The 230,686-nt window shown below is 41.4% G+C and carries 211 protein-coding genes, 4 tRNA genes and 1 other RNA gene (1 of these 216 cut by a window edge); 74 read left to right on the top strand and 142 right to left on the bottom strand.

Translation table 11 applies throughout. From position 1 onward, the window contains the following. The 5 genes from BLU58_RS02760 to BLU58_RS02740 form a co-directional block, all read right to left on the bottom strand. On the bottom strand, positions 1–7,108 hold the 5' portion of the coding sequence (locus BLU58_RS02760) for a hybrid non-ribosomal peptide synthetase/type I polyketide synthase (RefSeq protein ID WP_176786458.1). 137 nt of this gene lie to the left of the window's left edge; 7,108 of the gene's 7,245 nt are visible here — the first part of the coding sequence; its start codon is at positions 7,106–7,108; its stop codon lies off the left edge, out of view. Positions 7,109–7,136: 28 nt separating this feature from the next. Next, positions 7,137–8,561, bottom strand: coding sequence for an aminotransferase class I/II-fold pyridoxal phosphate-dependent enzyme (locus BLU58_RS02755; protein WP_093290705.1), 1,425 nt, complete (start codon positions 8,559–8,561; stop codon positions 7,137–7,139). Positions 8,562–8,591: 30 nt separating this feature from the next. After that, positions 8,592–13,055: a non-ribosomal peptide synthetase gene (locus tag BLU58_RS02750; protein WP_093290704.1), complete on the bottom strand. Its 4,464-nt coding sequence runs from the start codon at positions 13,053–13,055 to the stop codon at positions 8,592–8,594. Continuing rightward, positions 13,055–13,579, bottom strand: coding sequence for a sterol desaturase family protein (locus BLU58_RS02745; RefSeq protein WP_093290703.1), 525 nt, complete (start codon positions 13,577–13,579; stop codon positions 13,055–13,057). Before BLU58_RS02745 ends, BLU58_RS02750 begins: the two co-directional genes overlap by 1 nt. Before the next feature lie 536 nt (positions 13,580–14,115). Continuing rightward, a complete protein-coding gene (locus tag BLU58_RS02740) occupies positions 14,116–15,006 on the bottom strand; it encodes a helix-turn-helix domain-containing protein (protein ID WP_255404562.1) in 891 nt (296 codons plus the stop codon). Positions 15,007–15,254: 248 nt separating this feature from the next. Here BLU58_RS02740 and BLU58_RS02735 point away from each other — a divergent pair, with 248 nt between their 5' ends. After that, complete coding sequence (locus tag BLU58_RS02735) at positions 15,255–16,037, top strand: hypothetical protein (RefSeq protein WP_093290702.1); 783 nt, start codon at positions 15,255–15,257, stop codon at positions 16,035–16,037. 72 nt (positions 16,038–16,109) lie between these two features. On the opposite strand, the gene BLU58_RS02730 is transcribed toward BLU58_RS02735, so the two are convergent. The 3 genes from BLU58_RS02730 to BLU58_RS02720 all read right to left on the bottom strand — a co-directional run bounded on the left by BLU58_RS02730 (position 16,110) and on the right by BLU58_RS02720 (position 18,274). Continuing rightward, a complete protein-coding gene (locus BLU58_RS02730) occupies positions 16,110–16,790 on the bottom strand; it encodes a hypothetical protein (RefSeq protein ID WP_143123672.1) in 681 nt (226 codons plus the stop codon). Between the two features lie 155 nt (positions 16,791–16,945). After that, positions 16,946–17,386: a BrxA/BrxB family bacilliredoxin gene (locus BLU58_RS02725; RefSeq protein WP_093290700.1), complete on the bottom strand. Its 441-nt coding sequence runs from the start codon at positions 17,384–17,386 to the stop codon at positions 16,946–16,948. 147 nt (positions 17,387–17,533) lie between these two features. Further along, positions 17,534–18,274, bottom strand: coding sequence for an IclR family transcriptional regulator (locus tag BLU58_RS02720; protein ID WP_093290699.1), 741 nt, complete (start codon positions 18,272–18,274; stop codon positions 17,534–17,536). Between the two features lie 227 nt (positions 18,275–18,501). On the opposite strand from BLU58_RS02720, the gene acnA reads away from it, so the two are divergent. Together acnA and BLU58_RS02710 are read left to right on the top strand one after the other, a co-directional pair. Next, positions 18,502–21,216 carry an aconitate hydratase AcnA gene (gene acnA / locus BLU58_RS02715; RefSeq protein ID WP_093290698.1) on the top strand — a complete coding sequence of 905 codons (2,715 nt, stop codon included), beginning with the start codon at positions 18,502–18,504 and terminating at the stop codon, positions 21,214–21,216. 97 nt (positions 21,217–21,313) lie between these two features. Next, complete coding sequence (locus BLU58_RS02710; protein WP_093290697.1) at positions 21,314–21,670, top strand: nuclear transport factor 2 family protein; 357 nt, start codon at positions 21,314–21,316, stop codon at positions 21,668–21,670. 96 nt (positions 21,671–21,766) lie between these two features. Here BLU58_RS02710 and BLU58_RS02705 read toward each other — a convergent pair whose 3' ends face one another. Continuing rightward, positions 21,767–22,264: a hypothetical protein gene (locus tag BLU58_RS02705; RefSeq protein ID WP_093290696.1), complete on the bottom strand. Its 498-nt coding sequence runs from the start codon at positions 22,262–22,264 to the stop codon at positions 21,767–21,769. A 145-nt stretch (positions 22,265–22,409) separates the two neighbouring features. After that, positions 22,410–22,925, bottom strand: coding sequence for a thiol peroxidase (tpx, locus tag BLU58_RS02700; protein WP_093290695.1), 516 nt, complete (start codon positions 22,923–22,925; stop codon positions 22,410–22,412). A 133-nt stretch (positions 22,926–23,058) separates the two neighbouring features. Here tpx and BLU58_RS02695 point away from each other — a divergent pair, with 133 nt between their 5' ends. After that, on the top strand, positions 23,059–23,370 hold the full coding sequence (locus BLU58_RS02695; RefSeq protein ID WP_093290694.1) for an iron-sulfur cluster assembly accessory protein: 312 nt from the start codon (positions 23,059–23,061) through the stop codon (positions 23,368–23,370). A 37-nt stretch (positions 23,371–23,407) separates the two neighbouring features. Then, on the top strand, positions 23,408–23,989 hold the full coding sequence (locus BLU58_RS02690; RefSeq protein ID WP_093290693.1) for a YdcF family protein: 582 nt from the start codon (positions 23,408–23,410) through the stop codon (positions 23,987–23,989). Here BLU58_RS02690 and BLU58_RS02685 read toward each other — a convergent pair. After that, positions 23,975–24,376 carry a DUF309 domain-containing protein gene (locus BLU58_RS02685; protein WP_093290692.1) on the bottom strand — a complete coding sequence of 134 codons (402 nt, stop codon included), beginning with the start codon at positions 24,374–24,376 and terminating at the stop codon, positions 23,975–23,977. The two genes, BLU58_RS02690 and BLU58_RS02685, sit on opposite strands and share 15 nt — an antisense overlap. 69 nt (positions 24,377–24,445) lie before the next feature. On the opposite strand from BLU58_RS02685, the gene BLU58_RS02680 reads away from it, so the two are divergent. Beyond that, positions 24,446–24,676: a DUF1128 family protein gene (locus tag BLU58_RS02680; protein ID WP_093290691.1), complete on the top strand. Its 231-nt coding sequence runs from the start codon at positions 24,446–24,448 to the stop codon at positions 24,674–24,676. Positions 24,677–24,721: 45 nt separating this feature from the next. Here the strand turns inward: BLU58_RS02680 and BLU58_RS02675 are convergent, their stop codons facing one another. Further along, positions 24,722–25,132 carry an acyl-CoA thioesterase gene (locus BLU58_RS02675; protein WP_093290690.1) on the bottom strand — a complete coding sequence of 137 codons (411 nt, stop codon included), beginning with the start codon at positions 25,130–25,132 and terminating at the stop codon, positions 24,722–24,724. A gap of 202 nt (positions 25,133–25,334) precedes the next feature. Here BLU58_RS02675 and BLU58_RS02670 point away from each other — a divergent pair. The 3 genes from BLU58_RS02670 to BLU58_RS02660 all read left to right on the top strand — a co-directional run bounded on the left by BLU58_RS02670 (position 25,335) and on the right by BLU58_RS02660 (position 26,283). Beyond that, positions 25,335–25,411 (top strand) — tRNA-Pro (locus tag BLU58_RS02670). A 123-nt stretch (positions 25,412–25,534) separates the two neighbouring features. Further along, entirely contained in the window at positions 25,535–25,819 is a 285-nt protein-coding gene (locus BLU58_RS02665) for a YolD-like family protein (RefSeq protein ID WP_093290689.1), read from the top strand. Between the two features lie 191 nt (positions 25,820–26,010). Beyond that, positions 26,011–26,283: a hypothetical protein gene (locus BLU58_RS02660; protein ID WP_093290688.1), complete on the top strand. Its 273-nt coding sequence runs from the start codon at positions 26,011–26,013 to the stop codon at positions 26,281–26,283. Between the two features lie 59 nt (positions 26,284–26,342). On the opposite strand, the gene BLU58_RS02655 is transcribed toward BLU58_RS02660, so the two are convergent. From BLU58_RS02655 to pdhA, 5 genes are all read right to left on the bottom strand, one after another. Continuing rightward, positions 26,343–27,239: a GNAT family N-acetyltransferase gene (locus tag BLU58_RS02655; protein WP_176786457.1), complete on the bottom strand. Its 897-nt coding sequence runs from the start codon at positions 27,237–27,239 to the stop codon at positions 26,343–26,345. 131 nt (positions 27,240–27,370) lie between these two features. Next, positions 27,371–28,792 carry a dihydrolipoyl dehydrogenase gene (gene lpdA, locus BLU58_RS02650; protein ID WP_093290686.1) on the bottom strand — a complete coding sequence of 474 codons (1,422 nt, stop codon included), beginning with the start codon at positions 28,790–28,792 and terminating at the stop codon, positions 27,371–27,373. 4 nt (positions 28,793–28,796) lie between these two features. Next, positions 28,797–30,131 carry a dihydrolipoamide acetyltransferase family protein gene (locus BLU58_RS02645; protein WP_093290685.1) on the bottom strand — a complete coding sequence of 445 codons (1,335 nt, stop codon included), beginning with the start codon at positions 30,129–30,131 and terminating at the stop codon, positions 28,797–28,799. 84 nt (positions 30,132–30,215) lie between these two features. Further along, entirely contained in the window at positions 30,216–31,196 is a 981-nt protein-coding gene (locus BLU58_RS02640) for an alpha-ketoacid dehydrogenase subunit beta (RefSeq protein WP_093290684.1), read from the bottom strand. A 3-nt stretch (positions 31,197–31,199) separates the two neighbouring features. Next, a complete protein-coding gene (gene pdhA, locus BLU58_RS02635) occupies positions 31,200–32,303 on the bottom strand; it encodes a pyruvate dehydrogenase (acetyl-transferring) E1 component subunit alpha (RefSeq protein ID WP_093290683.1) in 1,104 nt (367 codons plus the stop codon). Positions 32,304–32,676: 373 nt separating this feature from the next. Here pdhA and BLU58_RS02630 point away from each other — a divergent pair, with 373 nt between their 5' ends. The 3 genes from BLU58_RS02630 (at position 32,677) to BLU58_RS02620 (ending at position 34,806) form a co-directional block, all read left to right on the top strand. After that, complete coding sequence (locus BLU58_RS02630; protein ID WP_093290682.1) at positions 32,677–33,651, top strand: tRNA modification radical SAM protein MnmL/YtqA; 975 nt, start codon at positions 32,677–32,679, stop codon at positions 33,649–33,651. Next, entirely contained in the window at positions 33,648–34,229 is a 582-nt protein-coding gene (locus BLU58_RS02625; RefSeq protein WP_093290681.1) for a tRNA 5-(aminomethyl)-2-thiouridylate-methyltransferase MnmM, read from the top strand. The genes BLU58_RS02630 and BLU58_RS02625 overlap by 4 nt, the downstream gene beginning before the upstream one ends. Before the next feature lie 145 nt (positions 34,230–34,374). After that, a complete protein-coding gene (locus BLU58_RS02620) occupies positions 34,375–34,806 on the top strand; it encodes a VOC family protein (protein ID WP_093290680.1) in 432 nt (143 codons plus the stop codon). Between the two features lie 211 nt (positions 34,807–35,017). Here BLU58_RS02620 and BLU58_RS02615 read toward each other — a convergent pair whose 3' ends face one another. Both BLU58_RS02615 and BLU58_RS02610 read right to left on the bottom strand, forming a co-directional pair. After that, positions 35,018–35,869 (bottom strand): SDR family NAD(P)-dependent oxidoreductase, encoded by an 852-nt coding sequence (locus BLU58_RS02615; RefSeq protein ID WP_143123671.1) that lies wholly within the window; start codon positions 35,867–35,869, stop codon positions 35,018–35,020. A 66-nt stretch (positions 35,870–35,935) separates the two neighbouring features. Further along, the gene (locus BLU58_RS02610; protein ID WP_093290678.1) at positions 35,936–36,328 is read right to left on the bottom strand and encodes a S1 RNA-binding domain-containing protein; all 393 of its coding nucleotides are present in this window, start codon (positions 36,326–36,328) and stop codon (positions 35,936–35,938) included. Positions 36,329–36,583: 255 nt separating this feature from the next. Here BLU58_RS02610 and pckA point away from each other — a divergent pair, with 255 nt between their 5' ends. From pckA to BLU58_RS02595, 3 genes are all read left to right on the top strand, one after another. Continuing rightward, positions 36,584–38,158 (top strand): phosphoenolpyruvate carboxykinase (ATP), encoded by a 1,575-nt coding sequence (gene pckA, locus BLU58_RS02605; protein ID WP_255404566.1) that lies wholly within the window; start codon positions 36,584–36,586, stop codon positions 38,156–38,158. A gap of 130 nt (positions 38,159–38,288) precedes the next feature. After that, complete coding sequence (gene udk / locus BLU58_RS02600; RefSeq protein WP_093290676.1) at positions 38,289–38,933, top strand: uridine kinase; 645 nt, start codon at positions 38,289–38,291, stop codon at positions 38,931–38,933. 20 nt (positions 38,934–38,953) lie between these two features. Further along, complete coding sequence (locus BLU58_RS02595; protein ID WP_093290675.1) at positions 38,954–39,724, top strand: DUF3050 domain-containing protein; 771 nt, start codon at positions 38,954–38,956, stop codon at positions 39,722–39,724. Positions 39,725–39,784: 60 nt separating this feature from the next. On the opposite strand, the gene BLU58_RS02590 is transcribed toward BLU58_RS02595, so the two are convergent. The 10 genes from BLU58_RS02590 to BLU58_RS02545 all read right to left on the bottom strand — a co-directional run bounded on the left by BLU58_RS02590 (position 39,785) and on the right by BLU58_RS02545 (position 47,368). Continuing rightward, entirely contained in the window at positions 39,785–40,204 is a 420-nt protein-coding gene (locus BLU58_RS02590) for a hypothetical protein (RefSeq protein ID WP_093290674.1), read from the bottom strand. Positions 40,205–40,403: 199 nt separating this feature from the next. Further along, positions 40,404–40,784: a glycine cleavage system protein GcvH gene (gene gcvH, locus BLU58_RS02585; protein WP_093290673.1), complete on the bottom strand. Its 381-nt coding sequence runs from the start codon at positions 40,782–40,784 to the stop codon at positions 40,404–40,406. Positions 40,785–40,803: 19 nt separating this feature from the next. Continuing rightward, complete coding sequence (locus BLU58_RS02580; protein ID WP_093290721.1) at positions 40,804–41,256, bottom strand: redoxin domain-containing protein; 453 nt, start codon at positions 41,254–41,256, stop codon at positions 40,804–40,806. A 121-nt stretch (positions 41,257–41,377) separates the two neighbouring features. Next, positions 41,378–41,917, bottom strand: a complete 540-nt coding sequence (locus BLU58_RS02575; RefSeq protein ID WP_093290672.1) for a peroxiredoxin — start codon at positions 41,915–41,917, stop codon at positions 41,378–41,380. Between the two features lie 201 nt (positions 41,918–42,118). Further along, the gene (locus BLU58_RS02570) at positions 42,119–42,487 is read right to left on the bottom strand and encodes an arsenate reductase family protein (protein ID WP_093290671.1); all 369 of its coding nucleotides are present in this window, start codon (positions 42,485–42,487) and stop codon (positions 42,119–42,121) included. 42 nt (positions 42,488–42,529) lie between these two features. Next, positions 42,530–43,111, bottom strand: a complete 582-nt coding sequence (locus tag BLU58_RS02565; RefSeq protein WP_093290670.1) for a cob(I)yrinic acid a,c-diamide adenosyltransferase — start codon at positions 43,109–43,111, stop codon at positions 42,530–42,532. Further along, positions 43,108–43,911 carry an ABC transporter ATP-binding protein gene (locus BLU58_RS02560; RefSeq protein ID WP_176786455.1) on the bottom strand — a complete coding sequence of 268 codons (804 nt, stop codon included), beginning with the start codon at positions 43,909–43,911 and terminating at the stop codon, positions 43,108–43,110. The genes BLU58_RS02565 and BLU58_RS02560 overlap by 4 nt, the downstream gene beginning before the upstream one ends. 25 nt (positions 43,912–43,936) lie before the next feature. Further along, positions 43,937–44,962: a FecCD family ABC transporter permease gene (locus BLU58_RS02555; RefSeq protein WP_176786454.1), complete on the bottom strand. Its 1,026-nt coding sequence runs from the start codon at positions 44,960–44,962 to the stop codon at positions 43,937–43,939. 203 nt (positions 44,963–45,165) lie between these two features. Beyond that, entirely contained in the window at positions 45,166–46,098 is a 933-nt protein-coding gene (locus BLU58_RS02550) for an ABC transporter substrate-binding protein (RefSeq protein ID WP_093290667.1), read from the bottom strand. A 139-nt stretch (positions 46,099–46,237) separates the two neighbouring features. Beyond that, positions 46,238–47,368 (bottom strand): oxalate decarboxylase family bicupin, encoded by a 1,131-nt coding sequence (locus BLU58_RS02545; protein ID WP_255404565.1) that lies wholly within the window; start codon positions 47,366–47,368, stop codon positions 46,238–46,240. A gap of 194 nt (positions 47,369–47,562) precedes the next feature. Between BLU58_RS02545 and BLU58_RS02540 the strand changes: the two genes are divergently transcribed. After that, positions 47,563–48,819 carry an endonuclease/exonuclease/phosphatase family protein gene (locus BLU58_RS02540; protein ID WP_176786453.1) on the top strand — a complete coding sequence of 419 codons (1,257 nt, stop codon included), beginning with the start codon at positions 47,563–47,565 and terminating at the stop codon, positions 48,817–48,819. A 96-nt stretch (positions 48,820–48,915) separates the two neighbouring features. Here BLU58_RS02540 and BLU58_RS16605 read toward each other — a convergent pair whose 3' ends face one another. Next, positions 48,916–49,656, bottom strand: coding sequence for a hypothetical protein (locus BLU58_RS16605; RefSeq protein WP_218122170.1), 741 nt, complete (start codon positions 49,654–49,656; stop codon positions 48,916–48,918). A 339-nt stretch (positions 49,657–49,995) separates the two neighbouring features. Here BLU58_RS16605 and BLU58_RS02530 point away from each other — a divergent pair, with 339 nt between their 5' ends. After that, on the top strand, positions 49,996–50,802 hold the full coding sequence (locus BLU58_RS02530) for a DUF2797 domain-containing protein (RefSeq protein ID WP_093290664.1): 807 nt from the start codon (positions 49,996–49,998) through the stop codon (positions 50,800–50,802). Here the strand turns inward: BLU58_RS02530 and BLU58_RS02525 are convergent. From BLU58_RS02525 to BLU58_RS02460, 13 genes are all read right to left on the bottom strand, one after another. Further along, complete coding sequence (locus BLU58_RS02525) at positions 50,799–51,332, bottom strand: glycerol-3-phosphate acyltransferase (protein WP_093290663.1); 534 nt, start codon at positions 51,330–51,332, stop codon at positions 50,799–50,801. The two genes, BLU58_RS02530 and BLU58_RS02525, sit on opposite strands and share 4 nt — an antisense overlap. Positions 51,333–51,350: 18 nt before the next feature. Beyond that, positions 51,351–52,400, bottom strand: coding sequence for a YkvI family membrane protein (locus BLU58_RS02520; protein WP_093290662.1), 1,050 nt, complete (start codon positions 52,398–52,400; stop codon positions 51,351–51,353). Positions 52,401–52,523: 123 nt separating this feature from the next. Then, positions 52,524–55,250, bottom strand: a complete 2,727-nt coding sequence (locus BLU58_RS02515; protein ID WP_093290661.1) for a transglycosylase domain-containing protein — start codon at positions 55,248–55,250, stop codon at positions 52,524–52,526. A 254-nt stretch (positions 55,251–55,504) separates the two neighbouring features. Continuing rightward, positions 55,505–57,949 (bottom strand): penicillin-binding protein 1A, encoded by a 2,445-nt coding sequence (locus BLU58_RS02510; protein WP_176786452.1) that lies wholly within the window; start codon positions 57,947–57,949, stop codon positions 55,505–55,507. Positions 57,950–58,323: 374 nt separating this feature from the next. Beyond that, entirely contained in the window at positions 58,324–59,247 is a 924-nt protein-coding gene (locus tag BLU58_RS02500; protein WP_093290659.1) for an RluA family pseudouridine synthase, read from the bottom strand. Positions 59,248–59,486: 239 nt separating this feature from the next. Beyond that, on the bottom strand, positions 59,487–60,734 hold the full coding sequence (locus BLU58_RS02495) for a transglutaminase domain-containing protein (RefSeq protein WP_143123670.1): 1,248 nt from the start codon (positions 60,732–60,734) through the stop codon (positions 59,487–59,489). A gap of 38 nt (positions 60,735–60,772) precedes the next feature. Next, positions 60,773–62,026, bottom strand: coding sequence for a transglutaminase domain-containing protein (locus BLU58_RS02490; RefSeq protein WP_093290657.1), 1,254 nt, complete (start codon positions 62,024–62,026; stop codon positions 60,773–60,775). A 203-nt stretch (positions 62,027–62,229) separates the two neighbouring features. Further along, positions 62,230–64,239 (bottom strand): NAD-dependent DNA ligase LigA, encoded by a 2,010-nt coding sequence (ligA, locus tag BLU58_RS02485; protein WP_093290656.1) that lies wholly within the window; start codon positions 64,237–64,239, stop codon positions 62,230–62,232. Between the two features lie 18 nt (positions 64,240–64,257). Continuing rightward, positions 64,258–66,453 (bottom strand): DNA helicase PcrA, encoded by a 2,196-nt coding sequence (gene pcrA, locus BLU58_RS02480; RefSeq protein ID WP_093290655.1) that lies wholly within the window; start codon positions 66,451–66,453, stop codon positions 64,258–64,260. A gap of 47 nt (positions 66,454–66,500) precedes the next feature. After that, on the bottom strand, positions 66,501–67,208 hold the full coding sequence (locus tag BLU58_RS02475) for a heptaprenylglyceryl phosphate synthase (protein ID WP_093290654.1): 708 nt from the start codon (positions 67,206–67,208) through the stop codon (positions 66,501–66,503). 87 nt (positions 67,209–67,295) lie between these two features. Then, complete coding sequence (locus BLU58_RS02470) at positions 67,296–67,610, bottom strand: YerC/YecD family TrpR-related protein (RefSeq protein WP_093290653.1); 315 nt, start codon at positions 67,608–67,610, stop codon at positions 67,296–67,298. Positions 67,611–67,954: 344 nt separating this feature from the next. Continuing rightward, positions 67,955–68,386, bottom strand: a complete 432-nt coding sequence (locus tag BLU58_RS02465) for a peptidylprolyl isomerase (protein WP_093290652.1) — start codon at positions 68,384–68,386, stop codon at positions 67,955–67,957. Between the two features lie 144 nt (positions 68,387–68,530). Next, on the bottom strand, positions 68,531–69,124 hold the full coding sequence (locus BLU58_RS02460; RefSeq protein ID WP_093290651.1) for an N-acetylmuramoyl-L-alanine amidase family protein: 594 nt from the start codon (positions 69,122–69,124) through the stop codon (positions 68,531–68,533). 458 nt (positions 69,125–69,582) lie between these two features. Here BLU58_RS02460 and BLU58_RS02455 point away from each other — a divergent pair, with 458 nt between their 5' ends. Together BLU58_RS02455 and BLU58_RS16005 are read left to right on the top strand one after the other, a co-directional pair. Beyond that, a complete protein-coding gene (locus BLU58_RS02455) occupies positions 69,583–72,285 on the top strand; it encodes a phosphoenolpyruvate synthase (protein WP_093290650.1) in 2,703 nt (900 codons plus the stop codon). Next, the gene (locus tag BLU58_RS16005) at positions 72,282–72,506 is read left to right on the top strand and encodes a hypothetical protein (RefSeq protein ID WP_143123669.1); all 225 of its coding nucleotides are present in this window, start codon (positions 72,282–72,284) and stop codon (positions 72,504–72,506) included. The genes BLU58_RS02455 and BLU58_RS16005 overlap by 4 nt, the downstream gene beginning before the upstream one ends. Before the next feature lie 52 nt (positions 72,507–72,558). Here the strand turns inward: BLU58_RS16005 and rlmD are convergent, their stop codons facing one another. The 5 genes from rlmD to gatC form a co-directional block, all read right to left on the bottom strand. Further along, on the bottom strand, positions 72,559–73,947 hold the full coding sequence (rlmD, locus tag BLU58_RS02450; protein ID WP_093290649.1) for a 23S rRNA (uracil(1939)-C(5))-methyltransferase RlmD: 1,389 nt from the start codon (positions 73,945–73,947) through the stop codon (positions 72,559–72,561). 33 nt (positions 73,948–73,980) lie between these two features. Further along, complete coding sequence (locus tag BLU58_RS02445; RefSeq protein WP_093290648.1) at positions 73,981–74,277, bottom strand: hypothetical protein; 297 nt, start codon at positions 74,275–74,277, stop codon at positions 73,981–73,983. Between the two features lie 81 nt (positions 74,278–74,358). Beyond that, on the bottom strand, positions 74,359–75,789 hold the full coding sequence (gene gatB / locus BLU58_RS02440; RefSeq protein ID WP_093290647.1) for an Asp-tRNA(Asn)/Glu-tRNA(Gln) amidotransferase subunit GatB: 1,431 nt from the start codon (positions 75,787–75,789) through the stop codon (positions 74,359–74,361). After that, entirely contained in the window at positions 75,786–77,252 is a 1,467-nt protein-coding gene (gene gatA / locus BLU58_RS02435) for an Asp-tRNA(Asn)/Glu-tRNA(Gln) amidotransferase subunit GatA (protein WP_093290646.1), read from the bottom strand. The genes gatB and gatA overlap by 4 nt, the downstream gene beginning before the upstream one ends. Positions 77,253–77,264: 12 nt before the next feature. After that, the gene (gatC, locus tag BLU58_RS02430) at positions 77,265–77,555 is read right to left on the bottom strand and encodes an Asp-tRNA(Asn)/Glu-tRNA(Gln) amidotransferase subunit GatC (protein ID WP_093290645.1); all 291 of its coding nucleotides are present in this window, start codon (positions 77,553–77,555) and stop codon (positions 77,265–77,267) included. A gap of 245 nt (positions 77,556–77,800) precedes the next feature. On the opposite strand from gatC, the gene BLU58_RS02425 reads away from it, so the two are divergent. The 3 genes from BLU58_RS02425 to BLU58_RS02415 all read left to right on the top strand — a co-directional run bounded on the left by BLU58_RS02425 (position 77,801) and on the right by BLU58_RS02415 (position 82,042). Next, positions 77,801–79,870 (top strand): carbon starvation CstA family protein, encoded by a 2,070-nt coding sequence (locus BLU58_RS02425; protein WP_093290644.1) that lies wholly within the window; start codon positions 77,801–77,803, stop codon positions 79,868–79,870. Positions 79,871–79,875: 5 nt separating this feature from the next. After that, the gene (locus BLU58_RS02420) at positions 79,876–80,052 is read left to right on the top strand and encodes a YbdD/YjiX family protein (RefSeq protein WP_093290643.1); all 177 of its coding nucleotides are present in this window, start codon (positions 79,876–79,878) and stop codon (positions 80,050–80,052) included. A gap of 337 nt (positions 80,053–80,389) precedes the next feature. Further along, positions 80,390–82,042: a SulP family inorganic anion transporter gene (locus tag BLU58_RS02415; RefSeq protein WP_093290642.1), complete on the top strand. Its 1,653-nt coding sequence runs from the start codon at positions 80,390–80,392 to the stop codon at positions 82,040–82,042. Between the two features lie 69 nt (positions 82,043–82,111). On the opposite strand, the gene BLU58_RS16740 is transcribed toward BLU58_RS02415, so the two are convergent. The 8 genes from BLU58_RS16740 to pruA form a co-directional block, all read right to left on the bottom strand. Continuing rightward, entirely contained in the window at positions 82,112–82,585 is a 474-nt protein-coding gene (locus tag BLU58_RS16740; protein WP_093290641.1) for a prealbumin-like fold domain-containing protein, read from the bottom strand. Positions 82,586–82,746: 161 nt separating this feature from the next. Beyond that, a complete protein-coding gene (locus tag BLU58_RS02405; protein WP_093290640.1) occupies positions 82,747–82,995 on the bottom strand; it encodes a twin-arginine translocase TatA/TatE family subunit in 249 nt (82 codons plus the stop codon). Between the two features lie 54 nt (positions 82,996–83,049). After that, positions 83,050–83,652 (bottom strand): undecaprenyl phosphate transporter UptA, encoded by a 603-nt coding sequence (locus BLU58_RS02400; RefSeq protein WP_093290639.1) that lies wholly within the window; start codon positions 83,650–83,652, stop codon positions 83,050–83,052. Between the two features lie 198 nt (positions 83,653–83,850). After that, entirely contained in the window at positions 83,851–84,504 is a 654-nt protein-coding gene (locus BLU58_RS02395; protein WP_093290638.1) for an amino acid ABC transporter permease, read from the bottom strand. Between the two features lie 12 nt (positions 84,505–84,516). After that, positions 84,517–85,176 (bottom strand): amino acid ABC transporter permease, encoded by a 660-nt coding sequence (locus BLU58_RS02390; RefSeq protein ID WP_093290637.1) that lies wholly within the window; start codon positions 85,174–85,176, stop codon positions 84,517–84,519. Positions 85,177–85,261: 85 nt separating this feature from the next. Beyond that, positions 85,262–86,125, bottom strand: a complete 864-nt coding sequence (locus BLU58_RS02385; protein ID WP_093290636.1) for a glutamate ABC transporter substrate-binding protein — start codon at positions 86,123–86,125, stop codon at positions 85,262–85,264. Positions 86,126–86,142: 17 nt separating this feature from the next. Then, the gene (locus BLU58_RS02380; RefSeq protein WP_093290719.1) at positions 86,143–86,871 is read right to left on the bottom strand and encodes an amino acid ABC transporter ATP-binding protein; all 729 of its coding nucleotides are present in this window, start codon (positions 86,869–86,871) and stop codon (positions 86,143–86,145) included. Between the two features lie 321 nt (positions 86,872–87,192). After that, the gene (pruA, locus tag BLU58_RS02375; RefSeq protein ID WP_093290635.1) at positions 87,193–88,740 is read right to left on the bottom strand and encodes an L-glutamate gamma-semialdehyde dehydrogenase; all 1,548 of its coding nucleotides are present in this window, start codon (positions 88,738–88,740) and stop codon (positions 87,193–87,195) included. A gap of 255 nt (positions 88,741–88,995) precedes the next feature. On the opposite strand from pruA, the gene BLU58_RS02370 reads away from it, so the two are divergent. From BLU58_RS02370 to BLU58_RS02345, 6 genes are all read left to right on the top strand, one after another. Further along, on the top strand, positions 88,996–89,916 hold the full coding sequence (locus tag BLU58_RS02370) for a proline dehydrogenase family protein (RefSeq protein ID WP_176786451.1): 921 nt from the start codon (positions 88,996–88,998) through the stop codon (positions 89,914–89,916). A gap of 43 nt (positions 89,917–89,959) precedes the next feature. Beyond that, positions 89,960–90,481 carry a hypothetical protein gene (locus BLU58_RS02365; RefSeq protein WP_093290634.1) on the top strand — a complete coding sequence of 174 codons (522 nt, stop codon included), beginning with the start codon at positions 89,960–89,962 and terminating at the stop codon, positions 90,479–90,481. After that, positions 90,478–90,807, top strand: a complete 330-nt coding sequence (locus BLU58_RS02360; protein WP_093290633.1) for a hypothetical protein — start codon at positions 90,478–90,480, stop codon at positions 90,805–90,807. Before BLU58_RS02365 ends, BLU58_RS02360 begins: the two co-directional genes overlap by 4 nt. Positions 90,808–90,923: 116 nt before the next feature. Next, positions 90,924–91,415, top strand: a complete 492-nt coding sequence (locus BLU58_RS02355; RefSeq protein ID WP_093290632.1) for an Lrp/AsnC family transcriptional regulator — start codon at positions 90,924–90,926, stop codon at positions 91,413–91,415. Positions 91,416–91,438: 23 nt separating this feature from the next. After that, on the top strand, positions 91,439–92,674 hold the full coding sequence (locus tag BLU58_RS02350; protein ID WP_093290631.1) for an aminotransferase class I/II-fold pyridoxal phosphate-dependent enzyme: 1,236 nt from the start codon (positions 91,439–91,441) through the stop codon (positions 92,672–92,674). 36 nt (positions 92,675–92,710) lie between these two features. Continuing rightward, positions 92,711–93,358: a PAQR family membrane homeostasis protein TrhA gene (locus BLU58_RS02345; protein ID WP_255404561.1), complete on the top strand. Its 648-nt coding sequence runs from the start codon at positions 92,711–92,713 to the stop codon at positions 93,356–93,358. Between the two features lie 72 nt (positions 93,359–93,430). On the opposite strand, the gene BLU58_RS02340 is transcribed toward BLU58_RS02345, so the two are convergent. From BLU58_RS02340 to BLU58_RS02325, 4 genes are all read right to left on the bottom strand, one after another. Next, positions 93,431–93,970: a hypothetical protein gene (locus BLU58_RS02340; RefSeq protein WP_093290630.1), complete on the bottom strand. Its 540-nt coding sequence runs from the start codon at positions 93,968–93,970 to the stop codon at positions 93,431–93,433. 137 nt (positions 93,971–94,107) lie between these two features. Then, complete coding sequence (locus BLU58_RS02335) at positions 94,108–95,889, bottom strand: acyl-CoA dehydrogenase family protein (protein ID WP_093290629.1); 1,782 nt, start codon at positions 95,887–95,889, stop codon at positions 94,108–94,110. 33 nt (positions 95,890–95,922) lie between these two features. Beyond that, entirely contained in the window at positions 95,923–97,101 is a 1,179-nt protein-coding gene (locus tag BLU58_RS02330) for an acetyl-CoA C-acetyltransferase (RefSeq protein ID WP_093290628.1), read from the bottom strand. Positions 97,102–97,125: 24 nt separating this feature from the next. Beyond that, a complete protein-coding gene (locus BLU58_RS02325) occupies positions 97,126–99,513 on the bottom strand; it encodes a 3-hydroxyacyl-CoA dehydrogenase/enoyl-CoA hydratase family protein (RefSeq protein WP_143123667.1) in 2,388 nt (795 codons plus the stop codon). Between the two features lie 442 nt (positions 99,514–99,955). On the opposite strand from BLU58_RS02325, the gene BLU58_RS02320 reads away from it, so the two are divergent. Then, positions 99,956–100,855: a PIG-L deacetylase family protein gene (locus BLU58_RS02320; RefSeq protein WP_093290626.1), complete on the top strand. Its 900-nt coding sequence runs from the start codon at positions 99,956–99,958 to the stop codon at positions 100,853–100,855. Between the two features lie 70 nt (positions 100,856–100,925). On the opposite strand, the gene bioC is transcribed toward BLU58_RS02320, so the two are convergent. Both bioC and BLU58_RS02310 read right to left on the bottom strand, forming a co-directional pair. Next, the gene (bioC, locus tag BLU58_RS02315) at positions 100,926–101,738 is read right to left on the bottom strand and encodes a malonyl-ACP O-methyltransferase BioC (protein ID WP_176786450.1); all 813 of its coding nucleotides are present in this window, start codon (positions 101,736–101,738) and stop codon (positions 100,926–100,928) included. A gap of 271 nt (positions 101,739–102,009) precedes the next feature. Next, positions 102,010–103,521 carry a carboxypeptidase M32 gene (locus BLU58_RS02310; protein WP_093290624.1) on the bottom strand — a complete coding sequence of 504 codons (1,512 nt, stop codon included), beginning with the start codon at positions 103,519–103,521 and terminating at the stop codon, positions 102,010–102,012. A gap of 196 nt (positions 103,522–103,717) precedes the next feature. On the opposite strand from BLU58_RS02310, the gene BLU58_RS02305 reads away from it, so the two are divergent. Both BLU58_RS02305 and ptsP read left to right on the top strand, forming a co-directional pair. Then, positions 103,718–103,978 (top strand): HPr family phosphocarrier protein, encoded by a 261-nt coding sequence (locus BLU58_RS02305; protein WP_093290623.1) that lies wholly within the window; start codon positions 103,718–103,720, stop codon positions 103,976–103,978. Between the two features lie 24 nt (positions 103,979–104,002). Then, complete coding sequence (gene ptsP, locus BLU58_RS02300) at positions 104,003–105,673, top strand: phosphoenolpyruvate--protein phosphotransferase (protein ID WP_255404560.1); 1,671 nt, start codon at positions 104,003–104,005, stop codon at positions 105,671–105,673. Between the two features lie 104 nt (positions 105,674–105,777). Here the strand turns inward: ptsP and speD are convergent, their stop codons facing one another. The 3 genes from speD to BLU58_RS02285 form a co-directional block, all read right to left on the bottom strand. After that, positions 105,778–106,185 (bottom strand): adenosylmethionine decarboxylase, encoded by a 408-nt coding sequence (speD, locus tag BLU58_RS02295; RefSeq protein ID WP_093290622.1) that lies wholly within the window; start codon positions 106,183–106,185, stop codon positions 105,778–105,780. A 226-nt stretch (positions 106,186–106,411) separates the two neighbouring features. Next, positions 106,412–107,179: an enoyl-ACP reductase FabI gene (gene fabI, locus BLU58_RS02290; protein ID WP_093290621.1), complete on the bottom strand. Its 768-nt coding sequence runs from the start codon at positions 107,177–107,179 to the stop codon at positions 106,412–106,414. A 112-nt stretch (positions 107,180–107,291) separates the two neighbouring features. Continuing rightward, the gene (locus BLU58_RS02285) at positions 107,292–107,681 is read right to left on the bottom strand and encodes a hypothetical protein (protein WP_093290620.1); all 390 of its coding nucleotides are present in this window, start codon (positions 107,679–107,681) and stop codon (positions 107,292–107,294) included. A 115-nt stretch (positions 107,682–107,796) separates the two neighbouring features. Here BLU58_RS02285 and BLU58_RS02280 point away from each other — a divergent pair, with 115 nt between their 5' ends. Next, entirely contained in the window at positions 107,797–107,976 is a 180-nt protein-coding gene (locus BLU58_RS02280; RefSeq protein WP_093290619.1) for a hypothetical protein, read from the top strand. 38 nt (positions 107,977–108,014) lie between these two features. On the opposite strand, the gene BLU58_RS02275 is transcribed toward BLU58_RS02280, so the two are convergent. Next, the gene (locus tag BLU58_RS02275) at positions 108,015–108,971 is read right to left on the bottom strand and encodes a 4-hydroxy-3-methylbut-2-enyl diphosphate reductase (RefSeq protein WP_093290618.1); all 957 of its coding nucleotides are present in this window, start codon (positions 108,969–108,971) and stop codon (positions 108,015–108,017) included. A gap of 424 nt (positions 108,972–109,395) precedes the next feature. On the opposite strand from BLU58_RS02275, the gene BLU58_RS16255 reads away from it, so the two are divergent. Both BLU58_RS16255 and BLU58_RS02265 read left to right on the top strand, forming a co-directional pair. Continuing rightward, positions 109,396–109,665 carry a hypothetical protein gene (locus BLU58_RS16255; protein ID WP_176786449.1) on the top strand — a complete coding sequence of 90 codons (270 nt, stop codon included), beginning with the start codon at positions 109,396–109,398 and terminating at the stop codon, positions 109,663–109,665. A 389-nt stretch (positions 109,666–110,054) separates the two neighbouring features. Then, entirely contained in the window at positions 110,055–110,606 is a 552-nt protein-coding gene (locus BLU58_RS02265; protein ID WP_093290616.1) for a class I SAM-dependent methyltransferase, read from the top strand. Positions 110,607–110,656: 50 nt separating this feature from the next. On the opposite strand, the gene BLU58_RS02260 is transcribed toward BLU58_RS02265, so the two are convergent. The 11 genes from BLU58_RS02260 to BLU58_RS02210 all read right to left on the bottom strand — a co-directional run bounded on the left by BLU58_RS02260 (position 110,657) and on the right by BLU58_RS02210 (position 124,568). Then, the gene (locus BLU58_RS02260; RefSeq protein WP_093290615.1) at positions 110,657–111,988 is read right to left on the bottom strand and encodes a helix-turn-helix domain-containing protein; all 1,332 of its coding nucleotides are present in this window, start codon (positions 111,986–111,988) and stop codon (positions 110,657–110,659) included. 305 nt (positions 111,989–112,293) lie between these two features. Then, positions 112,294–113,085: a DUF4397 domain-containing protein gene (locus tag BLU58_RS02255; protein ID WP_176786448.1), complete on the bottom strand. Its 792-nt coding sequence runs from the start codon at positions 113,083–113,085 to the stop codon at positions 112,294–112,296. A gap of 77 nt (positions 113,086–113,162) precedes the next feature. Continuing rightward, entirely contained in the window at positions 113,163–113,840 is a 678-nt protein-coding gene (locus tag BLU58_RS02250; RefSeq protein WP_093290613.1) for a DUF4397 domain-containing protein, read from the bottom strand. Between the two features lie 113 nt (positions 113,841–113,953). Next, the gene (locus tag BLU58_RS02245; RefSeq protein ID WP_093290612.1) at positions 113,954–114,667 is read right to left on the bottom strand and encodes a hypothetical protein; all 714 of its coding nucleotides are present in this window, start codon (positions 114,665–114,667) and stop codon (positions 113,954–113,956) included. Positions 114,668–114,671: 4 nt separating this feature from the next. Further along, positions 114,672–115,127 (bottom strand): hypothetical protein, encoded by a 456-nt coding sequence (locus BLU58_RS02240; RefSeq protein ID WP_093290611.1) that lies wholly within the window; start codon positions 115,125–115,127, stop codon positions 114,672–114,674. Next, positions 115,105–115,728: a hypothetical protein gene (locus tag BLU58_RS02235; protein ID WP_093290610.1), complete on the bottom strand. Its 624-nt coding sequence runs from the start codon at positions 115,726–115,728 to the stop codon at positions 115,105–115,107. The genes BLU58_RS02240 and BLU58_RS02235 overlap by 23 nt, the downstream gene beginning before the upstream one ends. A gap of 147 nt (positions 115,729–115,875) precedes the next feature. Further along, positions 115,876–117,462, bottom strand: a complete 1,587-nt coding sequence (locus BLU58_RS02230) for an esterase/lipase family protein (RefSeq protein WP_093290609.1) — start codon at positions 117,460–117,462, stop codon at positions 115,876–115,878. A 204-nt stretch (positions 117,463–117,666) separates the two neighbouring features. Beyond that, the gene (locus BLU58_RS02225) at positions 117,667–120,399 is read right to left on the bottom strand and encodes a YfhO family protein (RefSeq protein WP_093290608.1); all 2,733 of its coding nucleotides are present in this window, start codon (positions 120,397–120,399) and stop codon (positions 117,667–117,669) included. Between the two features lie 66 nt (positions 120,400–120,465). Continuing rightward, positions 120,466–123,174 carry a YfhO family protein gene (locus tag BLU58_RS02220; protein ID WP_093290607.1) on the bottom strand — a complete coding sequence of 903 codons (2,709 nt, stop codon included), beginning with the start codon at positions 123,172–123,174 and terminating at the stop codon, positions 120,466–120,468. A gap of 45 nt (positions 123,175–123,219) precedes the next feature. Then, positions 123,220–124,182 carry a glycosyltransferase family 2 protein gene (locus BLU58_RS02215; RefSeq protein ID WP_176786461.1) on the bottom strand — a complete coding sequence of 321 codons (963 nt, stop codon included), beginning with the start codon at positions 124,180–124,182 and terminating at the stop codon, positions 123,220–123,222. Next, a complete protein-coding gene (locus tag BLU58_RS02210) occupies positions 124,176–124,568 on the bottom strand; it encodes a GtrA family protein (protein ID WP_255404559.1) in 393 nt (130 codons plus the stop codon). The genes BLU58_RS02215 and BLU58_RS02210 overlap by 7 nt, the downstream gene beginning before the upstream one ends. A gap of 174 nt (positions 124,569–124,742) precedes the next feature. Between BLU58_RS02210 and BLU58_RS02205 the strand changes: the two genes are divergently transcribed. Continuing rightward, positions 124,743–125,357, top strand: coding sequence for a site-2 protease family protein (locus tag BLU58_RS02205; RefSeq protein ID WP_369813681.1), 615 nt, complete (start codon positions 124,743–124,745; stop codon positions 125,355–125,357). A 72-nt stretch (positions 125,358–125,429) separates the two neighbouring features. Here BLU58_RS02205 and BLU58_RS02200 read toward each other — a convergent pair whose 3' ends face one another. The 8 genes from BLU58_RS02200 to BLU58_RS02165 all read right to left on the bottom strand — a co-directional run bounded on the left by BLU58_RS02200 (position 125,430) and on the right by BLU58_RS02165 (position 132,537). Beyond that, entirely contained in the window at positions 125,430–125,975 is a 546-nt protein-coding gene (locus tag BLU58_RS02200) for a DUF420 domain-containing protein (RefSeq protein WP_093290603.1), read from the bottom strand. 82 nt (positions 125,976–126,057) lie between these two features. Further along, entirely contained in the window at positions 126,058–127,479 is a 1,422-nt protein-coding gene (locus BLU58_RS02195; RefSeq protein ID WP_093290602.1) for an FMN-binding glutamate synthase family protein, read from the bottom strand. Beyond that, positions 127,463–127,762 (bottom strand): hypothetical protein, encoded by a 300-nt coding sequence (locus BLU58_RS02190; RefSeq protein WP_093290601.1) that lies wholly within the window; start codon positions 127,760–127,762, stop codon positions 127,463–127,465. Before BLU58_RS02190 ends, BLU58_RS02195 begins: the two co-directional genes overlap by 17 nt. Before the next feature lie 96 nt (positions 127,763–127,858). Then, entirely contained in the window at positions 127,859–128,851 is a 993-nt protein-coding gene (gene sph / locus BLU58_RS02185) for a sphingomyelin phosphodiesterase (RefSeq protein ID WP_176786447.1), read from the bottom strand. A 120-nt stretch (positions 128,852–128,971) separates the two neighbouring features. Next, a complete protein-coding gene (locus BLU58_RS02180) occupies positions 128,972–129,829 on the bottom strand; it encodes an ABC transporter permease subunit (RefSeq protein WP_093290599.1) in 858 nt (285 codons plus the stop codon). Then, a complete protein-coding gene (locus BLU58_RS02175; RefSeq protein ID WP_093290598.1) occupies positions 129,813–130,763 on the bottom strand; it encodes an ABC transporter ATP-binding protein in 951 nt (316 codons plus the stop codon). Before BLU58_RS02175 ends, BLU58_RS02180 begins: the two co-directional genes overlap by 17 nt. A gap of 77 nt (positions 130,764–130,840) precedes the next feature. After that, the gene (locus BLU58_RS02170; RefSeq protein WP_093290597.1) at positions 130,841–132,007 is read right to left on the bottom strand and encodes an anti-sigma factor family protein; all 1,167 of its coding nucleotides are present in this window, start codon (positions 132,005–132,007) and stop codon (positions 130,841–130,843) included. Beyond that, the gene (locus tag BLU58_RS02165) at positions 132,007–132,537 is read right to left on the bottom strand and encodes an RNA polymerase sigma factor SigX (RefSeq protein WP_093290596.1); all 531 of its coding nucleotides are present in this window, start codon (positions 132,535–132,537) and stop codon (positions 132,007–132,009) included. Before BLU58_RS02165 ends, BLU58_RS02170 begins: the two co-directional genes overlap by 1 nt. 183 nt (positions 132,538–132,720) lie before the next feature. Here BLU58_RS02165 and BLU58_RS02160 point away from each other — a divergent pair, with 183 nt between their 5' ends. Further along, positions 132,721–133,899 carry a hypothetical protein gene (locus tag BLU58_RS02160; protein ID WP_093290595.1) on the top strand — a complete coding sequence of 393 codons (1,179 nt, stop codon included), beginning with the start codon at positions 132,721–132,723 and terminating at the stop codon, positions 133,897–133,899. Between the two features lie 52 nt (positions 133,900–133,951). Here the strand turns inward: BLU58_RS02160 and BLU58_RS02155 are convergent, their stop codons facing one another. After that, the gene (locus BLU58_RS02155) at positions 133,952–135,118 is read right to left on the bottom strand and encodes a C1 family peptidase (RefSeq protein WP_093290594.1); all 1,167 of its coding nucleotides are present in this window, start codon (positions 135,116–135,118) and stop codon (positions 133,952–133,954) included. 126 nt (positions 135,119–135,244) lie between these two features. After that, on the bottom strand, positions 135,245–136,441 hold the full coding sequence (locus BLU58_RS02150) for a C1 family peptidase (RefSeq protein WP_093290593.1): 1,197 nt from the start codon (positions 136,439–136,441) through the stop codon (positions 135,245–135,247). A 665-nt stretch (positions 136,442–137,106) separates the two neighbouring features. On the opposite strand from BLU58_RS02150, the gene BLU58_RS02145 reads away from it, so the two are divergent. Continuing rightward, a complete protein-coding gene (locus BLU58_RS02145) occupies positions 137,107–137,712 on the top strand; it encodes a thermonuclease family protein (RefSeq protein WP_093290592.1) in 606 nt (201 codons plus the stop codon). Here BLU58_RS02145 and BLU58_RS02140 read toward each other — a convergent pair. Both BLU58_RS02140 and BLU58_RS02135 read right to left on the bottom strand, forming a co-directional pair. Next, the gene (locus BLU58_RS02140; protein WP_093290591.1) at positions 137,709–138,401 is read right to left on the bottom strand and encodes a zinc metallopeptidase; all 693 of its coding nucleotides are present in this window, start codon (positions 138,399–138,401) and stop codon (positions 137,709–137,711) included. The genes BLU58_RS02145 and BLU58_RS02140 overlap by 4 nt on opposite strands. Positions 138,402–138,590: 189 nt before the next feature. Beyond that, a complete protein-coding gene (locus tag BLU58_RS02135; RefSeq protein WP_255404558.1) occupies positions 138,591–139,814 on the bottom strand; it encodes an MDR family MFS transporter in 1,224 nt (407 codons plus the stop codon). A gap of 273 nt (positions 139,815–140,087) precedes the next feature. On the opposite strand from BLU58_RS02135, the gene BLU58_RS02130 reads away from it, so the two are divergent. Both BLU58_RS02130 and BLU58_RS02125 read left to right on the top strand, forming a co-directional pair. Next, the gene (locus BLU58_RS02130) at positions 140,088–141,344 is read left to right on the top strand and encodes a dicarboxylate/amino acid:cation symporter (RefSeq protein ID WP_093290590.1); all 1,257 of its coding nucleotides are present in this window, start codon (positions 140,088–140,090) and stop codon (positions 141,342–141,344) included. 304 nt (positions 141,345–141,648) lie between these two features. Then, positions 141,649–141,720: transfer RNA gene (locus tag BLU58_RS02125), tRNA-Ala, on the top strand. A gap of 63 nt (positions 141,721–141,783) precedes the next feature. On the opposite strand, the gene BLU58_RS16250 is transcribed toward BLU58_RS02125, so the two are convergent. The 6 genes from BLU58_RS16250 to BLU58_RS02095 form a co-directional block, all read right to left on the bottom strand. Next, entirely contained in the window at positions 141,784–141,936 is a 153-nt protein-coding gene (locus BLU58_RS16250) for a peptidoglycan-binding domain-containing protein (protein ID WP_176786446.1), read from the bottom strand. 199 nt (positions 141,937–142,135) lie between these two features. After that, positions 142,136–142,651: a hypothetical protein gene (locus BLU58_RS02115; RefSeq protein ID WP_093290588.1), complete on the bottom strand. Its 516-nt coding sequence runs from the start codon at positions 142,649–142,651 to the stop codon at positions 142,136–142,138. A 10-nt stretch (positions 142,652–142,661) separates the two neighbouring features. Next, positions 142,662–142,910: a hypothetical protein gene (locus tag BLU58_RS02110; RefSeq protein ID WP_093290587.1), complete on the bottom strand. Its 249-nt coding sequence runs from the start codon at positions 142,908–142,910 to the stop codon at positions 142,662–142,664. 101 nt (positions 142,911–143,011) lie between these two features. Beyond that, on the bottom strand, positions 143,012–143,311 hold the full coding sequence (locus BLU58_RS02105; RefSeq protein WP_093290586.1) for a helix-turn-helix domain-containing protein: 300 nt from the start codon (positions 143,309–143,311) through the stop codon (positions 143,012–143,014). Further along, on the bottom strand, positions 143,304–143,711 hold the full coding sequence (locus BLU58_RS02100; protein ID WP_093290585.1) for a type II toxin-antitoxin system RelE/ParE family toxin: 408 nt from the start codon (positions 143,709–143,711) through the stop codon (positions 143,304–143,306). Before BLU58_RS02100 ends, BLU58_RS02105 begins: the two co-directional genes overlap by 8 nt. A gap of 81 nt (positions 143,712–143,792) precedes the next feature. After that, the gene (locus BLU58_RS02095; protein WP_093290584.1) at positions 143,793–144,194 is read right to left on the bottom strand and encodes a hypothetical protein; all 402 of its coding nucleotides are present in this window, start codon (positions 144,192–144,194) and stop codon (positions 143,793–143,795) included. 93 nt (positions 144,195–144,287) lie between these two features. Between BLU58_RS02095 and BLU58_RS02090 the strand changes: the two genes are divergently transcribed. Next, positions 144,288–144,548 carry a transposase gene (locus tag BLU58_RS02090; protein WP_093290583.1) on the top strand — a complete coding sequence of 87 codons (261 nt, stop codon included), beginning with the start codon at positions 144,288–144,290 and terminating at the stop codon, positions 144,546–144,548. Positions 144,549–144,906: 358 nt separating this feature from the next. On the opposite strand, the gene BLU58_RS02085 is transcribed toward BLU58_RS02090, so the two are convergent. Next, positions 144,907–145,581 (bottom strand): hypothetical protein, encoded by a 675-nt coding sequence (locus BLU58_RS02085; RefSeq protein ID WP_093290582.1) that lies wholly within the window; start codon positions 145,579–145,581, stop codon positions 144,907–144,909. Between the two features lie 729 nt (positions 145,582–146,310). Here BLU58_RS02085 and BLU58_RS16735 point away from each other — a divergent pair. The 3 genes from BLU58_RS16735 to BLU58_RS02070 all read left to right on the top strand — a co-directional run bounded on the left by BLU58_RS16735 (position 146,311) and on the right by BLU58_RS02070 (position 148,331). Beyond that, positions 146,311–146,481 (top strand): hypothetical protein, encoded by a 171-nt coding sequence (locus BLU58_RS16735; protein ID WP_255404568.1) that lies wholly within the window; start codon positions 146,311–146,313, stop codon positions 146,479–146,481. A gap of 23 nt (positions 146,482–146,504) precedes the next feature. Next, positions 146,505–147,149 (top strand): IS3 family transposase, encoded by a 645-nt coding sequence (locus BLU58_RS02075; RefSeq protein WP_255404564.1) that lies wholly within the window; start codon positions 146,505–146,507, stop codon positions 147,147–147,149. Between the two features lie 726 nt (positions 147,150–147,875). Continuing rightward, positions 147,876–148,331, top strand: coding sequence for a hypothetical protein (locus tag BLU58_RS02070; RefSeq protein ID WP_093290579.1), 456 nt, complete (start codon positions 147,876–147,878; stop codon positions 148,329–148,331). An 86-nt stretch (positions 148,332–148,417) separates the two neighbouring features. On the opposite strand, the gene BLU58_RS02065 is transcribed toward BLU58_RS02070, so the two are convergent. The 7 genes from BLU58_RS02065 to BLU58_RS02035 form a co-directional block, all read right to left on the bottom strand. Continuing rightward, on the bottom strand, positions 148,418–150,508 hold the full coding sequence (locus tag BLU58_RS02065; protein ID WP_093290578.1) for an LTA synthase family protein: 2,091 nt from the start codon (positions 150,506–150,508) through the stop codon (positions 148,418–148,420). Positions 150,509–150,680: 172 nt separating this feature from the next. Continuing rightward, the gene (locus BLU58_RS02060; protein WP_093290577.1) at positions 150,681–151,568 is read right to left on the bottom strand and encodes a YegS/Rv2252/BmrU family lipid kinase; all 888 of its coding nucleotides are present in this window, start codon (positions 151,566–151,568) and stop codon (positions 150,681–150,683) included. A 36-nt stretch (positions 151,569–151,604) separates the two neighbouring features. Beyond that, on the bottom strand, positions 151,605–153,746 hold the full coding sequence (locus tag BLU58_RS02055) for an LTA synthase family protein (RefSeq protein WP_093290576.1): 2,142 nt from the start codon (positions 153,744–153,746) through the stop codon (positions 151,605–151,607). A gap of 130 nt (positions 153,747–153,876) precedes the next feature. After that, positions 153,877–154,212, bottom strand: coding sequence for a M23 family metallopeptidase (locus tag BLU58_RS02050; protein WP_255404563.1), 336 nt, complete (start codon positions 154,210–154,212; stop codon positions 153,877–153,879). A gap of 318 nt (positions 154,213–154,530) precedes the next feature. Next, positions 154,531–154,932, bottom strand: coding sequence for a hypothetical protein (locus BLU58_RS02045; RefSeq protein WP_093290574.1), 402 nt, complete (start codon positions 154,930–154,932; stop codon positions 154,531–154,533). Between the two features lie 53 nt (positions 154,933–154,985). Further along, on the bottom strand, positions 154,986–156,317 hold the full coding sequence (locus BLU58_RS02040) for a vWA domain-containing protein (protein WP_093290573.1): 1,332 nt from the start codon (positions 156,315–156,317) through the stop codon (positions 154,986–154,988). Positions 156,318–156,462: 145 nt separating this feature from the next. Further along, complete coding sequence (locus BLU58_RS02035; RefSeq protein WP_093290572.1) at positions 156,463–156,657, bottom strand: hypothetical protein; 195 nt, start codon at positions 156,655–156,657, stop codon at positions 156,463–156,465. Positions 156,658–156,872: 215 nt separating this feature from the next. On the opposite strand from BLU58_RS02035, the gene BLU58_RS02030 reads away from it, so the two are divergent. From BLU58_RS02030 to BLU58_RS02010, 5 genes are read left to right on the top strand one after another with little or no spacing between them, the layout of a single operon-like run. Continuing rightward, positions 156,873–157,826 (top strand): ABC transporter substrate-binding protein, encoded by a 954-nt coding sequence (locus BLU58_RS02030; RefSeq protein WP_093290571.1) that lies wholly within the window; start codon positions 156,873–156,875, stop codon positions 157,824–157,826. A gap of 26 nt (positions 157,827–157,852) precedes the next feature. After that, entirely contained in the window at positions 157,853–158,866 is a 1,014-nt protein-coding gene (locus BLU58_RS02025; protein ID WP_143123674.1) for a FecCD family ABC transporter permease, read from the top strand. Beyond that, complete coding sequence (locus BLU58_RS02020) at positions 158,853–159,638, top strand: ABC transporter ATP-binding protein (protein ID WP_093290569.1); 786 nt, start codon at positions 158,853–158,855, stop codon at positions 159,636–159,638. Before BLU58_RS02025 ends, BLU58_RS02020 begins: the two co-directional genes overlap by 14 nt. A 3-nt stretch (positions 159,639–159,641) precedes the next feature. Continuing rightward, positions 159,642–160,070: an ankyrin repeat domain-containing protein gene (locus BLU58_RS02015; protein ID WP_093290568.1), complete on the top strand. Its 429-nt coding sequence runs from the start codon at positions 159,642–159,644 to the stop codon at positions 160,068–160,070. A gap of 12 nt (positions 160,071–160,082) precedes the next feature. Next, positions 160,083–160,400, top strand: coding sequence for an antibiotic biosynthesis monooxygenase (locus tag BLU58_RS02010; protein WP_093290567.1), 318 nt, complete (start codon positions 160,083–160,085; stop codon positions 160,398–160,400). A gap of 33 nt (positions 160,401–160,433) precedes the next feature. On the opposite strand, the gene BLU58_RS02005 is transcribed toward BLU58_RS02010, so the two are convergent. The 4 genes from BLU58_RS02005 to BLU58_RS01990 are packed head-to-tail and all read right to left on the bottom strand — an operon-like array spanning position 160,434 to position 163,771. Beyond that, entirely contained in the window at positions 160,434–161,048 is a 615-nt protein-coding gene (locus BLU58_RS02005; RefSeq protein WP_093290566.1) for a response regulator transcription factor, read from the bottom strand. Beyond that, entirely contained in the window at positions 161,045–162,142 is a 1,098-nt protein-coding gene (locus BLU58_RS02000; protein WP_093290565.1) for a sensor histidine kinase, read from the bottom strand. The genes BLU58_RS02005 and BLU58_RS02000 overlap by 4 nt, the downstream gene beginning before the upstream one ends. Continuing rightward, positions 162,142–162,879 carry an ABC transporter permease gene (locus tag BLU58_RS01995; protein ID WP_093290564.1) on the bottom strand — a complete coding sequence of 246 codons (738 nt, stop codon included), beginning with the start codon at positions 162,877–162,879 and terminating at the stop codon, positions 162,142–162,144. Before BLU58_RS01995 ends, BLU58_RS02000 begins: the two co-directional genes overlap by 1 nt. Beyond that, entirely contained in the window at positions 162,851–163,771 is a 921-nt protein-coding gene (locus BLU58_RS01990; RefSeq protein WP_093290563.1) for an ABC transporter ATP-binding protein, read from the bottom strand. The genes BLU58_RS01995 and BLU58_RS01990 overlap by 29 nt, the downstream gene beginning before the upstream one ends. 201 nt (positions 163,772–163,972) lie before the next feature. Here BLU58_RS01990 and BLU58_RS01985 point away from each other — a divergent pair, with 201 nt between their 5' ends. After that, entirely contained in the window at positions 163,973–164,542 is a 570-nt protein-coding gene (locus tag BLU58_RS01985; RefSeq protein WP_093290562.1) for a hypothetical protein, read from the top strand. Positions 164,543–164,593: 51 nt separating this feature from the next. Here BLU58_RS01985 and BLU58_RS01980 read toward each other — a convergent pair whose 3' ends face one another. The 9 genes from BLU58_RS01980 to BLU58_RS01940 form a co-directional block, all read right to left on the bottom strand. Then, entirely contained in the window at positions 164,594–165,922 is a 1,329-nt protein-coding gene (locus BLU58_RS01980) for an amino acid permease (protein ID WP_093290561.1), read from the bottom strand. A gap of 207 nt (positions 165,923–166,129) precedes the next feature. Next, positions 166,130–167,650 (bottom strand): aldehyde dehydrogenase family protein, encoded by a 1,521-nt coding sequence (locus BLU58_RS01975; protein ID WP_093290560.1) that lies wholly within the window; start codon positions 167,648–167,650, stop codon positions 166,130–166,132. A 184-nt stretch (positions 167,651–167,834) separates the two neighbouring features. Then, positions 167,835–168,803, bottom strand: a complete 969-nt coding sequence (locus BLU58_RS01970; RefSeq protein ID WP_093290559.1) for an ABC transporter ATP-binding protein — start codon at positions 168,801–168,803, stop codon at positions 167,835–167,837. Beyond that, complete coding sequence (locus tag BLU58_RS01965; protein ID WP_093290558.1) at positions 168,800–169,819, bottom strand: ABC transporter ATP-binding protein; 1,020 nt, start codon at positions 169,817–169,819, stop codon at positions 168,800–168,802. Before BLU58_RS01965 ends, BLU58_RS01970 begins: the two co-directional genes overlap by 4 nt. A gap of 15 nt (positions 169,820–169,834) precedes the next feature. Next, positions 169,835–170,764 (bottom strand): ABC transporter permease, encoded by a 930-nt coding sequence (locus tag BLU58_RS01960; protein WP_093290557.1) that lies wholly within the window; start codon positions 170,762–170,764, stop codon positions 169,835–169,837. A gap of 4 nt (positions 170,765–170,768) precedes the next feature. Continuing rightward, positions 170,769–171,698: an ABC transporter permease gene (locus BLU58_RS01955; RefSeq protein WP_093290556.1), complete on the bottom strand. Its 930-nt coding sequence runs from the start codon at positions 171,696–171,698 to the stop codon at positions 170,769–170,771. An 80-nt stretch (positions 171,699–171,778) separates the two neighbouring features. Then, complete coding sequence (locus BLU58_RS01950) at positions 171,779–173,422, bottom strand: peptide ABC transporter substrate-binding protein (RefSeq protein ID WP_093290555.1); 1,644 nt, start codon at positions 173,420–173,422, stop codon at positions 171,779–171,781. Between the two features lie 509 nt (positions 173,423–173,931). Further along, positions 173,932–174,339, bottom strand: a complete 408-nt coding sequence (locus BLU58_RS01945) for a DUF5615 family PIN-like protein (protein ID WP_093290554.1) — start codon at positions 174,337–174,339, stop codon at positions 173,932–173,934. A 4-nt stretch (positions 174,340–174,343) separates the two neighbouring features. Further along, the gene (locus tag BLU58_RS01940; protein ID WP_083426358.1) at positions 174,344–174,721 is read right to left on the bottom strand and encodes a DUF433 domain-containing protein; all 378 of its coding nucleotides are present in this window, start codon (positions 174,719–174,721) and stop codon (positions 174,344–174,346) included. A 190-nt stretch (positions 174,722–174,911) separates the two neighbouring features. Between BLU58_RS01940 and BLU58_RS01935 the strand changes: the two genes are divergently transcribed. Together BLU58_RS01935 and BLU58_RS01930 are read left to right on the top strand one after the other, a co-directional pair. Then, a complete protein-coding gene (locus BLU58_RS01935) occupies positions 174,912–176,255 on the top strand; it encodes a TrkH family potassium uptake protein (protein WP_093290553.1) in 1,344 nt (447 codons plus the stop codon). Positions 176,256–176,279: 24 nt separating this feature from the next. Beyond that, entirely contained in the window at positions 176,280–176,936 is a 657-nt protein-coding gene (locus BLU58_RS01930) for a potassium channel family protein (protein ID WP_093290552.1), read from the top strand. A 16-nt stretch (positions 176,937–176,952) separates the two neighbouring features. On the opposite strand, the gene BLU58_RS01925 is transcribed toward BLU58_RS01930, so the two are convergent. Then, positions 176,953–177,363 (bottom strand): RrF2 family transcriptional regulator, encoded by a 411-nt coding sequence (locus BLU58_RS01925; protein ID WP_093290551.1) that lies wholly within the window; start codon positions 177,361–177,363, stop codon positions 176,953–176,955. A gap of 173 nt (positions 177,364–177,536) precedes the next feature. Here BLU58_RS01925 and BLU58_RS01920 point away from each other — a divergent pair, with 173 nt between their 5' ends. Both BLU58_RS01920 and BLU58_RS01915 read left to right on the top strand, forming a co-directional pair. Continuing rightward, positions 177,537–178,061 carry a cysteine dioxygenase gene (locus BLU58_RS01920; protein ID WP_093290550.1) on the top strand — a complete coding sequence of 175 codons (525 nt, stop codon included), beginning with the start codon at positions 177,537–177,539 and terminating at the stop codon, positions 178,059–178,061. 2 nt (positions 178,062–178,063) lie between these two features. After that, entirely contained in the window at positions 178,064–179,497 is a 1,434-nt protein-coding gene (locus BLU58_RS01915) for a 4-hydroxyphenylacetate 3-hydroxylase family protein (protein ID WP_093290549.1), read from the top strand. Positions 179,498–179,560: 63 nt separating this feature from the next. Here BLU58_RS01915 and BLU58_RS01910 read toward each other — a convergent pair whose 3' ends face one another. The 3 genes from BLU58_RS01910 to BLU58_RS01900 all read right to left on the bottom strand — a co-directional run bounded on the left by BLU58_RS01910 (position 179,561) and on the right by BLU58_RS01900 (position 186,104). Next, positions 179,561–182,566 carry an MMPL family transporter gene (locus BLU58_RS01910; protein ID WP_369813680.1) on the bottom strand — a complete coding sequence of 1,002 codons (3,006 nt, stop codon included), beginning with the start codon at positions 182,564–182,566 and terminating at the stop codon, positions 179,561–179,563. 172 nt (positions 182,567–182,738) lie between these two features. Continuing rightward, complete coding sequence (locus tag BLU58_RS01905) at positions 182,739–185,636, bottom strand: MMPL family transporter (protein ID WP_093290547.1); 2,898 nt, start codon at positions 185,634–185,636, stop codon at positions 182,739–182,741. Between the two features lie 15 nt (positions 185,637–185,651). Then, the gene (locus BLU58_RS01900; protein WP_093290546.1) at positions 185,652–186,104 is read right to left on the bottom strand and encodes a MarR family winged helix-turn-helix transcriptional regulator; all 453 of its coding nucleotides are present in this window, start codon (positions 186,102–186,104) and stop codon (positions 185,652–185,654) included. 215 nt (positions 186,105–186,319) lie between these two features. Between BLU58_RS01900 and BLU58_RS01895 the strand changes: the two genes are divergently transcribed. Further along, on the top strand, positions 186,320–187,183 hold the full coding sequence (locus BLU58_RS01895) for a DUF421 domain-containing protein (protein WP_093290545.1): 864 nt from the start codon (positions 186,320–186,322) through the stop codon (positions 187,181–187,183). A gap of 40 nt (positions 187,184–187,223) precedes the next feature. Here BLU58_RS01895 and BLU58_RS01890 read toward each other — a convergent pair whose 3' ends face one another. Beyond that, positions 187,224–188,849 (bottom strand): long-chain fatty acid--CoA ligase, encoded by a 1,626-nt coding sequence (locus BLU58_RS01890; protein ID WP_176786460.1) that lies wholly within the window; start codon positions 188,847–188,849, stop codon positions 187,224–187,226. Between the two features lie 344 nt (positions 188,850–189,193). Here BLU58_RS01890 and BLU58_RS01885 point away from each other — a divergent pair, with 344 nt between their 5' ends. Together BLU58_RS01885 and BLU58_RS01880 are read left to right on the top strand one after the other, a co-directional pair. After that, a complete protein-coding gene (locus BLU58_RS01885) occupies positions 189,194–189,949 on the top strand; it encodes an ABC transporter ATP-binding protein (protein WP_093290543.1) in 756 nt (251 codons plus the stop codon). Beyond that, on the top strand, positions 189,939–191,879 hold the full coding sequence (locus tag BLU58_RS01880; protein WP_093290542.1) for an ABC transporter permease: 1,941 nt from the start codon (positions 189,939–189,941) through the stop codon (positions 191,877–191,879). The genes BLU58_RS01885 and BLU58_RS01880 overlap by 11 nt, the downstream gene beginning before the upstream one ends. A gap of 6 nt (positions 191,880–191,885) precedes the next feature. On the opposite strand, the gene BLU58_RS01875 is transcribed toward BLU58_RS01880, so the two are convergent. The 12 genes from BLU58_RS01875 to BLU58_RS16730 form a co-directional block, all read right to left on the bottom strand. Continuing rightward, positions 191,886–192,869 carry a sensor histidine kinase gene (locus tag BLU58_RS01875; RefSeq protein WP_093290541.1) on the bottom strand — a complete coding sequence of 328 codons (984 nt, stop codon included), beginning with the start codon at positions 192,867–192,869 and terminating at the stop codon, positions 191,886–191,888. Next, positions 192,866–193,579 carry a response regulator transcription factor gene (locus BLU58_RS01870; protein WP_093290540.1) on the bottom strand — a complete coding sequence of 238 codons (714 nt, stop codon included), beginning with the start codon at positions 193,577–193,579 and terminating at the stop codon, positions 192,866–192,868. The genes BLU58_RS01875 and BLU58_RS01870 overlap by 4 nt, the downstream gene beginning before the upstream one ends. Positions 193,580–193,633: 54 nt before the next feature. Further along, positions 193,634–194,389, bottom strand: coding sequence for an alpha/beta hydrolase (locus BLU58_RS01865; RefSeq protein ID WP_176786445.1), 756 nt, complete (start codon positions 194,387–194,389; stop codon positions 193,634–193,636). Positions 194,390–194,517: 128 nt separating this feature from the next. Further along, positions 194,518–195,333 carry a YwqG family protein gene (locus tag BLU58_RS01860; RefSeq protein WP_093290538.1) on the bottom strand — a complete coding sequence of 272 codons (816 nt, stop codon included), beginning with the start codon at positions 195,331–195,333 and terminating at the stop codon, positions 194,518–194,520. Positions 195,334–195,598: 265 nt separating this feature from the next. After that, a tRNA-Thr gene (locus BLU58_RS01855) sits at positions 195,599–195,674 on the bottom strand. Positions 195,675–195,783: 109 nt separating this feature from the next. Beyond that, positions 195,784–196,147: a transfer-messenger RNA gene (ssrA, locus tag BLU58_RS01850) on the bottom strand. Positions 196,148–196,230: 83 nt separating this feature from the next. Further along, positions 196,231–196,695: an SsrA-binding protein SmpB gene (gene smpB, locus BLU58_RS01845; protein ID WP_093290537.1), complete on the bottom strand. Its 465-nt coding sequence runs from the start codon at positions 196,693–196,695 to the stop codon at positions 196,231–196,233. A gap of 181 nt (positions 196,696–196,876) precedes the next feature. Then, entirely contained in the window at positions 196,877–199,291 is a 2,415-nt protein-coding gene (rnr, locus tag BLU58_RS01840; RefSeq protein ID WP_093290536.1) for a ribonuclease R, read from the bottom strand. Between the two features lie 208 nt (positions 199,292–199,499). Continuing rightward, on the bottom strand, positions 199,500–200,531 hold the full coding sequence (locus tag BLU58_RS01835) for a serine hydrolase domain-containing protein (RefSeq protein ID WP_093290535.1): 1,032 nt from the start codon (positions 200,529–200,531) through the stop codon (positions 199,500–199,502). Positions 200,532–200,946: 415 nt separating this feature from the next. Next, positions 200,947–202,194 (bottom strand): MFS transporter, encoded by a 1,248-nt coding sequence (locus BLU58_RS01830; protein ID WP_093290534.1) that lies wholly within the window; start codon positions 202,192–202,194, stop codon positions 200,947–200,949. Positions 202,195–202,295: 101 nt separating this feature from the next. Beyond that, positions 202,296–202,721, bottom strand: a complete 426-nt coding sequence (locus BLU58_RS01825) for a transposase (protein ID WP_176786444.1) — start codon at positions 202,719–202,721, stop codon at positions 202,296–202,298. A gap of 220 nt (positions 202,722–202,941) precedes the next feature. Then, positions 202,942–203,067: a hypothetical protein gene (locus tag BLU58_RS16730; protein WP_255404556.1), complete on the bottom strand. Its 126-nt coding sequence runs from the start codon at positions 203,065–203,067 to the stop codon at positions 202,942–202,944. A 433-nt stretch (positions 203,068–203,500) separates the two neighbouring features. Between BLU58_RS16730 and BLU58_RS01820 the strand changes: the two genes are divergently transcribed. The 14 genes from BLU58_RS01820 (at position 203,501) to BLU58_RS01755 (ending at position 219,885) form a co-directional block, all read left to right on the top strand. Then, positions 203,501–204,514, top strand: a complete 1,014-nt coding sequence (locus BLU58_RS01820) for an LLM class flavin-dependent oxidoreductase (protein ID WP_176786443.1) — start codon at positions 203,501–203,503, stop codon at positions 204,512–204,514. A gap of 10 nt (positions 204,515–204,524) precedes the next feature. Then, positions 204,525–205,427, top strand: a complete 903-nt coding sequence (locus tag BLU58_RS01815; RefSeq protein ID WP_093290531.1) for a threonine ammonia-lyase — start codon at positions 204,525–204,527, stop codon at positions 205,425–205,427. A gap of 30 nt (positions 205,428–205,457) precedes the next feature. Next, positions 205,458–206,210, top strand: a complete 753-nt coding sequence (locus BLU58_RS01810) for an aspartate/glutamate racemase family protein (protein WP_093290530.1) — start codon at positions 205,458–205,460, stop codon at positions 206,208–206,210. Beyond that, on the top strand, positions 206,203–206,814 hold the full coding sequence (locus BLU58_RS01805) for a DUF6875 domain-containing protein (protein WP_093290529.1): 612 nt from the start codon (positions 206,203–206,205) through the stop codon (positions 206,812–206,814). Before BLU58_RS01810 ends, BLU58_RS01805 begins: the two co-directional genes overlap by 8 nt. Further along, positions 206,804–207,778: a class I SAM-dependent methyltransferase gene (locus tag BLU58_RS01800; RefSeq protein ID WP_176786442.1), complete on the top strand. Its 975-nt coding sequence runs from the start codon at positions 206,804–206,806 to the stop codon at positions 207,776–207,778. The genes BLU58_RS01805 and BLU58_RS01800 overlap by 11 nt, the downstream gene beginning before the upstream one ends. After that, positions 207,775–208,854: a D-alanine--D-alanine ligase family protein gene (locus BLU58_RS01795; RefSeq protein WP_093290527.1), complete on the top strand. Its 1,080-nt coding sequence runs from the start codon at positions 207,775–207,777 to the stop codon at positions 208,852–208,854. The genes BLU58_RS01800 and BLU58_RS01795 overlap by 4 nt, the downstream gene beginning before the upstream one ends. Before the next feature lie 19 nt (positions 208,855–208,873). Then, positions 208,874–209,965, top strand: coding sequence for an ATP-grasp domain-containing protein (locus tag BLU58_RS01790; RefSeq protein ID WP_176786441.1), 1,092 nt, complete (start codon positions 208,874–208,876; stop codon positions 209,963–209,965). A gap of 12 nt (positions 209,966–209,977) precedes the next feature. Continuing rightward, the gene (locus BLU58_RS01785) at positions 209,978–211,654 is read left to right on the top strand and encodes an asparagine synthetase B family protein (RefSeq protein WP_093290525.1); all 1,677 of its coding nucleotides are present in this window, start codon (positions 209,978–209,980) and stop codon (positions 211,652–211,654) included. A gap of 19 nt (positions 211,655–211,673) precedes the next feature. Continuing rightward, on the top strand, positions 211,674–212,303 hold the full coding sequence (locus BLU58_RS01780) for a 2OG-Fe(II) oxygenase (RefSeq protein ID WP_093290524.1): 630 nt from the start codon (positions 211,674–211,676) through the stop codon (positions 212,301–212,303). A gap of 13 nt (positions 212,304–212,316) precedes the next feature. After that, entirely contained in the window at positions 212,317–214,107 is a 1,791-nt protein-coding gene (gene asnB / locus BLU58_RS01775; RefSeq protein ID WP_093290523.1) for an asparagine synthase (glutamine-hydrolyzing), read from the top strand. Positions 214,108–214,441: 334 nt separating this feature from the next. Then, entirely contained in the window at positions 214,442–216,373 is a 1,932-nt protein-coding gene (thrS, locus tag BLU58_RS01770; protein WP_093290522.1) for a threonine--tRNA ligase, read from the top strand. 497 nt (positions 216,374–216,870) lie between these two features. Then, complete coding sequence (locus tag BLU58_RS01765) at positions 216,871–217,692, top strand: DUF6612 family protein (RefSeq protein WP_093290521.1); 822 nt, start codon at positions 216,871–216,873, stop codon at positions 217,690–217,692. A 150-nt stretch (positions 217,693–217,842) separates the two neighbouring features. After that, complete coding sequence (locus BLU58_RS01760) at positions 217,843–218,814, top strand: DUF6612 family protein (RefSeq protein WP_093290520.1); 972 nt, start codon at positions 217,843–217,845, stop codon at positions 218,812–218,814. Between the two features lie 111 nt (positions 218,815–218,925). After that, positions 218,926–219,885, top strand: a complete 960-nt coding sequence (locus BLU58_RS01755; RefSeq protein ID WP_093290519.1) for a DUF6612 family protein — start codon at positions 218,926–218,928, stop codon at positions 219,883–219,885. 103 nt (positions 219,886–219,988) lie between these two features. Here the strand turns inward: BLU58_RS01755 and secG are convergent, their stop codons facing one another. Beyond that, a complete protein-coding gene (gene secG, locus BLU58_RS01750; RefSeq protein ID WP_093290518.1) occupies positions 219,989–220,222 on the bottom strand; it encodes a preprotein translocase subunit SecG in 234 nt (77 codons plus the stop codon). A 123-nt stretch (positions 220,223–220,345) separates the two neighbouring features. Here secG and BLU58_RS01745 point away from each other — a divergent pair, with 123 nt between their 5' ends. Further along, positions 220,346–220,678, top strand: coding sequence for a zinc ribbon domain-containing protein YjdM (locus BLU58_RS01745; RefSeq protein WP_093290517.1), 333 nt, complete (start codon positions 220,346–220,348; stop codon positions 220,676–220,678). 77 nt (positions 220,679–220,755) lie between these two features. Here BLU58_RS01745 and eno read toward each other — a convergent pair whose 3' ends face one another. From eno to rpoN, 7 genes are all read right to left on the bottom strand, one after another. Then, positions 220,756–222,045, bottom strand: coding sequence for a phosphopyruvate hydratase (gene eno / locus BLU58_RS01740; protein WP_093290516.1), 1,290 nt, complete (start codon positions 222,043–222,045; stop codon positions 220,756–220,758). 24 nt (positions 222,046–222,069) lie between these two features. Beyond that, positions 222,070–223,608 carry a 2,3-bisphosphoglycerate-independent phosphoglycerate mutase gene (gpmI, locus tag BLU58_RS01735; protein WP_093290515.1) on the bottom strand — a complete coding sequence of 513 codons (1,539 nt, stop codon included), beginning with the start codon at positions 223,606–223,608 and terminating at the stop codon, positions 222,070–222,072. Continuing rightward, positions 223,605–224,375, bottom strand: coding sequence for a triose-phosphate isomerase (tpiA, locus tag BLU58_RS01730; protein ID WP_093290514.1), 771 nt, complete (start codon positions 224,373–224,375; stop codon positions 223,605–223,607). The genes gpmI and tpiA overlap by 4 nt, the downstream gene beginning before the upstream one ends. A gap of 8 nt (positions 224,376–224,383) precedes the next feature. Next, positions 224,384–225,577 (bottom strand): phosphoglycerate kinase, encoded by a 1,194-nt coding sequence (gene pgk / locus BLU58_RS01725; RefSeq protein ID WP_093290513.1) that lies wholly within the window; start codon positions 225,575–225,577, stop codon positions 224,384–224,386. Positions 225,578–225,654: 77 nt separating this feature from the next. Further along, a complete protein-coding gene (gene gap / locus BLU58_RS01720) occupies positions 225,655–226,665 on the bottom strand; it encodes a type I glyceraldehyde-3-phosphate dehydrogenase (RefSeq protein WP_093290512.1) in 1,011 nt (336 codons plus the stop codon). A gap of 62 nt (positions 226,666–226,727) precedes the next feature. Then, the gene (locus BLU58_RS01715; protein WP_093290511.1) at positions 226,728–227,759 is read right to left on the bottom strand and encodes a sugar-binding transcriptional regulator; all 1,032 of its coding nucleotides are present in this window, start codon (positions 227,757–227,759) and stop codon (positions 226,728–226,730) included. 390 nt (positions 227,760–228,149) lie between these two features. After that, entirely contained in the window at positions 228,150–229,475 is a 1,326-nt protein-coding gene (gene rpoN / locus BLU58_RS01710) for an RNA polymerase factor sigma-54 (RefSeq protein WP_093290510.1), read from the bottom strand. Between the two features lie 236 nt (positions 229,476–229,711). Here rpoN and BLU58_RS01705 point away from each other — a divergent pair. The 3 genes from BLU58_RS01705 to BLU58_RS17240 all read left to right on the top strand — a co-directional run bounded on the left by BLU58_RS01705 (position 229,712) and on the right by BLU58_RS17240 (position 230,300). Further along, positions 229,712–229,783: transfer RNA gene (locus BLU58_RS01705), tRNA-Arg, on the top strand. A gap of 180 nt (positions 229,784–229,963) precedes the next feature. After that, the gene (locus BLU58_RS01700; RefSeq protein WP_093290509.1) at positions 229,964–230,149 is read left to right on the top strand and encodes a hypothetical protein; all 186 of its coding nucleotides are present in this window, start codon (positions 229,964–229,966) and stop codon (positions 230,147–230,149) included. Further along, a complete protein-coding gene (locus BLU58_RS17240; RefSeq protein ID WP_369813679.1) occupies positions 230,124–230,300 on the top strand; it encodes a hypothetical protein in 177 nt (58 codons plus the stop codon). Before BLU58_RS01700 ends, BLU58_RS17240 begins: the two co-directional genes overlap by 26 nt. Positions 230,301–230,359: 59 nt before the next feature. On the opposite strand, the gene BLU58_RS01690 is transcribed toward BLU58_RS17240, so the two are convergent. Then, on the bottom strand, positions 230,360–230,608 hold the full coding sequence (locus BLU58_RS01690; RefSeq protein WP_093290507.1) for a hypothetical protein: 249 nt from the start codon (positions 230,606–230,608) through the stop codon (positions 230,360–230,362). Between the last annotated feature and the right edge of the window lie 78 nt (positions 230,609–230,686).

Here is a 230,686-nt window from a genome sequence, read left to right as displayed (position 1 = left end):
TAAACAAATTCGATAACTCTACCATGATGTCAATCCCTTGAATCGAATCCCCACCAAGTGAGAAGTAGCTCTCTCCTGGATCCAGTTCTTCGTCCTCTTCAAACTCTAAGATCTCTCTCCACGTTTTAGTAACAGCCTCCACAATCTGCTCAAATGTCCAAGAAGCTTGAGATTGTGACGTTTCTAGTTTCGTTTCTAGCAATTGTGAATCGATTTCAAAGAAGGAGAGTCCACGGATTTCCTCCATATCTTCTTGATTTAAACCACTTACAAATGCAGGGCTTACATTCGCACCTAAGATCGCATGAAACGCAGCTACTCCATCATTCCGATTAAATCCGAGAATGAGGGGAGATAATCGTTTTATTTTATCCACAGATGCATGATCCTCTTTCGCTCTCTGCACATCGCCCATCCCGGTGTTTTGCCATCCACCCCACTGGATCGAGATAAATCGTTTCCCCATTTGGCGTTGCAGGGATGCATAACTATCAAGGAAGGCATTGGCACAAGCATATGGAGCAATCCTTTTTTCCGAAAGAACCGCATCCACAGAAGAAAATACGAGGAAAAAATCGACGAACTGTTCTTTTAGCAACTGATCCAGAACCAAGGTTCCTTTCACCTTTGCTTCCATTACAGCTTTGTAATCCTCCAGCTTCGAATCTTTCAAAGAAACAGGCTTCCCTAAAACACCTGCTGTATGGATCACTCCATCCACTTTGCCAAATTGAGCTGTTACATCATCCAACACGCTGTTCATCTCGGTCAAATTAGCAACATCCGCTTGGTAGTAATGCACCTCTGAACCTAGCCCACGAATGGTATCCATCGATTCTGCTTGTTGGCTACTCACATCCTGCTCGCTAGTTCGCCCCACGAGAATCAGGATCACGTTATCCTTCTTCGCGATAGACTGACAGATCTCTTGCGCAATACCACCCGTTCCACCCGTTACGAGGTAGACACCGCTTTCCCGGATCATTTCTCGCTTTGTCATAGACCCGATCGGCATTCTCTTTAGCGTTTTCGTATATCGTTTTCCGCTTCGATACGCCACTTCTCGAATCACGTTATTCCTCGATACTTCCTCATAAATCATCTGAGCCATCTGATCAGAAGGGACCTCATTCATATCGATACAAAACGATTGAACTTGATTCAATTCCCGGTTCATCGTTCTACTTAAAGCAAGGGTAGGACTATGTAGCGGATTTACATAATGATCGTTTACTCCCACCGAATATGCTTGTTGGGTGATAAAGAAAGTGTAAACAGGATGTTTCGTACTCAAAGCCGCGATACTCTTTACTAGGTTTAACGTTGGGTGAAGAGACGTAACAAGATTCGTATCTAACTGCTCATCGTTCCACCTAGATACATTTGCTAGTGAAGTAGATTGGAAACGGGATAGATCTATGACAGCTCCGATTGAAACTCCTGATTCTCTTAACTCCTTCATCATCCTAGTAAAGTGCTCTTCTTCGCGCGGATTGATCTCCACTTGATCGTCAGCCACACTTCGATATTTCCTACCATAATGAAGCTGAATCACTTGGTGCCCATGATCGGTAAACTTTTCTATCAATGAAGAATAAGTGGTTCCATTATCCAGATCCGTGATGATCAAGATAGCACCTTGTACACCTCGTGCTGAAAGGTTAGCCGGTAATTCCGACACCGCCCATTCAAAGGTATGCATCAGTTCTTCCTTTACCTTGATAGACTCTGTGTGATCTTGATTGAATAGGGATGATCCGCTTTTTTGTTTCTTCGATTGCTCAAACCAGTACGACTTACGTTGGAACGGATAAGTTGGTAGAGAGACCGTTCTTCCCTGTTGGATTGCTTCAAAATGAAGGTTATAACCCATTTGATATAAATGCGATAGCACAGATAAGAAATCATGTTCTTTCTTTTCAAGAGTAAACAAGTCTCGTACTTCCACATCATAACCAACAGCAGAGACATCCTTTATAGTACAACTACCTACGGATAAAACGAGAGTCTCCTCTCCAAATTTAGATACAACGTCCGCCATAGTCTGGTTTTTCTCGCTCGTTCCTTGCAACACATCTGTGAATGAAATCGTTCCAAGAATGAAATCCCGAGCCACTATACCGATTCCTGATCCTTCGATCCCTACTTCCAATCCTAGCTTGCGTAGTAGATGATAGACACTTGAAGCAAACGCTACAACCTTCGCCTTCGGATCTTGCGCGTGATCTAAGAGTTGCTGATGTTTCATCGTAATGGATTCATCAATCCAGCCTGTTTGACTCAGAGCCTCCCATAAGCTTTCCATACCCACTTCATAATCTGGAATCCAGAGTACGACTTTCTTCAGACGTTTGACAGGCTTCTCAGCTATTCCCTGCATATCTTCCAATGCCTTCGATAACTCTTCTATATCTCTCACAACCGTTGAAAAACGATAAGAATCATGATTTCGACGACAGTTTAAGGTGTAACTTATGTCAGCTAGCTCATACTCACGATTTTTCGCTAAATCACGCTTTAGATCCCTTATTTTTCCATGTAACACTTTCTCCGTCGGAGCAGATAGCGTAACGAGATGCACTTGATCGGAGGCTGTTTTTGGTTGCCCATATTCCTCTACCACAACGTGCACATTGGTTCCGCTTAATCCAAATGAACTAATCCCTGCTCTTCGTGGATATCCTTCTGGCTTCTCCCATGGTTGAAGACTTGTATTGAGATAAACAGGAGAGCTTTCAAAATCGATAAAGGCATTTGGCTTCGTATAATGAAGAGACGGAGGAATCATGCCATTTTGCAAGCTTAATACTGCTTTCACTAAACCTGCCAATCCCGCAGCACTATCTAAATGACCCATGTTAGTCTTCACAGAGCCCATGGCAATAAATTGCTTTTGGTCGGTATAGGATTCATACGCTTTCCGAATCCCCTTCACTTCAATCGGATCCCCTAACTTCGTTCCTGTACCATGTGCTTCAATATAAGAAATCGTCATTGGATCAATCTTCGCATCTTGCCATGCTCGAACGATCGTCTCGGCTTGCGCATCAGGGCTTGGAGCTGTCATCCCGTTTGATCTCGCTCCATCTTGGACAATCGCACTTCCCTTGATCACTCCATAGATGTGATCCTGATCTGCCACAGCCTTTTCAAGCGGCTTGATCAATAGACAGATGCTTCCCTCTCCACCGATGGTTCCATCGGCATCATCCGAAAACGCCCGGCATGTCTCAGTCGGCGAAACAATTCCCGACCCCATCGCGATCTCTTTGCGAATATGGTCAATCTCGATATGAACACCACCTACTAAAGCCATCTCGCATTCCCCGTAGCGTAAAGCATTTATCGCTGAATGCAGGGCAACTAAAGAGGAAGAGCATGCGGTATCGATCACCATCGAAGGCCCGTTTAACCCAAAATGATAGGAGATGCGACCTGCTAGATTGGCCGGTAGATTACTTGCCAATAGCTCGTCCACTTTGACATCCACATGATTCATGTAGCTTGGCATAACCGATCCCATAAATACACCGACGTTTTGATTCGCTATCTTCTCACGTGGATAGCCTGCATCCTCAATCGCCTGGTTAACCGTCTCCAGCATCATTCGTTGGTTCGGATCCATCTCTTTTGCTAACTTAGGTGAGATATTAAAATACTGCGGATCAAACTGATCGATTCCTTCGATGTAACCATAGCGTAGGTACTGTTTCGCTGGACTTTGCCCTGGATCAAGCTTGATTCTGGATTCTGGAATTTCCTGAATGCTACATTTGCCTTCCCGTAGCAACTCCCACCACTCGTCCACATCATCTGCACCGGGTACCTTTGCGCTAATCCCGATAATCGCGATATCCCGCGTAGTTTCTGCTTCAACTGATTCGGCTAATTCCTCACGCTCTTCGACGATGGAAGAAGGCTCTTCTTTCGATGCCTCAGCCGATTGAGTCACGAAATCCGCTAAAGAAGCGATCGTATTGTACGTAAATAAGTCACTAATCTCTAAGGATAAATCCGGAAGCACCTTTTTCAACTTATTAAAAGCCCGCATGATTTGAATCGAGTTTCCACCTGCTTCAAAGAAATTAGTATAAATCCCTACGTTTCCGAGATCTAATACTTCTTTCCATACCGCCATGATCTGTTCATCTAACTCATGGCGCGAACTTGAACCATCTTGCTCCTCAACCGCTACAAGCACCTCCATCTGAGCTAATGCTTTTCGATCCACTTTTCCATTTGGTGTAAGTGGATACGATTCCACATACTCGTAGTACGTCGGGATCATATAATGGGGTAGCTTATCCGCCAAAAATGTATTCACATCGTGCTTTGCCAGCTTCGATTCTGCTTTTAAAAAGGCATATACATCTGTGTCACCACTACCGTTTTTACGAGCGATCACGATTGCATCACTCACTTCTGGATGTTTAAGCAACACATTTTCAATCTCGCCCAATTCCACACGGAACCCACGAATTTTTACTTGATTATCGATTCTACCCACATACTCCACATTACCGTCCGCTAACCACCGGCCTGCATCACCTGTTTTATAGAGTCGATCCCCTAGAATCCCACTAAACGAATTGGCGATAAACTTCTCATTCGTCAGTTCTGGCTGATATAGATATCCTCTTGCAAGACCTACTCCACTTACACAAATTTCTCCCGAAATCCCAATCGGACATAAACGACCGTGCTGATCTAGAATATAAACGCGTGTATTATCCCGTGGCCTACCCACAAGTGAAATCTCATGCTCCGAATTTCCATCAAAGTGATAGGTACACGTCTCCACCGATGCCTCAGCCGGACCGTATCCATTAATAATTCGTCCATCTCGGTTTAAATATGTTCTACAATTCTTCACTAGCTCAATCGGCACATACTCGCTTCCTAGAGAAAGACAAGTCAAATCCGGCAACAAAGGTAGCTCTTCTGATTCATCAATCTGCTCTATCAGCACATTCATAATCACTGGGATCTCATCGATATTGTTAATCCGATGCTGTTTCAAGTAATCCAGATATTGACGAGCATCCTTTCTCACATCCGGATGAAGCAAATGGAGCGTCCCTCCAGAAACAAGTGGGGGAAAGATTTGCTGAATCGAACTATCAAAGGCAAATGAATTCGATAACAACACTTGATAACCTAAGCGATGCTCATACTCTTTTACCGCCCATGTCACAAACTCAACAAAAGATTCCTGTTCAATCATGACCCCTTTCGGTCGACCCGTGGACCCTGATGTGTAGATCACATAAGCCAGATCACTCGGCGAAGAATCTACCGGCATCAACTCCAATTCTGCATGTGGATCATCGCTTTCCTCACTATCGAGCACTAGCACATGGGACATCATTTCACTTGAAGCACCCTTACATTCGGTTGATGTAATGAGCAGCTGCGAACGACTATCTTGTAAGATATACTCAATCCGTTCACTTGGATAATGAGGATCAATCGGCACATACGCCGCACCTGTCCCCAGTACGCCCATGATCGCTACCACCATATCAATCGACCAATCTAGCTGAATGGAGACGACATCTCCCGGAACAATCCCGTAACGCTGAAGTCTTCCACCCAATCGCTGAACCCGTTCAAATAATTGCTCATACGTGATGCTCTCGTCTTGGAAAACAACCGCATTCATCGAAGGCGATGCTTTAACTTGCTCGACAAAGAGTTGGTATACCGTTTTATCCTGAGGAAACGCTTGCTCCGTTTGATTAAATTGGAAAAGAGTTAGCTGCTCCTCCCACTTTGGAAGAATATCCAGGTTTCGAACCAACTCATCCGGGCGGCTGATTATTTGTCTCAGCACCACTTGGAAATGTTCCGCCATCCGCTCCATCGTCTGGCGATCAAATAAGCCATCCATATAATCAAATTTCATCTGCGGCTCTCCCGCTAAGAGGAACGCCACCGTCAAATCGTAGTTATTTAATTCCCACTCCGAATACCGAGTAATTTGGAAATCATGATACGCACCTTCAAGCAATTTCTGATCAAGTGGGTAGTTTTCAAATACGAGAATATGATCAAATAGGGATTCATTCCCACGAAGCTTGGCCGCTGAGTGGATATCCGTTAGTGGTAGGTACTCATACTCTTTCATCTCAACCGCTTGCTTATGAACCTCGCTCATTAACTCCGTAACCGTTTGCTTCGATTCAGTCATAACCCGTACCGGAACCGTATTAATAAACAATCCTATCGTCTGATCCACGCCTTGCATCTCATCTGGTCGACCCGATACCGTTAGCCCAAACGTAACATCATCACTGCCACTATATCGTTGCAACATCACTCCCCATGCGACGTTGAGAATCGTATTTGGCGTTACACCGTATGTTTTCGAAAAGTGGCTTACCTCTGGCATGATATCGGATAAGGATGTCACCACTGAATTCATATGGAGATGGGTTTCATTCTTATCATGTCTATACGGAAGCTTCGTGGTCGGCTCCCAGCTTTGTAGCACTCGGTTCCAAAACCCCTTGGCTTTGCCTGTCTCTTGCTGTCCAAGCCATTTCACATACTCTTTGTATTTGGTCTTGGGCTGTGATTTCTTCACCTGATTCGATTGAAGCTGTCCGTATCTCGTAAACCATTCGCTTAAAAATACTCCCAGCGACCAGCCGTCCATCATAATATGGTGGAAATTGATTAGCACCCGATATTGATCAGCACGTACCTTACTTGCTGAAATCCGAAGGAGTGGCCCCTTTGTCAGATCAAACCCCTTGCTCCGTTCTTCCTCATCCATTTGAACAATTTGCTCTTTCTGCTCCTGCTCGCTTAAGCTTGTTAAATCGTGCTCCATGATGTGATGGCTCATTTGACGGAGAATCACTTGTACCGGATGACTTAGCTTCTCCCATCTAAAAACAGACCGTAAGCACTCGTTCTCCTGCACAACACGTTGAAGCGCTTTTTCCAAATGAGACACATGAAGCTGACCTGTTACTTCAAGCGCCACTTGTCCAACGTACATTTGTTGTACAGAATCCTTTAAACAGTGATATAAAATCCCTTCTTGCGTGGGTGTTAATGTAAGAATGTCTTCTATTTGATTCGGTTGCACAGATTGTGCCATGAACGTACTCCCTTCGCGTTTCTTGTCTCTATACGAATTGGTGTAAATGAATGACTGCCTCTTCGATCTTCCGCAAATGGCGAATAATTTCATCTACTGGATCGTGAATCAAGGTGATGCGAAACCAAATCTCACCTGGAGTTGGTTGCATGCCAAACACGTTTCCAGGAAGCACACCGATTTTCGCTTCGTGAAATAAAAACCTGAAAAACTCATTATCATTCGAAAATAGATACTCCGGATTGACCTTAAGAAAGAATACATTGCCAATATTTTGATTTGAATAATCGGAGAACACATCTGATTGCTCCACAAACTGTATCACTTGTTTTAAAGCATCTTCCTGTATATCATCCGATTGTTTCAATCTGGACAAGTACTTCGGATACAAATCAAGCTCTTTCATTTTGTCAAAAAGCTGCTGTTCATCCACAGCTTGTCCCCAGCCGAAAATCCCTTGAGAGAAATATTTCATATCCTCTACAGAAGGCTCCGCTTGACTCAGTGCCAGATATTTAAAATACAGATTCAGCGTGAAATACACGAGAGATTGCGTATTTAAACTATTCTCTGTTGCTGAAATCACATATTTATACTTATCCATCAACGCAGGATCACCGAACCAGTAACCAGTCCGATAACCAGAGTAAAATGGTGTATCCTTCGAGCAACCGTATACCTTCACCACATAATCAAGTCGATCCGTCAGATTAAAAATCTCCGTAAAAGGTCGGCTCCTAGGAAAGACTAAATCCTGATAAATGTTATCCACTACCAGGTAGATCTGATTTTCTTGACACATATCTACGATCTTCTTTAATTCTGGTACGTTTTCACCCTCATATGTGGATTGCGCTGGGTTATTCGGATACGTAATCACCACTGCAACGGTATTCGGCGTAATCGCACCTTGTATTTCTTCAAATGTGGGTAGGAAATCATTCTCCTGTTTCGTATATACATAGACAGGATTTACTTTTCCATGTAAATTCGATAGTTGCGCTGTATACACCGTATAGTTTGGCAAAATCAAAATCACTTCTGGCGTCTTTACTTGATCCGTTTCACTCTTCACTTTCAAAATCGAGTTAATAACCCCATTCATCACATTGGTACAGCCGTTCCCACACCCTATACCCGCCTCACTTGCCAGCCGTTTCACAATCCCTTCACGCTCTGGTTCTTGCTTGATGAGTCGTGTATACTCTAATGCGCGAATTAACTCATGCATTTCCGTATAGCCATCTGGGGAAGTATATCCTGGCTCGATCGGATGGAGATCAGCTATTTCCTTCATCGTAAAAATCTCAGGAAACAACTGACTATGAAAGTTCATATTATCCAGCACAGCGATTTTTTCTTCGCGATCAAACATCATACTCCAATACTGAATTAACCGTTGATACATCTCCAGCTTTTCAGTGTCTTGATTGTAGTAAGCATTAAGCGACAATGTAAAATTCCTTCCATATCTTTATAGGTTTTATATACCAGTCAGCAAATCTAATTCCTCCTGACTTAGACTTACCGTTTCAAAGTCAGAAGGCGTAAACTGCGTTTGCTCCTGATTACAACACTGCTCAATCATTCTTCTCAGATGATGTAGCCATTGCTTCATAAACGAGGGTATCTCCTCATTTTGAAAATGGCTTTCGTTATATGTAATGGACAGCTGTAGCTCCTGATTGACAATCATAGCGGTTAGATCCATCACAGCAGTTAGATGATTTTTACCAGTCTCAGACCCAGAAGACTCACTTGCAAAGGTAAAAAATTTCGGATAAGCGGTTGCATCAAAATCACCTAGGTAATTAAAGCGAACTAATGGCTCATCTCCATCTTGCAAACGATCAGACATATGTTTGAGAATCAGATAATCAAGCCCCTTGTTCGGAACCTTGCGTATCTGTTCCTTCATCGATTTCATCTGTGTAGAAAACGGCTCATCCTCAACCTCTAGAAGTACGGGATACATACTGGTAAACCAGCCTATCGTCCTCGATAGATCAAGCCCATGTGTAAATTCCTCTCGTCCATGCCCTTCCATTTCGATGCAAACACGGCTTTGATTCGTATGTTCCTTTATCGCTAGCGCAAGCGATGAAAGCAACAACTCAACTGGTTCTGTACTGAAAGCCTCATTAGCACTGGTTAATAATGCCCTTGTCTCTTCTTCATTTAATCGATCACGAAGCGTAGACACTTTCTGCACTTCCTGTCTTTGCACATCAGACGACGAAAAACCAGATTTCCTCTTGCCAATCGACTTCCAATATTGAATATCATCCTCTGTCAGCCTGGTCGCATAAGAATTTAATTCATGTACCCAGTATTGATACGAATGTGTCTTTGGCAATAAACGATCGGATTGATTTGGATTTTCCAGTAACTCAGCCATATCGCCAAGCAAAATCCTCCATGATACCGCGTCCATAATGAGGTGGTGTGCGGTAAGTAATAACCTCTTCCCTTGCTCACCTAAATCAAAAATACAAGCATTAATTAATAGATCCTCTTCCAGATTCATCGTAGATTTCAACTGAAGTCCTAGTCGCTCCATCTCCGCCTGCTGACTTTCATACGAGAGATGAGATAAATCGACTCTCGTCAGTTGAAAGGGACTCTTTAAATGTGCTGGATTGTAAAACATCGTTCCAGACTCTCTGTTTATATTGATTCGTAGCGTATCATGTTGCCGAATCAATACATCCATAACGGTCTCAATCTGATCTGCTTCCACTCGCTTATTTAGATTTAATAAAACCGATTGATTCCAATGATGATCCTCTTGAAACGATTGGGAGAAAAACCAGGATGCGATCGGAGACAGAGAAATCATTCCTTCCGCAATCCCTTGCTCCATGCTTTGTTCATTCTGGTCTACCTCTACACATGCCACCATCTCATGAATCGTAGAATGAGCCAGTATATCCTTCGCACGGATTTTCAAGCCTATCTGTTTTAGCTTCGAAGCAATCTGAATCGCTTTAATCGAGTCGCCACCTAATTGATAGAAATCATCCTGCAAATGAACAGAATCCATCTGCAAAATCTCTTGAAGCACCGTAAGTACTTGTAGTTCCCGATCACCTACTACTTGATCAGGATCGATTTCGATCACACTTGGCTCCTCTATCGGCAACTGGTTTCGATCCACCTTGCCATTCTTCGTAAGCGGAATCTGTTCGATAAATAGGAAGTATGCAGGAACCATGTAAGTAGGTAGTACCTTGGCTAAATCCTGCTTGATAGCAAGAGGTGAAATATCCTCATCCGTCATCTTTACGAGATAGGCATATAACTGCTTTTGACCCGTACTTGATACCCGATCGATCACCACTGCCTCCTTTATATAAGGAAGTTCCATCAGACGGTACTCAATCTCAGATAATTCAATGCGGTATCCTCTTAGTTTCACCTGCTGGTCTTTACGACCTATATACTCAATCAAGCCACAGTCTAGAAACTTCGCTAGATCCCCTGTCTTGTACATTTTCTTCCCTGTCCTAAAAGGATTATCAATAAAACATTGATCCGTTAAATCTACACGATTCCAGTATCCTCTTGCTACACCATCGCCAGATATATACATCTCCCCTATACATCCCTTTGGAACAGGCTTTAGCTTTTCATCTAAAAGGTAAATTTGTACATTATCCGCTGGAGTCCCGATCGGAACCGTAGCATCTGTATCAGTAGCAGGATGAAATCGATGAATCATACAGCCTACAACCGTCTCAGTTGGGCCATATTCATTCAAAATCTCAATCTTGCCGTAAAAAGAATCTTGAATCCTTTGCGCAAGCGACCCTTTTAACTCCTCACCGCCAACAATGAGCCTCTTCACGGTTGAATGCGGAAACGTCTTCTCTTGCAATAAGGACAAATGTGCAGGAGTCAACTTAATGATCGATACTTGATTGTCCTCCAAAATATCGTAAAGCACGAAATTATCATCATTTTCGGGATAAACGCGAATTTGATTGCCACCTATTAAGGGAGTAAAAATAGAAGTGATGGTTAAGTCAAACGCTAACGAGGAATACAGTGCAAAAGAATCATGAACATCTTTGACATACGTCTTTCGCGCCCACCAAAGATAGTTCATCAAGCCCCTATGCTCGATCATCACACCCTTCGGTTTGCCTGTAGATCCAGAGGTATAGATCATATAGACCAAATCATTCGGGGAATATTTCACATCTAGATTAGATGAATCTCCCGTATACCAGTGTGGATCTTGAAAATTCATCACAGTACCCGTAAATCTCACATCTTTAGGCACTTCTCGATTGGTTAAGAGAGAAGAAGCTTCACTATCTAGTAGAATCTCTTCCATTCTACTAGGCGCTGTTTGCACATCGATCGGTACATAAGCAGCACCTGTTTTTAATATCCCTAAGATCGCCACAGGAAGATCGAGGGCATGATCTGCCAAAATTCCAACTATATCGCCTCGTCCAATCCCACGATTCACTAAAGAACGTGCCAATTGATTGGCCTTCCCATTTAATTCTGCATAGGACAGAGACTCATCTCGACAAGAAACCGCTATATGATTCGGCGTATGGCGCACTTGTTCTTCAAACTGTTCCGTAACCGTTTTATCTTTCGGATAGTCGGCATCTGTATCATTGAAGTCGTATACAAGCTCCTTCCTTTCTGCATCCGATAACAAGGTTAGATTACCGATCGAAACATCGGGATTTTGAAAGATCTGCTCGGCCAGATATATCATGCGAGCATTCATCTGCTCGATATATTCATCTGTAAACATACTTGTCCTATAGTCGAAATCTAGTTGCAGATTCCCTTCTTCGGACCAATCCTTGACTACGATTTGCATGGGGAATAACTGATGGCCGTTATGAATCTCCTCCGGATCAAACAGTTCGTTATGCGCTTGGAAATGATAGTAATTCACACAAAGTTGGAATAAAGAATCATAACCATGCTTCTTTAACTGAAGATCGTTTGCCAGTAAGTCATACGGATACTTTTGATGCATATAACATTGCCTAATCTCTCGTTTCACTGCCTTCAGGTATTCCGTTACAGAAGAATCTACCTCTATCTCGCACCGAAGCGGCATCGTACTCGTAAACATGCCAATCGTCTCTTTCTCTCTTTTGCCAGAGCGATTATACACAGGAGTCCCAATCACAATATCCCGTCTTCCTACTATCTTGTGTAAGTAGATCTGCACCAGCATAATGTAGCACTCGTTTAGAGAGCACTGGTACTCCTGCGCTAACCCCTTCATTTTCGCCGAAAAAGAGGGAGCCATGACAAACGATTTACGTTTTCCTTCATATCCATCTTGATTCTCAGCAAAAAGAAGCTCTGGCAATGTTTCAAACTTCGTCATCCAAAACTCTTTATTCTTGATCAGTCTGTCAGACTGTAAATATCGTTGTTCCTTACCAATATAATCAAGATAGGAGCCTGCATCGTGTTCCTCCTCAACTCCTTCGTACATTTCACAAATCTGCTTGGCCAAAAGATGAACAGACCAGCCATCAAAAATCAAATGATGGACCTTCACAAATAATCCATAGCATGATTCGCTCTTTCGATAGATTGCTAAGTAAAACAAATCATTTCCTATCATTGAAAACGGTTTTTCTATTTCCTTTCGAATCCACTGATCAAGGCACTCTGACGGATTCTCATCGTGACTAAAATCGAAAAAATCAATTTTATCGAGCGTACATTCACTTACAGTCTGATAAACCTCTTCATTCTCCTCAAAAAAATGTAAGTGAAATGAATCATGCTTCTTCAAAAAGCGGAGGACCGTCTCTTCTAAATGAGATAGATTGATTTCCCCTTTTAATTCAGCGGTACCACAAATATGGTGCATAGGAGAATCCGAAATAAGTTTTTCAATATACCAAATCCGTTTTTGAGGATGTGTCAGTGGAAAACGATTGCCTTCTTGGGACATCACGCGCTTTCACCCCTATGCCTTGTCTTCCTACTATATTGCTGTGATTTCTTCTTATAAACGGTTCCAAAGACAAAATCCCAGAATGTAATATAAAAACCATAATTTCCTTTAATATAGTAATGATGGTTCATATGATATTCACCAACAGCAAGAACTTTCGTAATAGGCCCCTTAATACGAGGGTTATGATCTAATACCGTTGCAGCTAGGAAAACTTCATAAAAATAGTGGATTACAAACAATACCAACCCTGGAATCGGGTCTATCCATATCACAATAATGTGAGGTAGCGTGAGTGTAATCCAAACATCTAACGTTGCATATAAATTGCCAAACCATAAGAAATAATTAGGCCAGTCAGGTAAGCTTGGTTTTGCATCATCATACTTATTTTTATGATGTTCCCTATGAATGATAAAAAGCGGATTTTTCTTACTCGGTATATGAGCTAACCGATGCATCAAATATGAATAAAGGTTACATAACAAATAGTATCCAACTAATTTCAGAACAAAAACCATACTCTTACATAGTCTCCTTGGTGTTCAGATAGGTAAATCATGATATACTTTCTAACCACATTTGTATCCAAGTTACGAATGTAGTTACATGCCAGAATTTCCATGTAACTACAAGAGAAAATATCTACTTGCTATCTCAAAGAGACTTTTAATGTTGAAATGGTAGGGTATACAATACTGGCGTCCCCAGAACCACAGCGACTGCTACCATGGATAGAAGGTAATTTACTTTTTTCAAGATTGCCACCTCATTCTCTCTATTTTCAAGCACTGGGTGCCTGTAGAAAGTATTATAGAGTGCTATGAATAATCATGAATCTGACATGGTCAGAGTTCCTTACTCTTCAGGTATCAATTTCGCATCAATTCCTATACTATCTCATGAAAAAAATAACTCTAATAATATTATTTAGATTGTATTAAATAAATCATATTTATACAAAAATAGTAAAAAGAAAGGGATAACCCCTTTCCCATACCATCTCGCACGGAAACATCCCAGAGAAATGAAGCATGATGTTTCCACTCGTCACAGATTACCCTTTCTCCAGATTTTGATCATCTGATATATTCGCAATTTCTGCTACGACATAATCAATAAATGGCTGATTTTGTTGCAACTCAAATATTTGAATAGACTCCTTCATATATTGAATAGCTTTCACCTGATGACCCAGATTTAGCCAGTTGTAACCCAGATGATACATGAGCTCTCCCAAGGAATAGAGCGTCTCATTAGAACGGCAAAGCCGGATCCCACGATTACAATAATCAATCGACTTTTCATACTCACTTGTGATCGATAGACTCTTTGCGTAGTTGTAATAAATACGAATGATAATCGAGGCATCATTTTTATATGGCAAGACTTCATAATGCTTAATTGCTTTTTCGAAGTATTTGTTCGCACCTACAAAGTTTTTCTCTTCACAATGGATAATAGCAATGCTATTTAGGATTTCTATTTCTCGTAGCGAAACAATAGCACTAAGTGTCATATCTAGGGATTGCTTTAAAAGACGCAAACATTCCTCACTATTCTTTTTCAAATAATAAAGACAGATCCCCTCATGCCAGACTAGAAACTGTTTGTTTCGCAATGTTTGGAATACAGGATTTGTCTTTTCTGCCTTTACAATACGATATATCTTCTCGTAATCACGCTTTCTTTTATACTCCTGAATTAGCAAGATCACTTCTTGAGCATAATCAAGTCGAGGCGTCTCACAAATATCAAAAAAGTAGTTAACATCTACACCCAACTTGCGAGAGATTAAATACAGCGTGGTCGATAAAGGATAAATGGAGCCATTTTCAATCTTGCTAATCTGCGCTTGCGTACAAATCCCTTCCGCTAGCTCTTTTTGTGATAAGCCAAATGTCTTTCGTAATTGTTTAATATTATCTCCAACATTAGAGAAATCCATTTTTCATTCTCACCTTTCAGTATTCAATCAGTCTCGTAAATATTCCATTATCAACTGTGAGTGCAAGTATTGAAGTTTGAAAATAACTTCTATTATATATTAATACAAAATTGATTGTAATTGAATAAAAATTGATACATATTTGTATCAATTGATCTAATTCAAAGGATCCCTTTCTTTACAATCAATATTTTGTTAGTGTAAGTTTGATAATTGTAAAGAGCCCTTATGCTAGGAAGTGAGTTTGATTGTGGAATAAAGAAAACCCTAAAAAAATAATTGCCTACCGTGAAATCGATAGCCACTACATTGTCTTGCAAAATAACGGGCAAATCCATAAGGTAAACAACACAAACCTCCAATTATTGGGTGTAAAAAAGGTAGAGTCGGACATCATCACCACAAGGATAGATCATGTAAATCTATTTCTGTTTTCCCCTACCATTGCCTTTTTAGAAAACCACTTCGTCTTAGATAAAATAAAAATCGTTGACGAAATGGAGAATAGAGCTCGTCCTTCTTTCACATCATACGATTCATTCAATCATTCGATTCAAGAGATTATATGTAGTGGGACAGATCATTTCCATGATCCCGATCCGATTAATACCTTGATCCAATCAACCCCTTATCCACTAACCATACAAATTTTAGTAGATGATTTACACATACATGAAGATATGTTACTCACACATACGTTCACTTCATTTACTCTTTGCTTTGACCTTATATTTAATCAGAAAAAAACGAAAAACGGTAAAATAGACTTTTCAGGGATACGGGCGGTGAAAAGGGACTTACAAAAATGGAACATTGATTTACGTTTGTTTATGTCTATTCAATTAATGGATTCACAAGAAATAGAGGAAACGATCCAATTATGTTTAGATCATAGACTCCCCCGACCTCAAATACTTGAGACCCATCCAATTGGCAAAGCATTATCTCATTCTCATATTATTTTACAGAAGGAGTATCTCTCGTTGCTAGAAAGTATTACGAATCAGAATCATACAACATCAATTATCTGATTATCCTAACTTTTACGAGTGATTCTCTGTACACATAAATGGCTTTAGCCCATTTAGACTAAAGCCACCTCTTTAAGATTCGTCTTGCACACCATCCTCATCATCCACGTCATTACTAAAGCCTGTATTTAGATCAAATTCCATCCTCCAAATCCCTTCATACTCTCGGAATGCCAGATAATTCCCTTTATCCTGGCCAACCGCTTCATATACAACCTGAATAATGGGCGGGATGGAGTCTTTATGGTAAACTGCTCTTATCTTTGCCTTACTTAATGACTTTGCTTTTTCCATCACTTTCGGATCTGATTTCTTCTTTACATAAGCCGCGCGTGTGGCAGGTGCCGATAGCATTTGATCTTTGTCGGCTTTAAATAGGACTTCGTCTTTCATTGCTGTAGGCAGGTAAAGATCATATTCTAAACCGTGGTCTCCCATTCCCTGAGCGTGGATAAGCAGTTTAGTTTGGGTAATGGGATCAACACCTTTTAATAAGGCATAATCAAACTTCTTTTTTAATTGATCATATAGAGTCTGCTCTTCATTCGATAGTTGAAACAGATCCACCTCGGTTACCTTGTTTAAATACTTCTCCACCTTCGGCTCATGAAGTGCTACTGGATCACGATCCTCTACTTTCTGGACCGTGGCTTGCTCCTCCTTTGGTTTCTCTGACTTGGCTGCCTCCGTTCCACAACCGATAGCGATAGCACATAGACTCGCCATTAATGCACCTAAAATCAACCTATTCACCCGCATATAGTCCTCCCGAAAACAAATTTCTGTATTTTCATTAGTTTTGATTATATCAAAAAGATTGTTTTTTTAGTATAGTACCGTTGATCTCTGTTACTAATATAAAAAACCCAGTAGAATACTATACCTCTACTGGGGACCTCTCGCATTGACTAGCAATATTGGTTGTAAGCATTGGTTAGATTCGCCGCGATCTCTTCCAATGAAACGCCTTCGATCTCATGACGATGAATCATATGTACTAATTTACCGTCTTTTAAGATAACAAAAGAAGGCGAGGAAGGTGGTTGGCCCTCGAAATATTGACGTGCTTCCGCAGTTGCTTCTTTATCTTGACCAGCGAACACCGTATAAAGATGATCGGGGGTTTTCTCATGTTTCAAAGATTCGGCTACTGCTGGACGAGCAAGTCCTGCCGCACAACCACAAACCGAGTTTACAACCACTAAAGAAGTTCCTTTAGCTGCCTCACCTTGGAATGCTTCCTTCACTTCTTCGGGGGTGCGTAATTCTTTTACACCAATTCGAGTTAGCTCATCTCGCATCGGTTGAACCATCATCTGCATTTGTTGAAAATAAAAGTTTTGTGACATGTATATCCCTCCTCCACCATTATATTGTATCCAAATCAAGAAAGAACGTCTACGAATCGTTTTCGGTTTCTTTTAAGCGACAGAGTAACCAATCCCTCAAATTGACGATTACGTGTATTCAGGGGGATTCGTTTGTATATGTTAATCTTAAACTAGCTTTCCCATCTCCTCTGCCGCTTTCACAAGACGAGGTACATATCGAATCATCTGCTCTTCATTCATTCGTGAGATGGGCCCTGATAAGACAAGAGCCGCAACAAGGTTGCCTGCTCGGCTGCGAATCGCCACGGAGACAGCCGCTGTTCCCGCTTCTCGTTCTTCCATGCTAATCGCAAATCCCTGTGCGCGAATTTCTTGTAATTGCTTTATGTATAAGTCTCGGTCAATCCCGGCAGGCCACATAGGATCGGAAAGAACTTTTCCTAACAAATCACCTTCTGTATAAGCTACGATCACTTTACTGGATGCACCTACCGATAGCGGAAGTCGCGCGCCGATCGGGGCCACTCGGCGAATCGCCTGCTGACTCTCCACCGCTTGAATCCGTACACGCTCCAAGCCATCTCGCACATATAAACTAACCGTTTCATCAATATCATCTCGGAGACGCTCCATCTCCGGAAGGAACAAAATGGCAGGATCATCAGAACGATTAATATGATTCGCTAACTCCCAAATTCGAAAGCCCAAGCTATACTTCTCGGTGTCAGCATCACGTTTGACAAAGCCTTTTGCTTCCAAGGTAGCGAGTAGACGAAAGACCGTACTCTTACTCAATTCTGTTTTCTCCACAATCTCTCTCATCGCTAATTCTGGTTTCCCCACAAAGCAAAGGAGGATATCTAACGCTCTCTCTGCCGCTCTGGTTGTGGTCTTTTTCTCTTCCATCCTTGTCCCTCATTCCAAATTTGAAACAATGTTTCATTTTATTATACTGCTTTGTATACAGATTAGGAAGGGACTAAAAATATTCTTATTCTATCTAGATAAAAGACTATACAATTTCGTTTCGTTAGTTGTATAATGAGTACTGAAAAAAGAAACGCTGTTTCATCTGGTGAAACGAAATAACAAACAAACTTATTTATTGCCATTTTGATAAAGGAGGCTTTTCAATGTCAGATCTCTTTCAATCTCGCTCAAAACTAACCGTAAATGGAAAAGATTTTACTTACTATCGCCTAGGTACGTTAGAAGAGCAAGGAATCGGAAATATTTCTAAACTTCCTTTTTCCATCAAAGTTCTTTTAGAAGCCGCTGTACGCCAACATGATGGAAAAGCAGTTACCAAAGAACACGTAGAACAACTTGCCAATTGGGATACTGCTTCGTCAGACAAAGAAATTGCTTTTAAACCAGCACGAATTGTATTACAAGACTTCACAGGGGTTCCTGCCGTGGTCGACCTTGCTGCTCTTCGATCTGCTATGGAGCGTGTAGGTGGAAACCCAGAACGCATTAACCCACTTATCCCAGTTGATCTTGTGATCGACCACTCCGTCATGGTAGATAGAGCAGGAACACCTGACTCACTCGAATATAACATGCAACGCGAATTTGAGCGAAACGAAGAACGCTACCGTCTGCTTCGTTGGGCTAAAGACTCTTTCACGAACTTCCGTGCTGTACCACCTGCTACCGGAATCGTCCACCAAGTAAACCTTGAATACTTGGCAACTGTAGTAGCGACACGTGAAGAAAATGGCGAAACCATCGCTTTCCCAGACTCCCTAGTAGGTACTGACTCCCATACCACGATGATTAACGGTCTTGGTGTACTCGGTTGGGGCGTTGGTGGAATTGAAGCGGAAGCAGGTATGCTCGGTCAACCTCTCTACTTCCTCATGCCAGATGTAATCGGCTTCAAATTAACCGGAAAGCTAGCCGATGGCGCAACTGCAACCGACTTAGCTTTAACCGTAACGGAAATGCTTCGTAAAAAAGGAGTAGTTGGCAAATTCGTTGAGTTCTATGGTTCAGGTCTCTCCAGCATCAGCTTAGCCGACCGTGCTACCGTAGCAAACATGGCTCCTGAATACGGTGCAACGATGGGCTTCTTCCCAATCGACGAAGAAACATTGAACTATCTACGAAACACCGGCCGTGATGAAGAGCTTGTTCAACTCGTAAAAGAGTACTACACCGCTCAAGGTATGTTCCGTACAGATGAAACACCAGACCCAGTCTTCACAGATATGGTTGAACTAGACCTTAGCACAGTTGTACCAAGTTTATCAGGTCCAAAGCGTCCACAAGATCGTGTAGAGCTTTCTAATATGAAACAAGAATGGAACGAAACCCTTAAAAAGCCAGTAGAAGATCGTGGATTCGGTTTAACGGATGAGCAAATCGCGAAAAAAGCTAATGTAACAGCTCCAAACGGTGAATCATTCGAACTGACAACAGGCTCCGTGGTAATCGCAGCCATCACAAGTTGCACCAACACCTCTAATCCAAGCGTTATGCTTGGTGCTGGTTTAGTAGCGAAAAAGGCTGTTGAACTTGGGCTTCAAGTAAAACCATTTGTAAAAAGCTCGCTCACACCTGGTTCAAAGGTCGTAACCGACTACTTAGTGAAGTCCAATCTACTTGAATCCCTTGAGAAACTTGGCTTCCATGTTGCCGGCTACGGATGTGCCACTTGTATCGGTAACTCCGGCCCATTAGAAGATCATATCGGTCATGCGATTGAGTCCAATGATCTAACCGTCGCTTCCGTGCTCTCTGGAAACCGTAACTTCGAAGGTCGTGTACATCCATCTGTAAAAGCAAACTACTTGGCTTCTCCACCGCTTGTAGTGGCTTATGCATTGGCAGGTACAGTAGATATCGATTTTGCAACCGAAGCAATCGGCACAGATAAAGACGGAAAACCTGTTTTCCTCAAAGATATCTGGCCATCCTCTGCTGAAGTAAGCCAAGTATTGTCCGAAGCGATCTCTCGTGAGCAGTTTATCGAGCAATATGGCAAAGTATTTGATGCTAATGAGCGTTGGAACCAAATCCCTGCTCCAGAAGGCACGCTTTATGATTGGGATGCAGACTCTACCTATATCCAAGAGCCTCCATTCTTCCAGAACCTCTCTGCGGATGTGGAGCCAATCCAAAACATCCAAGGTGCTCGTGTGCTTGCACTACTTGGAGATTCCGTCACAACCGACCATATCTCACCAGCAGGTAATATCAAGCCATCTAGTCCAGCTGGGCAGCTCTTGCAAGCCAACCATGTGGATATAAAAGACTTTAACTCGTATGGTGCCCGTCGTGGTAATGACCAAGTGATGACCCGCGGAACATTTGCCAACATTCGTCTACGTAACCTAATGGTACCGGGTTCAGAAGGCGGCGTCACGAAGCATGTTCCTACAGGTCAAGTAACTTCGATCTATGACGCTTCCATGAAGTATCAAGAAGCAGGTATTCCACTCGTCATCTTCGCCGGTAAAGAGTACGGTACAGGTAGCTCCCGTGACTGGGCAGCAAAAGGTACCAATCTACTTGGCGTCAAAGCCGTCATCGCTGAGAGCTTCGAGCGGATCCATCGCAGTAACTTAGTAGGTATGGGTGTACTTCCTCTAGAGTTCACAAACGGTGTCTCTTGGAAGTCTCTCAATCTAACAGGTGAAGAGATCATTGATATTCCGGGTCTAAACGATCAAGTGGAACCGGGTCAAATCTTGCAAATTCGCGTAACGAAAGCAGATGGTTCTATTGTAGAATTTGATGCAAAAGCACGTCTGGATAGCGTAGTCGACGTGGAGTATTACCGTAATGGTGGTATCTTGCAAACTGTACTTCGTCAGATCCTGAGTACAGAAGTAAACGTGTAAGCTTTCACTTCACCATATTGTATGATTTCACGAAAACAGCCTCTTTCAAAAAATGTGAAGGAGGCTGTTTGTTATAAAGAGGGGGCTGTCATCATCAATGCAAAATACTGACCTAACACTTTTAGAAAAGTACCTATTCGAACTAGAAACAACACTGCTTAAACCAACGAAAGAACTTTATGCAGAATATCTATCTGATGCCTATTTTGAATTTGGTAGTTCGGGCAATGTGTGGGTAAGGAAGGATTATGATGTAGTTGGCACTCGTGATACCCGGAAACTAACGCCTACTCAGTTTCAACTTCATCCATTAGCAGATGATGTCGTTATGATAACGTATCATATTCATGATGAAATACGAGAGCAAAGCACATTACGTAGCTCCATTTGGAAGCAGTTCAACGGGAAATGGAAGATGGTCTTTCATCAAGGAACCCCTACTCATTCTAAGTAGAATGAGTAGGGGTATGAGTATGTTAGAGTCTACTTAGCTAGTTTGGAAATTTGATACAATCACGACTTTCAGTCAGCAAAGTTCTGTAATATACTCTTATACAGACCGTTTTAAACCAAGCGCTAGGATTTCCTCATCATGGCGAATAAGAACGGTTCGAATATATTTGAGTCTTTCCTGCGTATCCGTTCCTTCCTGCTCGATGTGAGTCACTTTTTGGTCGAGCAAACCTACCGCTCGATCTACTTTGACTTCTAGATTATGGGTGCCTTGTGTTAAATTCTCTGCGATGTAATCAACTTGATCCATTCGAACTTCAAGCTTATCCATTCCCTGTTCCAAGCCGTCCATTCGAACTTCTAGCTTGTCCATTCCCTGTTCCAAGCCGTCCATTCGAACTTCTAGCTTGTCCATTCGCTGTTCCAACCCATCCATTCGAACTTCTAGCTTGTCCATTCGGTTTTCAATCCGGTCCAAACGATCTTCTATGTTCCCAACTCGTTTATCTAATCCATCTATCTTGGCATTCATGACTAGTTGTTGATCATAGATGGCTCTCACCATCATCGTAAGTTCTTTTAATTGTTCTTCCATGAACTCACCTCGTTTTCCATATATAGACAATATATCAGGTAAGTAGACAGAAAGAAAGTATGATTCCCACTATTTTGTCATAAAATCGAAAAAGCCCAGTATCTACTAATACTGAGCTTTCTCTCTATCCAATATTCTTTTATCCTTATAGGGCTTTTTTAGCCGCTTCAATCGCCGCTTCATAATTTGGATGATTTGTAGCTTCTGAAACATACTCCACATAGGTGACTTTGTCATTACGATCTACTACAAATACAGCACGTGCTAATAAACGAAGTTCCTTGATTAGCACACCATAAGCTGTACCAAATGAAGCATCGCGATGATCCGACACTGTTTGCACTTGATCAATGCCAGCCGCCGCACACCAACGCTTCTGGGCAAATGGAAGATCCATACTCACTGTTAATACCACAGCATTATCTAATGTAGCCGCTGCTTCATTGAAACGGCGAGTTTGTGCATCGCATACCCCTGTATCTATAGAAGGGACCACGCTAATCAGGCGAACTTGTCCAGCTGAACTAGCGAGCGTTACTGGGGATAAATCATTCGCCAGCACGGTGAAATCAGGTGATTGATCGCCCACTTTCACCTCTGGTCCTATTAGGGTCACAGGACCCCCTTTAAATGTAATTGCTCCATGACGTTCTTGTGCCATTATGTATTCTCCTCCTTAACAAGGTTACAAGCCTAATCTTACCATATTCTCATCCACGTAGAAATCATCGGATTTCCCCTCCCTTTCATTTTCTGCTATCATTTCATCTAGAAAGTTCGACAGGAGGTCTACCATGAAGGTACAAATATCCGACTTAGCCGTAGCAAAATTACTTTATATTCTACATCAAGAGCACGCAGACGAATCGCTAGCCTTTCGTGTGATGGCGCACACTTCTGGTTGCGGAACTCCATCCTTCGCTATCGATTTAACGGAAGTATCCCCTCATTTCGAATCCATAAAAATAAAAAACATCCCCTTTACTTGGCTCCCTTCTGAGCGTGCTTGGATGGATGGACTCATCATCGATCTAAATCGGGATAACGGAAAATTTATTCTCGCTCATCCGAACCCGCCGTTTCAATCCGAATGCCAACTTACCTAATGTTCATATCCTACTACAGCAGTTTAGGAGGCAATAGATGACAACAACAAAATGGTTCCTCACGTTTTCTCTAGCCTTTATCCTCCTTCTCCTTCTCATCATAGGTTATTTCTATCTCAAGGTATCCCAATACGATGATACCCCCACTCCATCATCGCATGCAGATGCTGGAGTGGTGCTAGGAGCGGCATTGTGGAACGGGAAACCAAGCCCTGCCCTAGTCGAGCGATTAGAGGTAGCGGCGAAACTATACCAAGATAAAAAAGTAGAATATGTCATTGTTTCGGGCGGTCTAGAAAAAGAAGGCGTAACGGAAGCCCTTGCGATGAAAGAGTATCTTGTACAAAAAAAGGTTCCTCAAGAGCGGGTTTTGCTAGAAGATCAGTCCTCAAACACCCAACAAAATCTAGAGAACACAAAAAAATTACTAACAGGTACCCAGATCGATAACATTGTCATTATCACACATGATTACCATATGACCCGGGCTTTGCAATATGCGAAGCAAACCGGACTAAACGATTCGCTCATCGCCCCTGTCCACTCCGAAGTTTTGTTTATGCCTTATCATAAAGCGAGAGAAAGCTTAGCTCTGATCAAGCAATCACTTGGTTTTTAAATGATTAACCAGTTCTTGTAAGACTTCATCCCATATCACGATCTCGATCGGCTCAAACGGAACAGATGGATCTTGTTCGATTTTTCCCTTCATCACAGATACATCTTGACGAGTCTGCTCGACATCAATTCCCAACCAATGATTCGGATAGTAAGCTAATTTTTGCAACGCCAAATCAAACATTTTTCGAGCGCCACCTATGTTTTCATTTCGATAATGAAAAAGTCCAACCGCAATTTGAAGCAGCCCTTGATAAAACGGCTCCCTCGCCTCCTCCATCCATAAATCCTCTAGTAATTCATGGCACTCAAAGTAGTCTCTCGTCTCATGAAATTCATATAAAAAACGAACATAGAGATCGGGATATAGGCAAGACTCTTGGTTCATCTGACAAGCTCCTCTACTCATATGTTACAATGATGAGAAATAGTTAAATTAGAAAGGAAGTATTCATCTATGGATCGACATATAGCATCGGAAGAAAATCTCATTTGGGTTGTAGATGAGATCAAATCTAGCTTAAAACTTGTAAATGCAGCCCTCATTTCTCCACAAGACTTTCGACTCTCTCATTTCCAAGACCTTCTTGAAATCTATCAATTGATTCAAAAGAAGCAAGGTCAGCTTACGATGATGGAAATCGAAGGTATCTTAGAAGAGCTTCGCGATATGAAGAAACATACTTAATCAAAAAACGATGAGGCTCCTAAAAAGCATCATCGTTTTTTGATTTTATGTAGCTTTGCAACATTCGGGAAAGTGAGTTTGTAGAGCATCAGGAAGTAATACGCTTTTTCGAGTACCTAAGTCGATGGTAACCGAAACAACTTGCGCATCTGCAACAAGTTCCCCATCTTGATTGTAAATCTCATGTTTCAGTACAAAGCTGGTCTTCCCCTTCCGAAGTGGTTCCGTAGATATCGTAAGATGCTGTCCTAGCTTTGCCTCTTTGCGATAATTGATATTAATATTTACAGACACCGTTCCTACATTCATCTCTGTAAATACATCAAAAGGCAATCCCACCTTGTTGTACCAGTCTTCTCGACTCCACTCCATGTACTCCAGATATTTCGCATTATTTACATGACCCATAGCATCAATTTCAGTAGGACGCACTTCAATCTCAATATGTGTTTTCACATTAAAGCCCCTTCCTTAAAATATATCCTGATTGGAAAAGAAGCTATACCATTCATAAGCAAAAGATTTTATTCTCAAATTTATTCCATTTTATCATAACTGATCTGACCTAAATGAGCAATTTTTTCTATTTAAGTATTGACTAGATGAAGTAACGATGGTAAGATTTTATATGTCGCTTGTAAATAGTACATACGAATATCGGGATGTGGCTCAGCTTGGTAGAGCACCTGGTTTGGGACCAGGGGGTCGCACGTTCGAATCGTGTCATCCCGACCAATCAAAACCTTCTCTAAATGAGAGAGGGTTTTTTTCATTTTTCTATTCAGCTTCTTGACACGAACAAATATTCGTGTATGATTAAGATATAAATAAGAACGCTTGTTCTGGAGTGTGATAAAGATGAACATACATAAAGATTCGAATCTTACACAACATACTTTTCAAAATCAACACACATCAACCATGTTTAGCCTAGAACATACCATTGAATTAATCGATCGAATTCAAAAAGCATATGAGACTAACAGCCCTATTCTTTTGGTCTACCGCACTCCATTTGGACATCGACAGTTTTGCGGCTTTGTCGATCGCATCGAGCCCGACGAGCGCACCATCCATCTATTCAATGGCAGTATAAAAAGAAAAATCGACCTTACGACTATGGTTACATTGGAATTAGTATAAGCGAGTAAAATGGAAGCCTTCTCCACAGTGAGGGGGCTTCCATTTGTTTACCATGGGCTTATGGACCCATATCCATAAGCCCATGATCAATCACCCTATTCTCTAAGCAAGATAATCAGAGAATAATATATCAGAAAATACATAAATTTGTTATAATTATTTTATGGTTCTCTACGAAGGGGGATCGATTTATGGAAGAGCTTTGGCAACTGTATACAGACCATACGATTCTCATCATGGTCATTTTCCCCACACTTGCCGTCATATGGGGAATGCTAAGTTGTGTTCTGTTTCGTAACTGGTGGTTTGGCCCTGCGATCACAGGTATCTTTTTCTCGTTATTATATCTAGTTAGCTTTCGTGAGGGGTTTGGACTTTGGATATTCATTTATATGATCATTACCCTCCTGACAAATTTGTCCTTACATGGACTCTTAGCATTTGTAAATCGATATAGAGGTTGATGAAAAAGAGGTTGGATCTACAAAAAACAGATCCAACCTCTTACACGTTGATAAAGCCCCTAAACTACGGAGCTTTCATTTTTAGAACTTCCAAGTTTCTTTTCAAAGTAATCATTGCATCCAGTTACGACAAATCCACAATCCTGATACAACTTCAATGCACGCTTATTTTCACAGGCTACATCTAGGAATTGCTTCGTTTCCCCTTCTTCTAACAACAGCTGAACGACCTCAGAGAGAGCTTGCCCCCCATAACCATGCCCTTGATAATCAGGCAGTAAGCAAAAACCAAAGATAAAGGCTCCCTCATCGCTGATCTGTACAGATAAAACACCTATTTTTTCTTGTCCTTTTATGACTAGAAAGGCCCTTGTATCCGGCTGATGAAATCTCTCTGGCTTAATATCCCCTTTAGGTAACTGAAAAGAAATCTCCATGCAATTGACAATAAAGCTAACGTCTTCAGGCTCTGCTTTTCGGATCATGATATCCTCAAAGCGCTTTGGTTGTTGCTTAGCCTCACTCAGCTCCATACAGTATTCGGAAAATGTATATTGTGTCCCCACCTGCGCCTGGGCAAATCGTTGACCAGACTCTGAATTGTGATCAACCACAATCAACAGATTCGGAATACCTCGTCTCTTTAACTCTTCGATCGCTTGTTCCAATAATTTTTGGAAAATTCCTTTACGACGAGCCTCTGGGAGCACCATGCCTCCAATCTCTGCCTCACGTAGATTAAACACATACAGTCCTAAAAAACCTACCAGAACCCCATTTTCATAATAAAGAAAGTCATTTGCTTCCCCTTTCGAACGGCTCTGTAACATATCCCAGTTTAGTTTGACTTCTATTTTTTCGTATTCATTACATATCTTAGATAATTTTTTTATCTCTTCTAGATCCTTTTCCTCAAGACCACGCTTTATCATGAAACCATTCTTTCGAGTTGTCACTTTTCGCATATCTCCTCATTTTTATATCATATAAATATATTCTTCATGATAATATAAGTCAACAAAAAAGGATGAACCTATTTTCATAGATCCACCCTCTTTGTCCGAATCAATATAAACTTAGCTATTTACTACTTCTTATTCACCATATGAATCGCATGCCCAAGGATCCCTTCAGCCGCTTCCATAAAGGTTTCAGGAAGAGTTGGATGTGCATGGATTGTCAGTGCGATATCCTCTGCATTCGCACCCATTTCAATCGCAAATACTGCCTCAGAAATCAAGGAAGATGCTTCTGGCCCGACGATTTGTACCCCTAGTAGTTGCTTCGTTTCTTTCTCTGCTACCACTTGGACAAATCCATCTGCATTTTCCATCGAAAGAGCACGACCATTTGCCGCAAATGCAAAACGACTTGTTACCACTTCGTATCCTTCTTCTTTTGCTTGTTCTTCAGTGAGACCTGTGTAAGCAATCTCTGGATCACTAAAGATAACAAATGGCATCGCTTGATAATCGATTACGCTATTCATCCCTGCTAATACCTCAGCAGCAATTTTTCCTTCATAGCTTGCTTTATGTGCGAGTAGTGCGCCGCCAGCACAATCACCGATTGCATATACACCAGACACGTTTGTCTTACACTGTTTATCAATTTTAATAAAGCCGCGCTCATCTAGCTCAGCACCTACGTTTTCCAAGCCGATTTCTTCGGTATTTGGCTTTCTACCTACTGATACCAACGCATAGTCTGCCACAAACGATTTCTCTTCGCCTTTAACAGTCGCACGAACGGTTACTTCATCTCCGTTCACTTCGCCACCTTGTACCATCGCTTCTGTTATGATGGTTACGCCTAGCTTTTTCAGCTTGCGAGTAACCATTTTAGTAAGAGTTGCCTCTGTACCGGGAAGCAAAGATTTGGTTCCTTCGAGAATGGTTACTTCTGCACCTAGTTTCGCATAAGCAGTTCCAAGTTCTAGACCAATATAGCCACCACCGACTACGATGAGTTTCTTCGGAACTTCTTGCAGATTTAGCGCTTCTGTACTGGACAAGATCCGTTTGCCATCAAAAGGAAGAATTTTTAGCTCAGCTGGACGTGAGCCGGTTGCGATGATGACATCGTTATATTTGAAGGATTGGCTAGAGTCGTCTGTCATAACGCGTAGTGAATGAGGCCCTGTAAAATAGACTTCACCTTTGGCTACTTCAATTTTATTTCCTTTTAGAAGCTGACTTACGCCGCCAGTCAACTTTTTCACTACTCCGTTTTTCCATTCGATCAACTTCGGCATGTTTACTGTTACATCGCCTGAAACTTCGATTCCAACATGGCTCGCCTCACGAATGTGCATGAGACGCTCAGATGCGCTAATGATTGCCTTAGAAGGAATACATCCACGATTGAGACATACGCCCCCTACTTCGTCCTTATCCACGATAACAACACTTTTGCCGAGTTGTGCGGCACGAATGGCAGCCACATAACCACCAGGGCCAGCACCAACTACGACAACATCCACTTCTTGTGCTAGATCTCCTACTACCATGTGATCACATCTCCATCATTAAAAGTTTTGGACTGCTAAGCAACTTCTTTAGTTTACTGATGAAACGCGCTGCTAGATCTCCATCGATGAGGCGGTGGTCGAAGCTAACAGAGACATGCATCATCGAACGAATAACGATCTCTCCATCTACAACTACTGGCTTCTGCTCGATAGATCCTACACCCAAGATAGCTACTTCAGGATGGTTGATAATAGGCGTAAAGCTTTGTCCACCCAGATTACCTAAGCTCGAAATGCTGAATGTCGAACCTTTTAACTCATCTGCTGTCAATTTCATTTCGCGAGCGCGACCTGCTTTATCCGTCACTTCTTGAGCAAGTTGGAAGATCGACTTACGATCTGCATCGCGAAGAACAGGAACCATCAATCCATTATCTGTCGCTGCCGCCATTCCGATGTGATAGTACTTTTTCACCACGATCTCTTCCGCCGCATCATCAATCGAAGCGTTTAGCATCGGGAACTCCTTCAACGCAGATACTACCGCTTTCATGATAAATGGTAGGTAGGTAAGTTTTACATTTGCTTTCGCCGCTTCATCTTTGGCCCATGTACGAAGCTCGATTAATTCTGTTACGTCGATTTCGTCCATAATGGTAACGTGTGGTGCTGTATGCTTCGACTCCACCATTCTCTTGGCGATCGTACGACGAATACCACGTAATGGCATACGCTCTTCTGTACCGTGACTCTCCAATGGTGCTTTCGGTGCTTTCGGTGCTGGAGTAGCTGGTGCTGAGGTAGCTTGAGGCGTCTCTTCTACCGACTCTGTAGCTGGTAGCGCTTCTGTTGGCAAGACAACTTCTTCCGTTGTGCCTCCCGTAGCAAATGCCTTTACATCCTCTGCTAATACACGACCATTTTTACCTGTACCTTTGACGCGAGTTAAGTCTACCCCCATATCTCTAGCCATCTTACGAACAGAAGGCATCGCTTTTACATTGATATGAGAGGTTCCTTCCTCGTAAGCGGCTGTAGTAGATGGCTGTGCTGGTAGTGCATCTTTTGCCACTTCTTCTGCTGGTACCTCTTCTACTGGGGATGCTTCTTCGGCTCCCTCTACCGCCGCAACTTCACCTTCTGCATCAATCACCGCTATAACGGAGTGAACGATCGCGATTTGACCCTCTTCTACTTTTAATTCTTTCACAACACCTGTTACAGGAGAAGGGATTTCAACAACAGCTTTATCTGTCTGGATCTCAGCAAACGGCTCAAACTCTTCAATCTTATCACCAGGCTTTACAAACAACTTAACGACTTCACCCTCGTGAATTCCTTCCCCTACGTCTGGCAACTGAAATTGGTATAATGCCATGGACTTGTTTCCTCCTTAACGATTTCTACGAAAATGAACCATCCGGCAAGTGTTTTACTCACAGGATGGGTTCCATCAGTCTAATTAGAAATTGCAAACTTCTTCGATTGCATTTACAATGCGTTTTGGATTCGGGATCCACTCGTCTTCAACCAGTGGATGACCTAACGGAGTATCAAAGCCAGTCACTCTCTTCACAGGTGCATCAAGTGAGAGGAGCGCGTTTTCATTAATCACCGAAATTAATTCCGGAGCTACACCGGCTGTTCGTTGTGCCTCTTGCACGACAATCGCACGATGTGTTTTCTCAACAGAAGAAACAATCGTTTCTACATCAAGAGGGCTAAGGGTACGTAGATCGACTACTTCTACTTTTTTATTTAACTCTTTTTCAGCGATTTCAGCCGCTTTCATAGAAGTATGAACCATCGCACCATATGTGAAAATCGTTACGTCTGTACCTTCACGTACAACATTTGCCTTTCCGATTGGCACGGTGTATTCGTCTTCTGGCACTTCGCCCTTCAGAGAGAAATATAGTTTCAAATGTTCAAGGAAAAACACAGGATCATTATCTTTAATCGAGGATAATAGTAGTCCTTTTGCATCGTATGGATTTGAAGGGCATACCACTTTGATACCAGGGGTCTGGATTAAGAGACCTTCTAAGCTATCACTATGAAGTTCAGGAGATTTCACACCACCGCCAAATGGCGCTCGGAACGTTACTGGATTGCTATAACGCCCTCCAGAACGGAAACGCATACGTGGCGCCTGCACCATAATGGAATCAAGTGCTTCAAAGATAAAGCCGATAAATTGCATCTCTGCAATGGGACGAAATCCTTGTACACCTAATCCTACTGCTAAACCACCAATTCCGGACTCAGCAAGGGGAGTATCCATTACCCGATCTACTCCAAACTTAGCTTGAAGTCCGTCTGTCGCACGGAATACACCACCGTTTTTACCCACGTCTTCTCCGAAAATCATCACGTTTGGATCTTTTTCGAGTGCGATTCGCATTGCATCGTTGATCGCTTTTACCATCGTCATTGTTGCCATGGATTATTTCCCCTCCTTCGCCAAATACTCTTGTTTCTGTTTTTCTAAATGAGCTGGCGTTGTTTCATATACAGTATCAATCAAGTTCGGAATCGTCATCTTCTCATATTGATCTGCTTTCTTAATTGCCTCTGCTACAGCTGCTTTCGTTTCTTCAATCACTTTATTTTCATCTTCTTCTGTCCAAAGATTTTTGCTCTCTAGATACTTACGGAAACGAATAAGTGGTTCGTTCTCCTCATAACCAGGCGATTCATCTTTAATCCGATAACGAGTTGGGTCATCCCCAGACATTGAGTGAGGCCCAAGACGATAACAAAGGGTCTCGATCAAAGTAGGTTCTCCGTTTAGAGCACGCTCTCTCGCATCTTTCACTGCTGCATATACTGCAAGAACGTCCATTCCGTCCACTTGAACACTGCGAATCCCAGCCGCTAGGCCTTTTTGAGCAATGGTTTTCGCAACGGTTTGTTTCGATACCGGAGTTGAAATCGCATAGCGGTTATTCTGAACAATAAATACTGCCGGAAGTTTAAATACACCAGCAAAGTTCATCGCTTCATAGAAGTCACCTTGTGAACTTCCACCATCACCGGTATACGTGATTGCAATACGCTTCTCGCCACGTCGCTTAAATGCCATGGCCACACCAGAAGTTTGGACATACTGTGCACCAATGATGATTTGTGGCATTAAAACGTTTACATCTTCCGGAATCTGTCCACCGTGTTGGTGACCTCGTGACCAAAGGAATCCTTGGTACATCGGATAACCATGAAAGTGAAGTTGTGGAATATCACGGTATCCAGGTAGGATAAAGTCTTCTTTTTCAAGTGCAAACTGGCTTCCGATCATAGAAGCTTCTTGTCCAGATACTGGAGCATAGAAGCCTAAACGCCCTTGACGTGCTAGACCCACTGCACGTTGATCCCAGACACGTGTATATACCATACGGCGCATTAATTCACGTAATTGATCATCGCTTAATTCAGGAAGATTCGCTTCGTTTACCTTTCCATCTGGAGAAAGCACTTGAAACGCTTGCATTTCTTGAATTTGCAATTCAGCCTCTGCAAGACCGCCTCCACTTTTCGTGGTTTTTGCCATTTGTATCACCTCATAGTTTCTTTGTAGCACTGTTATAGTAAAATGGTTATTCTGTAGTATAACAGATGTTAAATTACCTATAATGAGTCTGTATTCAGTACACTTTTGTATGTACTACAATTATTTATAAACCAATAATACACCAAGTAAAAGGATTGTCAATGAATCCATTTATGGTTATCTTTTGCTGGAAATTGGTTTCTCATGAGTAAATCGGGAGATTTATACGTAGATGCGACCCTATCAGTGGATAATCTTTCCTGTTAGTCTATTTTTATACGATTTTTCTATGGTAATCCTGCTTCGCTAGAGCTACTCAACATCCCTACATAGATCATGTATAATAAACTCGTAGAAAAGAGGTAGAAAAATCATGACTCAATCAATAGAACATAATCAGCTTGCTCCTCTGATGTGGGGAGAAAAGCGTTACCATACTTGGAATTCTCATTTAAGACAAGTGCATGGACAGAAGATTTTTAAGGTGGCTTTAGACGGTGGATTTACCTGTCCAAACCGGGATGGAGAGATCACTACAGGGGGCTGTACATTTTGTAGTGCACGTGGATCAGGGGATTTCGCTGGGAACCGCAGAGACGACCTAGTAAAGCAATTTCAAGATGTAAAGAAAAAGATGCACGATAAATGGCCTGATGCGAAGTATATCGGCTATTTTCAAGCCTTTAGTAACACATATGCACCTGTTGGAGAGCTACGTGAGATGTACGAGATCGTCCTCGAACAAGAGGGAGTCGTGGGCCTCTCCATCGCAACCCGTCCGGACTGTCTGCCCGATGACGTAGTCGAATATCTCGCAGAACTAAATCAACGCACCTATCTCTGGGTAGAACTGGGACTGCAAACGATGCACGAAAAGACAGCAGATATCATTAATCGCGCTCATGACTTCCAATGCTTCCTAGATGGTGTAGAAAAACTGCGCAAACACGGTATTCGGACCTGTGTACATATCATTCATGGCCTACCGGGAGAAACACGCGAAATGATGCTACAAACAGTTGAAGCTTGTGCGAAGATGGATGTCCAAGGGATCAAAATCCACTTATTACACCTTCTACGCAATACCCCCATGATGAAGCAATACGAACAAGGGTTAATCCAGTTCATGTCAATGGAAGATTATGTACAACTGGTTGTGGATTCGTTGGAAATTCTTCCTCCTGATATCTCCATTCATCGCATCACGGGCGACGGACCACCTGATCAATTGATCGGACCTATGTGGAGCATGAAGAAATGGGAGGTGCTAAACGAGATCGATGCTGAACTAGCCCGTCGTGATACGTGGCAAGGAAAGTACGCTAAGCCTCGTTTGGCCAAATCATGATGAAGACCTTGTCCACCTTACAAAGTGCCAAATACCATGTCAAGCGGGCCCTTCAAGAGCATTCTCATCCAACCGTGGTCGATGCTACATTAGGTAATGGTTATGACACACTCTTTCTTGCCAAAGAAGTCGGCACGCAAGGCAAAGTTTTCGGCTTTGACATCCAGTCGCTCGCTATCAAAAAAACAACTCAACGTCTCCAGCAAGAAGGGTTTCTCGAACGAGTCACCCTTTTCCATGTGGGGCACGAATACTGGGAAGCCTTTATTCCACATGGTTATAAAAATCAAATTAACGCGGTCATGTTTAACTTGGGCTATTTGCCCCACGGCGATGAAACCATCATTACCAGCCCTGAAACAACCCTTCAAGCCATGGAGCACGCTTGTCAGTGGCTCGCGCCTAGAGGTGTTATCACCATCGCCCTCTATGTTGGGCATGAGGGTGGACAAAATGAAGCAAACCACGTAGTCAACTTTGCTTCCCAATTACCATCGAACCAGTTTCAAGTTACATGGACACAGACGCTAAATCGAACCCATGCACCCTCTTTAGTTGTGATTGAAAAGAGGAAATGAATTGATCACCCTAATGCACGAGTTTAATAGGGTGATCCAGAATAAAAATATAGAATATAAATATCTTTCTTAATTTTTCATAAAAAGATATAATAGATTTAGTGGATGATTTATCATCAAACAGTGAAGGATAGGTGGCCACCGTATGGGAACCAAACTAATTTCTTATATTATGTTAGACGGAAATGCTAGGGAAGCGATTGATTTCTATCAAAAAGCCCTAGATGCCGAGCTATACGGAATCCAAACCTTTGGAGAAATGCCGGAAAATCCAGAGTTTACTATGCCAGAAGCAGCAAAAGAGCTTGTTTCTCATGCAATGATTAAGGTCGGTGATTCAGAGCTTATGTTCTCCGACGCGTTTCCAGGTCACTCCCCTGAACGAGGAAACCAAGTCCAAATCTGTATCTCTTCCGCAGATGTTGCCCAATCGCAGAAATTTTTCGATGCCTTGAAGGAAGGCGGCACCGTCATCATGCCGCTAGCCGAAACATTTTTTAGCCCTGCTTACGGAATGGTTACAGATAAATTCGGAGTCACCTTTCAGCTTTATACCGAAGGAAAAGAAGAATGCTAGAGCTCTGATCCACCCATCTCTTAAAGAGTTCGAATCACATGCAACATACATGTGTCTAATCTAGTTCCTTTCGCATGCCGCTAAGCATTGTTGATGAGTTTAGTTAGAGGAAAAGGAGAGTCTACTCGATACTTGCTATACAATCTTACTTAATAGACTCTCTGGACCTCTAGTGCAAATGAAATAGCTTATCAACAGTCTTCACCAACCCTTAATCCCCACTCTTCCCTTCATCCATCTTCTTCACCACTTTGGTTACCATCTTCCGCGGCATAAACTGCACCGAACGAGCCAGCAAACGATTCTTCACTCCCGGAATAATCAACGGCTTGTCCTGTTCGTCTAAAAAGCGACGGAAAGCAAATTCTGCGATGTTTTGTGCGCTCATCGGAACTTCACTCAGCCATGTTGGAACTTCTTCACGTGCACTCCACTTAACTTGAGATAGCTCAGGACCCGCACATAACGTATTTACTCTCACTCCATAATCCTTCATCTCATTATCAAGCGCTTGGCCAAATGCAAGGATAAAGGCATTGGTTGCATGAAACACAGCTAATCTCGGGCGTGGTTGAAAAGCGGCTGTAGAGGCTACTTGCAAGATTCGACCGTATCGTCTCCCTGCCATTTGTTTTATAAATAGTTTTGTTATCGCAGTAAAAGTAGCAATATGAACTTGAATCATTTCCAGCTCTTGAGCAAGCTCCGTCTCTAAAAAGGAACCAGATAACTGAAAATCAGCATAGTTAATCATCAGATGAATCGGTTTTTGACGTTCCATCGTCCATTCATAAATTTGCTTGGCTGCATCAGGGCTGGATAAATTTTGTGAAAATGTTTCAATATGCACCTTATATTTCTTCATCCATTCCGATGAGGTCCGTTTTAACTCAGATGAGTCTGTATCTACTAAAACAAGATCATAGCCGTTCATGGCAAATAATCGCCCAAGCTCGTATCCGATTCCGGATGTCGCACAGGTAATTAGCACGGTTTCTCTCTTTTTCTCCCTCAATCTCGTACACCTCGTCCCGTCTATCTTTCTTCCTATTATTATACTCATTCCAAACAAAAACACCTCCCAGAAGACTAGGAGATGTTTTGCGTTATCCCAATAATCATGAGACAACTATCTGTTTTTCTTTTGCTTTGCAGTAAGCGCAGAAAGGCGCTCTTCACTGCTCTTCATCCACTTTTTCATCATGTCCTCAAAATTCTCAGGGCTTTTCGCACGACCACCACGGCGATCTCCTCCCCCACGACGTTCGCGAGGAGGGCGTTGCTCTTCTTGAAGGGCTTTGATGGAAAGAGAGATCTTACCAGCGGGATCAATAGAAAGGACTTTCACTTTCACAGTTGCTCCCACTTGAAGTTCATCTTCAACTTTCTCAACATATTTGCTGGAAACTTGAGAAATATGAACAAGTCCGGTTTCCCCAGATTCTAGTTTAATGAAGGCTCCAAAGGGTTTAGTCGAAATAACTTCTCCAGATACGATGGCCCCTTCTTTTAATTCACTCATTGTAACACTCCCGCAATGAAATTCATTCTGTACGAACATATCATTATTTTAAGCCTTTGTCAACGCTACAACCACACGGAATAGAATGATTACGAAATTTATATCAATATAGAATTATGCCAATAGAAGCGAAATGGAAATTAATGTTCCATCCTATCCCTATATATGTTATACTTTTTACCAAAGTGTTATAACATATATATAAATTCATTTATATAATATAGACAATAAATCAAAAAGGTGGATGGAATGAGCATGACGATTCGTTCGATTACATCAAATCATTGTGAGCTTCGTGGAAAACTTCATCTAAATTTACCAGTAGCAGAATTAGTAGAACAAGCACTTAATAGAAAGGAAGCTATTTTATCTTCCAATGGGGCCTTAGTCGCAACCACAGGGGAATTTACGGGGCGTTCTCCTAAAGACAAGTATATAGTAGATGAAGATTGTGTAAGCGATTCCATCGATTGGGGATCTGTCAACCAAGCACTCGAACCAGAAATATTCCATAGGATTTACAAGCGTGTTCAAGACTACTTAAAAGAGAAAGAACTCTTTATTTTTGATGGTTTTGCTGGTGCAGATTCCACGTATCAACTTCCAATTCGTGTTATTAATGAATATGCTTGGCATAACTTATTTGTGCATCAATTATTCATTCGTCCAACAAAGCAAGAACTACATACTCACAAACCAGAATTTACCGTCATCTGCGTGCCTAACTTTGTCGTTAATCCTGAAATAGATGGAGTTCGCTCTAAAACATTGATTGCCCTTAGCTTTGAACAAAAAGTGGTCATCATTGCTGGCACGCAGTATGCTGGGGAAATGAAAAAATCCATCTTTAGTGTGATGAATTATCTCCTTCCCGCACAAGGTGTGATGCCAATGCACTGTTCTGCAAACGTAGGGGATGATCAGGATGTCGCCTTATTTTTTGGCCTATCTGGCACGGGAAAAACAACTTTGTCTGCAGATCCGAAGCGCCGGTTAATTGGGGATGATGAACACGGTTGGACAGACCAAGGAGTTTTCAACTTTGAAGGTGGCTGTTATGCAAAGTGTATAGGTCTGAGTCAGGAAAAAGAACCACAAATTTGGCAAGCGATCCGTTTTGGTTCCGTATTGGAAAATGTTTTATTAGATTCCAAAAGAACTCCCGATTATGATGATTCTACTCTGACTGAAAACACACGTGCCGCCTATCCAATCGATTCGATACCTGGGGCCGTTATTCCAAGTGTAGCAGGGCATCCAAATGTCATTTTATTCTTAACCGCCGATGCCTTTGGCGTACTACCTCCTATTTCTAAGTTAAACAAAGAGCAAGCCATGTATCACTTTTTATCAGGTTATACAAGCAAGCTAGCAGGTACAGAGCGCGGTGTAACGGAACCTGAGGCTACTTTCTCCACTTGCTTTGGCGCACCCTTTTTACCACGTCCTGCACATATTTACGCTGAGTTACTAGGTGAGAAAATCGAGAAGCATAAAGCACAAGTTTTTCTCGTTAATACAGGCTGGTCGGGTGGCGCTTATGGCGTAGGGAAGCGAATGAATCTTACGTATACACGCGCGATGGTGACCGCAGCGATAAACGGTACCCTATCCAATGTTGATTATATAACCGAAGAGGTGTTTGGCCTCTCCATTCCAACAACATGCCCAGACGTTCCAAGTGATATCTTGAACCCCCTAACAACATGGGCAAATCCTACAGAATATGATAAAACAGCAAAGGATCTAGCAAGTCTTTTCCATCAAAACTTTACTAAGTTCTCAGGTGTAGCAGATAACATTCGATCTGCTGGCCCACGAAATAAATAGAGATGATTCATATTCCATACACTAGAACCTGACAGTACCTTTGTCAGGTTTTTTATGTTACCATCGTACGGATGAGATAATTTGATAAATGTAAAATGGATCGTTACTATGGAAAGGAATCGACACAGCTATGAATCGACCGGTATTAATTGGTGTCGCAGGAGGCACTGGTTCAGGTAAGACCACTGTTGCGCGAAAACTCGTAGAGGAATTTTCTGATTCGGTTTTGTTAATGGAGCAAGATTCCTATTATGCAGACCAAGCTCACCTGACCATGGAAGAGCGAATCAAGATTAATTACGATCATCCGTTAGCTTTTGATAATAACCTACTGGTCGAACACTTACAGCAATTGATGAATTATCAATCTGTCCAGATGCCAATCTATGATTATGCTGCATTCACTCGTTCTAACGCCAACAAACAAGTCGAACCCAAACACGTTATTATTGTCGAGGGAATCCTGATTCTGGAGGATAAGAGCCTGCGAGATCTCCTCGATATTAAAGTATTCGTCGATACCGATGCCGATGTACGCATTTTACGTCGCATCGAGCGTGATACAAAAGAACGCGGCCGTACGTTAGAATCTGTTATTCAACAATACCTACAAGTGGTTCGTCCCATGCATATGCAATTTGTCGAACCAAGTAAACGATATGCTGATATTATCTTGCCTGAAGGCGGGAGAAATGTAGTAGCTCTTAATCTCTTAATGAATCAAATTCGCATGTATCTACAAGAATTGGATCCCTGTATCCATTCTAACACCTAACTTCGAAGGAGATATCCAAAATGTCCACCGTAATCGAGTCAACATCTATTCAAACGATACGCGATCAACTACTAAAACATCCCATCTACGAAGCAATGACGTCTCCAGACAGAGTCCGTATTTTTATGAAACACCATGTATTTGCGGTATGGGATTTTATGAGTCTAGCCAAACGATTGCAGAACTCACTCACCACTACTACATTACCATGGGTTCCCAGTCCAAATGCACATTATGCTCGCTTTATCAATGAAATCGTTTTGGGAGAAGAGACGGATGAGGATGGACAAGGGGGATATGCTAGTCATTTCGAGTTATATGTAGAGGCCATGAAAGAAGTTCAAGCCGATACTACATGGATGGAATCGTATCTTCAAGATCTTGAAGCAGGGAAAGATCCGATTGATACTTTGCAAAACCGTTCTCTTCCATCCACAATTGTTCAATTTGTAACATACAGCTTAAACTTGGCATTTTCGGCACAGTCGCACGAGGTCACCTCCGCCTTTTTCTTTGGACGTGAAGACCTCATACCAGAGATGTTTACCCAGCTCCTTTCTGAACTAGACAATCACAACCAGTCCACAGAGCGTATTCGTTACTATCTCAATCGCCATATCGAACTAGATGGAGATACACACGGCCCTCTAGCTGAAAAACTTCTCAACTCTCTTTGCGGATCTGATCCAGAGAAATGGAAGCAAGCTGAGCAAGTAGCTCTCCGCTCCCTACAGTTACGTAGCCAACTCTGGGATGGCGTGTTAGCCGAGATTGAAGAAAAAGGATTATAAGCATACGAAACACCTTTGACTCCGCAGAATCAAAGGTGTTTTTATCTAAACGGTCCCCCATTAGCAACTATTCTCTTTTGATATTTCCAAATTTCGTAGTTTTTCGCTTAGTACCTTGAGACGGATTTTTAGGAGGTCTGCCCAATCGTAATCTGGTTTACAGATACGTAACAGATCCAATGCAAGGTCGATTTGTTCTCGTAAGATCGATTCTTGATTGTCATCCTCCTCAAAGCTAAAGCTATATTCTTTCCATTTCTTCAACATTTTGTGGTCAATACGATCGTAGAGGGTGGTTTCTTTGACGCGATCTTCGATAGCATACTCTACTACCAACTCAAATTGTTCTTTCACAGCAGGATGAACGTGTCTCTTCTGGCAGACAGGACAATAGAGAACCGGCACTTGATGAACCGAAACCTGTTTTCGTACAATCGTTCCGATTTTGCCAATCATACTTGCACCGCAGCAGTAGATCATGCAATTCCCTCCTCTACCTCTCTGTGATAGTTTGATTCATCAAAACATTTGGAATAAGAGAGTAGTGGATATATTCCCACGTCGTAGAAAATTTAAACCTATTTTAGAGAACTTTTTTCGTATATTTATGCAACAGGAAAATGAAAAATAACCCCAGTAGCGTATACCGGGGCTCCTTCTATCACTCTATCGTCGGCCATTATTGGATTGATTCTTTATACTGCTTGTCTGAAAGAAGCTCTTTTAATTGATCTGTGTTTTCAAGCTCAACTACAATCATCCAACCGTCTTCATAAGGTGCATCATTTACGTTTTCTGGGGATTCTTCAAGAGAGCTATTTACTTCTACGATGGTTCCATTTACAGGTGCATAAAGTTCCGAAACAGTTTTCACAGACTCTACACTGCCGAACGGTTGGCCTGCTTCGATTTTGTCGCCCACTTCTGGAAGTTCAACAAATACGATATCTCCCAATTCGGATTGAGCAAAGTCCGTAATGCCTACGCGTACTTTGTTATCAGATTCAGTTTTTACCCATTCATGTTCTTCTGTGTAGCGCAATTCTTTTGGTAAATTCATGCAGGAACCCTCCAGAGGATTAAGATTGTTTTTCTTTTTCTTCGTTTAAGACACGTTCCAGTGGTTTTTTAAGCAAGGTGAGAGCTTTTTCACCAGCAGAGCGATGACGTAACACCCCTGTAGAATCGAACAAGTAGAATGCAGGTACAAACTCATTTTCAAACGCATCCACTACCTTGTGTTCGTTATCAATCGCTTGCGGATGTTGCAAACCATATTTTTCAATGGTTGCCTTTACCTCATCGATATTGGTATCTTTTTCAGAGCGCGGCATGTGAACCCCTACAAATTCGAGTTCTGGGGTCCCTTCCCGCATTTTCTTTAATTCTGGAAAGCTCTCTTTGCATAGGTAACAACTAATGGACCAAAAATGAACTAAAACGGGCTTACCTTTTAACGCCTCTTTATCAGTTTCACTATTCACCCATTCTGTTACTCCTACTAACTCTGGCATTTCGGTACGTAGACGCATAGCCATGGGAAAACCCTCCTTTATAATATCGTAATTTCTTTTCTCTGAATAGATGAATCTATTGTAAGAAAGGACCTAACAGATTTTTGTTAGGTCCTTTAATGGATGTGATGAATCGTGATTACAGCGTTTTTTGACCTGGTTTCCAGTTAGCTGGGCAAAGTCCGCCTGTTTGAAGGGCATCGAGTACACGAAGCGTTTCGTCTACACTACGACCTACGTTATCATCCGTTACGACTTGATAACGAACGATTCCTTCTGGATCAATGATGAAGAGACCACGTAATGCGATTCCTTCGTCTTCCTTTAGTACACCGTAGGCGCGGCTTACTTTGTGATTCGTATCAGCAGCGAGTGGGTATTGAATCTCACCTAGGCCATTATCTTCACGTGAAGTGTGGATCCATGCACGGTGGGAATACACGCTATCTGTACTTACACCCAAGATTTCACAATCGCGATCGGCAAATTCATCCGCACGATCAGAAAGAGCTGTGATTTCAGTCGGGCAAACAAATGTAAAATCAAGTGGATAAAAGAACATGACAAGCCATTTTCCTTCATAGTCAACGAGCTTTGCTTGTTCCTTCAGGGTTTCTAGGTTTTTCGTGCTCTCCATTACGAAATCTGGAGCTGGAAGTCCTACAAGACGTGCTGTCATGAGTATTTCCCCCTCTATCGATGATATATTTTCTAACCACGCCATTTGTTAATCTATCCAATCATTGGACCTGATAAACACCGTAGCATGATCATGACAAACTTAGGATAACATGACCACTATTTATAGTCAATATCAATTTATATTAAGTATAATGTAAAAATAATTATCGCAATTAGACCGCTCTCTCAGCCACTGAAACTACTCCTTCTGTGCAACCCAATTGGTTTCAAAATCGTCCTCTTTAAAACCAACGGTAACCTTTTTTCCATCTGTTACCAAAGGGCGTTTAATCAACATCCCATCTGAGGCTAATAGGGCTAACTTCTCATCATCTGTCATCTCTTTTAACTTCTGCGATAAGCCTAAATCCCGGTACTTCTTCCCGGATGTGTTAAAGAACTTTTGGATCGGAAGTCCACTTATATTCACCATTTGACGTAACTGCTCTACAGAAGGAGGCGATTCGACAATATGATAATCTTCAAAGGTAACACGATGTTGTTGAAGGTATTTCACAGCGTTTCGGCAGGTTCCACACTTGGGGTATTCGTACATGACAATCGACATCTGGTTGATCACACTCTTTCTAAAAAAGAATCGTTATGTAACCTAGGCTTCACTAGAATCGGTAGATTTATGAAAAACGTGTCCGCCTCGTTTATATTCTACATCACTTACACCTGATCGGGTATTAGCCACACGTGCCACAGTAAAAAAATAATCAGATAAACGATTCAGGTACCTCCGAACTTCTTCATTGGTTTCTTCTGACTTACAAAGACTTACCACACAACGCTCTGCACGACGGGTAATGGTACGGCAGATATGAACGCTGGATGACAACGCAGTTCCCCCGGGTAAGATGAAACGGCGCAATGGGGAAAGCTCTGATTCATACTGATCAATCCATTTCTCTAAACGTGTTACCATATCGCCTGTCACTTTGTATTGTCTTTCTTTTCCTACCTGAGCTAGGTCTCCACCTGCATCAAACAACTCATGTTGGATCTCTGTGAAGTCCTTGATTAGATCGGCATGTTTTTCGGGGGACATGCGAGTGATCGATTCCCCTACAAATGAGTTTAATTCATCAATGGTTCCGTATGCTTCAACGCGGATATCGTCTTTGTCGACTCGTCCACCTACGACGGCGGTTTTGCCGGTATCTCCTGTTCGGGTGTAGATTTTCATGAACCATGCTCCTTTCGGGGATTCATCATAAATGGCTGATGTAAAATTTGGGGAACACCTGTCTCCGGATGGGGAATAACCACCGTAGGGACTCCATATACTTGTTCGACTAAGGAGGCAGAAATTACTTCTTTTGGGGTACCTTCTGCGATACATTTTCCATTTTGTAAGAAGAGAATGCGATCACAAAAGAGGCTGGCTACATTGAGATCATGAATAATCATGACGAGTGTTAGATCTTTTTCCTTTTGCCAGTGCTTGCATATATCCAGCAAGGACCATTGTGCCTCTAGGTCTAGATAAGTAGTCGGCTCATCTAGCAAGAGAATCTCAGGCTCTTGTACCAATGCCCGGGCAATCGCTACTCTCTGGCGTTCTCCCCCGCTTAACTCTGTAATACGAGTATGCTGACGGTTTGATAGGTTGGTTTGTTGTAAAATTTGGTCCACTACCTCGACATCGTGATCTGATAAGGTCTCAAAACGCGATACATACGGGTAACGTCCCATCTCAATTATCTCTCGCACCGTAAAAGGGGCATCTTCAAGTAATTCTTGCGCCAAAACGGCGATCCTTCTCGCCCTCGCTTTCGGTTTTAGTTTCGATAGATTCTGTTCTTCTAGCCAAACCTCTCCCTGATCGGGCGTTAGCTCTCCTGATATCATCCGCAAAAGGGTTGTTTTACCGCTCCCGTTTGGACCTAGTATGCCAACGGATTCTCCGCGTTTTAGTTGTAGAGAAACTCCATCTATCACACAGCATGTATCATAATGTTTGGAAACAGATTGTATCGTAAGCAACGATGATAGCCCCCTCCCTTGCAACTTATAAATTACGCCGCCATTTGTAAAGAAAATACGAAAAGATAGGGGCCCCTAAAAAGGCAGTAATAACACCTACAGGCAATTCCCTAGGCTCTAAGAGCGTTCTGGCTAATAAATCACTTAACATCATAAAAGTAGCACCTGCTAGAATCGAGTACGGGATCAAAAAACGATAATTTGCACCGATGATCATGCGGATCAGATGAGGAATGACAATCCCTACAAAACCGATCATTCCTGATATGGATACGACGATGGCGGTTAAAAAAGATGCTAGGATTAATAGTAGAAATCTCGTTTTCTTCACCGATACTCCGACATTTGCGGCGGTACGAGCATTTACGGCAAATAGATTTAATTCTCGTTGCGTAAACCATGCGACTCCCATCACGACTAGGATAATCGGAATCAGAATCCAAATATGAGCCCACTCTCTTAACGAAAAACTTCCCATGAGCCAGTATTGAATTCGAGACATTTGTTCGACAGACATAGAGAGTAGAAACGTAATAACCGCTCCAAACAAGGCATGGATGACAACACCTGCTAGGATTAACGTATTCGTTCTTAATTCTCTTCCTGCTAAAAAGAACACACTCACCGTGGCTATCGTAGCTCCTAGAAAGCTAGCAAGTGAGATAAACCACATTCCCCAAATGCCTGCTCCAATCCCGGATAGGATCGCGATTATTGCGCCTGTAGCGGATCCTGATGAGACTCCTAGTATATAGGGATCCGCTAACGGGTTTCGTAGCACGCCTTGGTATAAGACCCCAGCAAGTGCTAAACTAGCTCCCACTACCATCGCTAATAATACACGGGGGAAACGAAGGGACCATAGAACCGCATCTGACGTCGGGTCTACTTGATGGGGAAATCCGATGGTATGGTGTCCGATCACTCTGAAAATATCTAGGATCGGGATTTTCAGACTTCCTACGGTTACAGCTAGAATAAAGGTAAAAAGAAAGCAGAGGAACATTCCTCCGCCGATATATACATGTTTCTTGTTATTTTCTCGTCTCATGATAAGCCTCAATAGTATGTATCTTTTTTGGTTGTAATGCTGTTGATTAGCCCCACTATAGGAGACTGTCCCGGGGCATGTATCGCTAGGTCGGCTCACTAACATCGCAGTGTTCAGATACATTGCCCCTATTCCATTCATCCTAAACTTTTAAAACAGGCTTGGTTGTGAAGGTCTCAGCCAATTCTTTATGCTGATATATATTATTTCATTGCCTCTGGGTACAACTTGGTCGCCATCTCTTTGATGCCCTCTATAATTCGAGGACCTGGGCGGCTGGTTGTATTCGAGTCGAGGGTGAAGACTTGTTTTTGTTTTACTGCGCCTACACTTGCCCATGCGGGACGGGCTTCGATCTGGCTTGTACTTCCATAAGTTGAGAATATCACATCAGGGTTCCAAGCTGCCACTTTCTCTGCACCTACTTGTGGCCACCCTTTTAGCTCTTTCGCTACATTTACACCGCCAGCAACTTCGAGCATCTCATTTAAAATCGTATCGCCACCTGCTGTCATCAGAGTCGGATCAATCTCAAGCCATACTTTTTTCGGATTCTTCTTCGCAATCGGGGTCACTTTTTGGTAGATTGCTAGTTTTTCCTTGGTCATCGTGCCTACTAAATTATCCGCTTCGTGTGCTTTATTGGTTGCAAGACCCACAATCGTAATCGATTCAAATACTTCTTTGATCGATTTTCCGTCCAGTACAAGAGTCGGAATACCTAACGATTTAAGCTTCTCCACCTCTTTATTCATCGTAGAAGCAAGTACCAAATCCGGCTTGAGAGCAACTACTTTTTCTACATTGATGGTGAAGTCACCTACTTTTTCAAGCTTCTTCGCTTCTGCTGGGAAGTCATCGTTCGTCGTACCTCCCACCATCTTATCCCCCAACCCGATCGCATAAGCAATCTCAGTGTTGCTAGGGATAAGAGAGATGATTCGCTCAGCCGGCTTCTTAAATTCTACCGCATTCCCAGCCATATCTTTAACCGTAATCGGGTACTTCACTTTACTAGGTGTAACCGGTGTCGAGACAGGTGGCTTGTCCCCTGATTGACATCCTACTACTACACTAAAAACAAGAAAAAGGGACAAGCAGACTAGCATCCATTTGCGTATTGAAAACCCTTTCATATGTACCTCCTAATATAGATCCATTATCTACTACTTCAAGCGGTTGATAGACTACTAGCCCCACCAACAGCCGACAAACATTCCTACTATTCGCTAGGTTCGGATTCATTATATAGGAAATAACCTTCTGCGTGAATCCCTAATAAAACCCTGGATATTTGACTACTGGCCACTTTTTCTTTCGTAATGAATGCATAAATGTAGGACCTACATGTAGATTCTCTTCTACTAATTGGCGAGGTGTGAGCGCCATCCACTGATTCAACGAAACATCTTCAAAACGACTACTCTTAAATATTTCTAAGAACCATAAGCTCTGGTCACCTGTGTTTTGGACATAGTGGCCGAAAGCACGAGGAACATACCCTACATCACCCGCACTGTAATCAAACGTCCTCGCAGTCCCTTCACCTGCAAAAACAGTCATTCGACCCTTTCCAGAGATATAATACTGCCATTCGTCCGCATTTGGATGCCAATGCATCTCCCTCATGCCACCCGGTTTCACTTCTACCAACGCCGCCGCAACCCTCTCCGCTATAGGGAAGTTAGTCGTATCCGCTATACGTACTTGCCCACCGGGAGTAGTGATCGGCTCTTGAGCTAGTAAACGATGGGTGAAGCTTTCTGGTACAGTGCCGTACGGTGAGATTACCCTTTGACTATCTAGAGGTCCCGGAACTTCTGCTTGAAAAATGTATCTTTGGTGATTCGGGGTATCGTTGAAATTTTCTGTTTTCACACCAAAGTTGGCCGATAGCACGTCCTTCGGTGTATGTGCAAACCAATCCGAAATCGATAACGTATTCAGATCCGAGAAGGTGCCATCATCGAAGACAAGAAGAAACTCACACCCTTCTTCTAATCCCTGAATCGAATGCGGAATCCCCGGCGGAAAATACCACAGATCCCCCACACCCACATCCGCTATAAAATTCCGCCCATTCTGATCCACTGCCGTAATGCGTGCACTACCTACTAACATAAACGCCCACTCTGCCTGCTCATGCCAATGTAACTCACGCACCCCTCCCGGCGTTAGAGCCATATTCACTCCAGCCAGTGTCGTGGCAATCGGAAGCTGCCTAACTGTCACCTCTCGTGACCAACCACCATGATTTAACTGCATATACGTATCAGAAAAAGAGAACTTTAAATTAGGAAGCGTCCCAGCATCCGTCACAGGCGGAACGAGCAAATCCGGGTTTTCGCGGTCACGCATCACATTTCGCGGGCCAAAATCCCACCATCCACTGCCATCTGCCCTCATCGGCTGTGGAATACGACGATCCTCATCCAATATCATCACCTCTGTTAACTGTATGCAGGAAACGAGGATTTTTTGACAACACCCATTTCATTCAAACCATCAATACATTACACATTCCATTCATAATGCATTAATCATTACACGTTATAATTTGGAAAAATCAGGTCAAAATGAAAGAGAAAGGATGTTTCTTTATGTCGATAAGAAAAAGAATTTTAATCCTCCCTGTATTATTGATATGTCTCTGTTTCATGGCATTATCTATCGTGAGTATCAGTTTTGCTGCAAGTCCTTACCTCTCCACTAAAAAACCTGCGTATAGTACCGGCGAAGCCATTCAAATCAACTTTCATAACGGCCCCGGTCGCGCAAAAGACTGGATTGGCATTTATCGTAAGGGCTCACCAAACTCCCCTTCGTTGGATTGGGTGTATGTCAACGGATCGAAGACCGCTACTTCAGGAGCTACCAACGGTTCCGTAACTCTAAACGGGGTCCTAGAGGCTGGGGCCTACGAAATCCGCTTTTTTGCCAATGATGGATATACTAAGATCAGTCCCGATATCTCCATCCATGTAATCAATCAGAAGTCTCCCTCACAAGCTCCTGAAACCGTAAAAATCATGTCCATGAACACGTGGAATGGTGGGGCCAATGTAGCCAATGGATTTGAAAAGATCGTCAACGCGGTACGATTGTCAGGCGCTGATATCGTCGGGTTTCAAGAAAAAGCAGAACCTGTTACAGCGATAGCCAAACGCCTAGGCTGGTACTATTATCAAGCATCCCACGATGGCGGTGTCATAAGCAAATATCCCATCGTTGAAACATTTGAGTTCGAAGGTGTCGGTGCATCAGCGGCTCGTGTTCGCTTACCGAGTGGACAGGAAGTTATGGTCGCATCCGCACACTTAGACTACCGAGTATACAGTCCCTATTTAGCTCATTTCGATAAGAAAGCACCGAAGGACATCATCGCCAACGAAGAACGAAGCCGTGGTGTTCAGACGACCAACATCTTAAATCGATTAAACCCATATCTCTCATCCAATATCCCTGTATTCTTACTCGGCGACTTTAACGCCCCCTCACACCTAGACTGGGTAGAATCAACCAAGAACATCCATCAAGGTTACGTCTTAGATTGGCCCGTTTCCAAGAAGATTGAACAAGCAGGCATGATTGATTCGTATCGCGTTATTCATCCCGATCCAGCCGCAGACCCAGGGCACACATGGTCACCCGTTTACACCTACGATCATCCATGGGATACACACTATCCGAAGGAGCCCCAAGATCGAGTCGACTTTATCTACTCAAAAGGTAGAGCCCACGTGACGGATTCAAAGGTGTTTATGGTGGGGACACCAAAGCCTCATGGGCAGCACAGAGATAATGAATGGCCGACAGATCATGCTGCTGTCGTGTCGAGTTTTACGATTAACCCGTAGTTATAATTGATGATTGGCATATTGAAGAGGAGTTCACATTAAGTGAGCTCCTCTTCATGCTGTAAACAGTTTTCTATACATTTATCCAAAAACAGACTAATGAAACTCAGCTATAACCTCAATAACACCCTCGATATGTCCGTTAAACTCTTCAAGCTCTTCTGCAGGGATCCAATATTCCTGATGCCCTGTTCCACCAACCGTTTGAACGGTGTACCGATTGATAAAGTCCTTACGAACCTGAAAACGAGTCACATATCCTTCATAATCAGATGCCTCATCGAACCTATTCCAGTCACGAGCAATTTGAACCGCGTACTCTTCATTTAAAACTGGGTAGAAAATAGGTTGAAAGGAAAGGCGTGGAGGGAAAGCTCGATAGTGACTAGCTCGAATTAAATCTAGTTCTTTTTGTCCTACAGGACGGTATAAAGTAATTGTTTCCATTACAGGCTTTATGAAAGCAATATCTATTCTATCGACCATAACATCCACATACTTATCCTCTAGATACCATATATCATAGAGTTCTCCTTTTCCTAAATAGAATGGTAAACTTGATTCCAATTGACCATTTTCGAAATCCAGCCAACCTGTCAAAATGTAATTATACTTCCCAGCAATATTTAATATCTCTTTCTTGGGGAAGCTACTTTCTTTAATCGAATCGTCCCCCTCAATCCATAGGTCCAATTCAACCAAGTATTTTTTGCCTACTTCGAGATCAAATGAACCCCATCCAGCAATAATTCCTACAAGACGAAATCCGCTTATACTTATGATAACTTCTCCCTCAAACATCTCATTAAAGCCGATAAATTCAGCCACGTAATTCATGATTATCACCTCTATAACTTCGGAAATCTCAACTCAGGAAGTATTAAAGAGCCTGTCCTTGCCTAATCTTACTATCTTTACAAAGACAAGCTCTTTACTAATCAGAGCAACTAAGGTCGAGCTATCTGGGGTAAAATTAGGCTTCAAACTTCGATGAATTCGGTATTCAACAAAGCCAGATCCGGTGTACAATAGGTGAGCTCTTCGTGTTATGGTAGAAAAAAGGATTAGTAGCAAGCAATTTATCCCCTAAATCAAACAAATTCATTATATAGTAAAGATAACACCCTTACTCATAACAATTACATAAATAGAATAACTAGAAAGGAAACCCGATACATGAAACAAACTGGCACACTTGCCCCGCTTGTACATACTTGGAATCAAGATCAACCTATTGATTATCTACTCCAGCTTTCGGGTGAAGAAATCACTCTTAATGACTATCTAGGAACCGAAATCACGATCTCCTTTACTGGGGAGATTCGCTGTATTCACTGTGATAAGCGGATTAAGAAAACATATGGCAATGGCTACTGCTATCCGTGCTTTGCTTCCCTTCCGCAAATGGATCTGTGCTTCGTACGGCCGGATCGTTGTCATTTCCATGAGGGAACTTGCCGTGACCCTGAATTCGGACTGGCTTATTGTATGACTCCGCATTTTGTATATTTAGCGATCAGCAGTGGGGTTAAGGTGGGGATAACGAGGGCCGGAAACGAAACGAGGCGTTGGATCGACCAAGGGGCCATCTCGGCTGTCCCGATTGCTTGCGCACCAACTCGTAAAGATGCAGGAGAAATCGAGGCTCTATTAAGTAATCATCTACCGGATAAAACGAACTGGCGGCGTATGCTAACAAGTCAAGGTAGTGATGTAGATTTAACGATTGTGCGCGAGGAAGCTCTCGGATACATACCTGAATCCTATCATCCTTTTCTATTATCGGACGAGGAAATTCGTCATTTCCATTATCCACAAGTAGAAATCCCAGAGAAGGTAAAATCGATCAATTTACTAAAGCAATCGGATGTTACAGGGAATCTACTAGGTGTGAAAGGGCAATATATGATTCTCGATCAAGGCGTTCTTCAAGTGCGTAATCACTCTGGATACTATGTATCTTGGGAAGCCTCTAGATCCTAAAACAACTTATAAGGTGGCTTGACTTTCGGCTCCACTCCTTTTTGGAATCGGACCCAATGATCTTTTTGCTGATAGATACAGCCTGCTCCTAGCCCAAACAAGATGAGCCATACTGAGATTTGTGAGACGAAAAATAACGATAATAAGCAAATCCCTGCAATAGCGAGCCACGTGGATAGGAAGGTAAAACGAGTGAGAAAGAGGCTTACAATAAAGATCAATCCCCCAACTATGAGGAGAAACGGACTTAACACGATCAAGCCACCTACACAAATCCAGATCCCCTCTCCAGGCCGAATGGATGGATAAAAGGGGTACCATGTTCCTAAAACGGCGAAGATGAGTGCTGCCCAAGCCCCCATCCATCCAGCAAATATGAGTCCAATCCCTACTGCCACAAGCCCCCTCACTACATCCAACAAAATCCATGCTACTTTCGTCGGGTAGCGAACAGAACAAATTTGAACACACCACTTCGGAGATAAACTACCGATTAGATAGGCAATAATGGCACTAAAAAGGAAACCCACTTTTGTTCATCCTTTCCCTTATCCAACTTTTTGTTTGGGTGTAAATCGATATAGCAATTGAAACATAATAATGAATCCACAATAACCAAACAATGGATATAAAAAGTGTACAAGTGTAGAGAAACCAGCTAAAGAACAAATATACGCAATCCCAAAGATAGCCAACATTATATAGGTCTGACGTATGGGGAAAACTCGCTGTAGATTCGTTGTTAAACCGTATACATTACTTACTAGAGTGGTAAAGATCTCCGCCCAGATCACGATTAAGAAGAAACCTTGCATCCACTCTCCTAATTGTGAGACCATCCACGCCATCGGTAAGTCATACAGCTTCACTTCATCCATATGAAGCTGAAGGGCATAGTTACTAGCTAGTAGCATAAATCCGAGGCCGAGGCCCCCAATCCAACTACCTAGCCGTAATATCCTTTCATCTTGAATCTCTGCACCGAGCGGTACCAACACGGCTTGGGCCATCACAATATTAAATGCCACATAGGTAATCGCGGAAATAAGCCAGTGTCCATGTTGTCCGTTCGATTCTTGTACCGCGATCACTTGCCAATCTCCGTAATACCAAGAATACAACCCCATTACGATTAGGAATGAAAACATCAAAGGGACTACGGATGAATTGACAGACATAATCCCGTTAATTCCCTTCTTACAGACAAAATACGTTAACGCAATCGTGATCATCACACCTAGGTGAAAAGAAAGCCCCAATTGCTCCTGAAACAGAGAACCTACTCCTGATAACATCGAAGCCGTCACTCCGAACAAAACGAGGCTAATCATCGCACTCATCACAGGTCCAAAACGAGGCCCAAATACATATAGATTAAACTCCTCAAAAGAGTGAGCCCGAAGCCTCGATCCAAAGATCAACATGCGTGTTCCAAACCATGAGAATAGAAAGGTACTAATCAATATCGCGCCCATCGCGTATCGACCATACATGGAGAAAAATTGTAAAATCTCTTGTCCGGAAGCAAATCCTGCTCCCACAATCGTCCCACAATAGGTAAATCCTACTCGAACCGCTAAGGAAAGACGACCCCGCACAAGTCTCCACAACCTTCCTGATAAACATGGCTAGGACTACTATATGGGACAGGTCGTTGGATTAGAACACAAAAGAAAAACCCCAGACTCACGAATGAGTCTGGGGTTTTCTCTTTGATTCATTTAGGGGCGATTGCCTCCGCCGCCATTGCCTCCGCCGCCATTGCCTCCGCCGCCGTTGCCTCCGCCGCCGTTGCCTCCGCCGCCATTGCCTCCGCCGCCATTGCCTCCGCCGCCATTGCCTCCGCCGCCGTTATCTCCGCCGCCGTTATCTCCGCCGCCGTTGCCATTATCCGGGTTTGGTATACAATTCGGATCCACAGTTGGATCACATTTCGTTGGATCTTCTGGTTTCGGTTTCAGACCTGAGACTGACAGTGTTTTTTCCACCGTCTTGGTGCTATTCTCTCCATCGTCACCTTTTACTGTTGCAGTCACTTTGTAAGTAAACTTCTGGTTCGGATCATTTACGTCAACTGTCGCACTGGAGTCCACTAGAGAACCCGCATGTCCTTCTTCGACTACCGTCACATAACCTGAAGCGTCTTTTCTCTCTACTTTGTAGACTGCATTTGGTGAACCACCCTTGATGTTGATCTTAACCCCTTGACCGTGGGAAGAGAGCGAGAAGTCAAATCCTTTTATTTCTTCCTGAGGTTGTGGTTCTTCTACACCATCTGGTCGTTTAAATTTACTTGCTGGCATGTCTTTCATTACCCTACTCATAATCGAATTCCATAGGACTGTTGGTTGAATGGAACCCGAGATCGGAACAAACTCAGGATCTGTTTTCTTGTACTTATAGTCGTTCACAACAAAGGAAGCGGCCACCAAGTCATTGGTAAATCCAACAAAGGATCCTGATTTATCATCATCGTTGGTACCTGTTTTTCCTGCTACATCATGATTTGGAATTTTAATGTTTTCCTTCGACTTCGCAACCTCTTTCATCATCAACAATGTATTATAGGCTGCTTTTTTCGAGACTACTTCCTCTCCTACTTTGAAACCTTCTGGGTCCTTCGCAGGAATCTTCTTGCCTTCCATATTTTTTACTTCTACAACGGTATGGGCTTGCACGGCTTCCCCTTCATTTACAAAAATCGAGTATGCCTGCGTCATATCAGCAGCCGTAAAGCCGCCGTTTTTAAATCCACTTCCCAACGCTAACGCGGAAGGAGTTTCTCCAGACACTTTTAAGCCCATCTTATTCAGATACTTCTCCGAGTTTGGAAGAGTAACCTTTTCAACCACGATTCTAGCCGCTGCTTGGTTATCCGATTGCTTCACCGCATCCACCATCTGCATAGACGAAGTGGTAGGTGCCCCGCTGTAGTTTTTCGGCTTCCAACCTCTGTACTCGAACTGAGATGTATTAACGGATGAATACATATTTAATTTCTTATTCAGATCGAGGTAAGGAGCATATGCAGCGATCGGCTTAATCGATGAACCTGGGTACAGACGCGTTGTCGCATAGTTAAACATACCCACTTTATAATTTCTACCACCAGATAACGCCTTGATCTCCCCTGTCCGTGGATCCGAAATCGCAAACGATGACTTTAGAGACTTCGCTGACTTCTTCGGGGTGTTTTTATTCACATAGTTCGCATCTTTGTTTACTTCTTGTTCTACAATATCATTCATCTTGGTATCAATAGCCACTGTAATTTTATAGCCTTCACTATTTAGTCTTTGAGGATTGATATCGTAGCGCTCTTGCAATTCTTTTTGTACATAGTCTATATAAGCTGCGTGTTGCGTTTTCTTTTGAAACTCATCAGCATACTTATTGTTTTCTCCCATAACCATGGTCGACTCGATCGATTTCGCAACTGCCTGATCTGCTTTCTCCTTCGTAAGGAGTGCAGGTGAATACTCGGAATCGGTCATCTTGTTCTTCAAAATCCAGTCTCTACGTTCTTTTAACTTCGCATGACGGCTCTCTTGAAGTGGATTATATAGGTTTGGGTTGTTTGGAATCGCTATTAATGTGGCCACTTCTTCAGGTTCAAGCGTATCCTTGGTTAAATCTTTCCCAAAGTAAATCTTAGAAGCCGCCTGTACTCCTTGGATCGTGGTTCCAAAGTCAATATAGTTTAGATAGCCTTCTAAGACTCCATCTTTGCCCACCTTCGGATCATCGATTAAGTCCCAAGCAATCTTCATCTCTGCGACCTTACGGTTAGCCGTTTTCTCTTTGTTGTTTAAGATAATGTTCCGCGCAAGCTGCATCGCAAGTGTCCCACCACCGCCTCCTTTACCCGGGTTTAAAATATTAAGGTATACAGCCCGACCTAGACCCTGATAGTCGACACCACCATGATTATAAAAACGAGCATCCTCCGTTTTCACAAGGGTTTCGACTAACATCGGGTTTCGTGCCTTCAGATCTTTAAGCGAGACGAATTGTTGTTTTCGATCTCCGATACTTCCAATAACATCTCCGTTCTTAGCGGAAACAACACTCGAACTCTTGTTGGCTGCTTTTAACTTATCAATCCCCATCTTTTGCACTGACATGAAAAGGTATGTAAGAACTCCAGCCCCGATGAGAAATAGAATCCCCAAGGTAGCCCCAACCGTCTTCAAATTAATATACTTTCTCCAGCCGCTACGCCCCTTCTTGCCTCCCCCCTGTTGGGAACGTCTTCCGCTTGCTCCTGCACGACTCCTCGCCCCTCGCTCCGTGCGAGGTGATACCTCATCGTCGCCTTGACGGGAACTATTTATCGCTTGGAGACGACTCATCCGTCCCCCCGAACGACTCGCACCTGATCGAGATGACTCTTGGAAGTTGGAGCCTTGATGGTTATGGCTGCGCGATTTGCGTGGATAATCACTCATTTCTTCAACCTCCTATGTAAATAAATTCAATTTTTTTCTGATTTTTAACATTTACAAAAAACATATTATCTGATAGAGAATCCTTCATCATTACACCCCTTATTTTCTTCATTAGACTACATTAGACCGCTCTGAGATGCAACCGAAGAATTACCCATTCTGTAGGCAAATTCTAAATATGCGGTGACATTTCCTTGAACAAGGATAAAAAAGCTAGGACCTCAAAGGAATCCTAGCTTTTTCTTCGTTTTTCTCTACCAATCTGTTAACCAATCAAAGAAACCTTTATCTTTCTTGCTTTCATTCTGTTCCCCTGACCCCGATGGTGTCACAGTAACTGTATTCGAGTCTACTGACTGTCCTGTCTCTCCATCAATCACCTTCACTTTAAACTGGAAGCTGCTTCCTGACTCCCCATCTAGTGGGATTCGAATCGAGGTATCACTAAAGGCAGCATCTTGGACTTTCTTCTCGCCACCGTCTGTACGATAAATCTCATAACGAATCCGAGGGGTTTGCATATCTCTTGGTACAGACCAGTTGAGTATGGCTTCATTCTTGACTGAATCAAAGTTACCAGTCAGACTCACTTTGCTCAGTTCAAATGGTGGTTCTGGGTCTTTTACTCCATCTGGGCGAGTAAAACTGAGAGCTTTTTGACCTTTTTCTGCCGATTGAATAATATCGTTAAATACCGTAACAGGCACTTTTCCGCCCGATAGAGCACTTACCTTCTTTTCCGGCTTCGTGTTATATACCATCACAGCCGTTACATAACGAGGGGTATAACCGACAAACCAAGCTACCTTGTTTTCATTGGTTGTACCTGTTTTACCAGCAACCGGCTGATTCCCTGATTTCACACCCGTAGCAGTTCCAGACTGCACTACTTCCTGTAGCATCTTATGGGTATAGTAAGCTGCTTGAGGCTCATACACTTTCTTATCTTCCAACCTCTTTTGGGCCTTATCTTCTAATGATTTCTTTTTTAACTTACCATCTACAGGCTCTTGGACTTCTACAATCGCACGAGCATGCTTCATAACACCATTATTTGGAAATGAAGTGTAAGCTTGTGCCATTTGTAGAGGGGTTACCCCTTTACTAACTCCACCTAAGCCGAGAGCTCCTAGATTTTTGTCCGTTTTAGAGTCAAGTCCAAGCTCCAACCTCTCCGAATATTCGAATGCTTTACTAACGCCCACATACTTTTGCAAGGTTTCCAGAGTCCCTAAATTATATGACTTCTTAGCCACTTCTTGTAAGGAAACTGTGCCATGCTCCCGTCCATCCGCGTTATCTGGCGAATATCCACCACCAAAGTCCTTCTTACGGTCTTCTACCGTGGTATAGGGATCCACTTTATCTTTGTTTAAATCCATTGCAGGAGCAAACACCGTTAACGGCTTAATCGAGGAACCCGGTTGTTTCGGATCATTAAATGCTTTGTTTAGATCACCTGGTTTATAATTCTTCCCACCACCGATGGCTACGATATAACCATCTTTATCTAACGTAACCGTTCCCCCTTGAAGTTGGGAGCTGGTTTTGTCGAGGTTGTTTAACGCTTCTTGTGTTTCCTTCTGCACATTTTGATTCAAACGGGTTTTGATTTGAAGTCCTAATGTACTTAAATTCTCAACATCTTCTTCACTATATCCATAGTCTTCTTTTAACTCTTCTTTCACTTGGGCGATAAAAGCGGAATTTAATTGTGAGCTTTTACCAGCCAAATATTTATCCCGATAATCGGTCGTCCATTTAAATTTGTACTTCTTTGCTTTTTCATATTGATCCATGGTAATAATCGGCTTTGCACCATCATCATCATGTGACATCACATATAAAGTAGTCTGTGCACGCTTTTCACCTCGCTCAGCATTCTCCTTTCCGCAAAAACCACAATATCGGGTTGGTGCCTTAGGTAGTCCTGCTAAATAGGCGATCTCAGCTACTTCTAACTTGTCTTTACTAATATCTTTATTAAAATAGAAAAGGGCAGCTGCTTTGACTCCACGAGCTTTTCCACCGAAGCTAATATAATTGAGATAAGCTTCTAGGATTTTATCTTTCCCTGCTTCTAACTCCAAGTTCCATGCGGTTCCAATCTCCATCAATTTCCGCGAAAATGTCTTCTTCCGGTCATTTAAGATTACATTTCCCGCAACCTGCATCGTGAGAGTACTACCACCTTGCCTTTTTTCCATGGCAACGATGTTCGTCACCATCGCACGACCCATACTCCAATAATCTACACCTTTATGCTCATAAAATCGGTTATCTTCCACCTTCACAAATGCTTGTGGTAATAGTGGGTTTACCTTCTTTATATCTTCTAGTGAAATATAATCCCGATACTCATCATCACTAACGGGAATCTTTTTCCCATCCACATCTTCCAGCACGGATGAGGCTAATATTTGATCCAATTTACTAATCGGATACACCACGCCCATCGCTGAAATCGTGATGTACATCCCTACTACTAACAGCATAGAAGTAGCAAATACAATCCCCATCCATTTTAGTGTGAACATTTTTTGAAAACCCGTTTTACCAGTCGGGTTTCCACCAGTTGATTTTCTCCTCGCAATACGAGAATTGGGAGTATGTTTTTTTGTTTGAGATTGAACCAATGGCGCCGATCCCGATGATCTAGAGTTCTGACTAGTGTCTTTACTCCTCCTAAATAGATTCATAGATTCAAACCTCCTTGAAAAATTCCCTATTAACTCCCACATCTTTACTTGCAAAACAACATCCACCTATTACCTTGTTATCCATCTAAAAAGCACTTATGATAGGGGATGAGGTGAAGAATATATGAATATGGATGCTGCTGTTTTTGCATGTCGTTTTACAGGAATCGCAGGGATATTACTGTCTATCTTTTTAGGGTTTACTAGCGGATGGGACCTATTTTTCTATGGGATTCTCTTTTCTGCTTTCTGGTTTTGCCTATCTTGGTACTTCAAGAGACCGAATAAGGAAAATAAGAACTAATTTTTATTATATCGCAATCTACTCTTACCCGACTATATATCCCCCAAAACTTGCCTCTAGAGACACCCCTTTATGAGCACCTTCTAAGTAGTTCAAGTAGTTGCTTTATATCACTAGGGATCGGTGCTTCCCATACCACCCAGTCCCTTTTTCGCGGATGATAGATTTTAAGTAACTTCGCATGTAGTGCTTGCCTACCGATCAGATGCTTCTCTTCCTCTCCATTTCCATACAGATCATCCCCGATAATGGGGTGTCCAATGGAAGAGAGATGAACTCGAATCTGATGGGTTCTGCCTGTTTCTAACCACAGACACAAGACAGAAGCATGCGGAAAACGTTCGATTACTTCATAGTGGGTAATCGCTCTACTTCCTTCCTCGCTAAAGTCGATAAACCGGAGCAGGGGTACATCCGGAACTTTTCCGATAGGAAGATCAATCGTTCCTCTGTCGTGAATGAGATTCCCGTGAACAATCGCAAAGTAACTTCGCTCGTATCGTTTTTTTGCCATTTGATCCGCTAGAAAGGCATGGCCATAGGCATGTTTTGCTAATACCATCAAGCCCGATGTATCTTTATCTAATCGCGTAACAGGGCGGATCTTATGATTTTCTCCCCGCTGTTGCCAGTAATAAACTAATCCATTTGCAAGTGTTCCGTGTTGATGAGAACCAGTAGGATGGACGACTGTATGTGGCGGCTTATTCACCACGATGAGATCCTCATCTTCATCTACCACCGTAAAAGGTACCTCTTCAGGAGAAATATACTCCACGTCCTCCGCAATATTCAACTCAATTCGAATCAGGTCCTTTTCATTTACCCGACTTCGAAAAAAAATCCACTCTCCATTTACTAAAACTCGCTTCTCATGCTTGAGAATACGCATCATCCGCCTCGAAAACCGAAATTGCTTTCGTAAAACGGTTTCGAGCAACTCCCCATCTTCTTCAGGAGTGACAACATGTTGAAATAGAGTTGTCTTAGACATCCTTGTACACCTCCGAATATGACGGTATCCGTCAACTCGTGTAGTATATCAAAGGAATGGGCAGAACGCACGAAATCCTCATATTGAAAGAACCTCTACTCTATCCTAAAAGAAACCATCCATCTGTTCTATGGTTTTATCTTACAACAACCTTACTTCTTTGTTATATTTCAAGGTCGGTTTATACAAAAAAACCATATTACTACCAAACTTGATGAATGGTAGTAATATGGTTTTTTTTAATATTCAACCTCAATCTTCTTATGAGTCTTCTTAAAAGAAGCTGGGTTTGGATTAAAATAGGATGGGTCGTATGCCTTCACAAACTTTTTCCCAACCGAATAGCCTGAACCCCATGTTGGATCCATGGTAATCCACTTGCCACCGATTTTCGCCTCAACCCAGGCATGTGGTTCTCCTGCATCCCCACCAATATATCGCGCGGGTATCTCAATCGCTCGCAACAGAGCAACCGTGGTAAGGGCATAATCATGGCAGATTCCTTTACGCTCACGTAACGTCTTCAGTGCACCATCATCCCAATAGTTATCATTCTTTTTCATATCATACGATACGTTGGTGGCCACATGCTTATAGATCGCTCGCGCTTTCTCCATAGGGGAACTTGCCTTAGCCGTGATTTTTTTACTAAGAGAAATGATTTCAGGATCATCCGACTCAATTCCACTTCCTGGAAGTAAATCGCGTAAATCAGCAGTTACTGTGTTTTTTACATCAAAATCAACAACAGGAGTTAGATATTCCGTCATTTCATCTATCCAAAGACTTACTTTGTAATCCCCAGCTCCAAATCGCAACGGAATCCATTTGGAGAATTTTTGATTCTCGACTGGCAGGTAATATCTCGAGGTATCTTCTCCTTTTTCCACATCAACAACCATATATTTTAACGATTTCACATCCTTAGAAGGTGGTTCAACCGTACCTTGTAATAGTACTTTTCCATCATACGCTTTTCCACCTGCAGCAGGTTGATGTAATGTGATCCCATTTTTTCCGTAGGAGCCGCTATATTTCATAGGTGTTTGTTCCACCGTAGAGGTATTAACTACTATAAACTTAGCCACAGTCACTTTAATACCATTTTTTTCAATCAGGATCTCCACCTGGTGCTGTCCCTCGCTATAGTAAAGAGGAACGGTTCCATGAAACTTTTTATCCTTTATCACAACTTGCTTTTCTCCAGATAGACCATCCTTTGTTACCCAAACAGATAGTATGTCTCCCGCCTTAGATTCTGCAAGAGACCCTTGAATGAAGAACTCACCTTTCCCTTTAACTGCTCCCGCGGCAGGCTTCTCCAGTGCAAAACCACTCTTTTTCGCCTCGTCTGTGTATTCAATCTTCTTACTATCCATTTCATTTTCCATCGAATCCACATAGTTGTATACGGCTATAGGCAGAGCACATGAAGTTAAAGTACTACTTAACAAGCAAAGACCTAACAAAATAACAAGCTTTCTCAACCATTATTCACCCTTTATCTCTTCTTATTTCTAACTTTTTAGTAGATAACCTCAGACCTCTTGTGAGTTTTCTTAAAAGAAGCAGGATTTGGATTAAAATAAGATGGGTTATACTCCTTTACAAACTTTTTACCCGTCGAATAACCTGAACCCCATGTTGGGTCCATCGTAATCCATTTGTCGCCTATCTTCGCTTCCACCCATGCATGAGGCTCACCTGCATCTCCCCCGATATATCGTGCAGGAATTTCTATCGCTCGCAATAGAGCAATCGTCGTAAGCGCATAATCATGACAGATTCCTTTTCCCTCATGCAATGTCTTTAGGGCACCATCATCCCAATAATTTTGCTTCTTTTTCATATCATACGATACATTGGTAGCCACGTACTTGTAGATCGCTCGTGCTTTTTCCATCGGCGAGTCCTCATCAGCCGTAATTTTTTTACTTAGAGAAATGATTTGAGGATCATCAGATTCCATCCCGCTTCCCGGCAGTAAATCACGCAAATCAGCCGATACTGAATTCTTTACTTTCATTTCTACAACAGGCGAATAATGCAAATCGCCTACAGTAAGTTGAACTTTATAATCTCCAGCCCCAAATCGTAATGGGATCCACCCGGAAAATTTTTTATCTTTAACTGGGATGTAATAATTTGCTTTGTCTTCCCCTTTATCCGCACGAACCACTAGATACTCTACTCGTTTCGCACCTTTAGCAGGAGGCTCGACCGATCCTTGCAATAACACTTTCCCATCATAGGTTCTCCCGCCTGCAATGGGTTGTTCTATTGAGACTCCATATTGCCTATAAAAGCTAGAATTGTACCCCATGGGAATCTGCTGTAAAGAGGAGGTGTTCTCTACTGTAAATCGAGTAGCAGGATAGTAGTAATCCGTCTTTGATTGATCTGGGATCAGGACTTCCACCTCATGCTCCCCCTTCCCATAATAGAGGGGCACTGCTTGACGAAATTTTTTATCCTTTATCGAAATGATCTTTTCCCCAGATTGACCATCTTTGGAAATCCGAACTAGTAGTTGGTCTCCCTCCTTTGTTTCATTTAAAGTTCCTTGAATGAGAACTTCTTCTTTCCCTACCACTACTCCCGTCGTAGGTTGTTCCAGTGTAAATCCACTCTTTTTCGCCTCATCTGTGTATTCAATCTTCTTACTACCTACTTCATGTTCAATGGAATCTACAAAGTTAGATACTGCGTTTGGTAAAGCACACGAAGTTAAAGTGCTACCCAGTAAGCAAATACTTAAAATGATTGCAAGTTTTCTCAACCATCATTCACCCTCTATCGTTTCATCTAATCACTTACTATATTTCTATTCTCTTAAAAAAAGAGAATTACCGCTTGGCAATTCTCGTGAAACATTCATAACCAATGGCCAAATTTATTTCGATTCCAATGCCATTAGAGCATTAACATCATACACCAAAATAGATGTTAATAGTTAATAAATATTTTTGATGTTTTTCTGCTTTATTTCTTTGTCATAGATAAGAAAGTTGATTCATCTAATATAGAGATTCCTAGTTTTTCTGCCTTATCACGTTTGGAACCCGCTTTTTCACCCGCTATCAGATAATCTGTTTTTTTGCTAACACTTCCCGTAACCGTTGCCCCCAGCGTTTCAAGCAATTCCCCTGCCTCACTGCGAGAGAGAGTTTCAAGAGTGCCTGTAATCACTACTGTTTTCCCACTAAATGGACTTTCTTCTACTTCTGCTGTACGGATCAACCCCCCTGTATAAGTGAAGTTTACACCTGCTTCGCGCAACTGTTCGATGGTTTGACGCACTTCGGGATTGGCAAAGTAAGCCACTATACTCCCTGCCATCTTAACACCAATCTCTTCGAGTTCGATTAACTCTTCTTCCGTCGCATCCATAATGGCATCTAGACTCAAATAGTGCTGGGCTAGGATCTTCGCTCCCTTTGCTCCAACAAAACGAATACCTAAGCCAAATAGTAACTTTTCTAGAGAATTCTTTTTACTTGCCTCGATTGCTTCAAGCAGGTTTTGGGCTGATTTCTCTCCCATCCGCTCTAAAGCGAGAAGCTGCTCCCGAGTCAAAGTATATAAATCAGCTATTCCTCGAATCAATCCCGCTTGAAATAACTGAGTGACGACTCGCTCTCCTAAACCATCCATATTCATCGCCCCACGTGAGACAAAATGAATGATTCCTTCTCGAGTTTGAGCAGGACATTGTGGATTTACACAACGAAGGGCCACTTCTCCCTCTAATCGTACAAGGTCACTTTGGCATTCTGGGCAATGGGTAGGCATCGTGTAAGGGTACTCATTTCCGGTCCGTTTGTCCGTTAAAACCGCAACTACTTCTGGAATAATATCCCCTGCTTTTTTAACGATGACGTGGTCACCAATCATGACCCCTTTTTCTCGAATGAAATCCTCATTATGAAGAGAAGCCCGTTTCACAATCGTTCCCGCCAAGCTTACAGGGGCTAACAATGCAGTCGGAGTCACAGCACCCGTACGACCTACATTAATCTCAATTCCCTCTAAAATCGTGACCGATTCTTCTGCCGGAAACTTGTAGGCAATCGCCCAACGAGGGCTTTTTGCAGTAAATCCTACCTTTTCTCGTAGCGCAAGATCGTCAACTTTAATCACGATTCCATCAATTTCATAACCAAGATCGGGACGTTTTGACTTCCAGCTCTCGATATACTCGATCACACCATCTATATTATCTACCCTGCGGAACTCTGGATTTACTTTAAATCCAAGATGGGTCAAGAAGTTGAGAGACTCCGTATGTGTATGAATATCAAGACCTGTTAAGTCACCCATTCCATATAAAAAGATATCTAAGGCACGCTTTGCCGCCAGTTTCGGATCTAATTGCCGAAGTGAGCCAGCCGCCGCATTACGAGGATTGGCAAAAAGGGGCTCTCCGCGCTCTCCTTTTTGCTGATTAATCCGTTCAAACTCTTTTTTCGGCAGATACGCTTCCCCACGCACCTCTAGCGATAGTGGCTCGGTCAAACGAAGCGGGATTGAGCGGATCGTCTTCAGATTTCGGGTAATATTTTCTCCGACTTCTCCATCTCCACGAGTTGCCCCCAGTTCAAAACGCCCGTCCTCATAGCGTAGGGAAACAGCTAAACCGTCGATTTTTAATTCACAAACATATCTAATATTAGACTCGCCTGTCATTTTCTGAATCCGCTCATCGAAATCACGTAGTCCTTGTTCATCAAATGCATTTCCTAAACTTAGCATCGGACTTAGATGATCTACTTTTTCGAAATGAGCAAGCGGAGCCCCCCCCACTCGCTGAGAGGGGGAGTCAGAAGTTAATAGCTCTGGGAAACGGTTTTCGATCTCCACTAATTCACGCAACAACTGATCATACTCGCTATCCTCAATCGTTGGTTGATCTAACACATGGTATTCATAGTTATAACGATGGAGTAAACGATGAAGCTCCTCTACACGCTGGCCTGCTTCTTGAATTGTCAACGGCTTAAGACCTCCTGATTATTCAGCTTTGGTAATCGGGGCAAACTTAGCACATAGCTTTTTCACACCCACTGGCATAGGGAAGGCAATATGTAGATCCATATCTTCTCCCTCACCCGAAACTTGAACCACAGTCCCCATTCCCCATTTTCGATGTTCCGCTTTATCACCCACAACCCAGCTACCCACTGGTTGAATCTTCGTACCCATGCGGCGTTGTACCGGAATCGTCGTACTACCACGTTGATTGCCGATTCTCTCTAAGATATCTGCCGGAAGCTCCTTCAAAAAACGAGAGGGCAGATTCATACTAGTACGTCCGTAGATGGAGCGAGCGCGAGCATACGTTAGGTGCAATTCTTTTTCCGCACGCGTAATACCTACATAAGCGAGACGCCTCTCTTCCTGCATCTCAGATTCATCATCTAGCGAGCGGGAATGCGGAAAAATACCTTCCTCCATCCCAACTAAGAAAACATGTGGGAACTCTAACCCCTTGGCACTATGCAGGGTCATCATTCCAACTTGGTCCCCTTTTGTACTCTCATCTACCATGCCATTTTCATCTAATTGATCCACATCTGAAACAAGTGCTAAGTCACTTAGGAACGTAATGAGCGACTTATCCTCACTCCGCTTCTCAAACTCCTGTGCAACCGTCACGAACTCATCGATATTTTCCAGGCGACTAGCTGCTTCAATTGTTTTCTCTCGTTTCAACTCTTCACGATAGCCCGATCGCTGCAAAATCTCCTCAGTCAACTCCACCGCTGACAAATACTCGACCATCGCATGCATTTGTTGAATCAAGGAAGCAAACTCCTGCAACGTAGTCATGACTCGCTTCGTAAGTCCAATCTGCTCTGCTTCTAAAATCGCGCGGAAAAGAGATACTCCTTGCGAAGCAGCATACAAGGCGATCTTCTCCAATGTAGCCGCACCGATCCCTCTTTTAGGCACATTGATCACACGTGTAAGGCTTAGATCGTCATCTGGATTTACAACAAGACGTAGATAGGCTAAAAGGTCCTTAATTTCCTTTCGTTCGTAGAACTTAATCCCACCCACTACTTGATAAGCGATATTCTCTTTCAGCATAACTTCTTCTAAAACACGAGATTGCGCATTCGTCCGATACAAAATCGCAAAATCGCGATACGGAATCCCCTCACGATGCCCTTTCGAAATTTGTTCCGCCACATAATAAGCTTCTTCGTGCTCATTTCCCGCTTCCATCACGATAATAGGCTTCCCAGCATCATTATCCGTCCACAAATTCTTAGGTTTCCGCTCTGTATTATTCGCAATCAGAACGTTCGCCGCTTCTAGGATTTTTTGGGTAGACCGATAATTCTGCTCCAGCTTGATCATCGTCGCTTGCGGATAATCTCGTTCGAAGTTCAAAATATTACTGATATCGGCACCTCGGAAACGGTAAATGGACTGGTCACTATCCCCGACTACACACACATTTTGGTGATGTTCAGCCAGTAGTTTTACCAATGTATACTGTACATGGTTGGTATCTTGGTATTCGTCCACATGGATATACTGAAACTTGCGTTGATAAAACTCTCTTACCTCTGGAACGGTAGAAAGCAACTCAACCGCTTTCATCAGTAAATCATCGAAATCAAGAGATTCGTTAGTCTTAAGCTTATGTTGATACTTTTCATAGATCTGTCCTGCAACTTCATCTAAAAAAGTAGACGCATGAAGTTGCATTTGTGCAGGCGTGCGCAGGGCATTTTTAGCAGAACTAATCTTATGTAAAATCGTTCTCGGTTCAAATTTCTTCGGGTCTAAGTTTTCCTCTTTTAACACCTGCTTAATAACCGTCAACTGATCCGATGTGTCTAAAATCGTAAAATTTCTTGAATAGCCAATTCGGTCGATATCTCGACGTAAAATCCGCACGCACATAGAATGAAACGTAGAAACCCAAATATCTTCCGCCACGGAGCCTACCAGCTTCCCAATTCGCTCCTTCATCTCCCTCGCCGCTTTGTTAGTAAAAGTAATCGCTAGGATATTCCAAGGATGAATGCTTTTTTCGGCCAAAAGATAAGCCACACGATGAGTAAGGACTCTCGTCTTCCCACTTCCAGCTCCTGCAATTAACTGGACAGGCCCCTCTGTTGTCTCCACTGCCTGCCTTTGTGTAGGATTTAATCCAGTTAAAAGTGTATGTATAGATGAAGTATATGATTGCATGTATGTTCGCGCCTACTGTGAATATGTAAACGCTGTCCCCCTTCCGCTTACCGAATGAGTTTCGTTTCCTTGACCCAAGATACTGTTTGCAGTGCCATTTCTATATCCTCGTAAATGAGATTTCCTACCACTACGATATCGGCAAATTGAGCCATTTCCCTCGCCTGCTTTTCGAAGCGGATTCCGCCTCCATAGATGAGTTTCGTATGTTTGAGCTTACCCGCCGTTGCTTGTACCACCTGAGCATCCCCATAGATTCCACTATACTCTAGATAAAGAAAAGGGAGGCGAAATAGGTGCTCCGCTATCTGCGCATATGCCAATATATCCTCATGTGTTAACGATGTCTCGGCCCCGGTTAGTCGTGCTACTTTTGCTTCGGGATTTAGTACCACATATCCTTCTACTGCTACTTGATTCCACGGAATCCACTCGCCAAATTCTATCATCGTTTTTTGGTGAGCTCCGATCAACCACTGCGTATCATTTGTATTTAATACAACCGGGATACAAAATCCATCGAATCCAGGAATCACCGCTTTCGCGTTTGAAATTTCTTGTACACATGGTAGTGGGGTTTGTTTAACACGTCTCATTAAATCATGGGTATTTTGATAGGTAATCCCATCCGTTCCACCAACCATAATCCCATCCGTACCCGATTGTAATAAGCGGACAATCATCTCTTCTTCAATCGGACGATTGGGATCTAGCTTAAATACATGACGCCATGTTTGCATCTGCTCTACTAACATATCATGACCACCGCCGTCATCTTATCCCATATTATACCACCACAAGAAAAGCCCCGCTAAAAATGCGGGACCTCTTCCTTTATTTCTTTAGTCGTCATTCTTTAATAAGCCATCTTCACGAAGGCGACCCAGTGCCAACTGATAGCCTTCTGTTCCGTAATGGAGACAGCGCTTTACACGTGAGATCGTAGCAGTACTCGCACCTGTCTCCGTCTCAATTTGGTTATACGTACAGCCGTCCTCCAACATCCTCGCTACTTCCAAACGTTGGGCGATGGATTTCACTTCTCCAACTGTACATAAATCATTAAACAGGCGATAACATTCTTCCATCGTCTCCAGTTTTAAGACGGCATGAAAGAGTTGCTCTAGTTCTCTTTTTTTTAACTTATTTAACTGCATGGGTAACCTCCTCAGAGTAGAAGGAAACAATTTTTTCTTTTATTTTTCAAAGCATAAATTCAACAGAAATACAAAAATACCTTTTTTCTATATAATTTACCGCCATGAAAAAAAGAACCGGATAGTGTGGTTCCATTTTCAAAAACCATCTTCTCTGTTAGTATTTCCAACTTTATCTTAACATAGTTGCGATAAAGTTGGAAATATGATAATGGCTCCCTGTTAAAAGCAAATATTGGAGAGATGATAAGTCCATATATCCACCTAGGAATCCTATTACATTAAATAATAAAAAGCTAAGGGCGGTTATGTTTCGCCTTAGCTTTAATTTACATCTGGAAAAATTATCCTTCTACACGAATCTCTTTAATCCCTGCGCCTTGTTTCATGTTTTGGGCATGTTCGAGTCCAGTCGTAACTCGGCCGAACACAGTATGTACACCGTCTAGATGCGGTTGTGGATCATGAACGACAAAAAACTGACAAGAACCTGTATCTTTTCCTGCATGAGCCATGGATAAAGCACCAGCTACATGTTTATGTGGGTTTCCTTCTGTTTCGCATTTGATCTGGTAACCAGCTGAGCCAACCCCTGTTCCTTGTGGACAGCCTCCCTGAGAAACAAAGCCCTTAATCACACGGTGAAAATTAAGTCCATCATAAAAGCCTTCGTTTGCCAACTTTTCAAAATTAGCTACTGTACTTGGAGCTGCTTCATCGTAAAACTCCAGCTCCATTCTGTTACCATCCTCTAATAATACATAACCTTTTTTCATATTTTCCTCCCCCTTCATTTACTATTCTATAGTACCATAAATAGCCAATTTCGCACTCCCTTGATTATATTAAAGATAAGACAAAAAAAGCACCTATCCCCTCTCCTATAACGAAACAGGAGGGAGTGGCGCAAAAAGATAAATTCATGATGAAATAGACTCCTTGGTCTGACATTCATAAATACTTGCTAAACCACACGCAATACACTTAGCGTACTGATCTCGAAACGATAAATCACTAAATAGTTCATGATGTTGATTCTTTGGTAAAGGTGAAAGCGCTAATGTAATCGCTGGCATATCAGCACTACGTAATTCAATAATCTGTCCACCTTTTGATTCCGTATCATTGCGCTTGCCTAAATCACATATGCCAAATGTACGTAAGAAACGAGTAACTTGATTATGCAAACAACACTGTACTCTACGAACCTTTGATCCGGCAACCACACTTACATACGTACTAAAGCCATTTTGATCTCGGTCTAACATCCCATGCGTATGCAGGCTTACAAATAAATCAGCCTTCCTTTGGTTAGCCCAACCAGCCCTCTCATTATTCGTCAAGTCCACATCATACCGACGAGTGAGAGTAACATCGATTCCCTCAAACTTTTGTAGTTCTCTTTCAATACGATGAGCTAAATCTAGGCATACGTCCTTCTCTAAAAACATGGAACCCACCATCCCACTGTCTGTCCCACCATGACCTGGATCCAAGCATATGAGGACGCCCATACCGTTCACCACCTACATGTCGTATTCTAGTCGAATGTATTCGTCATTACATCTACACTCATTCTTTCTCTTTATAACGCTTCGATAAACCTACTATTTCTATTTTTTAGGAGCTATATGCACCGCACAAAAAAACGCTTACATATTGCTTTTCCCTAGAAATAACACGATATTGTCAAAAGGTCAAGTAAACTTTGAACATTGAACCATTCTACATATTCCTATTGACAGTTTCTCAATTCATCATATAATGAAATTGAGAATCATAATCAATAGTACCACCCACTCATTTTTCAAGCAAAATGAAATACAACTTCCACTTCCATAAAGCAAAAGAGTTATCCATTCATGTGGGTAACTCTTTTGCTTTATGGAAGTCTTTCTATGTGTGTTACACAATATATTAAATAAAGAAAATAATTTGATAAAAATATCTAATAAAAAATGAGGTGAGCCGTTTGAACTATATTTCCTATTTTGATCAAACCAACCGGGACAGCATATCCTCTGTGGGGGTAAAAGGAGCCCATCTAGGCGAATTGACACAGGCTGGCTTTCCAGTTCCTCCGGGTTTTTGCATTACAGTAAACGCCTATCAGCAAACCTTGGACAAAAGTACTCGCATGTTTGATTTCACTGAAAATCTCAGTAAAGCGGAGCCTGAACAACTCGATTCTATCCAATTCTTTTCTGAGATGATCCGTGGGCATATTTTAACTCTGCCGATGGACGATATGATTGAATCCGAAATCATCCATGCTTGGGAACAGCTTGGAACAACGGAATCTTATGCCGTTCGTTCTAGTGCAACAGTAGAGGATTTACCCACTGCTTCCTTTGCAGGGCAACTAGACACCTACCTCCATGTAAAAGGAAAAGAACAATTACTCAATACAGTTAAGCAATGTTGGGCTTCTCTCTTTACAGACAGGGCCATCATTTATCGTGCTAAAAACGGTTTCGATCATCGCTCTGTCTCTCTATCCGTCATCGTACAAAAGATGGTGTTTCCTGATGTTTCAGGCATCCTCTTCACGGCTGATCCTGTGACAGGGCACCGAAAAACAACATCGATTGATGCTGGATTTGGGATCGGAGAAGCATTTGTCTCTGGAATAGTAACCCCTGATCTATATAAAGTACGAGATAATCAAATTATCTATAAGCAAATTTCTAGTAAGGATAAAGGAATATTTTCTAAAGAAGAAGGAGGCACAGAGATTAAGGAAATATCTACGGAATTACAAGATACACAAGCGCTTTCCGATGAAAAAATCAAAGAATTGGCAAACATAGGTCGTGAAATTGAGCAACTTTTTGGCCCGGAACAAGACATCGAATGGTGCCTATGTGGAGAGCAGTTCTATATCCTCCAAGCCCGTCCGATCACTTCCTTATATCCAGTCCCCGTTGGAAGAGATCAACAATACCGTATTTTTTACTCAGTCGGCCATGGTCAAATGATGACCGATTACATGAGGCCACTTGGTAGGTCGGTTTGGAAGACGATGTTTCCCTATGGAAAAACGACGAATCAAACGGAAAGCGCCGTATTAGTAGAGGCTGGTGGACGATTGTTTATGGATATCTCCGAATTTCTCTATATCAAACAGGCTCGTCAAAAAATCCTCCAGAATAAAACGAAGGATGCAAGTCTCTCGGCGCTCAAAAAAGCCATCTTAGATGGAGGAATAGAAAAGCGTGCACCTAAGCGAGGAACATTACGAAAAGCATTCCAAACCTATAAATCCATGATTGGATTCCTTACTAAAGTGATTCCACGCTCGCTTAAAGTAATCTATTTTGAGAATCCCGATTTGATCCAAACACGTGCTAAATCCGGCTACCAATCTGTACTAAACAAGTATAAAGATGAAATAGCCCACTACTCTGGAGCCGATCGCATTCGATATATTCAAAAGTTACTAGGTACATTCTTTGCTCCAAAATGTTTTGGAAAGGCTCTAACTTACACATATGCCGGCTTTATTACACTAAGTATCTTAGAAAAGAAAATAGAAAAATGGCTACATGAAAAGCTGGACCCCTCTATTCACAAATCCCCACCTGGCAATGTAACGAGCGAAATGGGTTTAATGGTGGGCAACATAGCCGATGTAGTAAGAGACCTCCCTGAAGTGATGGAATATTTAAAAACAGCTGACCATGATACATTTTACTTAGGATTACAAAGTGTTCCGGGTAGGGATGACTTTCTAACTTCATGGATTCAATTCATGGAGATCTATGGAATGAGAGGACCTGGTGAGATCGACATAACGCGAACCCGTTATCGAGAAGCTCCGATGACTTTGATTCCAGCTATCCTCGGCCATATCCAGTCGAATGATCCCTCCGAGCACTGGGAGAGATTTAAGCGCGGGGAACAGGAGGCAAATGAAGCAATCGACAACTTATTAACGCGTTTGAAAACACTTCCGGGTGGATCACGAAAAGCAAAAAAAGCATCCAAATTGATTCGCATCTTTCGAAATACGGTAGGTATCCGTGAATTCCCCAAATACATCATGACACAATATTTTGATTTTTTCCGAAGAGTAATGATAGGAGAGTCCGCTACTTTTTGCCAACAGGACCTCCTTGAACAAGTAGAAGACATCTTTTATTTATCTCTTGACGAAATCATCGCTCTTCAAGAGGATCGCTTGCCCGATGTCAAAAAACTTGTTCAGTCACGAAAAGAGCATGAGTCCAGATATCAAAAAATGACGACTCCTCATGTCATAACAAGCGATGGAGAGATTTTTACACCTGAACAAAGTAGTGAACATGCTCCGCCTGGTGCTCTAATCGGAATTCCTGTATCTGCTGGAGTCGCAGAGGGATATGTAAAGGTGGTTCGTTGCTTAGAAGAAGGGCAGTTAAACAAAGGAGAAATCCTCGTTGCACCCTATACAGATCCAGGTTGGACCCCGCTTTTCCAATCAGCAAAAGGACTGGTAACCGAGATAGGTGGCTTAATGACTCATGGATCCGTTGTAGCAAGAGAGTATGGGATTCCCACGGTCGTCAGTGTAGAGAATGCAACAACGAAGTTGAAAAATGGACAGTATATTCGAGTGGATGGTACCAATGGGTTTGTTGAGATTCTGCGGGATGTGGGTGAGGAAGAGGTTGAAGTGGGTGAAGGTGCTGGGTGAGTCCCAATTCGCAATGGCTATCTCTACTTCCTTCTCGTAGTGAACCAGAGAAAGAGAATGTCTATTTGACTTCTGCGATCTTATCGATCCTACTTAGCGTAGCTATCCGTAGCTTGGGGCGCTTTTGGTGCAACATGTCTGAGCGTTCATTGCGAGTTTTGCACCTGCCCCTGCGGAGGATGGCGGAGCGGACAGCCTTTACTTCCCTGCTGGATCGGTAGTGAGCGGTGGTTAAATAGACACTCCCAACTCTGATCACCTGATAAACCGCACTTAATCTTTACTCTTTACATCCCGCTTCATCCATGCCACACACTCCACGTGCCCTGTCTGCGGAAACATATCTACCGGTTGAACCTCCACCGTCTCATACCCTAACTCTGCCAAATACTTCGCATCCCGCGCAAGAGTTGCCGGATTACAGGATACATAGACAACCCGCTCTGGCTTCATCCCTACAACTGCATCCAAAAGCTCCGAATCACAGCCTTTTCGAGGTGGATCCACGATCACCACTTCGGGACGAATTCCCCTCTTCAACCACTTAGGAATTACCTTTTCCGCAGCCCCTACCTCAAAATGAACATGCGACATTTGATTGCGCTTCGCATTCTCCTTCGCATCCACAATGGCCTCTGGCACAATCTCCACTCCATACACCTGCTTCGCTCGATCCGCCACATACATCGCAATCGTGCCAATTCCACAATACGCGTCTACAACCGTTTCCTCACCTGTAAGAGCCGCGAATTTCCGAACTTGGTCATAGAGAACCTCAGTTTGAGTTGGATTTACTTGAAAGAAGGAATGAGGCGATATCGCAAACTTCACATCACCGATCGTATCGTAGATAACGTCCCTTCCCCATAGTAGAATATTCTCTTTTCCTAAAATCACATTTGTCGAGCGATCATTCACATTTTGCACGATTGATCGACATTGAGGAAATGCTTCTCGAATCTTAGAAATCAGCATCTCCTCATGCGGTAACTTTTTACCATTCGTGACGAGCACAACCATGATCTCGTTTGTATGTACACCGATCCGCACCATCAGATGCCGAAGAATCCCTGTATGTGTCTTCTCATGATAAACAGGAATGGATAGCTCCCCAACTATCTGTTTCACAAAGCGAATCACAGCATCATTATCTGGGTGTTGAATATAACAAGCTTCTAAATCAATAATTTCATGTGATTGATTGGCGTAGAAACCCGCTATAACCTCCCCCTGTAGATTCTGTCCGAAGGGAACCTGTGCTTTATTTCGATAGATCCATGGCTCTTCCATCCCGATAATCGGATGAATCGCAAGATCGCGAAAGCCGCCAATCCGCTCAAACTGGTCACGGACTTGTTGTTCCTTTAAACGCAACTGTTCCGGATAGCTTACATGCTGGGATTGACAACCTCCACACTCTTGATAAATCGGACATCTGGGCTCCATTCGATTCTCATGTGCTTCTATGATCTCCAATAGATCCGCTTGGGCATAATTTTTCTTGACCAATGTCACTTTTGCCAGTACTTTCTCTCCAGGTACCACTAATGAGACGAATACAGTAAACCCCTTATATCTCCCAACACCAGATCCATTATGACCTTGTCCCTGAATCTCTACCTCAATCACTTGTCCGACTTGGACGGGTGGCTTCCGTTTCATTCAAACTCTCCTTGTTTCTCCTCAATAAAGGACTTATCTCTTTAAACGATTACGGGATTGCCATAACGAAAAGCCAAAGAAAAGACCTATAATTCCGGCAAAAATTTCTTTCCCGATAAATAATTGGTAAATCCCGTCTATTACTAATAAAGGGGCTGTTAACAAGTAGATTTTTTGTTCAAATGGCTTCTTTAAAAACTCAAATATAATCACATGACAAAACAACAAAAGCAAAAAATAATGAACAGCTAGGGATGCATCGCCAAAGAATAAGTTGTTGATCCCGCTTACTAAACAAAAGATGCCCATCACTATATACAATACATACAAGACATATCACCCCTAGCCATTAGATAGAAAAAAGGAGCCCGTCCCCGGAAAAGGGACGAGCCTCTCTTTACAAAGACTCATTTATAGCTTGCTCAATTCTTCTCGAATCATTTCATTTACCATCTGTGGATTCGCTTTTCCTTTGGTCGCTTTCATTACTTGTCCGACTAAGAAGCCTAACGCACGATCTTTTCCATTTTTAAAATCATCGATGGACTGTGGATTTGCTTCAATTACTTTCACCACTTCAGAGCGAATCGCCCCTTCATCACTAATCTGCACCAAGCCTTTTTCTTCCACAATCTTAGCCGCCTCTTTACCTGTTTCGACCATTTCTTTAAAGACCGTTTTCGCGATTTTACTGCTTATCGTCCCTTTTTGAAGCAAGTCAACCATTCCAGCAAGTAAAGTAGGCGTTATGTTCGACTGATGAATCTCTACGTTATTACTATTTAGATAACCCATCAAATCCCCTGTAATCCAGTTCGCCGCCAGTTTCGCATCGGCCCCGGCTTGTACCGTCTGCTCAAAATAATCTGCCACATTACGTGTGCCGGTCAACTGGTCAGCATCGTAGCTAGACAGTCCCCAGTCCTTAATGTAACGAGCTTTGCGAGAATCAGGAAGCTCTGGGATCGAGCTACGAATCTCTTCCTTCCACTCATCACTAATCATCAGACTTACGAGATCTGGCTCCGGGAAGTATCGATAGTCATGCGCTTGTTCCTTGCTACGCATCACTTTTACCTCGTTGGTTTCTTCGTTCCAACGCAGAGTTTGTTGAATAATCCGCTTTCCAGCATCTAAGTCCTTCGCTTGACGAACTTCTTCATATTGAAGCGCACGCTCTACGTTACGGAAGGAATTCAAGTTTTTCAACTCGGTTTTCGTGCCAAATTCATCTTGTCCGAAAAGACGCAAGCTGATATTGGCATCACAACGAAGGGACCCTTCTTCTAATTTCACATCCGATACACCAGTATATTGGATAATGGATTTAATCTTTTCTAAGTATGCTTTTGCCTCGGCCGGAGAACGGAGATCTGGCTCTGAAACAATCTCCACGAGTGGCATTCCTACACGATTAAAATCGACTAGGGTTGCATCATCGTCATGGGTCAATTTCCCTGCATCTTCTTCCAAATGAAGACGTGTAATCCCAATCCGTTTACGGACGCCGTCTACTTCTATTTCAAGCCAACCATTTTCCCCAATCGGTTGATCAAACTGAGAAATCTGATATGCCTTTGGACAGTCAGGATAAAAATAGTTTTTACGATCAAATTTCGAGTGGGTGGCGATCTCGCAGTTTAGCGCCATCGCGGCCTTTATCGCAAAGTTTACCGCCTCCCGATTCAACACAGGAAGAACGCCTGGATGACCTAAACAAATCGGACAAGTCTGTGTATTAGGTACTACACCAAAGGTCGTAGAGCATCCGCAAAAAATCTTACTTTTCGTATGAAGTTCAACGTGTACTTCTAAACCAATTACAGTCTCATATTTACTCATGCGCGATCCCCTCCTAACTCCAACTCAGGCAGACGATCCGTTGCTTTCTCAAACGCATGTGCGACACGCAGAAGTGTAGATTCGGCAAACGGCTTCCCAATGATTTGCAGTCCCACAGGTAGACCCTCCGACAATCCACACGGCACACTAATCCCCGGAAGACCTGCCAAGTTAGCCGGAATGGTACACATGTCATTGGCGTACATTGTCATCGGATCATCGATTCTCTCGTTCAACTTAAAGGCAGTTGTAGGAGTCGTTGGCCCGATTATCACATCATATTTCGCAAATAATTGCTCGAAGTCTTGAGCGATTAGAGTACGAACTTGTTGTGCTTTTTTATAATACGCATCGTAGTAACCAGAACTGAGCGCATACGTTCCAAGCATGATTCGACGTTTCACCTCAGGCCCAAACCCTTGGCTACGTGTCTCATGATACAGATCAATCAGGTTTTCTCCATATTTCCGAACCCCATAACGAACCCCATCAAATCGGGCCAAGTTAGAAGAAGCTTCCGCCGGAGCAATCAAGTAATATGTAGCTACTGCATATTCCGAATGGGGCAAAGATACCTCTTCAATCGTAGCGCCCAAACTCTCTAATGTAGCAAGCGATTTCTGTATAAGAGCTCTGACTTTCGGGTCAATGCCTTCGCCCATCATTTCCTTTGGAACTCCTACTCGTAGCCCCTTTACATCACCTGTCAAAGCAGATAAATAATCCGGAACTTCCACATTCGCCGAAGTAGAGTCATACTGATCATGTCCCGCAATCGCTTGCAGTACATAAGCCGAATCTTCTACGTTCTTCGTAAGGGGCCCAATCTGATCAAGTGAAGAAGCAAACGCCACAAGTCCATAACGAGAAATCAAACCATATGTAGGCTTCAAGCCAACGGTACCAGTAAAAGCCGCCGGTTGACGAATCGAACCACCTGTATCCGATCCAAGCGCAAAATATACTTCGCCAGCCGCCACAGCAGCAGCAGAACCACCACTCGAACCACCTGGTACTGTGCTTAAATCCCATGGATTATGTACAGGAGAAAAACTCGAATTTTCATTGGAAGAGCCCATCGCAAACTCATCCATATTCATTTTCCCTATCGATATCGCATCCGCATTATGTAGCTTCTCTACTACCGTTGCATTGTAGACAGGTTGATAATTAGCTAGTAACTGACTCCCACAAGTAGTCGTTAAACCTTCTGTACAAATATTATCCTTTATCCCTACAGGTAAGCTGGCTAAGATCCCTCGCGTACCTTCTTTGCTATATTTTTCGTCTAACTCTTTTGCTCGCTTCAAAGCTCCCTCTTCATCAACCAACAAAAAAGCGCGAACATCTCCGTCTACTTCTTCGATCCGCTTTAATGACTCTGTAACGAGATCAACTGAAGTAATCTCCTTCTTCGCTAGACGGCTATGAACCTCTTGTAATGATTCACGTAATAGCGACATATTCTCTTCCCCCTAACCCTCAAATACTGCGGGCACACGGACTAAACCATCTTTTTGATCCGGCGCATTAAGTAGAACTTTCTCCAGCGGAAGCGAAGGACGAACCTCATCTTCTCGCAATACATTCGCCATCGGTAACACATGACTCGTTGGCTCGATTCCAGTTGTGTCTAGCTCATTTAACTTCTCAGCCATTTGTAAAATGCGGTTCAACTGATCCGTAAATTGTTCAGTTTCCTCTTCTGTCAAGGTCAGACGCGCCAAATTCGCAACGTGCTCTACCTCTGTTTTCGTTATAGCCAAATCCCACACACCTCCGTACCGTTCTAGTACTATTCTAGCCAATTCTCATATCACACAGTATAGCACAAGCATTTCGAAATGAGCGATCCTTTCTGATGTTCACCCTCCCCAATCACATAATCAAATAGGATCTATTACAAATCTTAGTAGGAAAAGCGAGTAAATATAATGAATATACAGTGTATAGATAATTATTCTCTATACGAATCGTAACCTTTGATCACACAGGAAGGATGAAAAACAAAATGAAACGAATCGGATCTTTTCTAATCTGGATGCTCATTTCAATGCTGGGAGCAGCAGGTTTTTCCCTGATTGCACTTAATAGTGGAGAAAAAATAAACTCCATTTGGCTGTTAACAGCGGCAGTTTGTACCTATGCAGTAGCTTATCGTTTTTATAGTCGCTTTCTAGCTAGGAAAGTCTTTCAATTAGACGATAATCGAAAGACTCCCTCAGAGATTCATAATGATGGCAAAGACTTTGTTCCTACAAGTAAATGGGTCCTCTTTGGACATCACTTCGCGGCTATTGCAGGAGCAGGCCCTTTAGTCGGCCCCATATTAGCCGCGCAGATGGGCTATCTCCCGGGAACCTTATGGATCATCATCGGGGTCGTATTGGGAGGAGCCGTCCAAGATTTCATCATCCTATTCGGTTCGATGCGTCGCAATGGGAAATCGCTCGGTGAAATCGCTCGAGAAGAAATCGGACCTATTGGTGGATTTACGGCCCTCATTGCGGTACTTAGTATCATGATTATTCTACTAGCTGTACTCGCACTCGTAGTTGTGAAAGCGCTTGCCGATTCACCGTGGGGCATGTTTACAATCGTAATGACCATCCCAATCGCTCTCTTCATGGGAGTTTATATGCGCTATGTACGTCCCGGCAAAGTATTAGAAGCTTCGCTCATTGGATTCGGATTACTTCTTCTCTCACTTGTTCTCGGACAATATGTATCGGTTCATCCCACACTAGCCCCTTTGTTTACTCTAAAAGGAGAAACAATCGCTTGGCTTTTGATCATCTATGGCTTTATCGCCTCCGTTATCCCAGTATGGCTACTACTAGCACCACGGGACTACTTGAGCACCTTTCTCAAAATCGGTACCATCTTTGCTTTAGCACTCGGCATTATCTGGGTCGCGCCTGAACTACAGATGCCAGCCCTAACGAAATTTATCGACGGGACAGGCCCGGTGTTCGCTGGAAATCTATTTCCTTTTGTCTTTATCACCATAGCCTGCGGAGCCATCTCTGGATTTCATTCCCTCGTCTCTTCCGGAACCACACCTAAGATGATCGCCCGTGAATCCCATGCTCAGGCGATTGGTTACGGCGGAATGATTACCGAATCCTTTGTCGCTATCATGGCCCTAATCGCCGCCTGTCTCCTGACCCCAGGTGTCTACTTCGCGATTAATAGCCCTGCCGCTGTAATCGGGGTAGATGTAAATAGTGCGGCCACTGCTGTCTCTAACTTTGGCTTTACCGTTACACCCGAGGAATTAGCAACCACTGCAAAAGACATCGGGGAAAATAGCATCCTCTCTCGAACAGGGGGCGCACCTACTCTCGCTATCGGCATGGCTCATATCTTTTCCAGTGTGTTAGGAGGCAAAGCAATGATGGCGTTCTGGTATCATTTTGCCATCTTATTTGAAGCCGTCTTCATCCTAACCACGATTGATGCAGGGACAAGGGTGGGACGATTTGTCTTGCAGGATTTAATCGGCAACTTTGTCCCTAGATGGAAACGTACCGATTACCTTCCAGCTAACATCCTCGCAAGTGCACTCATCGTAGCCGGTTGGGGCTATTTCCTTTATCAAGGCGTGATCGATCCTCTCGGCGGCATTAACACCCTATGGCCTCTCTTCGGAATCGCCAACCAGATGCTTGCCGTCATCGCACTCGTAGTCGGAACCACCATCCTCTTTAAAATGGGCAAAGCCGTCTATACATGGGTGACATTGATTCCTTTTACCTTTTTAACTATTGCTACCATGACAGCGGCATATGCGAAGCTATTTGATCCGAGTCCGAAAATCGGCTTCCTCTCCGCCGCCGAAAAGTATCAAACCGCTCTCAATGCTGGCCAGCTCCTCGCACCCGCTAAAACAGTCGACCAGATGAAACAAATCATCCTAAATAATCAAATCGATGCGTGGGTCACTGGTCTATTTATGGTACTAGTCATCCTGATCATCCTCGATGCGGTCAGGGTTTGGTATAAAATCATGTTTACCAACAAGCAACTCCCTCTTCGAGAATCTCCCTACGTTTCACATTCTCATTCTATAAGGGGGTAAATAACATGTGGTCTAAGCTTTGCAACTTTCTCCATGACATCGCCGGAGTTCCTAGCTATAAGCGCTATCTCGAACATTTAGCCCAGCATTATCCTGAACAGGAGCCTTTGAGCGAAAAGGAGTTTCACCGACAAGCAACAGATGAGAAATATGATGGGGGAAGTATTAGACGTTGTTGTTGATGAAAAAACCAAGCGTCCCTTTAGAAGGGTGCTTGGTTTTTACCATTACCTGTATATCTCACATCTAATATAAACGATTTCAATTATTTCGATATTATCAATCTCATCTTGATCATTGGTCGTCGTTTTACATATTGGGTTTTAATCCGAATCTATACAAATGAAGAGGATCAGGCCGTAGAATACATAAAGAAGTATTTTATATCCTATGAACCAACAAACCATTACCGTTTCATTATTTATTAATAAAATATATTATTTAAAAAAGTCACTATACATTTATATTCTACAGTTGTTAAGATAATAGTGATGACAATTTAAAGGGGGAATTACCGAAATGAGAGCAGGTAGATTTACAGGTTACACGTTAGGCGGTTTCCAGAAGGATGTAACATCAGGGATGGTTGTTGGGATTGTTGCACTACCTTTAGCGATGGCATTTGCTATCGCATCAGGAGTAAGGCCCGAATACGGAATCTATTCTACGATCATTGCTGGTTTTTTGATTTCATTTTTTGGGGGATCTCGATATCAAATTGGCGGTCCTACTGGAGCCTTTGTCCCAATCCTCTTTGGTATCGTCATGCAATACGGTTATGAGAATTTGCTGATTGCTGGATTCCTAGCAGGCATCCTCTTAGTTATCATGGGTCTCCTTAAAATCGGTTCATTTATACACTATATTCCACGTCCTGTTACGATCGGCTTTACCGCAGGTATCGCGGTACTGATTTTTGTAGGACAAATCGCTCCGTTTCTCGGACTACACAACTTAAAACCTCAAGAAGAATTCATATTGAAGTTCAAGGAAATTATAGTCAACCTAGGCTCGATTAACTTCTACGCTCTCTTGACCTCAGCGATTTGTTTCGGAATGATATGTATTTCTCTTCGCTTTCTTCCTAAGATTCCATGGGCATTACTGGGGCTCGTCCTATCTACTCTTATACCCACACTTTTTTTCCCAACTGAAGTAGCTACTATTGGGTCCACTTTTGGCTCCATTCCAACTCACTTTCCACCTTTTCAATTTCCCGATCTATCTTGGTCCAAGATCGTCGAATTGCTCATTCCAGCATGTATTATCGCTATGCTTGGAGGAGTTGAATCGTTATTATCCGCATTAGTTGCCGATGGGATGACGAATCACAGGCATCATAGTAATCGAGAACTGATCGGGCAGGGCATTGCCAATATGGTTACTCCTTTATTCGGGGGGATTCCTGCTACTGGAGCCATTGCCCGTACGGCTACTAACATCAAAAGCGGAGCAGTTTCACCCTTATCCGGTATGATTCATAGTTTATTTGTACTCATTGTATTAATCTCTCTCTTCTCCTATGCCTCTCATATTCCCTTAGCTAGCATGGCGCCGATTCTGATGGTGGTAGCTTGGAATATGAGTGAACGTAAGGAGTTTCTTCATGTGTTAAGAAGCAAAACAGAAGACTCTTGGGTCCTACTATCTACTTTTCTCCTTACCGTAATCTTCGACTTAGTTGTCGGTGTTCTGACAGGTCTAGCTCTATCCTTCCTATTATTTACGATTCGAATGAGTAAAGAGTTCCGAGTTAGAAAGTTGCATCTAAAAAACCATCATGAGCAATGCCAACAAAACTTAGTTAGTTATTCAGGGCCTAACGTACAGGTTTGCCTTTTAAATGGTCCCATCTTTTTTGGAACAGCCAAGCAACTTCATCAACTACTCAAGGCGCAAGAAAACGGAATCTTAGTCCTTTGTATGGATAAAGTTCCCTATATGGATACAACGGGTGAACAAATATTCTCCCATCTGTTTAGTCATATTCATAAAAAAGGGAATAAGTTAATTATCACAGGCATCCAACAACAACCAAAAGAAGTAATCCAGAAAATTTGTCATTTGAACAAAATTGATGAGAACGAATTCTTTAGTACTGGAATGCAAAAAGAACTGGATGGTCATATTGATTTAAACCACCTATGGACATGTGCTCAAAAAAGCCACTAATCTCTCTTTCTGACAAATAATAAAAAATCACCACCCTTTCGAAGCTCACGATTGGGTGGTGATTCCATCTTAATACATGCTATGGAGATTATATACAGTGTGTTGATAGACTTCTCCTTCTGTTGAGAACGATCCAGAAAAGGCTCTGGTTTCAGGAAGGTAATTGCCTGTTTCTGCTGGATACGTTGATGTTTGCTTACATGAGAATCTAGCGCCTACTGGAAGTTGAAAAGAGATTTTCCCATCTTGATCTGTTTTCTTTTTTGCATATACTTTGTTGTCTTGATAGATAGTGAACTCTACACCTGGCAACGCTTTTCCTGGATAATATTTAAAACCACCCGGTTCTTCATCTGAATACTCCCATTCCATCGCTTTTAAGGTGATTTCTAGCGTTCCGGTTTCGTTACTCTTGTTATGATTTACTGACATGTGTTCACTTGCTGCTTGAACGCTGCTACTCATACTACCACTAAAAAGAAGTACCCCGACTAAAACACTTAGTGATAAAAGACGAACCACATAACGCATACCTGTTTCCACTTAAATCTCCCCTTTTTTTCAAATTACATATATTTTGTACACTATTTAAATTATATACTAGATTAATCTTAAATACACACCTATCCACCATAAAAATTGAAAATAACTCTCATCTAAAAAACAAAAAACCTCCTAGCCTATAAAGACAGGAGATTCTTCTCTTATTTTTGCTCTGTATTCGTTGTATTTGTTGAATTCGTTGTAGTTGGTTGTGTTTGTACTGGCGTTGGAGTCTGAGAGGACTGAGGCACCTCAGGTTTCTTTTCCTCTTCTAACATCCCACTCGTCGCCTTCTTAAACTCACGAATTCCCTTACCAATCGATTTTCCTAGCTCAGGAAGTTTCTTAGGTCCAAACAGCAGTAATGCCGCTACAAAAATGAAAACCCATTCAATACCAGAAATATTCATCCCAATTCCTCCTTTTTCGAGATTAGTCAACATTGAAACGAATGATAGACGAGGTTAATTTGCTTGCCTTCTCTTATTCATAAACCATTTAATACCAAAGTATAGACCAAGTAGAATCACAATTGCAATCATCGCCATCTGTATATAAGGGCCTGCTACTTCCTTGATCTTCTCTTGATTGTCTCCAATCTTGTAACCCAAGTAGAGGAAAAAAACCGACCACGGGATCGCCGCAAGCGTTGTCAAAATCGTAAATCGTTTCCAAGACATCTTCGCAATTCCCGCTGGGATCGAAATAGCATGACGAACAACAGGGATAAAGCGAGCCCCGAATATTACTCCCGATCCATACTTCTCAAACCAACGCTCTGCCAAGTCAAGATGAGAAGGCTTGATGAGCACATATTTCCCATATTTCTCAATCAACGGACGCCCACCATAATATCCAGCCCAGTATAAGAATAACTGCGCCAGCACACCACCGATCACACCAGCTATAAGCGCGCCGATTGGTTCAACCTTACCAATCGAAATCAGATAACCACCGTAGGCAAGAACAATTTCACTAGGGATTACTTCAACCATAAGTCCGAGTGCAATACCAAAGTAGCCTAATCCCGAAAGCCACTCTAAAAAGGAATGGATAATTTCTGTCATGTTTGCCCTACCTTCGTATACCAGTTTACCTCATCGTACCAATCTATTGTCTAGTAAGTCTAGTTCCATAGTCTGATTGTCACACAAATATGCGATTCATGTGAGAAAGTTTCTACTAAAATGGTCACAGTCCTCTTCTATAAAGTAGAGGTTGGTCCGAAAATCTAGACCAACCTCTTTTCACTTCCTCTCTATTCTTTAACCAGCTAATTTGTTTTCAAGCCTGCGACTTAATAGAGATAAACTATAGTTCACTATAAAGTAAATTACAGCTACTGTTAGTAGAATCGGGATCGTAGCATTTACATAGCTTGGGTTTGAATAAATAAGCTTCGCCTCATGTAGTAACTCCGGCAATGTGATCGCCGCCGCCAGGGATGTATCTTTAATCAAGGTAACAAATTGTCCCACTAGAGGCGGAATCATACGCTTGAGTGCCTGAGGTAAGATAATGTGGATAAGTGTTTGTACATAACTCATCCCTTGGGCACGAGCCGCTTCAATCTGCCCGATCGGAACAGAGTTTAACCCACTTCGTACGATCTCCGCGATGAGTGCGGATGTAAAGACTGTCATACCGAAAATGACAATCATGACAAGGGAGTCAAATTTATCCAACAACGTGTTAAAGGCAAAGAAGATAATAACGAGTAATGGGATGTTCCGTACGATTTCAATATACAAAGTAGCGAGTTGTGAAAGTACGGGTAGTTTGGAATAACGTAAAATCCCTAACATAATCCCGATGATAAAGCTTAAGATAATAGCTACAACGGCAACTTCGAGAGTTACCCACAATCCTTTCAACAAAATCTCCCAAGTATTCCCCTCGAGAAGTTTACTAAAATCCATATGGTTCCCCTCCTAACGTGTACCTTGTTTCGCCCAACGACGCTCCAACAGGTTTACCCCTTGTGATAACGGAATCGTAATAATAAGATAGAGTGCAGCTACAAATAGCTCTACAGAAAACGGATCGTATTCAGCAATAGCCTGCTCACCTACGTACAAAATATCTTGAGCCGCGATAACGGATAGAATGGATGAGTTCTTAACTAAATTGATAAATTGATTACACATAGGCGGGATAACCAATTTAAAGGCCTGAGGTAGTACAACATGAAACATCGTTTGCAAAAAGCTTAATCCAGATGCCCTCGCTGCCTCCGTTTGACCGTGCGGCACAGTTTGAATACCCGCGCGGATAATCTCGGCAATAAAAGCTGCTGTATAAATCGAAAGGGCCAAAGCACCGATCCAAAACTCAGTTAATTTATAACCAATGGAAGCAAGTCCGAAGTAGAAGAAGAAAACTTGTACCATCAAAGGTGTATTTCGGAAAAACTCTACATATGAGGTTCCGAAGGCCCGCAATGCTTTGTTACTGGATATTCGAAAAATCGCGATAATCGTCCCGATCATCAGACTCAATATAAGTGCTGCCATACTTACTCTTAAAGTTAGAAAAAAACCATCGATAAATTCAGTTCTATATTCTTGAATAAATCCAAAATCCCAATTCATATCGCCAAGCTCCTTTACTCATGAAAAAAGAAGGATGGTGCCAAATAGCTCATCCATCCCTCCCGTTTCCTAAAATGGTATGAAATTAGCCCTCAACACCTGGTTGCAGCTCGAGTACTGCATCTCGTGGCAGATCCTTTGGTGCATCCTGTCCAAACCACTTCTTATATAACTGATTATATGTTCCATCTTTTATGGCCTCATCTAAAAACTTATTCATCGCTTCCAATAAATCTTTATTCTTTTTATCAATTGCAACCCCGTAAGGTTCTTTACTAAAACGACTTCCGACTACCTCATAATTTGGATCTTGCTTTGCCATACCAGCTAAGATTCCATCGTCTGTGGTAACCGCATCGATGATTCCGCTACGAAGTGCCTGAAATGCTTCTGCATAGTTGCTGTACTCTTTTACAACCGCATCTTTATTAATCGCTTTCATGTTTTTACCACTTACCGCACCCTTAGCGGTACCTACTTGCTTTCCGTTTAAATCTTTTACATCCTTGATCGGGCTACCTTTTTTCACTAATAGTGCTTGACCTGCAAGGAAGTAGACGCGGGAAAAGTCCGCTGTCTCTTTTCTCTTAGGTGTAATCGTCATCGTAGCCGCGATTACATCAATCTCACCGGAAGTTAGCATCTTTTCACGTGTTTTAGAGGTAACCTCTTTCAGTTCAAGCATGTTTACATCACCGAAGGTACGTTTCGTAAACTCTTTCATCAAGTCTACTTCAAAGCCTTTCACAGTCTGATCGGCAGGATCTTTAAAACCAAATAAATTAGAATCGAATTTTACACCAGCAATAAATTTACCTCTTTTTTCGATCTTTTCTTTAAATCCAACACTCTGTGCATCTGTAGAAGCACTCTTATCACTACTACAAGCAGCTAACGAGATAGCGGTCACAATCGATAGGGCCGCAATCGCCCATTTTCTCAATTTCATTCCATTCGCCTCCAGTTTTAGTGTTTTAAAATACGGGACAAGAAGAGCTTGGTACGTTCATTTTTTGGATTGTTGAAAAATACATCTGGTTCAGCAACTTCGAGAATCTTTCCTTCGTCCATAAAAATGATTCGATCCGCCACTTCTCTCGCAAAACCCATCTCATGGGTTACAACGACCATCGTCATTCCTTCTTTAGCCAGAGCTCTCATGACATCTAGTACTTCACCAATCATCTCTGGATCTAAAGCAGAAGTAGGTTCATCAAACAGCATAATCTGCGGCTTCATCGCCAACCCTCTAGCGATCGCCACCCTCTGTTGTTGCCCGCCAGATAACTGATTCGGGTAGGAGTCAGCCTTTTCAGGGATGCCTACTTTTTCTAAATATTCGAAGGCCAACTTCTTCGCTTGCTCGCGTTCCAGTTTTCGAACCTTCGTTGGTGCTAATGTAATGTTTTCAAGGGCTGTCTTATGAGGATACAAATTAAAGTGCTGAAATACCATCCCGATCTCTTGGCGTAGTTGATTGATATTCGTCTTACGATCATTCACCTTGACACCATTTACGACGAGTTCACCTTTTGTAATCGTTTCCAATCGGTTGATGCATCTCAAGAGAGTGCTTTTTCCCGATCCGGAAGGGCCTAAGATGACAACCACTTCACCCTGCTTGATTTCTAAGTCTATCTCTTGGAGAACATGAAAATTTCCATACCACTTATTTACTTTTGAAAAACTAATTATCTTAACCACTCCCTAGCTATTCCAATCAACGAGTACTTACAACATTCCTATCATAAAACCTAAAATCGTTAGGCCAGCTCCTCATCGTATGTAATAGAAAGTGACACATAAATCTCAGTATTAATCAAACTTCAAATTTTCAACTAACATTTTATAGTAAATATATGATGAATGTCGTAACATGTCAAGGATTCTATTGCATAACAGAATAAATTACTCTATAACACAGAACAAAATCGAGTAGATAAACTGGGAAAGTATAGAAAAAACCTCTAGCAACAATCCATCACCAGAGGTCTAAACAGCCAATCATCTAAGACATTACAAAGCTTCCGAAACCATTTTCGCTTGCGTAAAGAGTAACAAGTAGTCACGTCCACCTGCTTTAGAGTCTGTACCAGACATGTTAAATCCGCCGAATGGATGAACCCCTACAAGAGCTCCTGTACACTTACGGTTAAAGTATAGATTCCCTACATGAAACTCTTCACGAGCTTTTTCTAAGTTCGCACGGCTTCTTGTAAGCACTGCACCCGTTAAACCGTAGTCTGTGTTGTTTGCAATCTCTAGCGCATGATCGAAATCATTTGCTTTATGGAACGCAACAACCGGTCCAAAGATTTCTTCTTGGGAAATACGAGCTTGTGGATCAACATCTGCAAATACAGTTGGCTCAATGTAGTATCCGTTACCCTCTGCTTTGCCTCCGCCTGCCATAAGGCGTCCTTCTTGTTTCCCAATCTCGATGTATTCCAAGATTTTATTGTACGCTTTATCGTCTACTACTGGACCTAGATCCACTCCTAGGTCAGTCGTGTTACCTACTTTTAGTTCCTTTGCTTTCGCTACAACGCCTTCCAACACTTGATCATATACGTCTTGATGGATAATCGCACGGGAGCATGCAGAACACTTCTGTCCAGCAAAGCTAAATGCTGCTTTCACAATGGAATCAACTGCGAGGTCTAGATCTGCATCGTTGTTTACGACGATCGCATCTTTACCACCCATCTCTGCTACCACACGTTTAATCCATTTTTGGCCTGGAACAGTTTTCGCCGCGAGTTCATTGATACGAAGACCTACTGCACGAGAACCAGTGAAGGAGATAAAACGAGTTTTTGGATGTGTCACCAAATACTCTCCTACTTCCGCACCAGGGCCTGGTAGATAACTAACAACACCTGACGGACAGCCAGCTTCTTCAAGGATTTCCATAAATTTAGCCGCAATCACGTTCGTTGGGCTGGCTGGTTTTAGAATAACAGTGTTACCTGATACGATCGCTGCTGTGGTCATTCCGACTGTAATCGCAAGTGGGAAGTTCCAAGGTGGGATCACAACACCAACACCAAGAGGGATATAAGTTAGCTCATTATCCTCACCTGGGATACGGGTTAACGGTTGGCTTTCGCTAATGCGGATCATTTCACGACCATAAAACTCCATGAAGTCGATTGCTTCTGCTGTATCCGCATCCGCCTCTGCCCAACTTTTTCCTGCTTCTAGCACCATCCATGCTGAAAACTCATGTTTTCTGCGACGCATGATTGCTGATGTTTTAAATAAAATGCGCGCACGTGCCGCTGGGCTATATTTTTTCCAAGTTTCGAAAGTGGAAAGGGCCACTTGCATTGCTTTTTCAGCCAGATCTACGTTCGCTTCATACGCAACTCCGACAACTTGATCTAGATTAGACGGGTTAAGCGATTTCATTGTACGATCTGTTTGAATACGCTCGTCCCCAATAATAATTTTATATTCCCTTCCAAGCTCACTTTGTACTTTATCAAGTGCTGCTTGAAATGCTGTGTAATTTTCTTCCTTCGAGAAGTCTGTGAAAGGTTCATTGCGGTATTCTTGTAACATGAATGGTTCCCCCTCAATAAATTCATATTTGCTCCTTTGTCATTGTAACGTAGGTAACAAAGGCATGCAATCGTTTCCATTGATAAGATTTACCAGTTGTTTTCTTAAGAAAAATGGAGCCTAGAAGCATTTCTTTCCTTTTGTCATTTCAAACATCATTGTATAATGATTATGTAAAGCACTAATTTTATCATTTTATCTATCATTTAAAAGATCATGACACTTGTGGTTGTTGTCGAAAGTGAGGAAATTGTTATGTCTATCAGTCGTAGCCTAGTGCTTACCTTAGCAGGTAATCGAGTTGTTACATCTTTTGTGTCCAAATTTGGTATGAAATTAGGAGCTTCCCGTTTCGTTGCTGGTGAATCGCTGGAAGAAGCGATCCGCTTTGTCTCAGAGATTAATAAGGAAGGCCTAATCGTTACTCTTGATCACCTCGGAGAAAGCGTTTACACCAAGGAAGAAGCGATCAAGGCTACTGATGAATCGGTTCGTATCTTTGAAGCGATTGAGAAAAACGGTGTCATCTCCAACGTATCCGTTAAACTCACCCAGCTAGGGCTAGATATCGATCCTGAATTCTGCTTTGAAAATATGGATCGGATTGCTGCTAAAGCAAAAGAGTGTAATAATTTTGTCCGCATTGATATGGAAGATACACCCCGACTAGAGGTTACCATCGATATTTTTAACCGTTTGCTTGCTAAGTACGGCAGGGAGCATATTGGATTAGTGATTCAATCTTATCTATATCGTGCTGTTGATGACGTCGCAAAATTAGGCGAAAATCAAGTAAATCTACGCATCGTAAAAGGGGCTTATAAAGAGCCTGCGGCAGTAGCATTTCCAGAGAAATCAGAAGTAGATGACAACTATGTTCGTCTCGTACAAAATCATCTTCTCAGCGGCTGTTACACGGCAATTGCCACACATGACGAGACAATCATTCATATACTAAAGAAATGGATCAAAGAAAACCACATTGACGACAATCTGTATGAATTTCAGATGCTATACGGAGTACGTAATGGGCTACAACGCGACTTAGTGAAAGAAGGTTACAAAGTACGCGTATACACCCCGTATGGAAAAGATTGGTATCCGTATTTCACTCGCAGAATTGCAGAACGGCCTGCAAATGCGCTATTTATCTTAAAGAACTTCTTCAAAAATTAGGTCAGATCCACCACTTTAAAGGAGAGATGGGAGCGAACCATAAGTGATTATCCAGTTTCTATATGAAGATGGTCGTAGCCAAGTTCATGATTTTCTTCAGTCGATTCGCTTTCAAGCAGAGGCTGATTCTGATTATGCTCATACATTTGAGGGCATGATGAAAGTAATTGCTCATCTCCACCAGATGAAATGGCTTCCTTATAATTTGAAGAATTATTGGATCTCGTTGAAAACAACGAATGGATATAAGAAATTTCATCCACTCCAGTCCATTCCTAGTCCATCTTATCATTTGAAACTATACGAAATTCGCTATAACCACATCTATTCCACAGACCCTCGCACCTTGCATTGGGGTGCGCGTATTTTTTTCTTTCGGGAGCGGGTTAATAAGCAACAAGTCCTCTTCCTGACACGTGCCCTGATGGTATATGATACACTTGACTTAGAACTAAATCGAAAATCCGAAGAACTGTATGAAGTCTGCCGTCAGCTCTCATTTGAAATCTATATCGATTTTCTCGAAAACCCAAGTAAATACTTATTAAGGGGGAACGACTCGTGAAAGATGGAAAAGGTAAAGAGCTTGATCTAACAGATCACTACGATGAAATACGAAACATTCTCCAACAGATTCCGAGAATCCGAGAAGCAACTGAATCCTATCGTTTCCAATCCGGATTAAAATTGCTGGCTTATCGCCAAGAGCAAGATCTCACTTATCTTCAACTAGCAGAAAAAGTAAATGATCAACTTAGCTCTGAGCTAAACGAAAATACGATTGCGATGATGGAGTTTGGGGATTCAGCTATAGAAGAGACAAAGTACCGAGAGGTTATGAAGGTACTCGGATTAAAAGCAGAGTTTGAGCGAACAGGCAAGGCCATTTAACCCCATAAATTAGACCGTGCAGAGCAGCTTCAAAACAGCTGCTTTTTTGTTTGGTCAAAAGAGAGATTATCATATATAATAGCGGACAAAGGATTTTGGCCATAAGGAGGGAACAGATGACTGACTTGCACTTGGAAATACTCTCTTTATTTGAAGAGAATGCACGACTTACCACCGAGCAAATCGCCCATCTTGTAAACGAGCCTCTAGAAAAGGTCCAAACCATCATTCGTCAGTTTGAAGATGAGCAAATCATTTTAAAGCATCGTACCATCATTGATTGGAAAAAAGCCGGTAGGCCCCGTGTAACTGCTCTCATTGATGTTAAAGTTACTCCACAACATGGATACGGCTTTGATGCTCTAGCGCAAAGGATTTATCATTATCCGGAAGTAAAAGATGTATACCTCATGTCTGGGGCATACGATCTATCCGTCTCATTGGAAGTTCCTACTATGGAAGCAGTAGGACAGTTTGTAACTGAAAAATTAGCCCCTCTTGAATTTGTGGTTAGTACAACCACCCATTTTGTGCTAAAGAAGTTTAAAGAGGATGGCATTCCCCTAGATAAACCAAATCAAGATCGTAGAATTTCCGTAATTCCCTAGACTAGACCTACGAAAAAAGGAGAATGGTGCCTTTACACAGCACCCACATCACAACTATGAATCTAGAAGACAAACTATCACCTATCGTACGAAAATTAAAACCGTCTGGAATTCGTCGTTTCTTTGATCTATTAAACAATGCACCTGATGCAATCAGCCTTGCTGTCGGGGAGCCAGATTTTGTCACCCCATGGCATATTCGAGAGGCCTCCGTCACTTCACTTGATCTAGGAATGACAACATATACTTCAAACCAAGGAACACCCGAATTACGAGAAGCGGTTAGCAAGTATCTGGAACATCGTTTTCAGCTTCATTATCAACCTTCTTCAGAAATTTTAATTACCTTTGGAGCAAGTGAAGCGATTGATCTAGCATTTCGGGCCTTGCTATCTCCAGGCGATGAAGTCCTCATCCCAGAGCCTTGCTACGTCTCCTATGCTCCTTGTGTAGAGTTAGCTGGCGGGGTTCCGGTATCGATTCCCACTCATGCCAGTTATGGGTTTAAACTACTGGCAGAAGACGTAGAAAAAGCCATTACATCGCGTACCAAACTCGTAATCCTCTGCTATCCTAACAACCCAACTGGCGCTATTATGACCGAAGAGGAATTGCAACCGATAGCAGACGTCATCAAACGCCATGATCTACTAGTCGTTTCAGACGAAATTTATGCCGAACTCACTTATCAAGGACAACACTTCTCCATCGGGGCACTTCCAGAAATGAAGAATCATACCATTTTGATCAGTGGATTCTCAAAAGCATTTGCAATGACTGGATGGCGCGTGGGTTATGTATGTGCTCCTCCTATTTTGCTTACAGGCATGCTTAAAATTCATCAATACGCGGCTTTGTGCGCCCCAATCACAAGCCAAGTAGCGGCACTCGAAGCCCTAAAAAATGGATTACAAGAATGCAGATCGATGGTATCTCAGTATGATCGTCGGCGCCGTTTTATGGTAAAGGCTCTAAACGACTTAGGCCTTACTTGTCACAATCCTCAAGGTTCATTTTATGTATTTCCGTCTATTGAATTTACAGGGATGGACGCTACCACCTTTGCAGAAGAACTACTCGAAGAGGAACGTGTAGCCGTTGTACCTGGAGATGCATTTGGCCCTAGTGGGGCAGGCCATATTCGTTGCTCGTATGCTAGTTCTATGGAGCAATTGGGCGAAGCGATGATTCGGATCGCCCGCTTCATAAAGAGGAAGCAAGCAGCAGCTCCTGTACTAACGACCAACCAAGTCGGATAGATTGAATTAACAATTTAAATAAATGGAGGGTGTGCTATGAAATTCTTACGGATGCGAGAACCTGTTAATACGTGGACTCATTTCGCTTCATTCCTTGCAGGGATTGTGGGTCTTGTATTTCTCATCGTATTAACCTATCAAAACCCAACCAAACTACTCACTATGATCATCTATGGAGTAAGTCTCATCGTCCTGTTTGGAGCTAGCTCCCTCTACCACTGGGTGCATGTAAAACCCAAAACCAAGCTCGCACTACGCAAATTCGATCATATCGCCATCTATTTTTTTATCGCTGGAACCTACACACCTGTTGTCTACGTAGGGCTTGAAGGTGCTTGGCGCATAACGATGCTCATCTGCGTATGGAGCTTAGCCATTGTAGGAATGGTGATGAAACTATGGTTTATGAACGTACCTCGTATCGTTTCCACTATTTTCTATGTAACGCTAGGATGGTTAGCCATCGTACCTTTCGGTCAATTTATCGAGCACCTTCCTATCAAAGCGATTATTCTGCTCATTGCAGGCGGTGTCGCTTATACCGTTGGGGCGGTCATCTACGCCACTAAGATCTTTGACTTCATCCCTAACAAATTTGGATTCCATGAAATCTTTCACATCTTTATCATGCTTGGCTCCCTCGCTCACTTCTTGATGATTTCGATGTATATCGTCCCCCTATAAAATCGGAATACGTTCATAAAAAATAGAAGTAGGTATTCGATAACTAGAATACTCACTTCTATTTTTTACTGATCAAGATTTCGGCTTACTCGGCCAGATAAAATTACTAACCGTAATAAGCAAATCAATTACTAAAACCGTGGACCAACCTCTCAAAATTGCATGAAACGCCTTCGTTTGAGATGGTTCATGTATCCAATACATGATTCCTACTAGTAACCCTACACCTATCAGATAGGCAAGTAGGTGCCTGATCCAGCCTTTCAGATAGTGCTTAGCATACTCAGCGCCGTATCTCTTTATAGGCTTTTCTCCTTGTTTCAGCACATAGTATTGAAAACGCTCATCCGCCCACTGAATCATACTCTTACCAAACGCGATCGAGATCCCAATGTAAACAGCCGCAATCCCATGAGCTACGGTCGCAGTTGCCCCATTATATAAATCAATCCCCGTAATGATGAGCAAAGCCAGATCAATGACGATCGTGAGGGATAGTAAGAATAAACCGAGTCGCTTCATCTTAAAAACATAACGGGTGACTAATCCGAGTACAATCACAACCCAAAACATTACTTCACATGCAACAATCATCCAAGCAATCAGGTTCAAAAGGAATTCCTCTCCTATTTGTCATATTGTTTGCTGATTATATCACACCTATCTAAAGTTCATTTTTCCGATTCCTCTATAACAAAAAATGAAAACCCTCTGCTTTCTGCAAAGAGTTTTCATCTTTGGGTATGAAATTAAACGGTGTATTTTTCAGCGTCGAGTACACGTTTCGCGATGCGGCGTTTAAGCGCTACTTCGTTTAGTGGTTGGACACGAGTAAACTTCTTCAACATAGAAAGAGTTGTACGGAGCATATCGCCTTCTTCCATCGCAGCCAACGTATGACGTGCACATGCATCTACTTTCTGGAATGATTCATAAACAAAACCGATAGTAAGATCGATCTTCGCTTGTTCTTTTTCTTCCCCATTTTTAGCAATCGCTTTTTGCGTACGGAGAAGGGCAGATTCCATCGCAAAGATTTCAATGGCGATATCAGCAAGGTCACGCAAGATTTCTTGTTCACGCTCCAACGCCTGTTCATATTTCTGAACCGCAAGACCTGCTACCATGAGAAAGATTTTCTTGGCATGGGAGACCAATTTTGCTTCTTCTTCCAGTACAGCGGCATCTTCATCTGGAAGAGATGGCATGTACTCAAGTAGCTCTTCTTGTAGAGCCATAGCTGCCTGTAAAAGTGGCAGTTCACCCTTCATTGCCATTTTAATAAGCGTACCTGGGATCAAGAGACGGTTGATTTCATTCGTACCTTCAAAGATCCGGTTAATGCGGGAATCACGGTAGAGGTTTTCGATTTCGTACTCACTCATGAAACCATAGCCACCATGAATTTGCACACCTTCATCTACAGCATAATCAAGCACTTCGGAGCCAAATACTTTTGCAGCAGAACACTCAATTGCCAAGCCACGTACTGCATCCGCTACTACTGCTCCTTCTGCTTCCTCTACGCCATCTAATCCAGCATCAAACATACCACCAATACGGTATACCAATGATTCATTAGCATATGCTTTGATCGCCATATTAGCTAATTTCTCTTGGATCAGGCCAAATTTTGCGATTGGCGTGTTAAATTGTTTCCGTTGGTTTGCATATTTCGCTGAGAGCTCAAGAGCACGCTTGGAAGACCCTACTGTACCTACAGCCAATTTGTAACGACCAATGTTCAAAATATTGAACGCGATGTGATGGCCTTTACCCACTTCGTAAAGAAGGTTTTCCACCGGCACTTTTGCATCTTCTAGAATTAGCGTACGAGTAGAAGATCCTTTGATCCCCATTTTCTTTTCTTCTGGTCCTGTCGATACACCTTCAAAACCTTTTTCTACGATGAAAGCAGAAAATTTATCACCGTCTACTTTTGCGTATACGACAAACACTTCGGCAAAACCGGAGTTGGTAATCCATTGCTTTTCGCCATTTAAGACATAATGAGTACCATCTGCGGACAGTACAGCCGTTGTTTTCGCACCCAAGGCATCTGAGCCTGAACTTGGTTCAGTGAGTGCATACGCGGCAAACTTACGACCTGTAGCTAGATCTGGTAGATATTTTTTCTTTTGGTCTTCGTTACCGAATAAAACAATTGGTAGGCAACCAATTCCTACATGTGCACCGTGTGAAAGAGCAAAAGAACGACCCAACGACATTTTCTCTGTGATCAAAGAAGAACTTACTTTATCCAAAGCACTTCCTTCGTACTTCTCAGGTACATCCGCTCCGAGAAGCCCTAGATCTCCTGCTTCTTTTAGCAAACGAACACTATGTTCAAATTCGTGATTCTCGATTTTTTCGAGTTCTGGCATTACTTTCTCTTTTACAAATTCCTCTGTCATGCTGCCAATCATAATCTGTTCTTCTGTGAAATCCTCAGGGGTGAAAACCTGTTCAGGCTTCACTTCATCAATTAAATAAGAACCGCCTTTTACTTTATAAGGGTTGCTTGCGATCATCACTAACACTCTCCCTTTTTATATGTTGGATACTTAAACTCGCTCAATCAGTCCTGCTGCTCCCATTCCGCCGCCGATACACATCGTGATCACGCCGTACCGCTTTTCTTGGCGAATGAGTTCATTGATCATAGATACAGTAAGTTTCGCCCCCGTACAGCCTAGTGGATGCCCTAGAGCGACAGCGCCTCCGTTTACATTTACCTTGGAAGGATCAATGCCAAGCTCACGAATAACCGCTACCGCTTGAGAAGCAAATGCCTCGTTTAGCTCAAATAAATCTACATCTTCTAGGCTAAGACTTAACTTACTAAGGAGTTTCGGAATCGCCTCTACTGGCCCGATCCCCATCACTTCAGGAGCCACTCCGCCAAGCATAAATCCACGGAATACAGCAAGTGGCTTCACACCAAGCTCTTCTGCCTTTTCACGGGACATAATCATGACAGCCGCCGCACCATCACTGGTTTGAGAAGAGTTTCCGGCAGTAACAGTTCCATTTAACTTGAAGGCAGGACGTAATTTTCCTAGCGTTTCCGCACTAGTACCTGGACGCACTCCCTCATCTGTATCAAAAACGATCTCTTTCTTTTGCAACTTACCTTTTTCATCTACAAAGTGCTCTACTACGGGAACGGGAACGATTTCGTCTTTAAACTTTCCAGATTGAATCGCTTCAAACGCTTTGCGATGAGACTCAACCGCAAATGCATCCTGGTCTTCACGGGTTACGTTATAGCGTTTAGAGACTTCTTCCGCTGTATGTCCCATTGACATATATACTTCGGGAGCGCTATCCATCAAAGTCGGGTTGGGAGATGGCTTATAACCACCCATTGGCACCATACTCATGCTCTCGACTCCACCTGCGATAATGATATCCGCAAATCCTGACATGATACGCTCTGCTGCCATTGAAATCGTTTGTAGACCAGAGGAACAATAACGGTTTACGGTCATACCCGGCACATCATGTGGAAGACCTGCACGAATTCCGATAATCCGTGCAATATTCATCCCTTGCTCACCTTCTGGAAAAGCACAGCCCATAATTAAATCTTCCACTTGTTTTGGGTCCACTTGTGGTACACGCTTCAATACATCGGAAACCACAGCAGCTCCCAAATCATCTGGACGCGTATTACGGAACGAACCTTTTTTCGCTTTGCCGACAGCAGTACGGCTAGCGGCTACAATTACTGCTTCACGCATGTGTTCTCCTCCTTAAACGCTTAGTTAGTTGCGTAATGGTTTCCCTTTTGTAAGCATATATTGCATACGTTGTTGCGTTTTCGGTTCACCAATTAAGCTTAAGAACGCTTCACGCTCAAGATCTAAGAGATATTGCTGGCTAACAAGTGTTCCTTCTGCAACAAGGCCACCCGCCAGTACATAAGCCAGTTTGCTCGCGATCTTATAATCATGCTCTGAAATATATCCGCCCCACATGAGGTCTTTTGCTCCCAATCGTAGCACGTTATAACCTGTTTCACCCACAACTGGAATCTTGCGCTCTTTTGGTGCTTTATAGCCTGCATTATATAGGCCGAATGCCACTTGTTTCGCATCATGGATGAGGAAATCGTTGTTAGCAGTAATCCCGTCCATTTCACGAATAAACTTATATTGACGTGCCTCTTCACCACTGGTAGAAACTTTCGCCTGCGCCACGGTCATAAACACATGATTCACAAGTGGTTGCAGGGAAACCTTATCTCCTGGATTTACACCTTCTGTCCAGCGGAGCAACATTTCCTTATTACCGCCACCACCTGGGATAAGTCCTACCCCTACTTCTACTAGACCCATATAGGTTTCTGCAGAAGCTTGAATGCGGTCGGCTGGTAAGGAAACTTCTACTCCACCGCCAAGTGTCATTCCAAATGGAGCCGCGACTACTGGGCGATCCAAGGTACGAAGGGCACCCATTGCTTTTTGGAATTGGCGAACCATCATATCCAACTCTGGCCAGTTATGATCTTGTGCTTCCATCAACATCAGCATCAAGTTCGCACCAACACAGAAGTTTTGCGCTTGGTTCCCAATAACAAGCCCTTTATAATTTGCAGCAACCTCTTTTACCGAGTGATTAATCATGTTTATGATATCAGCACCGATGGCTTGTTTCGGTGAATGGAACTCTAAAACAGCGATATCGTCCCCAATATCAATTAAGCTTGCACCTTTGTTTCCTTTGATCAACTTACCGTCTGCTTTCAACTTAGCCAAATTGATCTTCTTAGCATCTTCTTCAATCTCCGTAAATTTACCACCAATGCTAAACTGATAATCCGTGCTTGCTTCCTGTTTATAGAAAGTTTGATGACCTGCTCCAAGCATCTCTTCAATCCAAGCTGGGATTGTGTCACCTTCTGCTTTCATTTTCGCGATCGATTTCTCAACGCCAATCGCATCCCATAGCTCAAATGGGCCTAAATCCCAATTGAAGCCCCACTTCATCGCTTGGTCGATCGCTACGATATCATCAGCGATTTCACCTAGTTTATTAGCAGAGTAGATTAATACCTTCTTGGTAATCGTCCACGCTAATTCACTAGCAGTATCTTTTCCATACACAAGCGCCTGTAGGCCTTCTGCCTTACTTTTCGCACGCTTCGAAGCCTCCAGAGAGGTAGATTTAAACTTATTCTTTGGCTTATACTCAAATGTCTTTGTATCCAGAACGAGGATCTCTTTTCCTACTTTCTTATAGAAACCTTGCCCCGTTTTCGAACCTAGCCATTTGTTTTCTACCATTTTGACTAGCGTATCAGATACTGTAAATGCATCTTTATCCACAGCATCTGTGGCCATAGCATGAACATTGTTTGCTACATGAACAAATGTATCAAGCCCTACTAGATCAAGAGTCCGGAAAGTAGCACTCTTCGGCCTTCCCATCGCACGACCTGTGATCGCATCAACTACATCTGCATCTAGACCCATTTGCTCCATCGCTTGAAGCGTAATCTGCAAGCCATAGGTGCCAATGCGGTTCGCAATAAAATTTGGTGTGTCTTTCGCAATCACAACACCCTTACCTAGAACCTCTTCCGCAAACGCTTTCATTTCTTGGACCAAATTCATATCGGTATACTTCGTCGGGATAATCTCCAGGAGCTTCATGTAGCGTGGTGGGTTGAAGAAATGCGTACCCAATACATGCTTCTTAAACTCTTCGGAGCGTCCCTCCACCATTTCGTGAACGGAAATACCTGAAGTGTTCGAGCTTACAATCGTTCCCGGTTTCCATACACCTTCCATTTTCGCAAATAAATCTTGTTTAATTTTCAAGTTTTCTACTACGACTTCAATAACCCAATCCACTTCCGATAAGACATTAAAATCATCTTCTAGATTCCCTACTTGAATGAAATCAAGGACCTCTTTGGTATAGAGTGGAGAAGGCTTCTCTTTGGTTAAGCGATCTTTCCCTGTTTGTGCAAAACGGTTACGTACTACTTTGTGGTCTAAGGATAGACCTAACTTTTCTTCTTTGTCAGTTAATTGACTTGGCACGATATCTAGGAGATAGGTTTTGATGCCTACATTCGCTAAATGACCTGCGATCGATGCACCCATCACGCCTGAGCCTAGAACGGCAACTTTTTTTATGCGTAACAAAATAACTCCTCCTCTCGGGATGAAGAGACAATTGAATGTGAATGAACAATCATTCATTGTCAGGGTAGAAAAAAACACCTTCCTCAGTTAGGTGAACAAAAAACTTATTTCATATAGGGTTTCTATGCAAAAAATCACACAGAATTTTTCCCCGTTTGCAATTGCTTTCAATACTATTATTTATCTGTTTTCTTTCGTCGTCAAGAGGGAAAGTACGGATTCAGCACGATTTTTTCATATTTAAAAATAGATTTAATCCGATCAAAACCAGAATATTACAGGGTTTATCTCACCTCTCCAGCGATTACGATTCTCACATCTATCGTATAATAATGTATTATGCGAAGTGTAACAAAATGTTCTCCGCCTCCTGTTTCACTACGTTGATATAATAAGCCTCAGATATATCACTTGATTCACAACTTACTAAGAGGTGCTTTAGATGAAAAAAAACATAATATTAGCCACCTGCAGCGTACTTTTTATCGCTCTGATAGCAGTAGGCATACTAAAACCAGGAATAATCCGTTCTCTTTTTCCCGCTGAGCGGTCTATCCCTCCAACGGCTTCATTGCCTAAGGAAGATCGTTTTCATATACTACCATTAAAAAAGAAGCCTGATCCACAAAAGCCAGTTGTATTTTATTTCGTACCACATGCTGACGATGAAGTCCTCACCTTCGGAGTCCCCATGATTCAAGACTTAAAACAAAACAAAGAAGTGTATGTCGTTCTTATGTCCCACGGTGACATTACAGGTGCAAGAGCCAGAATCAACAAACGAATTAATCCTGGTTTAACTCCTAGACAGCTAGGACAAGCCCGAGTAAATGAGTTCATAGAAGCGACTAACCGTATGGGGATTGATAACAATCATCGATTGATTTATGACTTATTTGTGGAAGGCGGAGACAGAAAGAAAGATAATGAGCAAGTCAAAGCCGTGGTTGCTGCCTACGCAAAAGAATATCCGCAAGCCGAATTTAAAAGTATGAGTATATTTGATGTACACCCTGAACACGCTATCATTGGGAAAGCCATCCAAGAATTAAAAAACAGTAACCGCATAAAAAGCTCCCAATCATTTGCTTCCATTAATATCATGCGCACATGTAAGAAATCGCCTCGTTGTTCTGGCAGACAACAGAAGATTGGAATGCCTACTGTTGAACGAAAAATTCAACTAACAGAACCACGGGATAAGCATATTTTATCGAATGCTGCAGATGCCTATCGAGTATGGGCCCCTAAAAAAGGGTGGTATTCGATTGGTGAAATTAGTGTACCAGGGCAATTTAGAGAACTGAAAAAAGATCCCACTACCATCATCGTAAAAGAATAACAGGAAATGTTGACTGATTGTCTACCCATCAGTTGACATTTCCTGTTATTTTATTTGATTTTTCAAAAATCTATCCTGGTTTTTTTGACATGATTTGCATCCATTGGTAGGTAGCATATACCAATCCTTGTTTGTTACGATACGCTTGATTATATAGTTTCATCATCCGAATTAATACTTTCCTAGCCTCAAATATACTTTGGCCGTTTGATCGGTAGTTCGCTCCTGTTGCCTTGATAGACTGTAAAAACTCCCGGCAATCTGTGTACACTTGTCGTAACCAGTGATCCTCGATCTCCGTTCCTTGAAACCCCGATTCCTCTAGTCGTATCGCCCAATCCTCCATCGAGGTTAGCGGAACCAGATGTTCTTGAGGCTGAATTCCCAACGTCTGCTCCACATATTGAAAACTGGATCGCAATTCTAAAAAAGTATCCGGTCCGAGCGCTGTAGATAGATAGCTGCCACCAGGTTTTAGCAACCTCATAATCCCATCTAAAAAACGACCAGGTCGTTGCAACCAATGGACTGCTGCATTGGAAACGATTAAATCATAAGACTCTGGAGCAAATCCACTTAGCTCTTCTGCATCAGCGAGAACAAATTCTACATTCTTCTCTTCGATTTGTTCTCGTGCTCTTTGAATCATATTTTCAGCTAAGTCGATGGCTATAATCCGTGCATTTGGATATGTTTCCGCCAGTAATTGTGTAAAATAGCCTGTTCCACACCCGATTTCTAGAATTTGTTGCACATGATCATACTTTTGACGAAGGGTTTGGATCAAATGATGAGCCATTTTCTGTTGGACTTGTGAATATTCATCATAGGTGTAAGCTGCTTTATTAAAATTCTTCTCTAAAATGTGTTTATGTATAATCATTTTAACGCAACCTCCTATATAGTCGGTTGCCATTCCCTCCCTTAAAAAAAGTTTGTATCCCAAGGGGAAACTAGTCGAATTTTGTCGTTTTATATCAATAAAAGCAATCTGCTTCCTTTTGAATTTTTATTTATATATAAGTTATTCTATCCGTCGCAATATTTCCTTCTTTGTTCACTATTTGTTCACTTTTTTGTCACAATATAAGCAAGTGAGGTGGATTAGAAAAAACCATCCTCTTCCGTAGAAGGTGATGGCTTACTTATCATGATTACTTACGAAGTTGTGGATAGATCATACTAAATTTATTTTGTAGGTATTCAACATATGGATCAATCGAAAGAGCTTGTCCTGTTACCCGTTTAACCAATTCATCGGTTGTATACTTTCTACCGTGGGTATAAATATTGGTTTGTAGGAACGTGTGAAGTTGCGCGAAGTCCCCTTGCTTCATTAATTCACGAACATTTGGAATCGCCTTCTCAGCCGCAGCAAAAAATTGGCTACTTAAAATATTTCCTAAAGTGTACCCTTGGAACAGACCTCCAATATGGTCGAAATACCAATGGATATCTTGCAACACTCCATTTGCATTCGTAGGAGATGAGATTCCCAAATCAGATTGATAACGCGCACGCCATGCCTCCGGAAGATCTTTTACTTTTAAGTTTCCTTCGAGCATCTGTATCTCTAAATCAAAACGAATGATCACATGTAGGTTATATGTAACTTCATCTGCATCCGTACGGATTAGCGACCTAGACACCTTGTTCGTCTCACGATAAAACTCATCTAGCGAAACATCTTTTAGTTGCTCAGGGAATGTAGCCTGTAACTCTGGATAAAAGAACGTCCAGAATTCATAACTACGACCCACTATATTCTCCCATAATCGCGATTGACTCTCATGTACACCAGAAGAGGTTCCATGATGCAACGGGGTGCCTTCATATGCCTCATTGATTCCAAACTCATATAATGCATGTCCAGTTTCATGGATGCTACTAAAGAGAGCCTCCCCTAGATATCCTTCATTTACCCGAGTCGTAATTCGAATATCATTATGGGCAAACTTGGTCATAAATGGATGTGGGGCGTAATCCTGTCGACCACGTTCCCAATCAAAACCTAAGCGGGTGATTACTTTTTTTCCAAATTCAATTTGCTTATCTGCTGGGTAATGTTTCTTGGTCGTGAATGGACCTGTATGCTCATTCGACGTGATTCCTTCCACCATAGGGACCAATGCATCACGCAACTGACTAAACAAAGGACGAACGGTGCCAACTGTCATACCGTAATCGTTTCGTGCAATCAGCGGATCGGCTACATGCTCATACTCGAAAAAGTCCGCATAACGACGACTTAACTCCAATGTTTTTTCCAAATGAGGTTGTACAATCGAAAAGTCATCTTGTTTACGTGCCTTCACCCATGCGCCATAGGTTTTAGCTGTATGCGCAACAAACTCAGCAACAAACTCAGGGGAAACTTTCGTCTCTGTATCATAGTCTTGTTGTGCCACACGTATCAGTGCAGCTTCGTCTGAGTCATAAGGTAGACTCTGGGCCTGAGCAGATAATTCCTCTAACAGACGACCTAATTCCGGATCTGTCTGCCTTTGGTGATTCAATCCCGCCAATACCGATAGTTGATTCCCGCGAGATTCCGCCCCTAAATTAGGCATAAACGTACCTTGGTCCCACTCTAGAATCGCTCTTGCCGAGTGCAAATGGTATATCTCTTGTAATCTAGCTCGTAAAGCTTTTAATTTTTCATCCATTCACAAAATACCTCCTATTCAAAATTAAAAATCTAAAAAACACCTATCCTATTCATTTTGACATATGATCACGCAAAAAATAAAGGGAAAAAGCAAAAATAATTAGGGTTACGTAATTGTATAAAGATACCTCTTACATATGGAAATCTTTTTAGGTTATGATAAAAAAGAATACATATAGAAGGGAATTTTTTTCATGACAGAGAAAACAGTTGTGATTCAGAATTCAACGGGATTACATGCACGTCCTGCAGCACTCCTGATCCAAAAAGCAGGTAGCTTTAAAAGCTCCATTAAAATAATCAAGGACGGACGAGAAGCCGATGCGAAAAGCTTACTAGGCGTTATGTCCTTAGCGATAAAAGGAAATGAGTCCATCACTCTTCGCGCTGAGGGAGAAGACGAGGCGGCTGCCATCGAAGCAATGACTCAATTTCTCGAGAGCCATCAAGAGTAACAAAGTAATTTGGAGGAAATGATCTTGGAACAAAACGGAAAAGGAATTGGCGCTGCTACCGGTTTAGCCATTGGTACAGCAGTCATTTGGAAGAAAGAAGAAGTGAGCGTCCAAGAACGGAGTATAACAGACCTCTCTTCCGAGTTACAACGTTTTAAGCAAGCCATTCAAACAACAAAAGAACAAGTACAAATTCTACGAAAACAAACAGCAGACAGGATGGGGGAATCCGAAGCTGCTATTTTTGATGCCCACTTGGCCTTCCTAGACGATCCAGGATTTATAGGCGAGATGGAACAACGCATCAACACACAAAAACAGGCAGCTGATTGGGCATGTCAGTCTGTAACAGGCGAATTTAGTTCCTTATTCTCCAATATGGAAGATGAATATATGCGAGCGAGAGCCGATGATATTCGTGATGTTGGGAATCGATTGTTACAAAACATTCTAGATAAGCCCCCTATAGACCTAGGCTTGTTACAACCTGAGAGTATTATTATTGCCGATGAACTGACTCCTTCTGAAACAGCACAATTCTCAGAAGCCATTATCGGCATGGTTACAGAGCGAGGTAGCAAGACGGCCCATGCGGCTATCATGGCTCGAACGCTTGGGATTCCAGCGGTACTCGGACTAGGAAGCTTTATTCAGCAAATCCACGATGGAGATACTGTCATTCTCGATGGAAGTTCCGGAGAAGTCATCGTAAACCCAAACGATCGATTACTCTCTCAGATTAAAGAAAAAATCGCACAACAAAACGAACTCCAAGCATCCGCCTTACAAGAAGCATCGGAAGATGCGTATACTTCTGATCGGAAACGTATCGAGGTACTAGCGAATATCGGGAGCCCTCAAGATGTACCAGATGCGTTAGCGAACCATGCAGAGGGCATCGGACTATTCCGTACAGAGTTTCTCTATTTAGAAAACACGAAGTGGCCTACAGAGGAAGAACAGTACACCTCTTATAAACAAGTATTGGAAGCATTTCCATCAAAGCCTGTTATCATCCGAACCTTAGATATTGGTGGAGACAAACATTTACCTTATGCGGAACTACCGAAAGAGGAAAATCCATTCCTCGGTCTGCGTGCCGTTCGTTACTGTCTCACCAATCCTGACGTCTTTAAGACACAACTCCGCGCACTTCTCCGGGCTAGTGTACATGGGACACTCTGGATCATGTTCCCGATGATCGGGAGCGTGTCAGAAATTCTACAGGTAAAGCAGATTCTAGAGGAATGCAAACAAGAATTAACAACGAAAAAAATCCCTTACTCGAATCAAATCAAAGTAGGGATTATGGTGGAGATTCCGGCCGCGGCTATCCACGCTGATGAACTGGCTAAGGAAGTTGATTTCATGAGTATCGGTACTAATGACCTTACTCAATACACACTGGCAGCAGATCGCGGAAACGAACAAGTGGCACAGCTTTATGATCCGACTCATCCAGCTGTGCTAAAACTAGTTAAAATGACTTGCGATGCCTGCCACCGAGCTGGAATCCCAGCCGGGATGTGTGGGGAACTAGCGGGTGATACCAGCATGACCGAGATCTTAGTCGGTCTCGGCTTGAACGAACTTTCTATGAGTGCAAAAGCCATCCCGCAAGTAAAACAACAGATTCGCAAGATTGAATCTGCGGAGGCATCCAGCTTAGCACTAGAAGCACTCCACAAAAGATAAAAGAAGATAACGATTCATCATTAGGAATGAATGAAAACAAAACATATAATAACCCCCCTCTCTAACGATGGTAGAGAGGGGGGTTTGTATTCATCTAGTCAGTTTTAGACGGCCGCTAATTTCTTTGAACCAACGTGCTCTGGTTGTACAACCTCAATGGGTCCATCCCCGCGTCTGAGGACTTTGGAAACTGCTTGGGTTGGTTGTAACGCTTCAAGCATGTACTCAATAGCAACCATGGGATCAACCGTATGACCACAAGTATAGCAATCTAGTGCGGCAAAACCTTTTTCTGGGTAAGTATGAATCGAGAGATGACTCTCCGATAACATAACAAGTACCGTCGCACCTTGGGGATCAAATTGTTGAGATTGAACGGACAAGATAGTCGCACCACACTCAACAGCTGCCTGCTCCATCTTTTCGCGTAAAAATTCCGCGTCGTTCAAAAGATCAAAATTTACACCCCATGCGTCCATGGCTACATGCCTTCCGAAAGTAGAAAATTCCATCTCTTTCGGCCCCCTTCCTAGCAAAAAGTTGGTGTGAGCCAAATTCCGCTAGGATCAGCTTGTTCACCACAGGGGGAGGTTAGTCCAGTGAGGTCCCAACCCTTTAAGTGAATCTGGATCCTACTAGCTCAGTTCATATCACGAGATATAACATATCACATTATATCTAGTACATCAACAAATAATTTTTGTAGACTGATTCGAAGCATGACACTCTTTTCTACCACTACATACCCATGATGTTATATCCACTATCTACGTGAATCACTTCACCCGTAATCCCACGAGACATATGGCTTAATAAGAACACCGTCGTATCCGCCACTTCTTCTGGATCTGTCCCACGACGAAGCGGTGAACGCTCTTCGATGACGGACAACATTGAGTTAAAGTCTTTTACACCTTTGGCAGCTAATGTACGAATCGGGCCTGCTGAGATCGCATTCACACGGATGTTAGAAGGACCTAGATCATGTGCTAGATACTTGACCGAAGTCTCTAATGCGGCTTTTGCAACTCCCATCACGTTATAGTTAGGAATCACTCTTTCTGATCCCATATAGGTCATCGTTACAATGCTACCACCTGCTGTTAAATACTTGCTCGCTTCACGACTAACAGCGACAAGCGAATAGGCACTAATATCTTGCGCCAACGCATATCCATCACGAGAAGTATTTACATAAGCGTCGCTCAGATCTTCTGCTTTGGCAAATCCAATACTATGTACCACACCATCTAATGATCCCCATACTTGATTGATCTGTTCAAATGCTGTTTCGATTTGCATATCATCTGTAACATCACACTCAACCATTAAGGAACCGGGCATTTCCGCATCTACTAATTGTCCTACTGACTTCTGAAGACGCTCTCCTTGATAGGTAAAAGCTAATTTTACACCTTGTTGATGCAACGCTTTGGCAATCGTCCAAGCAATACTACGCTTATTGGCAACTCCCATGATGACAACTTTCTTATCTTTCATCTTCATGTATTTACACCTCTTACGGGTCAGATTATAAGATCAACTATTAGTACCAGATACTAAAATCGTAATCAAAAATGGGTTTCCTGTCAATATCAACAAATCTGAGAAATCTTTTTCACCATCCCGCTTTGGGATGCCTCTGTAACGAAATATCATGAATTTGTAATAAGTTACTACTTTCGGTAACCTCTTCTAACTCTTTAGAAGTAATAAAAAACGAAAACAGTTCATAAGAACGCTCATCTCGTAGCAACATCCCAGCATGTTCTTTTGGGAAGGCAATCGCGTACTCCTGTCCACTTAGACATTGAAAGCAAAAAAGATAAGCATCTTGTTCACGGTCAAACATCCAAACAAACCGAGTCGCTTCATCATTCGATTCTATCACTTCCTGCCATTCTGGAATCGATAAAAACAAAACAGGCTTTTCTAAATAAGTAGCCCACACACCATCCTCTGGAATGGATGCTTTTTGAATCCGGGGTAAATAACGTTCACCTTTCATCTTTTTTCCTCTTTCTAGCTTTTTTCATCTGGTAGCATTATTATACATTAAACCCTACTTCAATTGATTAAATACATAAAGTTCCGCCTATAATAGATGGAAGGAGGTGGAAATAATGTACTATGTAATACGCGATTCCGAAAAATTACCCCCTTCCATCATTCACGAAGATCATTACTTCGCTTGGTATAATCCCATGAAGAAAGACCATCGTGTTGAGTTTCGTGGGACTATGAATCAATGCTATGACTTCATGGCTACTTGTCCCACCCAAGTTCGTAGTCAATCGTTATAATTCACAGAAAAAAAGCCGAAGGAGTGAACCCTCTCGGCTTATTTTTGCTCTGCTCTTTTCTTACGCACAGGTGGTAAGATACGGTTAATCTTCACCTTACGAGTTGTATCCCATGTGTTCGGATCATTTTCGTCAAACTGATCTAAAAACGTGACTACCTCGCGAGTAATAGGTGTTGGTGTTGAAGCACCTGATGTAACAGCAACTTTCTTTTTTCCTTTTAACCAATCTAGTTGGATCTCAGATACATCCGAAATTCGATATGCTTCTACCGAGGCTATCTCTTCAGATACCTGTGCTAAGCGGTTAGAGTTATTACTACGAGGATCCCCCACTACTAGCAATAGATCCGCACCAGGTACATGATGGGCTACCGCCTCTTGCCTAACTTGCGTAGCTAGACATATCTCATTATGAACTTCAACCGTAGGAAACTTCTCGATAACTCGATCCATCAAATGTTTGATATCCCACTGACTCATTGTGGTTTGATTCGTCACGATCAGGCGGTCTGTATCTACTTCTAATTCATCTAGATCCTTTTGATTTTCAATCAAGTGAACACTTTCTGGAGCAATCCCGATTGCACCCTCTGGTTCAGGATGCGCTTGTTTTCCTATATAAATGATTTCATAACCCTCAGCTACTTTTTCACGAATCAAATCATGTGTCCTTGTCACATCAGGACAAGTGGCATCGATCACATATAACCCACGTTCCACAGCACGTTTTCTCACCTCAGGAGAAACCCCGTGTGCAGTAAAAATAACCGTTCCCTCTGTAATCTCTTCTAGTAGATCCAAGCGATTATTACCATCTAATGTGATAATCCCTTCTTCTTCAAATGCATCCACCACATGACTATTATGAACGATCATCCCTAAAATGTAGATTGGTCTCGGTATATCTTTATTCATGGCCGCTTCACGAGCTAATACCATAGCATCTACAACACCATAGCAGTATCCGCGAGGCGTTATTTTCAACACTTCCATATCAAATCTCCCTCCCCATTTACAGGGCTAATAGATCCATTATACCGCATGTTAAAAACTTGACCAAGTTTCTCAAAAGATAGGCTAGTCTCCACGGTACACTTGCACCATTTCACGAATAGGATGGATTGTCAACTAAAGGAAAGGAATGTGATGGCTGTGGAACAAAGACCTATGCCTACACCAGTACCAATGCCAATGCCACCCATGCCAATGCCACCAAAAAAACCTATGCCTGCACCAATGCCTCCAGCATATCATCCACCTTCATATCATCATGGTGTACCTTGTATCCCCTGTGACCTAAATATGCTAACTCAAATGTACCAGCATATGAAAAGATGTCACCGCTATGAAGAAGAGATGATGAAAAAGTTAATGAGAATGTGCAAGAAACATAAATATAGACGTGGTTGCGATCCATGTGAGTCTTCTTACGGACGGGATCGGTATTGCGAATCCTCATACCGACACGATTATTGTGAATCCTCTCATCATCGTCATCGTCGCGGGGATTGTGAATCTTCCTATCATCGCCGTAGAGATTGCTACGAATCTTCTGACTGCCGTCCAAAAAAACCATGTAGTGATTGCTAGTATCAAGGGGCTCTCTCCTATAGAGGGCCTTTTTTCCATTTTCGAAGTCAAAATAAAAAGCCTCCATACATGTACGGGGCTTCACATCAAAGTGTAGTATTTTATAAATAGGCGGCACTTAGTTATGTTCTTTCGATTTCATACGTTCACGAATATATAACGTTGCTAAAACCAGCGAGATCCCCATAGAAAACAAAAGTAGAGCGGCAGAATCCAATAAGCTCTGGTTCATCTCTTTGAAACCTCCCAATTATCTACATATACTATACGAATCTCCCGACGCAACGATTTTAACTAAATATAACTCCGCTCACAATCAAACTTTTTAATCCCTATATAACATATGCCCAAATAAACAATTCGTTCTGTCCAAGTCAGCCCATTTCAATTCATAGTAATTTCATCGGAAAAATTGACTTTTCTTTATAATCGGGTTAAAGTTATAGCTAGTACAACATCATAATAGATAAAGTTGAGGTGCTCCCATTGATTTTAGAAAGAGCAAAGTTCATTCATAAGTTTGTACAATCCCCTCGGGAAATCGGTAGCATCACCCCTAGTTCCCGCTTTTTAGCCCATGCGATGCTAAAAGACATTCCTTGGAACCAAATGAAAACAATCGTCGAATTAGGTGCAGGAACAGGAGTTTTTACCCGAGAAATAGCTAAAAAAGTATCATTACCTACCCAAACACTGATCTTCGAACAAGATGATGATTTACGTAAAGACTTAGAAGGACAAATCCCTCAATTTACCTATCTAAAAAAAGCCGAAGAACTGAATCATACACTTAAACAACTTCATATTCCAAATGTAGATGCCATTATCTCAGGATTGCCATTTTCAAATTTCTCCCAATCTTTCACCCAAGAAATCCTTGACCAAGTCCAATCCTCTTTATCGGAAAATGGTTCTTTTATTACATATCAGTACTCTTTACATCTACGCAAAGAATTGAAAAACAGATTTAAAAACGTCCAAATTGATTTTGTTCCTTGGAATTTACCTCCAACTTTCGTCTACATATGCACCCATTAAAAACGAGTGAAGACTACTGCTAAATCAGTAGATCCACTCGTTTTTATTGTTTACCATACATCAAACAATGCCTGCTTCTGATCAACTTTTCGCTGAGCTTGGTACATCTGATCAATCGCTTCTTGGAACCTTTTCTTATCGCCAATGGAATCATAACAACTCGCTAACTCATAGCAGGCTAGAAATTGTTTTTGGGAATAATCATGTTGTTCAGCAATTTGAGCTGCTTGTATTAGGTAGTGTACACCTTCCTCCTGCTGCCCCATCGTTTTCATAAGACGCCCCATGATAATGAGCGCATTACTCAGTTTGAGGGCATCATTTAACTTCTCCGCCCAAGAAATAGCTTGTTGCAAAATTCTCTTTGACTCGTCGCTTTTTCCTTGCAGTAAGTAGAGATTCCCTAAGGAACAGTAGGCTCGTACTAATTCTTGCTTTTGTGCAACACGACTTTCCAAATCTAAAATGTACGAAAAGCACGTCTCCGCATCATTCAAATTGTTTTGCTCTACGTAGATGGTTCCTAAGATCGTCCAAATCTGGAACATCTCATTATAGAAAGAACTCGTAGTAGCAATTTGAATGCCCTCTCGTGCATAGCGAATCGCATCTGAATATAGTTTCATTCGACGATATAAATCAGCTCGTAGCGCGTACATAGGGAGGATAATTTCTGTCTTCCGAACAATCGGCAGGTACACCCATAACTCATCTAACCGCTTTAATGCCTCATCGGTTTTCCCTAGTTTCTCTAGGTATATAACTCGATTCGTCATCAGTACATACTTGATTTGCTCTGGATCGACCAATTCTTCACGATAAACATCAAGACCTCTTTCCGCATAGATCAACGCTTGCTGTAAATCATTTTGGATGTACTGTAAGTAAGCTAGATAGTTAAAGTTGATTGCTTCCAGATTATTTTTCACTTCATTTTCCTGAGAAATAAAGCGGTTAGAGTCGATTAGCTCCCGCTCTGCCTTCTTCCACTCGTTCGTTTTCAGAAAATAACGTCCACGTAGAGAGTGAAACATAGATGCATACTCTTCTCGGGTCGCATCTGAGATGTTACATAGCTTCTTATAAGCTTTTTCATGCTCATCCATCCGAATCATGCTCTCGATCGCCATAAGCTTCAATTGCATGGTCTCCATATTTTCTGTATCTCGCATCAACATACTTGGTAAATCGTTAGCATTTAACCCCAGTTTTTGCATTAGATAATAAACTTTCTCTTTGTTGACATGGGGCACACCGCGTTCAATGTTACTAATCGTAGCAGTTGAGATTTGTTCATCAGAAAGGTCTTCCAGACGTAGGCTACGCTCCTTTCTAACTTTACGTATAAATTTACCAATTTCACTAATTTCGAAAACACTCATATTAAGCCGCCCTTTCCTTCTAAACCTTATTCTCTCCCTATAGTGTAATCGATTTCACTTCTATTAGAAAGATTCAGATCACATCTGACATCCAAAATTAGGATTGAATCTTACGGATTACAGGTGAAGTAGAATAGAGATTGTAATCTTTTTGTTTTGAAGAATATTATATTACAATTGGTTTGTAAGATAATATCTATTTTTGTCAAATCACTACTAAATAGTTTCGGAAAAAAGAATCAAAAACCTTCTGAAAAGTAAAAAATAATTTTGATGAAATAAAAAAAGTGCATAATCTGCACCATTTATCTATCATATTCTAATGTATCTTCTACCATTATTACTTGCAGATCAGGGGATTCACTCACTTTTCCCAAAGCAAAGATGGTATAGTCCTTTCCCGACTTAAGAGTTATATTCGGAACCGTAAATTCTGCTTGCTTCCCACCTGCAGGCCGGATCTCCCATGTGTAGATTCCTGGATTCAGGGTGATAAACCGTGCATCACTAAAATCCACATCTGAAAAGAGGACATTTCCTCCTTTTACTGCAATATCAACCCGTTTCATATCGGGAGATACGTGAATGAGACGCACCTTGGATCTTCTGGGAACTTTCCGTAAATCATCCTCATAAGAAAGTAGCTCGATCCCCACATCCGCCCCTGCATCGGCCGTATTTACAGTATAGGCTCTCCGACTTCGTATCGTAACAAATTGGGAAAGGATTGCCTCATCCTGTCGTCCAGCTGGAAATATCTCCATCTGGTATTCCCCCGGCGGAAGAAAGAAGTATTCTGTAATACCACTATAGGGCAAGTTGCGCACAACTGTTTTTTGATTTACATACACATCTACTGAAGCGGATCCATACGTAGATGCATGTAAAACCCTCATAGATCCCAAATCATTTGATGAATTTGAGCCTACTTGATACATAGATTCCTGCTGCACTCTCTCATAATGACTTACAAACGGCTCCAGATATTTTAGATACTCCCCATGGTATCTTATATGCTTGGATTCATCTCGATCATGATAATAATCAGCTAACAGCTTATTCCGAATGGCTTTGCCAAAGAACTTTTTCCAAGACAAAATAATAGCCTCCCCTAGCATAGGTACTTACTATTAGCCTATGCCATGAGGAATCGATTCTACACTGTTTTATTTATCTAACGATCATGTACTAAGAGAAGACGATCCCCTTGTTCGACATCTCCCAAATAAAAAACAGTCACTACATCCTTCGAAAATAAAGGGAGGATAATACTCTCATGATCGGTATTCATCATCCCGGTAACCTGCACTTTCAGTTCCAATCGTTTAGGATGAATCGGTACATAAGGTGTCAAATGGGTAAAGGGGATATTATTGAAAATGACTCGATTGTTTGCCACTAGATCTACATTCGAGCCTTGTGAATGGAGATGTACAAATCGAATTTGTCCCATCTCTTCTTCCTGATTTTCTGCATGATCGGGAATGGTTATTAATTTAGGATTCTTTTTCGATACATCCTCTGAATCGATGAGAGCAAGCGTGCAAAGTCTCCCATTCCGAACAGATAATATTTGTGATACAACCGTGCCTTCCGTTTGATTTCGGGTCATTTGTAAATAACTATCTCCACTGTGTATACTGACATAGTTTGTCATAGCTCCGTATGGGAGTCGACGAACCATTCGCTTTCCATCCAGATATACATCCATATCTTCCTGCCATCTTGTAGCAGCGTGTAGAATCCTGACCCCGGCAATACCAGCAAGGGGCTTTGAAGCACTCCTGGAGGATGGGCTCTTTGATATTTGTTTCCCATTACTACTTCGGCTGTACCTCTTCTTCTTTCCCATTTAAATCCCTCCATTCTCTCTTCATTTTCCTTTCTTTAAAATATGCAAGAAATAAGGAACCGTGAGCCAATCAGCATAGAAAAAGCGATCCTTTTCTACAAGAAAGGGCTCGCTTACTCTTTTGCACAAATATGATGGTACAAAACCCTGCGGGAGTAAAACCGAATAAACGGGAATCCCCAATTCTCATGTACATTTTCTTTTAGTAGCTGACAATTTTCATTGTAAAAGGCAAACCCCAAGACAGGTTCTACGTAACATTCGCGAAGATATTTATGCAAGTTAATCATATAATGCATTTTTTTTAGTCTATTTTGCTTCATTTGATTCCACACACTGGTTGCCGAGAGAAATGACTCGATATTAGCTTTACATTCCACCATCTCCATCGGCAGATGATCCTGTTCATGAAATACTATATCCATCCTGCACTCGTACCCGCCAATCATCTCTCCATCATCATAAATCAGTGGCTCACGATACATCTCTTTGTAGGAAATGGTTGGATGTATAGGTCCATATTCTTCGATAATCGCCTCTAAAAATACAGACCGGATCTGTTGGAAATCAGGCTGCCTATAGATTGCCTTTAGCATCTTCAGCAGCCTTTTACGAGTCTTGAGCCGAATACGAAACCCAGGCTGCTTAATCATTAGCTCAAGCTCTTCATCAAATCCTTCTTTATATGCTTCCTTGTCTGTTTTATATCGATCAAAAATCCGCGCCACTGTCCGAAATACATCGGGTTCTTGTTTCACCAAACGAACTAATTCATGTACAGTGGTAAGCTCTGAAGGCTCTTTTGTCTGTTGGAAGGAAAGTGGCATAAGCTTATCCTCCATATACGACTTTTTGATAAGGTGGCAAAAGCAATGGCCGATAACCCATTCGTACTGTCATATTACTCAGTAACTCCCTCGCATACGCCCATGCATCGGGGGCTACAATTTGAGAACCTATCTCTAGAAGTTCAGCCTCTGGGATCGTCTCAGCAAGCTCTTTATAGTAAACGATGTCAATCTCCAGCTCAATGGTAAACGTCCGATCTTCTTCTAATATCTCAGCTGGATCTTCTCTCTTCTCCCCCTCATAGGTTAAAACAGAAAGAGAGAATAAAAACGAGATATCCATTCCCGTTTGTCTTAGCAGTTTCGTCGAGTAGTTAAGTAAAATGTGCTTTTCGATATCCAGTTCATATTCTTTCCATTTCTTGCAATGTAACGTTCGGACACTAACTTGTTCTAAATCCCAACGTTCCAACCAATCAAATTGATTCGTCTGGTTCATCCTCGTGCTCCTCCTTTTGTGGTTTCTCGTAATTTGGCAGAGAAAGCGCCATTTGAGCAACCATGATCGGTTCAGGTTGATACGCATTACGAATCTCATCATGAAACCGATCGATTTGCAAATCCTCTTCTAGATCAAAGGGAAGTTCACGCAAATGGTTTAACACGATCTCAAGGTCATGTAGGTCGGATTGAGGATGAATTCTACAAAAGGTGCGCTCTGTAATCCGCAGATGGTAAAAAGCTATTTCGACCAGTAACTGTACATCATCGGCTGGCTTAGTCTGCCAGCGGGATGGATGAAGGAAAGAATTTAATTGTTGATATCCCTCTTGCTGTAACCAGCTTTTTGTTAGGGCGAGATGTTCCTGAATCAGATTCATTCCCTCTTGATGCTTCTGTTTATCTACTAACCATTCTAATTGCCTGATTGCAAATGGAATGGAGAGAAATAAGGTTTGAAGATACGCCACGTACTTAATCGAGCTAGGAAGTTGTATTACAGTTTGGTTCGTAAGATTCGTACAGGAATCATAGAGAAGGGAGTTTCGACTCCTCATAAGACCTCTTTGCATCTGATAGACCCCTTTTTGTACATCCAAACAAACCACTTCCTTTCTATCCAACACAGTATATTCAGCCTTTATTTGTTTGAATATACTGATGCCTAGTGAAGAAAAGTTTTATGAGACGGAGCCACTGAAAAAAGAGCAACCCCTAAAGGAGCCACTCTTAATCAAAGCGAATTTCTATTTATCAATATATACAGAACGGACTAAGGTGCGTGTGTATTCATGTCCGTTATTAGTCCCCTTTAGATCAATGGTAACATTGTAGGTACCCGATGTAGGCACTTTGGGTAGCCATCCTTCGAGAGAATCGTTGGTTAGCTTACGTGTTTGTTTCGTTTCAGAGATTAGCTTTCCTTTTTCGTCGACTACCCGAATCATCATTTCCACTTCTTTGTTCAAATCATCATTTTCTCGTTTCATGAAAAAATTTGCTTTGTCTTGTTTTACTTTTCCTGGCATTGCTAAAGAAAAAGGTGTCTTTTCATCAAATGTGCCAATAAATAAGTATGCATCTTCTTGCTTTACATTTTTAAATTGAACTTTCCATTTGCCCACTTCCATCCCTTTGAGTTGGAACGTTTGTACATATGCTCCGCGGAAGGCATCTTGATCTTTGCTAGTGATCACTTTGCTATTCTCCTTGGAGAAGACCTTCCCTGACGGTGAGATAAGCTTGACTTCCGTCTTATTGGTTGCAGTTAACACCGATAAAGTAGCATTGGTCAATCGATCCACATCAAAACTTTTCTCACTTACACTATTTTGTGTAAGCGGACCACCAACAATCACTTGGTTGTTAGCGCTTTCAATTTTTTCAATTTCATTATTATTTGAAATATTAACAGCAGGTTTGGTAACGGAGAAGGTAGATGTACGTAGGTACGGCTCAATCCGCGGAAACACACGTGATCCTATTCGTATATTATCATGATCTAAACTGCCATCCGTAAATAGATGCACTCCATATCTTAACTTAGTGCTCCATTCGTTTACAAGACCGTCATTCGAGCCATACGAGGATAAGTACAAGCCACCCGTTGCCAAAGCTGAAAATGCTGGACCCCAGCTCGTGCCCGCGACCGAATAATATTTGTTTTTGGATACGTTTGGGTTAGAGTCTGTAGCCGAACGGAAATTTGCCATCTGACCCGTTTGTAAGGAGTATGTTCCATCGTCCTTCTGCCCTAATAGAGATGCTAACCAACCAGCCCACCAACTATACGAAAGATCCGCTAGATGTGATCCATAATGCGGGGAACCGAGGTTCACTACCTTACCTACATATTGGTGTGCTCCATAGTGAACGAGTGCAGCTTGTGTATCTGGACCTCCTTTACTGTGAGCAATGATATTAACCTTCTTTCCAAAACGATTATAGATCTGACTTAGCATAGAAGCGAGTAGTCGGCCATTATCATACTGAGATTTGGATCCCTGTCTAGCCGCATCGTATAGCTGAACAAATACAGTTTGATATCCTTTTTTGAAAGCGCTTTCATACATGTCATTAGCACCATAGTAGACCGTATCAGTATACCAATCATTCGCCGCACCATTCTTCCCTTGTACAAACACAATGGGTGGTTTATTCGGATCATAATTAGGTGGCTGAGCACCTAAAAACCAAGTACCCGGAGTAAATGACTCACTCGGCGGGAACAACTTCCCTGCGTATACCTCAGTCGGGAAAGCACTCATCGGCACAAACGAAAATAAAGCAACTACCACTACCAACATCACAGCTGTCAAACGACGAAATCTCATCAAACAAACAGCTCCTCTCGTAGGCATCTATTATCAAAATACATTTTGTCACTCTATAATATTCGTTATATCTGCAAAAAAACCTTTTAGACAAAGGATTAAAAAAGAAATTTTTTTAATGTTCATATAATAATCAGTAGACATAAAAAGCTACCTTTCCTCAGTTAGATGATCCAACATCGGAAAGGTAGCTTTCACGGTTTATTAGGTATTCTCTGAATCGCCAACTTGATATCGATTCCGCCTCTTCCGTTCCCACCAAAAGTAACCGATTAAACTCAACAATGTTACGAAGGAAATTCCGGTACCGACAAGCAGATTGGGGGTAAAGTATGATAACTCCACTTTGTGTTCCCCTTTTGTAATCGGAACCCCAACAAAAGTGGAATTTACTTTCATCGTCTCTACTTCCTTACCATCCACCTTCGCCTTCCAACCCTTACTGTATGGGATTGATAAGTACAAGATCCCCTCCTTGTCTGCTTTGATATCACCTTTTACATGAGTGGAGTCAAAAGAAACATTTTGCAAGGATTGCTCCCTTTTCTGCTTAACGAGATCTGGATAGGGTTCAAGTGAATCAAATTGAAGGGATAGTTTGTTTAATTCGTAAGTGCCTTCGTTAAATGTTATGGTAATTAGATCCTTTTGATCGTAACCTGTATTCAGGACTACCTTTTCCTTAGGATAGTTGTACATATTGTCTTGCCCGAAATCCCAAAACATTTTACCATTTGCCCACATTCTAAACCTCTCAGGATCTTTGCGCTTGATCTCCATTTCCACCAAGGTTTCTCCCAGCTTCTTCGAAAATGGATTTGGTATCGTCAATGTTGCACCTACATCGGCTTTTAGAACATTACCAACTAAGGTAGCATTTGTAAGACTGAAACCTTGCGTCCTCGTCACTATATCTACATTGCTTATAACTTTTGCTTGTACATCCAGCTGATTGGTTTCAAAGACTGGAAGATTCACCTTAGAATGATCATCCACGACAACTGCATTTAGAAGTAACTGATCCCGCTGGGCAAAGTTTAACTTCTCAAATGTTTGCCTATCCACAACAGAATCATATAGAAATCCAATTGGGAGAGCAAAGTCATTTCGATAGATCTTAAATTTCTTTGTCTCTTTCATTAACGTATATCCATAAGGCTTCCAAGATTTCCATAAAGGATCCGTTGGAAAAAAATCCTCAAAATAAGCGTCCATCGATCTATCTTTTGAAACCACGTAATACTTATTCCCAAGCGCCGTCTCCAGATATAAACGATTATCTAGATTCGTAAACACGCTAGGTGTATTGTATTGACGCGTGTTGTAATCGTTTTTGAAAAATTTATGTACAGTTCCAGAGAGTAAGCTATTGTAAGTGCCAAACCCTCGATATCGATATACCATGGGAGCATTAAATTCAGGCATCCCCTCCCACATCGTACGGAAAAAAGTAGGATCTTCCTTCTCAAGCTCTTTGAACATCTCCACATCTTCTGGCTGATTATAAACCTTAAGATATGCTTGTTGCTCTTTTTTTAATTTAGGAGGATAGTTATGAAACTCAAACAACATCCAGTTGGTAAAAAGGATATTAAGCGTCAGCAAACCCACTAACAAAGTCGTGATAACCTTACGAGATAGCTTATTGATTAAGAGGAAACAGACTATGGAGAGAAGCCCCAGAACACCGATAACAAATTCTTGTCTACTATAACTATTATATGGCTCCTTTTCTAATGCATATACATAAGGTTTACATATCACCATTATGATCAATAACGCGGCCATCCCTATAAAATACAGCCTTGCTTTTCGATGTGGTTTCTCTAGCAAGTGGTCTAAGACAAATGCAGTAGTCTGAGCCATCACAAATAAAAATAGGTATAACCACCGGTATTGAATTCCAACCATTCCATTAAAGAAGGTATAAGTAAACGGCACCAATAGAAGTATAAAAAAGAATATTGTAAAAATCATACGTTGACGTATTTGCTTTTCTTTGATGAAAAATCCGTAAAAAATAAGCAACAATACAATAACAGGTAATACGATCGTAAATTCAGTTTGCTTCGGAAATAAGAAAAGCTGATATAACAGTTTTTGATAAAATGACCAATCAAAGAGAATAGGGATAGGGATATTATTGGGATAAAAGCGATCCACTTGTAAGTAAGCACTGATAACAGTCAAAAAGGAAAACGCACTCAATAATAGCCCAACAATATACCAACCTGTAATTTGGAGATAATACTTGATAAAATCGACAAACCGATATGTATCTCTACTTAAGAAATACTTAAGTGCTGCATATAAATACAGAAACACGGTACTACCAAACGCAAGATAGAAGTTCGAGGAAACAATCAGGAAGACAAGACCCACAAACATTCCCTTCTTCTGCTGATCAATCATCCTCTCAAAACCAAGAATGAGAAGGGGGAGCCACACCAAACCATCCGCCATAAAATCAAAGCGGAGTGAATTCCACATCAGATAAAGGGAACCACAATAAATCAAACTACCAACAATAGAACTAAACTTCGTTCGCTTATTGTAACGCAGTAAATGATACATAAAGATCATAGCCAAGGTTACTTTAAACAAACTAATGAAGATCCGGACTTGAAACGCATCTTGTATAGTGGCTATGTCTAGAGGCATCGTAAGCCAGAAAAATGGTGAGGTGGCAAAGTAATAGATAAACTCGCTAAACATATCTCCACCTAAACCATTGTTCCAAGACCACATAAAATTCCCTTGTGAGTATTCTTGATTTAAAAAGGGAAAGAAATGAGCAATCTGCTTTCTAGAATCGCAACAAGCCTCCGTAAAGTCCACGTTATAATAAAGAAAGTAACCATGTAGCCCAATAGAGATTAAGAGAAAAAAGAAATAAACACCAAGTATTCCCTTCCATTTCTTCTGATTCCGTTTCATATCATAGCACCCTGCCTAATTCAAAGTAGCTCTTCCAAAAGTGGAAAGGCGTAGAGGAGAACATCTCTACGCCGCCGAATCACGTTTCTTGCGACGTTCCCACCAAAAATAGCCGATCAGGCCTAGTAATGTTGCGAAGGAAATTCCTGCACCTTCAAGCAAGTAAGGAGTGAAGTACGTTAATTCAATTTTATGTTCTCCCTTTGTGATAGGCAAGCCTGTAAAAGTAGTATTTACTTTAATTGGGTCCACTCTTTTCCCGTCTATCGTAGCTTTCCAACCTTTACTGTACGGGATTGACAAATACAAAATCCCATCTTTGGCCGCGTTTATCTCACCCTTGACTTGATTCGATGTAAAGGAAACATTTTGCAAGGATTGTTCTTTTTTCCGCTTTACAAGTTCTTGAAACGGTTCGAGTGAATTAAATTGAAGCGACACATTTTTTAGGATATAACTATCTGCATCATCATCAGCAGGATCAGAAATTCGAATGGTAAAGTGATCGGGCTGTTTAAAACCTGTATTAAAAACAATTTTCTCCCTTGGATAGTTATATGTGTTGTCTTCCCCATAATTTTTAAATAGCTTGTCGCCTACATGAACGCGAAAACCATCGCGATCCTTCTTTTTGATTTCGATTTCTAAAAGTGTTTCGCCTAGCTTATTCGCAAATGGATTTGGGATAGTAAGCTCTGCAATTAGATCTGTTTTTAGAACATCTCCCTCTAAAGAAGCATCTTTGAGCTTTATGTCCTGCTTATTTACAATATGCTCTTGTACTTTCAACTGATCCGTTTGAAAGACTGGAGCCTTGACCTTAGAACGGTCCCCTTTTTCCACCACCGCCGCATTCAAGAGCAGCTGATCCTTTTGAGCATAGTTCAATTGATCAAATGTTTGTCTATCCACAATCGAATCATATAAAAATCCGATTGGAAGGGCATTATCATTTCGATAAACCCTAAATTTCTTAGTCTCTTTCATGAGAGTATAGCCATACGGCTTCCAAGACAAATCCTTACGAAGATAGGTATTTACATATGGCTCCCACGACTGATCCTTTGGAACAACATAATACTTATTCGCCAGCACCGTCTCTATATATAAACGATTATCTAGATTCATATATAAACTCGGCGTGTTGTACTGAAGCATGTTGTACTCTTTTTTAAAAAATTTGTGTACCGTGCCAGAGATTAGGCTGTTGTAAGCACTAAAACCTCGATATCCATATACCATCGGAGAGTTAAATTCGGGAATTCCTTCCCACATGGTACGAAAGAAAGCGGGATCCTCCTTTTCAAGCTCCTTGAACATCGCCACGTCTTCTGGTTGATTGTAGACCTTTAGAAATGCTTGTTGTTTGGTTTTCACAGTACGGGGACTACCTAGATAATCGTGGATCAGTATCCAGTTTGTAAGCAAGATATTAAGCGACAGGAGTCCCACTAAGGAAACGGCAATCACCTTACGTGGAAGCTTATGCATTAAGAAAAAACAACCTACTGTCAGAAGCCCCAGAGCCCCAATAATGATATCTTGCTTAAGATAGCCTGTTGAAGGTGGCTTCAATACGACCATCCTTGGCCTCAAGAGAACCATCACCACTAACAGTACCGATATAACTATAAAATACTGCTTCATTTTCCGATGTGGTTTCTCTAGCATAAGATGATCCAAGATGTACGGGATAATCAAAGCTAGAACAAAGATGAATAAGTACGTCCATCTGTACTGGATGCTAGACAAACCATTAAAAAAGGAATACGTAATCGGAAACATCGTTAGGGCAAATATGAACGTAGCAAAAATCATACGTTTACGCATTTGCTTATCTTTGATGAAAAAGCCATACAAGGTTAGTAAAAAGATCATAATCGGTAGCACGAGAACAAAGTCCACTTTTTTCGGAACCAAAAAGAGGTTGAAGAAAAACTCTTTATAAAACGACTTCTCAAAAAGTAGAGGGATCTCTAGTTTGTAATAAAAACGGTCCACGTTCAAATACGCGCCAATAGCTGGCAATAAGGCAAATAAGCTTAACAATACACCTATGACATACCATAACGTAATCTGTAGATAATACTTGATAAAGTCAACAAACTGGAATTTATCCCGAACGAGGAAATACTTAAGTCCTGCATATAAGTAGAGGAACACTGTACTAATGAAAGCAAGGTAAAAGTTCGAACAGACAACCAGGAAAACCATCGCGACAAATAGTCCCTTTTTCTTCTGATCAATCATCCTTTCAAAACCGAGGATGAGTAGAGGGAGCCAAACCATACCGTCAGCCATGAAATCAAAGCGAAGTGAGTTAAAGATTAGATAGATTGATCCACCATAAATTAAACTACCTACAATAGAACTAAGTTGTGTCCGCTTCATGTAACGAAGGAAGTGATACATAAAAATCATAGCAATAGCGATCTTAAATATACTGGTAAACATCCTAATTTGGTAAACATCATGAATGTTAGCTAAATCAAGTGGCATCGTAAGCCAAAAGAATGGTGAGGTGGAGAAATAGTAAAGAAACTCACTAAAGATATCTCCACCCAAACCATACTTCCAAGACCACATAAAGTTTCCTTGTCCATATTCTTGATTTAAAAAGGGATAAAAATGAGAGACCTGCATCATGGAATCACAACAGGCCTCATTAAAATACAATCGATAATACAAAAAAAACGCGTGTATACCTATAGAAACAACGAGAAACAGGGAATAGACTCCAAATATTCCCTGCCATTTCCTCAAATTCAATTTCATATCGTGATACCCTACCTTTTTTCATAAAGATCTTCGCTAACCTTTTTACGAAAGTACTTTTTGAATTTTTTTTGTCGACTGGCTCACTTGTGTGTAATTATCATCTGCCACGATATAGTGAGGTCTTTTCTTTGTTTCATAGTAAATTCGGCCGATATATTCTCCGATTACACCTAAAGCAATTAATTGAATTCCGCCTAGGAGTAGAATGGCTGAAATTAGCGTAAAATATCCGGGTACGTCAACACCATACAGTAGTGTTTTCACCAGCATCCATAAGATGTAGAAAACATCAGCAATCATGACCGCGATTCCGGAATAAATAGCAAGTCGAAGCGGTTTATTATTAAATGAAATGATACCGTCTATTCCGTAGTTAAGAAGGCTAAAGAAGGACCATTTGCTGTCCCCAGCGTGTCGACTTACATTTTCGTACTCAATAATTTCTTGTTTATATCCAATCCAAGAAAATAATCCCTTTGAAAAACGGTTATACTCACTTAATGATAATAAGGAATCAACTGCTTTACGGCTCAGTAGACGGAAATCCCCAACACCATCTTCTAGTTGAACATCAACAAATCGGTTAATTAGTTTATAGTATAAGCTAGAAACCCAAGACCTAGACTTTGATTCCCCTGCACGATTTCGCTTCGCAATCACTTGATCGGATCCGTTTTGGAAAGCCTCAACCATCCGCGGAATCATACTCGGTGGATGTTGTAAATCAGTATCCATAATAATGACAGCATCACCTTTAGAGTAGCTTAAGCCTGCCAGCATCGCACTCTCTTTACCAAAGTTTCGGCTAAACGAGATATACTGAACTCGTCTATCTTTCTCCCCAAGCTCTTTTAGGATGGAGAGAGTTTGATCACGACTACCATCATTGACAAAAACGATCTCGTAGCTATATTGATTTTCCTTCATTACTTTCGTAACCGTTTGGTAAAAATCATACAAAACGTCTTGTTCATTATAGCAAGGTGCAATAATTGAAATCATAATCTTCCCCCCTTGTCTGGTTCAGTTACCAAGATTTTTTTTGAGATAATAAATGTAAACGGAATCGCAATTAACGAAGCTATAAATGGAGAAATGGTTTTATTCCAATCCAACAAATCCCCCAATACATATACTCCTATTGTCGTTACTACAAAATTAACAGCATTTGTCATCGGAAATTGTATAAACTTCTTCCACGTTGGTTTAACTCGATACGTGTAAAATGAATTCATAAAAAAAGAACCAACCATACTAATTACGAACGCAAGTAGGAAGGAAACATAATAGCCCCACGAAAAAAAGCGATACATAATCAGATAAAGTAAGTTAAAATGAACTGTGTTGACGACGCCTACTATGATAAATCGAATAACTTGTCGCTTGTCCAAAATCAAAGTCCCCTAATAAAGAATAAAAAGATAGCACTTGCATTATAACACATGGTTCTACACATAGTTTCTATAAAAAGTTAACATTCATCCACAATATTTACCACACCTTAATACTTGGAGGCGTTACTATTGGATTTTACATCCCTTTCTCTTGCTTATCCATGGGAACAATTGCCTTACGCACTATTCGCCATTATCTTAGCATTTACGATTCATGAGTTTGCTCATGCTTATGTCGCCTATAAATTTGGCGATCCTACTGCATATCAACAAGGCCGTGTTACGCTAAATCCTGTAGCACATCTTGACCTATTCGGCTTTATTTTGATTATCTTGGCAGGAATTGGTTGGGCAAAGCCTGTACCAGTCAACCGTTACTATTTTAAGAACCCTCGCTTAGCTGGCGTTTTAGTCAGCCTAGCAGGACCACTGAGCAATCTACTTCTTGCTTTTCTGTGTATCCCTCTCCTCCACATTGCCATTCAGTCTGGATTGGGTTATAAGGGAATCGTTGAGCTTTTACTTATGATCATTCAAATCAACATCGTACTCTTTATTTTTAATTTAGTTCCACTACCACCTCTTGATGGATATCGAGTCATCGAAGATCTCGTATCAAATCGCACTCGGGCGAAGATGTCACAGTATGAACAATACGGAATCTTCATCTTTCTGCTCATTTTTCTCATTCCACCACTTAACAAACTACTACTTGGCCCCTTGTTTCAATATTTCGTTCCGGCTGTCTTCCGGGCACTTAATACATTCTGGAACCTATTTTTATAAATCTGATCCACAAGAAAACGACTCTGTTTCATTACGAAGCGGAGTCGTTTTCTATGTAAATCATCTATTAGATTAATAATAAGGTGAGATCATCAGGTAAACTAATACACCAGTAAGGCTTACATATAGCCAGATTGGCATGGTATAACGAGCGATCTTACGGTGCTTCTCCCTTTGATCCGTCCAGCCGTAAACAATCGTCCATAAGGCAATAAAAACGGTTGGGGCTGCTAATACGATATGGGTAATCAGGATAAAGAAGTAAATATACTTCATTATTCCTTCGCCACCATAAGAAGTAGACTCTGCATTTAAATGATAAACGACATAAGTAATGAGGAAAAATGTCGTAGAGGTAAATGCGGCTAAAATAAAATTACGGTGCATCGTAAAGTTTCTCTTCTTGATGAAATACAAGGCCGTTACTAAGAAGATGAAGGTACAGCTATTAAAGATCGCATTCATCATGGGAAGAAATGTTAGATCTAAATGGTCGAGCCCATCATACTTCGGTAAAAAGAATAGTAGCGCGATTGCGGCGTTTAACACAATCGTAATACCAACGATCCATGGCGTATATTTGCGGTTATCATGATCGGAATGGGTCTTTTGACTCATGAAACAGCCTCCTTAGCACATCTTATAATTCCAAGGCGATTATAACACATTGCTTGTTTCACAAGGTAAGTAAATTTCCCTATTAATGGTGAATAGTTGATTCATCATATCCTACATGATCCGGTGATAAGAAAAACGGTTTCGTTTCATCAAAGAATTGACTTTGCTCTTCTGGAGCCACATATCCCAATTGAATCCCTGTTGCTTTTGCTAGAAATGGATCCATCACACACAAGTCTGCTTTGGTAATACCCGATAAGGCAGTCTTACCCAATGTTACTGCTACCTGTTCCATTTCCATCATAGAGGCGTTTAAAAAACGAATTAAACCCATCGCCGCTTGGTCCACATCTAACTGGCTGGTTCTTTTTCCTGTGTAAACCACTAAGCTTGTCGGGGGTTCAAAAGGCACAGCCCGCACTACCTGCTCCCCTACCAGTGCCATAATCGCCGCCGTACCGATATAGACACTATCCGCCCCTAAGGCCATCGCCTTCAACATTTGGCCCGGAGTAGCCAATCCACCTGTAGCAATAAGACTTATATCCCGAACAAGCCCTTTTCTCGTTAGAAATTGTTTGGCTCTGGAAATGGCAAAAAGCGTAGGTAAACCAACATCATCTTGGAGTGTGGGCGATCCACCATGCGTTCCCCCTTCTGTCCCATCAAGAGTGATAAAATCCACTCCACTCTCCACCGCAATTTGTAACTCTTTCTCCAAATGGTGAGTGGCAGCTATCTTAAGTCCTACTGGAACACCTGTCTCATATTGAAGTCTTCTCACCAATTGAATAAAGTCGTCCTTTGTATGGACCCCTGGCAAGCGAGAATGAATGATGGCCGCTTCGCCTTCCTTCAAACCAAATACTTCTCGATAATCCTCGCCAATATTTTTACTTGAGGTTCGTTGATGACAGGATCCTTGTGCCCCCTGGCCTAATTGAATTTCAATTGCATCAAGCTGTTTATACTTATCGGGTGTATTCATCCAGCCTCCCCGATTATACTGGCCGATCAATAACTGGGCCTCTTCACGCTCTTCCTTCATCAATCCCGCTTCACCTGTATTAGTGGCTGTTCCCACGGCAGTTGCCGCTTTAGCTAAAGCAATTTTTGCACTTTTACTCAGTGCCCCACCGAAAGACATCGCGGCAATCATAATCGGAATGGATATCGTCATGGGTTTCTTCGCTCGTGGGCCGATCGTGACCGATGTATCGATTCCGATGCTTTCTTGTGTGGGAAAGCGACACAGATGAACTGGGTTAAATAAAATCTTCTCCCATGGCGATAAGCGAATCGGACTTCCTAGAGGACGGGAAATAGGAGTCCCTTGATGACCACGCATCGCAATCTCCATTAAATTGATCATGCCTATTTTCCCAGCAGTTGGGATCATTTCAAATAGGTTTTCTGTATATTGATCACGTATGGCGGTGGTAATCATCTTATCTACCGATTTATCAATAGCCGAACGAATCATATTTTCAATGAGTTTGATCAACTTGCCCACTCTCCCAGCCCTGATCACCATTACCATCTTCATTTAACTGACCAAGCTTTCCAGCCATCGTGATGCACATTTTTTGGATCGTAGCAAGTTGTCTAGCCGCATGTTGTTCTTCTACAGCCATGTCGGTGAGTCCCTTATCATCATAGTTCGTTAGCTGGTGATAATGATCACGCGCCCTCGTCGAAAGAGTTTCCGCGATTGCTTCGATGCGGTTAATTTCGTTATGTAGATAGGACAAAGTGTGTTGTAAATCTTGTGATTGTGATGTATCCAATTCACTAACCTCCTTTGGTGTTACTATTCCTAAACGAACCCAATTCAATGCGAACAAAAAAAAAACTACTCGAATGAGCAGTCTTGATCACATAAGTTACGGCTTTGAAAAACCTGCAACTGGATAATGATCAGAGTAATCTGTATAACTATATTTTTTAAACCAAGACGTCACACTCCATTCAGGCGATTTCGTATATAAAGACTCCACATACCACTTTTGGGGCCTGGCATGGTCTTTTTCAACTAAGACATAATCGAGGTATTGAGGTGCCAAATTGGGATAATTATATTTCGTAATCCCATTTGTCGTTGGGTCCCATGTGGATGAAAAACCCGTATACATAGTTGGTTCAGCTACATGTAAGTCGTTTAACATCGAAGAATATTCGGAAGATCCCTTGATCACATTTAGGTCTCCACCTATAAATAACACCTCTTCGGCAGGAATTTTCTTCTTCTCGATAAACTGTCTCATTTCACTCATCTGTATCTTACGAATGGATGCTGCTTCTCCAGTTGAACAGCTCTCATCATCTGACTGCATGTGGGTTCCGATAACGTGATAGATCCGGTTGTCCTTTTTCATCTTCACATAAGCAAAACCTTTATTCGCATACCAATCAGTGCCACACCCTTTACTATATATATGTTGGATTTTTTCTAAGATCGGATACTTACTTACGATGGATACACCACCATCCTCAGGAGTAAAACCAGAATAACTTCCCTCAGTCGAATCCCAACCATCTTCATCCCGTCCGAGTACAGGGGTTTGATACGGATATTGAGTTTTAACCTTTCCTAATAGCTTTGTAGAGGCTTCGTTATCATATAACTCATTGAAGATAATTAGATCGTTCCCCTTTATATAGGCTGCCTCCCCAATTAAATCAGCCCGCTTCACTTGTCCCCAGCTAGGATAAAGAGTCTGCGGCAACATATATACATTGTGAACCAGAATCTTTACATCATTGGGATATGAATCATTTGCAGCAGACACAGATACCGGTATAAAAGAACACAGAGGCGTCAAACCACAAATAACGATCATAAATATCTGTAAACATACACGCATAACCCTGCTCATAACATCCCTCCTATCTCTATTATACCTATTCATTTTTAATTTTCAGTAAATGTTGTACGGCATATTTTTTATAACTGAAAAAGCCCATGAATCCTTGTAGACTCACGGGCTAACCATTATTTAGAGATCCCTTTTTTGAAATGAGCGAACCGCAAACCACAGTGCCAGTACGCCATATAAACCAATATAAATCAACATCCACTTACTAGGAGCCGACGCACTCCCAAATATCCCTTGTGTTGCCATCGAAATAGGATCGTCAGCGGATTCAAACAAACGAATGGTCATCGTTCGGAATATGGTATCGATCGGAAAGAGCAAACTTGTCACAATCCCAAAATTGAGCATTTGCTTAATCTCAGCAATGCCGCCAAGTTGTTCAATAAATCCACCTAACATACTTGTGACATATAACATAATCAATACAATCCCACTATTCAGTGTAGTCCAACGAGTACTAAAAAAGAGCGCAACTGCTACAATAATGATCGATTGTAGCACAAACAAGCTCCCCGCTTGGAGCATTTGAGATGTCGATACAACCACTTTTAATTGACCTCCGAGAAATTGGTTCACTGCCGTAATCCCGAAGAATAGAAAGGTGGAGTAGGAGGCCATTAAGAGGGTTAGTCCAACAAATCGCCCTATCACAAACGAAGCTCTCGATATGGGCCTTGCCATCATTGGATCAATTTGGCGACTTTCAATTTCCTTGGATATACTTCCTACACTACTAAAGATCGCCAACAGAGAAGTAATGAAAGCAGCAAAGTATAGCCCCATTCCGTAGAACTGTGTAGACATAAATCCTTGAGCCAAAGCCCCCATGGGGCCCCGATTCATAGAAGATACCTGCTCCTGCGCATAGTAGGTCCCGATTCCATAAAAGATAAGGAGTGCTAGCGACATCAGGAAAATAACAAGAAATACACGTTTATAGATGATTTCTTTAATCGTTAACCTAGCGATTGGCCACATGTTCCGCTTCCTCCTGACGATTTATCCAGTACATAAAAATATCCTCTAGATTTTGTTTTTGTTGAACCACTTGGTATAGCTTCCCTTTCTGGACTGTTAGAGCAGAGATCAACTCAGGAATACTTTCTTCGTCTTTCAAAGTTAATCTCCAACTTTCCTTCTCCTTTTCAGCACGAATCTTCTCACTTTCTAACACTAGCTCGGTCATAGCGTCAAAAGAGAGATTTTCAATCCCTGACACGGTAATCTCAATTTGTGTCTCGATCGCCGAAAGCTCTCGCCAATCCCCTTGAACGATAAGTCGCCCCCTATTAATAATCGCAACATGGTTACAAATCGTTTCCACTTCGCTCAGCAAATGACTATTTAAAAAGATGGTTTTCCCTTTCATCTGTAAGTCACGAATTAATTCACGAACTTCCTTTCTCCCGATTGGATCCAGAGCCGAAGTAGGCTCGTCTAAAAAAATAACTTCTGGGTCTGAAACCAGAGCACATGCAATCCCAATCCTCTGTTGCATCCCTTTGGAGTAACCACTAATTCGTTCATCTCCTCGATTATGTAAACCAACTAAGTCCAGTAACTCCTCAATCCTTGCTTTTTGCTGTTTACTATTCAATTGACACATTTCCGAGTGAAACCGTAGCAACTGTCTCCCTGTCATCCAGTCTGGATAACGAAACAATTCGGGTAAATATCCTACCTTCTTCCTTGATTCAAGAGAGGAAATCGGATGACCCAAAATCGTACCCGTCCCGCTGGTTGCCTTAATCAGTCCTAATAAAGTACGGACAAATGTACTCTTTCCCGCTCCATTAGGCCCTAAAAATCCGTAAACATTCCCTTTTGGCACTTGAATTGTAATATCCTGACATCCCTTATTTCCCACATATAACTTGGTTAACTGGTTTGACTCAATCACATAATCCCCCACACATTCTCCCCCTCTACATGTCCATACAAATGAAAGCAGAGCCACCCCATTTCGAGGTCACTCTGCATTTTTTTTGCTTACTTATCCAGTTTTTTTGCTAGCTCGATCAATCGATCCGCTCCGTTCTGATAAACCGACAGAGTATGGATCTTTCCATCCCTTTGCCAGAGTAGAACGGCAGCCCCATCCTCTTCCTCCATCATAGTGCCTTTCACACCATTCACTTGTACTTCACTCACTTTGCCCATTCCCTCTACAACTGGAATCGGAAGTGTACTTTGCCAATCTTGAATCGCCATCAACTGTCTTTTCAGTTCGGTTGGAATAAATGGAAGCGATAGGATCGAGTCCCTTAGTTTCGCAACATCTACATCTTTATCTACTTTAAGTTGGGGAGTACTCGCTACCATATAATGAAAATCGTGGTTCGTATTACGTAGAGTTAACATGGTTGTTTTAGGAACCTCGATACTAAACGTCTTCCCATTCAGTTTATTTTCCAAGTCCACCTTCCCATCCAACTGCTTTAACACTTTGTTTACTTTCTCTGTGTTTAGCTGGAAATTAACCTTCATCGGATCAGTTACATTGATGTTACTTACCGTATATCCTTCCGGTTTTTTGGGTAGAGAATCTTCTTTTTTCACTGCCTGCTCATACGTATCATACTCTCGATGGCGGTCTTTCTTTTTTTCTCCTTCTGTCCAGATCTTACCCATTCCTTTTAAATCGAGATTACCTAACTCTTTATTCTGAAGAAATGCTTCCATCTGTTGAAGGTCTTTTTCTGTCAATTTGACGAGTTCAACTTTATCCACCCGAAAGGCAGATAATAGTTCACTCGCTGCCGCTTGTACTTGCGGGATGCTAAATCCTCCAATCACAACTGCTGCTGCCGCCACACCCGAAATCCAACGCTTTGTATTTTTTTTCATATCTCTCCATCTTCCTCTCACACTTTTTTCTTGCATTTGAATCGGTTGTCTCATCTGCTTCTCTTGAATCTCAATCTGCTCACTGACATGAGCCCAAGCTCGATCCACATCTATATCTAAAGCCTCATCTATTTGAGGAAAACTATCTGTGATATGGATTCGAGTCCAATCCTCTAGATCCTTCATCTCATTCATCCATGCAAGGCATTCGGGACATTTTTCGATATGCAAAGCAATTTGCTTGCGTTCATCACGAGTTAGCTCTCCATCTAAGTAAGACTGCATGAGCATTTCATCTTTACACACCATCAATCATCCCCCCTTATCTGTTTATACTTTCTGCGAAACCTCTGTTTAGCTCTGGATAAAAGAGTCCCTACTGATCCCTTATTTATGTTCACAGCTTCTGCTAGTTCGTCATAACTAAATCCAGAGTATTTCATAAGCAGTAAATTCCGCTCCCGTTCGTCCATCTGGGCAAGGACATCTCTCACTGTAGCGATTTCGTACCTTTGAAGCCATCTACTCTCAGTAGAAGGTGTCGTTCCCGTCACATAGAGGGATTCTTTTTCAATCCGTGCCAAATGCCGTTTCTCCGATCGCACATAGTTGTATGATGTATGAATCGCCATTTTAATCAAACAAGCGGGGATATGCTTCACACTTGATCGATCCATACGATAAAAACGGACAAAGACATCTTGAGCAATGTCCTCTGCAATCGTTTGGGATGGTATGATTCGCATAATTTGTCGTACCACCATCGGGTAGTAGTTTTTAAATAAAGACTCGAAGTCATCTGTTTCAGATCGGTCTGACATTGATATCAACTCTTCCATTTGAAACCTCCCCCCGATCGTCACGTAAGATAGACACCGGAAAGGGGTACTTTATGACAGATGAATATATGAACATTTTATGAAGATGATTTTATGTATAAGTATCTGTTTGAAAGACTTCCCCATTCACAATAATAGGACTATCATAGATTTATATTGATATCCTATATACAAGGAGCAACTATGAGCAAAAGACGTAAGATTACACTAGCTATACTAGTCATTTTCATCAGTATCTTTATAGGAAGTATCATTTTGAATAAGACCTATCGCACAAATTTCAAATCGTTAGATTCCACCGATCAAAAGATGCTAACGGAATTATCGACAATCTATCAGAACTTCAAAAATTCTAGTGACCAACTATGGGATCGCAACTATCACTTTGAACAGAAACCCCTCATCCTCATCCGTACGCATAAGGATAGAGGCATACTCCGCGAAGAAGCATACGCACTCAATATAGAAGACATGGGAGATAGCATCTTTGCGAAGCAGATTGAAGTCCCCACATCACTAAGTCTCCCCAAGGTATTTCGTTTAAGCCGTCTCGATCCAAAAATGATCTCTACCTGGTTTCCTTCTAATTTTGGGACAATTGATATAGGTGGAAAGGAAGTATACTACTTCAAGTATCATCCAAAAATGATGGAGGATCCAGATCTATATTTTGATTTCCCTTCCTTTTTGTTACATGAAGGATTTCACATTTATAAACAGCATGACTGGACCTACGATCTCAATGACCAAGAACATATCGAAAACTATCCATATAAACAAGAAAACTTCGCTTTGATGGGTCTTGAGTTCACGTTATTAGATCGAGCAATGGCTACGAATGACCCCGAAGCGGTCAAGAAAGAATTACATGATTGGGCAATCGTACGAAAGTATCGTAATCAACAATGGCCACAGTTGAAAGGAGAGATGTATACCGAAGCGATCGAAGGCTCCGCTCGCTACTTAGAGTATCGTTACAGCCGTCTGGTTGGCGGGAAGCTTACTGTACTCGCTACCACGAAAGCACCCTATCATATCACGTTTATGGATGCCTTTAACGCTATTGCAGATGGACAAGCAGAGTCCCTTCAGTACCTCAAGCGATCCATTCGTTATGAAACCGGCTCTGCACTTGAATTGTTAATGGATCAAGCTCATATCAATTGGAAGGAAGAGATTGAAGATCATCCTAAAAAACGTGGAAAAACACAGTATGAAATTCTACACAGCACCTTCAAATTAGATACTTTATCTGCCTCGGAGATAAAGAAAGATCTAGAGCGGATTAAAAAGGATCTTCATTACACAGATTTGCTCAAGCAAGCAGAAAAAATGGTAACCAAACAACCAAATGACAAATAACACTACTTACACAAAAAGGGACTTCCTCATAATAGGAAATCCCTTTTTCTCATTAACTTGCTTGATCGAGCTCCACCTTAATCGGTTCTACGTTTTGTAAAGCTTGTTCTGTAACAGTAAAGCTACGTGTATCACCCCGGTAGTTTCTGGCCACTACATAGTACTCGTACGAAGCACCCGGCTCCAGACCGACATCCGTTACACTACCACCGGTAAAACTTTTTGTATATCTGCCATTGCGATATAAGTCATAACTTACCGCTTGAATCCCAGATGCAGAGAGTGTGACAGTAGTATTTGTTTTAGCGGATACAGAAAACTTCACGCCTTGTGGTGGATATTGATTATGGTTCACTGTTGCTACATATGCATAGTCGTTGGTCATTTCTTTAAAGATATCGTATTTCATGTAAGCATAGCCTTTATCTCCAAATTTATCACCCCAGCTATTTCGGATGATAAACCACCCATTCTCATCATCATAACCAGCTACAACCAAAGCATGTCCACCACGGGATTTTTTCTCTCCTACAGCTGGGATAATCCCGGTAGATGGAGTTGCATCAAAGTTTGGATACACTGGAATCCCGATCATAACGGGGTCACCATTGGCGACAGATTGCTTGATATTTGCAACCATATTACTATTTCTGTAGATATAACGGAACGTGCTAATCTTATAAGGAACTGCATTTCTGCGTTGCAATGCCGTAAGCGGGGCTTTAAACTGGTCTTTATTTTCGCGGTCGGGATCGTATAGACGCTCTGTTTCAGGTGGGACTCCCTCTTTTATCAATGTGTCAAATGCACTGTAAAACGACATCCCATCTTCTGGACCATTTGGATAGTAAATATAAGAAGGCGACAAGTGCGTAATATCACTGCCTTTTGCAGCTGTATATCGTCCAATATAGTACTCACGTAATCCTGTGGTCGCAAACGCTACACAAGTACCAAACTTGGATTGACTACGAATAGGAGCAAAATATGGACGCAAATCGATTTTGGTAGGAAGTGCTTGTTGCGAAAATCTCTTCGGAGGCGTATATGACTGCATATCCTTAGGTGGTGGAGCATCTTTTAATCCTGTTCCATAAGTAGAAAAATCATTTGGGTTAAACGGCTTTTGAGCCGGCTCTGCCCCAGCACTGCTTGTCCCAATTAAGGAACTTGTTAAAGTAAATACCGAAGCCAAAACCCATAACAATGATTTTTTCATCCATCTCTCCCTTTCAATATGAAATAATCTAACATTTTTATTATACTAATTTTTATGTATATTTTCAATATTATTTTTTATATGCAGAAAAAAGAGATTTCCAAATCCAGGAAATCTCTTCATCATTTAGCTTGCTATATCTAGCTCTACAGCCACAGCTGGTTTCTCCACTGTCACACTACGCGTACCGCCTCGGCCGTTTCTCGCTACTACATGGTATTTGTATGTAGTATCTGCTTTCAAACCTTCATCCTGTACTTCACTACCAGTAAAGCTCTTTACATATTTACCATCACGGTATAAATCAAAGCTTGTTGCATTGATGGCTGATACATCCAATGTCATCGTTGTATCCGTTGATGCAGACATAGACAACTTCACGCCTTGTGGCGGATATTCGTTGTTTCGGATATTTGCTACATATCCATAATCATCGTTCATCTCTCTGAAAATATCATATCCCATATACGCATAACCTTTATCGCCAAATCTCTCTCCCCAGCTGTTTCGGATGATGAACCACTCGTTCTCATCATCATAACCCACTACTACAAGGGCATGTCCACCGCGAGACTTCCTCTCTTCTACAGCCGGGATAATCCCGGTAGATGGGGTAGCATCAAAATTTGGATATACCGGAATCCCAATCATAACTGGGTCACCATTTGCCACGGCTCGTTTCACGTTATCAACCATATTACTGTTATCCCTGATGAAGCGGAACGAATCAATCTTATACGGAACCGCATTCTCTCTTTGTAAAGCCGTTTTTGGAGCCTTAAACTGATCGGTGTTACTGCGATCTGGATCATACGGGCGCTCCGTCTCTGGCGGAACCCCTTCTCTCCTCAACGTTTCAAATGCAGTATAAAAGGATATTCCATCATCTGGACCACTTGGATAGTAAATATAGGAAGGAGACAAGTGTGTAACATCTTTTCCTTTTGCCTCTGTATGTCTTCCAATATAGTATTCACGCAAACCAGTCGTTGCAAAAACCACACAAGTACCAAATTTAGATTGACTGCGAATAGGTGCAAAATATGGACGAAGATCTACCTTTTGTGGAAGAATTTGATCTGGACGAATCTGTTGTCGATTCTTCCCCTGCTTCTTCAATTCATCCTTCGTGATAAATCGCTTTGCAGGAGTATACTCCTCTAATCCCTCCGGTCTAGGACCATCCTTTAAACCTGTACCATATGTAGAAAAATCATTTGGATTAAATGGCTTCTGCTCCGGTTTCGCCTCAGCACTCGACCCGAACAAAGTACTCGTTAGCGTAACTACTAAAGCCAACATCCATAATAAAGCCTTCTTCATTCATCTCTCCCTCTCTATGTTGAAAATGACTAGCATGTATATTGTATGAATTTTACTGTAAATTTTCAATGTTTTTTATGAACTAAAATAACTAAAGTTTTATTTTTATATGTAAAGTAAGTTTTTTCATAAAAAGAAAAAGCACCGATATAAGATCGGAGCCCTTCATTTAGCTGGAATGAAATACTTTTTACTCATGAACAAATGAACGCTAAAAATCCCCCAACAATTTTCTTTAACTTCACCTTTCATTCCTCCCGAGTATGTACCATCTTTAGAATGGACGTTGCATTTAGAATACTATTTAATATTAAGATGAATAATCTCATTTATGTACTTCGCAAAATTGAATATTATAAATATAATATTAATTAGTCAATGGATTTACATATTTTAAAAATAAACTAATTTGATTCACGTTCTTCAAACCTACCTGAAAACAACGTAAATCTTCCTTGGACTTTGCTTTGATATGAATACGGACCATCCTCTTTCCACCTTGCAAATTTTTCTGTATTTCTCTCCACACACTTAATTTACTAAGATATAATGGGAATGACAAATAAAGGGTTATCATAGTTTGGCTATTAATACATGCCCCCCCTGAATTACTCCAACAATTTAGCCCAGCATTATCCCTAATTCACGTAGGAGGACTAACTCATATGGCTCAAAAAACAACCAATGCCGCAATCCTGACCGTCCTTTTCCTCCTCATCTGTACCGGTTGCAACACTATCACCAGCAAGCCACTAGAAAACAAACCCTCAAAAAAAATCCTCATCAACTCCGTTTCTGTCATCGACGGGGATACCATCCAAGCCAGAATAAAAGGAAACAAAGAGACCATTCGTCTCCTACTCATAGACACCCCTGAAACAAATCATCCAAATCTAGCCAAACAACCCCTTGCGGAGGAAGCCAAACAGTTCACTTATCATCAGATAAAAAAAGCACAGAAGATTGAACTCGAATATGATCAGTCAAAGCGAGATAAGTACGGAAGATTACTAGCTTATATCTATGTCGATGGAAGATGTCTACAGGAGGCGTTACTGCGGAATGGACTAGCCCGGGTTGCTTATGTATACAAGCCAAACGTCCGATACGAAGATAAATTTCGGAGTATTCAAAAAGAGGCGCAAAAAAAGAAAGCTGGAGTCTGGCAATGGGATCGCTACGTACAGCCAAATGGCTTTGACACGAAGAAAATCCCGAAAAACCAGCTTCCAACTAATACAACATCTATTACAACAGAGAAAGCCTATTAATCGTCGTCCGAAGAACCGAGGAACATGAATACAAAACGGAGTAACTCCATCACAGAATATAACGCTGCCGCTACATACGTAAGAGCGGCGGCGTTTAGTACTTTGTTCACACCATGCTCTTCTTCATGACTGCGAATAAATCCATCACTTACTAATATTTGCTTAGCACGACTACTCGCATTAAACTCAACTGGCAAAGTAACCAATTGGAAAGCAACAGCAATGGAGAAAAAGATGATCCCCACTAAGATAAGTCCCGTTGCTTTTAGTAAAAAGCCAGCTAGGAGGAGGAACGGAGCAACCCCCGATGTAAAGTTCACAACTGGAAACATGCGATGACGCAGAACCAACGCTCCATATGATTCCTTATGTTGCAAGGCGTGTCCACATTCATGAGCTGCTACTGAAACCGAAGCAACTGAGTGACCGTAGTAGACAGGCTCCGATAATCGAACAACACGACTAATTGGATCATAGTGATCCGATAATGTACCCGGAACAGGCTCGACCGGAACATCTCGTAATCCATTTCGATCTAAGATATGACGAGCCACCTCAGCACCCGTCGCGCCTGAACTAGCATTATACCCAGACCATGTTTTAAAGCTTCCTTTCACTCGAAACTGCGCCCAGATCGTTAAAGCAAATGCAGCGAGCGATAACACGATTAGTAATAAATTTATGGGCATGAAAATCCCTCCGAGTTTTTATGCTATATGGGAATTATATCATATAAAAAGTGTACCCCTTTTTTAGTAATAGAGAACATTATTTGTAAAATATCCTTTTATCTTTATCTTCGAGGAAGAATACATTCCCTTATTTATGATTTCCTATATAATATCGGCTCGTTGCCTTCAACTTTTTTCTATATATCCTTATGCTACCTTTGGTATAGTATGTTTCTTCCTACTTGCAAGACTGTATTTTGCACGTAGGAGAAGAGGAACTCCAATCAATGTAACAAGAACTAGCATTCCAAAGACGATCAAGGGTTGTGTTGCCCCGAAATAGCTTAACAACCATCCACCTACTATAGGTGATAATACATTTCCAAGCTGAGAAAAGCCCATAGCTCCAAAATAAGTACCTTTTAACTCAGGTTTAGCAATAGAATCAACTAAGGCATCCGTCAGTGTAAATACTAGGATTTCGCCAATCGTAAACAGGACGATTACCATGCTAAGCGCAAAAAAGTGCGTGGTAAAAGCCATACTCAAATTACTAGCGCAGATACATAAACTCCCTGTTATCAGTACCGTATACGGAGAGAATTTTTGTGCAATCCTCACCACTGGGTACTGAAATACCAGTACAGAGATGGCATTGAGTGACATGAGATAGGAAATTTTCACTCCATCTTCAAAGCCAGGAAGCGTTGCAAAGTATTGTGGAAAAGTCGCATTCAGGCTTCCATAACCAAATGCACAAAAGAGAATCCCCAAAATAGTGAATAAGAACACCGTATCCATTCTCGTTACATGGAAAGCTCTCCGCAGGCTAATCCGCTCAGATAAATCATTCTTCTGGAAAAGTGTAGCATAGGCACGAGATTGATAGATTAACACCAGGCCATAGAGAGCATACACAGCAACCGCAAAGAGAAACGGGGTAGTAGATCTCGATGAACCCATTACCACTCCTACTAAAGGTCCAAATACAACTCCGATATTAATGGCAGCATAGCGTAGATTAAAGATAAGCAGTCGCTTCTTTTCATCCGTTATATCCGATAAAAACGCCCGAGACGAAGGTTCAAACATCGATTTACACAGACCATTAAGCGCATTGACAAGGAAGAAGGCAAGGACACTTTGACTAAAGGCAAACCCTAAAAAAACAAAAGCTCCGCCAAAGACGGATGTCAGCATAACCTTTTTACGTCCGATTTTATCTGCTAAAAATCCCCCATAGAAGCTAGCTAAAATCCCAATACCCGAACTAGCAGCAATAACCAACCCAGCTTCAAAAGGGGTTGCATGAAGGACATTGGTCAGATAAATGGCTAAGAAAGGGATACTCATCGAAGTTGAAAACCTACCAAACATCGTACCGATGATGATAGTCCAACCGATCGGGTGAATGCCCTTCAGATTTTTCACCTTGTGTCTGTCCTCCTTTGTGAGATTCTAAACAATTATAAATAAGATTATTTCATATTTGCATATTATAATCTAGTGGAAGAGATAGGAGGCGAGACCCTAATGCTACAATCACTTTCTGTTCTCAAGGGCAATACCATTCACCTAAAATAATTCTCACTATTTTCACTTTTATTAAGAAATTGTTTACTTTTCATATAAATTTAGATAGTATATTACTAAATTTCATTTTTTACGGCACCCATCAAAACAAAGAGAAAGAGGCTCGTATTTATGAAGAAACTTTTTTCTAATCTGACCTTTCAGGTACTCATTGCGATCTTTCTAGGAATTTTATTTGGTTTCTTAATGCCAAGTGTCGCGAAAGAGATGAAGCCTCTAGGAACCCTTTTCATTAACTTAGTAAAAATGTTAATCGCCCCCATCATATTCCTGACAATCGTCTTAGGAATCGCCAAGATGGGGAATATGAAGAAAGTGGGTCGGGTCGGTGGAAAAGCTTTGCTCTATTTTGAGATTATTACTACCATCGCTCTTCTCATAGGTCTTCTTGTCGCACATTTCGTTCAACCCGGGGCAAATGTGAATCTATCCTCCATTAAAGCAGGTGATGTATCCGAGTTTACTAAAGCAGGCGAGAAGATGGACTGGGTGGACTTTTTCATTCACATCGTTCCCGAAAATGTAGTCGGTGCCTTCGCCAAAGGTGATATTTTGCAAGTAGTTCTATTTGCCGTTCTCTTCGGATTTGCACTTGCTAGCTTTAGCGATGACTATAAAAAACCCATCATCGATTTATCAGAACGAGTATCGAATGTCTTCTTCCGCATCGTCCAAATGGTTATGCGTGTAGCTCCGATCGGCGCTTTCGGTGCCATGTCCTATACCATCGGAAACTTCGGTTTAAAAACCTTGATGCCACTGGGTAAACTCATGCTCTCCGTTTACTTAACCATGGCCATTTTTATTTTTGTTGTTCTCGCTATCGTTTGTAAAATATATAAGTTTAGCATCTTCAAATTCTTGCGATTCATCAAGGACGAAATATTAATTGTTCTCGGAACCTCCTCTTCTGAGACAGTACTTCCTAGAATGTTAAACAAAATGGAGAAGTTCGGTTGCTCTAAATCCGTTACCGGCCTCGTTATTCCAACTGGTTACTCCTTTAACCTAGATGGCACCTCGATCTACCTATCGATGGCGGTACTCTTTCTCGCTCAAGTATTTAGCGTCGATCTCAGCATCTGGCAAATCGTTACGATCTTTGGAATCCTCATGATTACCTCGAAAGGAGCCGCAGGGGTCACCGGTTCTGGATTTATCGTTCTAGCCTCCACCCTCTCCGCTTTGAATGTAATCCCACTTGAGGGTCTGGGATTATTACTTGGCGTTGACCGTTTTATGTCCGAAGCTCGTGCTATTACCAACTTAATCGGAAATGGAGTCGCCACCATCGTAGTTGCCAAGAGTGAAGGCGAGTTTGACGAAGAACAAAATAGACGTGCATTAGCCGAAATGAAAACATCATAATAGACTTCACGTTTTATCACACTCCGTAGCCTGATGGGGTGTGATAAAACAAAGCGGATAAGTGATTATTTACATTCTATTTATTTCATTGTATGATTAGTTTGTTATGGGGCATTAGCTCAGCTGAGAGAGTGTCGCACTGACAGTACAAGTGCATATGTTCCTATCGGCTGAAAGCTATCGCTGAAAACCTAGATATACCAAAGGGTTTTGCGATTTCAACAAAATGAAATGATCCTCGAAATACACAAATGATCACGGATTGATCACGCACTTAACGAAACTACTTGATACTAAAGGACTTGGGGCGGTAGTTCAGTGGGAGAATGCGTGCCTGGCAGGCACGAGGTCGGGGGTTCGATACCCCCTCGCTCCATCTAATTGTAAAAGTTATGTAAAGAAGTCACTCAGCTCTTAAAGGCCGAGTGACTTTTTTAATTTACGAGAATAGGGCTTTCCATGTTTTTGGGCCTACTATCCCATCTGTCACAAGCCCTTTCTTCCTTTGAAATGACTTCACTGCTCTCGGTGTTTTCGGTCCAAATATCCCATCCACTGCAAGTCCTCCAAGTTTGCGTTGAATTTTTTTCACCCCGTCTCCTCTGGAGCCTTTGCGAATCAGAACTCCTGGATAGGAAGGAGATGATTTGGGAATGGATAGCGAAGAGGGTAGGTAAGGAAGACGAAAGTATGAGCATATCCCCTTGGTCGTCTCCACTGCGCATTCTTTTTGGAAGTTGTGGATTTCATTAATACACTTGATGATGTATAAGTTCCCAGAGAAGATAGGTCTATATCTGGAGTGATTCGGGTTCCCATATAAGGGAAATCGTATCGATCCACCTTTGGATGTAGGACTCCCCTGATGCGGGACTGGTAATTACAATACTTACCCATGTCCAGTCCGTGGCTTCGTTTAGTCCGATCGAGAACCGAGAGCTTTGATTGTTTCGCGTCTCAATCAGATGAATCGATGCTTTTGTGTTGAACCCAGTCTGTGGAGCAGAAGGGGAAAGGAGCCGGTAAATAAACTCGATCGTCTGCGGAAATTGGAACGCACTATATTCCTTCACGAGGGCAGCACTATCTCCGGAGCATTCTACTCTGGCTCCTTCTGGAGTTTGCGCAAAGGGAATGGAGAGTCGGGAAGCCCAGCCCGAAGACCCCCAATTACTCATATCGTCATTCTCATCCCAAATAGGCATGTTGGTGATCGTCAGACCCTCCGATACGACCACATTCTGATTGGTTCCACCCTGCCAGTCATCATGATACGTTCGATTCACATCGGTAGCAGTTGATTCCAATACTAATCTCTCATTGATCCCTTGGGTTTGAAAGTGTTCCTTGTGTAAATTCTCTCGTCGTCTTTGTATAATCAGCTCCCTCTGTTCGCAACTGAATCCCATTTTCTTTTGCTTCTAACCCTGTTACGATCCCAAGATTCCATTCCGATGGGGTGTGGATATCCTGCTTGATACTGGGATTGCCCACGATCACCTGTGTTTTCTCTTGACCCACAGAAAACAAGTCAATTGCCTCAAAGAAGAGAGTCGTTGTTCCCACGTGCTAATCCCGTCATAAGTAAACTGGATCTCCATGGAGGTTACTCCCTTCTGTTCGCAAAAAAATACACCTTCCATTGGAAGGTGCACCATTTGAATGTTCTAATTTTCTTTTTCTACCAATTCGACTCTGACTTCATAACCCAAGGCATCTGCAATATGAGAGAGGGAATCTAATGTTAGATTTTGCTGACCTGCTTCGGCACGACCGATCATACTTTGTTTTGCCTGCATTCTTTCAGCGACATCTGTCTGAGTGAGTCCTCTCTTCTTTCGCCCTTCACTCAACTGCTTTGCTATGGCACGACGCAGCTTATATTCGGGTTCACTTTTGGCCCATTCCTCTGCAAATACAGGGTCCTTCATCTTCTGATCGATCTTCCGCTTTAAATAACTACTCATGATTTGTTCCCCTCCGTTCCGTTATTTCTACTAGATAGTCTTGGATTTGTTCCTTTGCATAGCGAATCAAGAAATCAGCCCGATACCTTTTTGCTCGTTCTAATTCACTAGATGGAGTTTTCTGAGTCTTCTTAGTAAATCCATGGAGCAATATAAGATTTCCTTGAAACCAGTGAAACAACATAATCCGTTGAATATTACTGCTCTGCTTCACGCGTAATTCAAAGATGCCATCTTGCAGATGCTTCACGAGAGGAGCTCCTGCTCGCAAACCGAGTTCCTCTAATATTAACATGGCCCTCAGTACCTTAGCTGAATCCTTTTGATTGAGTGAATCGATGAATTCATCAACCGGGCATGTACCATCTCTTTTTTGGTAAGGGATAAGTTGGTTCTTCATACGTCTATTATAACTTATATGTTATATTATAATCCAGCAAGATCAGAAATGTTCACTCATTTTGTAAGTTTTTTTCTGTCACTATCTCCCTGAAAATCGACTCTCTCTTTGTTGTAGTTGGAATAGTTGATGGGAGATTTTTTCGATATCCGCTTCTTCTCGTACAACTAATTGCGAGATCGTAAAGTAGTTATGGATCTCTGTAATGGCACTTTCTCCATTCATTTGCCCCGCAATCTCTCGAGCAAATGGCTTCATGCGAGATCCTTGCAGGGGAACCACGGCTTCTGGTCCTGATTCTGCAACTCCAATCACCGATGGTCCATTAAAAACTCCGCCCTTCTTGTACCAGGAGAGATCAAAGTCTAGATAGGGAACAGAGACTCCAGCAGCTTTCTTCACCGAAATGTGTGGAAGCTTGGGCTTGGGAATGGAGATGATCATGTTTTTAAAACCATTCACGATATCATCAATGATGCCCATTACCTTGTCATAGGCAGATTTTGGTATTAGTATAAGGTGGTGGACACAATCTGCAAGACAGATAAAATAAACTTGAGAGGTTGTGAATCCCCGATGAGCAAACACTACACCCAAGAATTCAAGGAGACAATCGTAGAGCTTTATTACAATGGCAAATCTGGAGCAGAAATAACACGCGAATATGATATCAGCAGAGCAACAATCTATAAATGGGCAAACAATGCAAAAGAGATCTCAGTCGATCATCAGTCTGTTACTGCCTTGGAAGTAAAGCAATTCCAAGCCCGCATTCGGCAACTCGAAACGGAGAACGATATTTTAAAAAAGGCTATGACCATATTCGCCAAGAGATAAGCCCTACCAAGCTTGCTTATTTCGTGAAATCCCAAAATCGATCTTATCCCCTCCCAACTGTTTGTGAAGTCCTAGGACTTCAAATTTTGCTGAGTGCAAGGGCTGGTTACCTTCGCCATCATAGGTGTACAAAAAAGCTGTCTTTTGGATCGAGGGAGATGGTTTTTTTTTGTTTAAATTGTCATTAACTATTTACATAACTTTAGGAGCAAGTTTCATGTACGTATTAAATTTTATCTTAGACATAGAAAAACTCCCCATAGTAGCAGTTTTATTATTTCAACTTTCTACCTTTTGGGGAGAATATCAGATTATCCTATTTAGATATGTCAATTGCAACTGTACTTAAATATGAGAGTTAAAAACAACCCTTCACAACGCCTCCCAGACTGAAAAATTCCATCCAGTATTTTACATACTCAGCAGGAAGTGCTTTTTTGGTTACATTCAAGGCTCTTTTTATGGCATTAGCACGAGAATATCCTAAGTTTCGTTGATGCTTGAACGCTGTTGTTATTGCATTTACAACCGTTTTAGTTCCCCCCATAATCTGGATTGCTTTTTTGATTTTTAGGATTTTCGCCCATGGTAACGCATTCATTGCAATTGCAGATACAATTGCAGTTGAGCAAGACCAAAAACTTTCTTGAGTTAATTTGTCTTTTATCTCAACTAAAGAAACAAGTTCATCATTTACCACAAATTTATAACCATTAAATTCTTGGCCTTTATTCTCATTAAGCCACTTTACACCCTCTTCAGCATCAATAATACCATCAGGGATTTGTTCAAACAAAGTCATAACAGTTTCACTTACACCAGCAAGCTTCTCTGATTCCGTCACTATTTCTGCATCTGTTGGATTTGCTGATTCTGGATTATTAAAGCCAATTTGGATTAATCCAGTTCCTTCTTCAACAGTACTATTGTTTGATAGGGTATTATTCATTGCATTAGCAAGAGGAGATCCAATAAAAGAAACACCAAGGGAAACACATATGGACGCTATAAGTGGCTTCAACATTTTCTTCATTCTAAATATCACTTCTTTTCTTATTATTATGTTATAATACACCTGTAGTTTTACATAGGGTAAAACGTTAAATAGTATAGGAGGGTAAAGAATGCTTTTCAACCTATTTTGCATTGTAATGATAGTAGCTCTAATGATTTTTGTTTGGAAAAACGTTAAAAAGAATCAGAAACTGATAATATTTATTCTCGCTTTCACAGTCGTTCCGTTTGTGGTGAGTCTAATTACAAATAAGGATCATTTTGTAATTGGAGGATACATTTTTACTGCGCTAGGCTATGCGTCTATTAGTATTTATACAGTATTGATTCGAAAAAGAGTGATAGATTAATCAACTCAATGCCTCCTTCTTAAATATTCTAAAATGATACTATTTTATAATATCATAAATAATAATTTGAATGCAAATAAAAGTGTATGTGCTATATGTGAACAGCATTCTTTTTAATTTCTGTCACAGTTTAAAATCTCTCTCTAATTACTGTTTAAGTAGACCGTACACAGGGGGAGATTTTTCAGCATTTAAACATAAAACTTGAAACCTACAAAAACACAGTAGATATGGTATTTGGTATTAGTATAAGGTGGTGGACACAATCTGCAAGACAGATAAAATAAACTTGAGAGGTTGTGAATCCCCGATGAGCAAACACTACACCCAAGAATTCAAGGAGACAATCGTAGAGCTTTATCACAATGGCAAATCTGGAGCAGAAATAACACGCGAATATGATATCAGCAGAGCAACAATCTAAATGGGCAAACAATGCAAAAGAGATCTCAGTCGATCATCAGTCTGTTACTGCCTTGGAAGTAAAGCAATTCCAAGCCCGCATTCGGCAACTCGAAATGGAGAACGATATTTTAAAAAAGGCTATGACCATATTCGCCAAGAGATAAGCCCTACCAAGCTTGCTTATTTCGTGAAATCCCAAAATCGATCTTATCCCCTCCCAACTGTTTGTGAAGTCCTAGGACTTCGGTCTGTGGTACTAAAGAAATATCGACCTTTCAGGTCGGATAGAAAAATCTATCAAGGCGGACAAGATTTATTGAAACGGGATTTCCATTCATCCAAGCGAAACGAGAAGTGGGTTAGTGATATCACTTACGTCCACACATCCCGCGATGGTTGGTGTTATCTTGCTTCTATCATGGATCTAGCAACCAATAAAATTGTCGGCTGGCATTTCAGTAAAACGATGGACAAAGAATGTGTATTACAAGCCCTCGATCATGCTATAGTAACTCAGAAACCAGCTAAGGGATGCATCCTTCATTCTGACCGCGGAAGCCAATATACCAGCAACAAATATCGTCATACAGTAAATACGAATGGCTTCAAGCAATCCTTCTCAGCCAAAGGATGTCCCTATGATAATGCTCCTATTGAAAGCTTTCACGCCATCTTCAAAAAGGAATTTGTCTACCCATCTTACACTCCTACGAGGATGCTAGGATTCGGATTTTTGAATTTATTGAGGGCCGCTATAATCGAAATCGTATCCACAGTGGGATTGGTTACAAAACCCCACAACAAATGGAGGATTTCCTCCATTCACATGTAGCTGTTTGATTGTCTATTATTTTCTGCCCATTACCTTGTCATAGGTCCAAACGGATAGCAAACCAATTACAAACATACTATCCATTAAATTGGAGTATACCAGTGATCGAACCAATTGATTTATAGAGGTTTTTTGGACATATTTAATGGTAAAACAGCCTAAAAAACATTCTATATTTTTCTGGCAGTGCGAAGGTCAGCGGTTCGAGCTCGCTATGCTCCACCATCGAAACCCTTAGTAAATAAGGTTTTTTTTATTTGTCCAGAACAAGGCTAAAATAAATGAGAATGATTGTAAACCATTTGCACATCAAACAGTTCTACTCATTGGAGAACAACATCTTTTCAAATCTATCAACGGCATCTTATTATGTATACAACCACTAAACTAACTCTTTTCTATTGAGCTAGTTTAGTGGTTTTTTATATTCTTTACCGTATATATTTACATATTTTATATAAATTTATTTTAAAAAGAAATGGACATAAAGTTCATTAAAACCAATTATACTTTACTACAAAAACAGAAATCATGTATAAAATCCCTTATACCCCTTAAAAATATATCATTAAAAGTCTTGTGACCATTTCAATCTAGTGATCCATACATAAACAAAACATTTATAATAAAATTATATCTTTAAATTTATATTAAAACATTTAAATTTACATCATTATGTGCTATGATTTGATTGTTCGATAAACTTTGAATAAGGGGTTGTTGTGAATGAAACGTTTCGTAGTAGGAATGATCGCATGTGGAGCTATGGTAGTAGGTGCAGGGTTTGCTACACCATCCACTACTCAAGCAGCTGAAGTTAGTAAAGTATCTCAAGGCGGTTGGGAAGATGCTACTTTCACAGTAGAAAATAATACTTCTATTCCTCAAGCAGTATCTGCACAAGTAGATACGAAAGTAGAAGGTACAACTATGGTGAAACATGGTAAAAAGACATATGTATATCTATCACTTGGTACTAAAGGTGCTGTGTATGATTTCAATGTAAAAACTTCTGTCATTAAAGATGGCAATCTTTCTCTATTAGTTCAAGCAGAAATGAATCCGGTAATCAGAAAACTAATGCCAAGCCCAGAGTTCGTAGTTCTTTCTTTCGATAACACAAAGTATCAGATTAATAAAGTACACGGACATCTTGTTGAAGGTGAAATTCCTGTTCGTTAATCAGTAGCCAGAAAACAATAAAGCTCCCCTCAGATAGCAGTTTGATGATACCAACTGCCCACTGGAGAGGAGCTTTTTCGTTTTTTCTAATTTTTCATCTGGAAAACATTAGAGACTGCTAGGTCCATTCCTTTCGTATCCACATTCTTCACTTGGATCTTAGCCTTCCCAAGCTCCTGTGCTTGTTCTTCTGACACAACTCCTACTAAGCTACCATCTGGCTGGTACGAAGTCTCCAACTCTTTTCCATCGAGAAAAATCTTACTCGGATCTGAAAAGGTTTTACCTGTCACCCGGATTGATTTCCCTTGTCCAGATCCCTGGAGAACGACATGATCAATGGACATCTCACCGTAGCCATAGATATAATTTTTGCTTGCAATTTGATCTTTTAGATTACCGTATCCATAACGCTTACCGAATAGAATATCATATTGTAACATCCGGTAATCTGCTAGGTCTTCCGGTTTAATCCCCATCTTCTTATAGGAATCTTGCGGAGGGATAACGGGAAAGCGCTTCGACAGATTATAAAGGAAATCAGTATAATAGGTTCCCTCTTTTTGAGCTAAATTTAGCACATATGGACCTACGAAAGCAGAACTAATATCCAGTTTATCTTGATGCTCTGGTAGATAATTATTCCATACCATGAGCGGAGTGCGATACATCTTGTTAAGGAAATCGGGATCATTTGAGCCGCTTATATAGTTCATTTCTTTATAAGCTTTATAATTAGCTCCTAGCGCTGGTAAGTGATCGCCAAAGAAAACAACAATCGTCGGCTCCTTACTCTTCTCATAATGCTCTACCAACATCTTTAGCATCTCATCCGCACCAGCAGTACCTGTGGCGTAATTTTCTAGCAAATCCTTCGTCTCTGCTGACATCTGGCCTTCTACTGTAATCGTCTTTTCGCTTGCTTTATATTTATTTTGATAAGCTCCATGATTCTCCATCGTATTAGCAAAGATGAAGTCAGAACCAGAGCTTTTCTCTGTGGTTTCAATAATCTTTTTCGCTACTTCACTGTCAGCGATTTGAGGCCCTTTTTTCTTCTGCTCAAAAAACTCCCCACTAATATAACGAGAAAAACCAAAGTTGCGATATACTTTGTTAGCCTGGTAATACCAGTTGTGAGTTGGGGAAATCGCTGTTGAGTTATATCCTTGTCTCCCCAAGATACTCGCGAGAGAATCAACACCATGATTTACATACTGGTTGTACGCAACTGATCCAGATGGAAGAAAACGAACTGTATTTCCTGTCAACACTTCAAACTCTACATTTGCTGTCCATCCCCCGAATTGAGGAGATAACATCTCTCCGTTCGAGTATTTCTTCTGTAACGAGTGATAAAATGCCAATGGATCCTTGCTAAACTTTACATTCTTCATTTTGGTTGGATCCCATAAAGACTCACTTAATACCACGATAATATTCGGCTTATCTTTCGAATTACGTTTTTCGTTTTTCGGGATACGATTGATTAATGATTTAATTTTTTCTTCGCTGTATCCTTTCGGTTCTTCAATAAATACCTGATTAATATTTAACATGGTCGAAACCAAGAAGCCATTTCGAATATAGTTATTTACTGGGTGAACAGAAGAATGAGCGATTCCCAGCATTTTTTTGATCGGCATCGGCTTGTCTGTATAAGCCATGTTTAGTAGTAAAACCGATAGAACAAGGAATATGCCTCGCTCTAGCCAAGAGAATTTCTTTTGGAAATGAGGTAATTTCTTGATCAGTACGATACTTACAGTCACAAATCCAACTACCACCAGAACCATATAAAGGGAAACCTCTTGTATATAACCGGTAAGGTCAAATGCTTCGCTTGCAAGTAGCACATCCCAAGGCATCATAGGGGTATCGATCGTTCTCCACTTAATGCCACTAATAAACGAAATGGCTACTAAAACCACACCCATGACCCAATATGCAACCTGAACTCGTCCAATCAAAGCAATACACAAGGACAACAAGCTATAGACAATCAAAAGGGTGAGTATCACAGAAGGAAAATCATGAATATCAAATAACCATCCAGCTAATGATCGAAAGCTTCCCCTATTGAGTAACTCTACCACCACAACAAGGAGCAAGGTTAAAATCCATAGAGAGTATCTAGATTTCACATAGTTTACTAAGTAATGTAATTTTGGTTTCATCCAATAATATCTCCCGTATATAATGTAGTATAGACATTTAATATAGACCAAATGATTATACCATGGAAATAGAATGATTTATAAACTCCAATTTCAGCCAATAAAGAACAAAAAAACTCCCTTCTAATAGCAGTTCGTGCGTTCAACTAACTATCCGAGAGGAGCTTATTATTCATGGAACAAATACTTCTAGATGTTTTGGTAAGATCTCAAATCGACCTGCCAATTCACCAGTAGCCCACTCTCCATCTAGATTTAAATTGAGGGGTTCTGGTGTTTTGATATTAAGACTCTTTGTTTGAAAATAGATGACCCGTGAGTCATGTACATGCTGTCCACGATACGCTAGAGCAGCTAAATGTAAAAGATCTGGAATTTTCGTTTTCGGCACAATAATCACATCAAGTAATCCATCATGCAACGTTGCTGAGGGTGCGATTTTTTGAAATCCACCTACGGAGACACTATTCGCGATTAGGAAGAGCAGGACTTCAATTTCCCACTCTCCCTCTGGTGTCTCGATATGGATCGGGAAAGGCTCACTTAACGTGCCTAATTTCTCCATCGCCTTCGCATAGTAAGCAAGCGGTCCCAATACGGTTTTTAGTTTACTAGGTGCCTCATAAGTAACCTCTGCAATCCGTCCCGCAGCTGCAACGTTTATAAAATAACGTTCTCCATACTTTCCTACATCAATTCGCTTGGTCTTGCCTTCTTTTACTACATTGCTCGCCGCCAAGATATCACGCGGTAGCTCAAGGGCTCTAGCAAGGTCGTTTACAGTTCCCGCAGGTAGAATCGCAAGCTTAGGCGGATTCGGATGTCTTGCTAATCCGTTTACTACTTCATGAAGGGTTCCATCCCCACCCGCAGAGACCACTAGATCAAATCCGCTTTCGGCTGCAGCTTGTGCTTCTTCCGCTGCACTCCATCGATATTTGGTTGCAAAACAGGATGTCTCATAACCTGCGTCTTCCAACCGATTGAGAATCTTGGCAAGATTTCTCTCGACCAATTCCCGTCCTGCTGTTGGATTATAGATAAGGCGAGCACGTGGCATAAAAAGCCCACCCTTTCCTCGATAAACTATCTATCTCTATTTTTTCATTTGGTACACATTGGAGACCGCAAGATCAATTCCCTTTGGCCCGTTTTTCACTTGAATTTTAGCCGAAGCTACTTTTCCTTCATCCGATATGATTCCAATTAAGCTACCATCCGGTTGGTATTTGGTTTCAATCGATTTTCCATCTAAATAAATCGTACTCGGACCACTAAAGTTTTTCCCAGTAATGTGGATGGTCTTCTCCTGACCAGATGAATGCAAGGTAACATTTTCAATCGTCATATCTCCGTAGCCGAAGATAAGCTTCTTACTTGCAATCTGATCTTTCAATTTACCATAACCATACTGCTCACCAAACATAATATCATACTGCATCATCTGATAGTCTGCTAAATCCTCCGACTTGATCTTCATCTGCGAATAATACTCTTGCGGTGGGATCATAGGATATTTCTTCGAAAGATTGTATAGATAGTTGGTATAATACGTTCCTTCTTTCTGCGCTAAGTTTAGCACATACGGACCAATAAAATTGGAACTCATATCTAATTTATCTTGATGCTCAGGTAGATAGTTATTCCATACCATCAAAGGAGTACGGTACATCTTATTAAGGAAATCTAACTCCTTAACAGTCCCTTTTGACTTATCTCCGTAGTCAGTACTTGCAGATGGAAGGAAATCAGGTCCACTATCTTTGCCAATATACTTAGCATCTTTGTATGCAGAATAATTTCTTCCTAGAGGAGGCAAGTGATCACCGAAGAACACCACAATCGTTGGTTCCTTGCTCTTCTCATAATGGTGTACCAACTTCTTCAGCATCTCGTCAGCATCGGCAACACCCGTAGCGTAATTTTCTAGCATATCTTTCGTTTCTGCAGACATCTGACCTTCTACTTTAACTGTCTTCTCTTTATATTTGTTAATATACGATCCATGATTTTCCATCGTATTAGCAAAGATAAAGTCAGAACCAGAACTCTTCTCTGTTGTCTCAATAATTTTATTTGCTACTTCATCATCCGCAATGTAAGGACCCTTTTTCTTATCTTCGAAAAACTCCCCACTGATAAAACGGGAGAATCCAAAGTTTTGATATACTTTGTTAGCCTGATAAAAGCGACTGTGAGTAGGAGAAATAGCCGTCGTGTTATATCCTTGTCTTCCTAAGATGCTGGCTAGAGAATCAACTCCATGGTTTACATACTGATTATACGGAATAGCTCCCTGTGGAAGAAAGCGCACCGTATTCCCTGTTAAAACCTCAAACTCCACATTCGCTGTCCATCCACCGTAAGCCGGGCTTAACATCTCACCACTTGAATACTTTTTCTGTAGCGAGTGATAGAAGCTAAGTGGGTCTTTACTTAGTTTAACATCTTTCATCTTCGTCATATCCCAGAGCGACTCACTCAGGATTACAATCACATTCGGATTTACTTTAGAATTTACTTTGTCATTTTTCGAGTTACTTTCGACTAATGATTTAATTTTTTCTTCACTATATCCCTTTGGCTTGTCCACAAATGCCTGATCCACATTTAAAATTGTAGATAGTAAAAAGCCATTTTTCTTATAGTTTAAGTCTTGAATCGTTCTTGAATACTCAATACCAAATCTCTTCTTAATCGCAATCGGCTTATCCGTAAAGATTACACCTAATAAAACGACAGATAGCAAGAGAAAAAGACCTCTCTCTGTCCAGTTAAACTTCTTTTGAACATGTGGTAGCTTCTTGAAAAGCAAAATGCCTACTATCACAAAAACAAGGATCGCAATCACCATTTTAATCGGAACCTCTTGCAGATATCCTGAAAGATCCATTGCTTCATCTGTCATGGTAACATCCCAAGGCATCAACGGTACTTCAATAAGTTTCCATTTCATTCCACTAATAAACGCGATAAGCACTAAAAACGTACTTATCGTCCAGTAGGCAATCTGTGCCCGTCCGGTCAAGGCAATAAACAAGGAGAGAATTCCATAGACAATCGCATACGTAAGCACAAATGCAGGTATAAAGGACTCCTCTTTGAAAATCCATTTCGTTAAGTCTTGAACTTTTCCTCGGTTTAATAACTCTATCATGAATACAAGTATGAGAGTTAAAATCCACAGAGCGTATCGAGACTTAATATAATTTAAGATACGTTCTCTTTTCTGTTTCATATATCGTATTGTCTCCTACATCTACATAATTATTTTATATTATAACCTAAAATATTGTATCATGAATGCGATTATGGATACGTTCCAACTTTATCCACATTTAGTCTTTCTGTACAAGGACTCAACCTACTTAAAGAGCTTCCACTAAGAAACATGAATGCTCTTTGCTCAACTTATAATAACCTACTGGATTAACAGGGGTTCCATTTTTACGTACCTCGAAGTGCAAATGAGGACCTGTCGATCCACCAGAACTCCCCACACCTGCTATGTTTTGCCCCGCCGTCACCGTTTGCCCCACATGAACATAAATCTGATTCGAATACATATGTGCATACCACGTTTCTAATCCATTACCATGGTTAATAATAATGAGATTACCATACCCCCTAGACGGACCTGCTTTGGTCACAACTCCATTCATCGCCGCGTAGATCGGAGCTCCTACAGGGCGCGGGAAATCAATTCCATTATGTTGCTTAACCTTACCGGCAATCGGGTGTTTCCTAGGGCCAAAACCAGAACTAATTGCATTTCCTTGTATGGGACGGTTAAACAGTCCGCTTCCCGAGAGAAAAGGGTAACATACTTACCATCTCAAGGGTTGCAGAACCCTTTCGTTTGGATTGACTCCAGCAAACGACTTTGTGAACCCATCTCATGATGACTGGCCCCCATCTGTAAATCGCGTTGACTATTTGGTCATTTTTAATCCTCGATTATATCTATGATTCATGGTAGTTCCTCTCTATAACGATCGTTAACTTAATTGATTTATAACCGTTTAATCAATGATCCGTGACTGTGCTTTATAGGAATATTCAATAGGAGCGATTGAAAGGAACAGGATCTTTCCTTTAATCTTGGCCGTTACTTCCATATAAGACCGTTTTACCCCTTGTTTATCTTTCTTCTCCCCTTTTTCTATTTTCTTCACTTGATACGATGCAAGCTTCACATTATCGGTTTGAGGGAATGATTTTTCCCCACGTTTTTCTGCTTTCTTAGCATCTCCATCATCTGCCGCTATCCGAATTAGGAATTTCTCTGCACCTAAGCTATATTGATTAGATGAACTTCCAGTGGCTATGTCTTTCGCCAAAACTATGTAAGGTGAAAATATGACACAGGCGAACATAATCAATAAACTTATTGCAAAATGCCTTCGATGATTCCAACTTATCATCTGCATATCCTCGCTGTCTTTATAAATTCAATATGGAAATTCAAACTCAAAATTTACTTCCCATATCTCCCTTTCATCTCCTTCTCCTTCTGTTCTGCTGATTTGTCAAGCTCAGCGAAATTTCGATCGATTTCCTGATCTATCTCAGACCATTTTTTGTTTTTATAGTCCGCTAAAGCTAGATATCTCTTTAAAAGTATTTGACCTAAATCCAAGCGAGAGTTCTCGGATATCTTTCCTTTTTCCTTTAAGTATTCTATAGCCATTTTCATATTTTCCTCCTCGGTTTGCATTATCTTCCCAAAACCACTTGAAACTGAAAATAACAATTTTTCACTTTCACCCTTCCTACTAAGCCGTTGAGAATGCAGACTAAGCGAAGCTTTTGTTCCCCAACTCTTCCATTTCCAGTACATATCTCGGTTCTTCTTATCAAAGTACTCCCGGAGATCTTTCTCGGACTGAACAGTACTGTACTCTCCTCCACCTGCTGCAGCTACTTTCTTCAAAGCTTGTTGTCCAGCATTATCTACATCAAAGCCAATAATATTGACAATTGCTTTTGCCCCAGACTGGTTCATTTCTTTTGCTGCTTGTACAGGATCCCCACCACACGTTTCGATGCCATCGCTTACTACATATACAATATTCTCGGTATCTGTTCCTTTTTCTTCTAAGTCTTTCTTAGCTTGTTCTAAAGCTAAGCCAATCGGTGTCCAGCCGGTCGGATTAAACTGATTAAGGGACTGGCCAAATTTTTGTGAATCATATGGTATTAATGGATATACCTCCTCTATACTTCTACAGGAAACATCCTTATCCTTATCTGCATTACTCCCTTTATTTCCATAGACTCGTAGCGAGACATTTACTCCTTTGGGTAGTGAAGAAGAGAAGCGATTCACTGCTGCCTTGGCTAGGTCCATCTTGGTACGTCCACCTACTTTACCCGCCATACTTCCACTAGCATCTAGGAGAATATAGGCATTAACGGGCTTCTGTTTTTCATTAGGTATATCGGTAGTCTGATTCTCTGGATCTGCTACATCAATATGTAAAGTCGTATTGAAATTGTCAATCTCTTTCAGTACTGGTTGATAATCCTCAGCTAATAAATCGATAATAGCTCTTTGTGCATCTTTAACAGATATGTTATTTGGCAGTTTGTCCAAGTCTGCTTTTACCTTGGTTTCGTCATACTTTGCCCCTGCATATTTACCAGGTCTCTCTTTGAGGTAGCCATCTAAATCAGTAGCAAGTTCTTTTGTGGTAGACTGTGTATCATTTTCCTGCTTACTCTCCTTAGATGGTGTTTCTGTGAATGAACAAGCAGACAGAATTAGTAGAGATATACTTACGCAAACAAACACGGATTTTTTGGACACTATCTTCACATCCTATCGATTAAAGGTTCGAATACTATAAAGCGCTTCTTATCTCCTCTCACGATTAGACAAGAAGCGTATTTTACATATAACCCAAAAAATGCATCTGAATTACCATCCTGAAATCACTACTAGTCGAACATTCCTATTTAAATAAGTTCAACACTTTCTCTTTAAAAGCATTCTTGATATTCGTAGCTGCACCCGCATCAGTGAATACCCATCCTAATAACCCTGCGAAAACAGCACCGATCCCTATTATAATCACATATTCCATCGTAGGTGATCCTTTTTTACGCCTAAGTGCGGACTCCACTCTAACCTTCAAAACTTCATACATCGCACTCAACTTTAATAATAAGATTAATAGTAGACAATGATAAACAAAACATAATAAGACTAATTGTATAAAATATTGTTTTACATTGTAAATATAAGTAATTAAAAACCATTAATTTTATTTCACCTTTCTAATTGACAATGATTATCATTAACTATTACAATGGCGATATAAATGAGACTAATTATCATTGTCATATATATGGGGGATTCATTATGAAGAAGGTAACTAAGTTAATCGGGGTTTCATTCCTTTGCCTCGGGATTATGACAGCTTGTCAGTCGAAGGCTCCAGAAGCATCTGCTCCTAAATCGTCATCCTCTCAGGTAACGGTTACGGATGCGGCGAATCGGACGCTCTCTTTTAAACAGCAACCTAAGAAGGTGGCATCGCTTAGTTCAGGTGATATGGATATTATTCATGCTTTAGGCGGAGAGATTGTGGGGCGCCCTACGACCAAGGCTCCTGTCTCCAGTCCAGAGCTACAAAAAGCAACGGAAATCGGAAACCCGCACAGTCCTAGTTTTGAAAAGATAGCGGCCGTTAAACCGGACGTATTAATTGCAAATAGTGGTTTTGAAAGACATATTCCGACCTTAGAAAAACAAGGAATCCAAGTTTATATTGCAAAAAGTAGTTCTGTGGAAGGCATACATAAGTCGATCGAGGACTATGGAGTTCTCTTAGGTAAACAAGATGAAGCGAAAAAATGGACCACGCAAATAGCGGATAAGTTACAAGCTCTCCAAAAAGAACAACCTGCTAAAAAAGCAAAAGCACTACTTGTATACGGAGCACCGGGCTCCTATATGGTTGCATTGCCATCCTCCCTATCTGGCGATCTCTTATCGAAAGTAGGGGGAGAAAATATCGCCTCAGCGTTCCCTGTTTCCAAAGAAATGCCAGGATATGCGCAACTAAGCACAGAGAGAATCGTGCAAAGCAATCCAGATGTTGTGTATCTGATTACTCACGAAGACCCAACATCCGTCCAGAAAGCATTTGAAGCAGAGATGAAGAAAAACTCTGCATGGAATAACTTGTCTGCAGTGAAAAATGGAAAAATCGTCGTTCTGCCATCCCATCTATTCGGCTCAAATCCTGGCACCAAAATACTTGAAAGCTTAGATTTCCTAAAGGATAGCCTAGCGAAAGTGACTTCATCGTAATGGAGGATTTATCTGTACAGAAAAATATGGGGGGCACTCATCCCTTTTCTAGGAAGAGATTCATAGTGTTGATCTTGTTGGTTTTAGGACTACTCGGGGCCGTATGTTATGCGATATTTGCAGGCCCTGTCTCCTTCACATCAACAGAATTAGTAGATGGTGTCCTCTATCAACAAGATAATATGGCGAAGCGAATTGTATGGGATTTGCGCCTTCCGCGCATTCTCATCGGCTTAATTGTCGGAGCATGCTTGGCATTATCTGGCTCCATTTTACAGGGTGTGATGCGTAATCCGCTCTCTGACCCTGGAATTATCGGTGTTTCTTCAGGGGCGGGTGTCGTTGCAACTGTAATGTTAATCATATTCCCAGCTACGGCGGCAACCTTCCTGCCGATTGGTGCTTTTGTGGGCGCTTTTGGCACAACCCTATTAATCTATTTTCTATCATGGAACCAAGGGGCATCGTCTCATCGCATTATTTTAGTAGGCGTTGCGATTAATGCGTTAATAGGGGCGATTCTATCTTCGTTAATGTTGTTATTTAGTGATCGAGTTCAGTCTGTACTCCCGTGGCTTTCGGGGGGAATGGGCGGAGTGGGTTGGAGTCAGTTTCAGATGGTGGTCGGATATGCTTTCATCGCGATCCTTCTTAGCTTCTTTGCCGCACAACATCTACGCGTTCTCAGCTTAGGGGATGAAGTAGCTAAGTTGCTGGGGCACCGTGTGGAAAGAAGCCGTTTCTTCTTGATTCTACTTAGTAGTTTACTAGCGGCAATCGCAGTGAGTGTATCGGGCTTAATTGGCTTTGTAGGTCTAGTCGTCCCTCATATTTTGCGAATGATTATAGGTAACGATGCACGATATTTACTACCAGCATCTGCACTGGGCGGAGCTTTATTGGTAACGCTAGCAGATGCATTTGCGAGAACTTGGTTTGATCCAATCGAACTTCCTGTGGGGGTGTTCCTCTCCTTCTTAGGAGGACCGTTTTTCCTATTCATTCTACTAAAGGGGATGCGAAGAAATGCTACTAGCTAAAGAGATTTCCTATCAACACTCTCAGCGATTTCAACTACAAGTTCCTCATCTTCAGCTTAAACAAGGAGAGATCTTAAGTATCATTGGTCCCAATGGATCCGGGAAATCAACTCTACTTCGTTTGCTAGGGAGATTGTGGAACCCTACATCAGGACAAATTTTGTTAGATGGAGTCCCCTTGTCGCAGTGGGATGGATGTGAGATTGCGAAACGCTTAGCGATGTTGCCTCAAGTTCATGATCACTCGATCGAATGGACAGTGCGTGAGCTTGTGGAGTTTGGTCGACATCCCCATAAGACGTGGTACAAACGTTTATCACCTGAAGATGAGAGAATGGTTAATTGGGCACTTGAAGTAACGAAGATGGACACCTTTCAAGATCGCCCACTTCCTGCTCTTTCTGGGGGAGAGAGACAACGAGCTTGGATTGCGATGACGCTAGCCCAGAGTTCAAGTATCCTACTTCTCGATGAGCCGACTACGTATTTAGATATTTCCCATCAATTAGAAGTGATGGAACTCGTGAAGAGACTGAATCAGGAATTAGGTCTAACAGTTGTGATGGTGCTACATGATATCAATCAAGCAACTTTATATAGTGATCGCCTAGTAGTGATGAAGAATGGTCAGGTTCATCTAGATGGAAGTCCAGAAGAGGTAATTCAGCCTAGTATGTTTCACGATGTGTTTGGAATTGAAGTATCGATTCAACACTCTGATAAACCAACTTTCATCCCAATGAGAACTTGCTATGACCAAAGGAGGAAATAAGATATGACTGCAACCGAAAGTAAGAAAGAAAAAGTGAGAATTCCAGATGAGATGGTACGGAATTTTGTAGCGTCTGCACATATAGATTTTGATACAATCAAAGAGATGTTAGAGCAAGAGCCCGGCTTACTCTATGCCGCATGGAACTGGGGAAATGAGGACTGGGAAACTGCCTTAGGGGCCGCAAGTCATGTAGGAAGAAAGGATATTGCTCTATACTTAATTGAAAAAGGGGCACGCATGGATATCTTTACAGCTGCCATGTTAGGTAAGTTAGATATTGTGAAGACAATGCTCGATTCTTTTCCCAAAATGATCCACGCGAAAGGACCTCACGGGATCCCGCTGATCGTTCATGCTCAGATGGGCGGGGAAGATGCAAAAGGCGTGTTTGATTACTTGATTAGTCTAGAGCAAGTACGCTCAAATTAGGAGGAGATTCATATGTTTATCGTTACCAATACTATTCGGGTAAAGTCTGGCCATGGTCATGAATTAGAAGAACGATTCCGTAATCCGAAATCAGTTCACGAGTTTCCAGGATTTGTTAGAATGCAACTATTAAAGACGCAAGATACAACAGAGTATGAGGAGTATGTAGTGAGTACCACTTGGGAAGGAAAAGAATTCTTTGATAAGTGGGTAGAGAGTGACTCCTTTAAAGGCGCTCATGCTAAGAGAAGAGAGTCTAACGAGCCTTCCAACATCTTAGGTAACACGCTTCATACATATGAAGTGGTAGTTGAACATTTACCAGCATAGTACGAAAGGAACAGACCCCCTAGCCTTTATGGTTTAGGGGGTTTCGACAATCCATCCTTTACTCCGCGCAGTCATGATCGCTTCTAATCGATTGCTCGTACTCATCTTACTGTTTACTTCTGATAGATAGTTACGGATCGTGCCCGCTGAAAGGAAAAGTTGACCTGCTATTTCATTTGTTGTAAGCCCTTTTTCTGCTAGTAAGAGAATCTCCTGCTCTCTTGGAGTTAAGGGGTTTTTTTCTTCCCATACGATCTCCACTAATTCGGGTGAGATCTCCCGTTTTCCTTTCATGATGTTTCGTAATGACTCAGTCAATTCGTCACTAGACCGATCTTTTAATAAATATCCTTGAACACCTGTTGCCACAGCCCGTTGAAAGTAGCCCGGACGAGCAAAGGTGGTTAAAACTACAACCCGACATGGATGTTGCATCTCTTTTAGCTGTTCTGCCACTTCCAAACCACTCATAATCGGCATCTCAATATCTACGATGCAAAGGTCAGGTTGATGTTGATGAATGAGTTCTAGAGCTTCCCGCCCATTCTCCGCTTGTCCCACAACGGTAATATCTTCTTCCAAGTCCAATAAAGCCCCTAACGCACTACGCAACATTCCTTGATCTTCTGCGATCACCACTCGAATCATCGCTCTCCTACTTTCTCTTTATGTTTGATCACTTTTGGAATTTGGACGGTAATCATCGTTCCTTTGTTATTAGAATGGATTAGTAAAGTCCCATCCACTAAAGATAATCTCTGACGCATCCCGATCAGCCCGTGGCTCTCCGCTTTCTGTTTTTCTGAGGAAAACCCAATCCCATTGTCCTTTACACGCAGAAAGAAATAACCTTCTTCTTCTCCCGAATGCAGGTGACAAGTTGTCGCTTTACTATGTTTCACAACATTCGTAATCAGTTCACGCAAGCACATCGCAAAAATATTTTCTACAAATGGAGTAAGGGTCACTCCCCCGTCTTGTGAGGTAAATTGAATCTCGGCCGCACCTAAGATTTGACGTGAGCGGTTCACTTCATCGTTCCACTTTGCAAAGTTTAAGTCCGAAACCAACTCTCGCACCTGTTTTAAAGCACTGCGAGCCGTTGTCTGAATATCCCTCGCTTCTTGCTCAGCTCTAGAGGGGTCTTTACGAATTAATTTTTCTGCCAATTGTCCTTTTAATGTAATGAGTGAAAGTGTATGTCCAAGCGTATCATGTAAATCTCTTGCAATTCGTTGCCTCTCTTCATTCTTACCCATCTCAACAATTTGCTCTTGCGCAAGTAAAAGTTGACTTTGAATCGCATCCCGTCTCCCTTGAATCCGTCCCACAAAAGGGAGAGCAAAGAGCAATATGAGATACGGAAAGGCAAGGGAAATGACTTTACCTATCTCATCTACATCATAAAAAGAGAAGAAAGTGATGATAATCAAGGTAAGCAAGATGACATATCCGATTAAAAATTTTCTGCGATTTGATAGAAAGCCAACGGAGGCAGCTGGATAAGAAAAGATCGTTATGGCTTGGAAGGAGAGGAAGGAACAAATAACAAACGCAATCCCCAGTTGAACAATGACATAAATGAGCCTCCCCGATCGAATATACAGAAGAAAAACGAGAACCAAAGCTAAAATGAGAAAGGAACCCAGAAAAGCGTGAGTAGTCTGGGTCCAAAAATGATACAAGGGGTAGAACATAAAAATAAGCCAAATATAGATAAAAGGTGATCTCTTTCTATCCATCAAACTACTTCTTTCTTCTTTAAGATAAAAGATGCAAGTCCCGTGAACAAGAGGGCGTATATAGCTAGGATTCCCAGATTACCCCAATCGATTGGTTGGTTCCCCAGAATACTCCGTGACCCGCTTGCCATTAGATACGAAGGAGTCAATTCCCCTATTTTACGCATCCATTCTGGGAACAACTCAATCGGATAGAAAATTCCTCCTATGAAAGAAAGTCCCAACGTAACAATCTGATTCACGATTTGTGCAGTTTCTACTTTATTCAGCGTTCCGAGCAATGCGCCTATCGCTAGAAAGGGTACGCTTCCGAGCAAGAGCCAAAAACCAGCTCCCATCCATTGTCCAGCGGTTAATTCCACACTGTTAGCAAAGTGTCCCACTAAAAACATCACGATAATCTGACCTAGATTCACGAGTAGCTGTACACTAATTTTTGCTACAAAATAGGAACTAGGAGGTAGCGGTGTTATTTTGAGCTGATGTGACCAACCCTGTGTACGCTCCTGAACCAATCGCAAAGATAGATTAAAGATAGAGGAGATCATCAGCCCGTATGCGGTCATCGAAATCAAGAAATAAGCCTTCCATTCAACTCCTCCCATTTTCTCTGCTCCATTTTGCGACATAATAAAGTAAAAAATAATAGGCATTAACAGAGTAAAAAAGATCGATCTTTTATTACGAAAAGTCCGCAGTAATTCAACTTTAGACTGTGCTAGATAAGCTCGCATCATCTGACTCTCCCTCCTTCATCAAATTCGAAAATGCTTCATCCAGATCACCTTTATGAATATCAAAATCTCTCACAGCTAGATTTTGTCTCACTAGATGAATCAAAATAGCATCTGTATCATCACCATAAATCTTTATATGATCCCCATCCCTCTCTACCTCAGTCACTCCAGGAATCGTTTGGAATACATCAAGCTCAAGAGAAGCATCAGCGGATACGGATACATACTTCACCGTCAATCGATTTTTAATCTCTTCTGGTGTCCCATCTGCAACAATTTTCCCATGGTTCATCATGATAATTCGGTCAGATAACCGATCTGCTTCCTCCAGATAGTGTGTGGTGAGGATAATGGTTTTCCCAGCATCTTTTAATGAACGAATCGTCTCCCAAAACGCAGTTCTTGATGTAACGTCCATTCCCACTGTTGGTTCATCGAGAAAAAGAACAGAGGGATCCCCAGCCATCGCTAGCGCAAAGCCCAATCGTCTCTTTTGTCCTCCAGAAAGACTGGTCGCCATGATCCCAGCATCTTTCTCCAAACCTGATAACGTTAGTAAATTCTCATATGGGAGTGATTTGTCATAATAACTACGGAACAAATGAATAAGTTCTGATACCTTCACTGCATCCATTACACTTACTTCCTGTAGCATAGCTCCGATTTCTTCTTTTACTTTTCTATCCGACGGGGAACTCCCTAAGATTTCAACTGATCCAGATGTAGGTTTTTTTAGTCCTAGCATCATGGAAATAATCGTTGTCTTCCCTGCTCCATTAGGCCCAAGAATCGAGACAATCTCTCCTTTTCCAATGGTAAAGCTAATATGATCAACTGCTTTTTTTGCAGAATATTGCTTGGTTACTTCGGATAATTGGATAGCTGTTTCCATATTTTTCACCTTCACTTTCTACAACTGTCAAGCTCATAATCTATCTTAAAGGTTTCCCCTACTTATCATTAGTAATGAGTATCATACATTTAATATTACATTTGTCATGTTTGATCCAATTTCGTACCGGGAACACTCTTAATCAGTTCCATATCATCTATCCTATACAACATAAAGACTCTTATTGCAAAGGTGATGAATATGATTATTACTTGTGATTCTTCAGTAAATATGGGATACATATATCTTCAAAAACCACATAACTATCTAAAGCTCCGCAGGGAACGAGAAGGCGATTTGATCTCTTATGCAGAAAATCTCGAATATCATCAAATTCCCTTCGTTCAAGATGAATCCGTCTTAGACAAGCTACTCCACTTAAAACAGTCTCCTAAGATCTATAGCCATGCGTATCGAGATGGAGAATTCTTTCATGAGTATCAAAGCGATCTAGATTCAGAGGGGTATGTAACAGGGATTGAGATTTCATTACGTAAGGAGTCTTTCCTTACCCTATTACAAAAAAATTCCTTTCGATGCTATTCGTTTAGTTGGGATGACAATTCAATGAGGTTATTCACCTTGGAAGAAGAAGATATAGTATTTAATTCTCAAAACATTCTTTACCCATTGCATTGGAATCGTGACTCCTTTCTCATTATAGATATTGATCCCATTAGTCGGATGGGACGTATTCGAGGGCTTCTCACTTCTAACGAAGACCGCTATCCCTCCCTCTATCTCCTGCAACCTCTATTTTTCCTAAAGTAAAAAACCAGATGAATGGAATTTTCATCTGGTTTTTATCTCTTACTCAAGCCCTTAATGTTTTTTCTCTTTTACCATATAGGAAGCAATAAATAAGAAAGCAACCACACCCAATGCCAAGAGAGACTTAGCCAGGTTATCAGGGGTAAATAGTATAACAGCTAAAATGACTGTAAATGCAATAAGAGTAGCTCCTGAAATATACGGGAACCCTTTTAATAAGAAGCGACCTGGTTTGTGGTAATCCTTATCGGTTAATCGAAGTTTCAATTGCGCCGCACAAATCATAATCCACATAGTAAGTACCGTTATCGCTGGAATCCCCATTAAAATAGAGAAGACACTCTTGGGTGCGAAGTATGCAACAGCCGCGCCGCCAAATAAGAAGATCGCACTAACTAGAATCCCTAAAACGGGAACCTGGCTCTTAGATAATCGTCTAAATACCTTCGGTGCTTCTCCATCTCCTGCTAGTGAGAACAACATACGTGAAGTCGCATATACTCCAGAATTCGCCGCCGATATAACAGCAACCAGCATAACGAAATTCATCACATCAGCCGCTGAGGAAAGTCCGATGTTTTGTAGTACATTTACAAATGGGCTTCCTTGACTTCCGATTTGGTTCCATGGTACTAAACCGACAATCACGAGAATCGGAAGAATATAAAAGAGCGACACGCGTACTACTACTCCACGCAACACCTTCGGTAAGACTTTGTGTGCATCCTTTGTTTCACGGAGAGTAAGACCTAATAACTCTGCACCGCCAAAGGAAAAAATGACAACTGTCACGGCGGTAGCAAGTCCTCCCAGTCCTGTCGGGAAAAATCCACCGTACTTCGTATAATTAGATAGTCCAACCTCTTGATTTGAAAATAAAAGATATACTCCCAGTCCTACGAATAACAAAATAGTAACAACTTTAATAATGGAAAGCCAAAATTCTATTTCTCCAAAGAGCTTCACGCTCGCTAAATTCAAAATTAAAATAAACAAAGCACAGAGAGTACTTAATAACCAAATGGGTGTATGAGTAAACCATACATGTAGAAATGTACCCGCTGCTACTACTTCTGCAGCTAAAACAAGCACCCAGTTGAAGTAGTACAACCATCCAGTCACAAAGGAGATTTTTCCTCCAAATGCCCGGTGTATCATTCCTTTTACATCGAGATCGGGATAGGCACTTCCCATTTCAGCTAATGCCCCCATCACAACGTACAACAAAAGTCCTGCTAAGAGATATACAAATACAATCCCAGGACCTGCTAGGCTAATCGTATCTGCACTCCCCATAAAAATACCTGCGCCGATCGTACCGCCAATTGCCATCATTCGCAACTGACGCGCCGATAAGGAACGCGCTAAACCTTGACTCATCTCTGCTCAACTCCTCTACGATTGCATAACAGCATACCACGATCATTCATTTTTTTCTAGAGGTAAGTATTTCTTTTTTAAATTGTTTTATAGAGATATAACCATAAAAGAAAGCACACCAAGGATCAGGAATGATTCTTAGTGTGCCTATTCTATTGATTGGTATCCATTTCAGCAGGCTTGCATACTGGATCCACAGCTCAAATCCTAGAAGAAACCCATTGGATTTTGATCATAGGATACAAGCATGTTTTTCGTCTGACGATAGTGTTCAAGCATCATCTTATGACTCTCTCGACCGATACCAGACTGCTTATAACCACCGAATGCAGCATGGGCGGGGTATAGATGGTAGCAATTTACCCAGACTCGCCCTGCCTCGATTTTTCTTGCTACCTCGTACGCTTGATGCATGTCACGAGTCCAAAGACCAGCGCCGAGTCCGTAAGGTGTATTGTTGGCGATCTCTAATAGTTCTTGTTCATCTTCAAATTTGGTTACAGATACGACAGGGCCGAAGATCTCCTCTTGGAAGATTCTCATTTTATTGCTTCCCACAAAGACCGTTGGCTCAACATAGAAGCCATCCGGATAACATTCATTTGTATAAGGCTTACCACCCGCTAGACAAGCAGCACTTTCTGCTTTTCCGATATCTAGATAGCTAAGGATTTTCTCATATTGTTCACGGGATGCTTGGGCTCCCATCATCGTGTTCGGGTCAAGCGGATCTCCGAGTGTAATCTTCCTAACACGCTCTAAAGCCCGTTCCATAAACTCATCATAGATGGAAGCTTGGATTAAAGCACGAGATGGACAAGTACATACTTCCCCTTGGTTCAGAGCAAACATAGCAAAGCCTTCTAATGCCTTGTCTAAAAAAGCATCATTCGCACGTAGAACACTCTCCGTAAAGATATTGGGTGACTTGCCACCTAATTCCAACGTTACGGGTTTAATGTTTTCTGAAGCATATTGCATAATGAGACGACCCGTATTGGTTTCGCCTGTAAAAGCAATCTTTCCAACCTTAGGAGAGATAGCAAGTGGTTGTCCAGCTTCTAAGCCAAAGCCATTTACAATATTTAAGACACCTGCAGGCAATAGATCTGCAATCAATTCAGCGAAAATAAGAACCGTTACAGGTGTCTGTTCTGCTGGCTTCAACACAACACAGTTTCCAGCCGCCAAAGCCGGGGCGATCTTCCAAGCAGCCATCAAAAGTGGGAAGTTCCACGGAATAATCTGCCCGACAACGCCTATCGGTTCCTTCATCTGAATCGATAATGTCTTAGCGTCTAATTCAGAGATGCCTCCTTCTTCCCCGCGAATCACACCCGCAAAGTATCGGAAGTGATCGACCGCGAGTGGTAAATCGGCCGCTAGCGTTTCACGAACAGGCTTTCCGTTTCCCCATGTCTCCGCTAATGCAAGTTGCTCCATATTTTCTTCCAGACGATCCGCAATCTTTAACAAGCAGTTACTACGCTCTGCCACAGAACGGGAGCCCCATGCTTCTCTTGCCTCATGTGCCTTGGTTAATGCTAACTCTATATCTTCTTTTTGGGAGCGTGCTACTTGAGTATAAACCTGACCATCCACCGGAGAAACCACATCAAAGTATTGTCCATTAAGCGGGGCAATCCACTCTCCACCGATAAAATTATCGTACCTCGACTTAAAACGGATCAGACTTCCAGCTAGATTTGGTTTTACAAATACACTCATGGTAGAACTCCTCCTCTAATTTCATAAAATAATGATTGAAAATATATATTCTTTCAATTAATATATTTAACATAAATAAGGAAAATTCCTTCTATTAATCTCGGAATAAGTGTGTAATTATATATAAAAAAACAGTACCCCTCTTGTTAGTTTTGACTAACAAGAGGAGTACTGTTGTTCACTTCTAGTTATAAAGATGACAAGCAACAAAATGCTTCTCTTTTATCTCTTTCCATTCAGGAATCGTACTTGCGCAAATATCCATCGCCTGTGGACAACGAGTACGGAACTTACATCCACTTGGTGGATCGATCGGGCTAGGGACATCTCCCTTAAGGATGATCCGCTCACGTTCATTCTTAAGGCTTGGATCCGCAATCGGAACTGCCGAGAGAAGAGCCTGTGTATAAGGATGAAGTGGATTATCGTACATCTCATCGCTATCTGCTAATTCCACTAGGTTCCCCAGATACATAACACCTACACGATCACTAATATATTTCACCATAGAAAGATCATGGGCAATAAAGAGATAGGTAAGTCCGCGTTCTCTCTGTAGCTTTTTCATCAAGTTCACTACTTGAGCTTGTACCGATACATCTAAAGCAGAGATCGGCTCATCCGCGATGATAAAATCTGGTTCTACCGCTAGGGCACGTGCAATCCCAATCCGTTGACGTTGTCCACCTGAAAACTCATGTGGGAAACGACTTGCATGGCTCTTATTTAGACCTACTGTTTCCAGAAGCTCAATCACACGATCTTCGCGCTTCTTTCCATTTAGACCATGAATATCGATTCCCTCAGCAATGATATCCATTACTTTCATTCGTGGGTTTAGAGAAGCATAAGGGTCTTGGAAGATCATCTGCATACTACGATTCAGTTGCTTTAGTTCTTTCCCTTTTAGCTCATGTACGTTCTTCCCTTTAAAATTCACTTCTCCCGAAGTAGCATTGTACAGGCGAATCAGTGTACGTCCAACAGTCGATTTCCCACATCCAGACTCTCCCACTAAACCCAGAGTTTCACCCGGATATATGTCAAAGCTAATCCCATCAACCGCTTTAAGGATCTTCTTGCCACCGACATCAAAGTGCTTCTTTACATTTTTCACGCTAAGGATTGGCTCTTTTTTCTCTGTTGCACTCATACAGATTGCCTCCCTTCAACTACTTCTCTGCGGTAAGCTTCTGCCATTGGATGCTCTAGCCAGCAAGCTACTCGGTGATCTTTTCTATGCTCTGTCAGTTCCGGATCAACTTCTTGACAGATTTTCATCGCATATTTACAACGTGCCGCAAAAGCACATCCCTTAGGTGGAGCTAATAAATCAGGCGGTGCACCTGGAATAGGGCTAAGCTCTTCCGAGCGATCCTGATTCAACTTTGGCATAGAGTTCATAAGTCCCCATGTATACGGATGGCGTGGCTCTGCAAAAATCTCACTAATCGTACCCGATTCTACCACTTTTCCAGCATACATCACCGCGACACGGTCAGCTGTCTCAGCAACCACTCCGAGATCGTGAGTAATCAGGATGATAGAAGTGCCGAGTCGTTCTTGAAGATCTTTCATCAAATCCATAATCTGTGCCTGAATTGTTACGTCGAGTGCAGTTGTTGGCTCATCCGCAATCAATACATTTGGATTACAAGAGAGAGCTATCGCGATCATCGCCCGCTGACGCATCCCACCTGAAAATTGATGTGGATATTGAGTAAATCTCGACTCAGGACTAGGAATCCCTACTAATTTCAGCATCTCAATTGCCTTTTCCTTGGCTTCAGCCTTTGAGAGCTTCTGGTGCTTAATGATTCCTTCCATAATCTGTTTCCCTACAGTCATCGTAGGGTTCAATGAAGTCATCGGGTCTTGGAAAATCATCGCAATTTCCTTACCACGAACCTGCTCCATCTCTTTTTCGCTCATCTTAACAAGGTCTTTTCCGTTATAGAGAACTTCACCGTGCTTATATTCTCCCGGGGGAGTTAAGATCAATTTCATAATCGCTTGTGAAGTAACACTCTTTCCACAACCCGATTCACCCACTATTGCTAGGGTTTGACCTTTCTCTACATCAAAGCTCACTCCACGCACTGCCTTAACCTCACCACTATAGGTATGGAAAGAGACGTGAAGATCGCGCACCTCTAAAATTTTGCTCATCTTTATCTCTACCTCCTATTTTTTCATTCGTGGATCAAGTGCGTCACGTAACCCATCGCCAATCATGTTAAAAGCAAACATAAGGATTGATAGGACAAGAGCCGGCCAAAGTAAGTTATGTGGAGCAAGTTGCAAGAATCCATTCCCTTCATTGATCAAAACGCCCAAACTTGCCTCTGGTGGACGAAGACCTAGACCAATAAAACTGAGAAACGCCTCAAAGAAAATGGCCGATGGAATAGAAAACGTAACTGCGATAATGATGGGACCCATTACATTTGGAATAAGATGCCTCAGTAAAATACGTCGATGACTAGCTCCTAAGGTACGGGCAGCCAACACATATTCTTGAGAACGTAATTTTAACACTTGTGCCCGAACAATCCTCGACATCGGTACCCAACCCGTCATAGCAATGGAAATCGCAATCGCCCAAATTCCAGGTTCCATCAACATAATCAACAAAATAATAATAATTAAGTTAGGGATCGAATAGATAATCTCAATGAAACGCTGGATATAGGTATCCACACGTCCGCCAAAGTAGCCGGATATCCCTCCAATAGTAACTCCAATTATTACATCCAAGAAAACAGCTAAAAAAGCGATCATAAGTGAGACTTTTGCTCCATACCATACTCTTTGCCATAAATCTCTACCTGCATGATCGGTACCAAAATAGTGACCATCCGCGGCTGTATCTTGATTCTTGATCGAGACATTTTGAGTAGACCAGTCATATTCATTCATTAGTGGTCCAAAAATTGCTAGCAAACCAATTATTAACACTAGAAACAGTCCAAGGAGTGCTCCCTTATTCTGTCGAAATCGTAGCCACGCATCTTTCCAAACCCCTACCTGCTCGCGATTTAGTTGCTCTGCTCGTTTGTCCAACTGACCAATCGGTTCAAAAAGATCTGGTGTATATTTTTGTTCTGTACTCATGGGATCACTCCTTTGCTCCAGTGATACGAATTCGTGGATCGATAAATCCATAGAGGAGATCGACTATAAAAAGGGTAACGACAATTAGAACACTGTAGAAAATAGTCGTTCCCATAATAACTGTATAATCATTATTAGTGATAGATTCTACAAACATCTTCCCCATTCCAGGTACAGCAAAGGCCAACTCGACGACCAAAGATCCAGTAATAATATTAACAGCAAGCGGACCCATGACTGTAATGGCAGGGATCAACGCATTACGTAAGGCATGTCTTACTAAGATTGCTAAACGGCTAATTCCTTTTGCCTTCGCGGTACGCATATAATCTTGCTCCAATACCTCCACCATCTCTGTACGTACATATCGAGAGATCTGAGCAATTACTGCAAAAGAGAGCGCAAAAGAAGGCATAATCGTGGCCGAATAAGAGTCATATCCTGTAGCAGGTAACCATCCTAACTTCACTCCAACAAAATAGGCTAAAAGCGCAGCTAGAACGAAACTAGGAATCGAGACCCCCATAATAGAAACTCCGGTAGCCAGACTATCTAGCCATGTATTTCTCTTTAAAGCAGCAAGAACCCCTAATATAAGTCCAATTATAACTCCTAATATAAGTGCTTGTGATCCAATAAGAAGAGACGGTCCAAATCCCTGCATCAACATATCTGTTACTTCCCGGCCATCATAATTAAGAGATTTCCCTAAATCACCTTGTGCGAGATTGCCAAGGAACTTAAAGTACTGAACATAGGCTGGTTTATCTAAACCATACTGTTCTAAAATCTGTGCCCGTAGCTCAGGGGATAGCTTTTCTTCGTTTTTAAGTGGTGTACCTGGCAAACTATGCATGAGAAAAAAAGTAGCTGTAATAATGACTAGTAACGTAACAATCATTAAAGAGAATCTCTTGAGGATATAACGTGCCATATTTTCACTTCCTTTCATCTGATGGGGAATAAAAAGAGAAGGTATATATCGTAGGAAGATATATACCTTCTGTCATCACCCTACTCGATGTAAGCCCACTTAAAGCTGTACTCTTCACCAAATCCTGCTGAGTTGAATACCATATCCTTTACTTCTGGCTTAACCATGTAGTAAACAGAACGGTAATACTCTGGGACAATTCCAGCATCCTCTAATAAGATCTGCTCAGCTTTCCTGAGGTTTTGGAGACGCTCTTCCACATTTCCAGTCGTATTCTCTCTTGCTTTTTTTACTAGTGCATCATACTCTTTATTAGACCATTTACCGCGATTGTAAGGACTGCCACTTGTAAATAAATCTCCAATAAAGCTTAGTGAGTCACTATAATCTGCATGCCATCCAGAAGCTAGGAGGTCAAATTCGCCCTTTTTCCCACGATCTAAGCGTTGCTTAAATGGAACAGCGGATACTTTGATTTCCAATCCTAGATTTTTCTTATAAGCGTCTTTCACGTACTCTCCATGGCGCTTAGCGGCAGTAGTATCATCCGTTACCATTTCTAAAACAGGAGCTTGAGAAAGACCCGCTTCTTTTAAACCTTCATCAAACAAACTTTTTGCCTTTTGTGCATCAAACTTAGGCTCCTCTGGGAAGAGTTCCCGATACAACTTGTTCGCATCATTTCCGTTTGCTTTAATCTCTGGTGGAACTAATCCACCTGCTGGAACAGACTTATCTTGCAGAACGTTCGCTTGAAACTCCTTCTTATCTAGCGCTAGATTTAGTGCTTGACGAATCTTCTTGTTTTGAAGAAGTTTATTTTTTTGGTTCATTTCAAGATACCAAGATGAACCCTCAGCGACTGCTTTCGCTTCTTTGCTATCTTTATATTTTGGGATGTAGTCAGTACCCAATAATGTAACTTGGACTTGATTGGTATTATAAGCATTGATCGTAGCGGAAGAATCTTTCATCACCTTGGTCACAATTTTATTGAGCTTGACCGATTTTGCATCCCAATACTGATCATTTTTCTCCATGGTGTAGCTTTGCTCATGCTTCCATTCAGTTAATTTGAAAGGACCACTGTAAACGTTTGTGCTTGCTTCTTTGGCAAATTTACCAGCTTTGTCTCCATACTGTTTCACAATATCTTCTCGTTGTGGTAAGTAGTTAGGAAACGCTACTAAATCCAAGAAGTATGGAGTAACTCTCTCTAACTTTACTTCTAATGTCTTATCATCAAGTGCTTTAACTCCAACATCTTCTGCTTTTGCCTTCTTTTCATTATACGCTTTACCATTTTTAAGGTCGTGTAAGATAAAAGCATATTCAGAAGCCGTCTCAGGCGCTAATGCACGCTTCCAAGCAAATTCAAAATCTTTCGCTGTTACAGGTTTTCCATCGCTCCATTTACTGTCGCGAAGTTTGAAGGTGTAGGTTAATTTATCAGGACTGATCTTAGGCTCTCCCTCAGCCAAGGCTGGTTCGATTGATTTTCCATCCTTAGAGTGACGGTAGAGTCCTTCTTGTGTGTTGGCAAGAACATTACGAGAGGCACTATCCGTTGAAACAGCACTATCTAAGTTTGGCGGCTCAGCTCGATCTGTAACAGTCAATGTCCCTTTGTCTTTAGCACCACCGCCACCAAAGCTACATGCTGTAACCCCTAGGCTTGCCACAAGTGTGATTGCAAGAAACGGAACAAGCTTTTTTTTCTTCATTAACCTTCCTCCTTAAAATAATAGAATAATAGCTACATTTTGCTTTGCTTGTACCCACATCACCAGTCTATACTAACGGAAGGCCTTCATCTGAAAGCATATCTTTATTCAAATAAACGATTTGAATATATTTAGATAATTTCATTAGGCAGTCTGTTGTGATTAGGAATGATTGCTATAAATTTAACTTAAAAGTGCTGATTTTGTAAAGAGTATTTTTTATCGTCTCCTAACTCATTTTCATTTACAGAAGGAATGGAAGCTTGGTTTTTTTGAATGCATAAAAATACTTTTTGGTATATGAATATGTCTATCAGGGCATGTCGCTTCTGTAGTTTCTCTACATTCCATCCATTCATTCTTACAAGTTAAATTCGTACAATCTCTCTTAATTCCCTCTTTTCGCTTGCCACAATTTACATATAAAAATACCTTTCTAAATTTTTAATGTTAGTACAATAAATAAATAATTTCATCGATTACGTGATATATTTTTGTATAAACTATTTTTATATGTGCATTTCTTCTGTTGGTGGAGGGTATGATCGAATAAAACAAATTTGGGTACTGTTTTGTTTTTGGTTTACTTCCCATATCGAGTGATCTATGGACTTCCAAAAGATAAAAAAATCATGCATCTTATAGCAGACTTGGTCTACGTTTTTCCTCGTAACCTGAAAGCGAAACCATATGATTCCCTTATGAAAAACCCCCTGAACCATAGGAGGGGTCTGTATGATGAAATCTTTACCATTATGGGTGAGAAAGATTCGATTCTCCTTTACTGCATATCGGAAAACCGCTTCATCATGAAACCCTCTCATCTGTACGGAACTAACAGTCTCTACATCATAGCCACGAGTATCAAAGAAATCTTTCACTCGTGGAGTCACGTTTTCATCTAGAAACAATCTCATTCCGTTAGCTCCCCATAAATGGATCATCTAGAACTCGAATAGCAAAGCTTAATGCTTGGTGAATCTGTTCACGTGTTAGTCCGTAATCCTCACAAATCTCTTCTATTGTCATCCCATCACGTAAGCATGCCAAAATCATCGTCACTTGTATACGAGTTCCTTGTATAACAGGCATCTCACTTACCACTTTTTGATCCATGCTAATCCCTGGTTGATGAGACACAATCATGCGCAGAAATGATTTCATTTGGTTCATCCCCATGTCGTTTGGATGGTAACCATTATAGTCGTGTAGGAAATCATTTATGCATTTCCCCCACTTTGGATCTTCAAGCAATTCTAATAAAGAGAATGGTAACGTTGGTTCTTGGATTTCTTTCATCTGTGACAACTCCAATCATCATTGCATCACTTGCGACAAGCAGATAAAATAAATTCAACTGGGCATAGTATGTTAAATACAGTAAGCTCATATTTTCAGTTTCCATGCCCCCACGTTCTATTTTATCAGTTCCCTATAAACTTGTCAGAAAGAAATACTAGATAATTAAGATATAGAGTAGGATGTTTCCATGAATCGATTTCGTAAGCGTTTAAATCCCCCTACAGTCCTAGTGATTGGTTTTGGCATTATCATTTTAATAGGCTCTTTCCTGCTATCACTCCCCGTTGCTTCCAAGAGTGGACCCGGGATACCATGGATTGATGCATTTTTCACGGCCACCTCAGCGACTTGCGTAACGGGATTAGTCGTAATTGATACAGGTCATTCTTTTTCCCTGTTCGGACAACTGGTTATTTTATCCCTTATTCAAGTAGGTGGGTTAGGCTTTATTACCTTCGCTACTTTATTTGCCATTTTGCTCGGAAAACGGGTCTCATTTCAAGATCGTCTATTATTACAAGAATCATTAAATAATCTATCTGTTGACGGAATCATTAAGCTTGTGAAACGGATTATCATTTTTACGATTATCATCGAAACCGTTGGCGGAATCCTCCTCGCCATCTCGTTTGCTTATGAATTTCCCATTGACCGAGCCATTTACTATGGGTTTTATCACTCCATTTCCAGTTTTAACAATGCGGGCTTTGATTTGATGGGAAGTTTTCGAAGCTTCACGAATTATGCTGAACACATCTATGTCAATCTGATACTCTGTGTATTGATCTTCCTTGGTGGTATTGGCTTTATTGTATTGAACGAGGTGTATGAGTACCGTAAAACGAAGCGATTTTCTTTACATACAAAGCTTGTATTTATGACAAGTCTTATTTTAACTATTGTAGGGACAGTTTTGATTTTCTGTTTTGAATTTAACAATCCACAAACCCTACAACCCCTCTCAATGGCAGATAAAATTGTTAGCTCTTTGTATCAAGCGATTAGCCCTAGATCAGCTGGGTCCAATACACTCAGCATCCCTGATCTCACCCAATCCACTTTATTTCTGTTGATCCTACTTATGTTTATCGGAGCTTCACCAGGGTCATTTGGGGGAGGGATTAAAACAAGTACATTCGCAGTATTGGTAGGGGCGGTTTGGGCACAGATCACAGGGAAGTCAGATGTTAGCTTTTTTAAGAGGCGGATTCCCTACCGATTCATCTATCGCTCTTTAACAATCGCAACGATTGCCATTCTCATCATCATCATCGTTACGATGTTACTAACCATATCAGAACAACATAGGAAAGTAGACTTCTTAACCATTCTCTTTGAAGCTACATCTGCTGCTAATATAACAGGGCTCTCAATGGGACTTACACCTCACCTTTCATTTGCTGGAAAAGTGATCATCTCGGTTACGATGTTCATCGGACGAATCGGGCCGCTCACCATCGCATTTGCCATAGCAAGCAGAAGGAGAAATAACCTATATCGTTATCCAGAAGGAAAAGTAATGATCGGGTAATGGTAATACAAAGGGGCAGATAACATGCGCGAACAGCATTTTGCAGTAATTGGAATAGGGCGTTTCGGTTCTAGTATCGCGACCACTCTCTATAAAGAGGGCAACGAGGTATTAGCGATTGATATGAATGAATCCCGAATTGATGAGATCAAGGATCAGGTTTCTCACGCGGTGATCACTGATTCAACGGATGAAGAAGCCCTTCGAGCGATCGGAATCCGCAACTTCGATACCGTCATTGTAGCCATCGGTGACGATATCCAAGCGAGTATCTTAACGGTACTCGTTTTAAAGGAGCTCGGAATTAAGCAAGTAGTCGCCAAAGCACTTAATAAGCGCCATGCCCAAGTGCTCTATAAGATAGGGGCAGATATGGTTGTCTTCCCTGAACGAGATATGGGTGAACGTGTCGCTCATCATCTCATGTCTCCCAATGTATTAAACTTTCTCAAGCTAGCAGATGATTACAGTGTCGAAGAAATCAAAGTTCCCCACAGTATGGCAGATCGAAATTTACGCGAAATCAACTTACGCGCCGAGTACAACTTAAATGTGATCGCCATTCGTTCAGGTGAACAGATTGATATTGCACCCCATCCAGAGCGTGTTCTAGGGATTAATGATGTCTTGGTCGTCATTGGAGAAAATAGCGATTTAGAAAGATTTACAGATTTGGCTTAGAATTCTAGCATATTCTTTATAGTTTCCTTTCTATCAAATGTGCCAATGTCGTTTGGTCTAATAGCTGCGCAATCGAATCCCTAATTAATGCCCAAAATGGCTTTAGGAGGCACGTCCCTTCTAATGGACATGCTTCGTATGAGGTGATACTTACACACCCCATCGGGGCAAGCGGACCTTCTAAACTCCGGATCACATCACCTATGACGATTTGGTCCGGAGCTTTTGCTAACATGTAACCTCCATTCTTCCCTCGCTTACTTTTTAGATAACCTAACATCTTCAATTGCAGGAGGATTTGTTCTAAGTAAGCAACAGGAACTAGGGTTTGTCCAGATATATCCGCAATCGTTGAAACATTTCCCTCTTGTAATCCCAAAGCAATGAGTGCCCGTAGTGCATACTCCCCTCTACTCGATACTTTCACCTTTAATCCCCCCTTTTCCGATCTAATATTATACCTATCAATTTATGAATTTTTCCTGTCGTTATGCCGATTTTAGTGCGCATAATGTATGAAATTGACATATATTAGTCTCATAGTCAGTTCGATACCTGAGTATGTTAGTCAACATAATCAAGTAGAAGGGGTAGATCGATATGAAGTATGCCAGACATATACAAAATCTTTTGAATTTAGAAGGGGTAAATCTCGATCCCCACAAGGATGCCTCGCATTATTATCAAACCATGTGCCGTTTGATTCGAGCATCTAATTGCACCATTGACCGAATTACTCCTTATCTAACTGCACCTGTTGCTCCACTTGAATATGGACGAAATCAAATCTATTGCTCTGATTTATTTGAGGTGATTGTGTTACATGTTCCACCGAAAGTAGAAACCCCCATACACGATCACGGCGAAGCCTGCTGTTGTGTTCATGTGATAAAAGGGAGTACTTTAAACCGTGTATATCGAAAAAATGTCAACGAAACCCTAGACATATTAAGCAGTAAGCACTTCATAGCAGGCGAGTTTTTCTATAGTCCACATGGCCAAATTCATTCGATGTATAATCCAACCGATCAACCCATAGTTACCTTGCATGTCTATACACCCCCCATTTCAGGTAATCATATCTATCCCAATAATGTGCTACAATCGCACAAGGAGGGGGTATAAACTTGAAAACAAGGGAGAAGGAATTTTCTGAAAGTTTGAACGATCAGAGAAGTATCTGGCTAAATGGAAAACGAGTTCGTATTTTAGAAGAAGAAGCATTTCGTGGTGCGATTCAAACCGTCTGTAATCTATTTCGAATGATGGATGATCCTAGCACTCAAGAAAGTGTTGCCTATGTGAGTCCTACTACTGGCGAGTGGGTTCATCAATCATTTCACATTCCGCAGTCAATCACCGATTTACAAAAGCGGCGTGTTGCCTTTGAACAATGGAGCGAAGCAACGGACGGGATGATGAGTAGACTCTCTGATTATGCACGTTCTCGTTTAACTGGATGGTACTGTGCTCGTAATCAATTCTCTATATATGATTCTGCATTTCCAGAGAAAATAACTCGTTACTATCAACAAGCACGGGACGAAAATCGATTTATTACGGTTGTGCAAAGAGATGTTCAAATCAACCGCGCTAATCAATATGACCCTCAGCTTCTACGTGAATCAGGACTACTACACATCACTCGAAAGACACAAGATGGCATCTACTTAAACGGGGCTAAGATGATTGCTACCGCAGCCCCCTATACGCACGACTTCCTGATCTATCCGGTTGTAAGGTTAAATGAATCTCAAAAATCAGTAGCGAATATGTTAATTGTCCCTGCGGATTCCTCTGGGTTACACATCGTATGCCGGGAATCGTTTGCCAAGAGTGATCTGGAGCAACAAGACTTTCCCCTGAGTTCCCAATATGACGAGATGGACGCCCTCCTTATTTTTGATGATGTCTTTATTCCGTGGGAATATGTATTCATTCATGAAAATCCAGAAGCGATCTGGGCTATCAAAGAGAATCCCCATTCGATTTGCTTGGGATATCATCAAGCCATTATCCGCTTAAAGACAAAGCTAGAGTTCATCACTGGCTTAGCTTGTAAAATCGCTACAACCATTGGAGCTACTCAATTTCTCCATGTTCAAGAAAAACTGGGTGAGCTAATCTCACAAGTAGAAACCATTCACGCATGTATTATTGCCAGTGAAGCAGAGGGTGCGATGACTGAGGAGGGCGTTTATCTACCGAGAGAGACGACCATTGACACAGCTAAAAATCTCGGAACTACCTTCTATCCGCGGGCAGTTGAGATCCTCCAATTAATCGCTGCTGGAGGGGTTATTCAAATTCCTTCAAGTGTACAAGATTTCCAATCTCCTATATCTGACCTGATGAATCAATATTTCCGTGGTGCAGATGTAGATGCGCTAAGAAGGACCAAGCTATTTAAACTGGCCTGGGACGTCATAGGGACCCCGTTTGCCTCACGATCCGAGTTGTACGAGCGATTCTACTCTGGAGACCCCATCCGTAATCGAGCTGGACAGTATTTATCTTACAATAAAGATAAGCTAACAAATATGGTTGAAAAGTATCTATGAGCCGATACTAAAATAAAACAAGCTCTTGCGGACGAAGAGCTTGTTTGTTTAACTCAATCTATTTCATCTCCGAAATGGCCACCAATTTGCTTTTCCTAAACTCTTCACCAGTACAGGAATAAGTAGAGGGAGCACAACAAAGGTGTATAAACATAGCCCGATCAAAATGATAGACGCAATCTGGATGAGGGATAACAACCCTGATGGAATCATCGCCGCAAAGGTACCGCCTAATATAATAACGGCTGAGATGATAACCGTCCCCATCTTTTTCATCGAAAATAGCATCGCATCCGCAACGGGTATATCGTGATATTCATTAAACCGATCCATGAGAAAGATACTATAATCGACTCCGAGTGCTATCAACATCACGAAGGCAAAAAACGGTACAATCCAGCTAATCCCGCTGTAACCGAGGATATCTACAAATAGAACCTCATTGATCGCCATGCTTGTATAGTAAGTAAGAAGTAACGATCCAATGATATAAATCGGCATCATGAAAGAACGGAATAGAAACACCAACACAAGCCCGATTCCGAGCAACATAAGCGTAACAGTGCGAGAGTAATCTTGATTCGACATATCTTTTAAATCGGCATTCATACTTGTAATACCACCTATTGCCACTGTGGCATTTTCTAGCTTCGTTCCTTTCGTTGCTCGATGTACTGCCTCTTTTAGCTTCTCCACTTGATCCATAGATTCACGAGCATATGGATTCGATTTAAAAACGACGTCCATCGTCACCGTCTTCCTATCCGGTGATAAATACACCTCTAATACGTTTTGAAAACCCTTATCTTCTACTATATCTGCTGGCATATAAAATCCATCGACACTCGAAGTACCTGATAGATCCGTTAAATACCTCTGGGCAACTCCTAATCCATCGGATACCTTATTTAGACCATCTGCCCCTTGGCTTAGACCTGATTTTAATTCCTCTAATTGATCTCTTAGCTTACCAAATCCGCCAAGTAATACTCTCTGCCCATCATTCATTCTAGATAATCCATCCGTTAGACGAGGGAGTTGTTTCACAATCTGCCCTTGTGCATTCGCTGCTTTTTCTAAGCCTTGTACTTGTTTTTCTATTCCTTGAGTAAAGGCATTGATCTCTTTGGTTACCTTATCTTCATTTTCCATCATTTTTTCTAGATTGGAACGAAACTTCATCATTTTATTCTTTTTCTCTATTGCTGACAGGATATTGCCTTTGATTTTTTGATATTCTGCTAAGGCACCTAAACCCTTCATATTTTTTTCTAAGTTCTGGAAATGCTCTTCTTTTATTTGATCCAATTGATTTAACAAAGGATCGATCTGTTGTAAGTCACGATTCACTCCTTTATATGCCTTAGAGAAGTTTTGATACATACGAAGCAGCTCTTGTGTTTTTTCTTTTGCGGTCTCTAGCTCTTTCTTTGCTTGTACAGAGCCAGCCTTCATCCCCTGCTCCATTTTCGATAAATAGGTTTCAAGCAAAGTTAGTTTTGATTCTGCGAGACTCGTCCCATCAATCAAGCGCTGGATTCCGTCCGTTGCTCGTTTTAGTTCAGGCTCTTTCTTGGTTAATTCATCATTTGCTTCCTTTAATCCCTCTGAAACTTTTTCAACACCCTCTTTTCCTTTTCCTAACCCTTTCCCTAGCTTTTCCGACTGCTTTGTAATCAAAAATTTCTCAAAGGGTTCTCCCATAGGTCTCGTAATCGAGCGGACAGAAGCGACTAAGTCTACCTTATCTAGCTCCCTACTAATCCGTTCCACCACATAAAAATAATCAACTGAATCCAACCGATCATCATTTTTAAAAACCAGCTTCGTGGGCATCGATTCCCCAGCACCAAAGCTTTGTTCGATCACACGAAATGCCTTAATAGTAGGTACATCTTCGCCTATTTCTTCTATTGAGTTAAACGATACCTCTCCTTTGTAAGCCATCATAAAGGGAACACAAATGATGGCTACCAAGAGTATAGAAAGAATAGGTCTAGATAATGAAAAGCTTCCTATGAAACCCCATAGTCTACTATCCTTATGTTCTAACTTTCTTTTGGACGGCCAGTAAATCGCTTTCCCCAGAAGCGCCATAAAGAATGGAACCAACGTAAATAGGGCGATTAGCAACACGACGATCCCTACCGCAACTGCTGCTGCAGACTGATACAGATTAAACTCAGAGAATCCTATGGAAGCAAAGCCAACCATGACCGCAATCCCACTAATGAGTACCGTACGCCCTGCCCGTTTATATGTTTCTATGATTGCTGGGACTACCTGCCCGCTATGTATTAACTCTTCCTTAAAACGGCTTAAAAGCAAAATGCAATAATCTGTCCCAATTCCAAACAAAATAGCTACCAAGAAAATTCGTGTGTTACCCGAGATCGGAAAATCAAACTGGTCCACTAAGAGGGAAATAACGGATTGGGAAGTAAGATAAGTGATACCCACTGTTAATAGAGGAATAACCGGGGCAACAACGGAGCGAAATACTAGAAGTAAAACGAGAAGAATGAAAATAACGGTAATCTCCTCTGTCTTCTTTAATCCTGCTTCTGACTTTTGGAGCAGTTGACTTGTAATAATCGACTCATTCGTATAAGCATATTTAACCTCTATCCCATCCAACGTTTTAGATAAAGATTTCGTAAGAGTAGATAGGCTACGTTTTTTTTGATCCACATTTAATGAGGCTAAGATTGCTTTTCCATCTTTGGAAACAAGAGTTTCCGTTAGCTGTTTCTCTTTAAAATGAGTTGTAATCTTCTTAATCCCTAACGATTCTTTATTCTGCTCTAAACGATGGACTGCCTCTTCTGCTTCCTTAATCTCATGATCCGTCAATTTTTGATCGCCATAAAAAACCAGAGCAACTTGGGAAGAATTTCTTTTTCCATACCCTTCTACTATCAATTGAGAAGCAAGTTTCGATGAATATCCTTCTGGAACTTCGATTCTTCCTTTTTCACGTACTAAATCAGACATACTCGGAGCTACATAGACTAAGCCTACCATCGTAATCACCCATATAAGGACAATCCACCAACGACCCTTTAACATCCTCTGCAAATTCAGTCCCCCGTTGTACTTGCTATATTTTTATATATTGTTTTAATTTCTACAAATTATTAAACACCCCTTTTTATGATCTTCACTTGTCATCATTTAGACAATAAAGAAAGCCCTATAAGGAGGTCTCCGCCTACTTATAGGGTTTTTTCTCTGTAATAATTTATCTACGAAATGGCCACCAGTTCGCTTTCCCAAAGTTCTTGACCAATACAGGGATCAAAAACGGGAGCACAACAAAGGTGTATAACAATAATCCTATTAAAATAATCGAAGCAATTTGAATGAGTGATAACATGCCTGATGGAATCATCGCCGCAAAGGTACCACCTAAAATAATAACCGCAGAAATAATAACCGTCCCCATCTTCTTCATTGATAACAGCATCGCATCGGCAATCGTTACGTCTTGATACTCATTAAATCGATCCATAAGGAAGATACTGTAGTCCACTCCAAGTGCCATTAAGATCACAAAGCTAAAGAATGGGACAACCCAACTAACTCCACTATACCCCAAGATATCAATGAATAAAACTTCGTTCATTCCCATCGTCGTATAATATGTGAGAAGGAGAGAGCCTAGGATATAGGTCGGCATGATGATCGAGCGGAATACAAACACTAAGATAATCCCGATCCCCATCAACATAAGCGTAACGGTGCGAGCATAGTCTTGATTCGACATCGTGTTCAAATCGGCACTTACACTGGTGATCCCACCTACGGCTACAGTAGCGTTTTCTAGCTTCGTTCCTTTCGTCGCCCGCTGGATCGCATCTTTTACATCATCTATCTGATTCATCGTCTCTCGAGCGTATGGATTCGTCTTAAACACTACATCTAGCGTCATCGTCTTCCGATCGGGAGACAGATAGGCATCTAACACTTTTAGGAAGTCCTTATTTTCTAGCACATCACCTGGGATATAAAATCCATCCACACCTGAGGAATCCGTTAGGCCAGTCAGATAATTTTGTGCATCTCCCAAACCACCTGATATCTTATCTAATCCTTTTGCACCTTCAGCAAGGCCGGATGACAATTTTCCCAGCTGTCCACTAAGGGCTTGATACTCTTTTAGTAGCCTCTTTTGACCCTCATTTATACTAGTTAAACCGTTGGTTAATTGGGGCGTCTGTTTTACTATGGCCCCCTGTCCGTCAGCTAATTTCTTAAAACCGGCTATTTGCTGATCAACCCCTTCGATGAGTTTGTCTAATCCCGAAACTAGCTCTTTTTGCTTGGCAATCGCTGCTGCTAAGCTCGCATTAGCATATTCCATTTTTGACTTTAGTTCCGATGGTTCTAATCTTAGGCTAATCTCTTTATACGTTTGGTAAAGCCCTTGATAAACTCTAAGCAAATCCTGTACACCTGATTTTGCCTCCTGAAGTCCCTTCTTCACTTCCGTAGAGCCTGCGATTCCCACTTGACGAATGCCGTTATCCACTTGGGCTAGACCTGATTGTAGCTTCGACAGCCCTGATTGAACGCGAGATGTTCCGCTAACTAAGTCGTTAATTCCGCTCACACCACGCTTAATTTGAGGCTCTTGTTTCGATAATTCCTCACTTGTCTTATGAAGCTCATCCGAAACTTTGGAAACACCCTCTTTTCCCTTCCCCACTCCTTCTTCTAGTTTCTCTGACTGTTTCGCAATTAAAAATTCCTCTAGTGGCTTCCCGATCGGTCGCGTGACAGAGCGAACAGATTTTACCAAGTTTACTTTCTCTATTTCTCGACTGATCCGTTCCGTAAGATAAAGATATTCGTTTGAATCCATTGGTTCATCATTCTTTAAGATCACTTTCGTCGGCATGGATTCCCCAGCTCCAAAGCTTTTTTCGATCACATGAAATGCCTTGACTGGCGGGGCATCCTTATTAATTTCCTCTAGTGAATTAAAAGTAAGCCTGCCCTCATAAGCAAAGATAAAGGGAACACAGATAATCCCCACAACGAGTAGCGAGAGTATCGGCTTTGATAGAGAGAATCTTCCTGCAGCCCCCCATAACTTACTTTCCCTATGGTTCAATTTCTTCTTAGATGGCCAGTAGATCTTCTTTCCTAGTACCGCCATAAAAAATGGAACCAGTGTAAACAAGGCTAGCAACAACACAGCAACTCCCACAGCTACTGCCGAGGCGGATCGATACAGGTTAAATTCCGAAAAACCAATCGAAGCAAAACCTACCATAACGGCAATTCCACTAAAGAAAACTGTACGACCAGCGCTCTTATATGTCTCTACAATGGCATTAGTGACACTCCTGTTATCAGATAATTCTTCCTTAAAGCGACTTAAAAGCAAGATACAATAATCGGTTCCAATCCCAAATAGTATCGCTACTAAAAACATCTGGGTGTTGTTGGAAATAGGGAAGTCAAATCGATCGATTAAGATAGATACAATCGATTGAGATGCAAGGTATGAAAATCCCACTGTCAAAAGCGGAATCACAGGAGCCACAGCAGAACGAAAAACGAGTATCAAGACAATCAAAATAAAGGCAACCGTAATCCCCTCTGTCTTCTTAACTCCCTCTTCCGATGACTTCATCAACTGATCTGTAATCATCCAGTCACTTGTAAATTGATGCTGAACCTTAATCCCTTCCAATGCTTTTGATAGATCTTGACTAAGAACAGATGCCTTCTTGTCTCCCTTTTGTACGCTGAGAGATACTAAGATCGCCTTTCCATCTTTTGAAACCATCGTATCTTTTAACTGGCTGTCTTTAAAATGGGTAGCAATTTCTGTAATGCCAAGCGATTTCTTTTTCTGTTCCAACAGATCAACCGCTTTTTTCGCTTCCTCTATATCACCCTCGGTCAATTTTTGGTCGTTATAAAAAACAAGCGCAACTTGTGAGTTATGTTGACCATCCGTTTTTTCTTGTAACTGCAATGCAAGCCTCGAAGAGTACCCATTTGGAACTTCAATATTTCCCTTTTCACGCACTAAATCAGCCATGTTAGGGGACATATAAAACAATCCCACAATTAGTAAAACCCATGACAAAGCAACCCACCAACGGCCTTTAATAATCGCTTTCAATTCCATTCCTCCCATCTATTTATGTTTGTTTATGTCCTCTAAGACCCGTTGTAGTTTTTGATACGTACAAAGAAATTGTTCCAACTCTTCTTGTTCAAAGTTATTCAGCATAGAACTCACTAGGTGATGAATCCGCTCTTCTGTTTTCATGTACAAAGATTTACCTTCCTCCGTCAGTGTTAGATACACAACTCTTCGATCTTTCTCATCCCGTGTTCGCTGAATCCACCCTTTCTTCCACATGCGATTAATCATCGCCGTGATTGCACTTTTCTTCACCTGAAACTTTTTAGCTAAATCCGAAGGGGTACAAGATTTGATTTGATAGATATAGCGCAGGGTATAATGCTGATCACTTGTCATATCATCATTCATCTGATCTCTGACTAAGGATTCCCCATTTTTATTAACCGAAAAAGATAACTCTATATACTGATCGACTAGGTGTTTAATCTCGATGGGAAGCATGTTTCCTCATCACTCCCTTTTTTATATTCCGCCTATTAATAGTTCATTCATTTAACTATTAATTAATTTAACTATATGATCCTATCTGCTAATCGTCAATTCATTTCGCTGTTCGTTTTCAAAATAGACATACGTTCTGCCTGTCTCATTTGAATAATATTCCATGAATCTATGCATAATATGCCAATCTATATTGGAAGAGAGGAGTTTACTCGATGCCTCCATGGATAGAGATTATTTTACGCACCATATCTGCTATTTTCTTTTTATTTATCGTTACGAAAATACTAGGCAAACGACAACTATCTGAGCTGTCACTGTTTGAGTACATCACAGGGATTACAATTGGTAACTTAGCCGCGTCACTTTCGATTGATTTAGATGGTAGATGGTATCAAGGAGTTGCGTCACTTACAGTATGGGCACTCGTTGCGATGGGAATTGAGTACATTACCCTGAAAAGCAAACGATTGCGAAATGTGCTCGATGGTAAATCCACCATACTCATAAAAAATGGACAAATCCTAGAAGAGAACCTTGGAAAAGAGAGAATTACAGTAGATGAACTAATGGAACAACTACGATATAAAAATATCTTTTCCCTCAGCGATGTGGACACGGCTATTCTGGAGCAGAACGGAACATTAAATGTACTATTGAAAAAAGAAAATCAACCTCTTACCCCTAAAATGCTAGGTATCAAGGTTGAGAAGGAAACATTTCCAGAGGTTGTAATCTCTGATGGATGTATGATGGAAGACACATTAATATCCTTGGGCTTGACTAGGAATTGGTTAATGTCAGAACTGAAAAAACGTCGATTACAAGTAGAAGATGTTTTTCTAGCACAAGTAACTTCAAATGGAAGCTTATATATTGATTTATACGAAGATAAGATTCATCCTGTACACATACAGGCAGGTGAAAAAAATCTTCTCTATACTTTGTTAAATAAGTGCGAAGCGGATCTGGCACTCATGCATCTATCCGCCAAAGATCCGAAAGCGAAAAAAATATATAAACAATCTGCTGAACAATTACGAAAAGAAATCATGAATCTTCGCCCCTTGTTAAAATAGGAAAGACATGGCATAAATCGTGCGCCATGTCTTTTTTACGTTACTCAATAACGGTGGTACTCCCTACATAGTAATCCTGCCATTGCTCACGAAGCTCTCGCTTGAGAAACTTTCCTACTCCCGATTTCGGAATCTCGTCTACAAACACGATATCGTCTGGAATCCACCATTTAGCAAATTGAGTGTGTAAAAATTCGAGAATCTCTCGTTTGAGATTTTGCCCTTTGTACAAGTCCTGTAAGACGATACATGCCAATGGACGCTCCTCCCATTTTTCATGAGGAATCCCCACCACACATGCTTCAAATACCGCTTCATGTGTCATCAGAGTGTTCTCTAGATCAACAGACGAAATCCACTCTCCACCACTCTTTATTAAATCCTTCGTCCGATCCACCACTTTGATGGAACCTTCTTCATCTACCGTTACAACATCTCCTGTATGAAGCCATCCATCTAAAAATGTATCACCGCTCCGTTCATCACGATAGTATTCGCTCGCAATCCAAGGACCCCGAAGTAACAGCTCACCCATCTCTTTATCATCCCATTTCACTTCACCTGCTGCTCCCACCACTTTCATCTCGATTCCCTGTACCATGTATCCTTGTCTCGTCAGGGATTGGATGCGATCTTCCTCAGAACCATCTTGATAGCTTTTTAATCTGGCAAATGATACAAGTGGGCTTGTCTCAGTCATACCATACGCATGATAAAAAGGAACGTTCCACTTCTCTTCAAAGGCTCGTACCATCGCGAGTGGTGCCGCTGAACCACCACATAACACACCACGAAGGCTAGAGAGATCATACACCTTCTGCTCTAATTCCTTCAATAACCCTAACCAGATGGTCGGAACACCACCTGTGACGGTAACTTGCTCTGATTCAATCAATTCCGCCAGCAATTGAGGGGTGAAATAAGGCCCTGGCAAGACCTGAGTACTTCCAAACCATACACATGCAAACGGTAGCCCCCACGCATTCACATGGAACATTGGCACAACCGTTAAAACCGTATCTCTTTCCGAAACAGCTGTACTATCCGCCAAACCAAGGGCCATCGCATGAAGAACGATACTCCGATGGGTATAAACCACCCCTTTGGGATTTCCTGTTGTAGCCGACGTATAGCACATGCCCGCCGCTTGATTCTCATCTTCTATGGACAGAAATGGAAAGGAAGGGTCCGACTCGGCCAAAAGTGTCTCATATGAATAAAGTGGTTTTAAGGGAGAATTCGGGAGATCCGTATTAGACATGATCACAAACGCTTTGACGGTAGAAAGATGAGGAACAATCGCTTCTACAAGAGGGAGAATATCCGGATCAATCAGGAGGACCTTATCCTCCGCGTGATTGATGATATAGGCGATCTGCTGAGGGGACAGCCGGATATTAATCGTATGCAATACAGCTCCTATGCTGGGGATCGCAAAGTATGCCTCTAGATGGCGATGATGATTCCAGGCAAGCGTCCCTACCCGATCCCCCTTCTGTATTCCTAGCTTTTCTAACGCATGAGCAAGACGTCGTGTTCTCTGCGCAATCTCCCCATATGTAAAACGATGGATTCCCCCAGCCGTTCGGGAGATCACCAGTTTCTTAGAAAAATAGCGCTCTGCATGTTCAAACATCATGGGTACCGTAAGTGGAACATTCATCATCATGTGCATCTGCTCCTTTGGTCTGTTATGAAAAGTCAGTTTAATCGGAAAATAAATGTCATATGAAAAAATGCCTATAGAATACGTACAAAAATGTATTTCTCGTTCGTTCCTGATTTGATACTCATGCAATAGTATTAATTCTATTCTTTAAATATAAATTCCTCTTTATGATGTGTGTTCAGTAGCAATCTTACAAATGTGTAATCGATCTGTTAGGGATTTCGATAGAAATAAGATCATGAATCCCTTAAAGTGTACCTACATTTCAGTGATCAGTGTAAAAATAGGAGAAAATGAGAAAATAAGATATACACGGTTCACTAGGAGAGTAGGAGACGAAAATGAATACACTCGAACTGAAAAAAGTATGCAAAATCTATGAAGGAACCGTCTCCTATCAAGCCCTCGATGATATGGATTTCACCGTGAAAAAAGGCGAATTCGTAGGCATCATGGGTCCCTCAGGAAGTGGAAAGTCAACCTTGCTTAATGTCATTTCCACCAACGATTTCCCGACTTCTGGACAAGTTTTCTTATTAAATCAAGACCTTCATCGTTTATCGGAAGATACATTGGCTCAATTCCGCCGATCCAATTTAGGATTTGTCTTCCAAGATTTTAACTTGCTGGACTCACTCACCATACGTGAAAACATCCTTCTACCCTTAGCACTAGAAGGAACTCCCTTTTCCACTATGAATCAAGCATTACAGGAAATCTCCATGCAGTTAGGGATTTCCGAGATCCTCGAACGATTTCCGCATGAGATTTCAGGTGGTCAGGCTCAACGGGTAGCCATCGCACGGGCAATCATTCATCGTCCTTCCCTTTTACTAGCAGACGAGCCTACAGGGAACTTAGATTCCCGAGCATCTCACGATGTATTAAACATCTTAGAACAGATGAATCAAGATTTTGGTGTAACAATTTTAATGGTTACGCATGACCCGATCGTAGCTAGCCATTGTCACCGTGTCGTCTTTATTAAAGATGGGCGGATTTATAACGAAATGTATCGCGGAGAGAAGCAACAAGACTTTTACCATGAGATTTTAAATGTACTTTCATTACTAGGAGGAACTAGATATGACTTTTAAGCAGTTTGCCTTGCATAATGTACTACGAAATCTATCCTCCTATTTAGCTTTTTTTATGGCAAGCACCGTTTCCGTTATGGTCTTTTTTATCTTTTCAGTGGCTTCTTTTCATCCCGATATATATGTAGCAGACACATCCACAGACTTAGCTGATTTATTAACCATCATCCTGACTTTTCAATACGGATGTTCATTAATATTTATTCTTTACTCATTTGGAACTTTTCTCCATAGACGGTGGAGAGAGTTTGGTTTACTACGCCTTCTTGGCATCACGGATCTGCAGCTTATCAAACTAATGTTTTTAGAAAATATCCTGATTGGCTTCATTTCGATTATCTCTGGGATCCTACTAGGTCTTCTCTTCTCAAAGTACTTCTTTTTCGTCATCTCTATGATATTTCAGTTCCCTGTAGAATTTCATCTATCCGCCTTTCCAATCTGGTTCACCTTTATTTCATTTATCAGTCTATTTATGTCGGTATCGATCCTGTCTCCATTTTTCATTCGTTCGAAAAACATCTATTTCCTATTAACCAAAAGTCGAAAACAGAGCCGTCAATCTAAGACTTCTCTTATACAAGCTGTAAGTGGTATCACCATTATTCTGCTGATGTATGGATGGTTAGTATATCAGATCCAGAATCATGATAAACTGAAGAGAGTAGCGTCTACAGAATGGCTAATGTACTCGGGCTACAATTTCTATATGGACATTGCGATTCTTATCGTCATTACCTATCTTCTCTTCTCTCAAATCAGTATGTTAGGTATGACATTATTAAAGCGAAATTCGCGTTTTTATTTTTACAAGACAAACCTTCTCTGGATCTCAAGCCTAGCTCATCAAGCGAAGCAGAACGTCCGAAACTTATTTATGTCTACTATATTATTCACGGTTTCATTAGCCTTTACAGCAAATCTATTTACAAGCTATCTATATACAGCTGAACAACTACTGAAGGAATACTTAGTCCCAATCTCTTATTTATCTTATCCTGAAGACAAGCATCTACAAGAAAATATAAATTATATTGATACGTATCTGGATCAAAATGAATATGAATATGAAAAAGTCCAGACTCCTATTCTCGCTTTGAATAACCTGCGGACACCATGGGAAAAGACCCCTATAGCCGTCTTATCCAACTCCAACTTCAATCAGTTAGCTCGCTTTCTAGGTAGGGCGCCTATCTCACTTGAGGGAAAGGATTCCCTCGAACTGATTTGGGAAGGTTGGGGTGTAAACACTCCTTCCATGTTTCACCAAAAAGAAATGGAAGTAGGCGGAAAGAAACTAAACATAATTGGAACAGATGACACACCCTACTTTAAGTTTGTAGCACAAATTTTTTATGTACTTAGTGATGAGCTCTATCGCGAAGTAAAATCCAGCTATCCTACTTACACTCTTGTACAATACCAGATACCGGACTGGACTCGTCTGGGGGACTTTAGTAAGCAAATTTCAAAACGATTTAATAACGCATCAGCTCAACTAATGACTGCAGCAGATAATTTTCAAGGAGAGCTTGTACGAAATAAAACCTTCTTCTTCATTGGTTCCTTTATTAGTATACTCTTCTTCATCGCAGCGATTAGTTTCCTCTACTTCCGCTTGTTTGCAAACATTCAAGAGGAGAGAGAAAAATATCGTAACTTAACCAATATCGGTCTGAAAAGAAAAGAAATCAAGCGGATTATCACTCGCCAGCTATCCATTTTTTTCTTTACTCCCTTTATCGTTGCATCCTTCCATACCTATTTAATTCTCATTCTCTTAAATAAAAAATGGATTGAATTGGCTCCGTTTGATAAAATTCTTCAGGTCCTTACCATCTTCGGTGTGATCCAAATTCTCTATTTCATATGGATCCGCTCGAAGTATATTCGTATGATCTTCCGCTACGTGGATTTAGGAAAAAGCTGACCTGTTTTATTGCTGAAATATAATCATTACCTGTGTTCCTTGGTTTAACTCCGATTGAACCTGTAGGTCATGGGTTAATTCATCACAAATCTTTTTCACGAGAAAGAGTCCGATACCCGTGGATTCACCAAATACACGTCCATTTTTCCCAGTAAAATATAAGTCAAACACACGGGGGATGTCCTCAGGGGCAATCCCCACCCCCTGATCGATCACAGAAAGATATACTTCCCTGTGCCTCTGTCCAATCTGAATCTTAATCCTTTTACTCTCACCCGAAGTATAGCGAATCGCATTTGTCAGCAATTGAAAGAGAACAAACTTCAACCATTTGCGATCTGTCGGGACCGTGAACTCCTCCTCTGCTTCGATCACAGGAAAAATTTCCTTTCGAATAAAGAGGCGCTTCATCTCATTGACCGTTTCCCTTGCAATCTGATTTAAAGAGACTTGTTCCACGTAAAAATCATTTAAAAATGACTTAATACGTGATAGATATAAAACCATATTTAAGCTATGCTCGATCCGATCAATCTCCTCTTGCATATCATCCGCGCTCTCCAAAGCCTCTTCTGCTTGGACAGTTAGCTTCAAGGCGGATAGTGGGGTTTTTAATTGATGTACCCAGTGATAAATAAAATCGATATGCTCCTGCTTCTGCTTAAGTTCCTCTTGCGAAGCGAGACGAAGAAGACGATGCTGTTTGGAAAACGCTTTTTTCACCGCATCGGTAAGAGGGGTTCGATTCTGAATACCTAAGAACTCATCCCCCTGCTCCCACTCCTTTTCCAATCGACGATAAAACGACCCCTCCATCCCCAAGCGGACCAGCAGAAACATAGCAAAAGGGAAAACGCTCACTAAAAATATATAAAGAATGTTCTCCCTGATTATCCTTTCATCTAAATAGCGAAGCGTATAGTAGAGGAGTAAAAACTGAATCACATAGATCAGGACAAAAGGGCTGTATATCTTAAAGAACAACCTCATTTAACGTTTTCCTCCCACGTAACATGAATTCGATAACCCACTCCCTTCACCGTCTCAATCGCATGATCGATCTCTAATTCTTGTAGCTTCTTGCGCAGTCTTGCTATATATACATTTAATGTGTTTTCACCAATAAATAATTGCTCATCCCATACATGCTCAAGCAGTTTACTCCTTTTAACAGAGCGAGGATACGAACTTATGAGGAGATCTAACATATCCATCTCTTTCTTCACCAAGAACAGTTTCTGATCACAAAAATGTAACTCAAGCCGCTCTGGATACAAAATTAAGCCATGAAAACGAATTTCTCGCTCCTTATCAGCAGATGAATTCATAGAAAATTCACCGTAACTACGCCGAATTTGGCTCTTAATCTTGGCCATTACGACATCATAGGAAAATGGCTTTGTAATAAAATCGTCCGCCCCATATTCAATCGCCATCACCTGATCCATATCCCCAATCCGTGCTGAAACAAAGATAATCGGACATGACGAAAGTTGACGAATCCTTTTACACCAATAATAGCCATCATACTTAGGGAGATTAATATCGAGTAGAACCACATGCGGAGAGTGCTTTTGAAATAGATCATCTATCTGGTCAAAATCATCTACTAAAATCGGTTCATAACCAAATTTAAACAAATGATTTGATAAAAGTTGGGCAATTTTCTGATCGTCTTCTACAATAAGTATCTTATACATAGATGGATCCCTCCCTTCCGCCGTAACCGCTTATAAACAAAAAAACCTTTCCTTCTATTCTGTTCGTTTGATGAAGTCCTCAACCTCACGGAATAAAGCTTTTCGCTCCCGATCTAACGTAATAATATGACAAGACTTCTCAAACCAAGATATCATTTTATCTTCGGATTTGATATTTGCATAGATATAATCCGCACTCTCAGGACGAACCGTTTCATCGTTTCTAGATTGAACTACATAAGCAGGTATCTTCACTTCATGAAGCTTGCGCCTTACCTCACGGATCAGCTTTAGAAGCTGGGCGATGCTACCTAATGGAGTTCGAGTTACCGGAACCATTGCATTTTGAATCTGGGCGCTTCTCGCACTTCTCTTTTGTGACGTATGGTATAAGTTCCGAGCAAAAAAATGAACGATCTCCACATATTTCGTCCGCTTATCCCGTATCCAGATAGGCGAACACATGGTAATCACTCCAGCTAGCGGACGATTCATAGCCAGTTTTAAAGCCAAGACTCCCCCCATAGATAGCCCAGCAGCATATATCTTTTCTACACCTGATTGTTTTAATTGATCGTAAGCATTTAGAACATCTTGAAACCAATCATGACGATCCGACTTTTGTAAATCCTCTGGAATGGTACCATGCCCTGTTAAAAGAGGGGCACACACAGAATACCCTAACTCCTGAAAATACTGACCCATGGGTCGCATTTCGGATGCAGAACCTGTAAATCCATGGATAAGTAAAATCCCCGTTTTTCCACCTGGATAATAAAACGGCTCTGGAGAACGCTGAATCGTTTCCATCGTTGTCATCTTCCTCCATTTCCCGTAAACATATATCATTAGGATAACACAAAAATTTTTCCTTTAAACCTTATACACCATTACCCAGTACTTCTCTTCTTAACCCTTCTTCTTCCACATGTATGTATCTAGCAACAATCCCAGTTATAAAGGACTTTAGAAAAGTTTTGGTTTAACAAATCCTTTTTCTTAATGAACCAATTCCCTACACCAAAATCACCCCACATAATATCATTTCCCTCACTATCATCCGAGACAATTTGCAGAAGGAGAATATCATAGTCTGAATGTCTATATCTTGGATCCTCTTGCGTAAATGCAGGATATCCTCCGACCTTATGCTCCCAAGCCGATAGAGCATCCACAACATGTTCCCACATATCAGACATTTCTCCATCCACTTCTACTTCACTATCTAGATTGATCTTGCCAGAAGTAAATCTCTCAAAACGATGATCCCCACTACTGACAGCTTCATATTTCAGTTGATACGAAAGTTGGTATTCTTCTGTAATAGGAGTATACATTTCCTTTCCATTTATTTCGTCTATGTGGGAAAATTGAGTCACAAGTGATGATTCATCGTTCATGAGCACCGGATAGTATACCGTGCGAAAGTTTTTTTGATTAGTCGGATCATCAAAATTTAGTCCCCATAGGTCGTCATCATATGAAATAAAAAGTTGTAGAATACCACTTTCCGGAAAGAATTCTAATCTTGGAAGTTCTTCAAAGTTTAATTGCGCCAATAACATCATAGGGTTTCCATTTTCATCTACTGGGTGATCCACTGTTAGTGGTAGATATGGCTTACCACCAAATTTGCTTTGAAACAATGTTGTACTCCCTTTTCGAGCCGTTATGTGGATGTAGGGACGAACTGTTTTTTCCAGCACTTCTCGATATGTTTCTAATACTGTTGGTAACTCTAGCTTGTTTTGCAAATAAGACACTTCCTTCTAGAACGTATGTTTGTATTTGATTGTATCATTTTTAGAAGTATAGTTCTATATTCCTTCTACAAGCAAAATCCCTCGCCGATTGAAATTGAAATGGTTCGTTCTATACAAGAAGGATAGTCTTGTATCTTTTTATATGAGTTGCCCCACATTCGCCCTAAGAGTAAAAAGACTAGTCGGTTACATCCATGGTTAGAATTTAGGATACGAAAAAAGCTAGGAATATCAAGCATCCTAGCTTTTTCTATCTTGGTGCTGATGACAGGATTCGAACCTGCGACCTATCCATTACGAGTGGATTGCGCTACCAACTGTGCCACATCAGCGTATGGAATTTTTGACAACATCACCATTATAGTAAGCAGTATCTTGTCCTGTCAATATAAAAATGGCTCTGTTTGGTAGCAGAGCCATTTGCTTGTCTTACATAAAGTTTGGTGGAGGCGAGCGGAGTTGAACCGCTGTCCGAAGACCTCGCTACATAAGCTTCTCCGAGTGCAGTCGTCATATTGGGTTGTTTCATCACTTGAACTGCCCAACGACAGGCCTTTCAAATGACTAGCTACTAATGTTTCGCCTTTTAGACAGTAGCCGTCTAAAACGCTAGCCTACTAAGTTATGAGACCCATCTACGCCACATAGGCGATGGAGCAGTGGATCCTAGTTGCAATTAAGCAGCTAGAGCAAAATTGTTTTGTTTGCCAGTTATAATTGGCGTCCGCGTGATTAACGAGAAACGCAGCCCCTCGACTCGCTACTTATGCTCGAACAATCCCCGTCGAATCCCATAAACGCCCCCATAATAGAAGGGTTTAGAGAATGATATTCTAACAAGTTTCATCTTACCATGTAAGAATATGTCTACTCAATACCAAATGATACCTACTGATTCTGTTCTTTTAAACGACGTTGAATCTCTCGCTGTGCATCGCGTTTCGCGGCGGTATGGCGCTTATCGTATAGCTTCTTACCCTTCGCTAACCCTAATTCGACTTTGGCAAAGCCACTACGTAGATGGACATTGAGCGGAATCAAGGTAAGACCCTTCATCTTCGTTTGTCCGATCAATTTGCTAATCTCTCGCTTGTGCAATAGTAGCTTTCGTGTACGTGTCGGATCCACATTAAAGCGATTCCCTTGCTCAAAGGGGCTAATATGCATCCCTACGATCCATACTTCTCCTCTATCTACACGAGCATAGGCATCCTGTAGATTAATACGGCCTTGGCGAATCGACTTAATCTCTGTACCAGTGAGTACAATGCCAGCTTCAAAAGTCTCTTCAATATGATAATCATGCGTTGCTTTTTTATTACGGGCAATTACCTTTGTTCCTTTGGAGCTCATTGTACCACCACCTAACAGAAAAAATATCGCATCTAACATTTTACCAGATTTCCACTTCCAACGTCAAATGTGAAAGTTGGCATTATTTTTAAAAAAGGTCACTCCACGTTAAAATGTATACCCGCCTTTTGGAGGATCGAAACCCAAGAGCAGGGTGGGAATCCCCGCTCTTATCAAATTTTTATCGTTTTTTCTTTCTACGTGAGTCTTTTTTCGGTCCTTTAGATGCAAATGACTGATCTGGGCTCGTAGTACTAATTCGACCTTTTTTGGAATTTGAGCTTCTTTTTTCGGAACGCTTCGATTTTGCACCTCTATTACCAGTGGGGGATTTTGAATCGGTTCTGGACTTCCGTTTTCCTTGGCTTTTACCGCGACGGCGATCTCCACGATCTCTTTCTCCCGGCTTCGCTCTTTTCGTTTTTGACTTCTCTCGATGGAAAAAGCTCTCATCCAACTCGTGTTGGGTGATATGTTCCACTAATTCAAAGTCCACTTTTCGTTCTTCTAGGCTAGCTCCACTAACCCGAATTTTGATCGGATCTCCCATTCGGAATATATGCTTTGTACGTTCCCCAATCAAGAGATACGCACGTTCATGGAAGTTGTAGTAATCATCTGTAAGATTACTAACATGAATCAAGCCTTCTACGGTATTCGGTAACTCTACAAAAATCCCGAAATTTGTAATACTGCTAATGACACCTTCAAACTCTTCTCCCACGTGTGACTTCATATATTCAGCCATTTTCAGCGCATTGGTCTCACGTTCTGCATCTACGGCTACCCGTTCCCGGATGGATGACTGCTGGGCTGCATCTGTTAAATAAGCTTGAAGATGCTCGACTCTCTCTAGTGAGATATGTCCATGTTCCAATACTTCGCGAATAACACGGTGAATGAGCAAATCAGGATAACGACGGATTGGCGAGGTGAAATGGGAGTAAAATGTTGCCGCTAAGCCAAAGTGTCCAACGGATTCAGTAGAATATTTCGCTTGCTTCATCGAACGTAGCAAGATCGTACTAATCACCATCTCTTCAGGACTGCCTTCCACTCTACCCAGCAAGCTTTGAAGGGCTCTCGGCTTTACTTTATCTGCTTTTCCTTTGACGTTATAACCGAAATTATTTACTAGCTCGTAAAATGACAACAACTTTTCTGGATCAGGATTTTCGTGAATCCGGTACACAAACGGGACCTCTAAACGGTAAAAGTGTTCCGCCACGGTCTCGTTAGCTGCTAGCATGAACTCCTCAATCAATTGCTCAGCGGCTGTACGTGGTCGCTTGACAATATCAGTTGGCTTCCCATGTTCATCCACCAAAATCTTCGCTTCCGAAAAGTTAAAATCAATCGCTCCACGGTTCATTCGTTTCTTCCGTAGTGTATCTGCTAAACTCGCCATCAAGCGAAAATCATCTACTAGGTGCTTATATTTCGATATCAACTCGCGGTCTTCGTCAATCACGATTTTCTTTACATCTCCATACGTCATCCGCTCATTCGTACAAATAACAGAGGCATAAATATCATGATCCACAACATGACCTTCCGAGTTAATCTCCATATCACATGTCATCGTAAGCCGATCTACTTTTGGATTCAAACTACAAATCCCATTCGATAATCGCTTTGGAAGCATCGGGATGACACGATCCACCAGATAGACACTACATCCGCGTTCATACGCCTCTCGATCTAGCGCGCTTCCTTCTTTGACATAGTAGCTCACATCTGCAATATGGACTCCTAAGCGAACATTCCCGTTTGGAAGGCGCTCTACCGAAACAGCATCGTCCAAATCCTTCGCATCTTCTCCATCAATCGTTACCATAACACGCTCTCGCAAATCACGACGATGTTTGATTTCGTCTTCACTAATCCGATCTGGAACAAGCTCTGCTTCTTGCTCCACTGCCGCAGGAAACTGCTCTGGCAAACCATGCTTACGGATAATAGACAGAATATCAATCCCAGGAGCATCTTTATCCCCTAAAATCTCAATAATCTCTCCTTCGATCGTAAATTTATCCGAAGCCTTCGGAACGATCCGCACCACAACGATCTGACCATCCTGGGCATGCAGTTGTTTTTCAGATGGAACAAAAATATCTACATTCAACCTTGATTCTTCGGGTATGACAACCCCGAACAAAGGGGACGAAGCCTTAAAGCGCCCTACAATTTTTTCCCGTCCACGTTTCAAAACATCAATAATAATACCTTCGGGGCGACGATCCCCTTTTCGGGGCTTATTTAACCTAACTAATACAGTGTCTCCATCAATCGCACCATTCGTATCACTACCATGAATGTAAACATCGTTGATCTCTTCTGTTTTTGGGAGCACGAATCCAAACCCCTTGGCACTTCCTTGTAACTTCCCCACCACCATATTATAGTGCTTGGGAAGGCCAAATTTCCCTCCACGTGTCTGGACAACCTCACCTTCCGCCTCCAACTGGTTTAGTAAGGAGACGAACTCTGCTTTGTCCTCTCCTGACACCTGAAGTTTACGCATTAATTCCTCTGAACCAATTGGTTTATAGAGCGGATTTTTCAACATTTCTATTACTTGTTTTGCTGTGACCAAACTTTTAGCTCCTTTCAAAGCTACTTCCTTTTATCCAACCTATGGGATACATTTCAGAGGCTTGATAACCATATATGAGTAGAATACCCGTTTTTTGATTAAGCTACTTACATTTCAATCAATCCTCAGAACTCACATGATTTCGAAGCTCACTCCTGCACTGTCTTCCATGTATCCCTAGCATATCACAATTTTTTCCTTTCCAACCTTAATCAATTCGAATGAGTAGCTTCTGTAACGGCGATAACCGATTTTCAAATAAAATTTCACCTAACTCCGTTGCGATCGATTGAGCTCCGTTCCATTTAGAATCATACCAATGATATGGAATCGCATTGTTGCTTAAAATGATGATTTCTGTCTCATGATTCATATTTAATTCCCACCTCGACAGGAAGCCAGATGGATGAGACCCCGAATATCCAATACTCATCCCGTGAATAAATTGATAAAACCATCCACTTGCAATCAGTGACACATCTAACCATTTTTTACGCCGGAACGACACCGTCTCCATTCTATTTTTGCTGTCACGATTTAGAAGTTCACACCTTTTGTAGCATTGTAGAAATTGATGGAGATCTTTCGTCGTAGAAATGATATCTCCACAACCATATCTGTTGTTAGAATTCCGCAATCTCTGCTTTTTTCCTTTTATATGTCCTTGGGCTAAAAGGGACAAAGCCTCCCCTTCAAACCCCGAATCCTCCATACCTGCAGGAACAAATATCTTTTCTCTTACATAGTCACGATAAGGCATATCGGCTATCTTCTCTAAAATCATCGCTAACAAAAAGGTATTGGTATCATTACAAGAAAACTTGCTTCCTGGTACAGAAGACAGGTTTCGATCACGAATTTGTTGCCAAATTTCATTCGGATTCTGACATCCTCCATTGGAAAATTCATTTATAACATTTCGATAATCTACAATACCAGAAGTATGGTTTAATAAATGTTGAATCGTTACTCCAGAAAAAGAAGCATCAGGAAGATATTTATCCAAAGAATCAGATAAATATAGGCAGCTTTGTTCCATTAATTGAAAGATCGCCAGAGAGGTGAACGTTTTCGTAAGCGATGAAATTGGGAAACGAGTACAAAGGGTATTCTGTATCTCTGTATTAAAATCGGATTTACCAAAGGCTTCATGAAAAACCACTTTCCCCTTCTTTGCTATTAACACCGTTCCAGAGAAATTAGGTCTTTTCTCCCGGAAATAGGAAACAAGTCTCTCCATCCCGATCCCCCTCAGTTCACTTGTATTTTCTTGTATTATATTCGTGAGTTGTCAATCCAAGTGCAACAGTATCCATTCAGACAGCGAGCTGTTGCTCATGAATCTTGGAAATATCCGATAACTTTGGGATAAATCCCCGAAGCAGCCCATTGGCATTTTCATTGAAACTACGTTGCCGGGAAGAGGGATGATCTGCTAAGTACATAGGGATGCCTAGAATTGTCCTAAAAGTCGTTTTCGTGATTTTTAATCCCCACTCTGATCTGAAAATAAAACATAAAACGAATGATACTCACCACTACGATGGTAATTTGTTTAATGTTAGCTTGTGCGATATCCTCCTGATAGCCTGTCTTGAATGTATTTCTCTTTATCTCCCATGAAATGGTGAAGGGAGAACACCTTAGATATCTTATTATAGCTTGAGTAGACCCCTTTTTGGGGACGAATCCGAGTCACTAATAAAGAAATAACCACATATTCCACAAACCAGAAATAATCCACACGCACAATATAATATTTTATCCACTGTCACATAATCGAGAAAAAAAGCGCCTACTCCTGTTGCAGATGTTGTAAAAATGCTGATGATAGTTTGACGGAGACCAATTATACGTCCCAAATAGTCCTTAGGACAATGTTTTTGGAAAACAGTGTTAGCAGTAACAATGCCTATTTGTTGCAGAATCCCAACAATTAAACTACTCAACAACATGAGCATAGGACTTTCAACTAGCAAATAGGTCAAATGCAATGAAAAAATTAATAAAAAAATCCAGCCCATTGCGACATTAGCTTGAAAGTACTTTCGAACCACGGACACAAGCATACTACCAAAAATACTACCGATTCCCTGGAGTGAAATATACCAAGTATAAAATTCTACTGGCTTTCCCAATATTGTTTTTATAAATAAATAGGTTAAGCTGGAAAACATAACAATTCCCATAAGATGAAAAATCATAAAAGCCAAGTTTCCCCATAGATATCGATTTTTTTTCACGATTTGTAAACTTTCTATCATCTCAATTCCAAACGAACGTTTAATATGACTTTCCATCTTCACTTCTTCTATTCGGAGAAATATAGAAAAACAACCATATATAAAATAGCTCGAAGCACAGTAAATTAAAATAACATTATAAGAAAATAAAACCATACTAATGCCAGCAATCAGGGAACCCAACACCAACGATGTTGATAAAATAAAACCAACCATAGAATTAGCTACGATAAAATCCTCCTTATCCACGAGGGAAATGATCACTACTTCCCGTAATATTGCTGATAGTTTATTAAATGCAGTAACTAAAAATACACCTATTAGAATAACGAGCCAGCTATGGGTAATTTTTTCAGCGATCAACAAAACTATTAGCAAAAACGAAGCTAAGAAATTAAACAAAACTAACATATTCTTTTTCTTAGACCGATCTATTAAAACCCCACCCAAAAAGCCAAAGCTAAGAGTTGCAACCGTTTCTGCTGTTGTCCCTAATGCTACAACTTTCCCAGATTTGCTTATCTCATATAGCCAAATTGGCAAAATAATTAAAAAAACCCTGTCAGCTAAAGTCGTAAATAAAGTCCCAAGCCATACAGTTAAAAACTTCTTATTTTTCTTTAATAGAAGATATTGACTATTGTGGATTATCCATTTCATTGCAGTAGCCGCCCTATACAGTATTTCCCAAGAGTAATTTTAATAATTATGCTAACAGATGTACATCCTTGCAGGTGTGTTGATTTGCATAATTTTGGAAGTTAGAGCAATGATCTATGACATTCTTCATGGAGGAACTGATAGATCCTCAGTAACCATTCGGTTGGGAGTTGCCCAAGCCACAGCTTGCGCAAGAAAACAATTTTTGAAATGGTAGAAAAGACTGGACGTGTGTAACTATACAACCATTGAATTAATGCATAAGCAATAAGGGAAGCGTACATCTGACCGTATACAGCATTTGGAGTTGTTCCGAACAACCGCTTTACATTCAGATGTTGTTTTATCCAACGAAAAAACAACTCGACTTGCCATCGAGTACGATACATCCCAGCGATTGCCTCAGCGCTCACATCATATAAATTCATAACCACACGAATCTCATATCCTTCTAAATCTTGCAAAGTAACTAGCCGAAATGGATGGATCGTCCCATTCACCTCCTCGCCCAAACGCGCTATCCACACCTGACATCCTTGATATATTCTAGTAGCTTTTTCAAATTTATATTATTCCACAGTTCTTATCCCCAAAAAAATCCTCTATAACAAAGCTTATTTTCTGGTGGAGAAAGGTAGAAAAATAAAACAGCCTGAAATCCCCTCTCTTTGTAGCACATCAAACTATGCTTATATTGCATTTCTTTTTGTCAAAATATACGTGGATTGTCAATATAAGTGCGACACCTTATAAGGAGTTGCCCAGCCAAGACATTTTTGGGGTCGATGGACCTGTCATACTCTGAATCACTTCGTGGATTGCCTGTTGCATGGACTTAGCTGTTCGATCCTCTATCTTGATTGCGATGTACATGCGTGTCTTCCACTCCACAAAAGTAGCGAAAACTGTAATTGAGATCCCGCATGCGAGTTATCCTATTTCTTTCCTCTGTTCTAAAATGTCTATAGCCCATGTTAGAACTCTCTCTGTAATTTGTTGTAGTTGGTACAACCATTTTACAAGGAGCAGTCTAACCATGGGCCTTTTATTTTTGTTAGGTTAGTTAACGTCGTACTACATTCTACAATTTGCTGTTAAATATAACATTTTTTTGTATATAAAAATCAAATTCAGTTGATAATACATTTTGTTTGAAAGTGTTTTCATTTAAGCGTATTAACTGACTGTATGTGATGGATTAATCTTTCTTTGCTTTTATGATGTATGGATGGTTATCTCTTTTTTGAAACAGAATAGAATCAATGCAGTCTTATATCAAAAATAAATAAGACGAATGAGGGATTTTATGCGCTTTGGAATCTTTTGCTTACCGCTTTTAAGACCTGGTATTTCTGCTTTGGAAATCTATGAAAATATCATTACCGAAGCTTGTTTAGTAGATGAGTGGGGATGGGATAACATATGGATGTCTGAACATCATTTTGATTCATACGGTGGGGTAATACCTTCCCCCATTCAACTAGGGACAGCTATCGCTATGAAAACCAAACGAATTCGCATTGGTACCGCCATTACGATTTTACCCTTTCATCTTGCTTTTCAGTTAGCCGAAGGCTTTTCAATGCTAGATGTTTTAAGCGATGGACGGGTGGAAATAGGGGTCGGACGAGGATTTTTGCCACATGAATTAGAGTCTTTTTCAATTAGTGAGCATGATCGTCAAACAAAATTTGAAGAAGGCCTCGAGGTTTTACGGTTGGCTTGGAATGGTGAGAGATTTTCATATGATGGGGAGCACAACAAATTAAAAAATGTACAGCTACTTCCTACTCCTATACAAAAGCAACCACCAATTTGGGTGGCAGCTTCATTGAATCCAGCAAGTTTTCAATTAGCAGGTCAAAACGGCTTTCATTTAATGATCAATCCATACACACGAACGGAAGAAGAAATACGACGGGGGATCTCTTGGTATCAACAGGCACTAGAAAAGAGTGGTTATGATCCAAGGAATGCGCGGATTCTAGCACATTTTCATCTTTACGTAGCACCGTCAGAAGAGCAAGCATATGAAGAACCTCGTGAAGCATTGTTATCCTATATGAGTGAAGTGGATCGCGCCTATCTAAAAGGGGGTGGGATCCATAACAGCGAAATCGCGCCTCATTCCTATGATGAGATCTATCCTAGTAAAGTAATGTTTGGAACACCTGAAATCATTGAGGAACGAATTCGAACGTATCAAAGTCTCGGAATAACTGATTTCTGTTTCATGACTCAGTTTGGGGACCTATCCTTTCATCGTACAATTGCTTCTCTACGTCTATTCACGGAGAAGGTAATCCCTAAATTCAGGTAGGTGGCTATTGATGGAAAAGGCAACACCAATTAATGTTCAACAAACACCTCTCATCCTATTTAAAGGTTTATGTTGTCCATGGAAAGAGATTTGGATAAAAGATGAGACTCAACAAGTCACAGGAGCTTTTAAATTCCGTGGCAATATGGCAAAGTTATCTAAGCTTCCAAGCTGCTCATTGGTTGTCACTGCCTCTACAGGGAACCACGCAAATGGACTGGCTACTGCTGCAAAAATATTTGGTCATACGGCTAAGATATTTGTGCCTAAAAATATCCCCAGAAAAAAGCTTGATGGGATTAAAAAAGCAGGGGCGACCCCTATTTTAGTGAATGGCGATTATTTTGTCTGTGAAGAAAAAGCAAGACAGTTTGCAATGGATCAAGAGGCAATCTATATTCCCAGTTTTGACGATTTAGAAATCATAGAGGGTCACCGAACATTATGTCAAGAGATTGATCAGCAAGGGGTCAAGTTTGATACGGCTTTTGTTCCAGTTGGTGGCGGTGGACTGCTGAGTGCTTGTCTAACTCATTGGGGTTCAAAAAAGCGAATCGTAGCAGTGGAGAGTGTACATGCCCCAGCTCTGAAATTATCTTTAGAACACCGTCAGCCAGTTTATTTAGAATCGGCATCTGGGTTCGCGGAAGGATTGATGGTAAGAAGAATCGGTGACATACCTTTTTCATTGTGTAATAAGTATCAACCAGAAGTTTCATTGTTGCCAGATGAGGTTATCAAATCGTCTATATCTTCTCTATGGAGATACAACCAAATACGAGCTGAAGGAGCTGGAGCCGCGTCACTCGCTGCTGCACTATATGATAGTCATGGTGGTGAGGCTTGTCTGTGTATAGTCTCTGGTGGAAATATTGACGATGATTTATTCCAAGAAATAATCGATTCCTACTGAGATATTAGTCATTTATAGAAGGAGGATACTATGACATATTTTGAGGCCGGGGACCGGCTGAAGCGTCTCGGTATTATTGGCGGGGTTGGTCCACAAGCAACGGCTCGTCTGTACTTAAACATTGTAAAGAGGTATTTGAGTCAGGATCATGGGTCTCATTATCCAGCGCTTGTTATTGATAATATTCCTATCGCATTCGAAATCGAAAATAATTTTATAGAAAAGCCAGCTTCTCAAGAAAACCGGAGTCAAATGATAGATGTACTTGAGCAGAGTATACATCGTCTCGTTGCAGCGGGGGCAGATTGCATAACTCTTCCTTGCAATACATTACACTCCCTTATAGAACCAATTGTGGCTAAGTTTAACATCCCCTTTTTAAACATTGTAAGTGCGACTATGAAGCACGTAAAATCCCAAGGGTATACGAAAGTAGCTATACTGGGAACAAATAGCACACGAACGTTGAGGGTTTATCATGAACATGCTGCCTTTGAAGGTATAGAGCTTACTTATCCTAGTTACGAGGATCAAGCTATTGTAAATAAAGCAATTCTACAATTATTGAGAGAAATAGATCAATCTAAGGCTCGTAAAAATCTCAGTAATATAATTAACCAATTAGTTGGGATAGATTGTGTCGTCTTAGCTTGTACAGACCTTTTCTTGGCGGTAGACGAGCTATCTACGAAGTTCCCCTTGATAGATTCATTAGAATGTTTAATTGATGCTTGTGTAAATTATTACTCCATGCAGCAGGAGGTTTCGATTCCACATGACTGAGACAAAAAAGTGGCTTTCCGTTAGAGAACTGAAAGAAAAAATAGACAAGGGGGTTGAGTTTAAAGAAAAATCGTGGATTCCAGCCACCATAGACTGGATTTATAACACGATTGCTGTACCCGATGTTCAAATGAACCGAAAAGGAGCAGTATGTCCTTTTGTACCATATTCACTCGATCGGGATCTTCTCTATTTGACTTCCCTAGAAAGACCCTTATCAAAGGAGAGTGAGGCTATCGAATATATGCACACGCAGCTACAGGACTTTCTGGATATTGAACCTTGTCAACCTAATGAAGATGCGAGCTATAAATCCCTACTGGTTGCTTTTCCCCACTGCTTGGAAGACAGTGAAAAGATAGTGAAGGAAGTGAGGGTTGCCATCAAGCCTCACTTTCTCCGATTTGGTGTAACTTGTGGAGAATTTTATTCTAGTAACAATGATCGTAGTGTTCGGAATTCTGATATGCTCATTGCACAATCTCCCGTTCCATTGATTGCGATTCGTTACCTAACCCCACATGACAAACTATTTTTGAAAACTCAACCTGATCTATACGAAATTTTTAGACATTGGAAAGGAGATGGTTTGGATGAAAAGTGATTATTTTGTTGTCGGACCGCATTTTGAATTAACTGCTTCCTTGAATGTCGAAGATAACGAGCACATATTTCCTTGCACATTTGATCTTACTCGGGATCGCGAACACATCGGGCATCTTACAGCCAGACTGGATAATAACAAGATATGGATGTCTCTGAAAACATCCACTTCTTTCGAGACAGAAGAACTTGCGGAGGTTTATCGTTTATTTTCCCGGATTTGCATTCGCTTAGGTCGCCATCAGTTCAAGCTAGTCATACAAGTTACAGACGACCAGGTTGAACTAAAGGATTTGTTATCGCAGGACAACTTTATCCCCATAACCGAGGAACTCTTAGAGCGATCTTCTGATCCGTTTGTTCTGCCTCCAGGGAGTAAGGGGGACTCAATGGAAGATGTGTACAGAGACTTGTTGTATACTCCTTGGAATTTTGTCCCGCGAGAATGGGATGTTTTAGAAATGTTAGGAGAGCACACATTATCACCTTCCCATACCTTGCTGGACTTAGGGTGTGGGGTAGGGAAAAATGCTATTCTTCTAGAGGATCTAGGGTACAAAGTGTTTGGAATTGATATTTCTCCTACAGCGATTAAAAGGTGTCAGAGGTTCGTGAGTCACCCCGAGCGATTTGTAGTGGGATCGGTTACCCATCTACCTTATCCTAACGAAGCATTTGATGTAGTTTTGGATGTAGGCTGCTTACACTGCTTACCAAAAGAGGAAATGAGTACGACTGTCGTTGAAATTCAACGAGTACTGAGAGAGAATGGTAAATTGTATTCCCGAATTTTTAAACCACGACCTCAGGAATGGTTAGAAGATCAGCCATTTAAAGTGGATGATTTTGGGCTTGAAACTTCGGAAGTTTTTAGTTTGCTTCAAAGTTTGTTTGATATAGAGATTTGCAGACCAGAAGCAAATATGACCTATGTTTGCTGTCGGAAAAAGGGGCGTGTTTTATGAATGAATGTATTTCTGTGTTAGTTGGTGGTCGTTCAACTGAACACGATGCTTCCCTCCTTTCCTATCAAGGAGTTTTATCCGACCTACAAAAGCGACATGATCATCATCTTACCCTTACTAGCGTCTACTATATTTCTCGTGAGGGACAAATCTATTATCAGCATCAAGCTCCATTTCCTGTGGATGAAGAAGAATTAAAGAAAGGAAGCTTAATCAGGTTAGGGGAGTTCATTGATAGGCTCCAGGACAAAGATATTTTTCACTTGAATCTCTTACACGGGAATGAAGGAGAGGATGGTGCATGGCAGGGATTAGCTGAGATATCCAACCTAAGGGGAACCTTTGGCTCTGTTTTCGCTTCCACTATCACTATGAATAAATGGGCTCAATCAATTCTAGCTACGTCTTGTATATCGCGTTTACAACATCCACGTATGTATCGAATAACAGAGTTTGACACCGAGAAAACAATTGAAAGGATTATCTCTGAAATAAGTTGGGATGAATGTGTAGTAAAACCGAATAGAATGGGGGCTTCCCATTTAACCGAGTTATATAAAGGGTTGACGAAGGAGAGCTTATTAAGCTTATATCGAAAGCTTTCTCGTTATGATCCAGAGGTACTAGTGCAGGAATATATCGCAGGAACCGAGTATACCGTGGGTTGTATTGAACGTTACGGGGAAGTCATTACTCTACCTGTTATTGAGGCAAAAACATCACGTCAGTTCTTAGGGCACATGGAAAAACATCAAAAAGGGTATATCGAGACTCACATTCATCATGTTGATAGCGAGAGAACAGCTGAGCTTAAGGAGATTTCACAAAAATTATTTCGCCAATTCGACCTTAGTGTTATGTGTCGATTCGATTTCATCGTATCCGGGTCAGGTGTTCCCTATTATCTAGAGGCTAACTCGATCCCAGGTCTAATGTCAGGTAGCGCCTTTCCAAAGATGTTAGCGGCTGCTTCGTTAGATCTCGTTGATCTTATTCAATGGTCAATCGAGACAACCAATCCAAGGGTAAGACGTGAAAAAGTACTTTGCTACAACATTGAACATAGTGAAAAATAGCAAGAGAGCAGGTGATACTTTGGCGTATATCTTTTTATTTCCGTCCTCTTATCAAGTTAAGATCTTAGAAAAGTTGGCTCAACAGTATCAAAAGGACATAGTAATCCTCAGCTCCGAAAAAAATGTTCACCTATCCGATCAGATATTGACACTGTTAGATCATCAATTCATTGAGTGGGTAAAAGAAAGACAAAATGACACTTGGTTTTGTTGTCATGAACAAGCTGTTTACTTTGCTTCCCTACACCGCCAATTTGTAAACCATATCTGCTTTGAACCAATTTGTTTAGATATGTTAACAAAGTCAGATATGGGGAGAGTATTAGAAGAAATAGGGGTACCGATACTACCTAAGAAATTGCTAAAAGAATTTAACGAGTTAGAGGACTTGCCGATGGTTGTTAAACCCAATTTTGGCTTTGCCAGCACACTCGTGAAGCGAATTACATCTAAACAAGAATTAGAGAAATACATGACCGAGTATATTCAATACCGACATGGTTCTTTGGTTGAGACATATCAAGAAGCATACTTTCATAACAATGATCCCCAGTTACTAGAAGAGATCATGTTTGAGCCAGATATTTCTACAGGAACATTTCTCTCCGTCCCCTTTATCGCAAGTCCTGATGGTCTCATCGCTTCATTCCCTGTTGTGGGAAGCAAGAGAGTTCAAACGAAGGTTAGTCACTTTGTTTGGACTGAATTCCACGCACCTGATCATTTGCCATCGGAGATTCGAAATCGTATAGATCAGGTGTTAGATAAGTTATCTACATCTTTTGCACGTTGTCCGAGTGTGTTTCATGCGGAGATCATTCTTGACCCTCAAGATGGTACGCCATGGGTGCTAGAATTCTCACCACGTATCACAGGCGGTAACATTCCCCGTCTGATCTACTATGCATATGGGATCGACTTGGATACCTATACTCTCGAACTTGCTTTAGGGATGAACTTGAAACCCATTGATAGGTATAACATGGAGGATGTCATCATGATTTCCCGCAAAGAAGGGGAGAATATATCTAACTATGGCACAGTATTAGAAAGCTTTCACAAGATAATGGATGGTGTTTGCCATACACAGGAGATTCGCTATTTATCTTAAGGGGGCAGGACTATGAACAAAGCAACAATAGGAGCTTTTGCTGGAATGATAAATTTATCATCTCAAGGCTTTACTCAATCATTGCGGCCAGCTTTAGAGGTGTGCTCTTACTCTAGTTTGCAAAAAACAGAGCTGTTTACGGATGAAGCTATTCAGCTAGGTTGTCATTATGTAGGTCTCGATTCCCCTACTTTTTATATTGATAATTCGGTAGTCATCTTTGGAAATGCGGTGCTCTTTAACTTAGGCAATCTTGGTATTGATGGAGATGGATCGCCCCTTGAAATTCTTGCCCAATTGTATCAACAAAAAGGAAGCAGGTTTCTTAATGGGGTAGATGGTCAGTTTTCTTTCGCGCTTTGGGATCGTAGGCGAAGTCGACTCATATTAGCGCGGGACTCAGTAGGGGCAAAGCCACTATTCTTCTCACGAAGTACAAAGTGTCTTGCTTTTGCTAACGATACTCGTGCCTTGTGCAAGCTATTCCCTGAGATCCGACCTTCTTCTGCAGCACTTCGTCAATATCTCATTTTTAACTATCCCTTCTCCCCTGGAAGTTATTATGAAGGAATTGAAACATTGCCGCCCGGAAGGGTTCTTATTCTCGAAGAGAATCGATTGGAAGCAGTAGATTATCAACATTCTAGTAGGACAGGATCCTATAGTGAGGTTCTTTCTGATGTATTATCCGAACAGATGAAGGCTGGGGACCATATCGCTTTTCATTTAAGTGGAGGCGTTGATACCTCCCTACTCTGTCATGCAGCAAAGCATCTACAGGTTGACAGCCTTGAAACGATTACTTTGTTCTATGATACTTCCCACGAAGATGTGAAGTATTCCCAGATTGTAGCTGAAGAAGTGAAATCATCACACCACGAAATAGCCATCTTACCGGAAGAGTATACGTCTCGGTTCTATCATTTGATCCAACATTTACACTCTCCCATTATGGCAATTGGTGTCCCTACTTTTTGGTTTCTTGCTCGTGAGGCATCCAAACAAAAGATCGATACTCTTGTATCAGGGATTGGTGGAGATCATCCGTTTATTGGTTGGAATCGTCAGCCGAAGATGATCTCTCCAGAGTCACTATTTGAAGTATGTGCGAATGTTTCTACCGATACATGGAAACGTTTTGCTTTGCCCAAGGTTTGTGAACCGGTACTCGAACGATTGGCGAATGAATTTTCGGATATATTTCATAAGGAAATGAAATCGGATCAAGCTATTGAGAAATTCTTTGCCCAACATTTTTTACAAGAGCATCTTCGCATGGCAGAGCAGACACATACTTCTTGGGGGATTACTGTGTTAAATCCGTTTTTGGATGAGTCTTTGATGGAGATAGGTATCGATTGCGTAAAAACGCTGCGGCAAGCAAAGGACAAAAAGTTTCTACGGGATCTCTTACGTAGATATGGATCCAAGGCTGCTGACCGATCTGGAAAGGATCAGATGGCTATTTCCCTGTATGAATTTCGAGCATTATTTCGAGATGAGATGTTACGTGAATTTGCTTTAGATCATTACAGAATTCCTGGATTAGATTACCAAGCAATATCGGATTTTGCTTTATCAACTGAACAAGCTACGAAAAGCGATCTTCGTTTCTTATATGCTGTATTTAACGTACATCTTTGGCTAAAATCAATCGATAAGCCGTGTCCTTCACTTTTAGAATATTGATTTCATAGGAGGCAAAACCATGATAATAAATGTTAATCTTCTTCGTAACTCCCGTATGAACGAGCATCCCTTTCGTTGGATTCAGCTACGTGATTTTATTCCTCTAAAAACCGCACAGGAATTGGAAGAAAAGTTTCCCATTCATTCCTTACGTGAATCCGTCGGTCGGGAAGGTCATTATCACCTACATGATATGACCTTAGTGGATCAAGATGAGATTTTACCAGAGACCCTTGAGCTTCCCGCTATATGGAGAGACTTGGCTCAAGATCTTTCATCGCCAGAATATAAGAAGATTATTCAGGAATTGACATGTACCAACTTAGACTCATGTCAGTTAAAAGTCCGTTTATGTGAATATCAATCAGGAAATTGGATGCTACCTCACACGGATAGACCAGACCGAGTTGTAACGCAAATTATCTATCTTTCTGAGGGATGGCAGCCGGAGTGGGGCGGTTCACTTGACATACTCAGCTCTATGAATGAGGAAGATATTGTACAACGTCTGTATCCATTATTTGGAAGCACAACTTTGTTTGTTCGATCCGATGAATCTTATCATGCTGTTGCCCCTATCAGTGAGCTCTCTCCTGTAACAAGGAAAACGATTCTGATTCAATTTATTGCACAATCTGATAAGAGCTAGGGGTGAATACGAAATGTGTGGAATCGCTGGAATGATCTCCTTGATAGAATCAATAAATCGTGTTGATCGCGTACAAAAAATGGTTGCTGCCCTTTCTCATCGTGGTCCTGACGATCAACAAGTACTGGATTGTCATTCCGTTGTACTAGGACATGCACGCCTATGCATTCAAGATGTAAGCGAGGCAGGTCGACAACCGATGGTCCATCAAAGTGGAAATTGGGTCATTGTTTATAACGGTGAGATATATAACCATATGGAATTAAGAGACCGCCTTCCCCCGTATCCATACAAGAGTAGTAGTGATACGGAAACGTTACTTCATGCTTTAGAAGTATCGGGGATTGATGTGATAAAATCTCTAAACGGTATTTTTGCATTCGCAGCATTCGATGTACGTAATAATCGTCTACTGCTCGTTCGAGATCGTTTTGGTGTAAAGCCTCTGTATATGGCCAAAGGACAAGATGGGTTGTTTTTTGCTAGCGAAATGAAGGCCATTTTAGCGGCGGGCTTCCCCAGAGTTCCTCGATTGGATGTTTTAAAAAATGAGTTGATCCATATTTGGGTAAATGGAAAAGATACCCCCATTACAGATATTGAACGAGTTATGCCTGGGACTATCCTTCATATTGATTTAAACAACCTGCAGATTCATGAAGAAACATGGTACGAGCCAGCCAACTCCATTGACATGGAGTTGGCTGAGGAATTTTCTGTCATGGAGCGTCCTCAGATCGTAAAGAAAGTGGAAGAAGCTTTATATAAGTCTATACGTTGCCGTTTAGGTGCACAGGTACCAGTTGGCGTGCTGTGTTCAGGTGGTCTCGATTCTAGCTTGGTATCGGCTATTGCGGCAAAGGAAGCAATACCGCTCGTAGCTTTCAATGCTTCCATTCCCGATCAGCCAGAATTGGATGAAACACACTGGGCGAAATTAGTTTGTCAAAAATCAAAATTACCGCTCTCTACAGTACCTATGACAAAAGATGGCTGGCGTCGTCATTTTGTAAGATCAGTCATGCACTTTGAGTATCCACTTGTACATGAAAGTTCGATTGCACTTGCCATGATTACCAAACAGGCTACTCAAGAAGGGATCCGTGTATTATTAACCGGAGAAGGTGCAGACGAACTATTCGGTGGGTATGGATCAAGACATCTGAGAGAGCGATCGCGGTTTCATGGGACTATCTTTGAAGAGCAACCAAATACCAAAAAACCGTTACTTTCATTCTTAGATCAGGGGAATTTGCCTAGTATGCGTGATTATGAAAGAAATGCATTTGAAAGTGCATTTCATGCTTATGCCCATCACGATGGAGATCGTCGAGCTTTAGAAGCAGCCATAGCATCCGATTTAAGAATTTTTCTTCCCCATGGCCTCAATCGTAAGGATAAAAATACGATGCAACATGCAGTCGAGATTCGAGAACCGTTTCTTGATCCCGATATCGTCAAGCTGGCTCTTAATTTGCCGGTGGAAATGAAGGTATATCCAAAGTTAAAAGGGGTTCTACTGGATGTTGCGTCGTCTCATCTACCCATGGAAGTAATAAATCGCCCTAAGATAGGCTTTAGCTTTGACCCGAGTATCTACTTTGCCGATGAAATGCGAAAAGAAGCATTAGAAAGTGGTTATTTACGTGATTTACTTGAAGTAGCAAGCGAGGACTGGAAACAAGTTGTTCGCTCTGCAACCGGGCGTACTTTGTTTCGTCTATGGTCAACTGAAATGTGGTGTCGATTATTTTTGGAAGGATGCACAGTGGAACAAGTAGAGGAGACCGTATGGAAAACTTGACACAGTATTTTTAGAAATATATAATCGGATAAACTGTAGATACTTACTGCAATGAAGGGAGACATGCCTCATCCTATCTTGGTAGTAGAGAAGTACGCCTTGGCTGAAAGCGTGCTCGAACAGATATATGAGGATACCACTTCCTAAGCTGTCATCCGGGATGAAGAAACTTCGGAAATGATGATCGGGGTGTACGTTATACACAAATGAGAAGGCGACTTTTAAAGGTTGCGTTAATCAAGGTGGAACCACGGGAATAACACTCTCGTCCTTCGTAAAAGAAGGCGAGAGTGTTATTTATCTTCGATATGAATCTCTAAGAGAGGTGTTTTCAATGTCAGAACAGGTAAAAGTGATACTGAAAGATGGTTCAAAAAAAGCTTTTGAAAGGGGAATTTCTTTTGCTGAAATTGCAGCATCCATATCTCAGAGTTTAGCAAAGGAAGCAGTAGCAGTAAAAGTAGACGGTCAAGTAGCTGATCTCTCCTGTACTCTGGAGAACGATGTGAATTTAGAAATACTAACCTTTCGTGATCCAGAAGGACTAGATGTCATGAGGCATACTGCCGCACATGTGATGGCACAAGCAATATGCCGTCTGTTCCCACATGTTAAGCTTGCGATTGGTCCCGTCATTGAAAATGGATTTTACTATGATTTTGCTGATCATACCTTTACTTCAGAAGATTTTCCTAAGATTGAAGCAGAAATGAAGAAAATCATAAAAGAAAATCACCCGATTGAGCGACAAGTTCTATCTAGAGAAGAGGCTTTAATGTACTTCCAAGAGCGTGGAGATCGCTTTAAAGTGGAGATCATTCATGATCTGCCAGAGGGGGAAGTGTTGACCCTTTATCAACAAGGTGAGTTTGTAGACTTATGCCGTGGGCCACACCTGCTATCTACAGGTAAGATCAAGATATTTAAACTCATGTCTCTGTCCGGAGCTTATTGGAGGGGGGATTCAAGCCGAGAATCCTTGACGCGTATTTATGCTGTAGCATTTCGCAAAAAAGAAGAGTTAGATGAGTATCTTCAACAATTAGAGGAAGCGAAGCAACGAGATCATCGGAAGCTAGGGAAAGAACTAGAGATTTTCACGATATCCAAAGATGTAGGTCAAGGATTACCGATATGGCTTCCCAAAGGGGCTACGATACGCCGAGTAATTGAGCGCTATATCGTAGATTTAGAGGAAAGATTAGGGTATGAACATGTCTATACTCCACACATAGCCAACGTCGAACTCTATAAGATTTCTGGACATTGGGAACATTATCATGAAGATATGTATCCACCTATGAAAGTAGATCAAGAAGAGCTAGTACTACGTCCAATGAACTGTCCTCACCATATGCAAGTCTACAAATCACGTATGCGCAGTTATCGAGACCTCCCTGTTCGAATTGCAGAGTTAGGAATGATGCATCGGTATGAAATGTCGGGTGCATTAGCTGGACTTCAGCGGGTTCGTATCATGACCTTGAATGATGCGCACATTTTCTGTCGCCCTGATCAAATCAAGGAAGAGTTTTCTCGTGTAGTTCGTTTAATCGAGGAAGTATATAAGGACTTCGGGATTACCGATTACTATCATCGCCTTTCATACCGTGATCCACAAGATAAAGAGAAATACATCCGGAATGACGAGATGTGGGAACTGGCTCAAAGTATAATCAAAGAGACCATGGATGACTTAGGTCTTTCTTATGTGGAGGCTCTAGGAGAAGCCGCTTTTTATGGTCCTAAGTTAGATGTACAGGTTAAAACGGCTTTAGGAAAAGATGAAACCTTGTCGACTGTGCAATTAGACTTCCAACTTCCCGAACGCTTTGATCTAGAATATATAGGAGATGATAGTAAAGGGCATCGTCCCGTTGTGATTCATCGAGGAATTGTAGGGACAATGGAGCGCTTTGTAGCCTTTTTGATTGAACAATATAAGGGTGCACTTCCTGCCTGGTTGTCTCCAACGCAAGTCCGTCTTTTAACGGTAAGTGAACGCTTTGATACTTATACAAAAGAGATCGAGCTAAGCTTGCGTAATGCTGGTGTACGAGTTGAAGTAGATACCAGTGATGAGAAATTGGGGTACAAGATTCGAAAATCACAAACCGAAAAGATTCCCTATTCTCTTGTAGTCGGCGAGAGGGAAATGCGGAATCAAACTGTTAGTGTTAGAAAGTATGGTGAGGAAAATGTATGTTCTATGTCCCAAGAGGCATTCTTACACAGATTGCTTGAAGAGATTCAACAGAAGAAATAAGGTTCTGGTACATACCCATCAAGTTAAAGAAAACGCTATTCTTTCTGAAGAGATATCATAGTAGAGGAAGCGAACGTCCATTTATTGGACAGATGGCCCCAAAGAAGTTAGATCAAGACTAAAATGAAAAATAGCTAGAAAAAATAAGGCTCTTACTTTGAAGACATATGCACAAAGTAAGAGCCTTCATCGTAGATTTTCTCATATAAATTTCCTTATGTATTAAGTTCGCTTGTATTTTCTTGTATTATCTTGTATTATATTCTAATTTTTAAAAACATTAAACTAATTTCGAATATAATAACATTAATTCATTCCGTATAGAACATCTAGTCCAATATATCAAATTCCTTTCTATAACAACCTATAATAATATTTAAATTATTTTTTAAAAAAAGTATAGTTTTAAATAGACAAAAAAGTTAATATATAGATGTTACCTCTTTCAAGTCTTCCGATAGCGGACAAAGAAATGATATCAAAGGAGCGTATATAACATGAAGATGTGGATTCGTTCTACTTGTATACTTATACTCATTTCAGCATTGCTGATAGGATGTCAAACCAAAGAAGCTACAAATCCAGAAAAGGGGAAAGAAACCCCAGCTACTGTTCAGTCGAAAAAAGAACTAACAACCGATGAACTTATCGCCAAAGTTGAAGAGAATAAAAAAGCACATACTTATCAACTAACAATCAAAGGAGCTTTGTCACTTTCAGGTAAGGAAGTACATTTTGAACAGAGCTCCCAAGTTGAGAAAACTGTCAATCCGAAAGTTACCCACCAAGTGGGAACTTCAAAATCGCTAGGATCAAGCGAGAAAGTAGAATCCTATGAAAAAGATGGCTGGACTTACTCTTATATAGAGAAAAAGAAATCCTGGATGAAAACCAAATCAGCTAAAGAATCAACAGATCCTTTTTCCAATATGGATCACTCTATTCAATCATTCAAGTCAATGAAAGAGGCTGTATCTTCTTCACACGAAGGAAGCCAATACAAAATTGTATTCGATATCTCAAAAGCAAAGAATCGTTCTACATTAGAAAAGGAATTAACAAGTAGCTTTACACAAGATACAGATCCTCAAATGAGAGCAGCATTTAAAGGGATAAAACTTAAGAACTACATCGTAACTTTTACTTTTGACGACAAGACATTTGCTCAAACATCCCTAGAAGGTTCTTTGGAACTGACGACTAGTGGCAAAACAAAGCCCACTTCAGTAAAAGCAATTGTTAAGCAAAATCAGTTTGCTCCGTTCAATGGAACGATTACGATTCCAGCTGATATAGTAAAAAAAGCAAAAACGAACTAATGAGTACGAAGGGTGGCGGGATAGAGTACGCCATCCTTTTTTTGCGTTGAAATCTTTATATTTTTTTAAATAAGTATGGTTTAAAACAAAATAAAAAGTTAATATATAAAGGTTGTTATTATTTAAAAAGAGTTAAAGGAGTATATTTATATGAAAAAAACATTGAAAAAATGGTCGATCGCATTATCTGCTGTGGTAGTTTCTTCAACACTATTAACAGGATGTCTCGGACAGCCTTCTATTAAAGGTGTTATGCAGAAAGTAAGCAAGGCTTCTAATGAGCTAGAGAAAGGAAACAAATCAGGAAGTATGATCTTTGAAATGAAAGGAACACAAAAATTGGGAGGGAAGGATCAAGAACTAGACTTGAAATTTGAAAACTCTGCTAATCCCTCTATGACTCATATAAATGGGACTGTGAAGCAAAGTGGACAAACTATTACGATGGATATGTATATTGCTGATAAAGAAATGTATGGAAAATTATCACCCGGTCCAGACATGTGGTTTAAGTCAAATACCATTCCCTCTGAGTTCCAAAACATGAATAAATTGATGGACTTTGCAAAAAAAGAATTCGACAATTTCCCTAAGGCATTTTCTGCACTTGAGAAAACAAAGGCATTTTCAATGAAAGAAGAAAGTGGGAACTATATCATTACTTACGATTCCTCCAAGGCAGACAAAGCACAACTTGATGAGTCTATTAAACAAATGGAAAAAGAATTAGGAACCAACTTAGGCATGACGTTTCGTAATTCAAAACAAACCATTACAGTAGATGGGAAAACCTATAAAATTACGAAAATGGATGTGAAACAAACAGGCACTATAGGCGGACAAACCATTGATCAGGACATGGTAGTGAGCTTCAAAGAATCTTCATCCCCTGTAACAGTACCCGAGGATGTCAAGAACAATGCAGTAGATCCAAGTAAACTTCGACCAGGTACACAAGGCACTGATAACCAAGGACAAGGACTTGGAAACAATGGGCAGGCTCCTTCCGGCAACCAAAAGCAGAGCACTGGGAATAATGCACAAGGCTCTTCCCAGAAGAATCAAGACAGATTAATTAATATTCCAGAGAATAATTATGAGTGGAATTTTAAAGTGGATTAAAAAGTGGATTTTGTTTTAATAAATAACTATGCTTTAAAATGCAGTTTAAACCACTGATTAAAAGTGAATATATCAAACATACGAAAGTTTTATATAAAGGGGTAAACGATAATGAATCAATCTTTAAAACGATGGTTATTCGCGCTTTCTACTGTTGCTATTTCTTCTACTCTATTAACAGGTTGTATAGGAGATCTTACGTTACAAGAAGTAATGAAGAAAAACACCGAGGTAGCAAAAAAACAAACGAGTGCAGCTTTTGAGATGAAAGGAAAACACAAGATTTCTATGTCAGGTATGAGCATGGAACAAGATCTCGGTCTGAAGATGCAAACTACTCTTAAGCCAATGTCTTTGCATATGGATGGCTCTATCAAATTGATGGGAAAAAATATCGATATGGAGGCGTATGCACTTGATAAGAACACCTATGTAAAGCTATCTGGCATCCCAAATGTACCTAAGTCTGAGCAAGGTTGGATGAAAACTACTGACTTCCCCGAGGAATTAGAATTCGACTTGAATAAATATCAGGAAGCACGAGCAAAGTTCTTAGATGAAGCAAATAAAGCGTTTGCTACCTTTGAAAAGAATCCTGAAGTTTACACAATGAAGAAGGAAAAGGATGTATATTTGCTTACCTTCGACTCTTCTAAATTAAAAGATCCTGAAAAACTGAAAGAAACCGGAAAAAACCTTGTTGAAAAATTAGTAGAGACAAATCCATTGTTAACTCCCCAACAAAAGTCTGACGGGAAGAAAGGCTTAGATCAATTATGGAAAGAACAAGTATGGAAAGACTTTAAAATCAACAACTTTAAGCAAGTAGTCACCATTGATGCCAAAACATTTGAAGTGAAAAAAAGCGATTTAAACATGAAGTTGACGGTTAAAGTTGAAGGACAAGAAGCTACCAGTGAATTAGATCTTAAAACCGAATATAAAGATGCTCCAACTTCTCCAATCCAAATTCCTGAAGATGTAAAGAAGAATGCCAAGGATATGGATAAGATGATGCCAGGTCTATTAGAAGAAGCAACTCTTCCTGCCACTGATAACAAAAAGAAATAGTCGAACCATCCATTTCCTAAAGCGAAGGCCTCCCCTGTCCAGGGAGACTTTCGCTTTTAACCATAAAAAAAGAACAAAGCTCTTATGCCTTGTTCTTTTTTTATTATTTCAGGAAGAAAGCAACTACAATCGCCATGATCATAAATAAAGTTGCGAAGATGGCTGTCAGTTTGTTTAGCAGGGCATCGATACCACGTGCCTTTGCTTTCCCCATTACTTGTTCAGCACCGCCACCAATTACACCAGATAGACCTGGACTTTTGCTGGACTGAAGCAAGACAACTACGATCAGCAAGACGCTAATAACTGCAAGGAATACTTTTGCAGCGAGTGCCATAATGTGTGACCTCCCTTGCGCATAACTATCTAACTCTACTTTATCATAGAGTGGAATCTTGATCAATGAAGGAAAAAGGACTATAGTGTTGAATATAAAGTGTGCAAAAAGGAGGGTTACACCATGACTACGTTACCAGATTGCCCGAAATGCAATTCGAAATATACTTATGAAGATCGTGATCTTTTTGTATGTCCTGAGTGTGCTTACGAATGGAACGAGGGTTCAGATAGCCAAGAAACAAAGGTCTATAAGGATGCCCACGGCAATACTCTAACGGATGGCGATACTGTTACAGTGATTAAAGATTTAAAGGTAAAAGGAAGTTCATCTGTTATCAAGATGGGAACGAGAGTAAAAAATATCCGTTTAATTGATGAAGATCATGATATTGATTGTAAAGTAGATGGTTTTGGAGCAATGAAGTTAATATCTCAATTTGTAAAGAAAATATAAACCTCTCCGTTCTCTATAAAAAAAGCAATGCACAGGACTTGTCCCTCTGCATTGCTTTTTTCCTCTTCATTCTTCTCCTATTTGTTTCGCAAGTTATAGAAAGCCGTTAACCCTGGATACTGTGAAGTGTAAGCTAGTTCATCTTCGATCCGGATTAATTGATTGTATTTCGCTACACGGTCTGTACGAGATGGTGCACCTGTTTTGATTTGACCAGCACCAGTTGCCACGGCGATATCGGCAATCGTGGTATCTTCGGATTCTCCGGAACGATGGGAGATAACAGCTGTATAGCCAGCACGTTTTGCCATCTCGATCGCATCAAATGTTTCGGTGAGTGTGCCGATTTGGTTTACTTTTACTAGGATGGAGTTCCCGATCCCCTTTGTAATTCCTTCATGCAAACGTTCGGTGTTGGTTACGAAGAGATCATCACCGACTAATTGTACTTTGCCGCCTAGACGCTCCGTTAGCAATTTCCAGCCATCCCAATCGTCTTCAGCAAGACCGTCTTCAATGGAGATAATCGGATATTTAGAGATCAATTCCTCGTAGTAGTCTACCATCTCAGCAGAAGTACGAGAAACGCCCTCTGCTTCAAAGTGGTATTTGCCATCTTTGTAGATCTCTGTGGAGGCAACATCCAGAGCTAGCTTGATTTGCTCGCCTACTTTATAACCAGCATGTCCAATGGCTTCTACGATCGTTTGTAGCGCTTCTTCATTGGATGAGAGGTTTGGTGCAAATCCACCTTCGTCGCCTACTGCTGTATTTAAGCCTTTTGATTTTAATACTGATTTTAGGCTATGGAAGATTTCAGCGCCCATGCGAACTGCTTCGGTAAAGGTAGGGGCTCCTACTGGCATTACCATAAACTCTTGAATATCTACGTTATTATCTGCGTGAGCTCCACCGTTTAGGATGTTCATCATCGGAACAGGAAGTGCTTTTGCATTAAATCCACCCAAATAAGTATAGAGCGGAACCCCTAAGGATTCTGCGGCCGCACGAGCTACCGCCATGGATACTCCCAAGATAGCATTAGCGCCTAATTTCCCTTTATTATGCGTACCGTCTAGTTGAATCATAAGTTGATCAATCTCAACTTGCTCCAATGCGTCCATGCCCTCAACTGCTTCTGCGATGACCGTGTTGACATTCTCTACTGCTTGCTTAACACCTTTACCAAGGTAGCGGCTTTTATCACCATCACGAAGTTCTACCGCTTCATGGGCACCTGTTGATGCACCGGACGGAACGATAGCACGACCTACTGCGCCGCCTTCCAATGTTACTTCTACTTCTACAGTTGGGTTGCCTCGAGAATCAAGAACTTCGCGGGCATATACGTCCATAATAATCGTCATCGTTTCATTCTCCTCTGGTATACCTTATTTTTGAATGAGAGATGCACCTGTCATCTCCACTGGTTTCGATACCTGCAACAAATCTAACAAAGTTGGAGTTAAATCCGCTAGGATACCACCCTCACGTAGCGTTACTCCCTCTTTAGTAATAATACAAGGAACGGGATTAGTAGTGTGGGCGGTAAAGGGCCTTTCGTTATCATCTATAACCATGTCAGCATTGCCGTGATCAGCCGTGATAATGGCCACACCACCTTTTGAGATGACTAGATCCACAATCTTACCTAAACACTCATCAACCGCCTCCACCGCTTTAATCGTTGGCTCTAGCTTACCAGAATGCCCAACCATATCAGGATTGGCAAAGTTTAAGATGATCGTATCATAGACATCTTTGTTTATCGCCTCAAGCAAAGAGTCTGTTACTTCATAAGCGCTCATCTCTGGTTTTAAATCGTACGTGGCTACACTAGGAGATTTGATTAAAATACGATCCTCGCCTGGGTATGGATCCTCCCGTCCACCACTAAAGAAGAAGGTAACATGTGGGAATTTCTCCGTCTCCGCAATTCGCAGCTGGCGTAGGCCCTGTTGGGAAATCACTTCACCATACGTGTTGTCCAAGTTGGTAGACTTATATGCCACGTAGCCACCTACTGTTTCACTAAAATGGGTGAGACACACATAGTAGAGATCTTTCGGGGCACGCTTACCACGATCAAATCCGCGGAAATCTTGATTGGTAAAAGCTAATGAAATCTGAATCGCGCGATCAGGACGGAAGTTATAAAAGATAACGGAATCATGGTCTTGAATCGTACCGACTGGCTTTTGATTCTCATCTACTATCACAGTTGGCATCACAAACTCATCATAGACCGACTTATGGTAAGACTCCTCAACCGCTTTGATCGGATCCGTATAGGAAGGCCCTTCTCCGTATACCATCGCACGATATGATTTCTCTGTACGCTCCCATCGTTTATCGCGATCCATAGCATAATAACGACCTTGCACAGTCGCAATTTTTCCAACACCAAGCTCCTTGATTTTATCTTCTAGGCGCTTGATATAGGAGACAGCGCTGTCAGGTGCCACATCTCTACCATCTAAAAACGCGTGAACATACACTTCCTTCACTTGTTCTTTAGCTGCTAGTTCAAGCAATGCGAATAGATGATCAATGTGGCTATGAACACCTCCGTCTGATAACAGGCCATACAAATGAAGACGAGTATGATGCTCTTTTACGTGACGAATCGCTCCTAGGAAGGTTTCGTTTTCAAAAAAGCCTCCTTCGGAAATGGACTTAGTTACACGGGTCAACTCTTGATATACAACACGCCCTGCCCCGATGTTTAAGTGTCCTACTTCCGAATTCCCCATCTGCCCATCAGGAAGCCCGACGGACAAACCGCTTGCCCCTAGTGTTGTGTGGGGATATTGATCCCAATAGCGATCAAAATTAGGCTTCTTCGCCTGAGCCACCGCATTTCCATGTTCCGAAGAACGTAAACCAAAACCGTCTAAGATACATAATAATGCTGGTTTTGGATGGCTCATGCTTGTTCACCTACCCTGCTCGCAGCCTTCACAAGTCCTGCAAATGATTCTGGACTTAATGCAGCACCGCCCACCAGAGCTCCATCAATATTAGGCTCTGCCATGTAAGTAGCAATATTTTCTGGCTTCACACTGCCGCCATATTGAATTCGTACTTGCTCAGCAATCTCTGCACCAAACACATGTGTCAACGTTTGACGGATGTAGGCAATCACTTCTTCCGCATCGTTTGCAGAAGAAGCCCGACCTGTTCCAATCGCCCAAACAGGTTCATAAGCGAGAACCACCTTAGGTAACTCAGTAGAAGGGATGCCATTTAATGCTTTCTTCACTTGAGAAGCAACCACATCAAAAGTACGACTACTTTCACGCTCTTGAATCGTTTCACCTACACAAACGATCGGAGTCATTCCTGCGTTTAGAGCCGCTATGGTTTTTTTGTTTACTTGTTCACACGTCTCCGCAAAATATGTGCGACGTTCTGAGTGACCTAAAATCACATATCCCACACCAAGATCTTGAAGCATATGAACACTTACTTCGCCTGTGTATGCCCCTTCTTTTTCCCAATGGGCATTTTGGGCTCCAAGACCAATCGGACTACCTGCTAGTTTATTTTGCAAAGTAGGTAGAGTGAGAAACGGCGCGCAAATCACCGCTTCTACATCTTCGGGAAGTTGACTCGATTGGATCGTTCCTATATATTGAACGGCTTCACTAACCGTTTTATGCATTTTCCAATTTCCTGCTATGATTGGAGTGCGCATGAGCGTCATCACCTAACTTCTTTATCGTTTAGCACTGCTACACCAGGTAGTATCTTGCCTTCTAATAACTCTAGAGAGGCTCCTCCACCTGTGGAAATATGATCTACTTCGTCCGCAAGTCCTGCTTTCTCAATCGCAGCCGCGGAATCCCCACCACCCACGATGGATAATGCTTCCGATTCTGCAAGTGCCTTGGCAACGGTATTCGTCCCCTGTGCAAACTGATCAAATTCAAATACACCCATCGGGCCATTCCATATGACGAGCTGAGAAGAACGAATCACATCGGCATACAACTCACATGTTTTCGGGCCGATATCAAGGGCCTCCAAATCGGCTGGAATTTGATCGATATCCACTATTTTCACAATAGGCGGATGCGGGGAAAATTCATCTACTACCACAACATCGACAGGTAGATAGATACGGACCCCTGCTTCCTCTGCTTGTCGTAGATACGAAGCAGCTAATTCAATCTTATCTTCTTCTAAAAGAGACTTTCCTATTTCAAGACCTTTTGCTTTGATGAAGGTATAAGCTAATCCTCCACCAATAATTAAGTTATCCACTTTAGTCAATAAATTTTCAATGACACCGATTTTATCTTTAACCTTGGCTCCACCTATAATCGCGGTAAAGGGACGTTTGGGAGTCTGAAGTGCACTACCTAAGATCTCTAGCTCTTTTTGTAGTAAGAACCCTGCCACTGCTGGAATATAATCCGCAATCCCCGCTGTAGAAGCGTGGGCACGATGAGAGGTGCCAAATGCATCATTAACAAATAAATCTGCTAGAGCGGCAAATTGACGAGATAGTTCAGCATCATTTTTTTCTTCGCGCGCATCAAAACGAACGTTTTCCAAGAGGAGAACGTCACCATTATGTAACTCTGCTACTTTTTCTGTGACTTCTGGACCTATCACTTCATTTGCCTTCGTCACTTCTTTACCTAATAATTGGCTTAAACGCTCTGCCACAGTCGTTAAACGCATCTCTTCTACTACTTTTCCCTTTGGTCTTCCCAAGTGGCTTGCTAGAATCAGCTTAGCCCCTTGATCGATCAAGTACTGAATCGTAGGTAATGCTGCTCGAATTCGCGTATCGTCTGTAATCTTTCCTTGCTCCATCGGAACGTTAAAATCTACCCGACAAAACACTCGCTTTCCATGAACATCAACATCTTTGATGGACTTTTTGTTCAAGGATGCCCCTCCTTATTAAGAAGAAAGAGGAGAACGATTCTCCTCTTTCCAAATTCCCTACTCATTCATTCTAATTCTTAGATCCCACGTTTGGCAATATATACAGCCAAGTCCACAACGCGGCTAGAGTAGCCCCACTCATTGTCATACCAAGAAACCACTTTTACCATGTTTCCTTCTAACACCATAGTAGAAAGACCATCTACGATTGAGGAATGAGGGTTACCATTATAGTCAGAAGATACAAGAGGCTCGTCTGAGAAAGCTAGGATTCCCTTAAGCTCATTATCTGCTGCATTTTTTAATACTTCGTTTACTTCTTCCATGGTTACGGATTTATCTAACTCTGCTACTAAATCTACAACAGATACGTTTGGTGTTGGGACGCGCATGGAGAAACCGTTCAGTTTCCCTGCAAGCTCTGGAAGTACCAAGGAAACAGCCTTAGCCGCGCCTGTAGAAGTAGGGATAATGTTTTCAGCTGCTGCACGGGCACGACGTAAGTCTTTATGCGGTAAATCGAGAATTTGTTGGTCGTTGGTGTAGGAATGAACCGTTGTCATCAAACCACGACGGATGCCAAATTTATCGTGAAGCACTTTTGCAAATGGTGCTAAACAGTTGGTAGTACAAGAAGCGTTAGAAATCACATCATGTTTTGCTGGGTCATAACTTTCATGGTTCACACCCATTACAACCGTAATATCTTCATTATTTGCCGGAGCAGAAATAATTACTTTCTTCGCTCCGCCTACCATATGTTTCGCAGCGTCTTCACGTTTGGTAAAGCGGCCTGTCGACTCAACCACGATTTCTACACCATAGTCTGCCCATTTTAACTGAGCTGGATCACGTTCCGCTAGTACTTTGATTTCGCGGCCATTCACCACGATACTACCTTCGTTTGCTTCTACTTTTGCATCTAATTTCCCATGAACCGAATCGTACTTTAAAAGATGAGCAAGTGTTTTCGAATCCGTTAAATCGTTTACAGCTACCACTTCTAATTCTGGATGATCTAACATCGCACGGAATACGTTACGTCCAATACGTCCAAAGCCGTTAATACCAATTTTTGTTTTCGCCATTCGAGTTTCCTCCTATGTTTCCTCTTGTGTAGTATGACCCGGTCAGTTTTGTCTTATTTATTTCATAGCGGGTAATTTTGAGATAAAATTTTGCGTGCCGCAGCTTCGTCTGTAACCAGTGTGTCTTGCGGGAATACGGAACAAATCGCTGCGATCGCTTCCGCTTTACTTGCTCCACCTGCTACAGCAATCTTGTGCCCCACTTTCGGAAGGTCACGAAGACGTAATCCTGCTGTCTTGGTACGATGGACAATCGTGCCGTTCCGATCGAAATAATATCCGAAACTCTCTCCAACCGCTTGCTTCTCTTCAAGTAGTTGCATAAACTCCCGGCCATATTTTCTCCGACCTGCCATCGTTTTTGCATCCCCGATACTATAAACCAACACGCTTGCTTTTTGAATCATGTGAAGCACATCTGAAATCTGTGTTTCTTGTGTTAGTAACTGATATGCCTCTTCACTAATCTGGTCTGGAACGTGTAACATTCGATAGCGGCCACCTGAGTTTTTCGCCATGCGAGAAGCAATGTAGTTCGCTTCGTGTTCCACTGCGTCGCCTACTCCCCCGCGCGCGGGTACAAAAGTAGTCCGTCTGAAAGTTGGAGTAGGGCCCATCGATTCAGCAACAGCTTGCATAGTGGATCCACCTGCTACTGCTACCACCTGATCCTCCCGGACCCAGGATTTAATCAATTGAGCACCAGCCCGTGCCAATTCTTTCTTCGCCCACTCATCATTCTCTGAGTCACCTGGCACAATCCAGACTTCTTGGATATTGAGTCGCTTCTTCAGATCCTCCGAAAGCTGTGAGTAGCCCAGATACTCTTCTATAAAGGGTTGAAGTTTCTGCAAAACCTCTAACCCCTGCTCTGATAATGTCATCCCTGCTTGAGCGATGTTTACCAACCCCTGCTCACGCAAAAAATCAACCTCTGAGCGAAGAATTCGTTCGGTCATCTGGAGCGATACGGTAAGAGAACGCCTTCCAACCGGTTGAAGATAATAGATTCGTCTTAAAACCGTATATCTCTTGTGCATGACAGAAAGTAAATCGGGACATAACTGACTTTGAAGAGTTAAAAGGGTTCGCATATTCTCTCCTCCAAGGGACTTATTATGTCCCTGTTATACAAAATAAGTCCCACATAGAGCAAAAAAATAAAACCAAGCTTTTCTCCTTCATTTTAGCGGAAAGTCTGTTAAATGCAAAGGATTTTTTTGTTTTATTTTTTGAAAACGTTAGCAGTGGGGCTGGGATTGGTTTATGTGATTTGAAATAGCAGGTTTATTGATCCGCTATTGGGTAGTCGAGGGCAGGAGAGTCTCGCTCAAATACAGATCCAACAGAGGGAGGGATATCCGCTTCATCAACATCGTAAGTATCGAACAAACTCTCCATTCCCTGAACCTAATTCTGTTCATTAATTGTTTGTAGTAATGCAAGTCCATACACAAGTTCCATTTGTCTCCATTACTCCATCGTTACACCCTACGTCTCTTCGTGGAGGAGGGAATCCCTAGCTCCTCTCGGTATTTGGCTACGGTTCTGCGGGAGATGACGATACCCGTTTGTCCGAGTAGATTAGAAATCAGTTGATCGGATAGGGGTTGGGCTGGATTTTCGTCTGTAATCAATTCCGCTATTTGATTCTTCACTTTGGTTGTTGTCATCTCAACACCATGTTGATTCGTAATACCATTGGGGAAGAAATAACGAAACGGGAAAACCCCTCGGTGTGTTTCGATAAATTTGTTTTGGGTGACACGACTTACCGTTGATTCATGCACCCCGATCTCCGCTGCTACTTCGCGTAAGTTAAGAGGGCGAAGGTAGAATTCTCCTCGCTCAAAAAAAGCACGTTGATGCTCAATTACCGTTTGTGTAACAGATAAAATCGTTTTTCGACGCTGTTCAATCGCTTTGCTTAGCCAGATCGCACGTTGAATAGCACTGCGTACATACTCTTTTGACGAGTCATTCAGTAAACGATAGGTATTTTCATCATATCCGGAGTGAATCTCAATCTGCGGAATCAATCGCTCATTTAGTTGAATCTCATAATCCTCTCGTTCCCAATGAATACGAATATCGGGCTCAATGTATGGTGGGGACTCCGCTCCATAATGGGCTACAGGTCTAGGATTACACTGTTTAATTTCGTCTACTGCGGATAGGATATGGTCCACAGTACATTGATACCGTATCGAGAGCTCCTTGTACCGTTGCTCGGCAAGTTCCACTAAATGGTAAACCAATTGACATGCAAGTTCCGTCGCCTGCATTCTCCGAAGCTGAAGTTCGAGACACTCCGATACACTTCTGGCACCGACTCCCGCCGGGTCTAAAGACTGGATCGTATGTAGCGCACGGGAAACAAGCGATTCAGAATTTTGTAAGCGCTTACATTCTTCTATGGAAAGGGAATCGATCATTCCACGTTCATCAAGTGAATGAATCAGAAACAAACAAGTATCTCGTTCTACAGCAGTTAAAGGAAGCAATCGTAACTGCTCCTCTAGTTCTTGTATAAGAGACGGACTTGCTTCGACCTGATACAGCTCCTGATTATGATGATCGTAACGTTGCTTTTTCGACGTGTAACGAACTCCAAAAAGGCCTACCGATTCCTCATTCTTCGTTTTTTCTTTCAGAGAAATAAGCGGATTTTCCTGTATTTGCTCATGAATATACAATGCTAATTCAGAAGCTGAGTATTGAAGGAGTTGAATGGATTGACGCAGTTCAGGGGTCATCGTCAATTGTAAACGCTGTTCTTGCTGTAAGTGAAACCCAAGTTCAAGAGCCAATTCTCCACCTCCAAGTCACGAATGAATTCGTGATATATGGTATTCCAATTACACAGCAATGGGAATCATTCAAACTTTAGACCCTGCAAGGCTACTTTCATTATAATCATCTTATCATAAAGCGGACTTACCCGTATGTAACAAAAGTTAACAACTACACTATCGCCTATAAATCAAGCGAAAATATCCTTGTTTCTCAATAGATAGGTATGATATAATTTCATTTGATTTCATGTGCGCCTATAGCTCAGGGGATAGAGCGTTGGTCTCCGGAACCAAGTGCATAGGTTCGAATCCTATTAGGCGCGTAGAAGTAATGAATGCTTTGATTTTATTGACGTTCTGACTTCATAAGGCTACTTCGATAGCACATGGTTTCAGATCGAAAATCAAGGCGACTATGGGATCTCTTCGGACGAGACCATAATACGCTTTCTGATGTATTTCGTGATTATTACAGCGAAATCACACTAGGAGGCGTATTTTTTATGTCTAGAAAAGGAAAACGAATCATCACCAGAAGACAGGAGTTTATCGAACCCTCTACTAATTATGATATGCTGATCGACAAAGCATTCGATTACTTTGTAAATCTAAAAAAGACGGAGGGGGGTCAGGCCCAATACCGTCAGGGACTATCATTTGCTTATGGATTACTTCTTCGATTGGCTTAACGAAGCATATCCGTCTGAAAACAAAGCTAATCATATTAGCACGGCAATCATTCGAGAATACATCATCTATCTAAGCGAAGAAAGATATAACGAGCGAACAGGAGAGTTTGGTCTATCCCCTATACGGCTAATGTTCGCATTCGATTCTTGAAACATTTTTCAATTCACTTTATAAGGAGAATGTTATCAGTAGGAATCCGTGTGTAGGAATCAACCTAATGAGGGTGGACGAGGATACATTTGAACCTCTGACAGATGACGAGATCGAACAACTACTCGGTGCGGGAGTCGTCCTACTCGTTTTGCACCTACTGCGAGCTTGGCTTTCGTATTCGCTTCGTTGGATTCTCGGAAGATCCTCGGAAATACTAGACGGATTACCTCTCGCTTGTAAATTTCATAGTTTTCGCTCGCCATTGCTTCGGCTTTGTCGTTCGGATGTATGGTTTTACTCTCCATATATAGTCCCCCTATAGTTTAGTGCCTTCACTTCTGTTAGCGTATGGCTACTAAGAAGAAGGACAAATATAAATAGAA

Source organism: Thermoactinomyces sp. DSM 45892, from assembly GCF_900107305.1.
Taxonomy (GTDB): domain Bacteria; phylum Bacillota; class Bacilli; order Thermoactinomycetales; family Thermoactinomycetaceae; genus Baia.
The sequence above is the reverse complement of the archived record's forward strand: the minus strand, read 5'-3'. Positions and strand labels throughout refer to the sequence as shown.

Coding starts and splice junctions, on each gene's coding strand:
- BLU58_RS02105 (WP_093290586.1), bottom strand. CDS start 143,311: ATGAGTAGTTATTTAAAGCGGAAGATCGATCAGAAGATGAAGGACCCT.
- BLU58_RS02005 (WP_093290566.1), bottom strand. CDS start 161,048: ATGATTCGAGTGGTGATCGCAGAAGATCAAGGAATGTTGCGTAGTGCG.
- BLU58_RS02355 (WP_093290632.1), top strand. CDS start 90,924: ATGACTGACTTGCACTTGGAAATACTCTCTTTATTTGAAGAGAATGCA.
- BLU58_RS02030 (WP_093290571.1), top strand. CDS start 156,873: ATGAAGAAGGTAACTAAGTTAATCGGGGTTTCATTCCTTTGCCTCGGG.
- BLU58_RS01980 (WP_093290561.1), bottom strand. CDS start 165,922: ATGAGTCAAGGTTTAGCGCGTTCCTTATCGGCGCGTCAGTTGCGAATG.
- BLU58_RS02695 (WP_093290694.1), top strand. CDS start 23,059: ATGAAGGTACAAATATCCGACTTAGCCGTAGCAAAATTACTTTATATT.
- BLU58_RS02660 (WP_093290688.1), top strand. CDS start 26,011: ATGGAAGAGCTTTGGCAACTGTATACAGACCATACGATTCTCATCATG.
- BLU58_RS02180 (WP_093290599.1), bottom strand. CDS start 129,829: ATGTGGCCAATCGCTAGGTTAACGATTAAAGAAATCATCTATAAACGT.
- BLU58_RS01960 (WP_093290557.1), bottom strand. CDS start 170,764: ATGAGTACAGAACAAAAATATACACCAGATCTTTTTGAACCGATTGGT.
- sph (WP_176786447.1), bottom strand. CDS start 128,851: ATGAGCAGGGTTATGCGTGTATGTTTACAGATATTTATGATCGTTATT.
- BLU58_RS01880 (WP_093290542.1), top strand. CDS start 189,939: ATGACTTTTAAGCAGTTTGCCTTGCATAATGTACTACGAAATCTATCC.
- BLU58_RS17240 (WP_369813679.1), top strand. CDS start 230,124: ATGGATTACTTCTTCGATTGGCTTAACGAAGCATATCCGTCTGAAAAC.
- BLU58_RS02470 (WP_093290653.1), bottom strand. CDS start 67,610: ATGCAGTTAAATAAGTTAAAAAAAAGAGAACTAGAGCAACTCTTTCAT.
- speD (WP_093290622.1), bottom strand. CDS start 106,185: ATGGAATTTTCTACTTTCGGAAGGCATGTAGCCATGGACGCATGGGGT.
- BLU58_RS16605 (WP_218122170.1), bottom strand. CDS start 49,656: ATGAATTACGTGGCTGAATTTATCGGCTTTAATGAGATGTTTGAGGGA.
- BLU58_RS02335 (WP_093290629.1), bottom strand. CDS start 95,889: ATGATCGCAAGCAACCCTTATAAAGTAAAAGGCGGTTCTTATTTAATT.
- BLU58_RS02055 (WP_093290576.1), bottom strand. CDS start 153,746: ATGAAACAGAAAAGAGAACGTATCTTAAATTATATTAAGTCTCGATAC.
- gap (WP_093290512.1), bottom strand. CDS start 226,665: ATGGCGAAAACAAAAATTGGTATTAACGGCTTTGGACGTATTGGACGT.
- BLU58_RS02405 (WP_093290640.1), bottom strand. CDS start 82,995: ATGAATATTTCTGGTATTGAATGGGTTTTCATTTTTGTAGCGGCATTA.
- BLU58_RS02645 (WP_093290685.1), bottom strand. CDS start 30,131: ATGGCATTATACCAATTTCAGTTGCCAGACGTAGGGGAAGGAATTCAC.
- BLU58_RS02320 (WP_093290626.1), top strand. CDS start 99,956: ATGAAAAAAAACATAATATTAGCCACCTGCAGCGTACTTTTTATCGCT.
- BLU58_RS01815 (WP_093290531.1), top strand. CDS start 204,525: ATGGAAAAGGCAACACCAATTAATGTTCAACAAACACCTCTCATCCTA.
- pruA (WP_093290635.1), bottom strand. CDS start 88,740: ATGTTACAAGAATACCGCAATGAACCTTTCACAGACTTCTCGAAGGAA.
- udk (WP_093290676.1), top strand. CDS start 38,289: ATGAATCGACCGGTATTAATTGGTGTCGCAGGAGGCACTGGTTCAGGT.
- gpmI (WP_093290515.1), bottom strand. CDS start 223,608: ATGAGCCATCCAAAACCAGCATTATTATGTATCTTAGACGGTTTTGGT.
- BLU58_RS01690 (WP_093290507.1), bottom strand. CDS start 230,608: ATGGAGAGTAAAACCATACATCCGAACGACAAAGCCGAAGCAATGGCG.
- BLU58_RS02170 (WP_093290597.1), bottom strand. CDS start 132,007: ATGGTGTGTAAAGATGAAATGCTCATGCAGTCTTACTTAGATGGAGAG.
- BLU58_RS02545 (WP_255404565.1), bottom strand. CDS start 47,368: ATGAGGGCAGATGGCAGTGGATGGTGGGATTTTGGCCCGCGAAATGTG.
- gcvH (WP_093290673.1), bottom strand. CDS start 40,784: ATGAATTTACCAAAAGAATTGCGCTACACAGAAGAACATGAATGGGTA.
- BLU58_RS02620 (WP_093290680.1), top strand. CDS start 34,375: ATGGGAACCAAACTAATTTCTTATATTATGTTAGACGGAAATGCTAGG.
- BLU58_RS02165 (WP_093290596.1), bottom strand. CDS start 132,537: ATGGAAGAGTTGATATCAATGTCAGACCGATCTGAAACAGATGACTTC.
- BLU58_RS02595 (WP_093290675.1), top strand. CDS start 38,954: ATGTCCACCGTAATCGAGTCAACATCTATTCAAACGATACGCGATCAA.
- BLU58_RS02145 (WP_093290592.1), top strand. CDS start 137,107: ATGGCTCAAAAAACAACCAATGCCGCAATCCTGACCGTCCTTTTCCTC.
- BLU58_RS02150 (WP_093290593.1), bottom strand. CDS start 136,441: ATGAAGAAGGCTTTATTATGGATGTTGGCTTTAGTAGTTACGCTAACG.
- asnB (WP_093290523.1), top strand. CDS start 212,317: ATGTGTGGAATCGCTGGAATGATCTCCTTGATAGAATCAATAAATCGT.
- BLU58_RS01895 (WP_093290545.1), top strand. CDS start 186,320: ATGCCTCCATGGATAGAGATTATTTTACGCACCATATCTGCTATTTTC.
- BLU58_RS02720 (WP_093290699.1), bottom strand. CDS start 18,274: ATGGAAGAGAAAAAGACCACAACCAGAGCGGCAGAGAGAGCGTTAGAT.
- BLU58_RS02555 (WP_176786454.1), bottom strand. CDS start 44,962: ATGAGACGAGAAAATAACAAGAAACATGTATATATCGGCGGAGGAATG.
- BLU58_RS02305 (WP_093290623.1), top strand. CDS start 103,718: ATGACAGAGAAAACAGTTGTGATTCAGAATTCAACGGGATTACATGCA.
- BLU58_RS02095 (WP_093290584.1), bottom strand. CDS start 144,194: ATGGGCATCATTGATGATATCGTGAATGGTTTTAAAAACATGATCATC.
- gatB (WP_093290647.1), bottom strand. CDS start 75,789: ATGAGTAAATATGAGACTGTAATTGGTTTAGAAGTACACGTTGAACTT.
- BLU58_RS02155 (WP_093290594.1), bottom strand. CDS start 135,118: ATGAAAAAATCATTGTTATGGGTTTTGGCTTCGGTATTTACTTTAACA.
- BLU58_RS02475 (WP_093290654.1), bottom strand. CDS start 67,208: ATGTTAGTAGAGCAGATGCAAACATGGCGTCATGTATTTAAGCTAGAT.
- BLU58_RS02740 (WP_255404562.1), bottom strand. CDS start 15,006: ATGGATTTCTCTAATGTTGGAGATAATATTAAACAATTACGAAAGACA.
- thrS (WP_093290522.1), top strand. CDS start 214,442: ATGTCAGAACAGGTAAAAGTGATACTGAAAGATGGTTCAAAAAAAGCT.
- BLU58_RS01700 (WP_093290509.1), top strand. CDS start 229,964: ATGTCTAGAAAAGGAAAACGAATCATCACCAGAAGACAGGAGTTTATC.
- BLU58_RS01900 (WP_093290546.1), bottom strand. CDS start 186,104: ATGCTTCCCATCGAGATTAAACACCTAGTCGATCAGTATATAGAGTTA.
- BLU58_RS02625 (WP_093290681.1), top strand. CDS start 33,648: ATGATGAAGACCTTGTCCACCTTACAAAGTGCCAAATACCATGTCAAG.
- BLU58_RS02225 (WP_093290608.1), bottom strand. CDS start 120,399: ATGAAACGGAATCAGAAGAAATGGAAGGGAATACTTGGTGTTTATTTC.
- pcrA (WP_093290655.1), bottom strand. CDS start 66,453: ATGCAATCATATACTTCATCTATACATACACTTTTAACTGGATTAAAT.
- BLU58_RS02680 (WP_093290691.1), top strand. CDS start 24,446: ATGGATCGACATATAGCATCGGAAGAAAATCTCATTTGGGTTGTAGAT.
- BLU58_RS02130 (WP_093290590.1), top strand. CDS start 140,088: ATGAAGAAACTTTTTTCTAATCTGACCTTTCAGGTACTCATTGCGATC.
- BLU58_RS02000 (WP_093290565.1), bottom strand. CDS start 162,142: ATGGATAGAAAGAGATCACCTTTTATCTATATTTGGCTTATTTTTATG.
- BLU58_RS02140 (WP_093290591.1), bottom strand. CDS start 138,401: ATGCCCATAAATTTATTACTAATCGTGTTATCGCTCGCTGCATTTGCT.
- BLU58_RS02160 (WP_093290595.1), top strand. CDS start 132,721: ATGAGCAAAAGACGTAAGATTACACTAGCTATACTAGTCATTTTCATC.
- BLU58_RS01885 (WP_093290543.1), top strand. CDS start 189,194: ATGAATACACTCGAACTGAAAAAAGTATGCAAAATCTATGAAGGAACC.
- BLU58_RS02025 (WP_143123674.1), top strand. CDS start 157,853: ATGGGGGGCACTCATCCCTTTTCTAGGAAGAGATTCATAGTGTTGATC.
- BLU58_RS02570 (WP_093290671.1), bottom strand. CDS start 42,487: ATGTCGATTGTCATGTACGAATACCCCAAGTGTGGAACCTGCCGAAAC.
- BLU58_RS02275 (WP_093290618.1), bottom strand. CDS start 108,971: ATGGAAGTGTTGAAAATAACGCCTCGCGGATACTGCTATGGTGTTGTA.
- BLU58_RS02200 (WP_093290603.1), bottom strand. CDS start 125,975: ATGAGTCAAAAGACCCATTCCGATCATGATAACCGCAAATATACGCCA.
- BLU58_RS02565 (WP_093290670.1), bottom strand. CDS start 43,111: ATGAAAATCTACACCCGAACAGGAGATACCGGCAAAACCGCCGTCGTA.
- BLU58_RS02425 (WP_093290644.1), top strand. CDS start 77,801: ATGAAACGAATCGGATCTTTTCTAATCTGGATGCTCATTTCAATGCTG.
- BLU58_RS02285 (WP_093290620.1), bottom strand. CDS start 107,681: ATGAAAGGTGAACGTTATTTACCCCGGATTCAAAAAGCATCCATTCCA.
- BLU58_RS01715 (WP_093290511.1), bottom strand. CDS start 227,759: ATGCGAACCCTTTTAACTCTTCAAAGTCAGTTATGTCCCGATTTACTT.
- BLU58_RS01935 (WP_093290553.1), top strand. CDS start 174,912: ATGAATCGATTTCGTAAGCGTTTAAATCCCCCTACAGTCCTAGTGATT.
- BLU58_RS02665 (WP_093290689.1), top strand. CDS start 25,535: ATGAACATACATAAAGATTCGAATCTTACACAACATACTTTTCAAAAT.
- BLU58_RS02370 (WP_176786451.1), top strand. CDS start 88,996: ATGTCTATCAGTCGTAGCCTAGTGCTTACCTTAGCAGGTAATCGAGTT.
- BLU58_RS02245 (WP_093290612.1), bottom strand. CDS start 114,667: ATGCCACTTTCCTTCCAACAGACAAAAGAGCCTTCAGAGCTTACCACT.
- BLU58_RS02395 (WP_093290638.1), bottom strand. CDS start 84,504: ATGGATTTTAGTAAACTTCTCGAGGGGAATACTTGGGAGATTTTGTTG.
- BLU58_RS02745 (WP_093290703.1), bottom strand. CDS start 13,579: ATGGTTTTTGTTCTGAAATTAGTTGGATACTATTTGTTATGTAACCTT.
- BLU58_RS02240 (WP_093290611.1), bottom strand. CDS start 115,127: ATGAACCAGACGAATCAATTTGATTGGTTGGAACGTTGGGATTTAGAA.
- BLU58_RS02515 (WP_093290661.1), bottom strand. CDS start 55,250: ATGAGTGATTATCCACGCAAATCGCGCAGCCATAACCATCAAGGCTCC.
- BLU58_RS16735 (WP_255404568.1), top strand. CDS start 146,311: ATGATATCAGCAGAGCAACAATCTAAATGGGCAAACAATGCAAAAGAG.
- BLU58_RS01945 (WP_093290554.1), bottom strand. CDS start 174,339: ATGAGATTGTTTCTAGATGAAAACGTGACTCCACGAGTGAAAGATTTC.
- BLU58_RS02345 (WP_255404561.1), top strand. CDS start 92,711: ATGAAATTCTTACGGATGCGAGAACCTGTTAATACGTGGACTCATTTC.
- pdhA (WP_093290683.1), bottom strand. CDS start 32,303: ATGGCAAAAACCACGAAAAGTGGAGGCGGTCTTGCAGAGGCTGAATTG.
- BLU58_RS02015 (WP_093290568.1), top strand. CDS start 159,642: ATGACTGCAACCGAAAGTAAGAAAGAAAAAGTGAGAATTCCAGATGAG.
- BLU58_RS02085 (WP_093290582.1), bottom strand. CDS start 145,581: ATGAAGAAAATGTTGAAGCCACTTATAGCGTCCATATGTGTTTCCCTT.
- BLU58_RS01820 (WP_176786443.1), top strand. CDS start 203,501: ATGCGCTTTGGAATCTTTTGCTTACCGCTTTTAAGACCTGGTATTTCT.
- BLU58_RS02500 (WP_093290659.1), bottom strand. CDS start 59,247: ATGTCTAAGACAACTCTATTTCAACATGTTGTCACTCCTGAAGAAGAT.
- fabI (WP_093290621.1), bottom strand. CDS start 107,179: ATGAAGATGAAAGATAAGAAAGTTGTCATCATGGGAGTTGCCAATAAG.
- BLU58_RS01870 (WP_093290540.1), bottom strand. CDS start 193,579: ATGTATAAGATACTTATTGTAGAAGACGATCAGAAAATTGCCCAACTT.
- BLU58_RS02575 (WP_093290672.1), bottom strand. CDS start 41,917: ATGACAGCACGTCTTGTAGGACTTCCAGCTCCAGATTTCGTAATGGAG.
- BLU58_RS02580 (WP_093290721.1), bottom strand. CDS start 41,256: ATGCGTCTACGTACCGAAATGCCAGAGTTAGTAGGAGTAACAGAATGG.
- BLU58_RS02220 (WP_093290607.1), bottom strand. CDS start 123,174: ATGAAATTGAATTTGAGGAAATGGCAGGGAATATTTGGAGTCTATTCC.
- BLU58_RS01890 (WP_176786460.1), bottom strand. CDS start 188,849: ATGATGAATGTTCCACTTACGGTACCCATGATGTTTGAACATGCAGAG.
- BLU58_RS01755 (WP_093290519.1), top strand. CDS start 218,926: ATGAATCAATCTTTAAAACGATGGTTATTCGCGCTTTCTACTGTTGCT.
- BLU58_RS02725 (WP_093290700.1), bottom strand. CDS start 17,386: ATGTCACAAAACTTTTATTTTCAACAAATGCAGATGATGGTTCAACCG.
- BLU58_RS02550 (WP_093290667.1), bottom strand. CDS start 46,098: ATGAAAGGGTTTTCAATACGCAAATGGATGCTAGTCTGCTTGTCCCTT.
- BLU58_RS02685 (WP_093290692.1), bottom strand. CDS start 24,376: ATGAACCAAGAGTCTTGCCTATATCCCGATCTCTATGTTCGTTTTTTA.
- eno (WP_093290516.1), bottom strand. CDS start 222,045: ATGACGATTATTATGGACGTATATGCCCGCGAAGTTCTTGATTCTCGA.
- BLU58_RS02260 (WP_093290615.1), bottom strand. CDS start 111,988: ATGAGTGTTTTCGAAATTAGTGAAATTGGTAAATTTATACGTAAAGTT.
- pckA (WP_255404566.1), top strand. CDS start 36,584: ATGACGATTCGTTCGATTACATCAAATCATTGTGAGCTTCGTGGAAAA.
- BLU58_RS02465 (WP_093290652.1), bottom strand. CDS start 68,386: ATGAAAAAAGGTTATGTATTATTAGAGGATGGTAACAGAATGGAGCTG.
- BLU58_RS01830 (WP_093290534.1), bottom strand. CDS start 202,194: ATGAAATGGATAATCCACAATAGTCAATATCTTCTATTAAAGAAAAAT.
- BLU58_RS02045 (WP_093290574.1), bottom strand. CDS start 154,932: ATGATAAGTTGGAATCATCGAAGGCATTTTGCAATAAGTTTATTGATT.
- BLU58_RS01745 (WP_093290517.1), top strand. CDS start 220,346: ATGACTACGTTACCAGATTGCCCGAAATGCAATTCGAAATATACTTAT.
- BLU58_RS01785 (WP_093290525.1), top strand. CDS start 209,978: ATGAACAAAGCAACAATAGGAGCTTTTGCTGGAATGATAAATTTATCA.
- BLU58_RS02390 (WP_093290637.1), bottom strand. CDS start 85,176: ATGAATTGGGATTTTGGATTTATTCAAGAATATAGAACTGAATTTATC.
- BLU58_RS02690 (WP_093290693.1), top strand. CDS start 23,408: ATGACAACAACAAAATGGTTCCTCACGTTTTCTCTAGCCTTTATCCTC.
- BLU58_RS01780 (WP_093290524.1), top strand. CDS start 211,674: ATGATAATAAATGTTAATCTTCTTCGTAACTCCCGTATGAACGAGCAT.
- BLU58_RS01950 (WP_093290555.1), bottom strand. CDS start 173,422: ATGAAGAAAAAAAAGCTTGTTCCGTTTCTTGCAATCACACTTGTGGCA.
- BLU58_RS01810 (WP_093290530.1), top strand. CDS start 205,458: ATGACATATTTTGAGGCCGGGGACCGGCTGAAGCGTCTCGGTATTATT.
- BLU58_RS01930 (WP_093290552.1), top strand. CDS start 176,280: ATGCGCGAACAGCATTTTGCAGTAATTGGAATAGGGCGTTTCGGTTCT.
- BLU58_RS02415 (WP_093290642.1), top strand. CDS start 80,390: ATGAGAGCAGGTAGATTTACAGGTTACACGTTAGGCGGTTTCCAGAAG.
- BLU58_RS01805 (WP_093290529.1), top strand. CDS start 206,203: ATGACTGAGACAAAAAAGTGGCTTTCCGTTAGAGAACTGAAAGAAAAA.
- BLU58_RS01965 (WP_093290558.1), bottom strand. CDS start 169,819: ATGAGCAAAATTTTAGAGGTGCGCGATCTTCACGTCTCTTTCCATACC.
- BLU58_RS02250 (WP_093290613.1), bottom strand. CDS start 113,840: ATGGGAAAGAAGAAGAGGTACAGCCGAAGTAGTAATGGGAAACAAATA.
- lpdA (WP_093290686.1), bottom strand. CDS start 28,792: ATGGTAGTAGGAGATCTAGCACAAGAAGTGGATGTTGTCGTAGTTGGT.
- BLU58_RS01995 (WP_093290564.1), bottom strand. CDS start 162,879: ATGATGCGAGCTTATCTAGCACAGTCTAAAGTTGAATTACTGCGGACT.
- bioC (WP_176786450.1), bottom strand. CDS start 101,738: ATGATTATACATAAACACATTTTAGAGAAGAATTTTAATAAAGCAGCT.
- BLU58_RS01835 (WP_093290535.1), bottom strand. CDS start 200,531: ATGGAGAGACTTGTTTCCTATTTCCGGGAGAAAAGACCTAATTTCTCT.
- BLU58_RS01795 (WP_093290527.1), top strand. CDS start 207,775: ATGAATGAATGTATTTCTGTGTTAGTTGGTGGTCGTTCAACTGAACAC.
- BLU58_RS02640 (WP_093290684.1), bottom strand. CDS start 31,196: ATGGCAACAATGACGATGGTAAAAGCGATCAACGATGCAATGCGAATC.
- gatA (WP_093290646.1), bottom strand. CDS start 77,252: ATGTCGCTATTACGTGAATCATTACAAGAGGTTCATAGCCGTCTAGCG.
- BLU58_RS02705 (WP_093290696.1), bottom strand. CDS start 22,264: ATGGAAGAACAATTAAAAGAACTTACGATGATGGTGAGAGCCATCTAT.
- smpB (WP_093290537.1), bottom strand. CDS start 196,695: ATGAGCTCCAAAGGAACAAAGGTAATTGCCCGTAATAAAAAAGCAACG.
- BLU58_RS01800 (WP_176786442.1), top strand. CDS start 206,804: ATGAAAAGTGATTATTTTGTTGTCGGACCGCATTTTGAATTAACTGCT.
- BLU58_RS02385 (WP_093290636.1), bottom strand. CDS start 86,125: ATGAAATTGAGAAAATGGGCGATTGCGGCCCTATCGATTGTGACCGCT.
- BLU58_RS02100 (WP_093290585.1), bottom strand. CDS start 143,711: ATGAAGAACCAACTTATCCCTTACCAAAAAAGAGATGGTACATGCCCG.
- BLU58_RS02310 (WP_093290624.1), bottom strand. CDS start 103,521: ATGGATGAAAAATTAAAAGCTTTACGAGCTAGATTACAAGAGATATAC.
- BLU58_RS02010 (WP_093290567.1), top strand. CDS start 160,083: ATGTTTATCGTTACCAATACTATTCGGGTAAAGTCTGGCCATGGTCAT.
- BLU58_RS01910 (WP_369813680.1), bottom strand. CDS start 182,566: ATGTTAAAGGGTCGTTGGTGGATTGTCCTTATATGGGTGATTACGATG.
- BLU58_RS02020 (WP_093290569.1), top strand. CDS start 158,853: ATGCTACTAGCTAAAGAGATTTCCTATCAACACTCTCAGCGATTTCAA.
- BLU58_RS02035 (WP_093290572.1), bottom strand. CDS start 156,657: ATGTATGAAGTTTTGAAGGTTAGAGTGGAGTCCGCACTTAGGCGTAAA.
- BLU58_RS02460 (WP_093290651.1), bottom strand. CDS start 69,124: ATGGGCGTCCTCATATGCTTGGATCCAGGTCATGGTGGGACAGACAGT.
- tpx (WP_093290695.1), bottom strand. CDS start 22,925: ATGGCACAAGAACGTCATGGAGCAATTACATTTAAAGGGGGTCCTGTG.
- BLU58_RS02510 (WP_176786452.1), bottom strand. CDS start 57,949: ATGAATCTATTTAGGAGGAGTAAAGACACTAGTCAGAACTCTAGATCA.
- BLU58_RS02070 (WP_093290579.1), top strand. CDS start 147,876: ATGAAACGTTTCGTAGTAGGAATGATCGCATGTGGAGCTATGGTAGTA.
- BLU58_RS02610 (WP_093290678.1), bottom strand. CDS start 36,328: ATGAGTGAATTAAAAGAAGGGGCCATCGTATCTGGAGAAGTTATTTCG.
- BLU58_RS01875 (WP_093290541.1), bottom strand. CDS start 192,869: ATGAGGTTGTTCTTTAAGATATACAGCCCTTTTGTCCTGATCTATGTG.
- BLU58_RS01765 (WP_093290521.1), top strand. CDS start 216,871: ATGAAGATGTGGATTCGTTCTACTTGTATACTTATACTCATTTCAGCA.
- BLU58_RS02060 (WP_093290577.1), bottom strand. CDS start 151,568: ATGCCACGTGCTCGCCTTATCTATAATCCAACAGCAGGACGGGAATTG.
- BLU58_RS01760 (WP_093290520.1), top strand. CDS start 217,843: ATGAAAAAAACATTGAAAAAATGGTCGATCGCATTATCTGCTGTGGTA.
- secG (WP_093290518.1), bottom strand. CDS start 220,222: ATGGCACTCGCTGCAAAAGTATTCCTTGCAGTTATTAGCGTCTTGCTG.
- BLU58_RS02090 (WP_093290583.1), top strand. CDS start 144,288: ATGAGCAAACACTACACCCAAGAATTCAAGGAGACAATCGTAGAGCTT.
- BLU58_RS02230 (WP_093290609.1), bottom strand. CDS start 117,462: ATGAGATTTCGTCGTTTGACAGCTGTGATGTTGGTAGTGGTAGTTGCT.
- BLU58_RS02280 (WP_093290619.1), top strand. CDS start 107,797: ATGTACTATGTAATACGCGATTCCGAAAAATTACCCCCTTCCATCATT.
- BLU58_RS16730 (WP_255404556.1), bottom strand. CDS start 203,067: ATGTACATCGCAATCAAGATAGAGGATCGAACAGCTAAGTCCATGCAA.
- BLU58_RS01865 (WP_176786445.1), bottom strand. CDS start 194,389: ATGGAAACGATTCAGCGTTCTCCAGAGCCGTTTTATTATCCAGGTGGA.
- BLU58_RS02400 (WP_093290639.1), bottom strand. CDS start 83,652: ATGACAGAAATTATCCATTCCTTTTTAGAGTGGCTTTCGGGATTAGGC.
- BLU58_RS01940 (WP_083426358.1), bottom strand. CDS start 174,721: ATGAAAGAAATCCAAGAACCAACGTTACCATTCTCTTTATTAGAATTG.
- BLU58_RS01920 (WP_093290550.1), top strand. CDS start 177,537: ATGAAGTATGCCAGACATATACAAAATCTTTTGAATTTAGAAGGGGTA.
- BLU58_RS01990 (WP_093290563.1), bottom strand. CDS start 163,771: ATGGAAACAGCTATCCAATTATCCGAAGTAACCAAGCAATATTCTGCA.
- BLU58_RS02750 (WP_093290704.1), bottom strand. CDS start 13,055: ATGTCCCAAGAAGGCAATCGTTTTCCACTGACACATCCTCAAAAACGG.
- BLU58_RS01955 (WP_093290556.1), bottom strand. CDS start 171,698: ATGGCACGTTATATCCTCAAGAGATTCTCTTTAATGATTGTTACGTTA.
- BLU58_RS01970 (WP_093290559.1), bottom strand. CDS start 168,803: ATGAGTGCAACAGAGAAAAAAGAGCCAATCCTTAGCGTGAAAAATGTA.
- BLU58_RS02330 (WP_093290628.1), bottom strand. CDS start 97,101: ATGCGTGAAGCAGTAATTGTAGCCGCTAGCCGTACTGCTGTCGGCAAA.
- BLU58_RS02350 (WP_093290631.1), top strand. CDS start 91,439: ATGGTGCCTTTACACAGCACCCACATCACAACTATGAATCTAGAAGAC.
- BLU58_RS01975 (WP_093290560.1), bottom strand. CDS start 167,650: ATGAGTGTATTTGTAAAACCAAATCTAGCTGGAAGTCTGATCCGTTTT.
- BLU58_RS02615 (WP_143123671.1), bottom strand. CDS start 35,869: ATGAGTATAATAATAGGAAGAAAGATAGACGGGACGAGGTGTACGAGA.
- rlmD (WP_093290649.1), bottom strand. CDS start 73,947: ATGAAACGGAAGCCACCCGTCCAAGTCGGACAAGTGATTGAGGTAGAG.
- tpiA (WP_093290514.1), bottom strand. CDS start 224,375: ATGCGCACTCCAATCATAGCAGGAAATTGGAAAATGCATAAAACGGTT.
- BLU58_RS02420 (WP_093290643.1), top strand. CDS start 79,876: ATGTGGTCTAAGCTTTGCAACTTTCTCCATGACATCGCCGGAGTTCCT.
- acnA (WP_093290698.1), top strand. CDS start 18,502: ATGTCAGATCTCTTTCAATCTCGCTCAAAACTAACCGTAAATGGAAAA.
- BLU58_RS02065 (WP_093290578.1), bottom strand. CDS start 150,508: ATGAAACCAAAATTACATTACTTAGTAAACTATGTGAAATCTAGATAC.
- BLU58_RS01985 (WP_093290562.1), top strand. CDS start 163,973: ATGATTATTACTTGTGATTCTTCAGTAAATATGGGATACATATATCTT.
- BLU58_RS02530 (WP_093290664.1), top strand. CDS start 49,996: ATGAAACAAACTGGCACACTTGCCCCGCTTGTACATACTTGGAATCAA.
- BLU58_RS02590 (WP_093290674.1), bottom strand. CDS start 40,204: ATGATCTACTGCTGCGGTGCAAGTATGATTGGCAAAATCGGAACGATT.
- BLU58_RS02540 (WP_176786453.1), top strand. CDS start 47,563: ATGTCGATAAGAAAAAGAATTTTAATCCTCCCTGTATTATTGATATGT.
- BLU58_RS02710 (WP_093290697.1), top strand. CDS start 21,314: ATGCAAAATACTGACCTAACACTTTTAGAAAAGTACCTATTCGAACTA.
- BLU58_RS02630 (WP_093290682.1), top strand. CDS start 32,677: ATGACTCAATCAATAGAACATAATCAGCTTGCTCCTCTGATGTGGGGA.